Genomic DNA, 230,686 nt, shown 5'->3' with positions numbered 1-230,686 from the left:
CTCCAATTGACTTTTCATAAAGGTTGATAGCATTTGAATATGATAGTTCGTTTCCTTTTTGTCGTTGAAACTCCCCTTGAAGATAATAGGAATAGGCTAGCTTACTTTTGGTAGGAACTTTTTTAATAGCAGCCAACTCGTCATTAGCAATAAAGGCATTCATATTGGCAGCGATACCTTCTACGACTTCGGTCTGCATTTTAAAAATTTCGTCACTCTTCCAATCTCGAGCATATTCTTCCGACCAAATATGTTCACTTGTGAAAGCATCGATCAATTGTAGATTGATTTTAATTCGATCTCCTGAAATCTGTAGATTACCCTGTAATAGTGTTGCAACGCCTAACTCATTTGCTATTTTTTCAATAGTCTTATCGGTTTTCTTATAGGCGTGGGTAGATGTAAATGGAATTACTTTACCGATGGCACTGACCTGTGTGAGTCTTGAAATTACGGCATCGGTCATGCCATCGCTCACATATTCCAAATCTGGTTTTCCCGTCAAGTTCTTGAAAGGTAGTACCGCAATCGATTTCTTATCAGTCGTTTTTTCACTCGCTACATTTCTTTCATGATCTTTTGAAGAAGCATTATAAAAAAATAAAGCTGATGCTATTATTACTAAAAGCAGCCCAACCCAGAGAATGGGTTTTTTACTCAAGTTTTTAGTGGTTTTTGAATTTACAGAATCTAGCGGTAAGCCTTTTGTTATCTCGCGGATGGATTGTTCAGTTCCTTTTTCAACTTCATTGCTGATTCTGGATTTTAGCTCTCCCGGTGTATACCCGTAGAATTTATGAAACGAAGAGCTAAAGTAAGTTGCGCTGCTGAACCCAACACGGTAGGCCACTTCAGAAGCCGTTACATCTTCGTTTTTGAGAATTTCCAAAGCCCTTTTCAATCGATACTCTCTGATGAATTGGCTTGTGGAGATGCCAAGGAGTTTATGCAATTTTCGGTGTAGACTAGATCGACTCATACCCATCGCTTGCGCAAGGCTATCGACCCCGAATTGGTCATTGTGCAAATTGGTCTCGATTACTTTGGTCAGTTTTTTAACTAGCATTTCCTTTGATGATTCTTCTTGAAAATCTTTGCGCAAATTGTCGTCCGAACTCATTTACACTTCGAATTTCTTTAGGGGAAAGATTACAAGTTAAGAAATAGTTATAGCTTTTCAGGCGCGCATTTAAAAAGTGCCGTAAAACGAACCTTTCTTGGGAATCTATTCCTTCAGCTAAAAGAGTCATAATTAACTCGCCGTTTAAAAAACCACACCTCATGGGAAGAAAATCAAACTGGGTTTGATACAGTTCTTCATTATACAGGAATATAATCTCCGTAACATTACACTTTTGTTCGCTGGTAAAAAGATGCCCGGCTTTGGCTTTCCATCCAAAAAAAGTTCAATGCACTCCTTGATTATTACCTTGCTCCCGAGTTGAGCACATAAAGTATTAGTGGTTTTCACAAAAAAATAGAATGATCAAAGGGTTAAACCTTTTACAACTTTAACGGTCAAAGCCCAAAGCTATCATCATATGTCAAACATACCCAATCAGGATTATCTCCCAAATGGGTTGATAGGTTGAGTGATATATATTATAGTCTGGCCGTTGAATGCTCCATTCTGATTGATTAAAATTAAACCTAAGATACGGTTAGAAACGTACTTTATATTTGGGAAAAAGAATCGAAAATATACTGCTTAAAGAAATCTCAAAGGGGAACATAAATGCTTTTGAACAATTGTACTTACTATACAAAAATAAAGTGTACAATACCGCCATCGGTTATCTACAGAACATAGAAGAGGCAGAGGAGGTCACTCAGGACATTTTTTTGACTATTTACCAGAAAGCGGATACGTTTCAGGGAAAGTCCAAAGTAAGTACTTGGATATATAGGATTACGGTCAACAAGGCATTGAACAAGTTGGAAAAAAGAAAAAGAAGTCCTGTTTCTCAAAGAGAGGTCAACGAGCGGGACCGTACCGATTTCGACCATCCCGGTGTCCAATTGGAAAACAAGGAAAAATCACGATTTTTGTTCAAAGCCATAGATGAGCTACCTGAGACCCAAAAAACAGCCTTCGTATTGAGCTTTGTGGAAGGACTTCCAAGACAGGAAGTAGCTGATGTTATGGAAACAACCTTAAAATCCGTAGAAAGTCTGCTGCAAAGGGCAAAATCAAATTTGCGGAAGTACCTAATCGATATCTATCCCGAAGGAAAAACAAAAAAATAATGTCCAATGAACAAACCCAAACTGATGGACGATAGAGAAAAATGGACTGACGGGGTCCTTAAAAGCTTGGAGGGTATAAAAAGGGCCACTCCCAAAAATGATCTGTTCGATAGCATAATTTCAGAAATTCCGGAAAATCGAACAATTTCCATAATGTATTTAGGGTGGGTTGCAGCGGCGGCCTGCTTGATAATTCTTTTGAACGCCTATGTTTTGAAACTGCAGATCGAAAGCGTTCAAGATTCTACAAGGGATGAAGAAAACCAGATTTCGCTGTTGACAGACTATACCTTTTAAAACCTTGTAAGATGAAACGGGAAACACGCTATAAAATCATTATAGGCGCACTATTGATAATCAATGTGGTACAAGTCTCCTCCTTGATACTCACCAAAAGACCTCAAAAGCATTTAAGGGAACATCGAAAACCTGATGCAAAAGAAATGTTGCGTCTTGATGATGAGCAGAACATACAGTTTAAAACCTTTAGCAGAGAACACCATAAATCTATGGTCTCTCTAAAAAAGGAACAGAAGAAATATGTCCGCAGTTATTTTCTACAACCATCGGATTCCCTACTCAAACGTATCAAGGATGTCGAAGAAAAAAAGATATTGGCGACCGAGAAACATTTCAACGATTTAAAATCCGTGTTGCACGAAGAACAACTGCCCGCTTATGAAGATTTCAAGGAGAGGGCCTTGCGATATGTACTACGTTAAAAGTTAATTATTTCAAAAAAAGGGAATCGAGCGAAGGATTTTCTGGGGCTTCCTGTCAAAAGGTCAAATTAAGCCCCGGTTATCATGAGAGCGCGCACTTATTTAATTTCCCTTATTCTTTTACTGCTAACATTAAGCCTTCACGCACATAAAGGTGGGCATGGACACCGGAACACTAAAGAGTGGAGCATTGAAGGCAACAAAATTGAGGCCTCCTTTTTGGCCTTTAAGGATGGTCTGGTTTTTTTGGAAACGAAAACCGGAGAACTGGTCATTGAGGAACTCTCGGCCTTTACCATGCATGACCGGTTGTTGATCGAAGAGAAGATCAATCGTATCAAAAGCATCAACCAAGTATCGGGCAATTCCGGAATTGTTGTTGCCAAGCACGAACGTGGTCCGGAAAACAACGGTTTTTCCATGAACTATTTCCTGATTGCCTTATCGGCAGTGTCCTTTTTCATCTTTGCATACTTTTTTAGGAGAAAAAGAATGCTGACCGCTTCAATGGGTATTGCATCTTTTTTGATTATAATGGTATTTGCCTGTGGCAACAGCGATGATAACGGAGATACAGATGACAGTGCTGAAGACGACAATCCCATAGTTTCATCAGTTCCCGCCAATGATGTCGATGCGCTACAGGAACTATTCGGGCTTTTTTCGAATGTGACCACGGATTTCGATGACACGTATTTCTATGTCTCTTCCGCGGGCCTTCCCGACCATGACATGATGGTAGGTATCACCAACTGGCAACAACAGGTACCGATTCCCCAGGATTATACAGGCGGCAATAGCTGGGCCTTTCCTATACAACCAGTACTTGCCGAAACTCCGCTATCATCCTCGGAACATTTTTTAAGGGGTGCCATTGCCATTGCGGTCAACGGTATCCCAGTCTTCAATCCCTTGAACAACAGGGGCGAGGATGCCTTGGCCATTGGAGAGCTTGATCAGTGGGGCGGACATTGTGGAAGGGCGGACGATTACCATTATCATGTACCGCCCACCCATTTGGAAGCTACAGTGGGAGCCGATCAGCCTGTCGCCTATGCTTTGGACGGATTCCCCGTCTATGGAGAAACTACCGAGGAGCTGGATGAATATCTCGGAAAATTCAATGAAGACGGGTCGTACCAATACCATACCACTGATACTGCACCCTACTTTATTGCCGGGATGCGCGGCCAGGTAACATTAGACCCGAATACAACCGCGCCAGAAGACCAGATCCTGCCACAGGCGATGACCCGAGAGGTACGGCCTGCACTGACACCCTTGGCCGGAGCAGTGATCACGGATTTTAATGCAACGGGCACGAACGCGTATTCCCTTGAATATCAAATCGGGACAGATACCTATTACACCAATTATAGTTGGGACGAAAATGGTCTGTATACCTACGAATATGTTGATGCCGATGGTACTGTAACGACGGCAACCTATCAGAAATAAAAATATACCTAAGGAAAGAGCAGGTCCTATTCGTCCTATCCGCTATAAAACGTAACCCCATAATATCTTAAAGAACATTCATATGAAAAATATTGGAAAAATGCATATTCCCATAGTACTGTTTGTCTTTTTATCGTGCTTGAATTGCAGCAATGACAGTACGGATACAGATGATAACACAGATACAGATGACGACACCGTTGAAACCAATGATTATTCAGGTACGGCTACCGTGACACAGGGGCGCGCAACTACGGTGATTGAAAATCTCTTCGATGCCGGTCAGCGCGTTTCAGGAGTGGGAACCATCACCGCAGCGGACGATTCAGAGTGGACGGTTCCCGCAGAAGTCAACTATACGGATGACGATTTTCCGTTCGCCCCTGACCTGTTCAACCCTTACGCTACCCAATACAATACGGCATCGGAGGCTTTGGCGGCTTTTGATGAAAATAACATTATCGAGATAGATGCGAATGGAGAGGTGGTGACCGGCTATATTTTTGCCGACAACTATTTTGAACTCTATATCAACGGAACCCCAGTGGGCAAGGATGCCGTTCCCTTTACGGATTTCAATTCCCACATCGTAAAGTTCAGGGTATCGCGTCCCTTCACGGTAGCGATGATGTTGGTCGATTGGGAAGAGAATCTAGGTCTGGGCTCCGAGTTCAATCAGGGAGCAGATTACTATGCCGGTGACGGGGGCATGGTGGCCGTGTTCAAGGATGCATCCGAAAATACCATTGCCATAACGGGCGGAGATTGGAAGGCACAAACGTTCTATACGGCCCCCATCAAAGATTTGAACTGCCCCACCGAGGATGGGACAATACGGATTACATCCAACTGTAATACGACCAGCGTAAATGACGGTACCTCGTTCTATGCCCTGCACTGGGAACTGCCCGATACTTGGATGGAAGAGAGCTTTGACGACTCCGACTGGCCCGATGCCACTACGTATACCAACGAGACCATTGTGGTGAACAACAAGGAATCCTATACCCGGTTTACGGATACATTCGACGACCCGGAAAACGATGCGGAGTTCATCTGGTCCACGAACGTCGTTTTGGACAATGAAGTCATCGTAAGGTATACCGTGGAATAAAAAACGAACAGAAAAAACATGACGCTACGGTAACGGCGCGTCTAAAATAGAATGACAAATCAAAATATCTAAGTATGAAACAACACCTTTTCTCGATAGCCGCTTTGGCCATCTTAGTGGGAACTCTCTCTTCTTGCCGTTCAAGTAATACCGCGGGACAATTCAAACCAGGAGGGCCAGAAAGACAACCACCTTCTGCTTCTGAAATTATCTCTCGGATGGATACTGATGAAGACGGAAAATTGTCCATGTCCGAGGTCAGGGGTCGCTTAAAGGAACGTTTCGGTGAAATCGATACCGATGATGATGGCTTTCTTACCAAGGAAGAGATCGAAAAAATTCCCAGACCCAGACCACGAAGAAGATAATAATTAAGAACCGAACGTATTTAGTTGATGCATTATTACAAGACCCTTTGTTCCATTGCAATGGTTTGTATGATTGGTTGGTGTACCATTGGGAATGCCCAAAAAAAGGAGTTTACCCTCTCGGGTACTATTTTGGATAAGGGGTCTAATCAACCTCTGGAATATGCCACGGTCGTTTTGGAAAATCTTTCCCAAGAAAATGAAATCACAGGAGGAGTCACGAATGCTAAAGGCAAGTTCGACATTAAAATTGCTTCGGGCAATTATCGGATACGGGTGGAATATCTTTCTTATATCACCCACATTATAGAAAATCAACAAATTTCAAAAAATACGGACCTTGGCATTATCAGTATGGAAGCCGATGTCTCTGCGCTGGAAGAAGTGGTAGTTACCGGTGAAAAAACGACTGTTGAGGTACGTCTGGATAAAAAGATATACAATATCGGTAAGGACTTGACCACTAGTGGGGCCACGGTCAGCGATGCGCTGAACAATGTACCTTCAGTTACAGTTGACATTGACGGGGCCATCAGTCTACGCGGCAACGAGAACGTACGTATCCTTATCAACGGAAAGCCATCGGCCCTGGTCGGGTTCGGCTCCAATGATGTATTGCAACAACTGCCCGCGGACGCCATAGATAGGGTAGAGGTGATCACCAGCCCATCGGCTAGATATGATGCAGAAGGTACCGCGGGCATCCTGAACATCGTACTCAGAAAGGACAGGACGTTAGGTTTCAACGGCACTGTCAATATGACCGCGGGCCATCCCATCTTCAGCAGGATGACCTCCAACCTGAACTTAAGAACTGATGCCTTCAATATATTCGGCACATTGGGATATGATTATTCAGAAAGCCCAGGGAACGGTCTTTTTGACAATACCTACACCAGTGGGGATTTTGACAGGATTTTGGAAAGCAGGGATATTCTCAGGCAGCGACAGGGCCATAACCTGAATTTAGGCGTGGAATACTATATTAATGAAAAGTCCTCGATCGTTGGCAGCTTTTTTACCAGACAATCTGATGATGAGGACAATACCGATATTGTGTACGACCGCTTCATCAACAACGTTTTGGATAGTGAGAGCCTCCGTGTGGAAAATGAAATGGAGGATGCCCATGCCCATCAAGTAGCATTGAACTATGAGAACAATTTTAATTCTGAGGGACATAAATTGACCGCGGATTTTCAATATTCCTATGACAAGCGAGAGAAAACCACCGGTATTGATGAAAACATTGTTTTGCCAACAAGTGAATTGATAGATAGGGAGACTATTTTTGAAATTGAGACCCAGAACGAACTATTATTACAGGCTGATTATGTGCTTCCCGTGGGCGACAGTCAGTTTGAACTGGGCTATCGCGGTGATTTTGAGGAAACCGTGACCGATTATCGTCTCGAAAATCTTAACCTGGATACAGGTGAATTCGAAGTGGACGAGGGATTGACGAATGTCTTTACCTACATGGAAAATATCAATGCCCTTTACACCCAATATGGAAATAAATGGAAAAAGTTCTCGTTTTTGTTGGGCCTTCGTTTGGAGAACACCCAATTAAAGGGACAGGTAGAATCCGATTTTGACGAAGAAGCGTTGGAAGAAGCATTGGGCGAGGATATCGATTTGAATTTTGACGAGAACTATTTAGGTCTGTTCCCTACAGTGAACCTTATCTACGAGTTGGCGGAGAACGAAAACATCACCTTGGGATACAACCGAAGGATAAACAGGCCCAGGGGCTTCTTTGTCAATCCATTTCCCTCGCGGTCAAGCATCATCAATATCTTTCAGGGCAACCCCGACCTGGATCCGGCTTTTGCCAATGCCTACGATTTAGGCTACCTAAAACGTTGGGAAAAATTGACGATCACTTCTTCGATTTATTATCAAAAAGAGACCAATTCATTTGAAATAGTACAGGAAGAGACCGGTGAGACCACCCCGGAAGGAATCAATATCATCCGTTCTGTACCCATCAACCTATCGACGAATGAACGGTATGGCACGGAACTGGGCATCTTGTACAATCCAAAGCGCTGGCTCAGGCTCAATTGGAGCATCAATGCATTCCAATTTGTCAGCGAAGGAAACTTCAATAGTGTTGAATATGGTACCGAAAATACGAGCTGGTTCTCAAGGTTCAGTTCCAAACTGACGTTGCCCGGTAAAATTGAATGGCAGACCAATGCCAACTACAGGGGCCCCCGTCAAAATGCACAGACCAAATACAAAGGTGTGTTCTTTATGGATTTGGCGTTTAGCAAGGAAATCTTCAATGATAATGCGACATTGGCCTTCAACGTGAGGGATGTGTTGAACTCAAGAAAACGATTTATTGATACTGACACGGATTTCTTTACGTCCGATGGTGAACTGCAACGAAGGGAAAGACAATGGGCCCTGTCCCTTGTTTATCGCATCAACCAGAAAAAGGAAAGGGGAAAACGCGAAAGACAACAAGATTTTGATGATGATGGCGAGGGGGAATTTTAACTATTGAAAAATCAAATCGATGTCGAATACAGTGATTGCAATCGATGCGGCAAAATTATGGTGCTTTCGCTAAAGCCTTAACTCTTGAAATAAATACCCTTGATTTCAAGCGGTGCAATAAAACCAACCTTTCTTAAGACACTTACCAATTTCCAAATCAGTTGCATCAACCGGCCGTTTCATAAGTCTTATACCCCCTCATAATCATTTTCGATAATTCTAATTAAGCTTCATTTTCAGAAGTTGCTAAAGGATTTACATCGACTACATGGTAAAATTGTAACAGATATCATCTCAAGTCGTCTCCAGAATATAGGCGCGTTCTAACGGTAAAATCTTCTCTTTAGAGACTCTGAATTATCGAACAAACAAGTATACCGGGCGATTGATATGTACTCAAATGAATACTGAACAATGAAAAAAAGCAAAAAATTAATCTACAGTCTTATACTAGTACTTTTCATTGGAATAGTCTACAACGCATCCAAGCTTAAAAATCAATTCGATAAGATTGACAAGACCGATGAGTACTGGGAATATCCTGTGCAAAAAGCTTTGGATTTCTCCCATATCAGAATAGAAGGTGGAAATAGAACGTATAGCGGTATCTCTCCTGGAACCGAAAATAAGTTGTTTTACAAAAGTGAGATCGAGAGCCAATTCAAATATTCGGTAGTCAACGATACACTTATCATCGAGTTTGATAAAGACATGATCACTACAAAAGTGAACCAAAAACAATTTAGAAGGTACAAAGTCCTGATAACCTACGCGGAACTAAAGTCAATATCCACCAACGATTCTTATTTAGATTTTGGTCTTGACACAATGGAAGAGTTAAAAATAGAGACAGAAGGTTTCACGACCTTAAAAATAGAAAGCAACGGAGCACAGCTTGACACATTAAACATAGAAATGTCGGAAAATGCCTTTACAGTTTTTAGGGATACCGATAATCCCATGAATGTCAAACTTCTAAAAACTAAACTGGTGGATAGCAGTTTCATTGACCTAACAAGCATTAAAGCAGAAACGTTCCTACCTGAAATTTTCGGTAAATCGGAGATGGGTATTGGTAGCGGTTTAAAATGGCCCGTATCAAACGTAGTTAAGCCAACAACGGTAATCGACTCTATCCAATCCCGATAAATTGTAAAACCAAAACTCTATAGCTTAAAACGATACGATGATAAACTTCGAGAACTTCAGTTTTAATTATAACAAAAAGGCGCCTCTTTACAGAGATTTGAATTTGAACTTGGAGCCTGGAAAAATCTACGGACTCTTGGGAAGGAACGGTGCGGGAAAATCTACCTTGCTGAACAACATTACGGGGTTGAACAGTCCTATCGGCGGTAAAGTGAGGGTCAACGGGCAAAACCCTAGCAACAAAACCCCCTCTTTTTTAAGGGACATCTATATCATACCTGACGATGTATACATCCCCGCAATAGGTCCTGATAGCTTTTTAAAAATTTATGGTTCGTTCTATCCAAATTTTTCACTCTCAAGATGCCATGAATATTTGGAGTTGTTGGAAGTTCCCCATAAAAGAAAGCTTAATAGGCTATCCTTTGGACAACAGAAGAAGTTTATAATAGCGTTCGCTTTGGCCTGCAATACAAGGCTATTGATTATGGACGAGCCGACCAATGGTCTTGACATCCCTTCAAAGGGGTTGTTCAGAAAACTGATCGCATCCGTAACCTCAAGAAATAAAACATTTATAGTGTCAACACATCAAGTGCGTGACCTTGATAATATGATAGACCACGTTCTGATCGTAAAAAACGGGCAACTGCTTCTGAACAGGAATATTTCGGAAATTTCGGAAAAAATAACTTTCCAGGTACAACCGGAGAGCCCGAATGAAAGTAATGCAATACATAGTGAGTCATCCGTGGGTGGATATTCAGTAATGCGTGAAAATCTCGATAATACGGATACAGAGGTAAATATCGAACAATTGTTCAATGCCTGTATAACCTACCCTGATAAAATCCGACAAATCTTTAAAAGCGCTTGAACATGGAAGAAATATTTGATTTTCGTAGGTTTACCCTATTAATACGTCGAATCGTTTCGGAACGTGGTGTCAGGATAGTAGGGAGTGTGCTTTTCATCTTACTGTGTATGATTTTATTCTTGTACGCGGGATACATCAAGCCAAGTGTATACCATCAGACTAGGCAGATGTTTCTATTCTTCGGTCTGATGTTAGGGCCTATTCTTTACGCGTGGGTCTTTTCCTCGGAATTTCAGAACAACTCCATGGGTATCTGCTATTTAATGCTCCCGAGTTCCACGTTCGAAAAATGGTTGCTGAACATTGTTTTCGGTACAGCCTTGTTCTCCATAATTTTTACTGCTTCGTTTCGATTGTTCGACTCTTGGTTTGTTTCGGGTCTACATGCAAAATATGATGCTACTGGTATTGCATATCTGATCGAGGATCTGGAAGTGTTGAACTTGGATAAGATGTATTATTTTATGCCTCTGATATTCGGGTTAATACTGGCCCTTAGCGTTCTTATCGGTTCTTTGCATTTCAGAAAGAACAGTCTGGTCTATTCTTTACTTAGTGTACTGGCACTATTTGTAATTACCATCGGATACCGTTATTTCGTTATCAACGCTTTCTTGGACGGAAGTATTACGGGAGGGTCGCTTATTCCCTTTTACGGGGTAACGCTGACGGATGATTCCAATCTTTTAAAAGAGTACCATCTTACCTCGGATTATACCATTGAAGACATTATACTGGGCATTGGCATTCCCGGCATCTGTGTGCTTTCGATTGCATACTATTTCGCCATAAAGGAAAAGGAACTATAGTTTTGACAAAATATTAGAAATTAAATTTTCATACAGTCCTGTTAAAGGAACGTTTTATAGGACTAAGCGAGTGCAGATATAACTTTTTGCTAAGATTTGATTTTAACATTATGTTTCCCTAAATTTAAGCGATAAAGAATTGCATCATTTGTGTCTATTTGTATTAGAAATTGCAAAGCGGTGTACAGCTTTTAATTAGCAAGGTAAAATATTGTAAGAGAGTGTGTTATGACCTTATTACTAGGTCTGCCACCCCGACGAACCACTTTTCAAGTAGTATTAAAGCACTGTTAACTGACTGGTTGACAGTGCTTTTCATTTTTTATGAATTCACCCGATATCATCTAATATCAAATAAAAGGTGTAGAGTTCGGTGAATGGAATGGTACGCTAGTTGTGCATAATTTTGGTAGCAGATAAGGCTATTTAAGGTCGTCTTTGCAAACAAATTTGTTTAATCCAAAAGACACGTATTATGCACAACAACAGCACTTTAGCAGTACTCATTTTTACAAGGGACATTAATGATAATCCCGAAAAACTTACCATTTATGCCCGTATTACTGTAAATGGCAAGCGGGTAGAAATTAACATCGGAAACTCTTACCCGGTTGCTTTATGGAATGCTAAAATTAGCAAGGCGCTTGGCCGGACCTTAGAGACAAAGGGAACAATCTCGGTAAACAAGCTTTGACCAATAATGGCATTGAGAAGCATATAGAACGGATAAACAAACTAATGAACCTGGCTGTAAAACTCGAGTGGATAAAAAAAATCCATTTGTCCAATATAAAGTTAAGTTCAACAAGTTCGACCGACCTTTTTATCATTCATCGAACTTAAGAAATTTGAGTCTATTGAATTGGAAAGAGCGACTTTGAAAAAGCCAAGGATTTATTCGTTTTTGCCTATTACCCTCTTGCTATTCCTTTTCGCCTCGCAGGGCAAATTCAAAAGACCATTATAAAAAGAGCTTGGCCTTATTAAACGGTCCATTCGATTTCAAAATCGTTTCTTTTTATCAAAAAGGTAATGTGGTAGTGATATATGTAATCAATCTTGCTCGGAGGTTAAGCGGACTCGCTTCCGATTACCAAAATCGGCACTGTGTCCAAGATTTTTTTTTGATAAGCTCTTTCCCCAAAGTAAAATTGAGGGCAATGCTATAAAAAACTTCTAAAAGTCATAAAGTAAAAGCATGTTGTGCCCTATCCGATTTTCATTGAACACTTATCTACCGTAACAATGTAAATATAGGACAGGTCTCTTCGCAGACTAGTATTCTATGGTTAAAACAAGAAAATATGATAGAATTTTAATTTCGCATTACGAAGCGTGTTGGTAAGATTTGGGGATAAGTATTTATTGAAAAGAGATGAAGCAAAAAAGGTTCTTTAATTAACCCAAAAACGTATCTGCCATATGTTTTCTAAGAAAGTGTATGGATCTTCCCATTAACTTATAGGCTCCTTTGGTACTTAGTGCCATAACTTCCGCTATCTCGGCATAACTTAGTTGAAAGTAATATTTAAGGTGTACAGCTTCCCTTTGCCTATCGGTAAGATTGTTCATCCCTTTTTTTAACTTCCTTTGCTGAGCGTCAAATTGTTGTTTTTCAATTAGTTTTAGTTCTGCGGAAGGATTCGTATGTAGTTTCAGATAAGACGATAGTGGCGAATCTGAGTATGTCTTACGTCTCTTGATAGATTCGGCAATTAATTTTCTTCTAATTGATTTTAAGAGGTACGATTTAATAGACTTTACCTTGGCCAGCTTATGTTTGTTGTTCCAAATTTCTACGAAGAGATCTTGAATACAGTCTTTGACGAGTTCTTTGTCATTAATCAATTTTTGTCCGTAGCCATATAGTAGTGATACATTATTCCTATAGATTGTAGCATAGGCAGTTTCATTGCCTGCCTGAAATTCTTGCCAAAGTTGAATATCATCAGACTTGGGGGTAATCTCTAATTCGACCGCACCTAGATTTTGTGGATCGGACGAAATATGATTTTGAAATGCAAAAGCGTCCAAATGGAAATCAATCAATTAATTACTAAAAGTAATAAAATTTAACATTCATATTAAGAATACATTAATAGAATGTCAATAAAATAACAAAATACATAATAAAAGAACATATTGTTATATATCGCATATTTTTGATTTCATATTTTACCGTGGCAAATTGTAATTTTCTGTATGAAATCGGATTCTAAAAACAACAACGTTTCAATGACCCGCCGTCAAGCCATAGACGGAGTGGCATGCTTAAGTTTAATGGGCTTTGGGCTAGAAAAAATCACTTCGTGGGTCACTACAAAAACCCCAGTCATCGAATGGAACGCCCATATATTTAATCCTGATATATCAAGATATCCCATACACCCAAAGGCGACATATACCCCCGACATGTCGGTTCATCCATCAGCTCCCCTTGCGATATACCTACAAAAACTAGCTTAACAGAAAATTGATAAGGCTGTCATCGTACACCCTGAACCCCATGAAGACAATCACAGTTTGATAATTGATTGTTTGGAGCGTGAGCCTAATAGACTTAGGGATACAAGTTTATTTTATCCACAAGATTCCCAGGCTCCAGAAAAGTTGGAGGCTTTGGTAAAACAGGCACCCCATATCGTTGCGACCAGATTTCATGAACAGCGCGGAAAAGAAAGTTATCTTGATAGTTTTGACGATCAAGGAGTCATGGCGATATGGAAAAAGGCGTATTAATTGAACCTCGTTATCGAATTACATATCGGCCCAAATTATACAGTCCAAGCAGGCAAATTGATAGAGGAATTCAAAGGTTGCAAGGTGCTCATTGACCACTTGACAGAGCCGCAGATCGGCTCATCGGTTGAATTTGCAGACGTGTAAGATTTGGCTCAATACCCAAGTTTACATGAAGTTATCGGACATCGGCCACTTTGCCGAGGATGGACCTTATTATGAAAGCGCGTTGCCTTTTACAAAAAGGACAATTCGCGAGTTTGGTGCCGATAGAATGTTTTGGTGAAGTGGGTCGCCAGAAATCGTTGATATACACATGGCCTCCTATTCCATTGAAGATAGGGAAAAGGTAAAGGGTGGAAATATTCAAAAATTGTTCGATTGGAAATAGTTGTTGAAAGGGATGTTCTCGTTTAAATCTGTGATAGTATCTAAAATTTTACTACACCACACCTCATTTTGAGTCGATAGAAGTAAAATATCGAAAGGCTCACTATTTTTAATCTGCCCAATAGAGAATGACTGAGTTTTTAAGATAAATCCTGCTTTGAATCGGGTATTTCCAGTTTTGGTCAAAATCATAAATGAGCAATTGAACCGTTGCAACATATTTTAATTTTGAAAACGACCCACTGAAACAACTAAAATTTCGAGCCATCCTTTTCAAGTAAGATAAGTTCAAAAAATATTCTTTTTCATGGGGTAAAAATTGAATTTTCATCTCTTAAATAAAAAAGTGTTCAGTTCAAAAAAGCTACTTGAATTAGTCGCTATTTTAAAACTTATGACATTGAAGTTTATGAAAAATTTAAAGAAAAGACTACAGCAGGGGGAAGCACTCAATGGTTGTTGGTTGAACCTTGGTAGTCCGCTAACGGCAGAAATAGTAGGTAATGCTGGATATGATTGGGTATTAATTGATTTAGAACATGGAGCAGGAAATGAAAAGGATGCGCTTTCACAATTACAGGCTTTGCAGTCGGGTACCGCTGGCGTAATAGTCAGGGTGGAAAGTACTGACAGGCGTAGGGTCCAGCGTACTTTGGATATGGGCGCTGAAGGTATTATGTGCCCCCAGATAGAGAATGCCACCGATGCCCAAATTGCCGTTGACGGAATGCATTATTCCCCCGATGGAAAGAGAGGGGTGGCCAAAATGGTCAGAGCGACCGGTTTCGGAAAAGAATTTGAAAGTTACCGGCAAGGGTCAAAAGAGAATATTCTAGGGGTAATCCAAATCGAAACTAGTGAAGCTTTGAATCATTTGGATGAAATTGCCGCTCTGGATGGGGTAGACGTATTGTTTATAGGCCCCTCTGATCTGACTATGTCTTTGGGTATATTCGGTCAGCTTAACCATCCACTTTATATCGATGCCCTAAAAGCAATTGTAACCGCTGCCGAAAAAGCTGGAAAAGCTGTCGGAATTTTATTGTTCGACCCAGGGGATTATAAAACCTACTACGATATGGGAATTCGGTTTATGGCCTGCGGTTCCGATGCGACTTTCGTGGCCCAAGGGGCAAAAAATATGGCCAAGGCTCTAAATTCCAATAAGGAGTAACTTCACTAATATAATTATGGACAGCTTTCTTACCGATCCCTTATTCATATTGCTAATAGGCATCATAATTGTCGTAGGCGGTATTATCGGTCTTAGGTTACATGCATTTTTGGCCCTATTGATAGCTGCCTTCGTAGTTGCCCTCATGACACCTGCCTCGGCCGTTGAAATCTTCGCTCTAAGCAAAGGGTCTTCTGCGGGGGCGGCACTGCAAATGTCGAATTGGCACGTAGGAAAAAGAATAGCAACCGCATTCGGACAAACTTGTGGTAAAATCGGAATCCTTATAGCAATGGCGGCGATCATAGGCAAGTGTATGTTGGAGAGTGGGGCGGCTGAAAAAATCATACGATCACTTATCAAACGCACGGGGGTTAAAAATGCGCCAGTTTCCTTTTTAGGAGGAAGTTTTTTCTTGGGAATCCCAGTTTTCTTTGATACGGTTTTTTACCTGATGATTCCCTTGGCAAAAGCGATGGCCAATAAATTGGGAAAGAATTATCTGTTGTTGGTACTTGCGGTAACGGCAGGGGCGGCGATGGCCAATTCGTTAGTTCCCCCCACTCCTGGGCCGTTGTTCCTAATAAGCGAAATGGATATTCCGATCGGTATGATGATGCTCGGAGGAACACTGGTGGGTCTTTTCACTATTTCTACAGGGTATATGTATGCCCTTTGGGCGAATCGAAAATGGCCTGTACCCCTTCGTGACTCTCCCGATGCACCTCTAAAAGATATAAAGGCTTTATCATTGCGGGAGGACTCCCATTTGCCTTCTTTATGGCTATCAACACTTCCGGTCTTGATTCCTTTGGTCTTTATCACGGTCAAAGCACTTATGGATACATTTATGGATACCGGAGATTCCAATAATCTAATGATCACATTGATTAATTTCTTCGGGGAAAAGAATACCGCATTGATTTGCGGCGCATTATCGGCTTTAATGTTGTTGGTCCGTCAAAAAAAGGATGATACCAAAGCTATGTTGAAGGCGGTGCAGATGGCATTAATGAGCGGAGGGGTAATTATCTTGATTACCGCTGCTGGTGGTGCCTTTGGGGGAATGTTGCAACAAACCGGTATCAGTGCCCGAATCGGAGAATTGACCCAAGGCTATCAAATGGCCATCATACCACTTGCTTTTTTTATCGCCGTAGTTGTACGAACCGCCCAGGGATCGGCTACTGTGGCGATGATTACAGCTTCGGGTATTCTTGCAGGCATGTCTGCAACCATGGACTTAGGATACCACCAGTTGTATGTAGGACTCGCCATTGCATGTGGTTCGAAAATATTTCCTTGGATGAACGATAGCGGGTTTTGGATAGTATGTAAAATGAGCAACTTGACCGAAAAGGAGGTATTGAAGACATTTTCACCCATGCTAACGATTATGGGAGTTACAGGATTGATAGTTATTCTAATCGCGGCCCAAATATGGCCCTTGGTGTGACGAACTTCTTCCCAATGGAAAACTAATTACAAATTTGATTATAAAACACAAAAAATGGAAAAAGTAGGATTTATAGGATTAGGAATTATGGGGAAACCTATGGCATTAAATTTGATCAAAGCGGAATATTCCGTGTCGATACTGGAAACCAGTGCTGCCGCTAAAGAAGTAGCCGATGCCGGTGCAAAGACCTATTCTTCCAGCAAGGCATTGGCCCAAGATAATGATGTGATCATTACAATGTTGCCCGATTCGCCGGAAGTAGAGTCAGTTGCATTAGGTAAAGATGGCGTACTGGAAGGCATAAAGCCAGGGTCGATTTTTGTAGATATGTCTACTATTGCCCCTTCCTCTGCAAAGAAACTTTACGACGCTTTTCAGGAAAAAGATGTAGAAGCTTTGGATGCCCCTGTATCCGGTGGACAAGTAGGTGCAGAAAGTGGTACGATATCGATTATGGTCGGCGGAAGCCAAGCCGCTTTCGATAGGGTTCTCCCACTATTTGATATCATGGGCAAAAGTGCGGTTTTGATAGGCGACGCGGGAGCGGGACAGACCACTAAAGCCTGTAACCAAATTATCGTTGGTATGACCATCCAAGCCGTTGCGGAGGCTTTTGCATTGGCAAAAAAGGCAAACGTCAACATCGAAAAAATGCGGGAAGCTCTATTGGGCGGATTTGCCCAAAGCCGTATTCTAGATTTACATGGACAACGGATTATCGATGATAATTTCAAACCCGGTTTCAAGGTAAAACTACATCGAAAAGATATGAACATTGCACTGCAGGCCGGAAAGGAATTCTCTGTTCCTTTGCCCGGTAGCGCCCAAGTGGCTACGGGCATGGATGCCTTGATAGCCCAAGGCCGAGGCGAATTGGACCATAGCAGCCTGTATATTTTGCTTGCCGGATTATCCGGAATTTAATTAATAAGTAACCTCATTAAATTAGCCAAAACGTAGAATGAAGATAACCGATATATATAATACCCAAATCGCCGTGGGGGACCCGCCCTTACTAAATGCCGCAGGTTTACATGCGCCATACGCCTTACGAATCATTGTCGAAGTGATTACGGACGTTGGTATCATTGGGCTAAGCGAGATACCTGGAAGCGAAAAAATATACAATTCATTAGAAGAGCTGAAACCACATCTCATTGGTCAAGATATTTTTCAACTCCATACCATCAAAAATCTGATTCAAGATGAATTTGGAAAACAGGAAGACCAACGTGGTGTAGCACCTTGGGATCAGCGTTTACTAGTGCATCTTTTCAGTGCCATTGAAGTCGCCTGTTTAGACTGTATAGGAAAAAAACTGGATAGACCGGTTGTAGATTTATTAGGAGGAAGGTCAAGAGATAAAGTCCCATTTTCAGCCTATCTGTTCTATAAATACGAAGGAGCCGGAGGAGAACTTGGTTTTGATATGGATAGTAATGCATTTGGCTGGTTAAAGGCACGTCAAGAAGAAGCTTTGTCCCCCGACCAGATTGTTTCGCAAGCGAAAGCTATGTGTGAGGAATTTGGCTTTCAATCGATAAAATTAAAAGGAGGCGCATTACATCCCGATATAGAGTGCAATAGTATGTTAGCCCTTCGGGAAGCTTTTGGCCCTGATGTTCCGTTGCGATTGGATCCCAATGCGATTTGGTCTTTGGAGACTGCCATAAAATATGGCAAAAAAATGGAAGGTATTTTGGAGTATTATGAAGACCCCGTTCGTGGACAGAAAAAAATGGGGGCATTGAGTAAAGAAGTGAACATTCCTTTGGCGACCAATATGTGTACCACTTCGTTCGAGGATATACCTTCAAGCATACAATTTGGCTCTGAGCATATCATTTTATCCGACCATCATTTTTGGGGAGGCCTTCGCGCCTCAATGGAGCTGAATAAAATTTGCCAAACTTTTGGAAGGGGCTTTTCCATGCATTCCAATAGTCATCTAGGTATTTCCATGGCGGCGATGACACATTTAGGTGCGGCAGTTCCTCATCTCGATTATGCGCTCGACACGCATTATCCCTGGCAAGTCGATGAGGTCATTAAAGGAGGAAAACTACAGATAGAGGAAGGTTTTGTTGAAGTACCCAAAGGCCCTGGCCTAGGGGTGGAACTGGATCGGGAACAATTACAAAAACTTCATACAAGGTTTTTGGAATGTGGCCTTAAGGAAAGAAACGATGAGGTTGAAATGAAAAAGGTAAACCCCGATTGGAAATTCGATCTCCAAAGGTGGTAAAGTCGTTTCACGAATCAAAATCAATATAAACGCATCTAAGATTTTTAAAATATGGAAGAACTTAAAAACGTGGATAGGCGAAAAGCGCTTTCCACTATATTAAAAGGAGGATTGGGAGCTACTGCATTGGGCTCCATAGGATCACTTTCTGCAGCATGTAAGCAAACGGAAAAAAAAGAGTCAAAGGTAGAAGAAGACCTAAAGGAAAAAAAGCCCATTCTATATAAGGTAGGTTGTCAACATGGCGGTACCGGAAGAAAAAATTTAGAGTTTCTGGCTAGATACGGCGTTTTCAATATGGACGGTGGTTCACCAAAATTTATTGAAGGCGTAGGCTGGGACCTTGATGATTCTATGAGAAAGCGAGAGGCCTGTGAAAAATATGGTATCAAATTAGACGCCTATCACTTACCCCTATCATCCGCAGGCATTGAGAAAATTAGCACTCCTAACATTATGTTGGGCAAAAGTCCCGCACGAGATCGCGAAATCGAGTTGATTCAACAGATGATTACCGTTGCAAGTAAAACAGGGGTTAAAGTGTTGAATTACAATACCATTATACATGTTATTCTAAGAACTGGAGATACGCTTGACACTTCTCGTGGAAATACCTACTACCGTAGTTGGAATTTAGAGGAGGCACTGACTAAAAACGAAGGTCTTACGATTGCAGGTAAAGTAGATATCGACGAAATGTACGAACGCATTACTTACTTCTTAAATCGGGTCATTCCCGTCGCTGAAGAATACAATGTAAAACTTGCAAACCACATTGCGGATCCTCCAGCACCTGTTGGATATCGTGGTATAACCAGATGGAACAGCCCTGATGTGTTCGAAGGCATAAAACGTTTTGCCCAGTTGTACGATAGCCCCTCACACGGTTTCAACCTTTGTCTTGGGTCCACTGCGGAGGGTTTACAAGAACCAAGAACGGAAATTCTTCCCATTATCAAATGGGTCGGGGAACGCAAGCAGATATTCAACATTCATTTACGAAACATCAAGGGAAAATACAACGATTTTCAGGAAGTGTATCCCGATAATGGCGATATGGATTTCGGCGAAATTTTAGTTGCCTTACGAGATGTGGGCTATGATGCCATGGTAATGCCCGACCATATTCCGAGACATGAGGATCCTGCAGCCTATCTTCAAGGCCATGCATATGCCTTTGGATACATTAAAGCACTTATGCACGCCATTGAAATGGGCTATCATTGAGGTTTTAAGTTAGTTAAAAACGACGCCGTTTTAAATAGTTTTTTTAACCCAACCCTTAAGTTTCCTTACATTTCCTTGAGAAATCAACCCGTGCTGAAAACTTATCGATTTATGAAAATATAGAGGCTCATTTTGGCTATTCAAGAAAATTTTGGATTCCTATGGGGTAAAAAGTGAATTTCCACCTCTTTCTAATAACAAGACTAGGTTTCCCTAAACTATTGCGTAAATATGAAATACACCGATTATACGGAAGAAGATTTTATTATCGATGAATATTTCCAGAAGTGGATCTTGAATCCTGACGAAATGACCTTGAATTTTTGGGAAAACTGGGTTTCGGAACATCCCGAAAAAAAGGAAATCATCGAAAGTGCTGCCAATTTCATACGATTGACTCAGTTCAATGATTTGGAAGAACTGCCAGAAAAAAGCTTTGATGTCATGTGGCAGAATATTGTTCAAGAAAGGAACAGTTCTGAAAATAGCAATTCTAAATTACATATAGTATCAGGCTTTAGGAAAAACCACTTGCTAAAGGTTGCCGCAGTTTTTATTGGAATTATCGGGACTGCCTACGGAGTATATCAGTATGCAAGTATGCAGCAGCAGGAAGAATTGCCATCAATTACCGATAGTAATATAATCTTAAGACTGGAAGACGGCACGGAACAGATTATCGATGAAACTTCTTCTGAGATTATAACCAATGCCAAGGGTAAAAAAGTGGTAAGCCAAGAACAAAATATGTTGATATACGAAGAAGAGGTGGCGACGGCTCAAAAGCTGATTAAATACAATGAGCTTATTATTCCTTATGGCAAAAAGTTTGAGCTAAAACTTTCGGATGGTTCGCGGGTAGTCTTAAATTCGGGCTCCAAACTCCGCTATCCGGTGGCATTCGTAAGTGGTAGGCCAAGAAATGTATATTTAGATGGGGAAGCTTACTTCACAGTTGAAAAAGACGAGACCCGGCCATTTACCGTAATTACAGATCAAATGAACACCAGGGTCTACGGAACTAAATTCAACGTATCAAGTTATAAGGATGAAAACAATACTTCTACGGTTCTGATAGAAGGCAGTGTGGGTGTATATAAAGCGAATAATGATGAAGGGGCAAAGACCATAAATATTGTACCCGGGGATAGAGCGACCTTAGAGAATGGCACTATTGCAGTTGATCAGGTCGACGTAAAAAAATATATCGCTTGGGCCGAAGGCCAACTGTTCTTTGTTGACGATGAATTTGAAGTGATTATTAAAGAACTGGAAAGACACTTTGACATAGTCATTGACAATCAGGTTGAACAATTGAACAAAAAAAGGTATACCGGTACTTTCACAAAGGAATCCATTGATCAGATTTTAAAAGTATTCCAAGAACATACTCCGTTTGGGTACCAGGTTAATGAGAACACAATAACTATAATCGAAACGAACGACTAAAAAACATTTGAGTATGAATTGAACAAAACCCAGAATAAGAAAATCGGAAAGTGCGCCAACACTTCCCGATTTATTGAAGATTAAAGTTGAGAATAACTAAAACCTAAAATGAAATTATGAAAAAACTATTGAAATTAAGGGCAGGATGTCATGTATTTCCTCCAAAATTCGATTTGAAAGTGAAATTTACCTTCTTGTTTTTTATCGCAACATTATTCCAAATGCACGCAGGGTCTGGGTATGCCCAGAAAACTAAGATCGATCTTGACAAGACAGGAGTTACAGTACTTCAGGTAATCGAGGCGATAGAAGACAAGACCGAGTTCAAATTCTTCTACAGCAAGGAGGAGTTGGACCTAGAGCGCAAATTGGATATCCGTACTAAGAAACAAGGGATAGAAAAGGTGTTACAAAAACTATTTCCCTACGGCATGGTCAATTATAAGATTATCGAAAAACAAATCGTTTTGACACCGAACAGGACTAAAACTGTCGACAAAGTTACGATTGATGTAATCACCCAGCAGGACTTAGAAGTAAGTGGAACAGTGACCGATGCCAATGGAACGGCTCTTCCTGGAGCAAGTATTCTTGAAAAAGGAACAGGCAATGGTACCACATCAGACTTTGATGGAAATTATACCTTAACGGTGTCAAGCAGTAATGCGATACTGGTCTTCAGTTACATCGGCTTTACACCCAAAGAGATGGTCGTGGGCAATCAATCGACCATAAACGTAACCTTAGCCGAAAGTAGCGAAGCCCTGAATGAGGTGGTAGTAACAGCCCTAGGTATTGAAAGGGATCGCAAAACACTTGGTTACGCCACGGCGAAGGTAGATTCGGAAGAATTTACCGTAAACAGGACTCCCAATTTTATGGATGCCCTTCAAGGTAAGGTAGCTGGGGTCAACATTTCCGCTCTGGGTTCTGGTCCACAGGGAAGTAGTAAAATTAGAATACGGGGTATATCTTCCTTCGGAAGCAATAACTCCCCCTTAATAGTGGTAAACGGTGTACCTATAAATAATACCTCTTTTGGCGTGGATAGTGGTGGTGTTGCGCCTGTTGGTAGTAATCGAAATTCAGATAGTGGTGATGGTTTGAGTAGTATCAACCCCGATGACGTAGAAACGATGACCATTCTTAAAGGTGCTGCTGCCTCAGCTCTATATGGGGCCCGGGCCAAAGATGGTGTTATAATGATTACTACCAAAAATAGATCCGAAGACGGGGTAGAGGTTACATTTAATTCCAATTATACCAACGGATCCCCAATGGATTTTACCGACTACCAATACGAGTACGGTCAAGGTGAAGGTGGGCAGCGACCCAATGCGCCTTTCCCCGTATCAGGTGTTTGGAGTTTCGGAGAGCCTGTCGGGGGAACTCAGATCCTCTTCGATGGCCTAGTTGTGCCTTACGAACCTACCCCGAACAAGGTTAAGGATTATTATCGAAATAGTTCAACCTTTATGAATACCATATCCGTAGCCTCTGGGGGCGAAAATGGAGGTATCAGCTTTTCCTTGGCCAATTTAAATTCGGAGGCCATTCTACCTGGCTCCGATTATGTTAGAAGAACTGTCAATGTTGGTTTTACCCAAAAACTTAAAAAGTTTACCATTTCCGGTAACGTTAACTATTCGAACGAGACACGTACGAATCCACCCAACATTGCGGAACAGGATTATAGCCCCGTGGTTATCTACACCTTGGCGTCCACCATGCCTTTAGATTTATTAGAGGAGAATTGTTGTGATGAGAACGGTGATGAGATACTCTATTCCAGATTTAGTAATAGAACTAACCCTTATTTTGCATTGAAGCGGTTCGAGAATAATGTACGTGACAGAGTATTCGGGAATATTACCGCTAAATATGATTTTACCGACTGGCTATATGCCCAAGTAAGGGTCGGGCAAGACTGGTATTATCGAGATGTCGATTACAACCTGCCTACGGGATCTAGGCGTCAGTCTTCGCCACCTCCGGGCTTTGTGAACGGACAGTATATTCAGGATCAACGGCGCTTTAGGGAAACCAATGTGGACTTCTTGATCAGTGCGAACAAACAGTTTGGTGAGTTCGGAACCATGCTTAATTTCGGGGGCAATCAAATGAACCAGAGCAATAGTATAAATACTATCTTGGGGGAAAATTTCTATACCCGTGATCTTTATACCATCGGTAACGCAAGTACGGTTACCCCAAACTACATTTTTAACGAAAGAAGGGTAAATTCACTCTATGCAGCGGCCGAACTATCTTACGGAGGGTATCTCTATGTTAACGCTACGGCAAGAAATGATTGGTTCTCTACTCTTTCGGCCGATAACCTAAGTATTTTATATCCATCGGTTACCGGCAGTTTTGTCTTTAGCAATGCGTTCAATATGCCTGATTGGCTCTCGTTCGGTAAGATAAGGGTCGCATATGCCCAAGCCGGCAGTGATACCGATGTCCAGCCGTATGCGCAATTGCTTCCGTATCGAATCAACCCCTTGCAACTTTCGAATCGACCAATAGGTAACATAGACACAAATACGATTCCGAATCCGGATTTGAAACCGATGCTGGTAACAGAAAGGGAAGTTGGTCTGGAGTTGACCTTGTTCAATAATTTAAGGTTTGAGGCCTCTTACTATAATAAACTTTCTTCTGATCAGATTCTACAGGCACAGACTTCAGATGCTTCAGGGTTTACAACACGTTTGATCAATGTTGGGGAAAGCAGAAACGAAGGTGTGGAGGTTTTCCTTTCGGCCAGCCCGATACGGACCAATAATTTTGAGTGGAATACTTCGGCAAACGTATCGTATAATACTTCCGAGGTATTGAGCCTTGGGGAAAGTGTTGATGATAACTTTATCACTGTAGGGAACGCCGAGTTTCATGGAGAACTACGCCAAGTAGTAGGCAAGCCCATGGCACAACTCTACGGATGGGGTTGGTTAAGGGATGACGCAGGAAACATCGTTCACGATCCAAATACCGGATTGCCACTACGGTCAGAGGAACAACTGAATTTCGGTACCGCACTGCCGGTCTGGGTAGGAGGCTTTACAAATAGCTTCAGCTACAAAAACTTTAACCTGTCCTTTTTGATCGATTATAAATTGGGCCATAAGATGATTTCCGGTACACACATAAATGCATACCGCCATGGTCTGGACAAGGCCACCTTGGTCGGTAGGGATGTGGGGTTCGTTGTGGGTGAAGGTGTAAATCCAGATGGTAGTGTAAATACCGCCCAAGCGGAAATACAGCCATATTATCAAGTAATCCGTAGCTACAGGGCTTCCGAACAATCTGTTTTTAATGCGGGATCATGGCAGCTGAGACAACTGTCTTTGGGGTATGATTTTACCAAGCATTTAGATCGAATCAAGTTTATTAAAGGATTGAAGTTCGATATCATTATGAACAATGTGGCGGTGCTTAAAAAATGGGTGCCTCATATCCATCCGGATCAAAACGGTATCTACGGCGACAACTTGGTAGGGCTTGAAGCTACGGGCTTGCCCATTACAAGGGATATCGGTTTTAACCTTAATATGAAATTTTAATATGAAGACTATGAAAAATACAACCAAATATATATTCGGCACTTGTATAGCCTTGGCGTTATTCGTGTCTTGTGATAAGGATTTCGAGGAAATTAATACCGATCCGGTGCGTTTGACAGAGATAGACGGTACCTTTCAATTGAACAGAGCGATTATCGGAAGTTCGCCCGGTTATAACAATTTTACCTATGAGGAGGAAATCGTTAGGCATATGACTACCCCTTTTCAAGGAGTAGGTTCAGGCGGGAATTTTAATCAGGATAACAGACAACGAACAGCCGGTAACTGGAGGGACGGGTTTCAAACGACTATTAAAAACCTGGTAGACGGTATTGCCAATATAGACCCAGAGAGTACCAATCTGCTATCCATGTTACGAATTTGGCGAGCACATGAGTTTATGGTTTTGACGGATACATATGGGGATATACCCTATTTCGAAGCTGGCAAAGGGTTCTTGGAACAGATTCCGTTTCCCGTTTATGACCCGCAAGAAGCTATTTACGATGACATACTAAAGGAACTTGAAGAGGCCTCTGCCGCTTTGAACCCTGCTGGTGATGCCGTAGATCAAGAGATTATGTATGCCGGACAAGGTGTTGGTGACAATATCTCTGCCTGGAAACGATTGGGATACTCTTTAATGTTAAGAGCAGCTATGCGCCTTTCAAAAGTAAACCCGGCCAAAGCCCAAGAGTTTGTTGCTAAGGCTATTGCAGGCGGTATTATGACCTCTAACGAAGACAATGCGGCAATTTGGCACGATGCAAGTTTCCGCAACGAGCTGGGTACCAACCTGAACGGTGGTCAAGCCCCTTTTTATTATATAGAAAGGGAGTTTATGGATTACTTACAGGATAACAACGACCCAAGGCTCGGTAGAATTGCCGTGCGGTATATCGGTGCCACCTCCGGTGCCGATCAAATACCTGAAAATGCCAACTATGATCCAGCGGAACAACGAGGTTTGCCCCAAGGCTTTGACAATACGACCATTGATCCAATAGCTATTTCGGAAGGGCTGGCTAGTTTTTTCGATTACAGCCAATTAGATCGTGAACGCCTTGGTGGGCCAGAAGCTCCTGCTTTTATGGTAACCTATTCGCAAACGTTGCTCTTACATGCAGAAGCCGCTTTCAGAGGATGGGCCGCAGGAGATGCCAATGTATTGTACCAAGCGGGAATCCGGGCTCATATGGAGCAATTTGCCGATTGGCCCGGCGATACTACCATTAGTGAAGCTGAAATTCAGGCCTTTTTGGATACGCATGCCTTGACTCCCGGAAGTGAGTTGGAAGATATCAATACCCAATATTGGGTATCCGCCTTCTTGAACGGTCACGAAGGTTGGGCAAATTTTAGAAGAAGTGGATTTCCCGACATTGCACCGAATCCATATCCTGGTAGCGAACTTCAAACAGAAGAGTTTATTCGAAGATTGACTTACCCTGATACGGAGCGAACTGTCAATTTGGGTAATTTGGAGGCGGCCATCAGTAGACAAGGCCCCGATATCTTGGATACAAGGGTTTGGTGGGATAATTAGACAGTTTTTATATACCGGTTGGTTGCAACAGGGGTCCTCCAGTGATAAAACTGGCAGACCTCTGTTTCCCAAGAGAACTAAAATTCGCATAAGAGAAATACTAAAACTGCCATCATGAAAAACACTTTGAAACAAATCATCACAAATCACAAAAATGAAGAAAAGGCTTATTCGGCCGCTCGAAAGGCTGAAATAGAAAATCCGAAAACCGGAGATGACCGAAGAAATTTCCTAAAGAAAACAGCTTTGGGAGGACTGGGATTATCGAGTTTGATGGGCTACTCTTTCGAGGATAACATCGCCCATACGACCTCAAAGATCAATCGGTCCTCGGCACCCTCAGAATTGAAAATTACCGACATGCGGTACGTGGTGACCAACGTTATGGGTGGCACGCCTATTATCAAGATAGAGACCAATCAAGGCATTCATGGCCTGGGCGAGGTAAGAGATGCCGCTGATGTACGTTATGCCTTATTTTTGAAAAGTCGCATTTTAGGAAGAAATCCCTGTAATGTAGAAAAGATTTTTAAAATTATAAAGCAGTTCGGTGGTCCATCTCGCCAGGCCGGTGGAGTTTGTGGCGTTGAAATGGCGTTGTGGGATCTTTGCGGTAAAGCTTATAATGTACCTGCATGGCAATTGCTTGGGGGTCGTTATCGCGATAAGGTGAGGCTTTACGCGGATACCCCTGAGGCCGATTCTCCCGAAGAACAGAAACGCCTGATTGATTTTCGCGTCAATGACCAAGGGTATACATGGTTAAAGATGGATGTTTCTATAGGTGAACTCAAAGGGAAAAAGGATACCGTTGTAAACGGCAAGTTCTGGAAAGATAAAAACGGAAATTTGGCCCAATGGGGCGACCAACGAAATTTTATGTCGTACGGCAATACGATGCATCCGTTTACCCAGATTCAGATTACTGATAAAGGTTTGGAAGAGCTACAACGCGTGGTCGAAGACGTTAGAAATATGGTCGGTTATGATATTCCGATTTCCACGGACCATTACGGGCATTTCGATTTGAATAATAATATTCGTATGGCCAGAGCCTTAGACAAATATCGTTTGGCATGGTTTGAAGACATGGTACCCTGGCAGTATACCGAGCAGTGGAAAACTATAACTGATTCTATCGAAACGCCGACTACAACAGGAGAGGACATTTATTTGCTAAAAGACTTTAAGCCTTTGATACATCAAAGAGCCGTGGATATAATACATCCGGACCTTGCTTCTTCTGGAGGACTTTTGGAAACCAAACGTATTGCTGATTATGCTGAAGAATTCGGTGTTGCCATGGCGATGCACCAGGCCGGGACACCGGTCTCTTTTATGGCAAACGTACATTGTGCCGCGGCAACCCAAAACTTTTTAGCGCTAGAGCATCATTCTGTAGACTTACCATGGTGGGAAGGTTTGGTCAAGACGGTGGGAGGATTTAAAATGATAGATAAAGGTTTTGCAACGGTGCCGCTCACTGCTCCCGGTTTGGGAATCGAATTGAACGAAGAAGTCTTGAAAAAGCATATCCATCCAAAAGACAAGAGTTACTTCAAATCGACCAAGGAATGGGATGAACTTCGATCTCATGATAGAACATATAGTTAGGCAATATTTTATGATTTAGAATAAATGATTTTACGATAGTTTGTTTGAGTTAGTTTTGATTAGGTCGTCGAGCTTCCCATTAAATAGGGGAGCTTGGCGCCAAATTAACAGCAAACAACGAATTTTGAAAACACTTATATTTATTAGCTACTCTGGACGAATATTTAGCAGTTTAATTGAACCTACATTGATGAAAATGAACAAAAAAATACTTTTACTTGCAATCTGTCTTTTTTCTTTTTTCCAGATGAAATCTCAAGGGGTTGCTTCTACACCGGAATACATCAAAGAACTGACCAAAGATTGGCAGGGCGAACGTTTTGAAGACGGAAGGCCCAAAGTGTCCGATGCGCTCTTAAAGCGAATGAAAAATATTCAGATAGAGGAAGCTTGGGGCTATTTGCGAGGAAAAGGCTATCACAACCAATATGAGGGTGAATGGGAAATATTACATCCCGATAGTGTGATGACCGGTCGTGTGGTTACAGTTCAATATATGCCCTTACGACCCGACTATAAAGAATTGGTTAAACAAAAAGGAGCCAAGGAAAAACGAGATACTATCGGTGGCAGTAATTCGTGGCCCATTCAAATGTTGAAACCTGGCGACGTGTATGTGGCCGATGGATACAACAGAATTATTGATGGCACATTGATTGGTTCTAACTTGGGCAATGCCATTTATACCAATTCCCAAAACGGCTATATTTTCTACGGAAGTGTAAGAGATGTGGCGGGACTTTTGGATATAGAAGGCTTTAACGGATGGCACAAAGGTTCGGACCCTTCTTATCTTGCCGAGCAAATGCTGACGAATATCAATACACCCATTCGGATCGGCAGGGCGATAGTTTTACCTGGGGATGTAGTTCTCGCAAATGCCCATGGCACTATTTTTATACCGGCACACTTGGCCGATGAACTGGTGTTATCATCCGAAATTGTAGGTCTTCGAGATCAATTCGGTTTTCAACGATTACGTGAAAAAAGATATACCGCGGGTCAAATCGATACCAAATGGACGGATGAAATAAAGGCCGATTTCAGGGATTGGCTCAAGAAATATCCTGATAGTAAATTGCCAATGACCCGAAAAGAACTCAACGATTATTTGAATTCGGGTAAAGCGCGATACTAATTGCGAATCTGAATTGACGGGCGTGTCTTAAAAAAACGAGAATGAGATATCTACATAGTTCACTGATTTTAATTGCCTTTTGTGTGTTCTCTGCCTATGGTCAAACACCTGAAACCAGCAGCGAGGTAGCAACAAAAGTGGATGCGATTTATCAGGCAATGGTCGATAAGGATAAGTCCATATTGGAAAACCTGACATCTGATAAGCTTAACTATGGTCATTCTAGCGGTACAATAGAAGATAAGGTACAGTTTATCGATGCAGTCATCAATGGAAGCTTCGATTATATTTCGATAACGCCAGAAGAACAGAAAATCATCATATCAGGCGATGTTGCTTTGGTCCGGCATATTTTCGTTACCCATGCCTTAAACGACGGGAAACCGACCAATGTGCGTATAGGAAATTTAATGACCTTTCAAAAACAAAATGGTGACTGGAAACTTTTAGGAAGACAAGCCTATAAGTTGTAAAGGCCAATCTAGAGACCTGACAGGTCTAGTTTCCATCAAAAACCAAACTTGAGAATACCGTGAAAAAAAGCACTATTTATTCAATTTCCTTAGGCTTGGCCGCACTCTTGTTATTGATTATCCTTTGGAAAATTTTCATGGAGAACATTTCGGAGGCCGGTATTTTTTTCTTGGCCTTTTTTGCCCTCTTGGCCTTCGGTTTTAGCGGATTAAAGGCCTTTAAAAATTTGGTGTTTACCGTCATGATATTTGCTGGGGTTGTGGCCGCGTTGTACTACCCGAATTTGTTTACGGAAATAGGAGGTTTTAAATTGACCGTGTTAATCATACCCTTGATCCAGATTATTATGTTCGGTATGGGTACCTCGATGAGCGTAAACGATTTTGCGGCAGTATTCAAAACGCCTAAGGGAGTGTTCATCGGCGTATCCGCGCAACTTATGATAATGCCGCTTGTAGGTTTTGCGTTGGCAAAAATAAGCGATTTTCCACCTGAGATCGCTGCAGGCATCGTCTTGATAGGATGTTCCCCGAGCGGAGTCGCCTCGAACGTTATGGCCTATCTGGCAAATGCCAATGTGGCTCTATCGATTACCATCACATCGATTGCTACACTACTTGCCCCATTTATTACGCCCGTTTTAATGAAGTTTTTAGCTGGCGAATTTATAGAGATCGATATTCTGACCATGATGTGGAGTATTATAAAGATGATAATCCTTCCTATCGGTGCGGGACTTTTGTTCAACAGATTGCGTGGCGACAAGGCCAAATGGCTCGATAGGGCGATGCCCATTATTTCGATGTTGGCCATCGGCATCATTATCACGATTATCACGGCGGCGGGCAGGGACAGCCTTTTGGATATCGGTGGCATTTTGATGGTCTTGGTATTGATTCATAACCTTTTTGGCTATGCTCTTGGTTATTGGTACGCCCGTCTTTTCAAAATGACCGAGCAAGATTCTCGAACCATTGCCATTGAGGTTGGAATGCAGAACGGCGGATTGGCTTCCGGTATCGCCAATTCATTGGGAAAGATTGCCACTATGGGTCTCGCACCGGCGGTGTTTGGACCATTAATGAATATTACCGGATCGATTTTGGCTTCATACTGGCATGGAAAAACCATTGAAGTTTCTGAAGATGTAGTTTCCGAAAAAGTGTAGTCCACGACGACTTTTATATAACATCTATCTTAAAAAGATACTATGAAAAATTCACGAAGAGATTTTTTGACCAAGGCAGCTGCAACAACCGCATTGACGGCATTACCTTTTGTAAGTTATGGAAAGGAATATGAAAGGGCAATTGATCACACGCCAAAAATGTCCGCCCCGAAAGATCTGAAGATAACCGATATAAAGTGTGGATATATTCGTGGTGGCCATAGCTTGTTCGTTAAGATATATTCCAATCAAGATATTGTAGGCCATGGGGAAGGTGTGGATGCCACGCCTGGAACGTATCATTTAGTAAAGATTTTTAGTGAGCGATTGAAAGGAAAAAATCCGTTGAATGTACATCGTCTTTTTGAAGATTTACGACGTAGGGGTTTTTTCGAAGGCGCACAGGCGGGTATGTATGTTTCCGTATTGACTGCGGTGGAATCGGCCCTTTGGGATTTGGCAGGAAAAGCTTTGGATCTTCCTGTGTATCAATTGTTGGGAGGCAAGTTCAGGGATAAAATAAGGGTGTATATGGATACCGCTCTGTATCAAAATAAGCTGCCCAAGCCAGAAGATTTTGCCGCATCAGCGAAAGAAGCCGTTGAAATGGGATTTACCGCTATAAAATTCGATTTGGATCAATCAAAAGATCCCAACAAGTATGACGCCTATAACTGGACGGCTAGTCCTGCAGAAATTCAACGTATGTATGACCAAATGGCTGCTGCACGTGAAGCCGTTGGCCCCAATATTGATATTTGTGCCGATATGCATGGCCGATACGATACTACAACGGGAGAACGTGTTGCCAAGGTTTTGGAACCTTTGGGCATGATGTGGCTTGAAGAACCAATACCTGCTGAAAATGTTGAGGCGTATAAAAAAATTACCGATTCGACCAGTACGCCTATTTGCGCTGGCGAAAACCACTATCTCGCGTATGGATTTAGACCCCTGCTAGAGGCTGGTGCCGTCGATGTCATCATGCCAGATCTTCAAAAAGCCGGTGGTCTTGGCGAAGCTCAACGTATCGCCAACCTAGCTAACTTATATTATGTGCCGTTTTCACCGCATATGGTGGCCTCATATTTAGGCGCTATGGCCTCTTGCCATGTCTGTGCTTCCGTACCCAATTTTATGATTTTGGAATGGCAGATTTATTTTCATAAGAATCCAATGTTCAAAGAGATTGTCACTTTTGATGGGCCAATGGTAGAGAACGGTTTTATTACGTTATCGGAGAAACCCGGAATTGGTGTAGAAATCAATGAAGAGGGAATGCGTAAATATGCCGTAAAGGACGTGCCATTTTTTAAATAGCGAATAAAAAATTAAGAAGAAAAAGCTTCAAAAATCCTATATATGGAACTATGAACAATAGTTACCAAGTACGGGTTTTCAGTAACTCTTTGATTTACTCTTTCGGTACTGGAAGTTCATCGATATGATCGTTTAGCCATTGTGAAAAATCTTTCTCGATTTCATCAGACCATCGGCTATGGTCGGTCCGTCGACATGCACTCCAAACTGATCTGCGACATAGACATCGCCTTTAACGACCATCTTGATTATGTCCTCGCTCATCAATGACCCGATGAATGTCAGGGCAACCGGGTAAAAAAACGGCAGTTACGGCCCTTCCTACCAAAACACTATCGGGGTTAATCATCTGCCAGCCTTCAGCATACGGATATTAAAAATCATCTTCTTTTAAGACCGCCCACGCCTCTTTTGGGGTAACCTGTTTCATTCGTTGTAAAATTGCATCCGACGCGTAAGGTCTGCCATCTTCACCCTCCCATTCTGGAGTCAAGAAAATAAGTTCTTCTTTTGCGATTTGTTGGGTAAATGCACTATGGGCCAATCCTAGAAACAGAAAGACGATAGGGTTTTTCTTAAATCGTTCATAATTGAATTTTAGGATGGTTTTGAATATGTAACTATCAATCTGTCCGAATAAAACAAAAAATCATATGGTAACTTAAGGTCTAAAAAAAAAGGAAAATCTTTTCATTTTTGAGAGTGCCGTATGGAAATATTTTGGACACTCTAAATATCGAATTTCCAATATTGAAAGTAAGCCAGGATAGTCTTTTTCGCATAACCATTCCAACTATTGAAATAACATCTAGAACTCGAGGAGAAAATTGAACATACACTCCGAGGAAACTGGATTTTGAACCCATTAGCTACTAATTCTAGTGAAGTAGGTCTTAGAGTAGAAATTTGAATTTAGTAGAAGATATTTCTTATCTTGAATAACAACTTAACGTAAGTTAAATCAAATAAAAAGTTACCTATTCGGTTACCTATACTATTGCTAAATCCTAGAGACACCGACAATAAAGAGATAGGAGAGATGGGCCAAGTTCCTGCCACCCCGACGAACCACCATTTAGGTAGGATGAAAACCACGTGAAACGATCGTTTCACGTGGTTTTTTTATTTCTTTCCTATTTATACTATTTGACACTACTTTTCCCAAATGCGATGTAGGCAGGCTGGAGAAGGTATAACAATTGCAAGATTACAGAATAGCGTGCAACATTAGTAAGAATGTGTTCGGCCATTGTTTCCAACGATAGTTTAATAGAAACAATCTCTTGATTGGGTTTAATTTGCGGTATCTTTTTTGTAAAAAATAATCTTTGAAATCAACAAAAATTTCATACTTTTGAGTAATTGACTAAATCGGTTTAGTTAAATTGAAGAAGATTTTTCTAAAAGATATCGCAGCGGAGTTGAACCTGTCCAAGACGGCAGTTTCCTTAGTGCTGAACAATAGGGGAGACGAGAACAAAATCAGCAAGGAGACCCAGAAGAGGATTCTGGATTTTGCCCAAAAAAATAATTACCGGCCCAATCAGATGGCCAGAGGATTAAGCTTGGGAAAAAGTGAGACCATTGGTTTGATCGTGCCCAACATTTCCGATATTTTTTATGCTAGGATTGCCCATCACATCGAACTCAGGGCGAAGACACTTGGGTACAACGTTGTATTCAGTAGTTCCAATGAAGACGCCAAGATGGAAAAGGAATTGATGTACTCTATGTTGAATAGACAAGTTGATGGATTGATTATCGCTTCCACTCAAAAGAATAAAGATGAAATCTTAAAATTAAGGGAGGCCAATTTCCCATTTGTGTTGATCGATAGACATTACCCGGATATTAAAACCAACTATGTAATCGTTGACAATTTTGGAGGTTCAAAAAACATGACCCAACACTTGTTGAAAAATGGGAGAAGGAATATAGGCTTGGTCAGTATAAAAAGTGAATTGGATGCCATACTACAAAGGCGTTTGGGCTATGAAACGGCTCTTGTAGAGGAGGGTCTCGAAATCAACGCCGGAATACTGAAGGAATTAGATCCGTTTGCGTATAAATCCGAAATGAAAGATGCAATCAAGGATATGGTCAGCGGATTAACAGGCATAGATGCCATTGTGTTTACTACCCATTACCTGGCCGCTTCTGGGCTTAGGGAACTCAAACTATTGGATGTTAAGGTGCCAAGCGAAGTGGCAATAATCAGTTTTGATGAACTTGGTGCCTTTGATTTGGTAGACCCACCGATTAGCACCAGTAAGCAGCCGGTAGATGATATTGGAAATCTCGCTGTTGAGATTTTGGTCAACGATATTGAAAAGAAGAATATAAAGATTGAAAACCAAAGCATATTACAAACCCAACTATTGATTAGAAAATCTTGCGGGGTTTAAATTTATTGGAAAACTAAACCGATTTAGTCAATTAAAAAAACGTTCTCATGAAACATCAAAGTCGCCATTTAGTTCTTAGAATAGCATGCAGTATATGCTTTTCTCTTTTTGTAATCGGCAGTGCATTTGCAAATCCAGATGAACCTACCCCGAGTAAATCTTTTAATACACCTTTCCATGAAGGCGGCGGAAATGGACATATTCAAGAGTTGAATGTAAACCATCGTTTATACAACATTGGGAAAAATGACATTGAGGGCTACAAGGAAATGCTTTCCGGGTCGGAGTTCTTTCTATATCCCTCACTCCGAGAGGATATTAACGTATCCATGATCGCTAGGGCTACCACCGGCGAAATGGGCTTTGAATTTCTTACAGGAGAGGTGCCGGAAAATTATGCAACGGATAAGGTAACTTTTTTAATGTTAAGTGATATAGACCTTAACCTAAGGGAATCTTTTGATATTCATGTGAATGACCAACCACTATTGACCTTTAACTCTAATGAGGATGGAACACTTTCAGTCACTGACAATCCCGGTAATGGCGCTGCGGAATATATTCTTGTGAGAAGGGATGGTAATGGCGATGGTATAGGTGTATTCCGTTTAACGGTTCCAACGTCCTACATTCAAAAAGGAAAAAGCGCCAAAATAAAGTTTAATGGCCATAAAAAGAACTCCAATTGTTGGGTCATGATTTTTAAGGCCACCGATGCGGTAGAGCGAATTAAAAAATCGGTCTTTACGGAAGCCGCTTTTGTAATCAAACAAAAAAATGATGTACTCTATGTAGATGCGCCGACGCATTTTTCTGGGAAACAGGTCTATTTGGTTAGTGATGGCAAAAAAAGTAAGCGTAAAACATTTAAAGCACAAGGTGAACTTTCTAAAGCATCGTTTGCGATAGAAGCACCCAAGAATAGCTTCACCATTGTTTATGATGATACTGAAATTGCACTCGAATTTGAAAAAGGTGATGGTACAATGTCGAAAACGGATATCAGGGGAAAGTACCTCTACCATCATAGGACCAACTACAATAACGGTTGGTTTGCTTCTTTGACCAAATTATATAAGCCTGAGTTTTTTGAGACTTACGATGACTTTTTTGACAAAAAATACGAGGACGGATTGGTTTCCATCATGAATTCAAGTCATCAGGATATTGCTTGGGTAGACCGCCCCGAAGTCTGTATCATTCTGCGAGACACCTTGTTGCTAAAGCCTGTACTAAAGGATGCCTTTATTCGCGATGATTACGGTTTTGATATCGAAGATGGATTAATGTTACGGGAATACTTGGAAAGGCATCCAGATTCCAAAGAACAATTGACTACCCTGCTAAATAAAAAATTAATATCCGTGGGAGCCACGTATAACTGCCCTTATGAAGATATGTATGATGCCGAGGATCAAGTGAGGCAGCTATACTTGGGTAAAAAATGGGTGAAAAAGACTTTTGGAGGATATGACTCCAAGGTGTATTGGAATGTGGATGTACCCGGCAAATCATTGCAAACCCCACAAATTCTAAAAAAAGCCGGGGTAGATTATATGGTAATCAGTAGGCATGCCAAGGGAATGTTCCATTGGGCAAGTCCGGATGGCAGCTCGGTCTTTACCTATTCGCCTGGCCACTACGGCAATGATTTGCTTTACCTTTCTAGAGATCTGAACAATAAAATGAAGTATGGCGCGGAGCAGGTGTTGTACTGGGAAAAGAATTTTAAAGGAGGTGAAATTCAAACGCCGCTGCTGTCAAGTCAGGATATGCTTCCTGCAATCGATTACTCCGGATTTATAGATTCATGGAATTCTTTTGATTCCTTGGAAGATGAAAAGGGAACTGAAAAAGATGTGTTCCTTCCTAAAATGGAACTAATGACGATGGATGAGTTTATGCCCTTGGCAGAAAAAAAAGCAACTCAGGTAGATACCATTATGGGGGAACGTCCCAATGTTTGGGTGTATATTCATGGACCTGGACATCATGACGCGCTTACGGCCAGTAGGGAAGCTTCGAAGTTACTTCCGGCGGCAGAAAAGTTCCACTCCATAGCTAATATTATCGACCCTCAAAAAATGCGGTATCCGTTTGAGGAATTCGATGAGGCCTGGCAGGCCAAAATTTATCCGGACCACGGTTGGGGTGGTCATGACGGTGATATTACCGATAACTTATTTAAGGAGAACCTTGTAAAATCCAGGACCATGGGCCGAACCCTTTTGAACAAAGGTGTCGATTTCATTTCCAGTCGGATTAAAAAGAACGAAAAACTAGGGATTCCCATAGTATTGTTCAATAGTCTTTCATGGGAGAGAACCGATCCAGTGACCACATCTGTTAATTTTGCCAAAGGGGATATTAGAAATGTGACTGTCCTTACTTCGGACAAAAAAAAAATCCCAATACAAACCGGTAATGCGGAATACCACGATGATGGAAGCCTTAAAAGTGCCGAAATCACCTTTATTGCTGAAGGAATACCCTCCATTGGATATGCTACCTATTATCTAAAAGATGATAAAACGACCGCTTTAACGGATGGAAAAATGGCAAATACCTCTTCTTATGAAAACCCTTTTTACAAGGTTAGTTTTGAAAAGGGAGGCATAGCGCAGGTGTACGATAAGGAGCTTAAAAAAGAACTTTTTACGACCGATAACTTTAAGGCAGGGGATGTTTTCACTTTGCAATCCGTAGGAAATGGTGCAGGTGAATTCGGAGATGTACAACAACCCAGTATGGTAGATTTTGACAAGGTGAGTTTGCACGATCCAGAATGGGAAATCTTGGAGAATGGCCCTGTCTTTACCAAATACAGATTGGAACAAAAAATTCTACATGCCATTGTAAGACAGGATGTTACCCTGTATCATGATTTAAAGCGCATTTATTTTGATGTTACACTGCGCAATTGGTCGGGTAAGTTATATCGCGAGTTTAGAACCGCTTTTCCTGTAAACATGGACAATGCAGAAATTGCCCATGAAGTTCCTTTTGGAAGGGTACGTGTGGGCAAGGATGAAATTAAGACCGCTGGTGAGCGCTATACCCCACTTTGTAAGGATGTACACCCAAGGGCCATAATAGATTGGATTTCGGCTACAGATAATGAGATTTCGGTTACCCTTAGTTCTTCGGTCGCAGCTGCAGATTGGATTGACCCCACGGAACATAGTTCGGGTAAGGCCGTCTTACAAAATATATTGTTGGCCAGTAGGACCTCATGTCACTGGGAGGGCAATGAATATTCCCAGGCCGGCAATCACAATTTTCATAATGTGCTGACATCGAATAAGGCCGGAAGTATCCAGGGCCAAAAAATTGCCAAACAAAAAAATGAACCTTTGCATGTAGTTTTACATCCGGATACTTCAACAAAAGCGTTCTTACCGGAATCTTTAAGCTTCTTTGCTATAGATACTGAAGATGTAATGATATCGACCATAAAAAAAGCGGAAGATTCCGAAGATATCATTGCGCGAATGTATAATGTAAAAGATAGTGATGAAAAGGTAAATGTTTCCTCCTATTTCGATATCAAATCATATAGGCAGACCAATATTATAGAGGAAGACCCTAAACCGGTATCTCCTGAATTACAGCTTGGTAAATATGCCATTGAGACCTTTAGTTTAGAGGTGAATAAATAGTTTTAAGGAAATTCGACGTGATTTAAACGATTAAAACTTGTGAATGAAGACATTTTGGAAAAATGATAGTGAACTGTACGAAATAGCGAAAAAAGAGCTTTTTGTAGCACTTGTAGGCGATGTTTTGGATAAAATGGGGTATTTGCACCAGTTTCTTCCACCTAATATAAAACCTTTGAATAATGATTTTGTGCTCATAGGAAGGGCAATGCCCGTTTTGGAGGCGGACGTGTTTGAGGAAGTCTCCGATAGTACCCATAACCCCATAATGCAAAAGCCGTTCGGGATTATGTTCGAAGCTTTGGACAGTTTAAAGGAAGGTGAGGTTTATATCTGTTCCGGTGCCTCGCCGGAATATGCCCTTTGGGGGGGACTAATGAGTACAAGGGCTATTAAACTTGGTGGTGCAGGTGCCGTTGTAAACGGATGGTCCAGGGATACAAAAGAAATTTTGAATTTGGATTTCCCAACATTTTCTTACGGGGGTTATGCCCAAGATCAAGGCCCTAGGGGAAAGGTAATCGATTATAGGGTTCCTATAGAGATTGGCGGTATACGAATCCGTCCCGGGGATATGGTTTATGGAGATTTGGATGGAGTATTAATCGTGCCAAAAGAAGCGGTAGATGAAGCTTTTACCGGGGCTATTGAAAAAGCGCGTGGCGAACAATTGGTGAAAAAAGCCTTGCAGGACGGTATGAGTACGGTTGATGCCTTCAATAAGTTCGGAATTATGTAGATAATGAGCCGTATTGACCAACCATGTAATTTAGGATAATTTATGAAGGCCAAAAATTCGAACTACTTATTGGGAATCAGTTTTGTGTCCACTATTGGAGGTTTTCTTTTCGGATATGACACGGCCATTATTTCGGGTTGTAACGCTTTTTTGGAGCAACATTTTGAATTGTCCGCGGCCGAGTTGGGTTGGGTAGTTTCATCGGCTTTGCTAGGTACTATTTTTGGTTGTATTGTCGCAGGATCCATTACGGATAAACTCGGCAGGAAAAAAGCACTTATTTTGGCCGCAGTTTGTCTAACGCTTTCGGCAATGGGTTCCATGTTGCCGCCCCAGTTTTTGGGTGATTTAACAAATGCTCACTGGTTTACTTCCGATGTTGATATGGCCTTTAACCTGTTGATTGTGGTTCGTATAATTGGCGGAATCGGTGTAGGCGTAACCTCCGTTGTGGCCCCTATCTATATATCCGAACTTTCTTTGCCCCAGAACCGGGGTAAAATGGTGTCGCTGTACCAACTCTCTATCACCTTGGGAATTCTATTGGCGTTTCTTATCGATTGGATTGTACTGAACCAAGCGGGAGATTTGGCAGGTGTTATCTCTGGTAAACCTTCTGAATTTTGGAATTGGCTATTCGTGGAGGAGCTCTGGCGGGGCATGTTCGGTACGGAAATACCTATTGCGCTCATATTCCTGTTTTTACTTTTCATTGTCCCAGAAACACCACGTTGGTTGATTACTAAAGGTCGACATGAAGAGGCGATGGATATTATGGTGAAAATAAACGGTTTGGAATATGCCCAATCTGCCATGAGTGAAATAAAGGAAATGACCAAGATTGAAACCGGCGGTTTCAAGGAATTGTTGCAACCTTTTTTGCGCATTCCTCTTTTGATAGGCATCTTACTTCCTATGTTTTCACATTTAAGCGGTATTGCGGCCATCATGTATTTTGCCCCTAATATTATCAATGAATCGGTTCAGAGTGTAGAAAGTGCTTTTTTAGGTGCTGTGTTGGTGGGTGTTGTAAACAGTGCATTCACTTTCGTGGCCATTTTGAATATTGAAAAATTCGGTAGAAGAAAACTATTGTTGATCGGGGTTATTGGGGCATTCCTATCCTTAACGGGAGTAGGTATTTTATTCGCGTTGGGCTCACAATATGTCATTGTTCCCTTGCTCATGTACGTGGCCAGTTTCGCTTTTTCCTTTGGTCCCATCGTTTGGGTCATTATCAGCGAAATCTTCCCGACCAGGGTTCGCGGATTGGCAGTCGCCCTTGGTAGTTTTGCCCTTATGGTAACCGGTTTTATCATTACATTGACCAATCCCATTCTTATCGAAAACATTATGCCATCGGGCACCTTTTTTGTTTACGCCGCATTAACACTTCCAGCCATATGGTTCATTTGGAAGTATGTCCCAGAGACCAGGGGAAAAACACTCGAGGAAATTGAAAAATATTGGCGTGCACGCAACCAATCTAAAATTGATGTATAAAATCACTACCAAGATCTATGATAGAGTCCTATAAAATAAAAGAAAATGGATATCATCCTTTTTTAATACGGGATGGCTGGCAGGTGGCACAACTGAATTATATGCCCGAACAAGAGATTGATAATATCAAAAGATTGGACGTTCACCATTTAACGGATGAGGTTTTTATACTGTTAAAAGGAAATGCCGTATTGATTGGCGCGATTATTAACGCAGGAGGGGTAACTTTTAAGTTAACATTGATGAAACCAAATGTTACTTATAATATTCCACAAGGCACATGGCATAATATAGCGATGACAGAAGGGTGCGAAACTATCATTGTAGAAAAATCAAATACCCATATTTCTGATTTTGAGTATTTTGAACTTAACGAAGTATACGTCCAAGAACTGAAGAATAAGGTCAATGAACTGTTTGATTCATCAAATAAAATGAAGTGAAATCCATTGGTCAGCAAAGAATTTGAGAAATGAAAAATATTGATTTAAGAGGTAAAAAAGCCTTGGTCACGGGTGGTAGTCAAGGTATAGGCGCTGAAATCTGTATGCAATTGGCCCATTGTGGTGCCGATGTTTTTATCAATTATAACAGGAACAGGGAGAAGGCCGAGGCATTGACTAAAGAAATCAAGGAAAAGCATGGTGTAAATGTTACCTGTGGTAGAGCAAATGTGTCCAATACAAAAGAGGTAGAGACCATGTTCATTCAAATGGATAACGAAATTGGCAACATCGATATTTTGGTGAATAATGCTGGTTGTGAAACTGTAGTCCACGTTTTGGATATGGAAGAAAAGGATTGGGATAGGGTAGTGGATGTCAATTTAAAAGGCCCGTTTTTATGTTCCCAACAAGCGGGGCGAAGAATGGAAAATAAGGGCGGCGGTGTCATTATCAACATTTCCTCCATTCATGATGTGGTTCCAAGAAAAGGGTTGATACATTATTGCTCCGCCAAGGCGGGATTAAAAATGTTCTCCAAATGCCTTTCATTGGAGTTGGCCGATAAAAACATACGAGTGATTTCTATTGCACCTGGGGCTGTTGAAACGAATATGAATCGCGAGGAAATCGCCAAATTTGGTAAAGACAAGTTCGAAAACTGGATACCTCAAGGAAGAATTGGAGAGGTCTCGGATGTAGCCAATACCGTAGTTTTTATGGCCAGTGATTTGGCAGATTACATCAATGGAGCCGATATTTATGTGGATGGCGCTTACATGAACCATACAATTCAGTACGATCCTAGACCTAAACGAAAAAATAAATAAGTACTTTCGGCCATGTCGGAAATAATCACATTGAAAGGGATTGCTTGGGACCACCCTAGAGGGTATGAGCCTCTCAGGGCTACATCGTTGGTATTCAGCAAAAAGCATCCGGAAGTTCGAATCGAATGGGATATCCGTTCGTTAAAGGAATTTGGGGATATCCCCGTTGAGGATTTGATCGATGCGTATGACCTGATTACCATAGACCATCCCTATATGGGACAGGCACATTCGAACAAGCTTTTAGTACCATTGGAAGAAAGGTTGTCGGAAACTGCACTAAATGAATATCGGAATCAATCGGTCGGGCCAAGTTTTGAATCCTATTATTATAACGGTCATTTGTACGCCTTACCCATCGATGCGGCTGCTTTGGTCTCAGCCTCAAGAAGAGATTTGATTTCGACCTTACATCTCGAACTTCCTGGTACACGTGAGAAGTTGTTTGACTTTTACAAAGAGGTCCCCACAAGGTATTCCATTGCATGGCCATTATGTGCCACTGACTTGTGGTGTACATTTTTGACACTATGCGCACAGGATGGGGGGAAGGATTTTATCGAGAATCGAAGGATTGATGAAAAATTAGGTGGTCTGGTCTGGGACGAATTAAAAGCACATTTGAAACACCTACATCCCGAATCCTTGAACTGGAATCCCATTCAGATTTTGGATTATATGGTAGCAAATGATGAAATTATTTATTCCCCCTTTTTATTTGGATATACCAATTATTCCAGGGAGGGCTACGCGAAAAATGTTGTACATTTCAGCAATAGCCCTACAAATCCTGCAAATGACGTTTCAACCATTTTAGGAGGGGTCGGATTAGCGGTTTCCGCAAAATGTAAACATGTGGACTTGGCGGTTGCTTATGTGGATTACGTAGCACGGGCAGAAACACAGGAAGACATGTATACCCAGAACGGAGGACAGCCTGGTAATTTGATCGCTTGGGAGAGTGCTACCAATAACTTACTATGTCATGATTTTTTTGACGAGACCCGAACAACGATGGAAAAAGCATACGTACGCCCACGACATAAGGGGTGGAATGAATTTCAAGAACAGGGGGCAGAGCTATTGCATAACAATCTGGTAAAAAATAGTCCATCTCACAAGGTAATGAAAGACTTGAATCAGTTATACCAATCAATTGTCTGATATGAATGGTACCTACAAAAATATTACGATACAAATAAAGGATAGCATTGCCGTGTTAAGCTTCAACAGGCCTGATCAACTCAATGCCATGAATCGGGAAATGATGGATGAAATCATTGCCGGTATTGAGGAAATAAATACGAACGACAAGGCAATGGTAGCGGTAATCACAGGTGCCGGAAGGGCATTCATGGCAGGTGCCGACATAAAGGAATATGGCAGTCAGACTCCGGAGCAGTTCAAAGCCTTCCAAGATAGAGGAATACAATTGTATGAAACCATAGAACATGCCCCGAAACCATGGATAGCTGCAGTTAATGGATTTGCATTGGGGGGAGGCTTCGAAATAGCACTCTCCTGTGATATGATATTGGCCTCCGAAGTTGCGAAAATGGGCTTGCCGGAAGTTTTTTTGAGTCTGGTTCCCGGTGGAGGTGGTACCCAACGTTTAATTCAAAGAATAGGAATTAACCGGACCAAGGAAATGTTGTTTACAGGTGGTCAATACAGTGCGTCGGCACTTTTTGATTGGGGCATCGTAAATCATGTATATAAGGATGAAGAATTTGATACCGAAGTTTTACGCTTTGCAGGAAAACTGACCCGAAGACCATCAGGAGCGATCCAACAATTGAAAAGATTGGCACATTTAAGTCTTTCCCCAATTCCTTTTAGTCAAAAAATTGAGGAAGAAGGTCAAGCGGTAACCGAGCTTTTTTACAGTAAGGAAGCCAAAAAGGCCATTCAAGACTTTATTGATAAATCATAAAGGAACCGCTATGTTAACCTTTTTTATAGGTAGTTATACAGAATATATTGTACCCGGTTTTGGAGGTATAGGGCATGGTATTTACACCGTTCAACTTAACCCGGATACAGGTAAATTAGTTGTCTTACATACAGAAAAGACACGTAATCCGAGCTATTTGGCCATTAGTGATGATGTTAAATTTCTGTATTGTGTTACGGAACTTGACGAGAGTGAGAATCCCAGGGTGAGAGCCTATAGGATTAATACTGACTTTTCATTGGAGTTTTTAAACGAACAATCGATTTCAGGGGGGTATCCATGCCATCTGGTAATCCACGAAAATAATATCTTATTAGCATGTTATGCTACCGGAAATGTAATTCAGTTTCCGTTGGACGTTTCAGGAAAACTGATGGAAGCCAAGAAAGGATATGACCACAAAGGTTCCAGTATAAATAAGGAGCGCCAAGAGGCACCCCACGCCCATCAAGTAGCCATTCACCCGAACAAAAAGGATATTTACGTTTGCGATTTAGGTATCGATACGATAAAAGCCTATCATTTAGAAGGAACGGAATTGACTCCAAATGAAACTAGGGATTGTGAGGTTTCCAAAGGAGGCGGTCCGCGGCATATGGTTTTTAACATGGAGGGCAGTTTGGCCTACGCACTTAATGAATTAACGGGGAACGTATCAGTATTACAAAATAGTGAGGGTTCATTTGAAGAAATAAAAACCTATTCCACCTTACCAGAGGATTATCAAGGAGTTCCAAGTGCTTCGGCAATTCGACTACACCCTAACGGAAAATACCTGTATGTAGCCAACAGACAACTAGATGCGCTAACCATCTTTGGTATTGTTGATGACAAATTACAGTTAATTGATTATCAATATACAAAAGGAAAGGAAATACGGGAATTCAACATAACCCCTGATGGCCAATGGTTGATTGCCTGTCATCAAAATTCGCACGATACCGTAGTTTACAAAATCCGGGAAGATGCAAAGCTGTTAGAGGCCTATCGTACCAAAGAAATTCTATCTCCGGTTTGTGTTGTTTTTCCAAATTAAAACTGGGTAGTGGGACGGTTTTTGCAAATTTTTAAAATAGAAACAAAGATGTCGTCCAACGGCATATTCGTATAAAATGGAGAGCAGGGAAAAAGAAGGCCCTTTAAACGGGTTGGTCGTTGCGGATTTCACACAATTGGCACAAGGCCCTTGGGCTACACAGATGTTGGGCGACATGGGTGCCGATATCATCAAAATTGAACCCGTGAAAGGTGATTGGATGCGGCATTATTCCTATGGCAACCTTTACCCGAACGGTGAAAGTATTTCTTTTTTAAGTTTCAATCGAAATAAGCGTAGCATTGCTTTAGATCTAAAAGACCCAAAAGGCAATAAAGTAGCAATTGATATCATTGCCAAGGCAGATATTTTGGTCGAAAATTTTCGCCCAGGGGTAATGGAAAGACTTGGGTTGGGCTATCAGGACATGAAAAAATTGAATCCTGGATTGGTGTATTGTTCCAGTTCGGGTTATGGTTCCTCAGGTCCTTATTTGCATAGACCAGGTCAGGATTTATTGGCACAATCTATTGGTGGAGGGTCAGCGTTGAATGGGGTAAAAGGTCAAATGCCGGTGGTTACTGCTGTGGGTCAGGCGGATCTATTAACGAGTCTATTCATTAATCAATCCGTTTTAGCGGCAATTCATTCGCGCTCCCAAACGGGAAAGGGCCAAAAAATAGAGGCTAACCTATTGAACTCTGTGGTAGGTTTTCATACTCAAGAAGTCACCGCTTATTTACATAAAGGCGAGAATCCCGAGCGGAGCAAAAGTGGCATTCCCAACCCTTGGCTTGGGGCACCCTACGGACTATACAATACCAAAGACGGCTATGTGGCCATTGGAATGAATTCTGTACAAAAACTGGCACAGGTCATTGGTTTAGAGAAGTATGCTACAGAAGAATTTGCATCGAACAACATTATGGAAAGCAGGGACGAAATTCGCTTTGCCTTTGATGCTGTTTTCAAGTCCAAAACTACGGACGAATGGCTAGAAATTCTTTTGAGGGAAGATATATGGTGCTCACAAGTAAATACCTTTGATGAAATGGTCAAAGATCCGCAAATCGAGCACAATCAAATGATTATTGAAATTGACCATCCCAGGGTTGGCAAGGTCAAAACAACAGGCTTTCCGGTTTGGTTTAGTGATACACCCCAAAAGATTTACAAATCTGCACCTCTCTTAAATGAAGATGCCAAAGAAATACTCGAAGAGTTTTGCGATTATGGCGATGATGAAAAAAATGCATTAATAACTGAAAATAAAGAATAGTGAAACTAGGATTCGGTCTATACAGACATATGCTCAATACGGAGCATTATCAATTCGCAAAGCAATGTGGTGCCACCCATTTAGTGATTCATTTGGTGGACTATTTTGGACATAATAAAGAAAATTCGGATCAACCCATCGGTGGTAAGGAAGGTTGGGGAAGGGCCGGAAATCCTAGTGAAATTTGGTCATTGGAAGAGTTGATGGCCATCAAAAAAGAAATCAACGACCACGGGTTGGAATTGGAGGCCATAGAAAATTTTGACCCGGCTCATTGGTACGATATTCTGCTGGACGGCCCTCAAAAAGAGCTGCAAATGGCAAATCTAAAACAGTTGATTCGTAATGTTGGCCAGGCAGGTATCCCTACTTTTGGATATAATTTTTCTATGGCGGGAGTAGCTGCAAGAACCCAAGGTCCGTACGCAAGGGGAGGAGCCATTTCCGTAGGTATGGAGGGTGGAGATGACACCCCGATACCTAATGGCATGGTCTGGAATATGGTGTATGACGAAAATGTAGCGGAAGGTACCGTACCCAAAATTGACCATGATGAGCTTTGGAACCGTTTACAGTATTTCTTGGATGAAATTTTACCCGTTGCGGAAGAAGCTGGGGTTAAAATGGCAGCGCATCCGGACGACCCACCGATGCCTTACGTTCGGGATACGCCAAGGCTGGTCTATCAACCCGATATGTATCAAAAATTAATCGATATGAATCCGAGCCCATCGAACAATTTGGAATTCTGCCTGGGCTCCATTGCTGAAATGACAGAGGGTAATGTGTATGATGCGACCGACATATATAGTAAGCAAGGTAAAATCAGTTATATCCATTTTAGAAATATCGTAGGCAAAGTACCTCACTATAAGGAGGTTTTCGTTGACGAGGGCGATATCGATATGTTCAAAATTTTAAAGATCCTAAAGAAAAACAACTTCGATGGGGTTTTAATTCCGGACCATACACCACAAATGACCTGTGATGCACCATGGTATGCCGGTATGGCCTATGCTATGGGCTATATGAAGGCAGCCATCTCATTATTGGAATAAGCAATTTGTGAAAACCAATACATAACCAAAAACAAATTCCAATTATGAAAAACAATGTTACTTTTTTAGCTGTAATCGCCGCGCTTGGAGGCTTTTTATTCGGATATGATACGGCTATTATTTCCGGGACTATCGGTTTTGTAAAAACACAATTTGAACTCAATACGGTTTTAGAAGGCTGGTATGTAAGCTCAGCGCTTGTCGGCACCATTTTAGGGGTTTCCGTTGCGGGTATTCTTAGCGACAAATTCGGCCGAAAGAATATATTGATTATGTCAGGGATATTTTTCGCTCTTTCGGCGATTGGCTGTGCGGTATCGGGTTCTTTCATTAGCTTGGTAATCTATAGAATTCTTGGTGGCATAGGTGTAGGTATTGCTTCTATGTTGTCACCCTTATATATCTCCGAGATAGCTCCCGCCAAGAAAAGAGGAAGGTTGGTTGCTTTATATCAACTGGCCATTACCTTTGGTATTCTAGTGGCCTATTTTGCTAATGCATATTTGCTATCACTTTCGACGTCGGAGAGCTTAGCGTCTACTTCAGGAATGACCCAGAAAATATTTGTCGCCGAGGTTTGGCGAGCAATGCTAGGTAGCGAAACCATTCCCGCTACCCTTTTCCTTTTATTACTTTTCTCCATACCCAAAAGCCCGCGTTGGCTTACCATGAAAGGGAAAAGGGAACAGGCCAAAAGCATTTTATTGCGATTCGTGACGAAAGAAGAGGCCGATATCGAAATACAAAATGTTGAAGACGTGCTGTCCAAGGAGTCTGGCGGGATTAAAGCTGTTTTTTCGGGGCCCTTTAAACTGGCGATGATTATCGGAATTTCATTGGCACTCCTAAGTCAAGTAAGTGGAATCAATGCCATTATATACTACGGACCAAAAATCCTGGAAGAGGGTGGTCTGCAGTTGGGTGAGGCCCTTGGCGGCCAAGTGGTAATTGGAATCGTTAATGTCTTGTTCACTTTTGTTGCCCTTTGGAAGATTGATGATTTAGGGCGAAAACCTTTGCTCACGTATGGTATAATAGGAATAATGATTTCACTGGTTGTAGTTGGCCTGTTGTTCTATTTTGAGGTAAATAATACGTATATCTTAATGACATTCATACTTACTTTCATTGCCTGTTTTGCTTTCTCTTTTGGTCCGGTAGTATGGGTGCTCCTTTCGGAAATATATCCGTTGAAAATTCGTGGTGCGGCAATGTCCGTGGCTACTATGGCGGTATGGGTAGGTACTACTTTTGTTGGGCAGATGACGCCTTGGTTTTTGGAAAACCTGAAGCCCCATGGTACGTTTTGGTTTTTTGCAGCCTGCATGATTCCAGCAGTTTACTTGGCCGTAAAAGTTCTTCCAGAAACCAAGGGAAAGACCTTGGAGGAAATAGAGAATTACTGGTTAACAAAAAAGGGATAATATGGATCGTCTTAAGGATAAGGTAGCTATTGTAACCGGGGCAGCCGATGGTATTGGATTGGCCATAAGCAGGGCTTTTAGTTCTGAAGGGGCAACGGTGGTCATGTGTGATATCAACGGTGATAAATGTGATGAGGAAGCTAGGAAATTGAGTATTAATGATGCTGTGATCAGAAGCCATCTTTGTGATGTAGGCGTTACCGAGGACGTACAAACAGTTGTTCAGAAGACCATAGCGGAATTTGAAAGGATCGATATTTTGGTAAACAATGCGGCAGTGGCCATATCGGGGGATATTCGGGAGATGCCCGAGTCGGACTGGGACAAGGTGATGAATATCAACTTAAAAAGTGTTTTTCGAGGGATAAAGGCAGTATTGCCCCATATGCTGCAACAACGATCCGGAAGTGTTATCACCCTATCATCGGCACAGGCTTTTCGAAGCTGGGATGACTGGACGGCCTATGCTGCGGCTAAAGGCGCCATTCTTTCCATGAGCAATCAACTGGCCGGACAATTTGGACACGAGAATGTACGCTTTAATACCATTTCCCCTGGAGCCATACTTACCCCTTTGAACGAAAAAAGAATTGCACAGGAAGGACAGGGTTTTTTGGAAGGTAGTATTGGCCAGGCCGCCATGCTACGTATGGGTGAAGCCGATGAAGTAGCGATGACCGCTGTTTTTTTGGCATCCGATGAGGCCAAATTTATTACGGGAGAAGATATTAAAGTAGATGGGGGATTGACCAGTCTTCCCAGATATATAGATAAAACAAAAAACAAGAAGTAATGCAACAAGCATTGGAAGGTGTAAAAGTATTGGACTTTTCACAATTGTTACAGGGCCCTTTTGCTACTCAGATGATGGGTGATTTGGGTGCCGATGTTATTAAGATTGAAAGAAATGGTAGTGGCGATATCTATCGCGGCATGACCTTTTTTAATCAGTGGATCGCAGGTGATGAATCGCCTTGCTTTATGGCCTGGAATAGAAACAAACGTTCATTGGCGATAGATATAAAATCCCCTCAAGGCAAAGAAATCATTTACAAACTGGCCAAAGAAGCAGATGTTCTGGTAGAGAATTTTCGCCCAGGGGTGATGGAGCGCTTGGGTTATGGCTATGAGGATTTAAAAAAGATTAACTCACGTATCATTTATTGTTCCGCCAGTGGTTGGGGAGATGATGGGCCTTATCTGACCCGCCCAGGGCAGGACTTGTTGGTACAGAGCGTGAGCGGTGCCATTATGACAAGCGGCAAAAACTCCGATGGGCCTGTGGCCATAGGTACGGCCCTGTGCGACCAAGTAAACGGGCTCAACTCCGTCTATGCTATCCTTGCCGCATTGTATTATCGTGAAAGGACAGGTAAAGGCCAGCAAATAAAGACCAATCTATTGTCCTCGGCCATTGCCTTTCAGATGCAGGACTATTTTACCATTCAGAATTTAGGACAGACTTTTGAGCGCCCAGAATCCAAAATAGGGCATCCGGGTAATGGGGCTCCCTTCGGTATGTATGAAACTAGTGATGGGTACCTCACCATTGCCATGAGTCCTTGGCCTAAATTGGTAGAAGCCTTGGGAGACCAATCATTAATGCGGTACAATGACCCCCAGGTACTTTTTGATGATCGGGATAAAATCCATGGTATTGTAGAAGCTATTACCGTCACTAAAACCACGGACGAATGGTTGGAGATCATGTTGGGCTTGGATCTTTGGGTAGCCAAGGTAAATGACCAAAAAGATGTAGAAAAAGACCCTCAAGTCATCCATAACGATACTTTTATCAAGGTAGACCATCCAAAGGCTGGAAAGGTAAAAGTGACCAATGTTCCCTTTACCATGAGCGAGACTCCTGGGCATATCAAGCGTTCGTCTCCGCTTATCGGAGAACATGGTACAGAAATTCTAATGGAAATAGGGTATAGCCAAGGAGATATTGAAAATTTGGTTTCAGAAAATGTTATCAGCATTGAAAAGATTACATGACATGAGGTGTTGTTTTAGGAAAAGCGATATCGTTCTCGCCTGTCTTTTGGTTTGTTTTGGTTGTAAACAGCAGTCGGAGGAAGTTGTCCAATCCGAATCTGCAAATCCACTGCCTAGGAAGGCGTATTTGGGCTATGTGGATACCCGCGTAGGAACGGCGCCAAGTATTGCCGATATAACCGTTACCGAAGTTGAGGAGCCACTTGGTTATGTGTCTCCCATTGTAGGGAACCCCTCTGCTTTGACCCATTGGACTCCCCAGACCGCAAAATGGACCGATCGTGTAATAACCGTTCCCGTACCGTATTGGTATGACCAAAAAAAGATTCAAGGTTTTCGGGGTACGCGATATCCCAATGGCGCCGTGGTTGGCGATTGGGGACCTATGTCCCTAATGCCTCTTACCGGAGAAGTTAAAATTGATGCAGATGAACGTGCTTCAAGCTTTAGCCATGCTACTGAGATTGCCAAACCACACTATTACTCGGTAAAACTGGACGATTATGATATCAAAGCTGAATTTACCGCGGCTTCCAAAACCGGATTTTTTCAGTTTACTTTTCCAGAATCCGAGTCGTCTTCAGTAGTTTTTGACGGAGTGTATGTTCCGGGATATTATAAGGTGATTCCAGAAAGGAATGAGATTGAAGGTTACACGGTTATCGCAGGGCATTTTAAGAATCACTTTGTGGCCAAGTTCGATAAAAAATTTGAAGCGTACAATGTGGACATGTTGCCTAATGTGGTAGATGCCGATTTGGTTCCGGACGGATTCAAAGCGGCCTACTACAACAACGATAAATTGGAAGGAGAACCGGATGTATTCGTAACTTATTCCAAATTGAATTACAACTGGTTGAAAGCTCCTGCAGAAGGTGTTGAGGACGATTTCTTTTCGGCAGTGTATACGGGTACCCTGGTAGCAAGACATTCCGGGGAACATACCTTTGAATTAACGACCAAGGATGGTACACGAATGTACATTAATGACGAAATGGTCATTGACCAATGGATGTATAGGGCAACAGGTACCAACATCCATAAGATGAACCTCATAAAAGGGCAGAAATACAATATACGCATCGAATACTACGACGGTTCTAGCACTACCGAGATGCATCTAAGATGTGCGGAGCCCGTACGACCAGACCCCGATCTTGGTCCCAAGATGGCACTTAAAGGAGCCGATGGGAATGCAGTTTATATAACCTTTGCCACAAAAGATCAAGAAAAAGTAAAGATGAAAGTGGGTACTTCCCTGATTGATTTGGAACAAGCTCGGGCAAATATGGAAGAAGAATTTTCAGATTTCGATTTTAACGAAGCCGTAGCAAAGGGTTCCGATGTTTGGGAGAAAGAATTAAATAGGATTCAAGTGGAAGGTGCCGATGATGATAAAGCAATCTTCTATACGGCCTTGACCAAATGTTTCGTAAATCCTCGCAATTTAAACGAAGGAGGTAGGTATTTTAGCCCATTTGATTTTGAGGTTCACGAAGGTGAAATGTATACCGACTTATCCATTTGGGATACATTCCGTTCCTTGCATCCACTATGGGTAATTTTAAAACCTCAGGAAACTACCGATGTTATTAACGGTATGTTGAACGCCTATAAGCAGGGAGGTTGGTTACCAAAATGGCCAAACCCCTGGTATCGTAGTATTATGATGGGAACTCACGCCGATGCGGTTATTACCGATGCCTATATAAAGGGCATTAGAGGTTTTGATACTGAGTTGGCTTTTGAGGCCATGTTAAAAAACGCTACTGAAAAAGGAAATCGCGGTTTTTCAGGTCGAGTTGGGATTGAGTATTTCAATGAAATTGGCTATGTACCTACTGATATTTTTGGATTTTATGGTGAACCTGTAGCAAGAACTCTTGAGTTTTCCTATGATGATTACTGTATTGCCCAAATGGCAAAAGCTTTAGGCAAAGATGATCATCATGATGATTTTACTCAACGATCCAAGCGATACATTAATGTTCTGGATAAAGAAACCGGCTTGGTTCGTGGGAAGAAACGAAACGGAGAGTGGCTACCTCCTTTAGATAAAAGTATTAGTGTTTGGGCACAAGGAACCGACCATGATACTGAAGTATACTATAAGAATCATACCTTGTTGGTACCACATGATATCCCTGGATTGGCTGACTTTATGGGTGGAGAAGAAAAGCTGGTGGACTACCTAGACGAGTTTTTTGAAAAGGATATGTATTACGTGGGGGATGAATTCTCCATGCATGCGCCGTATATGTATAACAGTTTGGGCACTCCCTGGAAAACACAAAAAGTGGTACGGGATATGTTGGCCAAATATTTCTTTGATGATGTGGGCGGGTTACCGGGGAATGACGATTGCGGACAAGTGTCCTCTTGGTATGTCTTTGGGGCTATGGGTTTTTATCCTGCCTTACCAGGTACCCCGACTTATGAAATCTGTAGCCCTATTTTTAATAAGGTTCAGATAAGCGTTGGCAAAGGAAAGGTGTTTACCGTAACCGCCAACAACAACTCTAAGGAGAATGCCTACATTCAATCGGCCACTCTAAATGGTGAGCCTTACAATTCAAGTCAATTATTTCATAATGCCATCATGGAAGGTGGAGAACTGACCTTTGAAATGGGGCCTGAACCGAATAAAGAGTGGGGTAATCAAAGATGATTTGAGAATTCAACATCTCGCATATAACCTTTTAAATGACTGGTGATGCACTTTGGTATGTAACTATATCAATCACTTTCCCAAAAAATAAGTATAACTCTTATCAAACCTAAGTTATTCACGACCTTAGTTCGAAATTGTTTTTGAGTTAATTATGATACATTTTTTTTCATATAACTACACATATTTAACAAATAATATAATGTATTTACTTATATTATAATTATTTTCATATAAATAAAATATATTTGTCAAGCGAAAATATTTTTTAATCATCCCAATGCTTTGTTGAGAGAATACTATGAAACAAGAAATCTTAAAAACCGAAGGAGATGTTAACCTTTCAGAGCAAAGAGTACAATGGCAGGAAAGCAACATTTTAAACCATGAAACGCAAAGATTATTAAAGGAAGATTCTCGTTTGTTTCTTCACCAAGCCATGTCTACCCCGTGTTTGGATGTCCTGCAAACCTGCAACGGAGCCTCTATAGAAAATATTGAAGGCAAGGAATATCTGGATTTTCATGGCAACAATGTACATCAGATTGGATTTGCCAACCCCTTTGTTATTGATCAAATCAAAAAACAATTGGATGAACTCTCATTTTGTACAAGACGATTTACGAACAAAACAGCGATTACCTTTGCGGATAAATTAACATCCTTGTTGCCCGTGGAACTGAACAGGGTGTTGTTCGCCCCTGGAGGGACTTCGGTTATCAGTATCGCTTTAAAATTGGCACGTGTGGTTACCGGCAAGCATAAGGTCGTTTCCTACTGGGATTCTTTTCATGGGGCATCACTTGACGCGATCAGTGCTGGCGGAGAAGCCGTATTTCGACAACATATGGGACCTATGATGCCCGGTACTATTCGTATTCCACCACCCATGCAGACCGGAGGTTTTTTTGAAGATGAAATGAAGTACGCCGATTATCTCGAATATGTTATTGAAAAAGAAGGTGAAATAGGCGCATTTATAGCAGAAACGGTTAGGAATACTGATGTTCAAATTCCGTCAAAGGAATATTGGCAGCGCATTAGGGAAATCTGTACAAAGCACCATGTTCTGCTCATTTTGGATGAAATACCCATTGCTCTGGGTCGTACCGGAAAAATGTTTGCCTTTGAAAATTTTGATATAGAACCGGACATTCTTTGCTTGGGCAAAGGTTTGGGAGGAGGCATTATCCCGTTTGCTGCAATGGTCTGTAGAGAGCAATTCAATATCGCACAAGACATTTCCCTAGGACATTTTACGCACGAGAAGAGCCCGGTGGGTTGCGCTGCTGCACAAGCGGTTATCGATTTTATCGAAAACGAAAGAATACTAAAAAAAGTAAAAGATGATGAAGAGTGGCTGCAAAACGAGCTCATTGCCCTTAAAGAAAAATACCCGATAATCTTTGATATTAGAGGAATGGGACTTTTATGGGGCGTAGAATTACGGAATCCAATGACTAAAGAACCCGCTATGTTGGAGACGGAAAAAATAATGTATCATTGTCTTCAATACGGTCTTAGTTTTAAGGTGTCACAAGGTAACGTATTGCAATTGTCCCCGGCGCTTACTATAAAAAGAAAGGAGCTGGAACGGGCTATTAAAATTTTAGAAAAAGCATTTTCCTCATTAACGAACAATTAATTTTAGTATTTCAAGCTATTGATTACTTGAAAAATAGTAAAGCAAATATCGACCCTGTTTCCTTTGCTTCCCTTTTGGAAAAAGGGGAAACGGTTGCTTTTGAGGCGTTGTTTAAGCTATACTATGACAAACTTATGCATGTGGCCAAGGGCTACTTGGTACGTCATGAAGATGCTGAGGGGATAGTTCAGAGTGTCTTCTTGAAATTATGGGAGAATAGGGTAAGGCTAAAAAATACGGTCAATATGAACAGTTATCTCTATACGATGACCAAGAATGCGTGTTTGGATCAATTGAAGCACGAAAAAGTGAAGATTAAGTATTTAAATAGCCACTATCATAAAAAATTGGCCATACAACGGCAATTTTTAAAGGATGAAGCTGCGTCATTACTTCTAAAAAATGAATTAGAGCAAGTAATCATAAAAAGCTTGGAATTGCTCCCCGAAAAATGTAAAAAAGTTTTTACCAAAAGTAGGGTTGAAGGTCTAAAACACTATGAAATTGCCCTGGAACTGGGTATTTCCAAAAAAACTGTGGATAATCACATTTCATATGCCCTCAAACATATGAGGTTTCATCTAAAAAACTTTACTACCCTCTTTCTTTAATTATCTTTTCCATCCCGCTAGGTATACTTCCGTTTTGAATCGTTTAATACTATAAGTGATTACTATTTTTTTGGTCAATTCTAAAAATTAGAATAAAAAGGTCTTCCAAAGACTCCAAATGAAGTATGTATTACCACAATACGATGTTATAATATAGTCGATTGTTTTTAAGATAATCTGTAGAGTTGGTTAGTTGTTTGCGTTAGTTTTAAAAGAGGGTGTTCTCCCAGTAGGACCCCTCTTTTTTTGATCGCTTTTTTCACGGGTTTTATAACATCTATTTAACCATTAGATAATGCATCTAGATTAATTTAAAAGTAGATTGGGCTCCAATTAATGCAAAATAATTTTAGATGACCATTGCTTTGTTTTGGATTGATAATAGGGTCTTTAAACCACTATTACTATTGTTGCTATAGAGGTCGTCATTTAAGAAATTTCAGCATGCTCCCTGGACGATTTTATTTTGTATCCCACTAGGTATAAATCTGTTTTGAATCGTCAAATAATATATGACCGATATAATGCAAGAACATAAAATTATAAAATATCTACAGGGTGCAGTAAGTTCCAGCGAAGAAAAAGAGATCGAGGATTGGATTATTTCCTCTACCCAAAATACTAAAAAGTTCAATCTTTTAAAGGCAAGGTATATTGCTTCCACATTCGATGAGACCTCAAATACTGTTCAAGTGGACGAGGCCTATACTACATTTTCGAAGGCCATGAGGACCGCTTCCGATGCAAAATGTAGAAGGTTGATCATTTTAAAATATGTCGCTATGGTGGCGATAGTTTTTGGAACGGGATATTTTTTCATCAATGGTTTTTTCGAAAAAAATCCTGTGCCTGCCATTCCAGATGATGCCATCACCCTACAACTGAAAGATGGTAATATCGAAATTATTTCTGAAGACGGTACTAGCAAAGTTGTGGATTCAAAGGGAAACTTGGTGGGAGTACAGCAAGGAACGCAATTAGTCTACCAAAATAATGGGTCAACCGTTGAGGAATTGGCCTATAATAGACTCACCGTTCCTTACGGAAAACGATTTGATGTGGTTTTATCGGACGGGACACATGTATTCTTAAACGCCGGTACGTCCCTTAGATATCCCGTAAAATTTATCAAAGGGAAAAATAGGCTGGTTTATCTAAAAGGCGAAGCGTTTTTTGATGTGGTAAAAGATGCGGATCATCCCTTTGTGGTAAATGTGGATGAACTTAACGTAAGGGTTTTGGGTACAACGTTTAATATATCCTCGTACCCGGAAGACATGCTCATTAATACAACGTTGGTAGAAGGTTCCGTAACGGTATATGAAAATGGAGACCCCTATAGTAGTTCAGCGTCCTCCCTATTAAAACCAGGATATAAAGCGGAGTGGAATAAAAACGACAAAAACATTTCTATCGAGGAGACCAATGTGGCATTGCACACGGCCTGGGTAAAAGGTAAAATTGTTTTCCGACATCTTGCGTTTAAGAGCATTGTAAAAAAATTGGAAAGACATTACAATGTAGTGATAACCAATCATAATAAAGTATTGGATGACGAATTTTTCACCGCCAGTTTCGACATTGAAACCATTGAACAAGTATTTGAAACGTTCAATAAGAATTACGGGATAGACTATAGGATTACAGACGATGAAATAATTATTAACTAATCAAAACAAACTGCCAATGACATAACTACCTGATGCATTTTAACTAAATCACAATACTTGTTATTTGCCTTCGATCACTGGAAAAAGAGGCTTGTAAGGAGGATAAAAAAACCGGAAAATGCGCGAACATTTCCCGATTAATGTGTGATCAAATTAATTAACCACGTAATACACCATAAAAATATGAAAAAACTAATTAGGCGAGGGAAACTCATCTCTTTTCAGCCGAAATTTGACTTGAAAATGAAGCTCACTACATTTTTGTTAATAGTTTCACTATTTCAAATTCACGCCAATGGTACATATGGTCAAAAGACCAAGATTACATTGAATCTGGAGAATGTACGTCTCGAAAATGTTTTGAACGAAATAGAGACGCTTACAGAATTCAAATTCATGTACAATGACAAAGAGGTAGATTATCAAAAAATAGTCTCCGTAAATGCCAACAAAGAACGTGTTTCTTCCATTTTGGAAAAGCTTTTTTCAGATACCGATATTATGTTCGAGGTATTGGAAAAACAAATTGTATTGAAGCCTAGAATAGAACTTCCGTTGAAGGAAGAAGTATTTGAAGAGACAATTGTTCCGATTGTAAATCAACAATTGGAGATTACCGGTACTATTGTAGATAAGGATGGCCAACCGTTACCGGGAGCCAATCTACTGGAAAAAGGGACTGCCAATGGAACACAGTCTGACTTTGATGGTAATTTTACGTTGGAAGTAGCAGATTCCAACGCAACATTGGTGATTTCCTATATTGGTTTTACAACAAAGGAGATTGCGTTAAACGGACAGACCAACTTGACCATTACACTGGAGGAAAGTGCAACAGGTCTATCGGAGGTTGTGGTTACCGCCCTAGGAATCAAAAGGGAGAAAAAGTCCTTAGGGTATGCCTCGCAAGAGCTTAATTCCGATGAAGTTACCTCGGCAAGGGAGCCCAATCTTCTAAATGGCATTTCGGGAAAGGTTGCCGGTGTACAAATCACAAACAGTCCTTCGGGTCTTGGTGGATCGGCAAGGGTTTCCATTCGGGGAGATGCTTCCTTGAACATTAATGGTAACTCTCCCCTGTTTATAGTAGATGGCACTCCGATAAGCAATGAAATAGTCGGTTCAAATGGGTCGGGAACACAAGATGTGGATTACGGTAATGGGGCCGCTGAGATAAATCCACAGGATATAGAGAGCATCAACGTTTTGAAAGGCCCGGCCGCCGCTGCCTTGTATGGAGCCCGTGCAGCAAATGGGGCCATCATCATTACTACAAAGAAAGGGCAATCACAAAGTGGTAGGCTAGGCGTATCTTTCAATACAGGTGTAACCATTGAAAATATTCTACTCCTGCCCGATTGGCAGAATGAATATGGCCAAGGAAATAACCAGCAGTTTGAATTTGTTGATGGAAGTGGTTCCGGGATAGCGGATGGTGTAGATGAGAGTTGGGGCCCAAGGCTTGATACCGGTTTATTGATTCCGCAGTTCGATTCCCCACGGTCGGATGGAACTCGCGGGGGAGATATCTTTGTAAGTGATGCCCCAATAACTGCTACCCCCTGGGTATCTCAACCAGATAATACCAGAGATTTTTTCAATACAGGTATTACCCTAACGAACAGTATCGCGATATCAAAGTCGGGTGATATCGGAAATATGAGGTTTTCCTTCCAAAATTTGGACCAAGAAGGCACTTTGCCCAACACCGACCTTGAAAGGAATACTTTTAGCCTTACGGGTAGTCTTAACCTGACCGATAAGGTAACGGTGAATGCCAACGTCAATTATGTAAAAACGGATAGCGGCAATAGACCGTCCGTAAGTTACGGCACCGAGAGCATCATGTATCTTTTTATTTGGTATGGCCGGCAGTTGAATACCAATAACCTAAGGGATTATTGGCAACCGGGATTGGAAGGAACGCAACAGTTCAACTATAATTACAATTACCATGACAATCCTTTTTTCACCATGTTTGAGAATACCAATGCACAGAATAAGGACAGGATATTCGGAAACATAAGTATCAATTATGATATCAATGAAAACTGGAAACTACTACTCCGCAGCGGTCGTGATTTTTATAGGGACTTTAGGCCTAGGAAAAGGGCATTCAGTACACAACGCTTCCCATTCGGAACATATCAAGAAGACAATATCTTTTTTGAGGAAAGTAATACGGATTTCTTGTTGAGCTATGATAAGACCTTCAATAAAAAGTGGAACATCAATATCTCCGCAGGCGGCAATCAACTACGGCAAAAACAGGATTTTACCAAGAGCGTTGCCCCGCAACTAATTAATCCAGGGGTATATTCCTTTAACAATTCAAGACAGGCCGTACAGGTAAATACGAATAATTTTGAAAAAAGAATCAACAGTCTCTACGGATTTGCCCGCTTGGCCTATGATGACTTACTTTTTCTTGACCTTACCGGTAGAAACGACTGGTCCAGTACCTTGCCGGAAGATAACAACTCCTATTTCTATCCTTCAGCGACCTTAAGTGCTATTGCCAGTGATATGTTCACTATGCCGGAATGGGTGTCCTTTGCAAAGCTAAGGGCTGCCTATGCCGAAGTTGGAAATGACACTGATCCGTATCGTTTACGAAGTTTTTATAGGAACGAAACACCTTTTGATGGTTCGACCCCTATTTTAACGGAATCGGCCTTGATACCAAACGCTGAACTGAAACCAGAAATAACATCTTCGTACGAATTCGGACTTGATCTTCGGTTTTTTAGGAGCCGTATGAATTTTGATCTTACGTACTATGACAGTAGCACGCGAAACCAGATCATCAATATCGATACCGATATAGCTAGTGGGTATTCCAGTCAGTTGATCAATGCCGGGGAAGTAAGAAACTATGGTTTTGAGGCCATTGCCAATTTTGTACCGGTACTCACCGATAACTTTAAGTGGAACGCTACTTTCAATTTTTCTGCCAACCGAAGCGAAGTCAAAGACCTAGGCGGTGTAAACTTTAACTTGACCAGTAGAAACGGGGCCTTTATACAGGCTCGTGAAGGAGGTTCGATCAGCGCCATTTATGGCAGGGGCTTTCAGCGGGTTGAAGACCCGACCAGTGAGTTCTTTGGCCAAAAGATAATCAATGAACAAGGGATTCCTATTCGGACGGATGAGTTGGTATATCAAGGTGATTATGCTCCGGATTTTACCCTAGGGCTCCAAAATACCTTTAGATACAAAAATATCGACTTAGGATTTTTAATCGATACAAGGCAAGGTGGTATTGTAGTGTCCCGTACCAAGACCATTGGTAGTACATCCGGTCAGTTAGTGGAAACCTTGGAAGGTAGGGAGACAGGTATTGTTGCAGAGGGTGTAGTGGAGGTCTCTCCTGGAGTATATGAGCCCAATACCACCAATGTAGATGCAAGAACGTATAACAACCGCTTTTATGAACGTGATAATGTGGAAGCGGCAAAGTACGATGCTTCCTATACGAAATTAAGGGAAGTCACCTTAGGCTATACCTTCCCTAAAAAAATTATCGATAGGTTGCCAATTGCCAATGCCAGATTTTCGATAACAGGGAGAAACTTATTGCTCTGGACGGACAATCCACATTTTGATCCCGAGGTAGTGGGCGTATCCGGAGGCACCCTACAGCCTGGTATCGAAAACATGTCCTATCCTAGCACACGTCTCTTTACGTTCAACCTGCAAGTCGATTTTTAATGGACGCGCGAATTATAAAATACAGAATCATGAAAAATAGAATAGCTATAATCTTACTATCACTCTTGGTGTTTGGTTGTACCGAAGACTTTGAGACCATTAATATAAACCCCAATTTTCCGGCTTCCGCTCAACCTGAGCTTTTATTGCCTGGAATACAGAGAGAAATGGCCTATAATTGGGGCGACCAAGGTTGGGAAGAAGGTTTTACGGTCGTACAATATGCCGCACGCCTGCAATTTACAAGTGGGGATATCTACAACTGGTCTCCTTCCAATGACCCCTATGGAGATGCTTATGCCTCCCTTAGGGATGTTGAGAATATTATTCGTGACACTCGGGAAAGCCCCGATGCACAAAATTATTATGGGGTGGCATTGGTCATGAAATCCTGGATATATTCCTATCTGACCGAGGCCTATGGAGATGTACCTTATTCTGAAGCGACACAGGGTATAAGTGATGGTAACGTAAGACCGGTATTTGATGCCCAACAAGCTATTTATGACGGTATATTGGCAGACTTGGAAACCGCCAATACGGTGCTCACGGGTACGGACAATATTTCAGGGGATATCTTTTACGGCGGGGACGTTCTAAAATGGCGGAAATTTGCCAATTCGTTACGATTGCGGTTGTTGATGCGCATCAGCGATGTGGATAATGCCAAAGCCGTTGCTGGTATGACACAAATCGCTAGCAATTTGTCTACGTTTCCTATTTTTGAAAGCAATGCCGATATGGCATTGGTGCAATGGAATTCGGATAATCCTCAGTCTAAATACGATACCCGTTCCGGTAGTTTTGACGAAGTACGTTTGAGTCTCACTTTGGAAACGAGGCTGAAAGAACTGAACGACACGCGGTTAGTCGTGTTCGCCCAGCCTACATCGGCCTCTGGAAAAGGAATTTATTCCGATAATTTTGATGATTACGTGGGTATGCCGAACGGTTTGGACGATGAGGCCGCTTTAGGTTATAGTCCAACAGGAAATCCTGATGAATCAGGCTCCAACTTTATCTCAAGATTGGGAATTCTTTTGGCATGCCGGGCCTGTAATCCGGAAGAAGCTTCTCCCACGGCATCACAGACCATAATTATGAGTTATTCAGAACTTCAATTTATTTTGGCCGAGGCCAGGGAAAAAGGTTGGATAACCATTGGTGAAACAGCCGAATTTTATGAAAACGGTATCCGGGCTTCATTTGAATACTATACGGAAAGGGTTTCCGCAGGTGGATGGACCGAAATAGCGGCGGCCATGCAGAATACCGATTTGGATGCGTATCTTGCTCAGGTCCAAGTCGCCTTAACAGGTTCATCTGCTGAAAAATTGGGTAAGATAGCCCTTCAAAAATGGATTTCCCTTTTCTATACCGGTTTTGAAGGCTGGTCCGATTGGAGGCGTACAAATATGCCGGAGGTAATACCGGGCCCTGATGCGGTAAACGGGGGTCAGGTACCGGTTCGTTTTCAATATCCGAACTCGGTAAAGGCCACTAATGAGGAAAATTACAATGCCGCTGTACAGCGTATGGGTGGTGACGATATCAATACAAAACTTTGGTGGGATGTGGATTAAGAACAAGAGAGTGAAAAAAACATTTAAACTATTGGCCATAGTACTGACCATGGGGATTTTATCCCCATGGTCTTGTACTAATGGGACTGCTGAACAATTACCTAAAGCAAAACATGTGGTTGTTATCGGATTTGACGGATTGAGTCCGGACGGTTTGGAACATGGGGCAACACCTAATTTTGATAGGATAATGGAGGAGGGGTCTTATTCGCTACATGCCCGATCCGTATTACCTACAAGTTCGAGCACCAACTGGGCGTCCATGATTATGGGAGCAGGCCCGGAGCAGCACGGGATTACCTCCAATGCTTGGGAAAAGGACAATTTTGTGCTACCCGCCGTAGTCCAAAGTGAAGACTTTTTGTTTCCGACGATTTTTCATTTGGTGGATAACCAAATTGAAAATGCGGAGGTTGGAGCCATATATCACTGGACAGGATTTGGAAGGCTTTTTGAAAAAGATGCTGTAGATTATGATATAAATCCTAAAACGGAAGAGGAAACCGCTGAACTGGCCGGGGACTATATAAAAAGTCAGAAACCGAATTTTACATTTATCCATTTTGATCATGTAGATCATGCCGGGCACGAGTTCGGCCATGGGTCACCGGAATACTATACCTCCGTTGAAAAATCGGATGAACTTTTAGGTGTGGTGATGAAAGCCATCAAAGATGCCGGCATCGAAGATGAAACGGTCGTAATCATCAGTGCAGATCATGGGGGTCTAGGCAAGGGGCACGGTGGCGAATCACTTCAAGAAATAGAGATTCCGTTTTTGGTTTGGGGAAAATCGGTCAAGAAGAACCACAAACTTAAGTACCCTATTTATCAATATGATAATGCCGCCACCGTTGCCTTTGTGCTGGGGTTGAAAACACCTAGGGCATGGATAGGTAAATCGGTCAAAAATGCTTTTGAAGGTTTTGACGAAGTTGATAATTACCCCTTAACAATGCGATTGGAAGAACCTGTAATTCTACCAGCGGCGGTATTAAGTAAAAAAGCAGGGGGCTTATTTGATGATGGGAAAGAAGTCACCATTCAAAACCCAAATTCTGAAGGGGAAGTGTATTATACCTTAGACGGTAAAATGCCTAATAAGGATTCAAATCTATATACGGCGCCGTTCAAAGTCACCGGGAATACGGTCGTAAAAAGTGCTATGTTTAAGAATGGAAGAATATCTAGCACGGTTAGCGAAGCATTTTTTAGGATAAAGGAAAAAAGCCTCATGGCACCAGTGTCCTACGAAGTTTTTTACTTGGATGGGCTTACAAGCGTCCCCTCTTTGAGAAACAAAATACCGGACCATAGGGGAACAAGTTTTGAAATTACCTCCGATGAGATCAAAGAGGAGGTGAAAAGCAATACGGCAATTCGATTCAAGACCCAGATTGTTATTCATAAGGACGATAAATACACGTTTTACACTCGTTCGGATGATGGTAGCAAGCTGTGGATCAACGGTGAAGAAGTTGTTGACAATGATGGCGATCACGGGGTAAAGGAGAATGACGGGAGTATTACTTTAAAACAGGGAGTCTATCCTTTGGAGGTGATTTGGTTCAATGGCGGTGGCGGCAGTTGGTTGGATGTATTTTATCAAAGCCCGGATATTCCAAAACAAATAATTCCCACCTCTACGTTAAAATAAGAATAGAATGGTTTTAGCATACCTTAAGGCAATAGCAATCGGTTGCCTATTGGTGACCGCCCCGATGATTTCTCAAGAAGTAAAAGAACAACTACCGCCTTGGGAGGAGGGTATTTTGGAAATCCATCATATCAATACAGGTCGCGGGGATGCCGCTTTTTTTATTTTTCCGGATGCCACTACGCTTTTGGTGGATGCCGGGGATATGTCCGAAACACATGCAAGAACACTTTCCGCCAGGAATGCCGCTCAAAAGCCCAATAACTCCAAATCAGCCCCAGGATGGATTGTGGATTACATCCATCAGTTTTTTCCAATGAATACGACAAAACAGTTGGACTTCGCCCTAATAACCCACTACCATGACGATCACTTTGGCGAAATGGATGCAAACAGAAAAATGGCAGCGCAGGGGGATTATTTTCTTACCGGGATTACCGAAGTGGGAAATCTTTTGCCCATAAAAACACTTTTGGATAGGGGAAGTGATTATCCCATAGATTTGAAGGATACTAAAATTCAAACAGAAATAAATAAAGACGATGCCTACGGTATGGTAGCGACTCTTAAAAATTATTGGAAATTCATTGATCATCAATCCAAAACCAATGGGCTGATGCATAAAACATTGGAAGCAGGGGAACGCAATCAAATCAAACTGAAAAAATCTCCCAATGACTTCCCCAATTTCGCTGTTCGCGCTATTGCGGTAAACGGCAATATATGGACTGGCCAAAACTTTGATTCATATTCTATATTTTCCAAAGGAAACTATCCCGGCGAAAATCCTTTAAGTACCTGTATTAAAATCACCTACGGTGATTTTGACTATTTAACAGGGGGTGATATTAGTGGCATTGATGCACTCGGAGGAACCGATTTTAACGCTGTGGAATCCCATATAGCCCCAGTGGTAGGTGCTGTGGACGTAGCGACCTTGAATCATCATGGAAATCGTGATTCTCAGAACGCTTTTTATGTTCGATCTGTTAGGCCTCGGGTCTGGATCCAACAGAACTGGTCGTCTGATCATCCCGGAGAAGAAGTACTACGAAGAATTACCTCAACAGCTTTATATCCTGGAGAAAGGGACATATTTTCTACAGTAATGCTACAGGCCAATAAGGATGTAATTGGAGGTAGATTGAATTCGTATAAAAGCCAGCAAGGCCATATCGTTGTCCGCGTACATAAAGAAGGAGCAAAATACGATATCTTTATATTGGACGATGGATCTGAAAAGAGAGAAGTATTGGCCAAGTTTGGACCTTATGAGTCCAAGTAATTTAATACCGACCAAAAAATTAAAACAAGAATGAAATTAAACCAACTGGCATACCTGCTATTTTTTGTAATATCCTTGTCTGCGAGTGCCCAAAAAAAAGAAGTGTCTTTTTTGGTCAGGCCCTATTTGCAAGACGCATCGCCCAACTCCATCAAAGTCCTTTGGGAAACTTCCTCGGGAGAGGAAAGTATAGTAGAATGGGGACTTACACCAAAATTGGGACAGAAGGACGTGGGAATCGCCTATGATGTGAATTTCAGTGAATCAAGAATTCATGAGGTAAAGATCGATGGCCTAAAGCGGTTTACAGAATATTATTATCGGGTTATTACCGAAAATGCAACCTCGGATATTTTTCAGTTTAAGACCCCTCCCTTTGCCGAGGATGATGAGTCCTTTAAGATCGTTGCCATGAGCGATATGCAATATGATCATAATGAACCCGATAAATTTTCTGAGGTCGTAAACGAGGGCATATTGGCTTATTTGAAAAAAGAGTTTAAGGGCAACCTGCCCAATAATCTGGCTATGGTCCTTATTCCTGGTGATTTGGTGGAAAATGGGGCAAAGTATTTTCAATGGAAGGAACATTTCTTTAATCCGGCGGAAAAGTTGTTTGCCAATGTTCCTGTATATCCTGTACTTGGAAATCATGAAAGAAATTCTGTCTTTTACTTTAAATATTTTAGCCTTCCGGAAAATGGAACCCCAGCCTATTCAGAACATTGGTGGTATAAGGACTATGGAAATACCAGAATAATCGGATTGAATTCCAATGAAGGCTATTCGGATAACAAAGAGCAAAAAAAATGGTTGATAGAACTTTTGGAGAAAACCGCCCAAGAGGCAAGCATCGACTTTGTATTTGCCCAATTGCACCACCCGCATAAATCGGAATTATGGATTCCTGGTGAAAGGGATTTTACAGGAGAGGTAGTAAAAGCTCTGGAAAAATTTACAACCGAAACCGGAAAACCAAGCATTCATTTTTTTGGCCATACCCATGGATATTCCAGGGGACAGTCCAAAGACCATAGGCATTTATGGATAAATGTAGCCTCCGCAGGTGGAGCTATAGACAATTGGGGTGAGTTTGAAGGTAGGGACTATGATGAGTTCACAGTGACGCAAGATGAATATGGTTTTGTGATGGTAGAGGTAGAAGGGAGCAAAGATGACCCTAAGTTTACCATAAAAAGGATTAGTAGGGGGAATCAGGATAAATCTAGGCCCAATGAACTTAGGGATAGCATTACAATTTGGAAAAAGGAAAGAAAACCAATGGCTCCGGAACCAATATCGCCCAGTAATGAAACCGTTGAAGTAGCAGGTGTAGTATTGAAGGCCGGTGAATTTAGAAGTCCTTATAAGGGAGCTTTTCATGCCGCTTCACATTGGCAAGTAGCTGAAACGGAGGATTTTTCCAAACCTGATTTTGACAGTTGGAAGCAATATGAAAATTGGTATTATTTGGAGAATAGACAAAAGAAGGATGACTTGAAGGATGAAAAAACCAATCGATTAAAACCAAACACCTCTTATTTTTGGAGAGTCAGATATCGGGATCAAAACTTGAATTGGAGCGATTGGTCCAAAACGGGAACATTCACAACGAGCAAATAATCCGAATAGGACCCAAGACTAATCGATAAAACCTTTAGTCGTCTTTTTCTTGGAGAGTTTTCGTTGGAAAGCTAAACAAGAACAGCAGCGATGGGAAGAGGGAAAACCAACAGATAAACATATGACCCACATTGGAATGAACTTGCAACACTCAACAATTATGAAGAAATTTTTTTTAATCGGAGCATTGCTTCTCGGATGTCTCCAAGTGTCAGATTTATATGCCCAAGAAGATAGTAGCCCGAAAGTCATTTTAATTACGTTAGATGGTTTTCGTTGGCAAGAGCTGTTTACCGGTGCAGATTCCTTGCTGATTACCAATGAAGAATATGTAGCGGATACCACAGGTTTAAAAAAACAGTTTTGGAGGAAAAACGCAAAAGAAAGAAGGGAGAGGCTAATGCCTTTTGTATGGGGTTCTATTGATGAAATGGGACAAATACATGGGAATAGATCACTTGGAAGTAAAATGAACCTGACCAATAAACATTGGTTCTCCTATCCCGGGTATAACGAAATATTATCAGGGAAGGCCGATGACGAAAGAATCACTAGCAATGATAAGATCAACAATCCGAATCGAACCATTTTGGAAATTGCGAATAATCGTCCTGCCTATAAGGGAAAAGTGGTAGCTTTTGGCAGCTGGGATGTTTTTCCATTCATCATCAATGAGGAACGTTCCGGCGTTCCGGTAAATGCGGGATTCGAAATCGCCACCGAGGATAAACTGACAGAACGGGAAAGGTTTTTGAACGAACTACAGCCCATAGTACCCAGTCCGTGGGGTACGGTACGGTTCGATGCCTTCACCCATGGCTATGCTTTGGAACAGATGAAAAAAACCCACCCTGATTTGGTGTACATTTCGTACGGGGAAACGGATGATTTTGCACATGATGGAGATTATCAGGCGTATCTAACATCGGCGAATAGAACCGATGGTTTTATAAAGGAGTTATGGGATTTTGTTGAAAGTGATATATACTATAAAGGGAATACAACATTTTTGATTACAACGGATCATGGTAGGGGAACCAAGCCTTTAGATACATGGAAAAGCCATGGCAAGGATATCAAGGGAGCGGATGAGGTATGGTTAGTGGCGTTTGGAAAAGGTATAGAACCTAGGGGAGAAGTCACCTCCAAAGAACAATTATACACAGATCAAATTGCGGCTTCCGTAGCTAAATTATTAAACGTTCAAGTGGGTCAAGCCAAGATGGGACCCGAATTTGAATTCATAACAAATTGACAAAGATTTAAGTACAACATTATCATTAAATTACAGGCCGATCAATAACTTAAATAACCAACATGGCGAAGGGTGTGAAGTATAAGAAAATGGACAAATCTTATTTTGAGTCCAGAGCACTTAAACGCCATGCAGGGGTTTGGTCGTTATGGGCTTTGGGTGTGGGTGCCGTTATCTCCGGGCATTTTTCGGGGTGGAATCTAGGGTTGGCCTCCGGAGGATGGGGTGGTATGTTTATTGCTACCATTATCGTTGCCATTATGTATATAGGACTCACCCAGTGTGTGGCGGAAATGTCCCCCGCCTTGCCACATACTGGCGGAGCTTACTCATTTGCCAGATCGGCCATGGGGCCATGGGGAGGGTTTTTTACCGGTCTGGTAGAAAACTTGGAGTTCATTTTAACACCGGCTGTTATCGTTTTTTTCCTTAGCCATTATATGGCAGGAATCTTTGAGACTAGTCCGGAGATGTTGCCCTTTTGGTGGTTTGGTTTTTATTCGGTATTTACCATTTTAAATATAGTTGGCGTTGCATTGTCCTTTCGCTTTACGATCGCACTTACCTTCTTGGCTTTGGGGTGTTTGGTGATCTTTTGGATATCATCCATAGGAAATATAGACTTTACGACCTTTGCATTGGATATTAAGGCAGGAACAGATGGAAAAGCGGAGCATGTATCTGGAGGGGGAGGTCCGTTTCTCCCTATGGGACTAATAGGGGCCTTAAAAGCAATGCCCTTTGCTGTATGGTTGTTTTTGGCCATAGAGCAATTGCCTTTGGCGGCAGAAGAATCCGTGGACCCCAAAAAAGACATGCCCAAAGGATTAACGTATGGCATTATTACTTTAATAATCTCTGCTTTTTTAATATTGTGGCTAAACGCTTCGATCCCCTTGGGCTCCTATGCATTGTCACAATCCGGTGAGCCCTTATTGGATGGCTTCGAGGTTTTGTTTGGGAACAATATAGCCAAGCTCCTTGCCCTGGTTGCCTCTATTGGTTTGTTGGCATCTTTTCACACCATAATTTTCGCCTTTGGGCGACAAATTTATTCACTGTCAAGAGCTGGCTATTTTCCAGTAATTTTATCGGTAACGCATAGTAAAAGAAAAACGCCATATACTGCTTTGATCTTGGGTTCTGCCATTGGTTTTGGGGTATTAATGATAACAGATTTTTTGGCTGGGGATGAAAGTGGGGTTTTTATTGGTGGTGCCTTACTGAATATCGCAGTTTTCAGTGCCATGCTGTCCTACATTTTGCAATGTGGCTCATTTATTTTATTGCGGAAAAGGAAGCCGAATTTGGAGCGACCTTATAGGAGCCCTTTTGGAAATTTTGGCGGATGGATGACCATTTTTCTCGCCTTTCTAATAATTTGTTTTCAGCTTCAGGATCAATCTTATAGAACCGCAGTTTTTATAGCTATTGGATATTTAGTAATCGGATTGATTTATTTCGGGTTAAAAGGGAGACATCGCTTAATACTTTCACCAGAAGAAGAGTTCGCTTTGGAACATGAAATAAGGGAAAAAGAATAAAAATTAGTACTGCTATAACTTGATACTTTTTTAAATTAATGACTTCAAAAGCAGACCTGTTCCAATCGAGTGTGAGGTTCAAGTTAATTTAACGAAACATGGGTAAAAAAATGAAGAAAAAATGACAGCGGATTCGATTAAAAAATACATAAGGGAGCATCAAATAAAAAATATAAAATTGGCCGTGGTCGATATGGATGGAATACTTCGGGGTAAGTATGTAAACACCAAGAAATTTCTTTCGGCACTGGACAAAGGATTTGGGTTCTGTAATGTGATTTTTGGCTGGGACTCCGATGATGTGCTATATGATAAGGATTCCTTTACAGGATGGCGTGATGGATTTACCGATGCCACCGCCCATATAGACCCAATTACTATGCGTATTTTGCCAACCGAAGATAAGCAATCTATTATTTTTTTGGCGGATTTCTCAGAGAGTGAAGCAGCTGCGGTTTGCCCAAGATCCATTCTTAAGAAAATCTTGGAGAGATTGGATGGCTTAGGGTATTCGGCAACGGCCGCCTGCGAATTTGAGTTCTTCCTATTCAACGAAACCCCAAAAACGGCCAGGGACAAAAACTTCAACAACTTGGAACCGATTACCCCCGGTAACTTTGGATATTCCGTTTTACGTAATTCTTCCCATGCCCATTTGTATCATGAAATAATGAATTTGACAGAGGAAATGGGGATGTCATTGGAAGGCTTGCACACAGAAACCGGTGCAGGGGTTCTCGAAGCGGCAATTGAACATTCGGATGCGATGAGAGCGGCCGATAACGCAGCGTTTTTCAAAACCTTTGTAAAAGTCTGGGCACAACAGCGCAACATGATGGCCGGCTTTATGGCTAAATGGTCACCAAAATATCCCGGACAATCAGGACATATTCATATTTCCTTACAGAAAAAGGACGGGTCATCTGCTTTTTTTGATCAAAACAAAACAGATGGCATGTCCGATGTGATGCGATGGTTTATCGGAGGGCAACAAAAATTAATGCCTGAAGTTTTGGCAATGGTAGCCGCTACCTGTAATAGTTATACCCGACTCATTCCTGGCTTTTGGGCTCCTACCGCTGCATCTTGGGGCTTGGATAACCGCACCTGTGCCATTAGGGCCATTCCGGGAACCGCAAAATCCCAACGGGTGGAATATCGGGTTTCGGCCGCCGATATTAATCCGCATTTGGCATTGGCGGCGGCCTTAGGTTCCGGTATATGGGGTATTGAAAATAAGATAGAACCCTTGGAGGCGGTTACCGGAAATGCCTACGACATCGATTTTCCGGCTGAGCTTCAATTGCCCAGAACGCTTACTCAAGCGGCCGAACAATTCAAAAATTCCAAAGCGACGAGAGACTTGTTCGGCGATGTGTTCGTTGATCACTATGCCTATACCCGGGAATGGGAAGATCAACAGCAACGCAGAGCGATAACGGATTGGCAATTAAACAGATATTTTGAAATAATATAAAAATGAGGGACACCATTTCACCCATAGATGGCTCCGTGTACTGTTCTACCAAAGAACATGGTTCCAAGGATATTGAAGATGCCATAAACTTGGCCAGCAAGGCTTTTCCTGTTTGGGCAGATTTACCCATTAAGGAAAGGGCACACTACATAACATCTTTTGTGACCGCGATTGTGGCGGACAAAGAAGATATTGCGAAGGAGATTACTTGGCAAATGGGAAGGCCCGTGGGTCAATCTCCTGGAGAGATAGGAGGTTTTGAAGATCGTGCCAACTATATGATTGGAATAGCGGAAGAGGCCCTGGCTCCCTACATACCGGAAGACCAAAGTCCGGGAAAACGATTTGTTGATCGGGTTCCTTTGGGCATCATAAGTGTATTGAGTCCTTGGAATTATCCTTTTTTAACCTCCGTCAATGCTATTATTCCTGCTTTGATGGCAGGAAATGTGGTGATTTTAAAACACTCCTTTCAGACCCCTCTTGTGGCGGAGCGGTATGCCCAGGCAGCTATAAAAGCAGGACTGCCAAAAGGGGTATTTCAGATTTTGCACTTAAATCATGAAAACACGGCCAAATTGATTGCAGACCCTAAATTAGGGGGTGTTTGCTTTACGGGATCGGTTAAAGGGGGGATTGCAGTGCAACGCGCACTGACCAATACGTTTGTTCCATGTGGACTGGAATTGGGAGGAAAAGACCCGGCCTATGTAAGGGCAGATGCCAATTTGGATTACAGTATCGAAAATTTGGTCGACGGATCATTTTTCAATAGTGGGCAATCGTGTTGTGGAATTGAAAGAATCTACGTTCATGAATCTGTGTACGACACGTTCATTGATGGCTTTGTAAGCCTGACCAAAGGGTATCGATTGGGCAATCCTTTGGAGCAGGAAATCAATCTAGGGCCTATGGTAAAAACCGAGGCTGCCAATTATGTAAGGACACAAATCGGAAAGGCCTTGGACAAAGGGGCCATTTCCCTGGTAGATGAATCCTTGTTCCCAGCCTCCAAAAAGAACAGCCCTTATCTTTCGCCCCATGTTTTGGTCAATGTAGACCATAGTATGGACGTAATGACCGAGGAGAGTTTTGGCCCCGTGGTGGGAATAATGAAAGTAAAGGACGATAGTGAAGCGATTCAATTGATGAACGATTCCCAATATGGCCTAACTGCTTCCGTGTGGACCACGGATACGGACAAGGCGCAAAGTATTGGGCATCGCATTGAGGCAGGTACTGTATTCATGAACAGATGCGATTATTTGGATCCTGCCTTAGCTTGGACAGGCGTCAAGAATTCAGGAAGAGGGGTCACCCTGTCAAAATTGGGATATGAACACCTTACCCGGACAAAGTCCTTCCATTTTCGCAAAATGGAGTAGCAAGATTATAAGGAACGGATATTTTTAAAGTTTTAGACAAAGGATTATTGATGAAATTAATACATGCAAATTGGAATTTTCCAACGGCTATTTGGTTCGGAACAGATAGAATACATGATTTACCGTTGGCATGTCAACAACTAGGGATTAAAAAACCATTATTTGTTACCGATGAAGGATTGGTGAAATTGGATATTGTTGAAAATACGATAAACATTTTAAGGCAAGGAGGTATAGATTTTACCATATATAGTAATGTACAAGGAAATCCAACAGAAGCCAATGTATTGGGGGGAGTAGCCCATTACAATAAGAATCAGCATGATGGAGTCATTGCCTTTGGAGGCGGTTCAGCTATCGATGCGGCCAAGACCATCGCGTTTATGTCCGGACAGTCACGATCCTTATGGGATTTTGAGGATGTGGGCGACAATTGGACACATGCAGATTTAGAAGGTATTGCACCTATAATTGCGATACCGACTACGGCGGGTACCGGATCTGAAGTAGGTAGGGCATCCGTTATTTTGGATGAAAAATTGCATACCAAAAAGATAATTTTTCACCCCAAAATGTTACCAACATTGGTCATATCCGATCCAGGGTTGACCATTGGTCTGCCAGCAAATATTACAGCCTGGACAGGTATAGATGCCATGGTACATGCCATAGAGGCCTACTGCGCACCGAGTTATCATCCTATGGCAGAAGGTATTGCCATAGAAGCCATTAGGATAATAGCGAAGTATTTGCCTTTGGCGTTTAGCGATGGAACCGATATAATCGCAAGGGGACAAATGTTGGTTGCCGCTTCTATGGGTGCTACTGCATTTCAAAAGGGATTGGGCTCCATACATTCCGTTGCACATCAGTTAGGGGCTATCTATAATAAGCAACACGGCCTGCTAAATGCAATTTTATTACCCTATGCCCTAAAACAAAATGAATCCGTCATCAAGGATAAAATGATGTACTTAAGTAACGTGTTGGAGCTTCCAAACAAGGGCACGGATACCATTATAAAATACATATTGGAGCTTAGAGCGGCATTAAAGATACCTCATACACTTCAAGAAATAGGAATTGACGAAGAAAATGCCCAGGAAATAGGTGAAATGGCCTTTAAAGATCCATCTACCCCCACCAATGCGAGACCCGTAGATGCCCTGGATTTGGAAAATCTGTTTAGGGCAGCGGTGAGTGGTGATTTAAATCGATTTCAAGTGTGAAGTTATTAATAGTTGAAGGAAACAATGAAGTGACCCGGATCAAAAGGGAGGGTTACGGAATAAAACCCTATCATATAACTTTTCAGGAAATGCTGAGATTTCTTGTGCCAAAAGCAAGGACAGATGTAGCCTTCCCCACGGATAAGGGTAAAAACCTACCTTCTACTTCACAGTTAAAGGAATATGACGGTGTTCTTTGGACCGGAAGCTCTTTGAGTGTTTTGGAGGATATTCCCGACGTAAATCACCAATTGACCTTTGCGGAGACCATATTCGAGAGCGGAGTACCTTTTTATGGAAGTTGTTGGGGTATGCAGGTAGCCACCGTAGTATCTGGAGGAAAAGTGGCCCTAGGCGGCAATGGCTTGGAATTTGGCATATCGAAGCCTATTGAGCTTACTGAACTTGGCAAGGCAAGTCCTTTTTTTGCCAACAGAAATTCGGGCTATTCGTCACTTTGCATACATTTTGATGAAATAACAAAACTACCTGAAAACGCCCAAGTTTTGGCAAGCAACCCACATTCAAAAGTGCAGGCCATGACTTTTAGGTATAAGAAAGCCCTATTTTTTGGGGTTCAATACCATCCGGAATTCAAAACTTCGGATATGGCATTAATCACTTCCTTTTTGTCAAAAAAACTGATAGATAGCGGTCGTTTTGCTACGGTAGCTGAAGTTGAGAAATTTGCCGTTGGACTATCTGAACAAAAGGGATTGCCACAAGAAATAATAAACTATCAGCTACATACCCAAGAAATAATGGCTTGGTTAAGATATATCGCTAAGAACCATGGGTATAATTAATGAAAAGATATCTCCGGGCGTACCTGTTTGGTACGGGAGGGCAAAAACAAAAGTTTTGACCATGTGCTAAGCGAAAGTCGGATCCTTTTAACCCCTTTTGATCAAAGCTTGGACATTATAAATAATAGAACCACATGAAGATAATTAGAACCGATATGGAGCTTGAAACTCCACTTGTAGATAAAACGCTTAGAGAAAGCGGGCACCGCCTGGTATTGCTCCCTGACGGGGTGCCTGAAGATAAACTAGTCAAAGAAATAGAGGATTGCGATATTCTATTGATGTGCTACACACCTGTTACGAAGAAAATCATCGATGCGGCAAAGAGGCTCAAAGCAATAATAAAATACGGTGTAGGAATAGATGCGATTGATATACCTGCGGCGCATGCACGTGGAATAGTAGTAGTGAATATCCCCGAGTATGCTGAAGAGACGGTCGCGGAAGGGGCATTTGCCATGCTTATCGCCCTTGCGAAAAAACTACCGATATTACAAAGGCAAATGGAGAATAAGGCTTGGGCTTGGCCAAGTCAAGAATGGCTTGGACTCGATATTGCGGAAAAAACGCTGGGTATCGTAGGGTGTGGAAAAATCGGGACAAGTATGGCCAGAATGGCGGGCTTGGGCTTTAGGGCAAGAGTTATAGGCTATGACCCAGGGAAGACCAAAGAAGAATTGGCCGGACATGGGATTGAAAAGTATAATAGCCTCACAGACTTAATCAAAGCTTCCGATTTCATTTCCCTACATGCAGTTTTAAATGGTGAGACCAGGCACATCATAGGCAAAAATGAATTGTCGGTGATGAAGAAGACGGCGATTATCATTAATTCTGCCCGAGGGGCCTTGATCGACGAAATGGCACTTTTAAATGCCTTGGAGAGGAAGCAGATAGCCGGGGCAGGCCTTGATGTTTTCAGTACAGAACCCTTGAATCAATCTGACCATCCTTTAAAAAAGCTTTATCAAATGGAAAATGTAATGCTTTTGCCCCACCTGACATTTTATACGAAGGAAGCTATGAACCGACTTGAACTGGAGACCTTGGAGCGATGTTCGGAAGTAATCGAAAATAGGCAGGTTATCATTAAATCAAAAGACCCGCGCCTCCAAAATAAAAGTCAACAGTAAGCAACATACAATGCTGCAAACCATGGGTGCGTTTCCCTTACGCCCTATTGGTGGCAAGGGTATATGGCCAAGATTGACAAAGGCAATGACCGGAAGGCATAACAGGAGTGGAAAGTATCTGGTGAAGAAAATACCTTGAATCTTCTTCAATCCGGTATTCGGTTTCTTCATCCAAATTTTTGGGATATATCTTTCTGTTTTGGGTGGAGTTGTTATCTCCCTGCTCCCTTGGTATTGTCTTTTCCTTATGTATAACTGTTTTTCAACTGTATTTAAAAATAAGGCTTCTAGCTTGGAGATCGAATACAAATCAAACTAAACGCCCTGTATTGCACAGGGCAATTTAGTCTAATTCAAAAAAACTAACTCAACAAGCAGAAACCTCATTTTTGTCAACCGGTATGTCAATACAACAATTTCCGTATTGAGCTTCGGTCTTTACTCACTTAACAAAGCCGTGATTTCATCAACGGTAAGTGCTTTGTTATAATATTTCACTTCGTCCATAAATCCATCTAACTGAGAACGGGTGTCACTACCTGCATTATAGACTCCGCTACCATCTTCCCATAAATTAAAAGAATAATCGTTGACCTCATCATACATTGCTCCGCCTAATAGCGTATTTAGATTACGGGTACCTGGAAGATTATCCGACTGACTATATTCTACCCCATCAGCATACACCCTTAACTCCTTGTTGGTTTGATCGATTACCATAGTAACCATATGCCATGCGCCGTCAGCTAAATTTGGGGCTTCACCAGGAGTGTCCGTTCTACCGCCTTCCCAATCCATTCTCTCACTACCATTTGCAAGATTTATGGTCCAACCATCTTCGTCATCACCTGGTCCAGGAACATATGAATCAGCACCATCAATGGCTAAGACCCAACCTTGATTTGATCCACCACCCCAGTCACTATTTCCTAAGAGGGCGGGATCTGATCCAATTGCAACATCTTGTTTTACCCAAAAATTAACACTGAAATCTTGCGAACCGGAAGGTCTCAATAAATCGTGCTTTGGAAGTGAGGCATAGGAACCAGAGGCAAAATGTATTACTTGCCCTCTCTCTGCATCGGTGACAAATTCAACATCTACAGTTGCCGTAGCACCCAAAACAGCATCGAACTTGTTTCCACTGATATCTCCCATGTCCGTGTCAAGAGGTAAATGAACAACTAATTCCGTACCACTACCCGGTGTGGTCGTGAAATTCCAAGAGGTATCGTCCGAGATACCTGGGAAGTTATTCCCAGCGATATCTTTTATAGCCCCATCTGCGATTTGGACATAAAAATCTCCGCCAAAAGCAAGACTGCTAGCTAGGGCCACAGAAAGTGTAGGTCCCTCGATCGTCACAAATTCTCCTTCAACATCTATAGTTGCAACAGCAGCGCCCCCGCTCTCATATACAGTGATCTCACCTGTACCTACCTTAACGTCCTCATTGAAGTTTAGGGCAATAGAGGACACGGCCGCATCGGTGGCATCATCCGCAGGGATAAGTTCCGCAATTTCCGGAGCATCCAAATCCCCTGGGTTACCACCAGAAGTAAAAATCCATTCTTCGTTATCAGGCATTCCAAAAAACAGGTTCCCTGCGGTGTCCTTGACAATTCCTGCATCCAACACTACCTGGTAATTTCTCCCGGACAAAAAATCTTGGGGATTGATGGTCATTATTCTACCTACATTACTGATTTCTACCTGGTCTGAATTAACATCGATAACTTGTGTGCCTTCTGGTATATCTGTAGTAATCGTGATATTTCCCGTTCCTTTTTCCACGATATCATCGAATGTCAATACCAAATTGCTGCTTAAATCTACGCCGCCAACACCTGAAACAGGATTGTAACTTACTACATAGGGATTAACAATATCCCCTACGAGATCATCATCGTCCGAACAAGAAATGACAAGGCCAAGTGCTACTAGAAAAGAGGCGGCCATATAATAGTAAAACGTTTTATTTTTTTTAGTTTTCATTGTATCTGTATTAATTTTTTTATTCGATTTAATTAGTCAACATCCCACCAAACCCGGGTTGAAATTAGGTCTCCCTCTCCGCCAAGCATATTTACAGCTTCTTGGTAGTTGTCCGAGTTTACCGTTTGTTCATCAGCCGGATAAACATACCTTACCGGAACAAACCCGATAGAATCGTCTCCTGCCGTTATGCTCGGCACACCAACTCTTCTCCATTCTGACCATGCTTCAAAACCGACCAAAAACAACGATAACCATTTTTGGGTATATATCTTGTTCAGCTTTTCTTCCTGGGTTCCGGTATAGGCAACGGTATTTTGGCTGTAGTAGCTGGGGTCAGGTATGAGTTGTGCTGCCGATGGTACCCCAAAATTATCGGGAATCCGGCTTGCGTAATACTCAAATTGATCTCGAATACCATTCAAATAGTATGTCTCTGCATCTCCCGTAGAGATATAACCTTTTTCCCTAGCTTCGGCAAGTATGAACTGCACCTCGGAATAGGGCATAAAAACGCTTTGTGCCGCATTGGGGGATACCACCTCGGTATCATATTGTCTTGGAGCAAACAACAAGCCCATAAGCGATTGATTTGCCGGACCACCGTTAAAACCTGATATATCCGAAATTCCATTTGGCACTCCAAAGTACTCTGGGTTCGGGGTGTCGATAGTGGCCGATGTAGGCAATGCGAAAGCGGCTATACGCGGATCATCCATTGATTTTAGAATTCCTTCCATATTGAGTGCCAACCTCGTGGAGGATGAAGACGAAAAATCACTTACATTTCCCGTGTAAGCTGGATGTTCATTGGGTGTCTCCTCTAAATATTGAAGGGCGGCTTGGTCCAAATGCGAAGTAAACAGGGGGTGGGCGGTAGGGTTACCGACTATTCTTTGCATCTCTGCGGCGGAATCCTTCCTATCGGACTGTCGCAACAATATTCGAAGACGAAGTCCGTTTGCAAATTTCCTCCAGTTTTGTACATCGCCAGCATATAAAATATCAGCCTGTACGGCTTCCGTTGTACTACCCAAGATACTGTTGGCAGTTTCCAGTTCGCCCAGAATTCCGGCATAAACTGCTTCCTGTGAATCGTACTTTGGAAAGTTGATATCTTCCCTGGCACTTCCTGCTTCACTGTAGGGAATAGGGCCAAAGTTATCCGTTAAGTTTTGAAACATCCAAGCCCTGAGTACCAATCCGATGCCTACATAATTTTGGAGCCCTTGCTCTTCAGCAGTGGCGATCATAAAATCGACATCTTTTAATGTTCCGTAGAAATCCCAACCGAACCTGCCTACTTCGGCCCTGGCAAAATCGGCAAATGAACTTACAAAGAAGTTGGATATTTGATCTGAAATGATCGCGCCCCGATCAAAGGAGTTGTCCCAATTTTCATTTGCGAGGTTCTTGATGATCTCTGCCAGTAATAGGGATGGATCCTCTATTCTATCGGGCGCATTGGGATTTGTATTGATATCCTCAAAATTGTCCGTACAAGAAATGGTTATGAACAATGCGCATAATCCTAAAATTAAAAATTTATATACCTTTTTCATTATAGTATCTTTTTAGTATTAGAATTTCATGTTTAAGTTGAATCCAACACTCCTTGTGGATGGAAGGCTCATGTTCTCAAAACCCGGTATTAAACCACCACCGCCGGTTGCGGTCGCGACTTCCGGGTCAAAGTGTTGGTTGCTATCAGGGGTCCACAAGAAGAGATTTCGACCGACTATAGAGAATTGAACGTCCCTTATAAGTCCTTTAAACCATTCATTCGGAAATTGATATCCAAACCTTAATTCACGAAGTTTTGCAAAAGTCGCATCGAATAATTGGGCCTCACTGATGTGATCTATGGATTTATGGAATTGGCGTGCATCCGTACCATAAACCCCTTCGCTGAAGGTGCCGTCCGTACTTGTTGAGTTTGGTACATAAGTGCCATCGGGCAATTGTGCGGCCCCTACCTTATAATAAGGGTCATCGTATTCTCTACCTATTTCCCTTGCCGATCTTCCTACCCGAGTTTCTATCAATTGCCCGGCTCCTACACCCTTGTTGAAAAATCTGGAAATAAACTCTCCGCCCCAACGAACATCTACCAAGACCGATAAGCTAATATTCTTATACGAAAAGGTATTGCCCCAACTCCCTTGCCAATCTGGATTAAAATTTCCAAGATAGATCTGCTCGGAAGTTGCCCTGGGCCGTCCGTTATCGAATATGATTATTTCGCCTTGCATGGGACCGCTTTCAACGCGTTGGTAACCCGGACCCCAAATGGCACCCATTTCTTCACCAATTCTGGCTTGGATGGATCCGTCTTCACCAGGAGCTTGCTGGATAATAGCGGTAATGCCATCGGCAAGTTCCAACACCTTGCCTTCATTTTGCGAATAGTTGATAAAAGTGCTCCATTTAAATCCATTTTCGAATTCTATGGGTGTTGCGTTCAACATTACTTCAAAACCTTTGTTTTGAATCTCTCCCGCATTGATCACTCGATCACTATAACTTGTTGAAGCTGCCAAGGGCACCTGAATGATTTGATCTTTCGACCGCGTATCATAGTAAGTCACGTCCAGGCCAAGCCGGTTATTGAAGAGTCTGATATCTGTACCAATTTCATAAGTGGTTACCGTCTCTGGTTTTAAATTGTTGTTTAACAACGAATTACCGCTACTTAGTGAAGAATTGGACCCCCACGTTCCTGCAAATCCGAACGTATTATTTAGACTATAGGGATCTGTATCGCTACCTACCTGTGCAGCTCCCAATCTTATTTTGGCCAGAGATACCCATTCGGGCATGGGCAAAAGTTGGTCCACCAATGTGCTGAAGGAAATTGAAGGATAGAAATAAGAATTATTCTTCGCTGGAAGTGTACTGGACCAATCATTTCTTGCCGTTATATCCACAAAAAATGTATTGTCATAGTCAAAATTTGTAAAGGCGTACAAACTATTGATTACTTTTTCACTGTCGTTAGATTCAGTCAATACATCTGCCGCACTATTGGCAATGGAATAAATACCGGGAATCAACAATTGGGGAGCTTCTATAGATCTATACCTTTGATTTCTTTTCAGATGGTTTCCACCACCAGAAATCACATAGTTGAACTTGTCGCCAATTTTATTTTTATAGCGTAACAAGAAGTCAAAATTATTCTCCTCAAAATATCTTGTAACTTCCCGATACGATCCAAATTCACGCCCCACAGTACTTGGAGCCCATCTCATAGGCCTAAAATCATTGAAGAGATCCGTGCCCCCCCTTGCGATAAGAGAGAAATGCTCGGAAAAATCATAGGTAAGGCTTACATTTCCAAAAAGACGGTTCTTATCTTGGGCTCTAGTGTTCTCGAACTGGTAAAAGAATGGATTGTTGTGATTTTCTCCATAGTTGTATTGGAACTGACGCGTACCTTCAAAACCCTCTTGCCAATAGTCCCTTAAGGCATCGATATCCATATTTCGAACTGACCAGTTCATAAAATACATAATTGAGCGCCTGCCATAACCTGTTTCAGGTCTGTTACTACTTTTTGTATTGATATAACTCATGGCGGCATTTACACTGAATTTATTGGACAGTCTGTAACTAGACTTAAAAGCAATGGTGTTTCGCTCCAAATCATTATTTGGAATGGTCCCTGTTTGATCAAGATTGGTGTAGGAGAGCCTAAAATTGCCTCTGTCATTAGATCCTGTCAGCGCTATATTGTTGAAAATGGAATACCCGGTATTAAAAAAGTCCTTAATATTATCGGGTCTGGATATCCAGGGTGTAGGTATTACCTCCCCTCTATTTGGGTTGGCCACGTCACCGCCACGCATTCTTCCCAAAGTAGGGGAATGAAATTGTCTTTCCAATGTACCTACATCCAACCTTGGCCCCCAACTTTCATCATAACCATCCTCGAGACCATCCGGGTAGATAGAGGAACTGGCCCCAAAATTAGAGCCTTCAAATATCCCGTTCCTTCCTCCGCCAAATTCGTTTTGAAATTTCGGAAGCCTAAGGATAGTTTCCATTGTGGTTCCGGATGTAAAAGTAACTCCAAGACCCTGACCATCCTTTCCGGATTTCGTAGTTATCACAATGGCGCCATTTGCGGCCCTAGACCCATAAAGTGCGGCGGCGGCAGGTCCTTTTAAAACTGTAAGCGATTCCACATCCGCAGGATTGATCTCAGCTGCGCTGTTACCATAATCAACATCCGTAGCATTGTTCGTTCCGTCATTACCTACAGGAATGCCGTCAACAATATATAAGGGTTCATTGCCTCCAAAATTTAGAGAACTTTCCCCCCTAATAACTACTCGCGAAGAGGAACCCACAGCACCTGAAGTGGTAATGTTAACACCAGCAACTTTTCCAGAAAGGGAATTAACAAAATTACTCTCACGAGCCTCATTCAAGTCGTCTCCCTGCAGCTCTTGTACTGCATACCCCAAACCTTTCTTCTCTCGGGAAATACCTAAAGCTGTTACCACGACCTCATCAAGTGTCGCAGCGTCTTCTTCGAGTATTACGTTAATTGTAATACTTGTACCAACAGTAACTTGCTTTGTTTTCATACCTAAGTACGAAAAAATCAACACATCACCTTCATTGGCTTCAATACTAAAGTTTCCATCAAAGTCAGTTTGCGTTCCAGAAATAGTACCCTGTACCAAAATATTTACGCCGGGTAGGGGCACGCCAGATTTGTCCGTAACGGTTCCAGAAATTTCGCTTTGTACATCTACTTGTTCCAAATTAACGGGTAGGACATTAGTGGATTGCAGTACTCCCTTTTTTAGGATTATTTGACGGCCTTCTATAATATATAGAACACCTTTTTTGTCCAATACCCTATCCAATACCTTATCAATGGTTGCCCGTTTTAGACTAACATTGCTTGTTTGGATCTTTAAGGTTGGTAGGAGCTCATCGTTATAAACAAAAATAAACTCACTTTGATTTTCAATGCTTTCAATTATTTGGATTATGGTAGCATTTTTAAATTCAAGATCAAGTTTGGTTTTTTGAGCATACGAATCGGCAAAAGAATAACAGGCCAGAATTACCAGGAAGAGAGTCGTACATTTCATAAACCGAATGATTTTGTCCCTAATATTCAAGGGGCAATGGTACGGATGGTCATTAAATTTCATAAATTGTGTTAGTTTTAATTAAACAAAGTGCCTGTTAACCATTAACAGGTATAGTAGCCAGGGAGTGCTGGAACATTCCCTGGTTTTTTATTTCATCCCATATTCTTTATCATTGATTTTATCAAGTTTTAAAGCTGAGACTACGGCAAAATTTGCCAAAGTTTTTTCAACATTATTGGCCAGATCCAATTTTCCGCTGATGCGAATTTCATTGGCCAAAGTTTCCTCTAGGTTTATTTGAATATTGTAAAAACGCTCAATTTTTTGGGCTACATCGTATACGGATTGGCTTTCAAATTGCAGTATCCCTTCCATCCAAAGCGTATAGTCATCTGTATTTACCGTTGCCACTGTTATCCCTTTATCCGCTTTGTCCCAAGTGGCCAATTCCCCTGGTTTCAATTTTGTCTTTTTGGAATAAAAAGAGTTAATGGCTTTGTTTATGTGCACCTCTCCTTCTGTTAGTACAGCAAGTATGTGCTTATCGGAGGCATAGGCGGAAACATTGAACTTTGTTCCTACTACTTCAATTTCGTATTCTTTTTCCAGTGTTTTTACAATAAAGGGTTGATCCGCGTTTGATACCACCTCAAAAAAGGCTTCCCCATCCAAAAACACCTTTCTGTCATTTCCATTAAATTTTTCCGGAAAAACAAATCGAGAGCCTGCATTAAGATGTACAACGGAGCCGTCCGATAGGGATATTTTGCTACGCTTTCCAAAGGGTACTATCAATTGGTTTAAAGATGTAGCCCTTTCAGCAGTTTTTGAAGTAGATAGGGTGTCGTTGTCGTTTACGATAACCTCTCCTGAACGGGTATATTTAACAGTCGATTTATTATTACTTATGAGCAGTTGTTCCCTGGAATTAAGAATCAATTGGGTTTCCGTAAGGGAATCTATAGAAGTAGTCCGTATATTCTCGAAGGAGAAATCTTCTTTAGTATCCCATTCAAGGATAAAATAACTGCCCAACCCAAAGGCGATTACCAACAGCGCGGCATAACGCCCAAACTTTAAAGGCAATCGACGGAGTTTTGTTGGTTTTTTGGGTTGTTCTATATTGATAAGGATTTTTTCTAGAATTTCCTTTTTTTCACTATCTGTCAGACTGTGGTCTTTGGTTTTTAAGGATTGCAGTATATTTTTCAAGTGGCAAATAGTCTCCTCTTCCTCGGGATTCTCCAAGAGGAAGGACTCCCAATACAAGCTGTTTTCAACTGTTGGGTGGAATATCCAATCTATGAAACCTTGATCGTCCAAATATTTCGAATATTGGCTCATAATTTCTTTAGTGTTTAATCTAAAGGGAAGTCAAGGTCGTATTTGTGGACACTTTTTTCAGTTTTTTTTAAGATTCACCATCCAAGCCCCTTTTTTTTATAATCAAAAAAGAGAATATATATTCAGAAATGAGTATGTAAAATGCTGGTTCACAGTATTAAAACATTTAAATCATATTGAAGTGAAAGACATTTTGGAATGGAATCGTTAGCTCCCCTGGAAGAAATCTTATTAGAAGTAGATAGAAGGGCCGTTTTAATTTACCAATTCAATAGAGTTGATAAAACAAAAGGATACACTCGTTATTTTTAAAATGGTCGCATTCCCTTAGCTTTTTTATTGCCCTGTACACCTGTTTGCGAACGGAATTATGGTCTATGGTAACGATTTCTGAAATTTCGGTATAACTAAAGCCCATGGTAAACCTTAAATACAAAATCTCCCGTTGTTTGGAAGACAGCTGGGCCAAAGTCTTATGAATAAGCAAACTTCTATTTCTTTCTATTTCGTTAAGAATGGTTTTCTTTTCAATACTGTATTCAGTTTGGAACAATCCAAGGGTCTGTTCTGACAACTCTCCAAATTTCCGCTCCTTTCTCAATTTTCTAAAAACGGTATGTTTTAGGACTTTAAACAAATAAAATTTAATATTGGAAGGTTTCGAGAGTTGCTCCCTATGTTGAAATAGATCAATAAATACATCTTGAATACTGTCTTTTACCAAATCAGTATTTGGGCATATCTTAAAGCCATATGAATACAAAGCGTCTACATGCCTGGTATAAATTGTAGCAAAAGCCACCTTATTCCCATCAAGAAAACTGGTCCATAAACCATGTTCATTGTTTATGTCCTTTTTTAGGGTATTCATTAGATGTTAATCTAAGTTAGTTTTTGGTAGTCACAAATTAGTCTTTTTTAGACCGGTTAATTTCCTGAATAAATTATTAATCATTTGATAATATTAAAGGTGTTTTCGAGAGCTCCATTTGGTTTATCCTTGCTGTCAATAAGTGTATGTATCCTGGAACAATATTTGGTGTAAAGAGAAACATAATTTTTACAAATAGTAAAATAGTTATAACTAAAGTAAACATTTTTAAATAAAAAATTATAATATATGTAAAATAATTTTACTTTTGCTATAATTTTATTCCAGAAAACAGCGTATTAAATGAAAATAAACAATAGAGATTATCCCAAACACAAGAAGACGATTATCGGGGTATGTATGGACGGGACTTCGTATCCCTATTACGAGCAAGCTAAAGATGTTATGCCCAATTTACAACGCTTTATCAATGAGGGTTCTTTCGGAATGGTGAAAAGTGTGATTCCATCGTTTACAAACCCAAATAATATGGCGATCGTAACTGGGGTTCCGCCCAAACTAAATGGTATTTGTGGAAACTTTTATTGGGATACCGAACTTCAAAAGGAAGTAATGATGAATGATCCCAAATACCTAAAAGTGCCTACCATTTTATCTGTACTTAGCCAAAACGATCACAAGGTAGCTGTGGTAACCGCAAAAGACAAATTGCGAAAAATGTTGGCCCATAATTTAGATGGAATTTGTTTTTCCGCGGAATTTGCCAATCAAGCTACATTGGAAGAAAATGGTATTGAAAATGTAGAACAGGGTTTGATGGGAAAAGAAAGACCTGGTATTTATGACCCTTATATTTCAGTGTATTGTATAGAAGCAGGGGCGAAATTGTTACAAAAAGAGCATTTTGATGTGATGTATTTGACTACTACAGATTTTGTACAACATAAATATGCTCCGGGAAGTGATGATGCCAATGATTTTTTAGCAAAAATTGACCATTGGCTAGGGGAGTTGGATAAATTGGGTGCTATTATTGGTGTTACTGCCGATCATGGTATGCAAGCAAAAACAAAGGTAGATGGAACTCCCAAAGTACAATTCATAGAACAATTACTGGACGCCCAAAATATTAAAACGAGAGTAATTTTACCAATTACAGATCCTTATGTTGTGCATCATGGGGCCCTTGGAGGGTACGGTACCTTATACCTTGAGGATAAATCGCAATTATTGGACGCTAAAGACTATCTACTAAGCCTAGATGGCATTGAAACCGTGCTCACCAACCAGGAGGCTGTTGAGAAATTTGAGCTGCCAGGTGATAGAATTGGTGATTTGGTAATCTTGTCCGATGCCTCCACAACCATTGGAAGGACTCCTGAATGGCATGATCTGGACAAAGTGAAGGAAGGTCTTCGTTCCCATGGTGGCGAGCATTCACAGGAGGTTCCCATGATTTTCAACAAAAAATTGAGCAAGGAATATCATCAAAAACTAAAATCAGGGACTAGTAGAAATTTTGACTTGTTCCATTTTTTGAGTAACGGATTTTAAACACTGGAACCACCAAAAGTAACACCATGATCGAATTTGGAAGTATAATTAACGGAAGGCAAGTAAAGGGCAATGAATGGATAGATGTGTTCAATCCTTATACAAAAAAAAAGGTGGGAAGGGTCTCATCTATCGATAACAAAACCTTGGACGAAGTATTAAGGGATACCAAGAATGCAAAAATTACGCTGACCAGATACGAGCGGTACGATATTCTAAACAAAATAGCCGACGCACTAGAGGAAAGGGTGGATGAGGTAAGCCGCATGATTACCGATGAAACAGGTCTGTGCTTAAAAGATACACGATATGAGGCCAGTCGTGTTTCCGATGTACTAAGATTTTCTGCAATGAAAACCTTGGATGACGATTCCCAGGTATTTCCCTGCGATGTATCCAAAAACGGAAAGCCCAGAAGAATTTATACAACCCGCGTTCCTTTAGGACTGATCAGTGCCATTACACCCTTTAACCATCCCATGAATCAGGTGGTGCATAAAATTGCCCCTGCAATTGCGACTAATAACACCGTAGTTTTAAAACCCTCGGAACGAACACCCTTGTCCGCATACTATTTTGCACAATTGGCGCTGGACTGTGGGTTGCCACCCAACATGTTGAACGTAATAAATGGCGCTGATATTCAAGCCACCGCTGAAATGATGACCGTACACCCTGATATTACCATGGTTTCTTTTACGGGAGGTAGTAGGGTAGGAAAGATAATAGCATCCAAAGCAGGGTACAAAAAGTTGGTCTTGGAACTCGGGGGAAGTTCGGCATTACTTGTTTTGGAAGATGCAGATGTGGACGAGGCCGTGCAAGTTACCATGGCTGGGACCTTCAAAAATTCGGCACAGCGTTGTACCGCTATACGAAGGATATTGGTTCACGAAAGTTTGGCCGACACCTATGCCCAAAAATTGGCCGATAGGGTCAAGGCACTGAAATATGGAGATCCGTACAATGAAGAAAACGACATGGGTACCGTCATTACCGAAGAAGCAGCCAAAGAAATGGAAGCCCGCGTACAGAATGCCATAGACAATGGTGCCGTATGTTTGGCCGGCCATAAAAGGGATGGGGCACTCTTTGCTCCAACAGTTTTGGACCATGTTCAAAATACACACGAGGTGGTGGCAAAAGAAACCTTTGGCCCAGTGGCGCCCATTATTCGCTTTAAAACCTTGGATGAGGCCATTGAAATTGCCAATGATACGCCCTACGGATTGTCTGGAGGTGTGGTCAGCAACCATTGGCCATCCATTCAAAGGGTAATTACCGAGCTGGATACAGGTACCGTAAACGTAAATGAAGCCCCAAGTTATCGCTTGGAATGGACGCCGTTCGGAGGGGTAAAAGATTCCGGTCTTGGTTATAAGGAAGGGGTAATAGAGACCATGAAAGGCTATACCTATGTAAAAACATATTCCCTTCCTTGGGACATTGCCTAATCTAAAAATGGAATAGAACACATGTCAATAAAACAAATTACCAGAAACGTATTATTAAATCCTGGGCCCGCTACAACTACGGACACTGTGAAATTTGCGCAGGTTATACCGGATATTTGCCCTAGAGAGAAGGAATTTGGCGACCTAATGGAGTATTGCGCCACCGAAATCACACGATTTGTTGGAGACCCCAAGGATTATGCTACCGTTTTCTTTGGAGGTTCAGGAACAGCAACGGTCGAGGCGATATTAAGCTCGGTAATTCCTGAAAACGGTAAAATCCTAATTATAGATAATGGAGCCTATGGTAAACGTATGTGCCAAATTACCAGCGCATATAAAATAGATACTTTAGTTTTCAAATCATCATCCATAGAGCCGATAGATTTAAAAAATCTGGAGGATGCCATAAAATTTGAGAAAGGATTGACCCATCTCGCAATGATTCATCATGAAACTACAACAGGTTTGTTGAATGATATTTCGGCTATAGGTAAGCTATGTGCTACCTATAAGATACAATTTATTGTGGATTCAATGAGTGGTTTTGCCGCTATCCCTGTTAACATGAAGTTGATGAACATCGATTATTTAGCGGCTAGCTCCAACAAGAATATCCAAGGTATGGCCGGAATCGGTTTTGCCATTTGCAATAGACAGGTGTTGTTGGAGACCGAGGTCATTCCAATGCGCAACCTATATTTGAATTTGTACGCTCAATATGCCTATTTTGAAAAAACGCACCAAACTAGGTTCACCCCTCCGGTACAAACCTTTTATGCATTAAAACAGGCTATTCTTGAAACCAAAGAGGAAACTATTGAAAAGCGGTATGCGAGGTATGGTAGATCATGGGAAACTTTGCTGAACGGTATCGAAGAATTGGGATTGGAGTATTTGATAGACAAAGAGCACCATTCAAAAATTATCACCTCTATTATAGAGCCCGCTACCGAGAAATACGACTTTGAGGAAATGCATGATTTTTTCTTTGAGAAAGGATTTACGATCTATCCGGGCAAAGTGAATAATTATGATACATTTCGGATTTCTAACATAGGGCAAATAGATTATACCGATATTGAAGCTTTCTTAAAAGTTCTAAAAGCCTATCTTATTCAAATAAATTACCTCAAATAAAATTACCTAACATGGAAGATATACTCGTAAACCTTGGAAAGCAGCTAAAGAGAATTAGGCAGAACAAAGGCCTAAGTCTAAAACAAGTTGCAGAAATGAGCGATGTTAGCATAGGGTTGATTTCTAAAATAGAAAACTTTCGAACAACACCTTCACTTCCAGTTTTATTAAAAATAATGCAGTCGTTACAAATTGATCTTTCCGAATTAAATCTGGCAGCGAACAACGCTGAAAAATATATCCTTATTCGAAAAGGAGAAGGAACGATTGAAGAACGAGACGATTCATTGGGGTTGGAATACACGTTTCTATTTTCAAATAATCTATCCGAAAGTAACCTAAGGACCTATTTGGTAAAAGTAAATACGGACGTTTACAGAGAACCGATCTCTACTGATGCCATTGAGCTTATTTATGTTATTCAGGGTAAGGTAAATTATATAATCAATGATGTAACACTGATACTGGAAGAGGGTGATATTTTGTTCTTCGACGGATCTATTCCACATGCCGTTCAAAATGAGTACAAGGCCTCGGCGACCATGCTTAAAATGTATATGATAAAAAAGCAAGCGTACTAATAATGGCATTGACCACAGCTCAAAATTATTGGAGAAAAAGAATATTTATACTGACTTGGATTGCTTACGCAGGATTATATTTTGGAAGGAAAAACCTGTCGGTTACCTGGAGTTCCATGGAAACCGATTTGGGTCTATCAAATTCGGATTATGCAGGAATCATCTTTGTTTATAGCCTGGTTTATACTTTAGGACAGTTTTTGAACGGATTTTTATCAGATGTTTTTGGTCCTCGTAAAGTAGTAAGCTTTGGTTTGTTTCTTGCAGCTATCGGAAACCTGTTTCTCGGAATGTCTTTTTCAGTCGGGATAATCATCTTCTTAATTGCAGTGAACGGCTATGGCCAATCCACTGGTTGGAGTGGACTTATCAAGAATATGACACCTTGGTTTAAGGCAAATGAAAGGGGTATTGTAATGTCGTGGTGGTCTACCTGCTATGTTATCGGGGCATTCTTGGCAACGATTTTTGCTACTTATGTTGCTTTTGATATGGATTTCCTTTCGGAATGGGGTTGGAAAAGAGGTTATATTTTTCCCTCCATAATCATTTTTGTAGTTGCTTTCGTCTACCTACTTTTTACCAGAAATAATCCAAAGGAAATTAATCTTCCCAGTATACTCGAAAATCGGTATGAGTTTAAAATGGATGGAAAATCCGAAAAAATGAAAATTTTGGGTTTACTTCTTAAAAATAACGCACTTTGGATTTATTCCATTTGTTATATGATTCTTAAGATGACTCGCTATGCCTTTTTGTTTTGGCTTCCTGTTTATCTTGAAAGGGCCTTGAAATATGATGTAAGTGAAGCAGGGTATATGTCGTCTGTTTTTGAACTGATCGGATTTTTCGGTGTCATTATTGCCGGTTATGCTTCTGATAGACTTTTCAATTCGAAGCGATTCAGCACTGTAGCCATAATGTTAATCGGGCTTGGTCTGGCTTGTTTAATACATCCGTATTTGGTTCCTTTCGGAAAAACGGCAACCATCATCAGTATTGCGTTGATAGGTATGGCTACCTATGGGCCCGATTCACTTATTTCTACTGCAGGATCAATGGATGTTGGTGGAAAAAAAGGGGCGGCAACCGCTGCCGGTATTATCAATGGTATGGGATCCATAGGGCAAATGTTCTCCGGCTATATTGTTATTTTGATCAATGAAAACTACGGATGGGACAATCTTTTTAATTTCTTTGTGATCATGGCGTTTATTGGCGGAGGACTGGCAGCGTTGAAATGGAATTTCAAAAGTCCTGATAGACAAATGGCACATTGACTTCTTCGGCTTTACTGCTCCTTAGTAAGACAAAAGCATATTAAAACTTCAAACTTAAATTATTGTAAAATCGTAATTGTACATTACTTTGTTAAGTGTGGATAAAACACTTTTTCACTACCTATGCGAAGTTTAAGGAGCTATCTAACCGATAGGGTAGGGGTTCTACGTATAAACGAACAACAACCTATAGAAATGAAAAACAAACAATACGTATATATTCTAATCCTGTTGGCGAGTATATTTTTTAATCTTACAGGTTGTGCCCTTAAAAAACAGAATCCAGAATCGCCCTCGGTCGCTTATGACTCAATTTTATCGCCTAAACTACTGAATAGTGAACGGATTAAAATGAAGTATGGAAGTTATGCCATTAAAATCTTTAGTGACGATTCCAAAACAAGAATATCCAATCTCTATAGTTCACAGGACGACAAAAAGATAACGCGAACCTTCGCTCTTGTAAATTACTCTGAGGTAATTGATTCGACCTTCTTGGAAGAACATAGGGAGATTGTAAAGGGAGGATCTATAGGACGTGTTTTTAAAAATAACGGCTGGGAGATTGGAAAGGAAAGTGTTTTTTTTGGTGAACTATCACCTTCGAAGGATTTGTCCAAGGTATATACCCTTATGGGTAATATTGCCTATTCAGAATTGGCAATATATATGTATGGATTTTACATCGAAAAAAATAAAAAAAGGTTTCAATATGCTACGATTGTAGAGATTTATCATCCAGATTACCTTACCATCCATGATCTAAAATCCATGAATAAAGATGCAAATAAGTATCTCGAAAAAAGTCCATTTATTGATCAAACGATAAAAGAGATTGCCCAGATTACAAGGAAACTAAAACCTTAAGAATTTCTGTTTCTAGAATGAGCTTAAGTATCAATGCCATAAATATCCTGTTTGGTGACCGGTATTTTCCGTATACGTTTACCACTTACGTCAAAAATGGCGTTTAATACTGCCGGAGCCAAAGGTGGTGTGCCAGGTTCACCTAAGCCTGTAGGCCGTTCATCACTTTCAATAAAAACAACCTCTATTTCTGGGGATTCATCCATTCGAAGTACTTTGCAATTTTACACCCTGGTTTTTGCTCATCTCCACGAGAAGAAATGGTTCTCTCCCAAATTCCAATACAATAAGTGATGTTAGAGGTACATCCAAGACCTAGTGCTTTCCTTTAAACGTATTATTTACCCTTAGAACGAATTTGGCTTCTCAAATGATGGTTCATCTATTAGGCTGAAACAACAAATGCAATAGGCCTCACCACTATCCTCTTGCAGTTAACAACAAATATCTGCTTTTGACTACCAAAGCAATTTTCTTTGTTATAAACAACTACAATTATAGTACTCATGGCCCCCAGTTTTGACCGGTATCAAATGAAATTGTTAAAAAGGTGCTTTCTGTTCCTGTTACTTATTTCTTGCAATTTTATTTCCGCTCAGCTAAGTGACCTTCATTATTTACCTCCGTTAAAACAAGGTCAAAATAATCAAGGTATCAGGGATCAAGCAATATATCTATCAACCCCGGAACCAACAACCTTTACGGTTAACGCGTATCGAGGTACCAATCCGGCCCCTGTAGCTTCTTTTAATATTTCTAATGTAAGTCCTGCAGTATGGACCCTAGGCGATGGAGACAACAATATTACCTTGGTAAACAATGCCAATACCGGGGTAGTACTTACCAATAGTGGTTTACGTTTTGAATCTCCAAGTGGAAATAGGTTCTATGTAAATTATAGGGGCAACTCCAATGCTCAAGCTGCTTCATTGACCGCAAAGGGAAGACAGGCCCTAGGAACCCGCTTTAAATGGGGAGGGGTTCCAAACCTAGGGGCCCACTCGTCCAAATCCAATACTTTGGGCATTATGGCCACGGAAAACAACACTACGATCAACGTTTTTGGTTATGACCCAGGCTGTGAGTTTAGAGTTGGAAACAATAGAGCGGGAATTACGGACAACACCTATACCATTACATTAAATGCCAATGAATCTTTTGTTTTTGAAACCTATATTGGAAACAGTCCCACCCAGGCCCACGAAGATGGGTGGATTGGCGCTTCCATAATTTCCGATAAAGATATTGTTATTAGCAATGGTTCCATTAACTTTGGTAGGCAAGTAGGTGCCAGTAACCGCGATGCGGGTATTGATCAACCTGTACCTGAAAATCGTTTGGGTAAGGAATACGTATTTATCCGTGGCAATGGAAATACTAATGGTTGGACGGAGTTTCCCCTACTCATCGCTACCGCGGATAACACCCAAATTTTTGTAAACGGTAATCCTGCTCCGATAGCTACACTTAACAATGGGGATTATTTTGAAGTCCCTAATAGCTATTACTCTGCCAATGCCGTTGGTGCCAATATGTTCGTACAGACCTCTAAAGATGTCTATGCCTATCAGTGTATGGCCGGGGCAAGTCAAGTGTACACACAAGGACTCAATTTTGTTGCTCCCGTAAACTGTTTATTACCCGATGTTATGGACAATATTCCGGACATCAGGAATATGGCAGGCTTAAATGTAACAGGGGGGATGACTATTATAGCGGCTGCAAATACCCCGGATGCCAACATTCAGGTTACCGATGGAAACGGTGCGGTAACCTTACCAGCTTCAAATCCTGTTGCTGGTTCTACAGACTGGAAAACTTTTTTCATTCCCAATCTTAATGGGGATGTAAGTGTACAATCCACAGGGCCTATGGCTGTTGGATTTTTTGGATATAATGGTGCAAGGGGAGTAGCCGGATACTTCTCCGGATTTGACACCTTGCCGGAGGTAACCCTTGCAATTAGAGGAGGTAGTGGCTGTTTTGTAGGATCAGAAATCTATGAAGCGACGAACAATAATTTCGACGCTTTCCAATGGTATGAAAATGGACAACCTATTCCAGGTGCCAATAGTCCAAGCTATTCACCGCCAGGAGCTGGCGATTATTTCTTAAGGGGTACCAAAGGACCCTGTACTTATGATAGTAACCTGATCCAAGCCCTATACTGTGATCCCGATGTTGTATTGGAGAAAACAGTGGATAAGGCTGAGATTATGGAAGGCGAGACGGCTACGTTTACCATCCGGGTTCAAAACTGGGGCCTTGGACCTTTGACCAACCTACAAATCACGGATAATATCCCAACAGGACTTACTTTAATAAATGCCTTTACCATATCTGGAAGTTGGAGTGGCAACACTTGGAATATTGGAACCTTAAACGGAGGTGAAGTTGCCGAATTGGAACTTGAGGTACGTGGCGATGAAATAGATGTCCTTCCTCTATTAAGTTTAACCAACACGGTAACCAATACCCAGGATCAAACGGATACAAACATAACCCCGGACAATCCCACTGCCCTACTAACGGTTCATAACGACTTTGACAACGATGGAGTAAACGATGTTACGGATTTGGATGATGATAATGATGGTATTTATGACGAGGAAGAGTGTGCCACATTGCTATTCAATATTTCAAACGGAAGTAACCATAACAGTGACCTCATAAGCGTTGACAATTATTTGGTGCTTGATGTCTTTAGCATAGACAATTCGTTTAACCTACAAATCAACGGAAATGATGTTGCCGGAGAAATTCAATTCCAGGATGGTGCCTCTGGGAATACAGCTAATTTTATCGATGGCACAGGTTATGGAGAAAACGGTAATCCTGACATTTGGACCATAACCGGCACACATGGTAGTCCACTGCTTCGGGTAATTGTTGATCAAGCAGGTGAGTTTAGACTTTTTGGTACACGATCCTCCAATGGTCCAATGGAGCCCATGATTCTTACAACTCCGGCCAACATTGTAAATTGGAACCCATCTGGTAATAACGACATTACCATAGGTCAAGCGGTAGCAGGACCTACCAATATGAGAGGATTACTTCTTACAGCGGGTTGTGATACCGATTCTGATGGCTTTCCCGATCCTTTGGATTTGGATAGCGATGATGATGGTTGTAGTGATGCCAATGAATATTACAAGGACAACAATGCAGATGGTGGCGATGGCGGTGAATATGGTTCTGGGGTACCAGTCGTTGACCCAAATGACGGTACGGTAAACAATGCTACTTATATAAAAGTATTTGCTCCTGAGATTTTATTGGGCAATACCTCAGAAAACCTGGGTGGAGGAGACATTAATGGACAAGGTGTTAACCTTGGACAGACTTTTCAGTATGTACTACGCTTTCAAAATACTGGGGACGACAATGCCACCAACTATGTTATAAGGGACATACTGCCCAATAATGTAACCTTAGCTACTGTTGATGTACCTGAAAATAGTATAGATGTATCCGATGCGTCGGGCACTACATTTAACTACGATATCAACACCAATACCATTGAGTTTCAGGTTCCCAATAACCTGGTGGAGGTAGGAGATCCAGAATATACCATTAGGATTATAGTGACAATCTCGGCCAACTGCTCAGATTTTGTGGATGCCTGTTCCTCCCAATTGGAAAATTTGGCATATTCCACTTTTCAGGGTGTCCTAAACCCAACCGTATTTACAGATGAACCAGGGAGCTCTAACTTTCCGTGCAACAGCACTCCGGAGGTCGCGAGCAATAATATTTTGGATGACTTGGCCAATTGTAGCCAAGCAAGAACTGTACAGTTGTGCGGTGATGACGTTCTTCTTACAGCTGGGTCTGGGTTCGGAACATATATATGGGCAATCGACAATAATGGAAATGGGCAAATTGACGGTTCGGATACTGTTTTGAATGACGGAGATGCCGATAACGACCCGAGCACTTTGTTGGTGACGAATATAGGGAATTACATTGTAGAAAAGTCTGGTGGTGGAAGTTGCCAGGATCTAACCGAATTAATCACTGTTGAGCGATTTGGCACAACACAGACCAACCCAATAATAACATATTTTAATCAGGTGAATTCGGACGGCGATTTGGACAATGACTTATATGGTGAAATCGTGGCCTGTTCCTTGGATGGGGATTTACTGCCAAAAATATTCCTATGTGGCGAAAACGATTCGGCCCTTATCCAGCTGGGTATAACCGATAGTCAAAGTATTGTTTGGCAAAAATTGGATGAGACCAGTTGCTCGGATAATGGTGATGACTGCGCGAACAAGAATTTTGGGTGTACCTGGAACGATGTTGCTACTGAAGATAATTTCACGGTAACCGATAGTGGTGAGTATCGTGTGGTCATTACCTACCAAAATGGTTGCTTTAGTCGGTTTTATTTCAATGTGTTCAAAAACACCTTGGATATCCAACATACCGCTTCGGATATTCTTTGTAGTACTCCGGGGAACATAAGGGTCACCAATATTGGTGCGGGCTATGGGTTCCAGTTGGTGAATACCTCAAATAATGCTATTGTTGTTCCATTTTCCAGTAACAATGGACCCAATTTTGATATTGCGACCAGCGGCTCCTACAAAATCCAGGTTACCCAATTGGACCCTATTTCCGGAAACCCGATTGATGGTGCCTGTATCTTTGAAACAGAAGATATTGGTATCCTTGAACGGGACTATCAAGTTAACATTACGACTACCCCTGCCGATTGTAACACCCTGGGTACAATAGCAATCCAGGCCCTGAACGTTTTACCACAGTATAGTTATGAACTTCGTCTAGACGATGGCAGCAATGGGGGACAAGGGACTTTTGTTGACAGTCATTTAGTATCTGACGACAATACCCATACATTTACCAATGTCAATGAAGGAAACTACATAGTGATTACTACGACAGTCGATGGCTGTACGGATACCCAAAATATAACCGTTGATGAAATTCCGGAATTGACTTTGACTGCCGTTACTCGGGAAAATATAACATGCGACCCTGGGATAGTAAACCTAACGCCGAGTGGGGGAAGTCCGAACCCGGATTACAGAATGGCGGTTTGGAGCAAGGACGGTATTGATCTTTATCCAAGTCCGCCTAGCCTTTCCGATATTCCTCCAGGCTCGGTACAAACGGCTTCTTCATTTCTCTTCAATGCTCCTTTGGAGGCAGGAGATTATGAATTCATTGTTTTTGATGACAATGGTTGCCATGCGATTTCAAATGTGGTTACGATGGAATATTTGGATAGTCCGTCCATTTCGGCCTCACATTCGGACATTGTCTGTGCGGACGACTCAACGGCGTCCCTTACCGTTTCGGTTACCGGAGGTACTCCACCATACCAGTATAGCTTGGACGGTGGTACCAACTACCAGACGGCCGATACGTTTCCTAACCTTTCTGCGGGTCTATACACCATCACCGTTATGGATTCCAGTGGAAGTGGAGCTACGGGTTGTGTGGTAAGCTCCGATTATGAAATTGATCAACCGTTTCGATTAACCGCATCGGCGGCCATAGTAGAGGACGCTTCTTGTAATCCGAGCGGGGCATTGGTCAAGATCTTGAATGCCAATGGTGGGCAGGCACCTTATGAATACAGTTTTGATGGAGGCAGTAATTTTGGCCCCGTAAACGAAAGAAACCTTTTAGCGGGAACCCATCAATTGGTGGTCAGGGATGCTTTGGAATGTACCTTCAATATGGATTTGACGGTTCCGGCTCAAGTATCGGATCCCAACTTATCATATGCCGTCGATTATGATTGTAATGGCATAGGGACCATTACCATTTCAACATCGAACACTACGGATTTTGACTATACCTATAGCCTAAATGGCACCGAAAATACACCTTCTGATAATAACATATTTACCAACGTTGCCGCTGGAACACAAACCGTGACGGTAGGTTATTCCAGTAGCATAGCGCCAAATCAAAGCACCTTGTTCTTCGAGGATTTTGGGGCAGGAACAACCACCCAGATTGGTGAAATTGGACCAGACTATTGTTATGAACCGCAAGACGGTTCAGTAACAACCTGTAATCGGGGCCCCGCCGGAATTTTAGTGAATGGTGAATATACGGTCACCAACCGGGTCACCAATCCCGTTCCTTTTTGGACCAGTCCACAAGACCATACAAATCTTACGGATGGCAGGTTCTTGGCCATAGACGTGAGTAACTTCTCCGATACAGGTAACCCACAACTCAATAATATTTTATGGGCAAGGCGGGATATAGAAGTACTGCCCAATGAGGAAATCACCCTAAATTTCTGGGCCTATAACCTCATGAATCTATCAGGAGCTGGTAACAATCCCGAGGTACTTATCGAGATTTTAGACAATACGGGAGCTTTAATTTATAGTGAAGTAGCCCTGGAAATTCCAAAAAACACCAATGATACGGACTGGCATGAACGGACCATATCGTTTGACCCTGGAACCAACATTGATATCGATATTGTTTTTAGAACTAATGTTAACAGTAATGACGGCAATGATTTAATTTTGGATGATATTACAGCTTTCCAAGTGCCCTCTGTTTGTCCAAAAACCCAAGATTTGGCAATATTAGTGGAGGCTGATCAGGCGTTTGATGCCCAATTGCTAAACGTTATTGATCCAAGTTGTAACGGGGTCGCAGATGGATCCATTCGTTTTGAGGTCTCGAATTTTGACTCCCTGGCAGGGTTTGAATACTCTTTGGACGATATCAATTGGATTGCTTCAATGACCTCACCGGTTACTACGACAACTAATTTGGCCGATGGAATTTATACCGTTTGGGTAAGAAAAGCGGATGAAAATACATGCTCTGTAGATTTCCCTGTTACAATTACGGAACCTTCGGTTATAGTGCCTACATTAGGCTTAACCTCCGAATTTACTTGTTCGAATACGGGTGCAACGCTGGAAGCTTCGGCCACTGGTGGAAGTCCTGGATATGAATACCAACTGGAGGATACCCTAGGAAATATTGTTACATCGTACCAAACTGGTCCTGTATTCCCAAATATTACGAATGGCGATTACCTTGTTCGGGTACGTGATAAGAATAGTTGCGAAGTACTCTTGCAATCTGCAATGGCAGTTACGGTATCCCTACCACAGACCATAACTTTAACAACATCCCATACCAATTGTTATGACGGCCAAAACAATGCTACCATAACCGTTCAGGTAACCTCAGGAAACGGTGATTACACGTTTAGCATTAATGGAGGCGCACCAATGAGTCCATCCATAACCACTCCTACCGAATACACCTTTACCAATTTAGGGGACGGTACCTATACCATTGAGGTGTTCGACACCTATGGCTGTTCCGCTTCAAATACAGCGACTCCTGTTATCATAGATCAAGTCCTATTGGCGCAAATAGATGCCGTTGATGTTACCGATTGTGCAGATGGTAGCATTACAGTTACTCCTTCTGGTGGTGATGGTAATTATGTGTATGCGTTTTTGCCAACAGGCTCAACCGTAGCGGATTCCGATTTTGGTACGTCACACACCTTTACGGTAACCAGTGGTTCTGCCGGTGGTTATGATGTTTATGTGAGGGATAATAATGGTTCTGTTACACCCAATCCCTATTGCCAATTTGTGCAGATGGTCACTGTGGGCAATGCTCCCGTTTTGGCATTTACGACCACCCCGACCGATCCAGAGTGCCATGATGGTCTAGGTTCAATAGATATTACCATTACGGCAGGAGATGCACCTTTTACTATTGAGATTCTTGATTTGGACAACGGAGGAGCTTCTGATCAAACCGTAAACAATGTATTGGCCAACGATTATACATTTTTCAATTTAAATCCAGGCGATTATGCCATTTCCGTAACAGATACACATGGTTGTCCCATGACCGATACACCGGTGACCTTGAACAATCCGGATGAGCTAACAGCTACTGTTACAGGGGAAACCCCTGGTGATTGTACAGGATTGCCAACTGATTTTGGATTTAATGTTACTGGCTATCCAACTACGATTGGTACCGTTGAGTTTAGTGATGATGCCGGTGCAACCTGGCAGTCTTCGGATCAATTCAGGGGATATAATTCCGGCCAAATCGTCCATCCTTCCTTAAGGACAGTAGATGGTTCCGGGAATACTATCTGTCAAACCGATTTACCTCAATTCATCATTCCATATCCACTGGACAATCTTGACATTACCCTATCCGCATTGGTAGTGAATTGTAATGAGCTTCAGGTCGTCGTACAAGGTTCCCAAGGGGTGGCCCCTTATCAGTACGCGTTTAGTGATGACCCCGCAAATTTTGATCCTACAACCGCTACTTGGTTTCCAGGAGAAAGTACACATAAAGACGGTAGCCCAGTACTGGCCGGACATGGCAGATATGAATGGTTGGGCTTGGTTCCCGGTAGAACCTATGTTTTTTATGTGCAGGACAACAACAGCTGCACAAGACAGAGTGACGTAAATGTAAACAACTTGATAACCCAGCCTTTGGGAATTACCTCTTCGCTTACACCCTCATGTAACGGAAGTAATAACGGTAGCATTACTTATACCATTGTTGAGAATATAGTATCACCGGGTACGGAAATGCAATGGTCATTTTACGACATATCCTCGGGAACACCTGTATTGGTTAGTGACAGTGGCGGAAATGTTCCCTTCTCCGCTCCCCAAACGTTGACCTTTAATTCTTTGGGAACAGGAAGTTATTTCATAGAAGTTACGAAAATGGATGGTGCTGTTTCCAGCTGTGTCAGTGCTTCGGAAAACGAATTGCTGGAAGAGTTGGATGCCATTACCGGTACTCCCGGTATGTTGCGGGATATTGCCTGTAATCGCACGGGACTTATAGAGATTCCTGACATTTCCGGCGGTGGTGGTACCTATTACTATGATGTAACGGGTCCGGCTCCGTTTGCACCGATTACCGGTACATTGGACAATCCGATTGAAGTTCCAGCAAATTCACCTTCTGGATCATACACGGTTTCGGTAACCGATCAATATGGATGTTCCACACCGTTGGGTAATGTGAATTTGAATCTTTCGCCCAATCCGGACATCCACAATATTGAAGTTAACAATTGTGGCCCCCAAGCCAGTATTACGGTTACTTCATTTTCAGCGGCACCCATTCATTATAGTATAGATAATGGAGCGGGTTATACCGCTAGCAATAATACGGGTCTGTTTACCAATGTGCCCTTGGGTACCTATACGGCAACCATTTTGGACGGCAATGGTTGTGGAGATACGGATACCGTAACCGTACATCCCAGCCTACAGGCTAACGCCAACTTGGTGCAAAATTTGGGCTGTGGTGTTGGCCATGAAGCAGAAATATTGGTGGAAGCCACCCATGGTTCGGGAAATTATGAATACGAAATAGTAGGTACTTCAAGCACTTTAATTTCAAGACAGGCCTTGGCCATCAACCCAACTGCTGTTCCAGCGCTAACAGCGGATACATATACAGTACATATTTATGATATTGGCGTTGATGGGCCAGAATGTTCTCGAACGTTCACCGTGGTAGTCGTCCCGGCCGTAGTACCCAGCATATCGGTGGATGCCTTTACCAATGCCACCTGCAATGGGGCAAACGATGGTACCCTAACGGTTACCGCTACTAACCTGGTGGCCGGCACACATGTTATTGAAATAGTTTCGGGAACAGGGGCTGTACTCAGTACCTTTCCCATAAGTGCACCCAATGGCGGAAATACGGTTACCTTCCAGAACCTTGAGGCAACAGGTTCAGGTATCAACTATACCGTTAGGGTGACTTCGCCCAATGGTTGCTTCGCAGAGACCACCCAAGTGATTTCCGAACCTGATGTCATTACCGTAAATACTATTGATCCGGTACCCTATGAATGCTCTTCAGGAAATACATTTGGAAATGCAAGTCTAACCTTTGCGGGGGCAAACGGTGGATCTGGAAATTATGTGCGATATGAATTCATACGTGACGGAAATCTGGTACAGGGTGGTACAAACCCTACTTGGATCGAAACCGATTTTGCAGGAGGCAACTATCTTATCAATGTCTATGATGAAAATGGCTGTATGGGAAGCACAAGCCCTATTATAGTACCTTTTGACGAAATGGCCATACCCACAATACATGTGAGTCAAGACATAAGCTGTTCAAACACGGGAGAGGAAATCCGTATAGATGTTACGGGAAGTGTAACTAATAGTACCACCAATCTGGGAAATTACCAATTTACAGTACTCTCAGCTGGGACTTACACCCAGGATGCCATCCACGAAAATGTATTTACCGAGCTACAGCCAGGGACTCATACCTTTGCGGTACGAAATATTGCAACAGAGTGCGAGATAATTGTAGACCATGTTGTTGAAGAACCAAACACTTTCGATGTCACTGTTGAAAAGCTTTCGGATGTAGTATGCTTTGGAACTGATGGTAGTATTCGACTTACCCTGGTCGATGCAACCTATAGTGGTGGGTTCTCATGGAGTATTTTTGATACCAATGGAACTCCATCGGACCGTTCCGATGATGGCTTAGCCATTGTTCATGGAAATTCGGCAAACCTGGGCCCAACGAGTCCTATCGCCGTGCCTGCCGGTAACTATTTGGTGGAAGTGGTTCAGGATGCCCTTCCGGAATGTAGCCAGGTACGGTCCTTCAGTATTGCAACACCCTCGGCGCCGATTACCTTGAGCCCTATTGATTTGACCAATGTGGGCTGTAGTAACCACCAGGGTAGTGCCTTGATAGCCCCAACGGGAGGTCAAGGACCCTATACCATAGCCCTGACCCACGTAGGTAGTGGTACAACTACCGTGGAAACATCGGTGAGCAGCCACCTCTTCCAAGGATTAAGCGACGGGGATTATAACGTTAGTATTACCGATGCGCTTACTTGTAACCGAGTATTCAACAGTGCCTTTAATTTGGCATTGCCAAGTCCCATTACCGGTACCATCTCTAATACAACGTTGGTTTGTCAGGGGGACACAAATGCATCAGTATCCATAAGCCCTGGGAATATCAACTATAGGTATGTGCTAAACACCTATAGCGATGCGGCGGGAGGTACGCTGCTTAGTACCTCGGTGTCCCAAGACGACCGCACCTTTACCAATTTAGGCGCAGGATTTTATAGTATTGTGATAACCGATGACTTTGGATGTACCGAAACGAGCTCAATAGTTGAAATAGAGAACCCCGTTGATGTGCAGGCACAACTGTTTACCAGTCAGGCGCTAAGCTGTCAAATGGATACAGAACTACTTTTGGTGGCTTCCGGAGGAACCGGACCCTACGAATGGAGTGAGGACAATAGCAACTTTATTCCTATGAACAATGTCCAGGGAGCAGGCACACATCTATTCACCAACGTGGCATCTGGTAATGATTACCAATACTATATTAGGGATAGTTTTAATTGTATTTCCATAATATCCAATGAAGTTTCCGTAGACCCCTTTGCAGACCTTTCGGTACCCTTGGATACATCCGCTGCAAACATAAATTGTAATGGTAACGCTACAGCGGCTATTAGAGCTAATGCCAATGGCGGGCTGGGGAACTATGAGTATGCGCTTTTCGATGCGGATTCAAACACAGAGATTTTACCTAACCAACCTAATGGATTGTTTACTGATTTATCTGCAGGCAACTACTATGTACGGGTCCAAAGTGGGGATTGTGAAGCAATTTCCCAAGTAGTACCAATAGCAGAACCTGAACCGTTGGTAGTAGATCCTATTATCTCTGAAATTAGTTGTGCCGATTCCAATGATGGAAGCATACTCTTAGAGGTGACTGGAGGAAGCGGAGCATATCAATTCGCCATTTCACCGAACCTAAACCAGTTTGACGATGAGAATAGTTTTGATGAACTGGCCCCAGGAGATTATACCATAATTGTTCAGGACGGAAACGGTTGTTTTGAACTTGTGGAGTTTTCATTGACCCCACCTGATGCTTTGGCCGTTACTTCAACCGTGTCCGATGAGATATGCTATCAAAGTAATGATGGAACCATAACACTGGAAATAACGGGAGGAACGGCACCGTATTATACGAGTTTAAATAGCAATGAGGATGCGGATTTTGCCCAAGATGTATTGGATTATAGCGGGCTACCCAGCGGCAACCATATGGTTTATATCAAAGATGCGAATGGATGCGAAATTACCGAGGTATTCCAAGTACAGAGCGGGGTTAACCTAGCTGGTGAGGCGGTAGTTCAGTATGAATGCGATCCTCAAGGAAGCACATCAAATTCCGTACAGATTGTTTTTCAGGATCCCAGTATTTCCAATGAGGTACTTTACGGTCTGGACACCGATGAACCCTTGGATATGCAGTTGGAGCCTGTTTTTGAAAATCTTACGGGTGGACCTCATATCATTACGGTAGTTCATAGTAATGGATGTTCCACAACCTTTCCGTTCGAGGTCACTATTTTTGACCCTTTGGAATTGCAACTCCGCGAGGGCGATATTAACCAAATAAGTACCGAAGCATTGGGTGGATCGGGCAATTACACTTTTATCTTCAATGATGAGCCTCCTACCACGGATCAGGCGTATTATATCCGCGAGACCGGTACATATACCGTAACGGTAACCGATGAAAACGGATGTAGTATTACCCAAGAGATTTTCATGGAATTCATAGATATCGAAATTCCAAATTTCTTTACTCCGGATGGGGATGGTAACAATGATTCATGGGCTCCACGAAATATAGAACAATACCCCAATATTTTCATAAAGATCTTTGACCGCTACGGAAGAAATATTTTTCAATTCCAGGGCAATCAAGACAGTTGGGATGGACAATACAAATTCAATGGTCTACCTACGGGAGACTATTGGTATATCATTAAGCTTAACGGTATTGAGGATGAGCGTGAGTTCGTAGGTAATTTCACCCTGTATCGTTAAACTAAAATGCCTGTTTTCAGGATGTGGTTTCAAAAAAAGTATCTTTTTCTTCTTTTTTCGTTGGTAGGATTCATTTCCTATGGGCAGCTCAGCGATTTGCATTACTTACCACCGCTCAAACAAGGGCAGAACAATGGTGCAATTCAGCAGCAGGCGGTTTACCTATCTACTCCGGAGAACACCTCTTTTACGGTTAATGTCTATCAAGGCACAAATGCTACGCCGATTACGTCCTTTTCGATTTCCAACACGACTCCAGCCACATACAATCTTGCGAATGGGGATAACAACATAACCTTGGTAAACAATACCAATACAGGTGTAGTATTGACCAATAGCGGGTTGCGTTTTGAAGCTCCGGGAGGTAACAGCTTTTATGTAAACTATAGGGGGAGATCAGGTTCCCAAGCAGCTTCGTTGACCTCCAAAGGGAGGGCTGCCCTGGGGACAAGTTTTAAATGGGGTGGCGTTCCCAACTTAGGAAGCCATGTTTCAAAATCCAATACTTTGGGTATTATGGCCACCGAGGACAATACCACAATCGATGTCTTTGGATATGATTCCGGTTGTGAATTTCGGGTAGGATCCAATGTTGCCGGAATTACTGCGGATAGTTATCAAATTGTTTTGGATGCCAATGAATCCTTTGTCTTTGAAACCTATATTGGCAATTCCCCGACCCCGGCCCATGAAGATGGTTGGATTGGCGCCTCAATCGTTTCCGACAAGGATATTGTTATCAGTAGCGGCTCACTGAATTATGGGCGAGAAGCCGGAGCAAGTAACCGGGATGCAGGGATTGATCAACCCGTACCCGAGAGCAGTCTCGGTAGGGATTATGTGTTTGTTCGCGGAAATGGGGGATCAGGTGGAGAGACTGAATTTCCACTGATCATCGGTACACAGGACAATACGGAAATCTATGTAAACGGATCGGTCACACCTATAGCGACCATCAACAATGGTGACTATTTTGAGATACCTGGTAGCAACTACTCTTCCAATTCGGTAGGGGCCAACATGTACGTGCAGACCTCAGAGGATGTTTATGCCTACCAATGTATAGCTGGTTCAAGCCAAGTGTATACACAAGGGTTGAATTTTGTGGCACCGGTAAACTGCCTTCTGCCAGATACCATGGACAATATTCCTGATATCAGGGATGCCGCTGGTATAAACGTTTCCGGAGGTGTTACCATAATTGCATCGACAACAACACCTGATAGCAATATTACTGTTACTGATGGAACGGGTACCGTTACTTTGCCTTCATCGAATGCGGTGGCAGGAACCTCGGATTGGAAGACCTTCTACGTCCCCAATTTGACCGGGGATGTAAGCGTTCAATCTACGGGCCCTATTGCGGTCGGTTTTTTTGGCTTTAACGGCGCAAGGGGATTGGCAGGATATTTCTCAGGCTTTGATACCTTGCCTAATGTAAATCTTCAGATAAGCGGTAGCAATTGTTTGCCAGGTTCTACTTTAGAGGTTTCTGGAGGCGAGGTTTTTGACGCTTATCAATGGTATGGCAATAGTGTTTTGATTCCGGGAGCTACGTCACCTACTTATTCGGCCACGACTGCCGGTGAGTATTTTCTTAGGGTCACGAAAGGTTCCTGTAGCTATGACTCCAACGCAATTCAAGTATATTACTGTAATCCCGATGTTGTTTTGAACAAGTCAACTACGGATTTGGTAGTAAACGACGGTGAATTGGTGTCCTTTGATATAACGGTCGAAAGTTTAGGGTTTGATCCATTGACAAATCTTCAGATTACTGACATATTGCCAAACGGGCTGGATTTTGTTTCCGCTACGGTATCAAAGGGATCTTTCAGTTATCCCAATTGGAGCATAGGCACAATGACAGGAGGCGAACTGGTTACTATGACCCTTGTGGCCAGGGCATACATTACAAATATTCATCTTACTTCCATGACCTACACCAACACCATATCCAATACCCAGGATCAAACAGATTCAAATACTACGACCGATAATCCATCCGTGGATGTACAGGTGAACCTTATACCGCCTACAAACGTAATTACCAATAGGAGAATCACCTTCAGGGTGAACAGGAACTAAATCAAGGATTATAGTTTGATTTAACCTTCCTTCGAATCTCCAATGGCCAGACTTGTATAAATTTGTGCCATTTCCCCTTTCCAAAAAACAAGTGGAAGTGTGATAATGAGACTAAATTTATCCCCTTATCAAGAAAAGGATATAAATATTTCAATTTTGAACCCTAGTTTTCTTGCGTATCTTTTAGGTAAGAATTAGTTTCCCCATAAATTCCAATATAGTATAATCATGAAAGTACAATGGGAAGGCGTGATGCCTGCGATAACTACTAAATTCACGGAGGACGATACACTGGATTTAAAAATGTTCAACAAGAACATCGAAGCTCAAATGGATGCCGGGGTACACGGCATTGTTTTAGGAGGGTCCTTAGGAGAGGCAAGTACACTCGTTGAAGATGAAAAGGAGATTTTGATAAAGGAGACCCTAGAGACTGTATCCGGCAGCATACCGGTAGTAATGACCATAGCGGAGCAGGCGACCAAGGCAGCCATTTCTGCGGCTCAAAATGCGGAAAAGCACGGAGCAGATGCTTTGATGGTACTACCACCTATGCGGTATAAGGCAACGGACCATGAGACCGTGGTCTATTTTAAGGAGGTGGCCCAAAATAGTGGTTTACCTATAATGATATATAATAATCCCGTGGATTATAAAATTGAGGTAACCTGTGATATGTTCGAGGAGTTACTGGAGCTTAAAAATATAGGAGCGGTAAAGGAGTCCACTCGGGATATCATTAACATTGGCAGGTTACGGAATAGGTTTGGGGAGCGTTTAAAAATTCTTACTGGAGTGGATCCACTTGCCTTGGAAAGCCTTTTGCTAGGAGCGGACGGATGGGTAGCCGGATTGGTTTGTGCCTTCCCTGCGGAGACGGTCGCTATTTATGAGCTGGCCAAAGCGGGCAAGATTAAGGAGGCTACTGAAATATACCGTTGGTTCCTACCACTTTTGGAGCTGGACATTAGCCCACAGTTGGTACAGAACATCAAGTTGGCTGAAGTGGCTACCGGTATAGGCACTGAACATGTGAGGGCCCCCAGATTGAAACTGGAAGGTCAGGATCGGGACCGCGTCCTAAAGATTATAGATGAGGGGCTACGTACGCGACCAGAATTACCGGAGTATAGGTCGTTGGCCAAATCTATCGAATGATTTTCTCCGCAAGAGAAATTCTGGATAATAGACTCCCTTTTAGCGTTTGTTTTTTATCTTCGAAGGACTGCAAAAAAAACGTTTACGGAAAATAGTTATAAAAAAATCATTCATGATAACGGGCAAAAATTATATAGGTAATGAACTTTCGGCAAAGGGTAATATTACCTTTAATACGTTCGACCCAAAATTGAATATTCCAACAGAATGGAATTTTCATGAAGCTACGGATGGGGAAATTGATACAGCCGCAGAGAAGGCACAATCCGCTTTCAAAGTGTATAAGAATACGTCCGGGGAACAAAGGGCTGATTTTCTAATCGCTATTGCGGAGGAAATAGAAGGTCTTGGTGATGTGTTGATAGAAAGCTATATGAAAGAATCCGGGCTTCCAGAAGGTCGGGCAAAAGGTGAGCGAGGCCGTACTATGGGCCAATTGCGAGCCTTTGCCAATTTGTTGGAAGAAGGATCTTGGATAGATGCTACCATAGACACGGCACAACCAGAACGTCAGCCTCTACCTAAAACGGATATTCGAAAAATGCAGGTGCCTATTGGCCCTATCGCCGTTTTTGGATCAAGTAATTTTCCTCTGGCTTTTTCAACGGCCGGCGGGGATACGGCGAGTGCGCTTGCAGCCGGGTGTCCGGTTATTGTAAAAAGTCATCCCATGCATGCAGGTACGGGAGAACTGGTGGCTTCAGCCATGATCCGTGCGGTTGAACGAACGGGAATGCCGGACGGTGTATTTTCCAATCTCAATAGTAGTGGAATCGAAGTAGGTCAGAAACTGGTTATGCATCCTAATGTTAAGGGTGTAGGTTTTACGGGAAGTATACGAGGTGGAACGGCGCTGTACCAATTGGCTAATGAGCGTAAGGAGCCCATACCCGTTTTTGCCGAAATGGGAAGTATTAATCCTGTTGTTGCATTGCCGGGAGCATTAATGGCAAAGGGGGAGGATTGGGCAAAAAGTTACGCAGGCTCTATTACACTGGGAGCGGGACAATTTTGCACCAATCCAGGATTGCTTTTAGGTGTTAAAGGCAAAGAATTGGAAGAGTTTGGTTCCATTTTGGGAAAAGAGATAGAAAAAATTGAACCGGGATGCATGTTGCACCCCAATATTCACAAGGGATACGAAAAAGGAAAAGAAGAACTCTCTTCCCAATCCAAAACTGAAGTAGTGGCTTCCTTTGATACGGAAGTACCACCTAACTATGGAAAGCAACGGATATTAAAGGTAGACGGGTCGGATTTTATGGCCAACCCCAAATTACATCAAGAGGTTTTTGGACCGTTCTCCGTTCTGGTGCAATGCGAGAATACGGATGAACTGGAGAAGGTAATCGATCAACTGGAAGGCCAATTGACGGGGACTGTTTTAGGGAATGAAGAAGAGCTGGAGAATTATGGTCCTGTTGTTGAGGCGCTTAAGAATAGGGTAGGGCGTTTAATCTTTAACGGGGTGCCTACCGGTGTGGAAGTCTGTCCCTCAATGCAACATGGCGGACCCTTTCCGGCGAGTACGGATAGTCGTTTTACTTCCGTCGGAACTTCTGCTATTCAACGTTGGGTAAGACCTGTTTCGTATCAGAATTGGCCGCAAAATCATTTGCCGGATGCCTTGAAAGATAATAATCCTTTAGGCATAATGCGCTTGGTGGATGGAAAATATACTACTTCAAAAATTTGACTACTTGGCGGGAATCTTTATTGTTTTGGTGATTGGTGCAAGTAAAGGAACTATACCATCTCCTAGATTAAATAGCCCAGTAAATTTTGACTTATTTCGACATGTCCATACACAGATTTGATTGTATAGATGCACATACTTGTGGAAATCCGGTAAGATTGGTCAAGACCGGCGGGCCGGAACTGAAAGGTTCCAATATGGCTGAGAAAAGACAGCATTTTATAAAGGAATACGACTGGATTCGGAGAGGGCTTATGTTCGAGCCCCGTGGTCACGATATGATGAGTGGAAGCATCCTGTACCCGCCAATGGATTCCAATAACGATATAGGCATTCTTTTTATAGAAACGAGCGGTTGCCTACCTATGTGTGGCCATGGTACTATTGGTAGCGTCACTATTGCACTCGAAGAGGATATTATTACCCCAAAAGTTCCGGGGCAAATACGTTTGGAAACTCCAGCAGGCCTCGTTGAAATTGAGTATAGGTTAACGGAAAATAAAAAAGTGGAATGGGTAAAGCTGACCAATGTGAAATCCTATCTAGCAGCTTCGGAGCTTACCATAGCCAGTACTGCCTTGGGGGAACTGGAATTTGATGTAGCCTATGGAGGTAACTTCTATGCCATTTTTGATACCCAACCTAATTTTTCGGGTCTACAGGACTTTTCGGCCAGTGAATTGATTCGGTTTAGCCAAGAAATCCGGGAGAAAATCAATCTTAAGTACCCTGACCGATTCATCCATCCCGAAGACAATACGATCAGGAATGTGAGTCACATTATGTGGTCGGGAGATACCCTTTCCCAGGAAGCCACTGCCCGTAATGCGGTATTTTATGGAGATAAGGCCATTGACCGATCACCTTGTGGAACGGGTACTTCCGCACGAATGGCCCAATGGCACGCCAAAGGGAGACTTTCCATTGGGGAAACTTTTGTACATGAAAGTTTTATCGGATCCAAATTTGAGGGAAGGGTAGAGCAGGAGACAACACTGTTGGGAGAAACAGCTATTAAACCTAGTATAAAGGGCTGGGCAAGAATCTATGGGCATAATACCATAACCATAGATGAGGACGATCCCTATGCCTATGGGTTTCAGGTAATTTAGTATGGGAAGAAAGGTTGTAATTATCGGAGGGGGTATAATTGGGTTAAGCTCCGCCTATTTTTTAAGTAAGGCGGGACATGAGGTTACGGTTATCGACAAATCTGATATCAGTTCTGGGGCTTCCTTTGTAAATGCGGGATATTTAACACCTAGTCATATCATCCCCCTGGCCGCGCCCGGTGTTTTAATACAGGGACTGAAATGGATGATGGATTCTTCCAGTCCTCTATACATCAAACCGCGTTGGGACCTGGATTTCTTAAAATGGTCCTGGTATTTCCATAAATCTTCGACCAAGGCTAAGGTGGAAAGAGCCATTCCCATCATTAAGGAAATCAATCTTTTGAGTCGGGAGCTTTTTCAGGATATCAAGACCTCAGGAGACTTGGGTGATTTTCAATTGGAACGTAAAGGACTATTAATGCTCTACCAAACAAATGCTGCATTAGAGCATGAACTAGATGTAGCACAGAAGGCGGGGAAACTGGGTCTGGAAGTTTCCGAAATGGATGCTAAAGACCTTGGGCGACTGCAACCCGATGTGAAGATCGATGCGAAAGGAGCAATTTATTATGAATGTGATGGACATACTACCCCCACAGAGTTCATGCCCAAAATGGTAGAATATCTAAAGCGTGTTGGTGTAAAGTTTAAAATTGATGAAGAGGTACGAGATATAATAGTAAAGGATGATAAAATAACCGAAGTACAAACCTCGAAAAACTCCTATAGTGGAGATGAAATAGTGCTTGCTGCAGGATCTTGGAGTGGCAAGCTCGCCAAAATACTGGGAAAAGTTTTACCGCTTCAAGCGGGTAAAGGGTATAGTATAAATGTATCTAGGGATACCGGAATTACCCTACCCGCCATCCTAATGGAAGCCAAAATGGCGGTCACCCCAATGCGGGGGTTTACCCGATTTGCTGGGACCATGGAATTTTCTGGTATAAACCATATCATACGTCAGGAGCGCGTAGCGGCCATTGCCAAGGGTGCACGGCGGTTTTACCCTGAACTTGAAATAACAGCCGAAGAAAAAAGTAAGGCCAAGATGGGACTACGCCCTGTTTCCCCGGACGGGTTACCCTACATAGGCAAGTTCAACGGCTTTCCCAACCTGCTTATAGCCACCGGCCACGCCATGATGGGCTGGAGCTTGGGCCCCGCAACGGGTAAATTTGTACAACAGCTCATAGATGATGTAAAGCCGGATATGGATCTTACGCCCTTTAGCCCTGATCGAAAATTCAACTAATTCCTTAATCCTGGTTAACAGGAAGAGTCACCTATGATTTTCCACTCACCGTTGATACGTTTAAGAACGATCATAAAGGTTCCATTGGCATCGCCAACTTCCCGGGTCAAATGATATTCGCCCATTACCCAATAGGCATCTTCACTAATTTTTGAAATATCATGAAGCGTAAACGCAAGTGTTCCGGTATGGGCTTTGGTAGGATACCTTTCTTTATAACCATCCAACATGGCCTGATAGCCGTATCGCATACTGCCGCTCCCAAAGTAAGCTATGGAATCGGATTTTAGATATCCTTCCATAAAACCTTCAATATCATGGTTGGACCACGATTTTGCCTGCGTCTCCAAAAGATTGCGGATAGCGCTAATATCCTCTTTTTCCGAAACTTGGTGCTGACATGAAACTTGAATCAATATGAAGGCTAATACAAATAGATTTTTCATTTTGGTTTGACTTAATACGTTCTTGATTTAAAAATTTGCCCTTCCCCCTAAACAGAACTAATTACAGAACAAGTAAGGGCTATAAATAATAAGGGTTAACTTGTTTTTGACATTTTCCGTTACAAAACTACCAAAACCTACTTTTTTGATATTATCCAGGAAAGGTTTTCTAAAAGTATTGGATATATTAGCGATAAACTAACAATATCTCATATTACCAACCATGAAACTTTACGTGTTATCTCTATTAACCTTGGTTTTTTTTGAAATGTCTACAGGGCAGGCCCAGGAAAAGACCAAGATTATTTTGGATGCGGACACCGCTAATGAGGTAGACGACCCATTTGCCATAGTTCGCGCCTTTGCAGAGCCCACTTGGGAAATTCAGGCGTTGAACGCTACACAATGGCAGGCCAGCCAATGGACTTCGGATCGTAGTATGGAAGAAGGCCACAGGATAAACCAGGTATTGGTGGCTTATTTAAAACCGGAGAATACAAAACTTTTGCGGGGAGGGCACCGAAGAATGTATGATTGGGGGGATATGGCATTGCATTCTGCGGCGACATACAACATTATTAAGGAGGCACATCTTCAGACGGCTGGAGAAAAATTGACCATTGTAGCCCTTGGGGCCCTTACTAATGTTGCCTCAGCTGTTTTTATTGACCCGACCATTAGTTCGAAAATAAAATTATACTGGTTGGGTACCACCTATGACTTTAAGAACAATAGCTCCAAGCGAACCGATTTCAATCCCATGATGGATCCGCAAGCTGCTGAATTACTGTTATCCTCTGAGGTGGAAATGCATATTCTCCCTGTGAGTGAGGTAAATCAGATGAAATCCAAGTTCTCGGAAACCAAAAAACGTTTGGCGGGCAAGCATGACTTGGGAGATTATCTGGTACAACATTGGTTTGATCATGATGATGGGGGAAGGGAAGAACGCGTGCTTTGGGATATTGCCTTGATAGAGGCCATGTTACATCCGGAATGGGTAACCGAAGTAAAAGTGGATGTCTTTGAGAATAAAGAAGTATATCTCTACAAGGATATCGATAAAGAGAAGTTTCTAAACGATTGTTTTGATCGTATTGTTGCCAAGTTGGAAAAACTTTAGTTCAACCCATCTTCCGGTAAGTGACAGGAGAGAAGGCCGTCCGTTCAATTTCAACTACAATACTTTTGGTAAATCAAAGTACAAAAAAATGTGTGGTATGTTCTCAAAAAAAATTTGGATATTAAGTCATACCCATGAAATCTAGCAATAGAACCGGTCTCTGGCTTGGCATACTGTTGTTTTTGGCAATCCTCATTCTACCTACACCGGCCGCACTTTCCTTGGAAGGAAAAAAGATGGGGGCCATCGCCCTGTTAATGATTGTTTGGTGGGTTACCGAAGCTATTCCCATTTATGTTACCGCATTTTTGCCGGTGGTATTGTTTCCCACCCTGGGTATCCTGAATTCTGCTGAGACTACCAAGGTCTACGGTCACGATTATGTGCTTATGCTTTTGGGAGCTTTTATCTTGGCCAAAGGTGTAGAGAAGCAAAATCTTCATAAAAGAATAGCGTTGCGTACCATAGGTCTTTTAGGTACGGGTCAACGGAAGATTATTTTAGGTTTCATGGTGGCCACAGCACTTTTATCCATGTGGATTACAAATATGGCCGTGGTTTTGATCATGTTACCCATTGCTACATCACTAATTGAAAAACAGAAAGAAAATAATGTAGGGAATTTTGGACTGGCACTCCTTTTAGGCATTGCCTATGCCGCCAGTGTTGGAGGAACCGGTACCCTTATCGGGACCCCGCCCAACTTGGTTTTTGCAGGATTAATGGACAAACTATATCCGGATGCACCGGAAATTGGTTTTGTGGACTGGATGAAAATAGCTTTACCGTTGGTTGCTATTTTCATTCCTGTTATTTGGATCTATCTAGTCTCGTTCTTGAAAATCCAAAAGGATGCAAAATTGGCCAATTTCGGTCTTGTCCATGAAATGAATCGCTTAGGGAAAATGAGTAGTGGAGAGAAAAGAGTATTCATTATTTTTTTACTTACTGCCCTGGGTTGGGTTTTTAGAAAAGACTTTATTATCGGTGATTTTGTTCTTTCTGGATGGGGCAGCCTTTTGGGAGTAGCAGATTATGTACATGATAGTACGGTGGCACTTTTTGGCGCTATCCTTTTGTTTTTAATTGGTGATGGGAAAGATGGTAAACTAATGGATTGGAGAACTGCGAGTAGTGTGCCTTGGGGAGTGGCCATGTTCCTGGGAGGTGGCTTGGCCCTGGGTTCCGGATTCAAAAGTACGGGTCTGGCAGAGTGGATGGGCAACTCTTTTTTATTTATGGGCAACCTTCCTGAATTCCTCATCTTATTGGGTATTGTTGCCCTAATTATCTTCATCACGGAGGTAAACTCCAACACGGCTACCGCTACGATATTTCTACCGGTATTAGCGGCAATGGGAGTTGCAGGCAGTATAAATCCACTATTAATCATGGTCCCGGCAACCTTTGCATGCTCGTTTGCGTTTATGATGCCTTCCGGTACAGGTACAAATACCGTTATTTTTGCAAGTGGTCGGATTCGAGTAGCGGATATGGCAAAAACAGGTTTTTGGTTAAACCTAATTTGTATCGTGGTACTTCCGTTGCTGCTATATTATTTTATATTGCCCATTATGGGTATTACCGTCGAACTCCCGATTTGGGCGGAATAAGTAATAGGAATCCGAACCGATGATTAAATAGGCTCAACAATCAGTTTTCAAACTGATCGGGATGCGGATGTTCCCAATCCCCTCGATATGGCCTTTGCAATAGTGCTGTAGCTTCCGGATCGTTGACCACTATTCTTTTTTCGGGATCGTATACCAAGGGTCTTTTCAAATCCATTGCCATATTGGCAAGAATACAGCTGGCCGTGGAGATGTGTCCGTCCAAAACATCTGCCACAGGTAAAGTGCCTTTATCGATGGCCGATAGCCAATCGTTCATATGCCAACGGGTCGCAGGGGCCGCATTCAATTCAATATCTTTTTCGGTAACGTCCTCAGGATATTTTTCTTTCTCGTACAAAACATCAAAGTGTATCGGTTCCCCATCGCCATAGGGAATAAAATCTGCCTGCATGGTACTGCCGGCCAACGTTCCTTTATCCCCATACAATTTAAAAGACCAAGGGTATTCCGGATCTGCCGGGCTACCCCAAGAACGATGCTGCCATACACAGTTAAGACCGTCATATTCGAATACCGCACTTTGGGTATCCGCTATATTGGATTTTCCATCTTTCTGAACATAAATACCTCCAGTAGAGCTAATTTTATTGGGCCATCCCAGATCCAGCATCCAACGGACCGTATCCAACATATGAACACACATGTCTCCCATTATACCATTCCCATATTCCATGAAAGTACGCCACCATCGCTTATGGGGTATGCCATCATACGGACGTAGTGGCGCGGGACCGGTCCACATCTCATAGTCCAAAAAATCAGGAACCTCCTGTACAGGGGGATTACCATTGGCCCTCATATGAAAGTAGCAACACATTTCCACGTGGGATATTTTCCCTAATAGTCCAGCATCTACAACGCGCTTTTTAGCATCGATCAGATGGGGTGTGCTTTTACGTTGGGTACCAATTTGGACCACACGGTTATATTTTCTTGCCGCCGCTACAAGAGCCTCTCCTTCCATTACATCTACACTTATCGGCTTTTGCAAATATACATGGGCACCGGATTTCATAGCTTCAATACCATGTAGTGCGTGCCAGTGATCCGGACTCCCCACAAGGACCAAGTCCAAATCTTTTTTTGCAAGCATCTTTCGATAGTCGGAGTAGAGTTTAGGTTTTTTACCTGATTTCTGGCGTTGACTTACTAATTCGGCAGCCTCTGTAAGCAAGTTGTTGTCCGGATCGCACAGGGAAACCACTTCTACGGGAGCCACTTGGATCAAACGAAAAAGATCGCTCTTTCCATACCATCCCGTTCCTATAAGTCCAACACGGACAGGTTTTTCTTTGTTCATTAAATCAAAACCATAAGCTCCGAAAGAGGAGAGCACCATGGCCGCCGTTGTACCTTTGAGAAATTGTCTTCTTTTAATGTTTGAATCTTTATTTGCCATTGTATCGGTTATCTGTTGGTACTAAAGATATTGAAATCATTTTAGAAAATATAATGTTAACAATTTGTGCTAAATAAGTATATTTAGTAACAATTGTGCTAAACCTTAAGATTATGAAGACCAAACTTTTTATTCTGCTGATTTTTTTGTCAAGTATCCATTTGTCAAAGGCAGAAGTGACGCTTCCCAATATCTTTTCGGACAATATGGTCTTACAGCGAAATGCGGAAGTGGCTTTCTGGGGATGGGGCAATTTGAATGAAGAGGTTACAATTACCACAGGATGGGACCAAAAGCAATATACGGTCAAGACCGCTCTGGATACCAAATGGAAAGTTCTTGTAACCACCCCAGAAGCCGGTGGTCCCTTCACAATTACCATTAAGGGAGATAATGAAATTGTGCTACAAAATATTTTGGTGGGTGAGGTATGGCTTTGTTCCGGACAGTCCAATATGGAATGGAGCGCTACGACCGGTGCAGGGATCGATAATGCCGAAGAAGAGATTAAAAATGCGGATTACCCGAACATCAGATTGCTCACCATTCCCAAACGTACTTCGGAATTTCCACAAGAAAGTGTTCCCGGAAGCTGGGAAGTCTGTACCCCGGATACCATGAAGGATTTTAGTGCCGTGGCATACCTTTTTGCACGTAGGCTTCAAGGGGAATTAAATGTGCCCATAGGTTTAATAGACAATGCTTGGGGCGGTACGCCCGCAGAAGTTTGGACGCCTGTATCCGTATTCGAGAATCATATGGATCTTAAAGAGGCTGCCAAAGCAGTGGAAAATAATAAATGGAGTCCGGGATTTACAGCGGCACTTTACAATGCTATGGTATATCCCATAGTCCCTTTTAGGATAGCGGGTACCATATGGTATCAGGGAGAGTCCAATACGGCAAACTATAGTACCTATGCAAAGCTATTTTCCGAAATGGTAGCTTCATGGAGAAGTGTATGGGGGTATGAGTTTCCATTTTATTATGTACAGATTGCGCCCTATAAATATGGTACCGAAGAAGTGGGTGTATTGATTCGTGATCAGCAGCGAAGGGCCTTAAAAATGATTCCCAATAGTGGAATGGTGGTTACCAGTGATATTGCTACCATAGATGACATTCATCCGCCAAATAAACAGGATGTTGGACTTCGGATGGCAAACATTGCCCTGAAGGAGCATTATAAAGAGATTGAGGGTGTTGTTCATAGTCCGTTATTTAATACAATGAGCATTCAAGGAAAAAAAGTAGAAGTCACTTTTGACAATGCAGAAGGCCTATTTTCCAAAGGGAAAAAGATTACCCATTTTGAAATAGCGGGCGATGACGGCCAATTTTATCCGGCCAAGGCAATTATTAAAAATGATAGGATAATCCTGTCTTCAAAAGAGGTAAAAGTGCCCAATAAGGTCCGCTATGCGTGGAACAATATTGCCGAACCAAACTTGTTTAACGGGGCGGGACTACCAGTTTCCAGTTTTACAAGCGAAAAACAATAGCAGTACGTTAACATATCGTTGTATCTTAAAACGGTATTTTAGCGATTACTATTAGTTGATATCCATGATGCAACGTTTTCATGTAACCTATTTCCTTGTATTTCTATTTGTCATCTTCTCGTGTAAGGAAAAAGCCAAAAAACTATCCTCGGTACATAAGTATACCAACGCCTTGGTCAATGAAACGAGTCCATATTTATTACAGCATGCCCATAACCCCGTAAATTGGCGCCCATGGAGCCAGGAAGCCCTGGACGAAGCCAAAAAGGAAAACAAGTTGGTTTTGGTCAGTATAGGATATTCTTCCTGTCATTGGTGCCATGTTATGGAGGAAGAGACGTTTGAGGATGAAGAGGTGGCTAAAATAATGAACGACAACTTCATTAGTATAAAAGTAGATCGGGAAGAACGCCCCGATATAGACAACATTTACCAAACCTTTGTACGACTTATCGACAGCAACTCAGGATGGCCTTTGAACGTAATTACATTGCCGAACGGGAAACCCTTATACGGGAATACATATCATACAAAAAATCAATGGATGCAAGTCTTGTCCAAAGTCAGCGACATGTATACAAATAATCCGGAGAAGGCTGCCGAATATTCGGATATGGTCGCCCAGGGTATACAAGAGGTCAATTTGATAGCACCGTCAACGGATTTTGAACTATTAAACGAAGATGCCTTGCACAAAAGTGTGGATAGCTGGAAGCCTTTTTGGGATTTGGAATGGGGCGGAGATCAAGGAGAACAAAAATTCATGATTCCGGTAAATCTGGATTTTCTAATGGACTACGCACTTTTGGCCAAGGACGATCTGGTCAAGGCCCATGTAAAAAATACATTGGACAAAATATTATCGGGCGGAATTTATGACCACATCGGAGGAGGGTTTTTTCGCTATAGTACGGATACACGCTGGAAAGTACCGCACTTTGAAAAGATGTTGTATGACAATGCCCAGGCCTTAAGTCTTTATTCAAAGGCCTTTACCGTTTACAAAGAGTTGGAATATAGGGATAAGGTGTTGGAAACCATAGCTTTTTTGGAAAGGGAGATGAAGCATCCGAAAGGGGGATATTATGCCGCTATGGACGCGGATAGTGAGGGAGAAGAAGGGAAATTTTATACATGGGGGAAAGAGGAGCTCCAATCTGTTTTGGATGAAGACTTTGAACTGTTTGCAAAATACTACAATATAAGGGCAGAAGATGCCTGGGAGGAGGATACCTATGTGCTCCATAAGTCGGTGGAGGATGCGGATTTTTCCAAAGAAAATGATATTTCGCGGAACGCTTTGAATTCTGCTAGAAAAAGCTGGAAAGAACAGCTTCTGGAAGCCCGGAAGCAGCGCATACGTCCAGGTTTGGATGATAAGGTCATTACTTCCTGGAACGCCCTTTTGATCAATGGTTTTGTAGATGCATATAAGGCATTTGGTCAGAGGAAACATTTAGAAAAGGCCAAGGCCATATTTAGATTTCTCACGGAAAAAAGTTATCAAAACGGGGAACTTATCCATTCCTATAAGGAAGGTGGAAGGCATATTGGGGGGTTTTTGGAGGATTATGCTTTTTTAGCTGATGCATCACTGAACTTATATGTTGTAACCTTGGAAACTTCATATCTGAATTTTGCTCAGGCCTTATCCGATAAAGTACAGGACCAATTTCTGGATCAAGCTTCGGGAATGTACCACTATAATAAGAATAATGAACTTATCGCTCGGATCATTAAAACGGATGATGGGGTCTTGCCTTCTCCCAATGCGGTAATGGCGCATAATTTGTTTGTTTTGGGGCATCTACTTTACGATACCCGGTTTTTGGAAAAATCAAAATCCATGCTTTCTTCCATGATGCCATCGGTTGGGGAAAGTGCGGCAAGCTATTCCAAATGGAATACGCTGTTGCTACACAACACCTTTCCCTATTACGAAATTGCAGTGGTCGGTAAAAATGCACTTCCTTTGGTAAACAACCTGAATCAAAAATCCATTCCAAATACTTTGGTAGTGGGCAGTCTATCGGAAAGTGACCTTCCTTTATTCAAGGACCGGTATAAAGAGGATGGTACCTTTGTTTATGTATGTCAGAACAGTACCTGTAAACTCCCGGTGAAGACCGTAGATGAAGCCATGGTACAGCTGCGCGACTTCTGATTATTCAAAAAAGACACCCTTGACAAAGTGTTCAAGAGTGCCGTTTACAAACTCAAAAAACTAAACAAATAAAGTGGAATATTTTAATATAATCCCTTGTTCTTTTCAATCAATGTCAGAATATTTTCAACGGAACCATTGGTGCTCAATTTATCTTGCGGGGTATTTTTGCAATAGTCCACCAAAATATCTATAGTGGAGGTGGCCACATGCATCCGTGTATCCGAAGAGGCATAATAAATAAAGACCTTACCATCTTCATTGGCAATCCATCCATTGCAAAATAGGACATTGCCCACATCCCCATAAATTTCCGTATCGTTAGGGGCCATGAAGTATCCCCCGGGTTGATGTATAACCTTGGTAATATCATTTAAATCTGTCATGAACATATAGAGTACGTAACGCAGTCCGGCCGCTGTATTACGTACACCGTGCGCCAGGTGCAACCAACCTTCCTTAGTTTTTAATGGTGATGGCCCTTGACCGTTTTTAAGCTCATAAACCGTATGGTACTGTTTGTTGTTTATGATTACTTCATCTTTTACTTTAGGATAGGTCATCTTCTCAATAAACCCTAGACCTATTCCTCCTCCTGAACCTGTCTCTATAAAACCGTCCTGTGGTCTGGTATAAATAGCGTACTTTCCATTTACAAACTCGGGATGAAGGGTTACGTTGCGTTGTTGTTTGGAATTCGAGATGAGGTCCGGGAGACGTTCCCAATTTTGAAGGTCCTTTGATCGAATGATCCCTGCGTTGGCTATGGCGGCGGAAGTATCGGTTTTCAAGGCATTGGGATCTTTTCGTTCGGAACAAAAAATACCATAGATAAAACCGTCTTCATGCCTAACCAAGCGCATATCATAAGCATTGATGTCCGGATTTGCATTTTGCGGAAGTAAAAAGGGTTTGTCCCAAAATTTGAAATTATCCAGTCCATTGTCACTTTGCGCAAAGGCAAAGAATGATTTTCGGTCATTACCTTCCACTCTCACCATCAAAAGATATTTTCCCTGCCATTTAATAGCTCCGGCATTAAAAGCAGCATTTATACCTATACGTTCCAATCCATGCGGGTTGGTTTGATGACTAAGATCGTATCGCCAATGTATTGGGGTGTGCGCAGCAGTTATAATGGGGTTTTCATATCTGTTGTAAATTCTGTTACCCTCGCTAATGGGCATATTCCTTTTTTGGATAAGCGTTTTGTGATTTTCCATCAAGGCGTTATAGTTCTTGATTTTTTTTGCACTGTTAACGGTTATCATAATTAGTCGGATATTTTAAAGTTGTTGGTCTAATTTGTCCCACCATAGTTTTTTAAGCAAGATTCCACATATGGCCAGAAGACCCAAGCATATCAATAAGGAATAATACTCCCTAAGGATAAGGTACAGGGGTATGATGACCAATAAGGTTTGGGCAATAACGCCCACAGAAACGTTGAACATATCCTTCTTAAAGAGCGTATTCTTTTTGAAATTGGGATCTTTGGCCAAAACCTTGGATTCAATAGGTTTCCAAAAGCCCCAGGGACGTGTTTTCTTATAAAAATCGATAAGCTTAGACTCTTCGGTGGGAGCTCCAGTGTAGGTTCCAATAATACAACCTAACGCGGTAATAACGAGCAACAGTGGAAAAAGATACAATTCCAAGGTTTCGGGGAATATCAAGGGGAAAAGTATGGCTGGGACCAACCCGGATAACATGCCCCAGAAATAGCCTTCTCCATTAAAACGCCACCAGTGCCATTTTAGAATATTGGACACGATATAGCCTCCCCAAAGGGCTGACACAATCCACTGTGTTATGGAATTTACGTCCTTTACATAAAAGCCAAGGACAATACTTACGATTACAACTACAATTCCACTGGCGTAATTCATTCTATTGACCTGCTTTGGCTTGGCATCTTTTTTATAGCGCAAGTAAATATCATTGACCAAATAGGCCTGGGCAGCATTCAATGTCCCTGCAAAAGTGCTCATAAAAGCTGCCAAGAGACCTGCCAATAATAGGCCCATTAATCCAACAGGCACAAATTGGCTAATGGCTGAAGGCAAAATCTGCTCAAAATCAATAACCCCTCCACGCTGTAGGTCCAACTGATCGTAAAAAAGAATGCCTAAGATGCCAAAACCACCTATCATTAGATACCGGGTAGGCATAAGGGCCAAGGAGACAAAACCGCTCATTTTGGCCGCATCCTTGGGCGATTTGGTCGATAGTATCTTTTGCATGTCGTAATTGGGTGCTGGTCCGGCAACACTGGAAAGGATTCCTTTGAACACGCATAGCATGAAGAAAATGGTAAATAAAGAAAAACCATCGGAAGTTATTTTCTCGTTCACCTCGGAAATAATCCCGGTCCAGTCTATGTCCAGGTTCCATCCAAAAAAGGGATCCATCCAACCTTCCGGTACGGTCAGGGTATGCTCTCCCATCGCTACCCATGCGATTACAGCAATGGCAATGGAAGAAATGGTCATTATGGTAAATTGTAAAAGATCGGTCCATACAATTCCGGACATTCCACCCAAAACAGAATAGAAAACCGCGAACAAGGTAAATATCGTACCGTAAAAATGGGGGACAAATTTTGGAGCGATGTCAAAGGGAATATAAGCGCTTACAGCTTCCCAAGGGATAAAGATTTCTACAAACTTCCCCAAACCTATAAATCCATAGGCAAGGAATCCCAAACAACTAACTATGGCGAATAGGACCACTACCGTATGTGACCATTTACCACCTTTCCCTTCTCCAAAACGGAAGAAAATCCATTCCGCTCCCGTAGTGACATTGGACCTTCTTAGCCACGCAGAGAGGTATACCATTAAGAATACTTGATTGAAAACCGGCCATAGCCAAGGGATCCAAATGCTTTTTAGCCCATAAACAAAGGTTAGGGTCACCAGCCACATCGTCCCTGAAATATCGAACATTCCAGAAGCGTTGGACAGGCCCAACATATACCAGGGCAGGGATTTGCCCCCTAGGAGATAATCGTCCTTGCTTTGTTGCGCTTTCTTGCGTAGTACCAGACCTATAATAACGGTGGCCAGGAGATAGGCAAGTATTATTACAATATCTACGCCTTGTAGCATACGTTATTGACGTTTTGTTCGATGAGGGACAGAAAAAGATCGTTAAAACAATAAATCAAAATATTGATTTTTAAAGTATTGACAATTTTAGACGATATTTTTAGGCTAAATCTAATTTCAAATCTAAAAAAATTGTTAATATTGCCCTGATAGGATTTTATCATTTGAATGACTAAATCCGGCAAAATAATAGGATAATTCTTGGAAATTCTAAAAAAAATACATCGCGAGATTACCCCTTTATCCAGTTTGGATAGTTTTTTGGTCTTTGATAGGACCAAGGATTTTTTTGACTTCCCGGTCCATTTCCATCCGGAAATGGAGCTTAACTTTATTTCGGGAGGAAAAGGTGTGCAACGTATAGTTGGGGATAGCATTGAAGAAATAGAAGATATAGAGCTTGTCCTAATCGGCTCTAGTCTATATCATGGGTGGGAACAGCACAAATGCACCCAAAAAGATATTCGTGAGGTTACTATACAGTTTCATGAAGACTTGTTTGATGATGCTTTTTTGAGAAGGACCATAATGAAACCTTTAAAGGACTTGTTCGACCGTTCCTTACATGGTATTTTGTTTTCGGAGGAAACTACTAGGGCCATGGCCCCTAGGATAGTCAAGGTCTCCAAATTGGGCGGGATCGATTATTTTTTGGAACTACTTTCCATATTGTACGATCTTGCTAATTCCAGGAACCAGCGACTACTGTCCACATCGACCATACATCTAGAAAATTTTGAGAATAGCGACAAGATCAAACAACTCTATGAATATATCCAAGAAAACTATCACTCAAAAATAACCTTATCGGAAGTTTCAGAGATGCTCAATATGAGCAATGTTTCCTTTAATCGATTTATTAAGAAAAGAACCGGGAAGACTTTTGTTGAATATTTAAACGATGTCCGGATAGGTTATGCTTCCCGCTGGTTGATCGAAAAGGATTTGAGTATCTCCGAAATCGCTTTTATGTGCGGTTTCAATAGCATTGCAAATTTCAACAGGGTATTCAGAAAAAGTAAAGGTCGTACCCCGACCCAATATCGTCAGGATTTTTCAGGAATCAAACGCGTATTATAATCAATATATGATAATAGAAAATACCCTGAAAATAAAGAATATAGAGCGCATAGCTGTAGAGTTATGGGAATATGGAAGAATACTCGGCTTTTCGTTGTTCACATCAAAGTTTAGTGAATATTCTTTATCATTTTTTGTCTTTTATTTCAATTTTTTCTTCAAACAGGAAATCGTTATTTCATCTTTGGAGAAAAGATGTAACTTATACCACACAAAATTAATTCGTAAACCAATCAGAATAAATACATGATGCAGATTAAAGAATCTTCCGAAGTATATGACGTTATTATCGTAGGTTCGGGAGCAGGTGGCGGAATGGCTACTAAACAGCTGGCAGATGCCGGACTCAATGTTGCGGTTGTTGAAGCTGGTCCATTTTTTGATCCGGCCGATCCAAAGACCATGACCCAGTTGAAATGGCCTTATGAATCACCACGAAGAGGCGCAGGAACGGATAGGGCCTTTGGAGAATGGGATATGGCCTATGGCGGATGGGAGATAGAAGGCGAGCCGTATACCCATGCGGAAGGCACCGAATTTCACTGGTTTCGTTCACATATGCTAGGAGGTCGGACCAATCATTGGGGGCGCATTTCGTTGCGTTTTGGACCAAAGGATTTTAAGGGCAAGACCCGGGACGGGCATGGTGATGACTGGCCCATTGGTTACGAGGATGTTAAACCCTATTATGACAAAGTGGATAAACTGATCGGGGTATTTGGTACCAATGAAGGTCTTGAAAACGATCCCGATGGCTTTTTTCTTCCACCACCAAAGCCTAGGTTACATGAACTCTTTTACATTGAAGGAGCCAAAAAGAGTGGGGTTCCGGTCTATCCCTCCCGAATGTCCATGTTGACCAAAAAAATTAACAATGATCGAGGGGTATGTTTTTATTGTGGACAGTGTGGACGTTCATGTTCGGTGTATGCGGATTTTTCAGCAGGCAGTTGTTTGATCTTCCCTGCACAGAAAAACGGGGGTAAAGTCAAGATTTTTGTAAACTCCGTGGTCCGTGAGGTAACCACAAACGAAGAGGGCAAGGCCACTGGGGTATCCTATATCAGTAAAGACGATAGGAAAGAATATAAACTAAAGGGTAAGGTAGTAGTTCTGGCGGCGTCGGCCTGTAGTTCTGCCCGTATTCTTTTGAATAGTAAAAGTAAACAGCATCCCAATGGTCTTGGCAATAGCAGTGATGTCATGGGCAAATACCTCCACGATTCTACCGGTGCCAGTCGTGCGGGATTTATTCCGGCCTTGATGAACAGAAAGGTGTCCTACAATGAAGACGGGGTAGGAGGTATGCATGTGTACTCACCTTGGTGGGGCGATAATTCCAAATTGGATTTCCCCAGAGGTTACCATATTGAAATTTGGGGCGGTATGGGTCAGCCCAATTATGGGTTTGCCATGAACCCAAATGAATTCAATAAGTTTTTTGGACTTCCAGTAGGAGGCTATGGCGATAGTTTAAGGGAGGATGTTAAAAAGTATTATGGTTCCGTTGTTGGGATGTCCGGCCGTGGAGAAGGTGTTGCCAGAAAGGAAAACTATTGCGAAATAGACCCGACTACGGTGGATCAATTCGGTATTCCCGTTTTAAAGTTCAATTACAAATGGTCGGATTTGGAAGTAAAACAAGCCAAGCACATGCAGGATACCTTTGAGGAGATTTTGCACAATATGGGAGGAGAACCTTTGGGTGATAAACCAGATAAAGACCAAAATTATGGCCTATTGGCCCCTGGAAAAATTATTCACGAAGTTGGTACTACACGTATGGGTGATGATCCAAAGACTTCGGTTACCAATAAATTCCAACAATTGCATGATGTGGACAATGTATTTATAGTAGATGCAGGGCCCTTTGTTTCCCAAGCGGACAAGAACTGTACCTGGACTATTATGGCCTTGTCATGGAGGGCGAGTGATTACATTATTGAGCAATTGAAACAACAAAATATTTAGGCATGGATAGAAGAAAAAGTATACAGACCATTATTCTTGGGGCCGGTGCATCGGCTTTGGCCTTCCATGGCTGCAACACGGAAGGTGGTGCGGTAACAGAAGAAATACCGGCTGCGGGCGACACCAAATATTTTGGTAGAACACCGGAAGAACTGGAGCGTATAGAAAAATTGAATGCGGAACAGTTGTTCAATGATCATGAGATGGAGACCATAGCCATTTTGAGTACGGTGATTTTGCCTCCAAAGGACCCGCATGGCGGCCCTATAGAGGCGAAAGTGCCTGAATTTATTGAATTTATGGGCAAGGATGTTCCAGAAATGCAGAACACCTTGTTGGGCGGTTTAATGTGGTTGGATCATAAAAGCAATACGGAATTCGGTACCGAATTCAAATCGGCCACCTTAGAGCAACAGAAACAGATTTTGGATACCATTTGCTTTCATGATATGGAAGTTCCTTTGGATGAACAACCTCTTGAAATTCAATTCTTCCATTTGATGCGGGCACTTACCATGACGGGATACTATACCTCAAAAGTAGGCATAGCCGATTTAGGATATAAAGGAAACCAGCCCAATGTATGGGATGGCGTTCCCCAAGACGTACTGGACCAGCACGGCGTGGCCTATGACCCGGAATGGATAGCCAAATGTGTAGATCAAAGCAAACGCGGTGTACTAGCTGAATGGGACGATAAGGGTAATCTATTGACATAGTACGAAGCATCCCTTCTTCTAAATTGTTTATCCAGAGAGTACATTCAGCATCTAACGATTCATTATATTGCTATTCGGAAGAGGGCACCATCCCGTAAAACGGGATTCGGAAGGATTTCCAATAATTAAAGACATATGTAAAATGAAACATTTATTGACTTTAGTAGGGATACTGTTTTTTGTTATTCCCGTATCGGCCCAAGAGGTAGGTTTGCAATTATATAGCCTTCGAAACCAGTTTAAGGAAGATGTCCCCGGCACATTGAAAATCATTAAGGGTTGGGGAATAACCAAAATAGAAGGAGGCGGTACCTACGGACTTCCTATGGAAGATTTTAAAAAAATGCTTACCGAGAACAATCTGGATGTAGTAAGTGTGGGCGCAGGCTTTGGGGACTTGGAGAACAACGTGGATAAAGTGATAAAAAATGCAAAGGCTTTTGATGCCAAATATGTAATGTGTGCGTGGGTACCCCATGACGATAACAAATGGGATTTGGAAGAGACCGAGCATGCTACAAAAGTTTTTAATAGAGCCGGTAAAAAGCTAAAGGAACATGGATTAATTTTGGCGTATCATCCCCATGGGTATGAATTTCGGCCTTGGAAAGATGGTACCTTGTTCGACTATATGGCTCAAAATGCTACGGATTACACTTTTGAACTGGATGTATTTTGGGCACACCACGGTGGTGCCGACCCCCTTGCCCTTATGAAAAAATATCCGGATAAATTTACCTTAATGCATTTAAAGGATATGGAACACGGTATAGAAGGAAACAATACCGGACATGAAGACGTGGAAACCAATGTAATTTTAGGCCAGGGCCAAGTGGACATTGCAGGAACTGTGGCAGAAGCCAAAAAACTCGGTATTGAATACATGTTCATAGAAGACGAATCATCCAGGGTGGTTGAACAGGTGCCCCCTAGTCTTGAATATCTAAGGAGCTTGGATGAACCGGAAATTGGGTTGCAAATCTACAGTTTGCGCAATGTGTTCCCAAATGATGTACCCGGCACTTTTGCCAAGATCAAGAGTTGGGGTATACATAATCTGGAGGACGGGAACGATGGTACCTATGGTTATACCATGGAAGAGTACAAAGGAATGTTGGCAAAAAACGATTTGAAAATAGTTAGTGTAAGTGCCCCTTTTGAGGAGCTTCAAAATTCGCCCGAAACCGTAATCAAAAGAGCCAAGGAATATGGAGCCAAATACGCCGTATGTTTTTGGATTCCACATAATGATACCATTTTCACCATCAAGGAAACAAAATTGGCATTGGACGTTTTCAACAAAGCGGGAAAGAAATTGGAAGATGAAGGTATTACGCTTGCCTACCATCCCCATGGTTATGAGTTTCGTCCACATAATGGCGAATTGTTAATGGATTATATGATCAAGAATTCCGACCATTTCGATTTTGAGATGGATGTGTATTGGTTTGCCCATCCAGGTGAGGATCCTGTAGCCTGGTTGCGGAAGTATCCTAAGGAGTTCAAATTGATGCACCTTAAGGATTGTAAAAAGGGAGTTAAGGGAAATCAAAACGGTACATCCGATGTAGAGACCAATGTGGTCTTGGGTACGGGGCAAATTGATATTGAAGCCATTGTAAAAGAGGCTAAAAAAATGGACATCGATTATATGTTCATTGAGGATGAATCATCCCGTTCAGTAGAACAAATATCCCCAAGTTTTGAATATTTGAAGGGCTTAAGGAAGTAGTACCACAGCATAGATGCATATTATTTTGCCCCTTCCTTTTTAAAAAAGGAAGGGCTTTCTATCATAAGGTTAAAAGGTTAATTTCAATCCAACATCAATTGGCTTCAGTATGAAAAAACATTCGGCCCTAGTTTTACTTGCGCTTTTTCTTTTAAACTGCTCAGAAAAGAAAAAAACCATTGCAAACGAAAAGAAGCAAAATCTGCCCAATATTGTTTGGCTGGTGGCTGAAGACCAATCCCCTGAGCGCTTTGCCATGTATGGGGACAGTACCATTTCACTCCCAAATCTGGAGAACTTGGCACAAGATGGAATTACCTTTACCAATGCAGTTGCCCCAGTGCCGGTTTGTGCTCCTGCCCGTAGTTCTATTATCACGGGTATGTACCCGACTACTTTGGGAACCCATAACATGCGGACCCATGCCCCGTGGAAACAGGAAGGCAACGAACCTACAATACGTATCCCGAGTTATTCGCCGATAGTACCCCCGGGCACACGGATGTTTACCGAGTATTTAAGAAAGCAAGGATACTATACGGCCAATGGCCCCAAAGAAGACTACAATTTTGAAAAGACCGATGCGGCCTGGGACGAAAGTAGCAATGAAAGACATTGGCGAAAAAGGAAAGAAGGGCAACCCTTTTTTACCGTATTTAATTTTTCCGTTTGCCATGAATCCGGAATTTGGAAGAAAGGGGACAGTACATTATTTGTTTCACCTGAATCCGTTTCCGTTCCGCCCTATTTTCCGGATACCGAGATTGTTCGTCATGATATTGCGGTAAATTACAGCAATCTTAGACGTATGGATGATCAGGTCGGGGAGATTATCCAAGATCTAAAAGAAGATGGGCTCTATGAGAATAGTATCATTTTCTTTTACGGCGATCATGGCGGGCCTTTCCCGAGGCATAAGCGTGCGTTGTACGATACGGGGCTTAAAGTGCCCTTGGTCATTAAATTTCCAAAAAATAGGGATGCCGGTAGTTTCGATGATCGTTTGATCAGTTTTATTGATTTCGCTCCCACCGTACTTTCCCTGGTAGGAATAGAACCGCCCAAGGTGATGCAGGGCACAGCGCAATTTGGGGAATTTGAGGCCACTGAAAAACCTCAATACACCTTTCATTCCTCAGACCGTTTTGATGAACTGTATGATAGGCTACGTGCCGTACGTTCTGCGAGATATAAGTATATTAAAAGCTTCAACACGGAGTTGCCACATGCCATACCCGTATCCTATCGGGAGCAAATGCCTCTAATGCGGGAACTCAACAAGTTGTATTCGGAAGGCAAGCTAAATGAAGCGCAATCCCTTTGGTTAAAAGCTCCAAAGCCTGAGGAGGAATTATATGATTTACAAAACGACCCCTATGAGTTGAACAACTTGGTGGGCAAAGCTGAATTTAAGGATACTCTGGTCCATCTACGAGGTGTGCTTGAGAATTGGATGAAAGAGACCAATGATTTAGGCCGATATCCTGAAACGGATTTGATTTCCAAGTGGCTGCCTGATGGGGAACAGCTTAAGTTACGCCCATTAGAAGTAGAGGAAAGGAACGATAGTATTCGTTTATTAGCCAAAAAGGCGGACGCTACCATTGTCTGGAAAAAAAATCAGGACTCCATCTGGAATATTTATACAAGCCCATTGCCCAAGACACTATCTTTTGAGGCCAAAGCCGAAAGGATAGGATATAGGGACAGTGAGATTTTAGAATATAACCCTTAATTTTTTATTCAATCCTCTGAAATGGAACGCTCATAATTTAATCTACTAAAAAATTAGTAGAATTACTAAATTATTAGTAGTTTTGATTTGTTAAACTACCACCATGAAAAAACTTACGGAAAAGGAAGATCAGATTATGCAAGTGATATGGCGTCTGGAAAATGCTTTTATTCGTGAGGTAGTCGCGGAACTCCAAGAGCCCAAACCGCATTATAATACCGTTGCTACGTTGATAAAGATTTTAGTGAAGAAAGGCTTTCTAACATCCGAAAAGTTGGGCAATACGGACCGGTACAGAGCTATAATCCCCATGGAGGTCTATCGGCAGGAGCAGATAAAGGGCATAAAGGAAAAATACTTTGGGAATTCGTTACCAAAAATGATGGCACATTTTGCCAAACAGGAAAATCTCTCAGATCAAGAGATAGAGGAACTGATAGGTATTATCAAATCAAAAAATAACAAGCGGTCATGATGGTATTTTTGATAAAGGCATCCCTGGTACTCTTCGTCCTTTGGGCATTCTATAAACTCTTTCTTTCCAAGGAAAGCTTTTTTGGTCTCAATCGCTTTTATTTGGTGGGATGTTTGGTGTTGACCTTCATCGTCCCATTTATAACACTTCCCGAATTGGTAAACCATCAAGGGGTGGTGAACTCCTTTGTGGAAAAGGCCCAAAACACTATTGATCCTATTGCTACAAATGAAAAACCCACTATAGGGGTGGATATGCCCAACCCAAATATCCAAGATGCAGGAGTACAGTTTGTAAACGAGAATGCACCTAAGGACATTAAGAGAGGGTTTTGGTTTTGGGTATTGTTGTTCTATGGATTTGGAGTACTTGTTTTAATGTTTCATTTCATTTTCCAGATATTCGGGGTTTTACGAAAAACTGGAAGGCATGCTGATACAATCCGTGAAGGTAAAACCGTAATCGTTAATTCCGACCGTATTGTTGAACCTTGCTCCTTTTTCAATTTTATATTTATCGACCCCAAGAAGCATGATTATAAAGAATATGAACAGATACTGGCGCATGAGAAAGTCCATGTGTATCAATGGCATTCCATTGATCTATTGTTGGCCGAAATGGCCACTATTGTGTTTTGGTTCAATCCAATAGCATGGTTCTTCCGAAAGGACGTAGAAAAAAACTTGGAATACCTTACTGATAGTTTTGTGTTGCGCACTTCGGAAATACCTCCGCAAGAATATCAAATGAACCTTTTAAACATTGCAACTACCCAAAAACCGCTTTCAATTACATCAAATTATAATCAGTCATTAATCAAAAAACGAATCATCATGATGAACACAAAAAAATCGAACCCGTACAATTATTGGAAGTACACCTTCATAGCACCAGTAGTATTCGCCATACTTTTGGTATTGAACAAACCATTTTCTGCAGTGGCCCAAACCGATGTTTCCGTGGCAACCCAAACCGATGTTTCCACAGCTGTTGATTTTAACTTTGATGTTAATGTTGATGTGGAGGACGGAGATTTACCTGCGCTGTTGCTAGCTGTACGAAAAGGGAATTTGGAAAAAGTGAAAACACTGGTACAACAAGGAGAGGATGTAAATGAGTTTGTGAAGGGCGATGGCACTGCTTTGACCAACGCAATTATCCATGGAAAATTTGAAATTGCGAAATTTTTATTGAACAATGGAGCCGATCCTGATCTTGGGTCGCAGGCGGATGGTCATCCCGTATGGCTGGCCGCTGATGCCGATAATATGGAATTGCTACAACTTTTAGCGGACAAGGGTGCAGATATGAATAAAGATTTCCCTGGCGATGGCAATGCTATGATCCACGCCACGAGTAATGGAAATTTGGCTATGGTAAAGACACTACAAAAAATGGGCGCAGATATTGAAAGGGGTGTTGAAGGCGATGGAAACCCACTAATTATGGCTTCTAAAGGTGGGCACTTGGAAATTGTAAAATATTTGGTGACCGCAGGAGCCAACGTGAACTATGAAATTATGGGAGATGAGACCCCTTTGATCAACGCCTCTGAACAAGGACACCTAGAAGTGGTTAAATTTCTGGTAAAAAATAGTGCCGATGTAAACAAAATTTGCACTGACACCTCTGCCGATCCTCCAAGGGTACGCACCGCCCTAAAAATGGCCCGTAAGAACGGACATAAGGAAGTTGTCGATTATCTATTGGCCAACGGGGGCATTGATAGATGAAAGTTGACACAAATTGCTTAGGTGCCAGAATAATGAAGGATTTTCGTCGAATTATTTTAATGCTTTTGGCATTGATTTTTGGATGTACATCCCATAATTCCGGAGAAGCTTCAACACAAAAGAAAGAAAAGGCCATTCATAACCTTTTAAAGAATGACACCACGTATTATTCTATTGTGGAAGCCATGGAAGAATCCGGTTTAATCGGATTGAGTGTAGCCGTATTTGAAGACTATAAAATTGTTTGGAAAGACTCATGGGGAATAAAAGAAGTAGCAACGGATGAAAAAATTGATGGGAATACAGCGTTTTCAACAGCTTCCATTTCAAAACCGATAACGGCTACCTTATTCGCTGTTTTAGAGGAAAAGGGTTTGATTGATCTAAAAGCCCCGGTGTCCGGCTATCTAAAAAGGTGGAAGCTTCCGGACAGTAAGTTTTTGAAGGATACCGTTCTTACCCTTGAGCACCTGCTAAGTCATACGGCAGGTACTACACAGGGCGGGTTTGTAGATTTTTATGAAGGGGACACCATCCCAACAATAGTCCATAGTTTAAAAGGTCAAATTCCTGGATACGATACAGAAATCGATTTTGTATTTGTTCCCGGTACATGGTGGAAGTACAGTGGAGGGGGGTATGTAATTGCCCAAATGGCAATAGAAGACCATTTAGGAAGATCGTTGGCCCATTTGGCCGAAGAACACCTCTTTATGCCCTTGGGTTTAAAAAATACCACGATGCGTCAGCCCAATGAAGAGGGGTTTCCAAGCAATGTGGCAAAGGCCCATGATGAAAATGGCAAAACTATCCGTACCGGTATTCCAATTACCCCGCAGGTATCCGCGTCCGGACTGTGGTCTACACCCACGGATATGTCACTTTTTTTAATAGAAATGCAAAATGCATTACGAAATGAGGGTAACACAGTGATTTCCCACAATGTCTCCCAAAGGGTAACAGAAATAGTAACATCCAAGGTTATGGGCGGATGGAGTTTGGGCTGGGAGAGAAGATATGGCTTTGGGAACTATGAATGGTTTTCCCATGGCGGGGCCAACACAGGTATAGGAGGCCATATATACGGAACAATGGATGGAGGTAATGGCATGGCATTTTTTGGAAACGGTCCCAACGGGAATAGAATTCCCGTGCTGGATAAGTTTAAGAGCAGCATTATTAAGGCCCATGGATGGTATTTGCCAATGGATCGAAAAAATGAACAGGAAGTTCCCGACGATTTCATAAGTTGGGCCACGGGGAACTACCAGGATGTCCTGTTCGACGTAGAAATTGAAATAATTTCAAACGATAAAAAATTGCTAATGGCACCTTCTTTTTTGGGAAAGGAGTATTCTGAACTTATATATATTGGAGATTCCACTTTTTTAATGGACGAATTTCCGAACAAAATAAAATTTGAAAGAAACCCTACGGATAGCCTGATGTATATGGCATTAATCCGGAATGGCACCTTTAAAAAGGAATACACACTTCAAAAACGGGAATAGTGCACAGATGCCTAAAAACCTAGGACTAGGACAATTTTAGGGAAGACAATGCGAAACGCAACCAAAAAGTAAATCTGTTATCTTAGTAGTGTAATCCGATGCATAAACAGATCTATGAAAAGGGTGTATGTATTGCTTTTCTCACTTCTACCCATAATAATCGTAAGCTGTGGGAAAAATGACAATGGTGGCGGTATCCAAAAAGTTGAAGGTTTTGGACAGAACAATCCAGAGGTTCCAGATGCCGTAAGCTATGATTTGAATGCCGATTCGGTAGACGATTTTCAAATTGATTATGGTATGGGGGTCTGGGACGGTATAGATGCAAGTGGACTATTTATTTCAGGTGATTTGAAATCCTTGGATGACAGCACCGTTCTTGTAAGGAACAATGAAGACCTATCGGTCCAAATTCTCTTTAACCGGCCTCAAGACACCATTTGGAGTGCCCCTAAACAGCCTGACAAATGGAATGATGATGGTTCAGTAACCATTGCGGAAATAACACAAGCAGCGGATGGCATTTGGCCGGACGAATGGACCGTGAATAGTGAATTCAATTCCAACCCTTACTACCTCGGAATTCGGGTAAAGGAGAACGAAGACTTTTTGGTCGGGTGGATTAAACTGGAAATCAATAAGACCAATGGCAAAATTAAATTTGAGCAATATCGATTGACCGCTGACGAATATATCGTCATTCCAGAATAAGATGACTACTTTATGTCATTTGCTGAACATCAAAAGTCGTACATCAATAGCTTGGTCCCCTGGAATTTCCAAAGCTTTTAGCGTTAAGTTGCCTCGACCTTTTTTTAGGGCGATAGTCCCTAAATTAATAGGTTTAAAATCTTTGACATAGGATTCCATGCGCGGGGTACGATCATTTTCCATTCCGGTAAGGGGTGGATTATAGGCTTCCATAATTTTGGTCGAAACTTTACTGTTTCCCAGGCTGAGTTCAATGGTGGAACCTGTATTTTCTGCCTCGCAGGTATAATAGAGTGTCACATCAAATTCGCCATCCGACAATACTTCCACATTCCAGGTAATGGAATCTCTTTCACTCTTCCAATTGGTAAAAAAAGTATTGTTGGGGTATCGGTTGCTCCGTTCTATATTTCCATGGGGAATACCATCCCTGGCCGGTATTTGGGTAAATTGGTGGTCTGGACTGCCCAAGGTAAAAGGACGATTGTCCTCTTCTCGAGGCAATTTAGGATGTACCTCGGCCAGCCATTCGCTCTTGGCCTTGATCAAGGTGTCGGCAACCTTTTGATCCCATTTGGAAATATCCGTGGTCTGTCCGGGGTCATTTTCCATATCGTACAATTGATTTTCATTGTCCAAACGATACTTTTGGGAGCGAACACTGGTCTTGCCGCCCCAGTGGTTGTAGATTAACCGAGGTTGCCAATCCTTACCGTTTGACCATATTAAAGGCGTTAGATCCTTGCCGTCCAAAGGCCTTTCTGTTTTTGAATGAACTCCGGTCATTTCGGCCAAAGTGGGAAGGATGTCAATAGCTCCGGCAATCTCATTGATTTCTTTTCCGGCAGGCAACGAGTCCTTCCACTGTATGAAGAACGGACTTCGTACTCCACCTTCGTCTACCCAACCCTTCTTACCGCGCATACCTCCGTTCCATCGGAATCCATTGGGACCGTTATCCGTCATGTAGATAATTATGGTGTTTTTTTCCAAATCCAGTTCTTGAAGTTTTTGCGTAATCCTACCTACATTATAATCTATATTCTCCACCATGGCCAGGGCCGCCTTGGTAAAATTCAGGTCCTCGGCTTCTTCGCCGTGATAAGTCAGTGCCAAGTCTTTGTTTTCAAATCGATCCCAATAGGCATCTGGTACTTGCATAGGACTATGTGGTGTATTGTAAGGTAGGTATAGGAAAAAGGATTTGGTCTGATGTTTTGTGATAAACTCCAATCCCTTATTGGTCAGGTCGTCCACTAAAAAGCCTTCCCCTTTGGTAATTTCACCATTGCGTTCCAACATGGGGCTAAAGTAGTTGCCCCAATGCCCCGAGGTAAATCCATAGTAATCATCAAATCCACGGGAATTGGGATGGTAAGGCGGTTGCATACCATTATGCCATTTGCCGTAAGCGGCGGTGGCATAACCATAGCCTTTTAGGATTTCTGCCAAAGTGGTCTCCCCTAAATTCATACGCTCGCCACCGGCAGAGGTATCGAATACCCCTAACCTTGGAAAATAACGCCCAGTTAGCAATTCGGCACGAGTAGGGGAGCAGACAGGTTGTACATAGAAGTTTTTAAATGAAACCCCATTTTTGGCAAGCGCATCGATATGAGGGGTAGAGAGATTGGTATTACCATTGCTGCTTAAGTCACCCCAACCTTGGTCATCGGCTATGATTAGGACAATGTTCGGTTTTTTGGAATTGGCTATGGGCGCGGATTCTTTATGATCCGTTTTGCAACCAACGGCCATAAACAAGATTACCGCACAAAGAAATATTGACTTTTTAAACATAATCATATTTTAACATCAGGGATAGATAATTCAAAACCATTATCGGCTATTACGTGCTTGAACCAAAGGGCCGAGTTTTTAGGGGTCCGCTCCAAAGTAGTATAATCCACATAGTGGATACCAAAACGTTTGGAGTAGCCGTGTGCCCATTCAAAATTGTCCATAAAAGACCATACGAAATAGCCTTTTAGGTTCACTCCTTTTTGCAGCGCCTTATGGCAAGCGGCCAGATAACCCTCAATATATTCCTTGCGAACGGTATCTTTTACTTCCCCATTTTCCAATTTGTCATCCAAGGCGCATCCATTTTCTGTGATGTATAAGGGAGGGTTTCCATAACGATTGCTGACCCATTCTATTAATTTGCGGCAACCCCAAGGCAGGATGGCCCATTTCATGGTGGTCATTTCCCATTTTGGATCAGCGGTGAGTTGCACATATTGATCTTCAAAAATGCCGCCGTTTCCATAAACTTCATTTTGAACATCTGCATCTGGATCCACATCGGATGCATATAGGCCCGTGTAGTGATTTAACCCAAAAAAATCCGAGGATCCTTTTATTAAAGCGATATCCTCCTTGGTAAACTTTGGAAGCCTATCACCGACCCGATCTTTCATTACCTGAGGGTAATCCCCAAAATATATAGGGTCCGCAAACCATCCGAGAAAAAATTCCAAGGACCGTTGGGCGGCATCCTTATCCGCTTCGGAATTAGTAAGCGGTTCTCGCCAATCACAGTTATTGGTTATTCCGATTTGCCCCTTTTGAGCGGTCTGATATTTTCCCCTATATAATTGCACGGCCTTTCCATGGGCACGGAGCAATTGATGGGCCACTTGGTAGGGTTCGTCCTTGGACTTTCGGCCCGGAGCAAAAATACCTTCACCATGCCCCAATATGGCCACGACCCAGGGTTCATTCAGTGTAATCCAATTTTTTACCCGGTCGCCGAAATGCCCAAAACAAATTCCGGCATATTGGGCGAAGGAGTCCGCAATTTCTGGATTGAGCCAACCGTCCTTTTCTGTCTGTAGCGCTAGGGGCAGATCCCAATGGTACAAGGTAATCCAAGGCGTTATATTGTGCTTTAGCAATTCATCAATAAGATTGTTATAAAAGGCTATGCCCTTAGGGTTTATATCGCCTTGCCCATCTGGCTGTATCCTGCTCCAAGATATCGAAAACCGGTAGGCCTTGAGCCCTAAATCCGCCATGAGTCGTACATCCTCCTTGTATTTATTGTAATGATCGCACGCAACATCAGCGGTATCGCCCTTGTGGGTTCTACCCGGGATATGGGAATGTGCATCCCAGATGCTCCAGGAACGGCCATCTTGAGCGGCACCTCCTTCTATTTGATGGCTCGAGGTCGCGGAGCCCCAGACAAAGTCCTTTGGAAATTTTAGCATGTTTTTTTCAATTCTGTTCCGTTGATTAGATTATAAAAGTCATTAAAAATGCCCGAAATAACTAATGGTATTCCGACATTTTCAAGTATGAAAATGATGGGATGCGTCATTAGGGAATTTAAAAATATACCTATATTGAACAGCGATACATCAAACCATAACCGATGCGATACCCAAAATGGCCAAGAATATTTGGCTTGGTCCTAGTCTTGTTTTTTTGCCTAAATTCCTGTAGTGAAAGGAAGACTGCAAAGAACTATACCATAGAAGGTAATTTTAAAAAATGGCAGCCGGTTACAATAACTTTTGACGGGCCACAGGTTTCCGAGAAGGATAGCATCAATCCTTTTTTGAATTATAGCCTTATTACACGTTTTATTCATGAAAGGGACACCATTCCCGTTCATGGTTTTTTTGCTGCGGATGGCAAAGCTGCCCATACTGGAGCTGCTTCCGGCAACAAATGGCAGGTAAAATTTTCACCTTCGGACTCCGGTACGTGGACTTTTGAATCCCAAATGCTTCATGGAAAGGGAATAGCGATTAAGGCAGATGGAACAACAAATACCCTTTGGAAAACGAAAGGAACATTTGAAATTACCCCGGTGGATTCCTTGGCATCTGGATTTTATAAAACAGGTCGCTTGCAATATACAGGAGAGCACTATTTAAGGGAAGGTGAAACAGGCAGGGCCTTTTTGAAAAATGGGGTAGGTAGTCCCGAAAACTTTTTGGCATATCACGAGTTCGATGGAACATTTGACAATGGCGGTGCCGCCACACCAACTTTGAATAATGGTTTACATGAATATCCGACCCATAGGGACGATTGGAAAGAGGGCGACCCCACTTGGGGTAACGGAAAAGGGAAGGCCATTATCGGGGCATTGAATTATATGGCTTCCAAGGGAATGAACAGTTTGTATTTTTTGGTGATGAACGAACATGGAGACGGTAACGATGTATGGCCCTGGATAGCTCCTGACGAACAGATACAATACGATGTGAGTAAGTTGGCCCAATGGGAAAAGGTCTTTACCCATATGGATGGATTGGGCATTGCCATGAACGTTTTTACTCAGGAAACGGAAAACGACACTATCTTGAACAAGGGAGAACTAGGTCTGGAACGCAAACTCTTTTACAAGGAATTGGTTGCTCGTTTCGGACATCATCTTGGCGTAGTCTGGAACTTAGGGGAAGAGACCAACCGGACGAGCAAGCAACTAAAGAGCTATGCCTCCTACATTCGCAATCTGGATCCGTATGACCATCCCATAGCGGTACATAACCATGTTCGGGTAACAGGTAAACGAATGGAAGGCCGTCCCTTGGACCCTATTAAGGAGACCTTGACTCCCTTGTTAGGATACAAGGATTTTGAGATTCCCTCTTTACAGATGTTCGATACTACCGAGGTACATCAAGAAGTAAAAAAGTGGAGGGATTTATCGGTAAAAAAGAACAGGCCGTGGGTGGTGTATTTGGATAAGATTGGGCATTGGGATATTGGGGTAACCACGGATACGGCAGCTAACAATAATTATGCTCAGGTAATGAGGACCAGTCTTTGGGGAACATTGATGGCAGGAGGTGCCGGAACCTCTTGGTATTTCGGTGGATTGGACACGCCTAATAACGATATGGCCGCAGAGAATTTTAGGACGCGTGATACATGGTGGGGAATCAGCAGCAATGCGAAAAAGTTTTTTCAAGACCATCTTCCTTTTTGGGAAATGAAGGGTCATGATGAGTTATTGAGCAATCCCAAAGCTTATTGCCTCGCCAAAAAAGACGAAATTTATGTGGTGTATCTGCCCAAGGGCGAGACAACGGAACTGACCATTGGAGATGGTGCCTTTACCATCGCTTTTTACGACCCCAAGGAAGGAGGGAAATTATATGATAAACAGAATGATGGCTGGAAGATTACCAAACCCAACAGTGTGGAGTTATCCTCATATAATGGCCAAAGTAATAAGGATTGGGTAATTGTAATTGCGCGTAAATAAAAAATACGAAATGAGGAATTTTGTAGGCCTAGTTTTGGAATTTGGGGAGTATAAGGATATCTCACTTTTGATGTTGGTGGGATTATTTTTTCTCATCTCATGTAAAGAGGAAAAAAAGAAAGACCTTGTTATGGTTTTTCCAAAAGACAAATGGGAGGAAAAAAGTCCGGAAGCACTGGGAATTGATAGTAAAAAGCTTCAGGAAGCTTTGGATTATTTAGCTTCCGAATCTGGGGAAGATGGCTTGGAAGAAGTATTCATAGCCAGAAAAGGGTATGTCATTTACCAAGGGGACAGTATTTATAAAAAACATAATATCTATTCTTCGAGTAAGTCCTTTACCAGCACTGTACTTGGAATTTTGACCGATCAGGGTGTTCTCTCCGAGGATACCTATGCCAAGGAAATAGACACCGCTATGGCTGAATTGTATCCCAAGGTACAGCTCAAACATTTTTCGAGCATGACTTCCGGTTACAGTGGGAAAGGTTCCACACGTTGGAATGAAGTGAGCGAGGATTGGTCTTGGACACCTTATGCCATTGATACCCCTCTCTTTGCCCCTGGAACCGAATATGCCTATTGGGATGAGGCACAGATGATGTTCGGACGTTTGCTCACCATGCACACGGGCAAGACCTTGAAGTCCATTTTTGATGAAAACATCGGGAAGGCAATCGGTATTGGTGAATACCAATGGAATCCGGAACAGGAAGTAAATGGCGTGGAAATCAATAATGGTTGTACCAATGTTATGATCAATGCGGAGCAGCTGGCACGTTTTGGTCATTTTTATTTGAACGAGGGCAATTGGGATGGAACACAATTATTATCCAAGGAATGGGTTGCAAAAGCGACCCAAAACCAGGTTTTTACGGATAAAGTGGCGGATACGGATAGAAACAATGTGGATGGACGGGGCTGCTATGGTTACAATTGGTGGGTAAACGGAATGATGCCTACCGGAAAATACCACATGCCCGATGCCCCAAAATCATTATATTACGCCAGTGGGCTCCACAACAATATGTGTTTTGTAATTCCCGAATGGGATATGGTCTTTGTCCGTAGGGGAGAGGATGGAAATCCCGTAAAGGGAAAACCATTTGTTTACAACGAATTCTTTAAAAGAATGGCCTTGGCGTTTAAAAAATAGTTTCAGGTTTTAGGTTCAAGGTTGTCCATGTGCATTTCGTGGATAGCATGTTTTTTTGTTAAATATGATAGTCTGATTTTTGATGAAGTACTTTCAATATGTGGCTTGTTTTATTCTGCTGGTTATTGCCTGTAGGGAAAACCCATCCCAAAATAGAGAAGCTAAGGAATCCATGAAGCACAAGGTAAATAGGGTAGATACCATTATCCCTGAACTTTCCTTGCCCGAAAAAGTCTTTCGCTCCTTTGAAGGTCTGGCCGATACTACTTTTGTTCGTCTAGCCGATTTTAGTGATGGTTTTGCCTATGACCTCCGGTATGCAACGACCAATAACTTTCTAAAGGAGAAGGTATACGACTGTGCGGAATGTTACACCCGTGTAAAAACAGCAAAGGCCCTATTAGCAGCAAATGCCGATTTTAAAACCAAGGAGGTTAGAATCAAATTCTTCGACTGTTATCGACCCAATTCCGTACAGTACAAGATGTGGGAAATTGTTCCCAATCCGCAGTATGTTGCCGATCCCAAAAAAGGATCGATTCACAATAAAGGTGGGGCAGTGGACATTACTTTGGAAACCTTGGATGGAGAAGAATTGGATATGGGAACTGACTTTGATTTCTTTGGTAAAAAGGCCTATCATGATAATACCGATTTGCCTCAGGAAATTTTGGACAATCGCAAGTTGTTGAAAGAAACCATGGAAAAACATGGCTTTTGGTCCATTAGGACCGAGTGGTGGCATTATAATCTGGGAGTAGCATCAAATGATAAGGTAGCTAACTTCAAATGGCCATGTGATGAGTAAAAATTTTGTTTTTGGGATTCTCGTTTGTGTGGCTGGTATAATTTGTACTTCCTGCAAGGATAACAAGGCAGAAAGTGAAATACCTCCCCATACTGATAACCCCAATGTACTTTTCATCGCTATCGATGACCTTAACGATTGGGTAGGTTGCCTAAAGGGACATCCGCAGGTAAGGACCCCTAACATAGATCGATTGGCATCCCGGGGCGTATTGTTTACCAATGCACATACCCAAAGCCCCATCTGCAATCCGTCGCGGACCAGTATACTTACGGGGTATAGGCCATCTACTACTGGAGTTTACGGTCTTTCGCCCTCAATTAGGGATGTCCCGGAATTAAAGGACATTGTGACCTTGCCGCAATACTTTTCCAAAAATGGGTATACTACCTTTTCTGCCGGAAAAATTTTTCATGGCGGATATGGCAGAAGGGATACCGATACTGAATTCGATAGTCTGGGTCCTGGTTCTAGGGTAAAGACCAAACCACCCTCAAAAATAATTGGAACTACTCCCGGAGGCAACAATCCGTTAATGGATTGGGGCAAGTTTCCTTTGAAGGCCGAGGAGACTTCGGATTGGGAGGTAGCTAGTTGGGCCGTAGATGTTTTGAATGGCCAACCGAAGTCGCCCTATTTTTTATCCGTTGGTTTTTTCCTGCCCCATGTCCCTTTATACTCCCCAGAGGAATGGTACGATCTATATCCCAAGGAAAACCTACAGCTTCCTCCCATTTTGGAGAACGATAGGGAGGATACCCCTCGGTCCTCCTGGTATAACCATTGGGACGTGCCTGAACCACGATTAAAATGGACCCTTGAAAATGGACAACATAAGAATTTGGTACAAGCCTATCTGGCTGCTATTAGCTTTGTCGATAGCCAAGTAGGAAAGGTACTGGATGCACTTGAAGCCAATGGACAGTCCAAGAATACGATTGTAGTACTCTGGTCCGATCATGGATACCACTTGGGAGAAAAGGAAATTACGGGTAAGAATACCCTGTGGGAACGTTCTACAAGGGTACCTTTGATTTTTGCTGGTCCTAATATCGTGGAAGGTGGAACCTATGATTTTCCGGTGGAACTTTTGGATGTTTATCCCACATTGAACGACTTGTGCGGACTTCCTCAAAAAACAGACTTGGAGGGCCATAGTTTGTTGCCTCAATTCGGGAATCCTAACACGCATAGACCTTGGCCGGCCATTACTACCAATAATTGGAACAACCATACCATACGAACTAAAGATTGGCGGTATATTCGTTATGCCGACGGCAGTGAGGAGTTATATGATATGAAGAAGGATCCCAATGAATGGAATAATTTGATTTCTGATGCCCAATTTAGGCCCATTGCGGACAACCTTGGCAAATGGCTGCCAAAAGTCAATACCCCTCCGCATGTAGGCAATTACTTAAGAATTTTGGAATATAGGGATGGACAACCTTTTTGGCAAGGAAACAAGATTCTACCGGAAGACCCTATCCCTGGAATATGAAAAACATTTAGATTATGAGAACACTCTTTTTCGCATCCCTTTTATTTTTAACACAATTTTCCATGGAGATGAAAGCACAGGACACCATTATTCCATTATGGCCCGAGGACAAGATTCCCAATCGGATAGAGACCGATGAAAAGGAAATTCATAAACGTAATGGTATTTTAAGGATAAGTAAGGTACAGGAGCCCACCATTGAAGTGTATTTACCTGCCCAAAGTAATGCTACGGGACAGGCCATGCTTATTTTTCCCGGAGGGGGCTATCATATTTTGGCGTATGATTGGGAAGGAACGGATATTGCTAAATTTTTGAATGGAAAAGGTATTGCCGGTATTGTGGTCAAATACCGCTTGCCAACTTCAAAATCGGTTACGGAAAAACATAATGTTCCCTTGATAGATGGGCAACGGGCCATACGTTTGGTGCGAAGTAAGGCCAAAGAGTTTAATATAGACCCTGATAAAATTGGGATTATGGGCTTTTCCGCTGGAGGACATGCCGCCTCTACCTTAGGCACTCATTTTAATGAAAAAGTGTATGAAGGACAAGATACCGTGGATGCTTTCAGTGCCAGACCGGATTTTATGGCCCTAATCTATCCCGTGATTACGTTTACTCAAGTCGAAAAACATTCCGGTTCCCAGAAGGCCTTACTTGGCGAAAATCCCGATTCCGAATTGGAAAGACATTTTTCCAATGAATTACAGGTAACTTCTGAAACACCTAGAACGCTTTTGATTCACGCTATGGATGACACAGGGGTTCCGGTAGAGAATAGCTTGCTCTTTTTCAAGGCATTGAAGGATAAGGGTGTGTCGGCTACTTTACATGTCTATCCGGAAGGAGGACATGGTTTCTCCCTAGCTAGGAAGGATCCCCATTTAAGGGGATGGACGGAGCGTCTGTTCGAGTGGATGGAAACTAGAGATTAACCTCCCTATTCCTCGGTTCCCGAAACATCGGTCTTGTAATGATAGACTTGTTTAAGGTTTTTGTAATCCTTCACCAAAGCTAGGGATGCATTGGAGATATTGGTAAAGGAGAGGTTTAGGTATTCCAGATTTGAAAGATCGGTCAACTTGCGGATCCCATCATCCGTTATGGGGTTTTGGTCTAAACGCAACCGTATAAGATTGGGTAAAGTGTTGATAATGGTCAGTGACTCATCTGTAATACCACTATTTTTCAAGTCCAGATGTACGATATGTGATTTCGCTTTTGTAAGTTTCTCAAGCTGATTCATGGAAATCTTTTGCCCAATTTTGGCGGACACCTCCAGATAGTTTAGATTTTCGGACAAGGAGGCCAGGTTGAACCCGGATGCTCTTAAATCGTCCACAACGGATGGATTTATGGGGTCTATGGGATTGTTGAGTATGGTATTGTACTTGCCAATTTTCAAGTATTTCTCCAATTTGTCCCGTATTTCCCCACTGGCGCTCAAGTCGGCCAAGGTGGCGTTCGTTTTTGCCCCGGAATCTATCCACCATTCCATAAAACCTATCTGTTCCTTGGACAAGGGCGCTTTTCCCTCTGGAGGCATAAAATCCTCATGATCATGGGGCAAGGTAATTCGCTTAAAAAGTTCACTCTCCGCACTATTTCCAGGAATTATGGCATCACCGGATTCCCCACCTTTCATTACACTTTCAAAAGATGTCAATAAGAGGTCTCCCTTTATTTTATCGTTATTGTGGCAAGTTATGCAGCGGGCGTCCAAAATAGGGGTGATGATATCCTCGAAAACCAGGGCGGAATCGATATGTGTAATTTCCTTGTGGACGCGATTGATCTTGGGCGGAAATCCGGCCATTTTGCGCACTGGATTCGGGGCGTATTGAAAGAGATAGGAAGAACCGTGCGTAAGGTTACCGCCCAGATGCCCGGTATACAAAAGCAGCAACAGCAATACAACAAAACCGATCCTTTGTACAAGCGGTCGAATCTTGGCCTTCTTTCTATAGGCCAACAGGGCGAATGCGAGAATCGCCAGGGCAATACCTCCCCACTGATGCAGGAATACGGTGTCCGTATTATAACCGCCTTCCAAAGACAACATATACCCCATTACACAGGCCATGGCGGCACTAAGGGCACCAAGCCATAAGGTAAGATCCAAGAGGTGGTAGGCACCTTTGAACGTTTCAAACTTAGAGGATATCCCAAGGATAACCGCAAGAATCAAAAAGCCAATGGGCAAATGCACTACCAAAGGATGGAACCTGCCAATAAAAAGTACAAAATCACTAACCTGATTTTCCAAACGCTACATTTTTAGTAAGTGGGATGTTCGGGATATGTCTTGATTTCATTCTATGCCAGGATGTCCTTTACCACATGGCCATGTACATCGGTCAATCGGTACCGACGCCCCTGATGTTTAAAGGTCAATCGCTCATGATCTATTCCCATTTGATGTAAAAGTGTTGCCTGAAAATCATGTACATGCACAGGGTTTCGGGTAATGTTATAACTAAAATCGTCCGTTTCCCCGTAGGTGATGCCCGGCTTTATTCCCCCACCGGCCATCCAAATGGTAAAACACCTGGGATGGTGATCGCGCCCGTAATTGGTATCTGTTAGGGTACCTTGACTGAAGTTGGTGCGTCCGAACTCGCCTCCCCAAATGACAAGGGTATCATCCAAGAGTCCTCGTCTTTTTAAATCGGTCACCAAAGCGGCAGAGGCCCGGTCTGTATCCTTGCACTGCAAGGTAATGTTTCTGGGCAGATCGGTGTGTTGATCCCATCCCATGTGATAGAGCTGTACGAATTTAACGTCCCGTTCCGCCATTCTACGGGCCAAAAGGCAGTTGGCCGCATAGGTACCGGGTTTTCTGGCATCTTCCCCGTACAGTTCAAAAATTTCGTCCGGTTCACTGGAAAGGTCGGTAACCTCGGGTACCGAGGTCTGCATTTTATAGGCCATTTCATATTGGGATATCCGGGATCGGATTTCCGGATCTCCGAAATCGTCCAGGCGCATATCGTTCATTTGGGCCAATACATCCAGTACCTGTCTTCTTGAAGCGGCACTTACCCCTTCCGGGTTTTGCAAATACAGTACACGATCCTTACCGGACCGGAATTGCACCCCCTGATGCTGGGAGGCCAGGAAACCATTGCCCCAAAGCCTTGAATATATGGGCTGTGGACGTTGCGAACCACGGGAGAGCAGTACGCTGAACATAGGCAGGTTTTCGTTCATACTGCCCAAGCCATAACTGAGCCAAGATCCAATACTGGGCCTTCCGGCCTGCTGAGATCCCGTTTGAAAAAAGGTGATGGCCGGATCGTGGTTTATGGCCTCGGTATGCATCGATTTAATAAAGCACAGTTCATCCGCCACTTTGGCCGTATGGGGCATAAGATCGCTCACCCAGGCACCGCTTTGGCCATGTTGTTTAAAACTAAATAGGGAAGGGGCCAGGGGAAAGGAGGATTGTCCTGAGGTCATCCCGGTGAGTCGTTGGCCTTGGCGTACGGATTCCGGGAGATTCTGCCCACGCATTTTCTTGAGCAAAGGTTTGTAATCAAAAAGTTCTATCTGGGAGGGGCCTCCGCTCTGAAACAAGTAGATGACCCTTTTGGCCTTTGGCGCAAAATGGGTTACGGGCAATGATTTGGTTGCCGATCCGGTAAGGGTCTCTTCTTTTGAGGGAGCACTACACCCCAATAAGGAACCTAGTGCCATTCCGCCGATGCCCAAACTGGTCTTTGACAAAAAGTGCCTCCTATTCATCATATGGAGATGCTCTGAATACGGATTTTTCATACAATTAGGTATTATAAATAAAAACGGGACTTAGGCATGTTTGGCCTCATCCAGATTAAATATGGCACTTACCACAACGGTCAGGGCCGCCAATTGGTTTTTGTCCAAGGTGGTATCTGCCTTTGACCGACCAATGCTGATAATTTTAGAGTCGTTTCCTTCTTCTGTGATAAACCGCTCCAATTCACTATGGTAAACCTGGGAAAGCAGCGCAATTTCTTTTTCGGAAGGGGTTCTGGAGATAATGCTCTCGAAGGCCAGGCCGATCCGCTCCTCCAGTACCTGGGACATTTTGATTACTTTCTGCGCAAGGACACGGGATGCCTCGGTATATTGTGGATCGTTCAACAATACCAAGGATTGCAGCGGGGTGCTGGTCGCTTGCCGTTTAACGGTGCACATGGCCCGTTCCGAAGCATCAAAAGTAAGCATTGAGGGTACGGGAATGGTTCGTTTCCAATAGGTGTATATACTTCTTCGGTATAAATCCTTCCCTTTACTTTGGCGATACTTGTTTTCGCCGATCTGATTGGCCAAATCTTTCCAGATTCCAGGGGGTTGATATGGCTTTACCCACTTCCCGCCAATTTTGTAGTTCAACAGTCCACTGGATACAAGGGCTTGATCCCGCATCATTTCGGCCGTTAGTTTTTTATAGGGCCCCCGAGCCAAAAGAATGTTCTCGGGATCCATGCTGTAGGTCTTCTTCATCTTAGAAGACTGTCGATATGTGGCCGTCATAACAAGCTGTTTCAACAGCCTTTTCACATCCCATTCGTGGTTCATAAAATCCAGGGCCAGCCAATTCAGCAGGGCCGGATGGGAGGGCAGCGCCCCTTGATTTCCGAAATCCTCAGGGGTACGCACCAACCCCTTACCAAAAATGGTCTGCCACATCCTATTTACAATGACCCTGGCAGTCAAAGGGTTTTGAGGGTTGAACAGCCATTGGGAGAGCCCCAATCTATTTTGGGGCAACTCCTTGGAAAAGGCAAGGATGGCCTGTGGGGTGCCGCGTTGCACTGTATCTAATTTGGCATCATACACTCCGCGATCCAAGATATAGGCAGGTCTTATGCTATCCATCTCCTCCATAATCATCACTTGGGGAATGGTGGTGTCCTTACCCTTAAGATCGGATAAGTTTTCCTTGAGAGCCATCCATGCTATGTTTTCCCTGTTGCGGTGCAGGGTGTAGGCCCATTCTGGTTCAAAACTGGGCCGGGAACCGAATAGGTACTGTACTTCTAAAGGATTTACTTCCTTCCCGTAGAGGACAACCTCGTCAATGGCACCTGTGAGACCTCCGTAACCGCTTCTATCGATTGCCCTGGCCATCCAATGGCCTATAGTAGGTTGGTTGCCCACCAAAATACTTTTTCCCTCCAATTGATCCGCAGCTATTGTAGTAGATCGTGGTTGCCCGTTTACATATAGTTTTACGCCGGAGGCCCGGCCAGAGCCATCATAAGTGGCAAAAACATGTGTCCATTTGTGATTGGGAATTTTTACCTTGGTTTTCACGGCTATATGATGGTCCCTGGAGTGTACGAGTTCCATACGCAAGGTATTGTCCTTATCCAGATAAATGCCATACCCTCCTTGATATTGCTCCCCGTTGCGCCTGGAGATAATACCGGATTTTAACTTTGGGTTTTCCGCGGAATTGATCCAGGCCCCCAGGGAAAATTCAGTGTTGTGCTCAAAATCGCCAATGTCCCCAATGACCAGGGCATTGGCGCCATTAAAGGCCAGGGCTTTTTCATATTTTCCCTCAACTACCAAGGGGTAGGGGATGTGTGCATCCAGCTTGTCGTTTAGGGTACCGGAAAGGGTTCCGGTAATTTCGTCTTTCATCGATCCCGATTCCTGGAAATCCATTTTATAGTGCGATGCCAGCTTTTCCTTTTTTAAGGACTCCCAATCCAAAGCGAAAAACCATTCCTTTAGGGCTTGCTCCCCGATCTCGTGAGCGAAGTGGGCCTGTGCTCCTTCCAGTTGGGCCACCATTTTTTGGATATCGCTAATCTCTTTTTCCAGTAATTTGTTTTCGTACTTTATGGAGGGTGTGGGGGCCAAGTCAAAATAGCCGATTCTTCCCCTTTCATTTACATTGTTGAAAAAAGCGAACATTTCATAGAATTCCTTTTGGGACAGCGGATCGTATTTGTGGTCATGGCATCGTGCGCATTGCAGTGTAAGCCCTATAAAAGCGGTTCCAAAGGTTTGCACACGATCTGCAACATACTCAGCAAGATATTCCTCCTCAATGATACCGCCCTCCTGGGAAATGGCGTGATTCCTATTAAAACCAGTGGCCAGTTTTTGCTCAAAAGTGGGATTGGGCAATAAATCTCCTGCTAATTGCCAGGTCACAAAATCATCATAGGGCAAATTCTGGTTATGGGCCTGTACCACCCAATCGCGCCAGGGCCACATGGTTCTTGGCTTATCGTCTTGGTAACCATGGGAATCGGCATATCGTGCCACATCCAGCCATTCACTGGCCATCCGTTCTCCGTAATGCGGAGAGTTCAGTATTCTATCGACCAGTTTTTCATAGGCATTTGGGGATTTATCTTGGACAAAGGCATTGATCTCTTCCAGGGTGGGCGGGAGACCCAAGAGGTCAAAGCTTAGTCTGCGGATCAACTCCTCCTTTGTAGCTTCCGGGGACTGGTCTAATCCCATTTGCTCTAATTTGTCAAGAATAAAGTGATCAATAGGATTAATGGCCCGGGTCGTTTCCCCTATTTCGGGCACCTTCACCTCGGCAAGTGGGGTAAAGGCCCAATGTGGTTTGTATTCGGCCCCTTGGCTGATCCATTTTTCCAATACTTCGATTTCGTAAGGCGTAAGGCTTATATTGAATTCCGTAGGAGGCATTTTCAGTTCCGGATCTGGGGATATAATACGCTGATACGCCTCACTATTATCCAAATCACCCGGTACAATGGGATGACCTCCAGATTCCAACAAGGTGGTAAAAGCACCTTCCTCCGTGTCCAATCGTAAATTGGCCTTTTGGTTGGCCTTATCGGGCCCATGGCACGCAAAACATTTGTCCGAAAGAATAGGTTTTACATGATAATTGAAATCTACGACTTCCGGAACCGTATTTTCCGCAAGTAGCCCTCCTTTTTGTTTGGTTTTACCACATCCAATGAGAAATAGCACCGTCAGGGATACCCTGCATGCATTTTTTGATACCAAGGCAATCCTTAGGCTCTTTAAAAATTGATGTATCATAGAAACAACATTCAACAAAAAAGGGAAACAAAAACTAAGATAACAAAATCCAAAAAAATAGGGCTAACGACCTAAATCGGTTTAAACAAACCCATTGGTACAACTATACTGGGTTAGGGGTTAAGATAATGGATACTATGGTTTTTAGCTAACTTTTTCGACGAATATGAGGTGAATGGGCGTAAAGGCTTCATATGCTGGGATGGGTGTTTAACTAACGGTTATTTTCTTCCTCTCCTATTCAGCGAGTTTAACCACCCGATGTACCATCCTGTTCTTGGGATGTCCGGATTGGGTTTTATTAACCGAGAACTGCCTTTACTCAAGCGGCTGGGCGGAGTGTCTTTTTAGATGGATTGAAAACCTGAACTAATTTTTTAATAAGAAGGGGTGTATTTCTGTCCAACTTTGCTAAGTTTGCAAACCTGTTATCGAAACGATGGTCCATTCATTAAGGGCCAGTGCAGAGATATCGGATATGGTGTAAAACAAGCTAAGACCGACACGCGATAGGTTCTTTTGCTAAAATGTCCATCGGACATTATATTTACACTGAGTACGGGATGTAGCGCAGCCCGGTAGCGCACACGCCTGGGGGGCGTGGGGTCGCAGGTTCAAATCCTGTCATCCCGACGAACCACTTTTCAAGTGGTATCAAAGCACTGTTAATCTTATGATTTTCAGTGTTTTGTGTTTTTAAGCATATCAAACAAAACCATCTGAAACCATATAAAATGTGTCCTATACGGGAACAGTTTGGTACTGTAATTGTTGTAACTTTAAGTAGCTTTTAAAAGTGATTTGGCTTTCGTCTTTACCGACCTTAATTATTAACTTAAAGACGTATAACACGCACAACAACAGTAGATTATCAGTGCTATTCTTTACTCGAAAACACAGAAAAATTTCAGAAAATGTCATCCTTTATGTTCGCATTATTTCTAATGGAACCGTGAAGGAAATGAGTTTAAATCGGGATATTCCCTATGCGCTTTGGGGCAACAATAAGAAGAGAGGAAGGGGATATTCTCAAAATATCCAATCGCTCAATAAATACCTTGACCAAGTCTATACCAAAATTCATGAGTGCCATAGACAACTGTTGTATGAAAATCAATTAGTTACCGCCTCCGCCATACGCTCCAAATATTTAGGTGATAATGAGGATGGTAAAACGCTATTGGAACTTGTCCGTTATCATAATACTACGATGCATACTTCTCTAAAAAAGGGAACAATGAAAAATTATGGAATTACGGAACGGAGTCTAAAACTGTTCTTAAAACCGGAATATGGTGTAAATGATATCAAACTGAAAAAATTGAGTTACCGTTTCATTGTTGATTTTGAACAATATTTAAGGAGGTACAAACCTACCATTAGAACTAAGTGTTCTAACAACGGGGCGATGAAGCACATGGAACGACTTAAAAAGATGTAAAGGTTAGCTGTTCGTTTGGAGTGGTTGGATAAAGACCCCTTTGACAATTACAAACTAAAGTTCAAAAAAACCAAACGCCAATTTCTGACGGAACGGGAAATAAGGCCCATTGAAGATACTTCGTTTAATACTCCAAGTTACGAGAAAATCAAAGACCTTTTCACTTTTGCCTGCTACACTGGTCTCTCCTACGTTGATGTTCACGGCTTAAGAGCTGGTCATCTAGCAAAGGGCATTGATGGCAATGATTGGTTGTACACCAAGCGAACCAAAACTGACGAACCTCTAAAAATTCCGTTGTTGCCGAAGGCCAAGGAAATTATCGACAAGTACAAAGAAGCCCTTGAGGTCATAACTGATCAAAGGTTGTTGCCTACTTACACCAATCATATGATCAATTGTATCTTAAAAGATATTTCCAAAACATGCGGGATTCATAAAAAATTTGACATTTCATATAGCGAGACACACCTTCGCTACAGCTATTACACTTTCCAACGATGTACCTATTGAAACCGTCTCTAAACTCTTAGACCATACCAAACTTTCCACTACTCAAGTTTATGCCAAAGTGGTTGCAAAGAAAGTAGGTGAGGATATGCAGAATTCGATGGATGTAATGAAGTCAAAAAGAAAAAAGCCAACTGATGTTAGAGTGATTCCTTAAACTGTTTTCTCTACATAAATGAATTGGGTCTTTATTTCCAAATTCGATAATTCAATCTCTACAAGGGAACGATACTGATTATAATAAGAATGAATTACTACCCAGCAGCAAGCTAGGATTTTAGAAACTGTGTGGAGATTAAATAATTTCAAACTTTTTCAATTTATCATTTCAAATGTCTTTATGGCTTGCTATTCATTGCTCTAAATACTCTTTTGAACAATTTGGCTGCACCCTTTAAAAAAAGCCAAGCAATGCAGATACCCCATTATAGGATATGACACAAGAAAAAATAAAAGCAAGTACCAGCCCAATATTGATTACCAAGCTGGTCTTGTGCCCTTTCATAAGTTTTCCGTTGTTGATCAAGAACATGATTCCCACAATCACTAACGGAAGTACAAAAACATTGAAAATCTGTGAAAAAATCTGTATCTCGACAGGGTTTGATCCAAACACTGGAACAATCAAGGCAAATAAGCAGGCAAAGGCAGTGATAATCTTAAATTGTCTCGAACTTGTATCTAATTCTCCAGATTGGTAGTCAGCAATTAAAATGGGGACAATCAATAGAATGGGGAAAATTGATGAAAGCCCGGCACTTAGGGTTCCAAAAAAGAAAAGGGTCAAGGCAAATTTACCAGCAACTGGTTCCAAAGTATTTACCATGTCCAAGACTTTAATTACGGGTTTTCCATCATAAAAGAGGGCTCCCGTAGCAACAGCCATTATAGCGGCACTTATGACAAATACCAGAATTGCAGCAATAATGGCATCCTTTTTTTGTGTTTTTAGATTATTTATTGTCCAACCTTTACCCTTTACGAAAAGCGGACGCGACAAAAAGGTAGCCGCCGCCATCGTTGTGCCCACGAATGCGGCAACCAACATCTTGCCGCCTTTTACTTCGGGAATACTCGGGACAAGTCCTTTTAACACATCAGATGGTAGTGGATATACCATAAAAAGGGATATCATAAAAGAAAGCCCCATGATAGTTACAAAAATGACAAGGATCTTTTCAAAAAAGGTGTATTTGCCTACCAGAAGCAGCGCATAAAAAATGGCGGTTACCACTACAGCAATACCTATCACCGTTTCATATTTGTACTGAACGATCTGCGGAAAATAAATGGCAAATATCTCATAGATGATATTGGCAGAAATACCCATGATTCCCATCAACGAATTCCACTGGCCGAAAGCAATTCCTATGATAATCAGAATCGCCATGGCCTTGCCCCATTTCAAGTGATTTTTAAATGCAAATAAGGCTGTTTCCCCCGTAATCAATGTATAATTTCCGTAAACATATATGAGAATACCTGAAAAGAAACAGCTCAACAACAGTACCCACAACAGCTGCATTCCGTAGGTGCTACCGGCAACAATCATAGAAGTTACGCTGCCCGTACCAATCGTATAGCCGATGGCGAATATCCCAGGGCCGAAGGCCAAGATAATTGCAATCAGCTTTTTTAGGAAGGATTTTTTTTCAAGTTGCCGGTTATTCACAAATCAGTTTCTTACTTTATTGATGGTGCCTAGTGTATTTCTCACCAGATTTTCCAAGTTTTCAAAATCTTTGTTTGCCAAGATGTCTTTGCTTATCAGCTTTGACCCCATACCTACACAGGTCACACCAGCTTCAAACCAAGCCCTCAAATTCGCTTCCTCGGTGTTGACCCCGCCAGTAGGCATGATGCTCGTCCATGGTTGTGGCCCCCTGATTGCTTTGACAAAGTCTGGCCCATATGTTGAGCCTGAAAACAACTTGATAATCTCGCAACCTAGTTCTTCGGCCTTATTGATTTCTGTCAATGAACCGCATCCGGGAGACCAAAGTACTTTTCTGCGATTGCAGACTATGGCGATGTCTTCTCGCAGAGACGGGGTAACGATAAAATTTGCCCCCATTTGCAGGTACATTGAGGCACCTCCGGCATCGGTGATGGATCCCACTCCCATTATCATGCCTGGAAGTTCTTTCAGCCCATATTTGTTCAGCTCGGAAAAAACCTCAAAGGCAAAATCGCCCCTTGCGGTAAATTCCATCAACCGTGCACCGCCATCATAACAGGCCTTGAGTACCTTTTTTCCCAATTCCACATCGGGATGATAAAACAAAGGTACCATTCCGGTTTCCTTCATTGCGGTTGCCACTTCTATTCTTGAGAATTGTGCCATAATATACTATGCCTCAGTTAGAATTTTATCAAAATCGTATTTTTCGGGGTTCTTTAGGTATGTGCTTGCACCATCATAGTCGGATTCACTCAAATAGTTCAAATTTTGGAAACAGAGTCGGGCAAATTCCGAATTGATATTCACCAGTCGCGGAACTATTTTGCCCTGCTCATCCTGTAAATCATTCAAAAAAAGCGGTGTCACTTCACCTCGCGAGTTTGCAGTTACAATACATCCGCTAAGCCTATCATCAAAAAGCTTCTTTACCCCCAAGCCCAATAAAGTACATAGGGTCAAATCAAAACCAATCGGTCTACAACAGCGGAGCTCATATCCCAACTCCACTGGTCGGCTCTTAATCTTAATACCCAGTTCCTTTAAACGGGCCTGGACAAGTACATTAAAAATGTGTGACTTGCTTACATTACCTAATTCAGGATGACCATGTTCATCATAAGTAAAGTTGATACCACAATTCTTTATTTCAGAGTCAGGTAAAATATGGAACACTCCTTCGCTAATTAGAGCAACTCCATAATGAATATTCTCTATCTTTCTTTTGACCATGGATGAAATCACCAAACGGACCACTTTATCGAAGGTAATATCGGTCTTATCAAACATCTCAGGAATGACCATCATCGGAAAATGGCAGCTTGTGGCAATGCCAAAGGCCAAATGGCCCGCCGATCGGCCCATGGTTGACATGACAAACCAATTATTGCTGGTTCTGGCGTCTTCATAGGTGGTGTTCCCGATACGGACCCCCTCGTCCTTCGCGGAGTGAAAACCAAAAGTGGGATTTCTATCAGGAAGTGGTAAATCGTTGTCAATTGTTTTGGGAACGTGAATATTGGAAATCACGATGCCTTCCTTGCGAAGAAAATCCGTAATCCTGTTGGCCGTAGAGGCGGTATCATCGCCACCAATACTGACCAACAGTTTTACGTTGTTGTTAAAAAAAAGGTTAGTGTTTAGCTTTTCGTTCTTTGGCTTGAAACGGCTCATAATCAAGGTCGAACCGCCCCGACTGAAAATACGGTCAGCGTGAGGGAAATCGAATTCCTTGATTGAAGGGTTTTCAGAAAATATCCCTTTAAAGCCTTCATGAAGACCTAGTACGCGATAACCGTCTTTCAGAAAAATCTTTGCAACCGTACTGATAACAGCATTGATACCAGGGGCAGGGCCACCACCACAAATGATCAATATGGACTTTTTTGAAGTCATTTATTTATCTAGTTACCCTACCTGATGCATCACCACCCATCAATTTCTCCACTTCTGAAACCGTTGCCAAATTAGCATCTCCTTTAATCGTATGTTTCAAGCAGGATGCGGCTACCGCAAAGTTCAATGCATTCTGATCATCATCAGGATATTTTAGCAATCCATAAATTAATCCTCCCATAAAAGAATCGCCTCCGCCTACACGGTCGACTATATGGGTAATTTGATATTCTGGGGACTTATACATGGTCTTTCCGTCATAAAGCACCCCAGCCCACGTATTGTGGGATGCGGATAATGAACCCCGTAGTGTTGTGATTACTTTTTTAGCCCTTGGAAAACGTTTCATCATCTGTTTGCAGACCGATAGAAAAGCCTCGGCCTTAACATGCTCACCTTGGGTAGTAATATCCAATCCCTCGGGCTTTATTCCGAAGTGTTTCTCGGCATCTTCCTCATTGCCCAAAACAACATCACAATAGGCAGTCAGTTCAGACATAATTTCTTCCCGTTTGCCGTCATCACAGTATTTCCAGAGCTTGGCACGATAATTCAGATCTGTTGAAATGGTAACTCCCATATCACTGGCAATTTTTACCGCTTCCAAACAGGCATCTGCAGCTCCTTGAGAGATTGCAGGTGTTATTCCTGTCCAATGGAACCATCGCACACCATCAAATACCGATTTCCAATCCACCATACCAGCTTCAATTTCGGCCATTGCAGAATGTGCTCGATCATAGACTACTTTGCTACCACGACTTACGGCACCTGCTTCCAAAAAATAAATACCAAGCCTATCGCCACCGTAAATTATCTTATCAGTACCGACTCCTCTTTTGCGCATCTCCATCAGAGCACAATGGCCAATATCGTTGTCAGGCAGCCTGGTGACAAAATCCACAGGCACATCATAGTTGGCCAAAGAAACCGCTACATTGGACTCACCTCCGCCATAAACGACATCAAAACTGTTTGCCTGTGAAAACCTTAAAAATCCTTCAGGAGCCAGTCGAAGCATTATCTCTCCAAAAGTGACTACTTTTTTCATTTATAGTAGATATTGTACAACAAACTTTTATGTTTTAAATCCCCAAACCTTGACCTCCGGTAATTTGGATGGTTTCCGCTGTTAAAAAAGAAGCATCACCGCTCGCCAAGAACGAAACAACGGATGCTACATCTTCAGGTTGTCCCAATCGTCCCAACAAAATGTTATTTTTCCATGAAGCGAATACCTCGGGCTTGGTCGATTTGATTTGTGCATGGAAAGGCGTATCGATTGTACCCGGCGAGACTGCATTGACCCTGATTCCATATTCGGCCAGATCTTTGGCCAATGCCCTGGTAATGGCATGAACTCCTGCTTTTGAGGTACCGTAGATTCCAGCACCTGGCCCTCCTGCGTTCCATCCTGCAATCGAGGTATAGTTGATAATAGTTGCATTCTCCCCTTTTTTAAGAAAAGGTATCGCCGCTCTGGAAGCGAAAAACACCGAATCTAGGTTTAAAGCCATTACGAATCGATAAAAATCCGTGGTCATTTCTTCAAATCGAGACCTGCCGCCAAGTCCACCTGCATTGTTTACAAGTACGTCAATCCTCCCATACTTTTCACCGATTGATTTAATATTTGAGGTAACTGCCTCGTCGCTAGTAACGTCAAAGCCATAATATTCGGCAGTAGTACCCTCAGCGGTGAGCTCTTCTACTCGCTTGGCACCCGCTTCATCTTCGATGCCATTTAGAACTACGTTATATCCGTCTCGCCCTAATCTTTTGGCTACTGCGAAGCCTATGCCCCCTGTTGCGCCGGTTATTACTGCTACTCTTCCTTTATTGCTCATGCCATTCTAATTTTATAATTTATTCTTGTTTTTCATTTTTTATCAACCCTAGGGTTTTAATGGTTCTATTTTAGGGCATAATATCCATATACTGGCCATAGTTATTATAGCCAACGCTGCTCCGATAATAAATGCCGGTGTATAATTGCCCCCTGATGTAAGCCAAGGAACCAATGCTGTTAGGCCAAATGCTCCTAACTTGGCGGCCATACCTGCAAATCCTGAAAGTGTGCCGACTGTTTTTCCGCCGAACAGATCACTGGGCAAGGTCTGCACATTGCCGATCGCGGTTTGGAAACCGAATAATATGACTGCCATTAGAAGCACAGCGGTTACCGGTCCTCCCGGATTTGCCATTGCGATTAAAGTAGGTAACATGATTAAACATCCGAGTGTGATTACAAACTTGCGCGTTTTGTTCACCGACCAACCTGCTTTTATACGGTTTTGTGCCAAAAGCCCTCCAAACCAAGCTCCGATCATGGCACCGACATAAGGTACCCAAGCATAGAACCCAATTGCTTTTACATCCATTCCGTAAACCTCATTAAGGTAAATGGGTATCCAAAAGATAAACAACCACCAAATTGGGTCAAGGGCAGCAGACGCAATGATTACGCCCCAACTTTCTTTATGCCTTAGCATCTTACCGGTTTCAGGGTTGTAACCGTCATCAAATTCCCCATCTTTGTCCAAATCTTGGTTTTTCTGTCCGGTCAAGATGTATTCACGCTCTTCTTTGGTGATCCAAGGGTGTCTTTTAGGGGGGGATTTTACCAAAATCCACCATGGAATAAGCCATAATAAGCCCGTTACACCAACCAATATGAAAATCCATTGCCAGTTGAAATGAACAGACAATAATCCGATGGTGGGAAAGGCGATGATTCCCCCAACGGCCGCACCTGAATTGAAAAGACCTTGCGCAAATGCCCTTTCCTTCGTAGGAAACCATTCTGCATTTCCCTTTGCCGCTCCGGGCCAGTTTCCGGCTTCCGCAACACCTAATATTGCACGGAAAATACTGAGACTTACAACTCCCTTTGCAAAAGCATGCAGCGCAGTTGCAATTGACCAAAAACCAATCGACAATGCAAACCCGATCCGAGTTCCAAGCTTGTCGAAAATCTTTCCAAATATGGCTTGGCCAAAGGCATAGGCAAATATGAATATTGTTGAGATAATCGCATAGATTCCCTTTCGCTCATCAGCGGTCTTATCGGGATACAAATTCTCGGCAATATCGGGCCAAAGTACAGGTAGCGCCTGACGATCAATGTAATTGATTACGGTGGCCAGAGCAATCAGACCTATGACCCACCATCTTAATCCTTTGATTTTCATATCATTTTATTTTAGGCATAGTAATCCTGCGACAAGTACCTCCTAAACTTGCCCGACTTACTTGTTTTCTAGCTAAAAAATTCTGGAAGTCATTTGACGACGGTTTCAATGCCATCGCATTCTCTATAAGATTTAAGTATTGGTTCCCTTCTATTTTTTTGCTGTATTTCTATTGTGTTGAAAAGATAAAAGCGTGCAATTTTATCTTTTCGTTTTTTTAATCTTTTATGTCGTAACAGTACTGATACAACATTTTAAAATGGACCTTCATTTTTTCTTTGGCCAATTGCGAATCCTGTGCCTTGATCGCCTCATAGATTTCTCTGTGTTCTTGAATACCCCTAAAGGCCATTTTTTTATCGCAAACATGATATTTCTCGAAATTGGTGATTATCTCCGGCGTTATAATTAACATAAACGTATTCATGGTGCTATTGCCACTTGCTTTGGCTATCGCCAAATGAAAAAGCAAATCTTCTTGTACGGCATCCTCTCCATTCATAACTTTTTCGCTATATGCCATTAAGGCATCGTGCATCTGCTTCAAATCTTCTTTTGTTCTTCTAAGTGCCGCAAGCCTAGCGGTCTTAAGCTCCATCAAAATCCTTGTCTCGACCAAGGATTTGAAATCAGGTTCTTCGAGCCTTAAAATATCCTCGATCATACCATTCATAGCCACTTGCCCGATATCTGCGATGAAAGTGCCACTTTGCGGTTTGGACTTTAATATGCCATAGAATTCCAATTTTTGGATGGCTTCCCTTAGATTGCTTCTACTTACCTCGAATCTTTCTGCCAGCATTCGTTCCGAAGGTAGTTTATCACCAGGTTCTAAGTTTTTATAATTTATCAAATCCCGAATCTTGGATATTATTCCATTCTGGATTTCTTGATTTTCGTTTTTTGTGAGGATTTCTAATTTCATATGCTGTTTAATATCTGTCACTATTAATTGGTTAACCAGATTGGTTTGTTAAAACTAAGAAAAATACTGAATTAAAAAAAGTATTATAGACTTTAAAAACCATAGCGAATACAGGGTTTTTCAAGGATTTGGAAAACCTGCCGGCCCAAAGAATCAGGCCGGCAAATTCTTCAAAAAAACTAACTCAAACAACCTAATTAAAAAAACTAACAATTTTCAATATCCTGGGTTTTGGGTGATCACTCCACCACTCGCCAGAACTTCTGAGTTTGGAATTGGAAACACGTGATAATTCGGATTAATCGTTTCGCCCATTTCAGCATCGACGGTACCTGTTCTTACCAAATCGAACCATCTATGGCCTTCAAAGGCCAATTCCAATCTTCTTTCATCAGCAATGGCCTGTCTTACCAAGGCTTGCGTATTAATGATTGCGGGATCCAAGACAATCAAACCTGCTCTGGTTCTAATATCATCCAAAAGACCCAAAACCTCCGTCGATGAAGAACCTGTTTCGTTCAGTGCTTCGGCGTACATTAAAATAACGTCGGATAAGCGCAGTTCTATCCAATCCTGTTCTAGACCTCCGGTATATTTATTTCCTGTGCTTGTCGCCTCATCGATCGTCAATGCCCTTCTTAGGTCTCCACCTATTAGTGTATCATTGGCAACAGCATCAAAAGCGGCCACCAAGTCAGGGTCGAGTGGTGTAAGCGATTTTGTGTCACCTCCACTGAACCACCCTGGAAATTCCGTTCCTGCGGTATAGACATCGGGCACTGTGGATGATACTTGTGTCGCGTAAATAACCTCTGAATTACCATCGGCGACAACATTGGCAAAGTCGGTTTCCAAACTAATACCTGCGGCGGCGGCTCCATTTATAACAGCTGCAAGTTCAGTTGCCGCATTACCATAATCGCCCAGATACATGTGAATCTTTCCGAGTAATCCTCTTGCAGCGATTTGGGTCGCGCGTCCACTACCTAGTCCAGAATTATCCAGCCCAGATATTGCGGCTTGCAGGTCCGGAATAATTATATCACTATAAACGCTAGCTGCTGGTTGTCTCACCAAAATAGACGTATCGGATACGTCTGGTGCGGGTGATAGATTCACGGTTACATCACCAAAAACCATCACGAGCTTGAAATAAGACAGGCCTCTTACAAATCGAGCCTCAGCTACTTCGGTAGCATCCTCTGAATTATCTATTACGTTATTTGCGCTTAGGATTGCCTTGTACAAATTAATATAGAACGGTCGAAAAAATTGCTCTACCAAATCCCCACCTGCCAAATCTTCATTGAATCTGTCAAATGCAGGATAGGGTTCTTCATCCATCAGCATATTATCGGCCCTGAAGTCACCCATAATCGCCAATGGCGTTGGTGTACCGGTCTGATAGTGATATGCCGCATTCAAAGCACCAGCATAATCTGTCAAAGAACTAGATTCTAACTGTTTGGGTGGAAATTGATCCAAATCATTGTCACATGCCATCATCAATAACATTGGTACCAATACGATATATGTAATCTTCATTTTTTTCATTATTTCGTAATTAAAAATTAACATTCAAACCTAGTGTAAAGCTTCTTACGATCGGGCTTGCACCTTCTTGGTACCCGTAGGTCGTCGGGCCGAGATAGCCAGAATTCGTGGTCTCCACACCTTCGGGATTAAATGAGGTATAGTTATCTCCGAATAAATACAACAGATTCGTGCCTGCAGCAAATACTCTCAAGGAGCTTAAACCTATCTTACTGGTCAAATCCGAGTTAAGTGTATATCCTATTGTCAGGTTTCTCAAGGCTAAATAAGAAGCATCCTGAATTCCTGAACCATGGGCGTTTCTAGTCTGCTCATAAAATTGACCAGTGGCATCGGCAATACCATCGCCATTAGCATCAAAACTATCACGTAGCCTACCACCAAATTGCGATTTCCAGTAAATGGGATCGATATTGTAAACTTCTGCCCCTTCAGATCCTTGAAACTGTAAGGACAAATCGAAATTCCTATAATTTAAGTTGCTCGACAGTCCCCAATAAAAATCAGGAGTAGCAGAACCTAGCTTGACATAATCGCCTTCGTAGGTAATTTCACCGTCACCATTTTGATCCACTACGTACCATTCCGAGCTACCGAATCCAATGTTTCTAGATGGATCGGCGATATGTATGGTTTCAACTTCTCCTGTTACTGCATACCCCCACATTTCGCCAAGTTCTCCACCGACATAATTTCTAAACTCAGGTCCTCTACCACTAGGTCCACCGTAAACTACCCGAGGTAGTTCATCCAAATCACCCAAGCTGGTGATTTCTTGGTTAACGGTAGATAAGTTTGCTCCAAGGCTCCAAGAAAAATCTTCCGCTTGTACAATACTGGCATTCAGTTCGAATTCCAAACCGGAACTTGTTATATTACCTCGATTCAGTACGACGGAAGGTACACCGAACACCTCAGAAACACTTTGGTTAATTAACATATCCTCTATATCGGACGTATAGTAATCTACCCCTATTCGTAGACGATTATTAAAAAATCCCAAATCTGTACCATAGTTGGTTTCTGTATTCGTCTGCCATGTCAGATCAGGGTTTGCTACATTATTGGGTATGAGAAATCCAGTTCCGGTAGCGGTTGGCGCCGCACTCAACAAGCTCAACGCGTCGTATGACCCTAAGAAAGAAGTGGTGCCCAAAGAACCTGTACTGAACCTCAATTTAAATTGGCTCAAGAAATCGTTGTCTTTTAAGAAAGATTCATTGTGAATGTTCCAACCTACTGAAAGTGCCGGAAAAGTTGCGAACCGATTATTGGCTCCGAATCGAGAGTCACCGTCTCTTCTAATCGATGCAGTTATCAAATAACGGCCGTCAAACGCATACTGAATTCTTCCAAAAACACTTCTTCTTGACCTTGTCTCATCGATTTCTGTTGAAATCACATCTGCCGGGTCGAATAGGCCATAATTTTGAGGAAGACCAATAGGGACATTTGTTCCAACAGAACTAATTCCCCTTATATAGGTATTCTGCATTTCAAAGCCCGCCACGGCGGCTATATCATGCTTACCTATAACCTTGGCAAAATTCAAAGTGGATTCACTTAACCAAGAAGATGTTCTGATATTGGAAATATCCAGGTCGGATTGATTGCTCCGTTCACGAGCATCTGCCAAAGTACCCTGATAATAGTAGTCCTCGACATCCCTAAAATCTCCACCCAGAACTGTTTTTACGTTCAAGCCATCTAAGATTTCGTATTGCAGGTACGAGCTTACATTGCCAAAATATGTCCTTTGATACCTGCGCGCATTGTCAAACTTTGCCGCTGGACCTGCATCCCCTGATCCACCGATACCATTTTGAGCTCTACCATAATGCCATTCATGTGCAATATCTCCAGGTACTAAATCATTGATACTTGAAGTAATATTACCGGTTCCCCTATAACCATTATCAAATGGGTCTGCAAAAGCACTTGGAATGTTTGCACCACCCGTTGCATCGAACAATGCCTGTCTTTGAGCGTCTAGAGATTGAACGAAATCAATTGATGCCTGTGTATGGTAAATGGGGTGAATACTATACGACCTTAAGAGATCCCTCATGTCATGAGGTACAATATCTTGATGACCTCGAAATCCATTGAAACTCAATCCTGCTTCTAATTTCTTGCCCAATTTGGCATCGAGGTTTAAACGTGCATTTATTCTTTCAAAACCTTGCCCCCTTACAATACCTTCTGTGTTCAGATAACCCAAGGAACCAAAGGCTCGCACATTTTCGCTACCTCCACTTACACTAATGTCATGGCTTTGCGTAGAACCGCCTTGGAACAGCCAATCTTCCATACTTACGACATCGGGCGCATTTCTAAGGGCGTTTTGTCTGTATGCGAATAATTGCGGATCAACTTCGGAAAGGTCGTAAGCGCTGGTTTCCAATTCGTTGGCCCACTCTACAGGAGTCTTAAGCATTTCAATATCATCTACATATTTCCGTGAGAAGCTGGTGTAGGCATTGTAACTAAAATTCGCCTTACCTGACCTACCTTTTTTAGTGGTCACCAAGATCACCCCGTTTGCACCCCGAGAACCGTAAATGGCAGCCGAGGCGGCATCTTTCAAAACTTCCAAACTTTGAATGTCATTCGGATTCACCGTTGCCAGACTTCCTGAGATTGGATACCCGTCCACAACAATTAACGGATTTGAGTCACCCGAAAGCGATGAGGCCGCCCTAACTTGAATTTTCGGATCTGCACCAGGTTCACCACTTTGGTTTTGAATCAAAACACCGGGTAATTTACCTGCTAGTGCATCATCAACACGAGGTGCTTGAATGGCCGCTACCTCGGCACCCCCTACTTTGGCAACAGAACCTGTAATATTCGCTCTTTTTTGAGTACCATAACCTACCACTACTACTTCTTCAAGTTGGCTTGCATCCTCAGCCAGGGTAACATTTATTACACTCTGCCCATTGACCGCAATTTCTTGGGTAGCGTAGCCGATATAACTAATTGATAAAATAGCTGAGCCATCCACATTGTCCAATGAATAATTACCATCGAAATCGGTTTGTGTACCATTTGTAGTTCCTTGGACCACAACGCTTGCACCTGGTAACGGCCCGCTGGAATCAGTAACCGTACCCGTTACCGTCTGAGCCGATATCGCAGAGAGGCAAATCAATGCCCCAAACAACAACAGCTTTTTTAATAGCGTAATTTTCATAAAATTTAAATTTTAGTTAAAATAAGTTAGTCAATATTTGTTTTTTGCATTTAACATATTTTATGCACGTTAAATGGAATTCACCAAAGACACCTATTCTAAAATTTCAAATGTTTGTTGTAGTTTTGAAGAATATGATATCTACGGTATCATGTAAGTATTACTTCCCTTCACAATGAAGTAATCGTTTTTGAAAAGGATGGGCGTGCACCCATCCTTTTTTTATACTTCTTTATTATTTCATACGCTTGTACTTTGATTAGTTTAAGTTGAGTTAAATTGGTTTTCCATACTGGTTAACCAATTTGGTTTACCAAATATATGTTATTGTTTCGTTAAAAAAAAATTTATTTTGAATTTTATGACTTGGTTTTTTGAGGATTCGTCAGAATGACGTTTAACAGAATGGTAAATTCTTAATTATGTCCATTCCTTAGGAACGAGCAAATTCCATAAATATCGATATCCTAGCCCGCTAGCAAAGGGGTTTTTGGAAAGCCTTATCTGCGAAACTAATTGACAAATGTTGACTTAAATACTGTATTGTTTGCGAAATTTATTACATCTGCAGACCTACATATTATATACCCCGCCATTGATATCCAGTGTAGCACCGGTAATAAAGCCATCATATTCTGACGCGAGATATAAAACTGCACGCGCCACATCGTCCGCGTTACCCGCTCGTTGGATGGGAATACTGGCCGTGGTTGCGTCGGCAGACTCTTTTGTGGTATGCGTGTCGTGAAATGAAGTACCAAGAATGAGGCCTGGTGCAACGGCGTTGACCCTTATACCTTGCCCTCCCAATTCCGAAGAAAGAGCCCTTGTAAATGTTAGGATGGCTCCTTTACTGGTAGCATACGCCAAGGATCCATGATGACCTCCTTTGCGCCCGGCGAGCGATGCCAAATTAACGATACTACTGCTTTCATTTTTTGATAGGTGGGGAGCAGCCGCACGGGTCACAAACATCATGGAAGTGAGGTTGATATCCATTACCTTATGCCAAAAATCAGCCTCCATTTCACTTAATAGGTTACGTGCGACAAGTGAACCAGCGTTATTAATGAGCACGTTTAAACTACCAAACGCTTCTACCGTCTTTTCAACCAGTGCATTTGCATTGGCCTCTTTCGTTAAGTCCCCAGATATGGCTATCGCTTTTTGTCCTTTGCCAATTGCGTATTCGACCAATTGGTTAGCGGTCTCGGCACTGGAAAAATAATGGATAGCGACATTGGCCCCACTATCAATGAAATGTCGAGTGATTGATTCTCCTATTCCTTGAGCACCTGCGGTGATGAGGACGCTTTTTCCGTTTATTTTGTTTTTCATAATCTTTATTTAATTTTGGAAATGATAATCTTGCGCCTCTTTATTATGACTTATCCCCAAAATAAGATACTTCTCCGCCACTTAAAAAATCCTCTCTTACGGGGCTAAATGTGTCAATCAACTCCCCTTCTTCCAAACAAACTGCACTGTGCAATAAATTAGGCTCAATATAAACGCCATCCCCTGCTTCAACAATTTGCCTTTCTCCATCAATTTCGAATTCAAATTTACCTGACACACAATAGGTAGCTTGTGTGTGAAAGTGTTGATGTGGCGAACCTAATGCATCTTTTTCAAATTTTACCCGTACCATCATAATTTGGTTATCGTAACCTAAGAACTTTCTTGATACACCCCCACCAAGCTCTTCCCATTCCACATCTTTTGCGATAACGTACTTCTCACTAGATCGTTTCATAATTTTTGTCTGATTTGAAATAATAGGAACCGAATAAATCATGGTTCTTGTTGTTAATTTTTAATTTATATCGGGTGATGTACCCGAACCGACTGTTGCTTCTCTAAACCACACTTCTGTATAGCAGCCATTTTCGTATTGTTTGGCAATATCACCCCCATAGGTTTCTGCCCCTGCGTTCCAAACCCTATTTGTTTCAGGGCCTTTACCGTTAGTTTGGTTATAGACTCCTTGTTTGAAATACCCTCGCTCCCCTTTGTAGGCCGTGGGTCTTTCCGTACCATCCCGTCCTATTGGCACAAATAATTTGTTTACCTGTTCAGGCAGGTCCGATTTATTTACATATTCGGACGCAACGAGATTTTTCGTAAATGTCTTTGTTTTGTGACTATCACTTTTAAAAGTGAGGTACATGATGCCATCATATACGTTTATTTCATAACTGAATTCTTCACCTAGTTCAATTCCGTCCACAGGTTCGGCAGGTACCTCATCTTTTCTCGTACTTGTAACGGACATATCATACCCCCATACCGCGGTCGAGAAATCCCATCGACCGGAATTATCATCACCGGCGGTATTAATTTCATAATTCCAGAATACAGATCCTTTATCATGTCCTGGAAATTTCTTGTAAAATATTTTGAGCGGCTCATTTTCATGACCTTCACCACTATGAATTTGCCCTATCACCACCGAGTAAGAGGCGGGGACCCTTGCATCTCCAGAAACGGAAACTTGCATTACTTTGCAGGTGCCTGTTAGTTTCCCTCCTTGTTCAGGTGTCCACTCTCGTTTTTCGTGCAGCTCGGTTCGTGTATTGCTCGAGTTTTTAGATGTGACACCGGAATTTGGTGTTTTGTAGACTACCCATCGCCGAGTACCATCGATTACGGTGTAGAAAAATTCCTCGTGTTCGTAGTCGATAAGATTTTCTACAGTAGTCCCATTTCCCAACAATATTTTAAATTTATCCATAAAAGGAATTACCTGGCTTGGGTAAACTGGTTTTGAACTTAGCCCATCATTGGCCTCAAAATATCCAGCATTTGATATGGCATCATCGCTAATCTCAATGCTCGCCGATTTAAACCATACCTCAGCATAGTTTCCATCTGAATATTGTTTTTGAATGTCACCACCATGGGTTTCTGCACCAGAACACCAGACTTTGTTTATTTTGGGGTCTTTTCCGTTCGTTTGGTTATAAGTTCCTAACTTAAAAAAGAGCCCCTCATCGGCATACGCATTTTTGCGCTCCACGCCATCCTGAGCAATCGGAAAGAACAAATTTTGGGTTTGTTCCGGTATAGCTGAGCGTTCCACATATTCGGAAGCGATAAGGTTTTTGGTAAATATTTTGGTCTCATGCCCTGCGCTCGTAAATGTCAGGTACATCATTCCATCTTTAACTTCCACCTCATAGCTGAACTCCTCACCTAGGGCAACCCCATCTTCCGGTTCTGGGGGATAGGTGTTTTCATCAGCACCAACAACAGAAAAATCATAGCCCCAAACCGGATGGGAATAATCCCATCTTTTTGAGTTATCATCACCTACAGTATTGATTTCATAATGCCAAAACACGGAACCTTTAGTATGCCCGGGAAATTTTTTATAAAAAATCTTAAGTGGTTCGTTCTCATGACCATCGGCACTATGAATCTGACCGACGACGACCGAGTATGTTGCCGCCACCCGTGCATCGCCTGTGGTCGACACATTCATCACCTTCAGGGTGGCGTTCATTTTATTATGGGTCATGGGCGACCATTTTTTCAATTGGGCCAGTTCGGTTCTTGTATTGTTGGAAGTACCATGGGTACTCCCGGCATTTGGTGTTTTAAAAACTACCCAATCTCCATTGTCATCACTCGCTGTATAAAAGAAATCCTTGTTCTCAAAGTTAGTTGCCGATCCAACATTTGAACCGTCACCTAAAATCAAATTCCAGTGTTGGAAAAAAGGAATCACATCGTTTGCCTTAATTCCTGTTTCAGCTTTGTGAGAACCACTTTTTTGGTTTTTACAGGCTGCAACCAGTAAAAGAAAGCTGCAAAATAAAAAGGAAAATAATTTGTTCATTTTAAATTGGTTTACCAGATTGGTTCACCAAAAATACATATATTTGCAACACTTGCAAATTTTTAAGGCAAAAACATGGAATAATCTGAAAATCCAAATCAAAATGGAAAAAGATATAGAATACCTTTCGAGGAGAGATTTTTCAAGGCTCTCAGCAACGGCACTGGGAGTCATTCCACTTATGAGTTTAGGCAACATTCTTAATTATACGCCCAAGGCATCTACTACCAATGACATCGAAGTACATTTATTTTCGAAGCACCTACAATTTCTGAATTACAATGATATGTCGGAAGCCGCTGCCAATCTGGGTTTTGAGGGATTGGATTTGACGGTACGTCCCGAGGGGCACGTCTTACCTGAAAGGGCAACGGATGACCTGCCACATGCAGTCGCTGCCATGAAATGCTTTGGATTACAATCTAGGATAATCACAACCAACATAACCGATACCAGGCATTCTGAAAGTAAGAATGTACTGAAAATTGCCCGTAACCTAGGAATTACCCACTATCGCGCGGGTTGGTTGAAATATAGCCACGATAAAGATTTTTCCGAGCAAATAGAAGAGCATTCAAAGGTTTTTGGCTCGTTAGAAAATATTAGCGAAGAACTTGGTTTGCATGGTGGGTATCAAAATCATGTAGGCAGTACTCTGGGATTACCGATTTCGTATATCTACCAACTTCTAAAAATGACCACTACCAAATACATGGGTAGTCAATATGATATACGACATGCCATGGTGATAGATGGTGATAATTGGGAAATTGGTTTCGAACAGGTACGACCGTATATCAATAGTATCGTGATTAAAGATTTTAAATGGGGAATTAAAAATGGTAAAAAAGTCCCTGTCAACACCCCTCTTGGTGAAGGTGTGGTAAACTTTAACCGCTACTTTTCCCTTCTAAAAAAGTATAAAATCAATGTGCCCGTTTCGCTACACTTGGAATATGATTTGGGTGGAGCAGAACAGGGAGCACCAAAAATTACCATGGATAAAAAAGAAGTCTTCGGACAGATAAAAAAAGATCTGACATTTCTAAAGGAAACTTGGAAAAGGGCAGAACCATAATAGAATATAAAGTGCAAAAAAAAATACCTACAAAAGAAAAACTTAAAAAGGTAAGTACGGCCACCATTGCCACCTGCCTTTTTAAACTGGGGTTGCGAAACCAGTACATTCAAGAAGTTAAACCCCTCGGACTGGTCAAGACAACTATGGTAGGGCAAGCCTATACGCTTAGATACATTCCTGCACGCGAAGACTTAAATCCTATAGAAGTGTTCAGAGACCCTAAGCATTTACAGCGCATTGCTGTTGAAGAATGCCCAAAAGGTTTTGTTCTGGTCATTGACAGTCGAAAAGATGCCAGGGCTGCTTCGGCAGGCTCCATTTTGGTCACAAGACTTTTGAAGCGGGGTGCGGCGGGGATTGTTACTGATGGAGGTTTTCGCGATTCTGCTGAAATCGCTGATCTGGATTTTCCCTCTTTTCATCAAAGACCATCTGCCCCCACTAATCTAACCTTGCACCAAGCTATTACCATTAACGAACCTATTGGGTGTGGTAATGTTGCAGTGTTTCCCGGAGACTTTATTGTTGGTGATGACGATGGGGTAATGGTGATTCCGGTGCATTTGGCTGAGGAAGTTGCAGAAGAATGCATTAAAATGACTTTGTTTGAGGAATTTGTGCTGGAAAAAGTAAATGAGGGACAAACCATAATTGGTCTTTATCCGCCAACAGACCCAAAGACTTTAGAGGATTTTGAGGATTGGTCATCGACGAAAAGTTGAACATTAAGAATGAACCGGTGATAAATAAAACTTAATTAAAATGGCAATATGTAGGCGAAAGTTTATCAAGAACGTTGGGGCAACCGTAATGTTGATACCTTTGGCTACTTCGCCATGGTCCTTTTTTAGTATAGAGGAGTTGAACGAGCCATTAGAGGTGCATCTTTTCTCAAAACACCTGCACTTTATAAATGTAAAGGAAGCGGCACAAATTTCAAAAGAACTTGGATTTTCTGGATTGGATTTAACGGAACGTCCCAAAGGTCATGTGCTACCAGAAAATGTTGAAACCAATTTGCCCAAAGCTATCCCAGATATCAAAGTGGTTGGTTCTTCCTGTGAACGGATAACCTTGCCATTAATGACGTGAATGGACCATACAACAGTGAAATAATTGAGGCCGCTGCCGAACGGGGCGTAAAGTTTTATCGCTGTGATTGGTTTAATTATTTTTAAAATAAGTCGATGCAGGAGTCAATGGCTTTCTATCAACAAAAAATAAAAGAATTAAGTGAAGCCAATAAGCAAAATGATATTATCGGTTGCTATCAAAAATCATACGGGAACTAAAATCGGGGCATCTTATTGGGAAATAGAGCAACTGCTCAAAACCGCAGACCCAGATTGTTTCGGCACGCTATACGATATCCGTCATGTCATGGTGGAAGCCGGAAAGTCATGGAAAAACGGACTTCATTTATTGCACTAATCTATAAAGAACATCGTGATTAAGGATTTCAAATGGGGAAAAATGGATGGTCAGTGGAAAATTGTGAACGTACCAATAGGTGAGGGTATGGTGGATTTTAAAAACTATTTTAAAATTCTAAAGGGTTACGGTCTAAAACCGCCTACATCATTGCACCTTGAATATCCTTTGGGCGGAGTAGAAAAAGGCAGAAAAGAAATCACGATAGACAAAAAAGTAGTCTTTGATGCCATGAAAAAAGATTTGAATGCGATTCAAGAATTTTGGAAAGAAGCTTAAAATAAATGATATGAAACACTTGCCAATACTAATAACCATATTGATTGTACTTGCCAGTTGTGAGCCGAAAAAAACCAATAAGGTTTTGGTCTCAAATGCCGATGAATTAAATGAGGCCATTTCAAATGCTGAATCTGGCACCGAAATTATAATGGCCAACGGTCAATGGGAAGATGTGCAGATTCGTTTCGTAGGCCAAGGAACAGAATACCAGCCCATAACACTTCGAGCCGAAACCCCAGGTGAAGTAATAGTAAAAGGGCGATCAGATTTGAAATTAGGAGGTGAGCATCTTGTAGTAGACGGACTCCATTTTAAGAATGGCGCTTCGCCATCTCAATCTGTTATTCAGTTCTTTATCAATGAAGATACGCTTGCAAACCATAGCCGGGTTACAAACTGCGTGATAAAAGATTTCAATAAACCCCAGAAAAATATGCAAGACCTCTGGGTATTCTTTAAAGGTCGACACAACCAGTTAGACCATTGCTATTTAGCAGGAAAATCAAACAGGGGACCAACCATAAGAGTGGATATCGAGGGGAATCAAAGTATCAAAAACCACCACAAAATCATCAACAATCACTTTGGCCCAAGACCGCCCAAAGGTGGACCGAGTGCCGAAACGATACAGCTTGGTAACAGTAGTACCTCGATATCGCCAAGCAATACCTTGGTGGCCAATAATTTATTTGAAAAGTGTAATGGCGAAGTGGAAATCATTTCGAGCAAAAGCAACTTCAATGAATTTCGAAACAATGTTTTTTATAAAAGCGAGGGATCCTTGGTCACTCGTCATGGAAATTATTGTACAGTTGATGGCAACTATTTTATCGGTGATGAAAATTCACCCCATATTGGTGGCATACGGCTCATAGGCACGGGACACTGGGTGACCAACAACTATTTTTATAACCTACAAGGGGAGATTTTCAGGGCACCCCTGGCTGTAATGAATGGTATTCGGCGGTCTGCCATAAATAGGTACATTCAGGTTACTGATGTGGTAGTGGCCTATAATACTTGGGTCGATTGCAAATCACCTTGGCAATTTGGCGTAGGTTCAAATGTTGATCAGAAAGACGTGCTCCCCCCATCCGAGATTAGGTCAGAAACACCCATACGAACCCTTGTAGCCAACAATGTCATTTATAATTCTGAAGGGGATGAAATTCCAATTGTACGTTACGACTCCATAAATGGGATAACTTTCAAAAATAACGTCATCAACAATCAAGGGATGGACTTTGAAGGCGTAGAAGGCCTTAAACAGATAGATTTCTCCATGAGCAAGTTGGAAGAAAATATTTGGATACCAGCATCAAGCTTTCCAGATATCGAAGTCTATCAGGGGTTCGAGTTCGAACAGATTTCAGAAGATATTTTTGGCAAGCCTAGAACAGAAACCAACTCCATCGGTGCCGTAAATGGGAACAATCCAACACCACCCAATATTATGGACCTGTCTTTGTATGGGCCAGATTGGTTTGACCCGATACCTACTGAAGCAGAACCTAAAATCCATGTTGTGAAGACATCTGAAGAATTGGTTAACGCAGTTACGAATTCCAATGACGGGGATATTATAGAATTGTCCTCAAATCGGTACGAAGTAGATTCATCACTTACAATCGTCAAAAAATTAACCCTGCAATCGGCTGATACGTTACAAAAATCTTTAATTACATATTCTGGAAATGCCGGAACTCCTGCCTTTAAAATGAATCCGAAAGGAGAGCTTACCTTAAAGGCGGTCAAACTTGTAGGTTCGGGCGAAAACTATGCTTTTGCCAGCCTCAAAGAAAACATGAGCAGTCTTTATAATTTGAAAGTAATCGATTCTGAAATATCAGACTTCGAATATGTGCTGAAAGCCTACAAGCACTCGTTCTCAGAGTTTATAATGTTTAAATCCACGATTATAAAAAACTGCACGAACGGATTGAAATTATCCTCAGAAGATGACGACCGTGGCGAATATAATGCCGAAAACCTTTATGTTGTTGACTGTCAATTTGAAAACGTGAACCAAAATGTTATCGATTACTATCGCGGTGGTTATGATGAATCCACTGTTGGGGGCAACTTGATTGTCAAAGGTTCTACATTCAAAAATTGCGGAGCAGACGAAAAGAATAGCATTTTGATAAATACCTACGGCATCATCAATGTTGATATTTCAAACAATACTTTTCAGAACAACAAAGTAAAATTGGTAGCTCGTTTATGGGGTGCCAAGAACAACTCTGAATCCAATAACACCTTGAAAAATTCTGGCCAAATTATAGTAGAACAAAACCTGCCATTAAAATTGATGTATTGATAAACCAATCTTTTCGGTCAAAAAAAATCAAAATGAACTCCATACCTAAAAAAGTAATCACATTTGGCGAAGTGATGATGCGTCTTTCGCCGCCTGGATACGAAAAATTTGCCCAGGCCAACTCATTGGACCTTGTTTACGGAGGTGGTGAGGCCAACGTGGCCATTTCATGTGCCTACCTCGGAATGAAAGCAGCCCACGTGACCCGTTTTCCTGACAATGCCTTGGGAAAAGCCGCTACCCAATTTTTGCGCAAGCACTGGCTAAGTACCGAACATGTCATTTATGGCGATAACATGATTGGTAAGTATTTTCTTGAGAAGGGGGCAGTGCACCGTTCAAGTGAAGTGATATATGAACGGGAAGGTTCCTCTTTTTCGTTGATCAAACCTAAAATGATCGATTGGGAAAATGTACTCAAGGATGCCGATTGGTTTCATTGGACAGGCATAACCCCTGCCATTTCGGAAGGAGCGGCAAAAACCTGTCTCGATGCCGTTAAAACAGCGAAGAAAATGGGCATTAAAGTTTCAGGTGATATAAACTCTCGTGATAATATGTGGAAGTATGGGAAGACCATGCAGGAGGTGATACCGGAGTTGGTGCAAAATTGTGATATAGTGATAACAAGCACTCGTGGAATACGTGAAATGTTTGGCCTTGGCGAATCGGGTGATAAATTCGGGGTTGGTGCCAAGCAGCTAATGGACACCTTTCCAAAAATTCAAAAAGTAGTAGGGAAAACCAGGAAATCATTAAGTGCTTCCCATCAGCAAATTCAAGGTAAGATGTGGAATGGGGAAGAGTATATCAAAACCAAAATGCTGAACATTACCCATGTCATAGATCGGGTTGGCACCGGGGATGCCTTTGCGTCCGGTCTCATCTATGGGTTATTGCATTATGATGATGACCTACAGGCCCTGAACTTTGCCTCAGCGGCTTGTGCTTTAAAACATACGGTTCCTGGGGACGTGAATATGGTTTCCTTGGAAAACGTGATAAGCTTAATGAAAGGGGATACTTCAGGTGCAATCAGAAGGTAGCTTTTCCATGAATCTAAACCGTTTTTGGAATAATTCATTAAAACCAACCTTTTTAGGCACTACAATCTATTTTCAGGACTTTACTATTGATAATATTATTCCCAAGCCTCAGCGGAAATAGAAAAACCCTCTGGGTTTTCTGACCCCCTTGGAGCTGCGAGAAAGCACAAGCGGCGAAGAGGCCGCTTGACCTTTCTTCTCCCTGCGCACAATTTTTTTTACATCCATCCAGATAATCCGGCATCCCATCGATAATCAAATACACCAACAAATCCTTTTTAAGTATCTTGAAATCAATAGTTAGGAGCATTGAAAAAGATAATCGACCATATCGCGGATTGGCTGGTGGCTCTGAACGAAAAGAAGGCCGTGATAATGAAAATCGAAAAAGAAAGTCTGGGCAGGGAAAAGGATTATTTCGATGACCACCCAATAATTTACAAGGATTATCAAAAGTGGGCCAGAAAGCGGGACAGCGTTCCAGATCAAAAGTAGGGCTGCGCCCTATCTGGTTTTTGCCTAACGTTTATCTACCGGAACACTACAAAAACCGGACAGGATCCGAGCGAAAAGTTCAGGGTAAGATTTGGGGTAAGCTCCTTACCAGTAGTATCAACAGAATGAACAATAATCCATACATGTCGATAATAGTCCATAATTTCGACATATATTTGAATTATGTCGATGACTTCAACATAACCATTCCAATGTGTCGAAATCATGTATAATCCTAAGAAACCATATAATGAATTGCCGTTATTGCCTCCCAAAAAGGATTTGGAAGCAAAGAAAATCTTAAAACAAACCATTCAGGCTACTAGGGTCTTGGCGGAGTTAAAAGGGCGAGCAGATGAGATTCCCAATCAATCCAGGCTGGTCAATGCCATTACCCTCCAAGAAGCAAAGGATAGCTCGGAGATTGAGAATATTGTTACTACCCAAGATAGCTTGTTTCAGGCCTTTAGTGCAAAGACCAATACTGTCGATGCTCAAACAAAAGAGGTACTTCGCTATCGACACGCATTGTGGGAAGGTTATAGAAATCTGGACAAAAAGCCTCTTAGCACGAACACCTTTATCTCAATTGTCCAAACAATCAAGGAAACCAATATTGGTATACGAAATACTCCTGGCACCAAAATAACCAGCAATGGCAAAACGATTTATACCCCACCGGAAGGAGAAAAACTGATTCGGGATTTATTGAAAAACTTAGAAGACTTCCTCCATGCGGAGGATGGTCTGGACGATTTGATTCGATTGGCCGTGATGCATTATCAGTTCGAAGCCATACATCCGTTTCCTGATGGAAACGGAAGAACGGGAAGGGTGCTAAATATTTTGTATTTGGTTGAAAAGAATTTAATAGATGCCCCTATATTGTATTTGAGCAAATTCATTATTGAGAACAAAAATGATTACTATAAGAAACTTAAAGCGGTAACCGAAAAAGAAGATTGGGAAGGATGGATTCTTTTCATGCTCAAGGCAATAGAAAAAACCGCAATATACACCTTGGAAAAAATCAATGCCATTGACCATTTGATGGATGAGACTATATCCTATGCAAAAGAGAAGTTGCCAACAAGAGTGTATTCAAAGGAACTTATAGAGCTTCTTTTTGAACAACCCTATTGCAAGGTCAAATTCTTGGTGGATCAGAACATCGCCAAACGGCAAACTGCAGCCGAGTACCTCTACGAACTGGAAAAAATCGGAATTCTCAAACAGGAAAAGGTAGGCATCGAAAATCTGTTCTTGAACGTGAAACTATATGACATCTTAAGAAAATAAAAGTGATGTCAACGAAAATCAGGTTGATTTTTTCGCTTTCTTCGGTATAAGAAAAATACTTAAAATCTACGTTCTTTGGTTACTTCTTCGAAGTTGGTGTCCATAAAGGGATTTCTTTCAGGATTTAAACGTTTAACTAACTGAAAATAAAATACTTGACAGAATTGAATGAGTTCCGTCATCCCGACTTAACAAGAAGTGATTTGTAACAACAAATCACTTCTTTGTTTTCACAAAGGAAATAGCAACCTACTCTCTCTCTTTTCAACGCCGAGTAAAAGTTGCATACCGTGTATTGGACAATACTTGCAATATACCTCCGGTTTGTATGCCTATCCAAAGCAAAGGCCCAGAACAGATTTCAACGGAAAACCACTATCAATGATCTACCCTTAATTGTTTGAATGTAAACCGTATAGACGTTGCAGAAGGTCAAATCTTCCATGTTTTTTTGTATATTTAATACTTGCCTGCACTTTAACAATCAATTTTCATATATAAAAAAATGGTTATACTAGTCCCTTTTTTAGTAAAACTCGGTATTACCGTAGTTGTAGCAACAATCATTGCCATAATCCATGATCTGGTGGTGGATTGGATCGAGGTTAGAAACGTTGAGATTACAACGAATCCCAGCACCCTGGCGGGTAATATGCAATCATGGGATATACGAGTAAAAATGGAATTAAAGGATGAAAGTTGGTTTTGGGGCAATTGGTTTGGACCCAGACGAATTATGTCGTGGAGAATTGTTGTTGAACCGGATAGTGCGGCTGTAAACAATGGATGGGTTCAGCCAAGAAATTTTGTCAAACAAGGCGGGCCCAAGGAATTTGCTTATATAGATCAAAAATTTTCGCATACCTGGGATCCACCGATTGGGCTACATGGTTCGACGGTCAAGGTATATATACGAAATAAGGAAATCATCAATCAGCGCTTTACTTTCGTCCGAACAAATTAATTAAGAACTTGTTTTGTACTGATTTGGTCCAATCCGGTTTAAGTTAAAACCCATGGATACTTATTCAATGAACTAAGAATCGTTTTTTTATGTCTAAATAACCAGTTTTAGAAATACCTTCTGTATTTGTAAATTGAACCAATAGACTGACGATGGCATATTTACATTTTTATATTTCATCCCAACCAATTGAGTCATTATTAATGTTCTTCAGTAGTTTACCATAACTATCATAAATAGTTAGTGTATGCCCTACTTTCGAACACCCCTTGAATGTTTCAATAGTCATTGTGTAACTTATATTTTAGCATTCTATAAAAAAAGGAGGTATATTATATTTTAAATTTTTGACGATTTGAGTTTCAGGAATACTTTCTTACTTTTTTTCTTGGCCCTATTTGGATTAGTTGCCCAAGAGCTTCCCCCAATTCAGAATTTTTATCCCAAGGATTATAATGGTGAAAATCAAAATTGGGACATTTCCCAGGCTTCGGATAAATTGATTTACGTTGCCAACAGCAAAGGTCTGTTGGAATTCAACGGGGCCCTCTGGACGCTTTACCCTTCACCAAACGAGACGATCATGAGGTCGGTTAAGGTAGTGGGAGATCGAATTTACACAGGCTGTTTTATGGAATTTGGGTACTGGAAAAAGAACGACCTGGGTACGCTAAATTATACATCGCTATCTCAAAAAATTAACACGGACCTTATCGAGGATGAAGAGTTTTGGAATATTCTACATGTAGATGACTATATGGTTTTTCAATCCTTAAAACGGATTTACATCTATGATATTAGTAAAGGGACCGTGAATACTATCGATTCAACTAGCACGATTACCAAAATGTTCAAGGTTGGACAAAGTGTATATTTTCAAAGGCTGGGCGAGGGGCTCTTTAGAATTAGATTAGGGAAGGACTTTTTGATTTTGGATGATGAAGTACTTAGAAATTACGAGGTAATTCATGTTTTTGGAAGTGAAAAGGATTTGTTAATTCTTACCAGGGACAATGGTTTCTACACTGTGAAAGATGATGTATTGGTACAATCTGACAGGCATCCCAATGAAGTTCTATCAAACTTTAGTTTGTATGACGGTATTCGGTTAAAGGATAATAGTTTTCTATTGGGTACGATATCCAATGGCGTTATTTATTTGAGTGCAACCGGAGAATTGGTTTTTCAAATAGACCAGGACAATGGCCTATCCAACAACACGGTATTATCATTGTTTGAGGATGTGGACCATAACTTATGGCTAGGTTTGGATCATGGTATTAGCTATGTAAATAGAAAGTCGCCCTATAAAGTCTTTAATGATTACAAAGGTATTTTAGGCAGTGTTTACGCTGCTGCTGTATACGGCCAAAACTTGTATTTGGGCACAAATCAAGGATTGTTCTACAAGCGATTAAATAGTAGTAATGGGTTTAACTTTATTGAGGGTACGCAAGGCCAAGTGTGGAGTTTGCGTAAAATTGATACCAAACTGTTATGTGGGCATAACTCCGGTACTTTTCTCATTGAGGATGATCAAATTCAAAAAATATTCGATGTTCAGGGTACATGGGACATCGCTGCATTAAATGACAACCCAAATGTATTGCTTCAAGGCAACTATGATGGTCTATATGTATTAAAAAAATCGGGAACCTCATGGCAACTTAAAAACAAAATAGGAGGGTTTGACAATTCGTCCAGATATTTTGAGACATTAGGGAATGAAATCTTCGTAAATCACGAGTATAATGGAGTTTTCAAATTAAAGGCGGATGATTCCTTCTTTGAAATAAAAAACGTGGTAAAGGATACGGCAATCAAAGGTTCCAATTCGGGTCTTGTAAAGTACAATGGGGATGTATTGTATGCTTATAAAAACGGGATTTTCAAATTCGATACCCACTCTGGGGAATTCACCAAGGATAGCCTTCTAAGCGGCCTGTACGATGAGGGGGACTATGAATCGGGAAAACTAATTGTAGATGAAGCGGATAATAGATTATGGGTCTTCACAAAATCCAATGTAAGTTTTGTGACCCCAACAGGATTAACAAATACCCCGAAAATTAGAAATATACCGCTCACCAAGGAAATGAGGGAGGGCATCCTAGGATACGAAAACATTATAAAACTCGATGACAACGGAAACTATTTGCTAGGGAAAACGTCAGGTTATATTACATTGAATATCAACGAAGTAGAAGTTAAAGATTTTCAAGTACATATGGCCAACGTTTCCAATGGGGTAAATAGGATAGATCAAAATTTGTCGGATCACCGGTTAAAAGGCAGTTTTAGTAGTACTAGGAACAACTTTGAGTTTTTATTTTATGCCCCGGAATACAACAAATATGTAAAGACACAGTACCAATATCGCTTACAAGGAATTTATGATGAATGGAGTGATTGGTCTTCGAACACTGGGGTGTTTTATGAAAACTTGCCTTTTGGGGATTATGTATTTGAGGTACGGGGAAAGATAGGAAATTCAGTTTCGAGCAACATGGCCTCGTATACGTTCCAGATTGCAAAACCTTGGTACATATCCAATGTAATGGTTGCTATTTATATATTGGGAATACTACTTTTCTCGTTCTTTATGCACAATATGTACAAACAGTATTACAAAAAACAGCGTCTAAAGCTTATCGAGAAAAATAAAAAGGAATTAGAGTTGGCCCAGGTTCGGAATGAAAAGGAAATTATTAAGATTAAAAATGAGCAGTTGGAGTTGGAAAATAAAAGTAAGGGTAAAGAATTGGCTGTCTCCACTATGAGCATCATCAAAAAAAATGAATTACTTGCGACCATAAAAAGTGAATTGAATGCGATGGGGAATAAGGAGGTTGTGAAACCCGTTATAAAAATCATAGATAAAAGTGTGAGGGGAAATGATGACTGGGAACTTTTTCAAGAAGCATTTAATAATGCTGATAGTGAATTCCTAAAGAAGGTAAAAGCGGCACACCCGTCCCTTACACCCAACGATCTTAAATTGTGTGCGTATCTACGCTTAAATTTATCTTCCAAGGAGATAGCCCAGCTTCTACATATTTCTCCTAGAAGTGTTGAAATTAAACGTTACCGACTTCGCAAAAAACTAGGATTGCAGCATGAGGACAATCTAGTGAACTATATCTTGGAGCTCTAACCCGGTCAAAAATTCGGGTTTTTGCCTCAACATGGTTGGTTTATGCCTCAACATGACCTATACAAAAGCGTTTTTTCCCTTTTGTAATCCTATGAAAACTAGTTTTTTAACAATTGGCCAAAATATCAGCAATAATGGTCGATTAAAGCACATCCTTCTGTCATATTGATAGAAATTCGCTCCATTTTTTACCATGTATATTTTTTGTAGGGGTAAATATTATGGCATCCATAATTTTTGATAATAAGTTTAGAGAATCAAAAATTGCTCTATGGATACACTTCATAAAAAATTACTCAAACTAACCTTTTTCTTCTTTACCGCGATGGTTTTTGCGCAATCCAGCAACGTGGCTGTAGTAAGCGATGAAAAGGGAACAAAACTGGTCGTTGATGGCGAAAGCTTCATGATCAATGGTATGAACTGGGATTATATCCCTATCGGCACCAATACGGTGAACGCAGAATTCTGGAAAAAGTCCGATGATATTATCAAAGCCGGATTGGACACGGAAATGTCCCTATTAAAGAACATGGGCGTAAATGTAATACGTCAGTACACCGGAGTTCCGGCAAGGTGGATAAAATATATCTACGAAAACTATGGTATCTACACCATGCTCAATCATTCCTTTGGTCGCTATGGGTTAACGCTGGACGGTGTCTGGACTCCGGTGACCATTTACGACGATGCCAAGACTCAGGAGTTCTTGATGTCCGAAATGGAGGAATTGGTCAAAGGTTATAAAGATACCCCTGGCCTGCTACTTTACCTATTGGGGAATGAGAATAACTATGGATTGTTCTGGGCAGGAGCGGAGACGGAAGATTTTCCGGATGATGAAGAAAGAATACAATTCATAGGCGAAAGCAGGGGAAGGCCCATGTATCGTTTGATGAATGATGCGGCAAAAAAAATGAAGGCCATGGATCCATCACATCCCGTGGCCATATGCAATGGGGATGTTTTGTTTATCGACATCGTTGCCGAAGAATGTAAAGATGTTGATATATACGGAACAAACACCTATCGCGGTCTTTCCTTTGGGGATATGTTCCAAGTGGTAAAGGAAAAACTTAATAAACCGGTCATGTTTACGGAATTTGGGGCAGATGCTTACAATGCTGTTGAAAACAAGGAAGACCAATTTTCACAGGCCTACTATATGGTGGGCAATTGGAAGGAAATCTATGAGAATGCAGCTGGTTTGGGCAAGGCCGATAATTCTGTAGGAGGTTTTACATTTCAATTTAGTGATGGCTGGTGGAAGTTCGGTTTTGATGATCGAAAAAATGCAGATGTCCATGACAACAATGCCTCATGGTCCAATGGAGGATATGCCAGGGATTTGGCAGCTCCCGGAGCCAATAACATGAACGAGGAATGGTTTGGAATTTGTGCCAAAGGCGCTACCGATCCCAGGGGCCTCTACGAGCTCTATCCACGGGCGGCCTACTATGCATTGAAGGAAGCACATCAATTGAACCCTTATGGGGAAGGTGTGGACCTAAACTTTGTAGACAATTATTTTAACAATATTCAACTAATGGATGCCGTGCTCAAGGCTCGTGGCGACAAGGCCGCGTTAAGCGGAGAGCAAAGCAAACTACTTCGTATAAGCAATCTTACGGCAAGGCTTGCAACGTTCAGCACCGGCGGTAGTCTAATAACGACGCCGGATAATGCCGACCCGGACGATCCCAATACATTTCCAAATCAATTGGGGTTTGATCATATGCAATCCTATTTTTTTGGGGTAGAGGGTAATCCCGCTTCCAACATGCGGGCAGAGGTAAATTTCAATATAGTCGGAAATGTAGCCCAGAATCCGATCAATGAAATTTTTTATGAGAACAATTCCCGTCCAATAGAGGTGAATACCGATCAAGGAAATGTAGTGGTCCAGGACGTAAATAGGGTACGCGTATACCAAGCTGAATTTGAATGGAACGCAAAAGAGTTCGATTTAAGGGGGTTCTACCGGACGGGCCATTATCACTGGGGGTACGAGGGTGATTTTTTTGGGCTCTATCCAGAAGCCAATTACGGTCCTAATCTGGATATCTATAACGGTGAAATATTAGGAGCCGAAGTTGATGGTAAAGGAGTGCTAAAAGGTTTAAAAGCGGCCATAGGTCCTCAATTATGGTGGGGCGCCAACCCAACAATGCTTTTTAAGTACAAAAGGCATATTGGAAAATTCGACGTTACCGGTATTTATCATAGGGATTTTGAAACCAACATAGTTTTCGATGAAAATGGACGACGGGTTCTGGATATAAATCAATTGCGAAGTGGTGTGGTTCCACCATGGCCAACGGAAAGGGCAACACTGGCCGTAGAAAGAGAATTTGGCAAGTTTGGTGTTATGTTAGGCGGAATTTGGGCCGGAAGCCCATTGAACGGTAATGCTTTTCAAGATGTGAGGGGCACGCCCGGAAACTATACCGTTTTTGAGGATAGGATTCAAGCAAGTGATAACTGGGGTGGTAAAGTGAAACTTACCTATGAAGGCGGAAAATTCAATTGGTACGGCCAAGCTGCGGCTATGGGCTTGATTGCCAATGGTGGTGCTGATCAAACATTGACTTTTACCGGATGGAAGCTAAAAGATACCGGAAGCGGTAATCAGGTAAATGTATTGTCCGGATTTACTTTGGCCACTGGAAATTTTCAAATTGCACCCAATTTCTTATGGCAAAAACCATTGGTGGACGCTATACCTCAAGATGTACAAGCTCCTGGTCGATTAAGGAATATTATTGATGATCCTTTTGCCGTACGTTGGAATCGTGAGACCACTGCCGGGGAGATACTTTTTACCTATGACCCCACGCCGGGTACATGGATGTACGAGTGGGACAATGACCGGTCGGAAGATGCCAAGTTTGCCATGAACCTGGGCTTTGTATATCGACACCTTCCCACGACTATGGACGCCCATATTGGATTTTTGGCAGATCGGACCATTTTTTCTTTTCCCAATTCGGCACCTGCCGAGGACTTATGGGAAGTCCATTCCAGGATGGTTTCCAAACTAGGCGCGGATCTAGGAATCATTGGAAATTTCTACTATGGTAATGGACAGGGTAATGGCGATAGTGATCGATTGATAAAGCGTTTTGGCGGGGATGTCCGCATACTTTATAAAAAATACAAACTACAGTACTCTCAAAAGATTAACGATTGGGGGCCTTATGACTACCATAGGGATTTTAACTTGACATACCCGGTACAGTTGATGTTGGATATCTCTACCACCTTAGGCAAACCTGATTGGTTTATTTTACCCAGTACCCAAATAGGTATACGGGGTATATGGCGATCATTAAATGAATTCTCCCCTCGTTATGCACCGACCGCCGTATTAACTGATACATTTCCTCCTGAGCCCATTTTAAGTCCGGTTGGTTTTGACAATGGTAATGAATGGGAAATTATGACATATATACATATCAATATCGGGAAATAAAAAGATTGAAAAATGAAAATTTATACATATACCAATTTACGTTTTATACTTCTTCTGGGTTTGGGCTTTGTTGCCTTTTCATCTTGTGAAAGAGATTTTTCGGATGAGGTGAAATTTGCTACGTTTTCGGCTAATGCAGATATATTTACGGATACTCCGGTAAGTCTTACCGATGAGTTTTTCGTGTCTTTTGATCCCGCTATCGGGGCGAATACCGAAGGCTTTGGTACGGATGATGATATCGCTTTTGAAGGTTCGTCCTCTATCCGAATTGATGTACCTGCACCAGATGACCCTAATGGGAGCTTTATTGGGGGCATTTTCCTCGATCGAGGGGCCGGTAGGGACTTAACAGGTTTTGATGCCTTAACATTCTACATTAAAGGTTCCACTACGGCTACCATTGACGAAGTAGGTTTTGGGTCCGACTTTGAAGAGGATAAATTTGCGGTAGGTCTCCAAAACATTCGTTTATCCACGGATTGGAAAAAAGTTATAATTCCCATTCCGGATCCCTCAAAATTAGTTCAAGAACGAGGCATGTTTAGATTCTCCTCCGGGACACTAAGCACTAACGGTGTGGGGTTTACCTTTTGGATCGATGAGTTGCGGTTCGAAAATTTAGGGACCGTAGCGCAATCCAGACCTTCTATTTTGGGAGGCAATGACAGCCGGTTTCCCACAACGGTAGGACAAACCGTAACTATTAGCCAGTTGCAACAAACATTCAATTTGGGGTCGGGAATTGATCAGACCATCAGTGTAACGCCTTCTTACTTCAGTTTTGAAAGCTCTGATCCTAATGTAGCCTTTGTAGATGAACTTGGCGAGGTTACGGTTGCAGGCACAGGTTTAACAGAAATAACCGCTTCTATCGCAGGGGTGCTCGCAGAGGGTAAATTGCTTGTAGAATCCTCTGAATCAGCACAAATCGTCTCAATTTTTACTGATTTGTTCGCTGACATTCCTGTGGACAACTACAATGGATTTTTTCTAGGTCAAAATACAAAAGGAGGCCTAGTGGAAGAAAGCGGAGGGCAAATCATTAGATATACCGAACTTGACTTTGTCTCCATAAATTTCTTTCAAAATGTAGCTCCAATAGACATCACTGAAATGACAGACTTGCGCATTTCGATCAGAGTGGAAGAATCCATTGATCCCGGAGACTTCATTAATATACAATTGGTCAACTCCGTAGGAAATCCTGATTTGACTTCCGGTACGTTTAGAATTGAGGGCGGCGATCTAGTCCCTAACGAATGGGTAGAATTCCAAATCCCGCTCTCCAGTTTTACGGGTCTTGGTGCAAGAAATGCCATTGGCCAGTTATTCTTTGTCTCAGATGGTACCATATCCAACGTATCTATCGATAACATCTTTTTCTCAGCTGAATAATACGTAAACCCTTAAGAAGCTATGAAACATAAAGTTTTAAATACGAACATAAAATCAATGTGGGGCTATAAAATGTTTTTCGCAAGCCTGCTCCTTCTGGTTATGGGTTGCGAAACCGATGATACCCAGACCGTAGCCACTTTCAATACCTTGGTATGGGAAGATAATTTTGAGGTAGATGGTACACCCGACTCCAGTCGTTGGCGCTTTGATATTGGCGATGGTACGGAACAAGGTATCCCAGGTTGGGGCAATGATGAGTTACAGTACTATACGGATAGATCGGAAAATGTTACTGTTCAAAACGGATTCCTATTGATTACCGCAAAGCAGGAAGACTTTAATGGGTCATCGTTTACCTCGGCAAGACTTACCACCCAAGGATTGTTTGAGCAGGCATATGGGCGTTTTGAAGCACGTATTCGGGTACCTTTTGGTAAAGGCTATTGGCCGGCATTTTTTTTATTGGGCAACAATTGTAATGATAATCCCTGGCCTGCCTGTGGAGAGATTGATATTATGGAGAATGTAGGTGATGAACCCACCATTGCTTTTGGTAGTGTCCATGGACCAGGTTTTTTCGGCGGGGATTCCATTGGCAAGGACTATGAATTGACCAATGATCGTTTTGATACCGGATTCCACATCTTTGGGATAGAGTGGGCCCCGGATTACATTAATTACTACGTGGACGGCAATTTGTATCAACAAATTACACCTGAGGACATAGACGAGGAAACGGATGGCCAAGGTGAATGGGTCTTTGATCGTCCGTTCTATATCATTCTTAATGTAGCTATTGGCGGTAATTTGCCCGGACCACCGAATAACGAAACTGTTTTCCCTCAGACCATGCTCGTAGACTATGTACGTGTGTATCAACAATAAAAAACAAATTAACTATGAAACAGATTATTGATAGAATTAAAGTTCTTTCGGTCTTCTTTCTGGCACTAACATTGGTAGGCTGCGAAGATGATGATGATACCGAATTACCAAGAGTAGAAGTTGGTTTTACATATACCCTGGACCAAAGCACAGGTGCGGTCACCTTTATTAATACCTCTACAAATGTCAATGGTTATGCCTGGGATTTTGGTGACGAAACTGATTCGGAAGAGATAAACCCTACCAAAATCTATACGGCCAACGGCACGTATACGGTAATCCTGACCGCATCCAATATAGCAGGGGCATCCGGTACATTTCAGGATGAAATTACGATTAACGTTCCAGAGGTATTGGCCTTGCCCATTACTTTTGATGGTGAGAATGTGGATTACTCTACCATTGTCACTTTTGATACGGCATTTCAGATTTTGGAAAACCCGGAGCTATCCGGCGCCAATACCACAGCTTCTATGGTAGGGGAAATTGTTTCCAATGGGGTTTCGTTCCAAGGTGTCACTTTCCCTATGGACAGTCCCGTAGACTTTAGCGGTACTGACAAGACCATAGCTTTAAAACTATATTCGACCGTGGCAACCAACTTTTTAGTAAAGTTTTCTGGTGGTATTGATGGTGCCAGGGATGTGGAAGTGGTTACGGCACATATCGGCAGCGGCTGGGAAGACCTGACTTTTAACTTTTTGACCAATGGGATTAAAAGTTTTATTGCTGCCGATCCGGAAAACGGACAGACTTTTGCGCCGGATGGTCAATATGAGAACTTGGATTTGTTTGTAGGCTTTGCTGCCGATCCCGGAGTATCCAGCACATTTTATTTGGATGATATTACACAAGTGGAGAGTGATACGGGCGGAGGTTTTGACGACGGCCTTTTGATCAATGGCGATTTTGAGAACGGTGGGGAAGGCTGGATTGGGAACGCCCTTAATGTAGTTACCGAAGGCGGCAACAGCTTCAATTCCGCCAATGTGGAGATGGCCGGGGAGGCCTTTACCGTGAACTTGAGCCAAGTCGTAGAGCTTACCCAGGGCACCAATTATATTTTATCCTTTGAAGCATCTTCGGACAGGGCCAGGACCATCTTGGCCGGTATTGGGCTAAACGTAGATCCCTTTACCAACACGGCACCCGCGGTAAATTTGACCACGGAGACCCAGACCTTTATGCTTCAGTTGAGTGCAGCCGATTTTGGAGGCGCCGATAGTCGTATCCTCTTCGATATGGGCGCCGATGTAGGTGCCGTAATCATTGACAATGTTTCTTTGGTTGAAGGAGGGGATGGTAGCGATAGCGGTGGTGGTGATTTTGACGACGGCTTGTTGACCAACGGTGATTTCGAGGGAGGTGACGACCCATGGATCGGAAGCGGACGTAACATTGTTACTGATGGAGGAAATAGTTTTAATTCGGTAGATGTAATGGTGGCGGGTAATGCGTTTGATGTGAATTTGAGCCAAGTACTCGATATCACCCAAGACACTGACTACATACTGACTTTTGAAGCTTCCTCGGATCGGAGTCGTACTATGGTCGCCGGTATCGGATTAAACGTTGATCCTTTTACCAATGTTAACGAAACTGTGAACTTGACCACGGATACCCAAACATTTACCCTAAACTTGAATGCTACCGGATTTGGAGGGTCGGACAGTCGCATACTCTTTGATATGGGTGCCGATGTGGGTACGGTAGTAATAGACAACGTGTCCTTGGTATTGGATACAGGCGGTTCCGGAGGAAGTGGAGGATGTTCGGATACCGAAGTAGCGGCTACGACGCTTCCATTGGATTTTGAAGGTTGTGAAACCTTTCTTTCCAGTCAAAATTTTGGAGCAGGTTTAGCCTCTGAACTTTCGGCCAATCCATCGCAAACCGGAATCAATACCTCCGGCTTTGTTTTGAGAGTGGACAAACCTACCGGTTCGGAATTCTTTGCGGGGATTCAGAATGTATTCCCATCAAACTTTGATTTGACCACGACCGATACTTTTAAGATCAAGGTATATTCCACCAAGGCAAATGTAGTTTTCCGGTTCGAATTGCTGGCCAATCCAAATGACGGAAGTATCGGAAATCCTGCTGCTGTTTTTGCAACTATACCCAATGCAAATGAATGGACAGAGGTTGAATTTACGTTCATCAACCTGCCCGCCTCACCTACATCGTACAGTCAATTGGTAATAAAACCGGATAACGATGAAATAGACAGTGCTATTACGGAAGGTGGCACATATTATTTGGACGATTTAATTCTGGAATAGATGAAATATGCTTAAGTTGAGGAAGGGTCGGTGGTGAAACAGATCCCACTGGCCTCTCGCTTAAATACAACAATCAACCATCTAAAAATCTGAAATGTCTGGAAAGGATATTTACATAGGAAATTCCAAGGTAATAACTACCTCAAAAGAGATTAAGGGAGAACAGGTTCAGTTTGGAAATGAAGCATATTACAGGATTTCGAACTATGATGTGATGCGTCCCTTTTTTATGAGCATTGTGAGCCATTCCAACCATTGGATGTTCATTTCCAGCAACGGAGGGCTATCCGCTGGAAGGCGAAATTCGGAGTCGGCATTATTTCCATATTACACGGACGATAAAATCACCGAATCTGCTGATGTAACAGGTAGTAAAACAGTATTTCAGGTGCATTGGGAAGGGAAGACCTTGCTATGGGAACCTTTCTCGGGCAACTATGCAGGAATCTACAAAATCCATAGAAACCTATATAAAAACGCCTATGGCAATAAAATTGTTTTTGAGGAGATCAATGAGGATTTAAAGTTGACGTTTCAATACCATTGGAATTTCAGTAGCCAGTTCGGTTTTGTAAAAAAGTCTACCCTTATCAGCACTAGCGAAAATGAGGTTAGGATAACGATTTTGGACGGTATCCAAAATATTATGCCTTATGGGGTCAATTCTGGCATGCAGAATACTAGTAGCAATCTGGTCGATGCGTACAAAAGGAACGAGTTGAAAGCTGAAATTGGATTGAGTATTTACGCTTTGAGCGCTATCATTGTTGACAAAGCGGAACCAAGCGAAGCCTTAAAGGCAACTACGGTCTGGTCTACGGGATTGGAAAAGACAAAATACCTGGTTTCCTCCTTGCAACTGGATGCCTTTAGGAAAGGATATGAAATAGAACAAGAGGTCGATGTAAAAGCAGAAAAAGGAGCCTATTTTGTGAATGCCGATGTGGTGCTAGCTGCAAGTGCGAAACGCAATTGGATGCTGATTGCCGAAGTGAACCAATCTAAAGCGGATATCGCTGAAATTTCCCGCTTGATCAAAACAGAAAAAAACCTTTTTGACCTGATCGAGGAAGATATTCAAAAAGGATCCGGACAATTGCTAAGGCTCAATAGCGCGGCGGATGCCCTACAATTGACAGCGGATACCATGCGCAACACAAGGCATTTTGCAAACACGCTCTTCAACATTATGCGGGGCGGTATTTTTGATAATAACTATGAAATCGAGAAATCGGACTTCTTAACATATATCGACAAGGCAAATAACAATGTATTTCAAAAGAGGCAAGGAAGCCTGGAGCAACTGCCAGAGCTATTTACGTTAGCTCATCTAAAGCAAATTGCCAAAGATGATAAGGACGGCAATTTTAAAAGGTTGGCTTTTGAATATATGCCTTTAAAGTTCAGTAGAAGGCATGGTGACCCAAGTCGGCCATGGAATAAGTTCTCCATAAATACGGAAACCGATGACGGTAAAAAAGTATTGGATTATGAGGGAAACTGGCGCGATATTTTTCAGAACTGGGAGGCGTTGGCCTATTCCTATCCGGCCTTTATCGAAAGTATGATTCATAAATTTCTCAATGCAACGACCTTTGATGGGTACAATCCCTATCGGGTTACCAAGGGTGGTTTTGATTGGGAAACCATAGAACCGGACGACCCCTGGTCCTATATCGGCTATTGGGGCGACCATCAGATCATTTACTTGTTGAAGTTCCTGGAATTTATGGAGCGACACTATCCCACTGGGTTAGCTTCTTATTTCAACGAAAATATTTTTGTATATGCCAATGTACCCTACAAAATAAAGGACTATAAAGCTATTTTGGCAAATCCTAAGGATACTATTGTCTTTGATGCGGATCTGGATGCCAGCATCAATAAAGAACGTGAGCAATTGGGTGCCGACGGGGCCCTATTAAAGGATTCAAATAAAGAGATTTACAGCGTAAACCTACTGGAAAAATTATTGGCCACAATCTTGGCAAAAGTATCCAATTTTATTCCGGAAGGAGGTATTTGGATGAATACCCAAAGGCCTGAATGGAACGATGCCAACAACGCCTTGGTAGGCAACGGTGTTTCCATGGTGACATTGTATTATTTAAGACGCTTTTTAAGCTTTTTTGGGACAATCGTAAGGGAAATCCCTGATGCCGAGTATCAAATTTCAAAGGAACTCCTTGAGTTTTTCAATGAGGTTCGTCTAACACTTGTCAATAATCTATCTGTATTGTCCGCCAAGGTTTCCGATACGGATAGAAAAACCATTGTGGATGGTTTAGGAAAAGCGGGAAGCAATTACCGAAATCAGATTTACAACACCGGTTTTAGTGGTGAAACAAGCGGGCTTTCCAAGGATGAAATCGTTCGGTTTATTGAAGTTACGATACAATATTTGGAGCATAGTATAGATGCCAATAAACGCACGGACAACTTGTACCACGCCTATAACCTAATGACCTTAGAAAATGATACTGAGGTTTCCATCGCCCATTTGGCCGAAATGTTGGAAGGTCAGGTGGCGGTTTTAAGTTCCGGTTACATTTCGGCCGAGGCTTCTCTGGAACTTTTGTATGCGCTTAAAAATAGCAGACTTTTCAGGCCGGACCAATACAGTTATTTGCTATATCCCAACAAGGAACTCCCAAGGTTTTCGGATAAAAACAACATTCCGCCCAGCGAAGTAGGGAAATCAGATTTGATGCTTAAACTTTTGGAGGAGGGCGATACCCAAATCGTTGAGAAAGATAGTAATGGGGAGTATCATTTTAATGGAACTTTCAACAATGCCAATAGTTTACAAACGGCCTTGTCCCAACTACCTGAAAAATATCAAGGTTTGGTTCAAAAAGAACTGCAATTGCTATTGGACATTTTTGAAGGGGTCTTTGATCATAAAGCTTTTACCGGCCGTTCGGGTACCTTTTTTGGCTATGAAGGTTTGGGGTCCATCTACTGGCATATGGTCTCAAAACTGTTGCTTGCCGTTCAAGAAACCTGTTTAAATGCCATTGCCAAAAAAGAAGGTGAGGAAACAATAGGTCGGTTGTTGGAGCATTACTATGAAATCAACGAGGGAATTGGTGTACATAAATCCCCTGAATTATATGGTGCTTTCCCAACGGATCCCTACTCACACACACCTGCCGGTAAAGGAGCTCAACAGCCTGGTATGACGGGTCAGGTAAAGGAGGATATTCTGAGTAGGTTTGGTGAATTGGGCGTTTTTGTTCATGAGGGGCAACTACTCTTTGATCCCCAATTGTTGAGAAGGACAGAATTTTTAAGGGAGCCCTCAACATTCAGATACATTGCTGTAAATGGGGAGTTTAGGGAGATTGAACTGGAAAGGAATTCCCTTTGTTTTACCTATTGCCAGGTTCCGGTCATTTATCAACTGGCGGATAAAAAAGGTGTAAAGGTAACATTCAATACAAGTTCCACATTAGAATTAGATACCTTAAAACTTGATTTACAAACTAGTACCAAAATTTTTGATAGAAACGGGCAAATTGAGAGAATTATGGTATTCATCAAAAAATAAAGGACATGAAGTACGTGAAAAGTAGCATAAGAACAATTATCTATATATTGCTGATAGCATCCGTTTCCTCGTGTAAAAATAAAACAACCAAAGAAAGCAAAATTGATATTGTGAACGAAGCATCAGATTTAAGTGCAAAGGATATTTTGGGGAATCCCGATTATGTGGCCATTTCCTATGGGGGGTACAGACATGCAGATCATGATATGGAGCCCACCTTGGAAGAGCTAAAAGAAGACATGAAAATCTTGGCAGCGATGAATATTAAAATATTACGGACCTACAAAGTGCATTTACCTCATGCTTCTAACGTATTGAAAGCGATCAGTGAACTAAAAAAAGAGGACCCAAGCTTTGAAATGTACGTGATGTTGGGGGCATGGATAGATTGCAAAAATGCATGGACCGACCTAGAGCCGGACCATACGCAAGAAAGTGAAAGAAATGCGGTAGAGATTGAAGAAGCCGTTAGATTGGCAAATCTATATCCTGATATTGTCAAAGTAATTGCGGTTGGTAATGAGGCCATGGTAAACTGGGCTACAAGCTATTATGTACAACCTTGGGTTATCCTAAAATGGGTAAATCATCTTCAGGATCTAAAGAAAACCGGAAAATTGCCAAAGAGTCTATGGATAACCAGTTCAGATGATTTTTCATCCTGGGGTGGGGGAGATGCCAGTTATCACACGGAGGATTTGGAGAAACTTGTAAGGGCCGTCGACTATATTTCCATGCATACCTATCCTTATCATAATTCCCACTACAATCCGGCATTTTGGGGTGTCCCTGAAGAAGAAGGGGAACTTTCGGATAGGGAAAAAATAGACGCTGCAATGTCCCGGGCTTTGGAGTTTTCAAAATCGCAGTACGATAGTGTATCCAATTACATGAAAAGTCTAGGAGTTTCCAAACCTATCCATATTGGTGAAACAGGGTGGGCAACCGTTTCAAATGGCCATTACGGTTCTACGGGTTCCAAGGCTACCGATGAATACAAAGAGGGATTGTATCACCGGCTCATGAGAGATTGGACCAATAAGGCCGGTATATCCTGCTTTTATTTTGAAGGTTTTGACGAACCATGGAAAGATGCTAAAAACCCCGAAGGTTCTGAAAACCACTTTGGTTTGATAACCGTTGACGGAAAAGCAAAATTTGCGCTTTGGGATTTGGTGGATAGGGGTGTTTTTAATGGATTGACACGTAATGGAAATCCTATTACCAAAACCTACAATGGAAATGAAGAGGAGTTAATGAAAACAGTATTGGTACCGTCAAACGCGAACGAAATTGCCGCTCACAGATAAGACGGATTCCAAAACCAACGCCTATGAAAATATTCAAGTACATTATGTGTATCCCTTTGGCCTTTATAATGTTTTGTTGTCATGAAAAACGAGAATCATTGAAAATTGAAATCTATGAAACTTCGGCCAATGGCAACAAATTAAAGCAGGTAAAGGAGTTTTCTTCAGATGGGGATGCTACCGTGATAAAGCTATCTCCTGAAAAAGAATTTCAGACCATAACAGGATTTGGCGGATCCTTTACGGAGGCATCGGCCTCTTTGCTAAATAGATTGGGCAAAGAAAACAGGGAAAAGGTATTAAACGCCTATTTTGGTGAAGATGGTGCAAAATACTCTTTAACGCGGACACATATGAATTCATGCGACTTCTCGTTGGGCAATTATTCCTATGCTCCAATAGAGGATGATATGGAATTGAAGAGCTTCTCCATTGATGAGGACCGAGACGATCTTATTCCCATGATAAAGGAGGCTATGGCCCTATCCAAAGATGGGTTTAAAATAGTGGCCTCACCTTGGACGGCACCGCCATGGATGAAGGACAACAACGACTGGCGTGGGGGTAAATTGTTACCTAAGCACAATGAAACCTGGGCGTTGTTTTTTTCTAAATATTTAGATGCGTACAAGGCAGAAGGAATTGATATTTGGGGCTTTACCGTAGAGAACGAACCTTTGGGTAATGATAACAATTGGGAGAGTATGCATTTTACTGCCCAAGAAATGACCGATTTTGTAAAGGATTATCTTGGACCCAAATTGGAAAGTGACGGGCACAATGTGAAAATACTGGGCTATGACCAAAACCGCGAGCATCTTAAGGAATGGGTAGATGAGATGTACAGAACCCCGGCCACCTCAAAATACTATGATGGCACTGCCATACATTGGTACGCAAGTACCTATGAGGTTTTTCCCGAGGCATTGCAATATGCACATGACAAAGCGCCGGAGAAGCACTTGATACAAACGGAAGCCTGTGTTGATGCAGAGGTCCCCAAATGGCAGGATGACCAATGGTATTGGTCCAAGGAAGCCACCGATTGGGGATGGGACTGGGCACCTGAAAAGAATAAGCACCTACATCCAAAATACGCGCCGGTTTATCGTTATGCACGAGACATTATTGGTTGTTTGAACAATTGGGTAGATGGATGGATCGATTGGAACATGGTTTTGGACAGACAGGGTGGCCCCAATTGGTTCAAGAACTGGTGTGTAGCACCGGTTATTGTAGATCCGGAAAATGATGAAGTGTATTTCACCCCTATTTACTACACCATGGCTCACTTCAGCAAATTTATCCGTCCCGGATCTAAAAGAATAGGATTGACAAAGACAGATGAGTCTCTTTTGGCCACGGCATGCAAAAATCCTGATGGTTCTATTGCAGTGGTAGTCTTTAATCAAGGCCAGGACGATAAAAATTTAGAACTGTCTTTAGGGGAAAAAAGCTCCAATATCAAAATTAGTGCCCAGGCCATTCAAACCATAGTAATAAAATAAAAGTATAGAGTGCGACCAATGTAAAACACCAACCATTAAATCAGGGAATCATGAGTCAAGTAAAAACACTTTCAACAGATAAAGTCCCCATTAGGCAAAAAGCTGCTTTTGGGGCGGGCCATTTCATATTGAATATTTTGCCTGGAACACTTGGGGTCTTTATCCAATTCTTTTTATTGACAGCTTGGGGCGTAGATCCCTTGTGGGCGGGGCTCTTAGGTGGTTTACCAAGGATATTTGACTCCATAACGGACCCAATAATGGGTTTTATTTCAGATAATACCAAATCGAAATGGGGACGTAGAAGACCCTATATTTTCGTAGGTGCGATCATTAGTGGGATACTTTTCTTTTTAATGTGGCAAATTGATGACAATGCATCACAATCCTATATCATTTGGCATGTGATGATTCTTCAGTTACTATTCCTCATTGGTAATACCATGTTTGCTACACCATTGGTGGGCCTTGGGTATGAAATGACCTCGGATTATAACGAGCGTACACGACTCATGGCCTTTTCCAATACTATGGGACAAGTTGCCTGGATGATCGTCCCTTGGTTATACGTAATTATTCCAGATTCCAACACCTTTAATACACAAACGGAAGGGGTGCGAACCATGGCCCTTATTGTCGGGGCAATGTGTATAATTTTTGGAATTCTTCCTGCATTATTTTGCAAGGGTATAGATTCCTCAAATATGGAGAACCGAAAAGAAATTAATTTTAAATCACTTGCTTCCAATATGAAAGACTTGTTGGCGGGAATCGTTCAAGTTTCTAAGAATAAGCCTTTTATGAAATTATGTGGAGCCACCTTCTTGGTTTTTAACGGCTTTCAGCTCGTGGCGGCATTTGGTGTTTTTATCATAGTGTTTTACATGTATAACGGTAGCTATGAAATGGCGGGTACGTGGCCCGCTTGGTTCAATATGATAAATGCAATGATCACCGCATTTTTGGTGATACCCATTATTTCAAAAATGTCGGATAAATGGGGGAAGAAAAAGGCCTTTATTATTTCAACAGTTTTATCTATTGTTGGCTATCTTTTAAAATGGTGGGGCTTCGATAAAGAATTGAATAGCCAATTTAACCAAACAGGCTTTGGTAAAAGTTTAAATTCAACAGTAAGTTCTATTTTCGAAACTCTAAATCCATTTCTGGATAGTGTAGGAATGTCATGGTTTAGTATAGATCCGGGGAGTGAAGTACCATGGCTGATTTTTTTGCCCATACCTTTATTTGCTTTCGGTATGGGAGGCCTTTTCACCTTAATGATGTCCATGACCGCAGATGTCTGTGATTTGGATGAATTGGAAAATGGCATGCCCCGAAAGGAAGGTACTTTTGGCGCCATCTATTGGCTGATGGTTAAAATTGGCCAGTCTATTGCCCTGGTTTTGGGCGGAGTGATTTTGAGTATCGTTGGGTTTGACCCCAATGCGGCCGAACAGTCCATAGAAACTATGAATAATCTCAGGCTGGCCGATATACTGGTCCCATCGCTTACTGCGGCACTCGCCGTCTGGGCCATGTGGAAGTATAGCCTTACTGAAAAGAGAGCTCGGGAAATTAAGGCAGAATTAGAAGCACGTAGGGGAAAATTATAAACAACAATACGTAAGAACAAAAAACAATGTCATATAGAGGAGAACACGATTATTTGATCCGTTCGGCTAGTTTCACAGATTACAAGGGAGTCGATTTTAGCAAGTATTCCATAGAGGAGTTAAGAAAACTATGGAGGGCCACCTTGGAGAATGGGATGCATGGATTATGCTTTAGCATGTACGAAGATGGACAAAAACCGGGAGACATTATCACAGAAGAGCAGGTAAGACGTAGAATTCAAATTATAGAACCCTATACCAAATGGGTACGTTCTTTTTCTTGTATAGAGGGGAATGAACATATCCCGCGTATGGCGCATCAAAATGGTTTGAAAACTATGGTAGGGGCTTGGTTAGGCCACGATTTGGAGATGAACGAAGCTGAGATAGAAAGTCTGATCGCATTGGCAAAAGAGGGCTGCGTTGACATTGCCGCCGTAGGCAATGAGGTTTTGTATCGAAACGATTTGACGGAAGACCAATTGCTGGACTATATTTATCTGGTAAAAGAGGCCCTGCCGGGAATTACCGTTGGATATGTGGATGCATATTATGAGTTTTCGCATCGACCCCGCATTGCCGAGGCCTGTGATGTCATATTATCAAACTGTTATCCGTATTGGGAAGGCTGTAGCATTGAACATTCCTTGAATCACATGCAACAAATGTTCGGCCAGGCCACCGATGCCGGTAAAGGCAAAAAGGTTATTATTACGGAGACTGGTTGGCCGAGTACAGGCAGCAGCCTGAAAGGAGCTGTTTCATCGGAGGAAAATGCAATGAAGTACTTCATCAATGCACAGATGTGGTCTGCCAAGGAGAATATTGAAATGTTCTATTTTTCTTCATTTGATGAGTCATGGAAAGTAGGGGCCGAGGGCGACGTTGGTGCCTATTGGGGATTATGGGACAAGAACGAAAGCCTTAAATATTAAGATACCTTTTTCGGGGAAAGGTCATCTTGCATAAAATGGATCGGAGCATTTTCTAAAAAAAAAATGTTTGAATCTGTTTTAGATCATTGTGATTTGCTAAATGCAGTTTTCCTGGTTTAGTAAAAGCAATAGTGTTAATTTAAATCATTTAGAGATGGTAACAAGTGTTTTAATTTCCGTAATTGCAGGTATTATTTGCGTACTGGCCGCAATATTCTACAACAAGAATGCCAATGTTAAGATGGTTTTGGCAATCATTGGGGCAGCGCTTTTGCTTTTTGGAGGGTTTGGCTATGGGGTAGTACAGCCCAAGGCCCATATGGAAGTTTTTCATACGGGAAACAAATTGCAAGTGGAATACCCTGTAAAAAAAGTACAAGTTATATCTCCAATTGAAGGTGACACGGTTAAATGTCGCATTCTTACGATTGGTGTATATCCCGAAACGCATAATAAAGACATTTGGGTGTTGTTAAAACCCATGGACAACAAATATTATCCACAGTCGGATTATACCAATACTTCATACAAAGAAGATGGCAGATGGCAGGTGGTTACCCGATTTGGAGGGGATCAGGGCGAAGCGTATCAGCTGTTCGTATACGAAACCGATACACTAGCTTCCCGTTTTTTTAGCGAGACCATTGAAAAATGGAAAGCAGCCAATGATTATGTAGGCCTGCAGCAAGACGAATTACCGTCAGGGGCTACCGAGATAGATAGACTTAAGATAACCCTGGAAAACAATTGCCGTGGCATACATTAATAGTTAGTCCAAGTTGTTTCCAGTATGTATTTTATCTAGTTCTGAATACAGAGAACCTAACATAGCTGTAATCATTCAACTCTATGGGATAAAAGCGCAAAGCTGAGGTTTTAAAAGTTTAACTTGACGTCATCATCTTGGGAAATCGATTTTGCCGACTTATTTTGGAAGGTGTTCATAGGATTAAGGCACTATTCTATATGCTGCACAAAAATGGTGGCTTCCAAAAATGATTTCCGTTTGCGGTAGTCCTTTTTCTTCTCAAAATCCATATGGACGATGTCCCCGAAACTCCCTTTGTGTTCTAGCATATAGGCTACCTGGAGTATATCCGTATAGCTACCGTTCAATACGATGGAATGGGTAAACAATTTATGATCCTCGAAGGAGTGGGTATGTGGCGGGTTGAAGTCCATTACCTTTACATTCCTAACCTTGGCCTGCTCATTAATGGTACGTAACAGATTGTTTTGAATGGAGGTATCTCCGATATCCATGCGTTGCATTATGGAGTCATAGTATTGTTCTTTTTGGGTCAGGAGTGCAAGCTGCTCTGGAATATCCTGGGCCTGTATTCTTTTGGATTTCAAATTCCGGTATTCTTCTTGGATGGCCATAGTTTTGGACAAGGCCAATTTGTAAGTTGCAAAGAGCAACACAAGACATCCCGCAATCAATAGTTTATTTTTATTGTCCAGCTTCATAAAAACTAATTTTAATCAGGAAATTGGAGACATTGGTACTTACAAAATCGTAATCCAAGGTTTCCACACTCGAAATCCAGTCCCATTTTTCCAAATGCTCCAACCATTTTGAAAACTCGGCATCATCTTTTGATATACCTGAAATCAGTATTGTATTTTCTCTAAGTAGTATAGGTTTGGAATCCCGGACGGGCTTGTCCAAGGGACAATAGTTTATCCTGTCCAATAGAATGTGTTGCGGTATACTTTTGGCAATTCCATCCAGATAAAAGGTAGATTTGGAACTTGAAACTGCTTTTAAAGTTTCCACCCGCTCCTTTTTGGTTTTTACAAGATCCTCAAGCCGGACCAGATTTTCTTTTTGTGAACTACCCAATGTTAATTCAGAACTCAAACGATTTACTTCAGTATGGTAATGGTCAAAGACTAGAAAATTGGCCAACAAAAGAAGAATAAAAAAAGATAGGGAAGCTTTTAGGCCATAACCAAAGACCCTCCGGTTTTTGAAACGCGATTGGTATTGCCCATTGACCTTTATAAAATTCGTTGCGTTCGCATTACCTCCCAAATGACCCAAGATATGAGAGAATCCCAAAAGACTGGAACTGGTTAGCTCCAGCCCGTTTATGAGGTAATCTTGAGGTGCTGAAGGCTCTATGTGACTGATTTCCCTGATCGTTCCATTTTCCAATGTCATTTGAAAATTTGAAATCGCTACGACCTTGTTTACCATAAAAGGAACGCTATGGGACATAGGGCTAATGCCCAATGAAAAATGGAAGATGTCCAATCCCAGTTCTTCCAATTTTTTGATAATACCATCTACATATTCCTTCTTGGAAATGGCCACAATGGGGTGGGATGATATCTGCGCAATTTCATAATAAAAGTTATTCAAATCCAGATTGGGAAACGTGGTATGGACCAATGCCTCCGGATTCTCAGTTTGAGTACTATGTGCCAGTTTAACCAAAACTTTTGGCGTATTTATGGACAAGAATAGGGGTGTATTCCTTTTATAGGATTTGGGTAATTCCCTTAAGTCCGAAAATTGCTCGGTCTTAACCAAATAAAGTTCTCCCTTTTTTTTGAGTACTTCCAAATAACAATACTGCTCCTTTCCCTGGTTTTCATGGATTTCCAGTCCGGAATAGGAGGCCCCTTCGGTCAAATATGTTATCCATTGGTTTAGCATCAGTAGATTACGGTAGGTTTGATAAGAATGGTCAATTTTTGCTTGGTATCTTCCCGCTTGCGTTGACTAAACAACCATTTTATTACCGGGATACGGGCTAAAAATGGAACCCCATTGCCGGAATCGTTCTTTAACTTTTCCTCCAATCCTCCTAAAATGGCCAAATCCTGGTTCTGCATGCGGACAATGGAGCTAAACTCTCGAGATGTGAGTCCCGGCGGTGCATCTTCCTCGATGCGTTCCCCGCTAAAATCGGATTGAATGACATTAATGTCCAATGTAACCTGCCCGTTACCGGAGACCAGCGGTTTTATGCTTATGGCCAATTCGGCATCAATGGGATGGTAATTGCGTACTTCCGAAGTAGTAGGGATTTGAGACCCAAAAAAGTTTTGATTGGTAACCACATAATAGGTGGTCTCCCCAATGGAAAGATTGGCCCTATGTCCATTTAGGGTAGAAAGCTTGGGTGTAGAGCGTATTTTTAAATTCCCGTTTTCCTCCATGGCCTTAATATTGGCAAAGAATTCGGGCACTACCTGTCCAATGTTGAACGAACCGAATCCATCAAAGCCTCCTATGATTTTGTTCACCGTATTGGCCCCCAAGGTAACATCGGCCTCTGGAAACAATTTTCCCTGGGTATTGACCGGAGCATCGCCGATTCCCCAGCTAATACCGGTCTCCACGGTAGCGGACTTCTTTACCTCGATAATCATAACCTCGATGAGCACTACGGGAACGGGTCTATCTATTTCCTTAATGAATTCTTTAAAGCGTTCAATATTGCTGGAAGGGCCACTTACAAAAAAGCTGTTGAGTTCGTAGTCCACACGGATATCCAGATCCGCCTTAAGTTCATCAGGTAAGATACTTACGATGGCCTCTGCGCCATCCTGATAGGTATCAAAACTCCGGGAACGGGTGTCTACACTTCTCCGGTTATTGTTGGTATTGAATCCCTGCTGGTTGTTTTGGGCTCCACCGGTACCAAAAAAACTGATATTGGACGAAGTGGTCCTTCCCGAGGAACGATAACCACTGGATTGGGAGGGATCTCCTAAAAGCTCCACCGAACGGTACATCATTTGGATGACTTCTACTTCACGCAGGCTCAACTGGTCCGCGGTTCCAAAAAAATAGATATTGCCCTCTTTTTTAAAGGTAAAGTTTATGGGCAGACTTGTTTGTGGCGGGTTGTTTCCGTTCTGCCGTATGTTCTGATTATTCGGTCTATTTTGTACCACTGGGGTAGGGGAATGGGTTTCCTGGCTCTCGAAAATATGACGTAGCAGCGCATCAAAATGGATATTTTTGGCGGTAAAGGTTACATGACCCGCTTGTTCCAAGGGAGAGGCCATATAGATATCCAATTTTAGGTCATGGGCCAATTCGTATACTAGGGTTGCTATGGATGTATTGTTCAAATCTACATTTAAGATTCGGTTAACGGTATCCAGGACCTGATACGGAAGATTTCTTCCTCCAAGCCGCCTGGCAGGCATTCCAGGCCCATTGGCAGTTTCGGCAAAGGTGTCGAAAAGGTAAAAGCCGTCTTTGGATTTGGAATAGGCCATTCCGTTGGTTTCGGCCAGTTTTTCCATGGCAATATCGAAGGGGACATTGGAAAGGTAGAGGTTCAAGTTTCTATTTTCCATCCCCGAGGCATACAATAAATTTTTATCGGAAGCATCCATGATAGCTCGGAATGCCTTTCCCAAGGGGTCGTTTTTAAGATCTAGGGAAATCAAATTTCCGGTTCGGTCATAGTCTACACCAATCTTTTTTTCCAAGGCTTCAGGTGTAGGAGGACTATACTTTTTAATGGAAAGAATATTCCCGGTAAAATCTATGGTGAGTCCGTATTCCTTGCATAAAAAAACCAAAAGGTCGGCTACGGAAACCTCCGAAAAATTGTTTACGATCGTAACATTTTCCAAATTTGGAGAAACTGTTAGGTTGAGGTTGTGTACTTTAGATACTGCGATTAAAAAATTCGGTAGGGTTACATTGGTAACATTGATGTCCAATTGTAGATTTTTGCCCAATTCGGAATTCTCAAGTGCCAAGACCTCCAAATGATTTTGAATGTTTTGTATTCTGTCAGGTTCCTGACCGCATATTTCAAAAATAATCAGCAGGGATACTATATGGAGGAATCGTTTCATAGCTGGTCTGTCAATAATGGATATACCTCCTCAATAGAAGTTATGCCCTCTTGTATCATTTGTATGGCATTGGTTTTTAAGGTGCCAATTTGCTTTTCCCTTAGATAATCGTCAATATGCATATGGTTGTCCTTGATCGAAACCATGAGTTCCTTGGTAATAGGAAGAATTTCGTAAACGGCCTTTCGTCCCAAATATCCGGTATGGTGACAACTGTTGCACCCCACAGCCTTAAAATGGGTTTTTAGGTTTTTGGGAATGCTAAAGCTTTGGGGAAATAACCCTGGTTCAATTGGCGACTCCACCTTGCAGGTGTTGCACAACTGTCGCACTAAACGTTGGGCCACGCTAATATTTAATGTACTGGCGATAAGAAAGGAAGGGACCCCCATATCGATAAGCCTTGAAATGGTACCCCAGGCGGAGTTGGTATGTATGGTAGACAAAACAAGATGCCCGGTTTGGGCAGCACGTATGGCTATATTGGCTGTATCCACATCCCGGATCTCTCCGATCATAATGATGTTCGGATCCTGTCTTAGGAATGTCTTTAGGGTTCTCATAAAATCCAGCCCAATACTTTCTTTTAACTGTACCTGGTTTATCCCTTCCAAAGTATATTCTATGGGATCTTCCAAGGTAAGTATGTTCTCTTCTACCGTATTCAGTTCCTTTAAGGTAGCGTAGAGGGTTGTGGTCTTCCCTGATCCGGTTGGGCCGGAAATGAGGATGATACCACTGGGCTGCCGCAGCCCTTCCCGATAAACGAGCAATTCATTTTCTGAGAATCCGAGTCCGTTCAAGTCGATGAGAGAAGCATCTTTGCTTAAAATCCGTAGTACCAATTTCTCACCGTGAAGCGTGGGCAAGGTCGACACCCGAATATCAAATTCATCACCGCCAGCCTTTATGGTGATACGCCCATCCTGTGGCAATCGCTTTTCGGCAATGTCCAGATCCGCCTTGATTTTTATTTTGTTGACCAGGGTCGGATATTCTTCCAAGGTAATGGTATACTGCTCTATAAGTTTCCCATCCAACCGAAAACGTACCCTACATCGTTTTTCGTAAGGTTCAAAATGAATATCGCTGCTTCCAACGTTTTTGGCACTGGTCAAAAGTTGTTCTAAAAAATCAGTGGAGTAGTGGAGACTATCGCTTCCGGAGGATTGCCCCTGTCTATAATTGGTAGTCAGGAGCTTTTGTAACTCTTCCTGTTCGCATTTTTCCAATATAATTGGAGTATCCAAAACAATTTCAAGTTCGGACAATAACTGTTCAAGGACCGTGTTATCGGTCTTACAAACAAGACCTTGTGCCGTATCCTCAACGGGGACAATACGGTAATGAAAAGCCTGTTCAGGAGAAATACGTTGGCGCAATATCGGGGGAATGTGTGTATCGTTTAATATCATAGTTGATAGAGATTGGGGGTTTTTATAAAAAAGCTTAAGGTCATTGTTCCTATGAGGAACAGGGACATGAATCCTGCCAAAGGAACCGTTTCCATGTTCTGGACCGATTTTAACAGAAGAAAAAGGAAAAGGGAAAATAGCAGAGACCCAACAAATAGAATAACAAAGGTAAGGGTGGGAAATCCCAAGGAAAATGCATAAAAGAAAAGGATGTCTCCAAGGCCTAAACTAGTATTCAGAAATTTTTTCTTGCTAACAAATTCGGTATATAGAAAAAGCAATAGGAGAATTCCGCTGACCAACAATAGGTTAGTGACCGAAAACCAAAGTACCAATTCCCATCCTGAGCTTGCCAAATGGATTCCAGTAAGGATTAGGGCCATCATGGGGAAAGCTACCCATATGACCATTCTATCCTTGAGGTCCTGATAAGCAATGGTTCCGCATACGGCCAGGGCAAGAATTTTTAGGAGTACCATCAATCCTTTATGATTTGTTTGGGGTTGCCGTTCTCGTCAATTTCCCAGACATTAAGAATACCGTCCCCATCAAAGTCGGTAATGGCTTCCGCCCGGGCCTTAAAAGTAGCATCACTTGCATTTGTAATTTCATACCGATAATTTGCCGTTCCATTTTCTTTCACAGTACGCGGTGCCTCAAAATCAAGCTCATTAAAATTCATAGTAAATTTACTGTACATGTAACGATGCGTGGTCTGGGCATTGTAAATGGCCTTGAGTTGGGTCTGCGCTTCAACACTTTTTGCTTTGGAGATAAGCGGCATTAAATTGGGGAGTGCCAACAGCAGTAAAATACCGATAATAGCAAGTACTATAAGGGTTTCCTGTAGATTTAGGGCAGGAATTTTTTTCTTTAGGATAGAGTTCTTCATAGGTCAAGTAAATTAAGATTCTGGTAGGGTTATAACAGAAAAACAGGGATATTATTATAAGGAATAAAAGAAATTGTGTAGATGTTAATATTATTTGTATTTCATCGAATTAATCAAAAAGCGTTAGTTTATGTAGAATAAAATTTATTTATTTGACTCTTAATACCTACTTTTTATTTAAGAATAATAGTAGTGTTTTAAAGACCCAGATCAAACCTAACCTTGTATGAAAGCTTTCCCCAGTGGACATGCACCTATGCTGTCCTACTATTTGCCATTTGGCCTTTTTGGGCTTTCTCCGATTAGTCCATCGTATCGTTTCAATGCAATCCCAACTAACAATTCAGGAGCTGACTGTATCCAGAACATTTCTAATGATTTTTGGGAAGGGAATCGACAACTATCCGCTCTTTTTGAGACCATGGGTCAGGGCTGTTTAGAATTTCGTATGAACATGGTTTGGCTCTATAGAGAGATTAGCTTTGGACCCCTTTGGTGGGACAGGATGAAACTTCCCGTAGCCTTTTTGAAACGAAAATCAAACTCACACAATTTTTGACATAACCTATTTCTTATGAAAAGTTCCCCCATTTTCTACACGCTGTGCCTTTCTTTAATTCGCTTTGTTACGGTTACTGCAAATTCCGTCGGCAGGGTCTGTTACTCTGCGATTCATAACAATTCAATCGTAGACTACATGGGAAATTTTTTAGGGAGTAGTACATCCTTGCATTCTGTTGATAGGTATCGGAGAGAAACAGTCAAGTATGATCTTCCGGATATTTCTAATGACCTACAAAGAATGTATAAAGCTTTTTCCGCTTTGATAATGAGTGAAACGTTGCTAAACAAAGGAGATAATCTTGTGTGGTTTTCTGGTAATACCAATCAAGATTGCTATAAGGCAAAAACCAAATCTTTTTTTGAATTATCAGATGAGTCAAAACCAGAAACTGAAGATTATTAAACCGTAAAAATAAATTAAAAACAAAAAAATGAAATCAATACTAAAACTTTCTTTGCTGCTCATAGGGGCATTCTCTTTTGCCCAGAATAACCTATTGGACACTTCCACTTGGACTGTAGGTACGGGATCGGTATCTGGATTTTCCGTAAATGGAGCCGACGCGGAAAATGTTAGAGAAGTGGGTTTAAGCCCACATGGTAATAATGTTGTTTTATGGAAAGCTGTACCTGATGGATCTGATAATGCAGATGGCGGATGGAACGGAAGCTATATAAATATAGACCATACAAAGACGTATCGTTTTTCCGTGTGGATAAAAAAAACAAATTCCACTGATGGGACTACATATTTTGGACTTTACACAAAAGATGCGGCGGACAATCATACCACTTTGCTTTTAGACAATACCGCAAACAATAATCCTTATTTCTGGGCTGGGGATACACCCCAATTGGATAAATGGTATTTACTTGTTGGTTTTGTACATAACAGCTCCTATACCGGGACAACTGTTAACGGGGGTGTTTACGATGGTGTTACCGGCACAAAGGTTCTAAATGGATTGCAAGACTTCAAATTTACAGCCAATGCGACAAGATTAATGCATCGTGTTTATTTATATTTTAACGCAAACACTTTGGATAGGCAGTTTTTTTACTCCCCAACCATATATGAAATTAACGGCCAAGAGCCCACGATACAGGAACTGATCAATGGACCCAACGGAGGGGATACCCAACCCCCAACGGCTCCCACCTTGTCGAGCATCGGCCAGACCGATACCACGGCGGACCTAAGCTGGACAGGGGCCACGGACGATACCGCGGTTACCGCTTATAAAATATATAAGGATGGAACATTGGAGGCCACATTGGGCAGTGTAAGCACCTATCAGGTGACCGGTCTTACCGCTGGTACTACCTACAATTTTACGGTTACGGCCCTTGATGCTGCAGGCAATGAAAGTCCGGTCAGCAATGCGGTGTCTGTGACCACAAACGGTTCGAGCGGTGGCGGAGGTACTATTTGGAACGAGGCGAATTCAGTGGCAAGTTATGCTGGAAATGTAGCCGTTGGCACGGCTACAGTACCCTCGGGGTATCAAATGGCCATCGATGGCAAGCTGATTACCGAAGAGGTGAAGGTTCAGCTCAGTGGTGCTTGGCCAGATTACGTATTCGCCGAGGACTACACATTACCCACCTTTGAAGAAGTGGAAAAGCATATCCAAGAAAAAGGCCGACTAATCAATATTCCTTCAGCTGATGAAGTAGACGCCAATGGGATAGAATTGGGAGAGATGAACAAATTGCTTTTAGAAAAGATTGAGGAGCAGATGCTATATATTCTAGATCAGGAAAAAAAGATAAAAGGTTTACAAGGTCTTGAAAATAGAATAAGGGTATTGGAAAAAATGCTAAAAACTAAAAATTAACCACAATGAAAAAAACTGTATTTGCACTATTTGCACTTTTGGTTTTTCCAACATTGATATGGAGCCAGACCAATCTTTTGGATACCTCTAGTTGGAACGTTGGTAACGGCTCGGCTCCTGGCTTCAGTGCTTATGGATCTTCTCCTGAGAATGTAAGGGCTTTGGGCATGTCACCTTATGGCAATCAAGAGATTCTATGGATAGGTATACCAGATGGGGCCAGTAATCCACAGGTTGGAGGATGGTCGACCGATTATATCCCAATCGATAACACCAAGACGTATCGTTTTACGGTATGGATGAAGAAAAAAAACTCGTTTGAAGGCGGTGAGGTCTTTAAAACTTTTATCTACGACTCAAACTCAATCAATGTATCCTTGAGATTGGATGGTTCTTTTTCGACCAATCCTATCTTTCAGGCCAGCGATGTGCCTATGTTGGATAAATGGTACCTATATGTTGGTTTTGTTCATGACGTAAATTTTAGTGGTACTTCCGATCTTGGAGGAGTCTATGACCCGGTCGATGGTTCAATGGTTATGGGTGCCACGGACTACAAGTTTGCATCTACTGCTGTTTCCGTGAGGCACCTTGCTCAATTTTATGGGAGTAGCAATTCAGCGGATTCCTTGGAACTTTTTGGTCCTACCCTCTACGAGGTCAACGGCCAGGAACCAACCCTTGCGGAAATTATCAATCCCGGTGGAGGCGAGGGTAGTGGACAGACCGTTTGGAACTCCTCGGGAAACGATATCAACTATACAGCGGGTAATGTGGGCATTGGTACTACCGCCATAGGAACCTGGAAACTGGCCGTGGGTGGCAAAATTCGGGCCGAGGAAGTTAAGGTGGAGACCGGTTGGGCGGATTATGTATTTACCGAAGGTTATGACCTGCCCACCATGGAGGAGGTTGAAAAACACATCCAAGAAAACGGCCATCTCATCAATATCCCCTCCGCGGCCGAAGTGAAGGCCAATGGCATAGAGATAGGCCATATGAACAAACTACTCCTGGAGAAGATAGAGGAGCTTACCCTATATATTCTGAAAATGGATAAAGAGATCCAAGCATTGAAAAATATAAAGCAACCCAAGACCCAAGGAATGAAGTGTTCGCATTGATGTTGTTAAAATGTGCAGTAGTTTATCGAAAAATCATAAAATTATGCATAAACATAGAACAAGATCTATATATTTGAATTATAAATCTTACAAAATATATAAATGAAATAGTGTTAAAATATTAAACGCCAAACCCAAATTTGACCTACTTGATATGAAAGCTTCCCCCACTGGACATGCCCTAGGCTGTCTGATTATACTGTTTTTCTTCGTTTCCGTTTTTTCTAAGACTCCTGTAATCGACATATCCCCGATTCCTTTTGCAGGGAACGACATAAATGTTCCCTTGGAAAGTCCCCTGTACGATTTTCCAGGTTGGAATAGTAAACAGGCCATTACCATTAGCAGTGCTATGGTAGATGGCTCTGCCAATTTGGTCGACTTTCCTGTGCTCATCACCTTGGATTATCTGAATAACGAGATAGTGGACGGCAGTGTCAATTCCGCCCTAAGTGGGGGAGGGGATATCCGCTTTTCCAGTGATGCCGCGGGCAATAACCAGTTGGCCATTGAAGTAGTGGAATTTGTGACCAGTGCGACCCCTGCCAATAGGAAATGCCAGATTTGGGTAAAGATCCCGAGCCTGTCCGCCACTTCGGATACCACAGTATATATTTGGTACGGAAATTCCGGTGCATCCCAACCTGCTCCCAATACGGCCGGTGTAGGTAGCCATTCCGTATGGACAGCTTATGAGGCCGTTTGGCATATGGAAAACGACCCCAGTGCTGCAGCACCCCAGATTTTGGATGCGACGGGCAATGGATACGATCTTACCAGTGGAGGGGCCATGACCGGAGGTGATGTGGTCGGTGGACAAATAGGCAACGCCATAGAATTTGATGGTAGCAACGATTATTTTGCGCTCGCCAATAACGTTGTTATCAACAATGGTACCTATACCATTTCTTCATGGGTAAATTGGACTACGGGCAATACCTACAATGGGATTATCGCAAACGACAATCCCTGGAGTGGGGTCTGGATCAATTCCGAGAACGGGGGAAGGGCTGTATTTACGGATGGAGCCGGCCAGGAATTCAGTTCCAATGGTTCCGCCCCGGCCGGTACCAACATTAAATGTGATTTTGTAGGTACCAATGGTGACTACCAATATTTCTTTGCTGGAAACAGTGATGCTTCCGGTTCCCAGGCATTTAATTACGGAAACTTGGCATATATCGGTTCCGAGGATACGAATGCCGGGTTTTTTAGGGGATGGATCGATGAGGTACGCGTAAGTACGGATAGCAAATCCGCTGCCTGGCTGAAGGCCGAGCATAATAACCAGAACAATCCCGGAGGTTTTGCCTCCCCAGGTGTTCCCGGGGATGCCTCGGGTGGAACAGGCGGCGGAACAGGCGGATACTGGACCCAGACGGGTTCCGATATTCACTACAGCAACGGCCTTGTTGGGATAGGTATGTCCACAATCCCGAGTGGCTATCATTTGGCAGTGGACGGAAAGGTCATTAGCGAAGAGGTAAGGGTGCTGCTCTCCGAAAATTGGGCAGATTATGTATTTGCCGAAGGCTATGACCTTCCCACCCTGGAAGAAGTTGAAAAGCATATCCAAGAAAAGGGCCATTTGATCAATATTCCTTCGGCAGCCGAGGTAGAGGCTCAGGGTATAGAACTCGGGGACATGAACAGGTTGCTCCTGGAAAAGATAGAAGAGTTGACATTGTACATTATTGACTTGGAAAAAAGGAACAAAAGAATATTTGAACTAGAGAATCGCCTGGAAAGCATAGAACAATTATTAAAACAATAACCATGAAAACACTTTTGACCCTATTGACATTTGGAGCTACTAGTATGGGCCTTCACGCTCAATTCACATTTGCAAATAATCAAGCTATTACCAATAACGATATAGTTGCTCCGGTAGTTAGAGTTAGCAATGAATTGCGGGTCGCGAACACCTTTAGCGCAAATGATCCTGCCATCGGTACTTTGGATAACACCGGGTATGGTATAAACATCCACAAGACCGATGGTATAGGTTTTGCCTTTAATGGGGCCCACAAAGTAATAATTAAACCTACGGGAGAAATTGTGGCGCCCACTTTTTCATTTGATAATGAGATTCGGATAGCCAATTCTTTTAACGCTCTCGATCCTACGATCGGCACTTTGGATAATACGAGTTATGGAATAAACCTTCACAAAACTTCAGGTATTGGGTTCGCTTTTAACGGGCAACATGAAGTAGTCTTTAAGCCCAATGGGGATACGGGAATAGGTACGGATACACCCTTGGGAAAGTTACACGTTTCCACAGGAACTGCTGGTGATGCTGTACTAAGGCTTGAGGCCGATACGGACAACAATGATGAATTTGACAACCCCATATTTCAGATGCGTCAGGATGGTAATCAAGTCGGTGTTAATATGGGGTTTTCCAATGAAAACTTTGGTCACAATGTATTCGGCATAGCCACTAGATGGACCAACATTGAAAACTGGAATGCTTTTACGATAAATACCGAGACAGGAAAAGTGGGCATTGGTACCACGATCCCGGACGACAAGCTTACGGTAAAAGGTAGGATCCATGCCGAAGAGGTGAAAGTAGATCTTTCCGTTCCCGGACCGGATTATGTCTTCAAGGAAGGATATGACCTTAAATCCTTGGAGGAAGTGCAAAAACATATCCAAGAACACGGGCATTTGCCCAACATTCCCTCTGCGGAGGAAATGGAAGAGAAAGGGATTGAACTGGGGATTATGAATATGAAGCTCTTGGAGAAGATAGAGGAGCTCACGCTGTATATCCTGGAACAGGAAAACAGATTAAAACGATTGGATGTTATGGAAAATGAGATCATCCAATTAAAGAAAATAATGGCACAACCAACAAATCATAAATAAGATGAAAAAAACTGTATTTGCCCTTTTGGTTTTTCCAACATTGATATGGGGCCAGACCAATCTTTTGGATACCTCTAGCTGGACCGTAGGAACCGGTTCCGTTGGCAGTTTTGGTGTTTACCAGAATGACACTTCTGAAAATGAAAGGATAATGGGTACAGACCCCCATGGTAATACCAGTGTAATCTGGAAGGGTATGCCCAGCGGCAATGGTGGACAGGATGGGGGATGGAGGGGAACCTTCATCAATATCGATCATACTAGGACCTATCGGTTTACGGTTTGGGTAAAAAAAACCATTTCCCATGACGGAGCCGAATTATTCGGCTTTGAGGCGAATGATAATGCCTCGCAAGAGGCAAGTTTAAACCTTGACGGGAGCACTGACAATTCCCCTTGGTTCAATGATACGGATCTGCCGGCCTTGGATACTTGGTATTTAATGGCGGGCTTTGCGCATGGAAGTAATGATGCCTCCACCACACATTTGGGCGCTTTATATGCTGTGGATGGTACGATGATACGATCTTTAACTGATTACAAGTTTTCGGCCGCCGCGGTAACTATGCGGGAAGAGTCTATTTTATGGGGAGATACCGGGGGTGCGAGCGAGATTTATTTTTGGAATCCAACGGTTTACGAAGTCAACGGCCAGGAGCCCACCATTTCTGAACTGATCAATCCTGGAGGAAGCAGTGGCGGCCAGACGGTCTGGAACACTTCCGGTAATGACATCGATTACACCGCGGGTAACGTGGGCATTGGTACTACCACCATAGGAGCCTGGAAACTGGCCGTGGGCGGCAAAATTCGGGCCGAGGAGGTCAAGGTAGAAACCAATTGGGCGGACTATGTCTTTGCAGAAGGCTATAACCTGCCTACACTGGAGGAAGTGGAACAGCACATCAACGAAAGGGGCCACCTGATCAACATTCCCTCAGCGGCGGAGGTAAAGTCCAACGGCATAGAACTCGGGGAGATGAACAGACTACTCTTGGAGAAGATCGAGGAGTTGACACTATATCTCTTGCAAAGTAATCGTACCCAGGAAGATCTGGTAAAACGAATAAAGTCATTGGAACAAAGTAGAAAGAATCCATAGGCTATCTATGAGAAATAATAAATAAAAAGAAGACCCAAATCAAAAACATACAAAATGAAAAATGTTTTCCCCTTAATTTTCCTATTAGGAATACTACAGTTTCAAGCGCAAGATCCCGATCCGGACCCAAGACTGTTGGATTTTACCCCTCCAAGTCCAACCGCCTATTCCCTGACCCAGTTCTCGGCCCAGCAACCGGCCTTGTATACAGGTACGGCCAATACGTCCATTCCCTTGTATACCATAGATTTTGATGGGTGGTCCCTGCCAATTACCCTAAGCTATCATGCTACGGGTATACGGACCAACCAAGAAGCAACGGAGGTGGGTTTAGGCTGGTCCTTGAGTTCTACGGCTGTTATTTCCAGAAGTATCCGAAAGGGAAACGATTTTCATAATGTCCCTAACTTGGCAAAGGGCTATATTCATGATACAACCCCTGTTGACACTATCTTAAACGATCTCCGTAATTGGACAGATCTTACCATGAACGAAAGGAGCGTATTGGTGGCCAATTTCACAAATGCGTGGTACGATACGGAACCCGACATTTTCGATTATAACTTTTTTGGATTTCAAGGTTCCTTCATCCTCTCAAAAAAGAGTAATCCAACAGATGCTATTGCAGTCATTAAACTAAAGAATGACGCTACAATTATTCAATATTTTGATGGCCCCAATCCCTATTTTACCATAAAGACCCCGGAGGGATTCGAGGGTACTTTTGATATAAAGGAGAGAACTACAAACCTGGCTGGGTATAGTCCCAACCCGATAGGGGGGCCTTATGACGGGACTTACATAGATATTCTCAATACTACCAATCGTGGGCAATTTAGGACGGTAACGGCCTGGTATCTGTCGAGTATAGAAAGCCCCAGGGGCAAGCAAATCTCGTTTAACTATAACATATTGTCAACCGAGGACAGTCCTTTTGTCTCTGTCGGTGCGCCTTCTTTTTCGGAGATACGAATCCAGGATCTTCAGTCCGGGCAGGGAATATCCTTTTCCCGTTTGGTAACCGAGCATGTATATCAACAATCCATAATCATACCTAACGAACTGTCCATAACCTTTAATCAAGAGGACCGGGAGGATCTTCGAAGCAATACTTTTCTCTATGAAAATTCATTTCCTTTGACCGCACAAAAACCAAAACGATATACAGGTCTCCATATTCAGGGCCTTGATCCGGCGTCTACCTTTGAAAAGAACATAGTTTTTGGGCAATCCTATTTCAACCTGGAATACTTATTGGACGAGAGTGTGGACAACATCAATACCGAACCGGCCAAATACGCCTGGCTCAGAAGCCGTTTGGACTTTGTAACGGTTGATGACCAAACCCATCGCTTCTTTTACAATTTGGGAAACAATGGTGTCCCCTCAAAGTTTACTAGGGGAATAGATCACTTTGGTTTCTATAATGGTCAGGAGGACAATGATCAACTGCTTCAGGTGACCCCAAGGATACTTAGTGATATCTGTTCTTTTTTTGAAGCCGATATATCCAAGAAGTACTACTATCAAACGGAAGAACGGAAACCGGATTTTGCTCACGGGATAGCGGGAAGCTTAAAAAGAGTGCAATATCCCACGGGAGGTTATACCGATTTTCTCTACGAATCACATGACTACTATGCCGAAGGTTCGGTAGCTGCGGCTCAATACTATACCCCGGAGGCATTAAATGCCAGCGGTGCCAGTGGTACGGCCATAGCCGGGGGATTACGGATAAAAGAAATCGTTACCTATGAAAAAGAAGGAGTAATCGCGAGCGAAAAGTCCTTTGAATATAAAAATAGCATGGGAGGCACCACCGGGGTGATGCTGACCCCTTTTGCCCACTATACGGAAAGAAATATAATTGATGATACCAATGGTGACGGAATACTAGATAGTAATGACTTCTGTTCTTACCAGTGGTTTTCGTTAGTTGGCACCTCAGGCCAGAATACCGCAGAGGGAAAGAAAATAGGATATGACCGAGTAACTGAAGTAACAGTGGGCAAAAATGGGGAGAGTTATAGTAGCGAACATTTTTTCACCAACATTCCTACTAGAAAACCGAATCTCACGACACTTGATAATTTGATACCCTATGAACCAAAAACGTATAAGAACGGAAAATTGCAAAATCAACTTTTCGAGGACCACACTGGAACAACGGTGGTCCAGAGCAAAAATTATGGGCTATATGAAGATTTTAATGACGTTAGACTTGGACTTGCTTACTCCAGTAGGGACTGGGGTTCAGGGTACGCACTTGCCTATTACCCGTATCACCTCCCTATAGGTTTTGCGGAAATCGATTCGATCAATACCAGAACCACCTATAACACCAGAGACCTAAGTACTACAGTCAACTATACCTATAACGCCGTAGGACAACAAAAGGAAGAAAGAACCACCAATAGTAAAGGGGAACCAATTCGAACGGAATATAAACGTCTGGCAGAATTCTCAAATGCGGCCTGTGTATACGCCAGTGACGCTGTAAGCTGTCTACAGGATACTATGGCCCTTCGGAATATCATAAACCCGGTCTTGGAAAAACTTACCTATGTGGGTGATTCGGTAATTGCTGCAACCGGCTACCGTTATGATCTGGAGGAGGGCAACGTAGTTTTACGGGAAGTCTTGGAGTATGACGGTTCCAAGGCCAATTTTATAAGTTCTGCCAATGGTTTTGAATTCCCTAATTACCGATCTGTAGTGGTCTATGAGGATTATGACACCGAAGGCAACGTATTACAATATTCCGTGGCGGATGGCCCAACTACTTCGCTGATATGGGGTTATAATGAAGAGTATCCCATTGTAAAGGGCGAAAACATAGGGTATACGGACCTTCTTCAGGCCCATACTGCAGCTCTCGTCAATCCAACAACCTATGAAGAAAATATCCGTTCCAATCCAGTTGCCCAAAAGGCCCTGATCACTACCTATACATTCGACCCCATGGTGGGAATGGTAGCGATGTACGATCCCTCGGCCCGCAAAACGACCTACTCCTATGATGCCTTTAGGCGATTGGAAACGATCAAGGATTTGAACAACGAATTGCTACAAGACTATGAATACCACTATAAAACACCGGAAAGGTATGGTGGAATTACTTCTAGGACCGGGCTTAATTTTGGGGTGGTCGGCCCGGATTCCGTCCGGACCATAAACACCGGAATTAAAAATGAAGGAAATTATGACATTACCATAAATAGTCTTTCACTACCTACCAACTTTAGCAGTACTTGGGCGAGCACGCCTTTTCTGATTCGACCGGGCGATACCTTTAGCTTGCCTGTGACCTATACTTCGCCCAATCCGGGAGCAGGAATAGAAGGCGGCAATATGATCTTACAGACCACGGACAACCTGGATGGGAACGTTAGTATATCCCTTTCGGCCAATAGTGCCGTAGAAACAAGGATTTTAAGTCTTCCCCAAGATTGTTATGAGGTAGGATCCAGTTTTGCTGAAATAGGGATTCTTCTCAGTAATGATGGGAACTCCCCCATAAAAATAACCCATGTGGGAATAGATACAGATGAACTGCAACTATTAGGCACATATGATGTTCCCCCCACTACACAGTCTTGGATGGCCGTAAAGGTGAAGCTATTAAAACCGCTTACGGGACCCAATGCCTGGGATGGTATGTCCACCATTTTTATTGAGACCGATGCGGATACTCCTGTTTTCAATGTACAGGTGGATTTGACCGCAAATAGTTGTAATTAAAACATTACCCAAAAGCAAAGACCCAAGTGCCGTAAAAACACTTAACACAAATAAACCTTTTACCAAAAAAATATAGCAATTCTGGATATGACCTTGAAGTGATTACGAGTACCACTGTCACAGCCAGTACTAACAATAAATAAAGACCCCAAGATGAAAGCAAAACAAAACAATAGAATTCGGACATTTGGCTCGTTGGCCGTTCTACTCTTATGTCTCCTTATGGGAACTTCGGCCCTGGCACAGCAGATTACGGGCCCTACCTCGGTAAACGAGGGGGACACTAATAATTATTACCTGTCCGGGGCCTCCAACATCTCCTGGAACGTATCCGGGGCGGCCAGCTGGTCCGGATCCGGTGGCAGTATCAGCGTAACGGCGGGGAGTTCCAACTATACGGTATCTGCCAACTTTACGGGAGGGCCCGGTTATTCTGCCCTTTTTGTTAACGTAACTCCCAGTGGCCCACCAAAACCGCCTAATCCAACTGCGTCTACTGCAAATTGTCAGGTAACGTTGACCAGGACCGGTTCGCCAACGTCCGGCATCAAATGGTACTGGCAGGGAAGGACCAGTTCCGGGACATCTATCACCAAAGGTAATGGAAGTACGTACGTGGCTGATGAAGGATCCGGTAGATATTACATAAGGGCCAAGTACGATTCCGGTGCATGGAGCAGTGGATCGGGGTATGTGGATGTCACGATTCCCAGTACACCTTCGGCCCCTAGTGTTTCGGACAGGGAAATCTGTTCGGGCCAGACCACGACCTTGACGGTCAACAGCCCTATTTCGGGTACCTACCGTTGGTATAATTCCTCAGGGACACAGTACTTAGACTCGGGCACAAGTTATGCGGTCTCCCCCAGTAGCACTACCAGCTATACGGTACGGGTTACCTCAAGCGCGGGCTGCGAAAGCCCTGCCGGAACGGTCCAGGTCAACGTGATCAACCTACCCGCCCCATTGAACAACAGTCCCATTCGCGATTGCGAATCGGGCTCCACGGTTATACTCTCTGCCCTAAGCTCCAAAACGGTCAATGGCGAGTTCCATAGCAACATGGTACACGTATGGTATTCCGACCAGAACCGCAACAATATTGTTTCCCATGTTCCGGCCAGTGGTGTTCCCTCGGGTTCGGTAGGTACCCAAAAGACAATTACCCTTCAACCGGGCCAAAGTGCGAGTTATTGGGTCGCCAGCAAAGTAGGCAACTGCGAGGGGGCCTTGAGGGAGGTGACCGGGGAGTATATAGACCATTCGATCGACGGGGGCCAGATTTCCGCTCCCCAGCCGGCTGCAATATGTTATAATACAGATCCCGGGAACCTAGCAAACTCTGTTTTGCCGTCCGGAGGGGACGGTGCCTTCTCCTATGAATGGGAGTATTCGGACGATAACAGTATTTGGCATGACATTCAGGGGGCCACCTCGGCCTCTTATAATCCCTCGGGCGGCCTAGTGGGCGACCGATGGTACCGAAGAAAGGCGTTGTCCTGTAATAGGTTCGGTTATTCGAACACAGTCCCGGTTACGGTCCAGGCCAATGTTCTACAACCTACCTTACAGCTCGTATCACAGACCACCTGCTTGTCCCCTACCGGTAGCTTTAGGATCAGCAATTATAATAGTGCCTACTCGTACAGTGTAAATCCGTCTGCGGGGGTCGTTGAGGTCAATGGGGATACGGTTACGGTCTTCCAGGGTACCTATACAGTTACGGCTACGGAGAACGGATGCTCTTCCGTTGCATCCGCCTCCATTGAGATATTTGAACAGCCCTTTGTACCGGGCAAACCGTTGAATCCGACTAATATCGACAACTCGGTCTGTGGGGAGATTACCCTGACCAAGGGCGAGCCGAATTCGACCGCCAATGCCACCTGGTACTGGCAGGCCGAACAGACGGGCACAAGCACCGGCCCGGACAATTTGAACCCAACCGTTACCTTGACCACTGGAAGCGTCTATTACCTTAGGGCAAAACACGATACTTCCGGCTGTTGGGGGGATGCCCGGCGCATCGACTATACGATCAATCAAGTTCCCTTGGAAGCTTCGGGAAGCAATGTCTCCCGATGTGGTTCTGGTGCGGTTACGTTGACCGCCTCGCCCGGTACCCATGGCGATGAGATCCGATGGTATACCGTTGCCTCCGGAGGTTTGCCCCTTACCAACGGGGTCAGTGCCAATACCTTGGAGTATACCACCCCGGGCATAAGTACCAACACCACCTACTATGCGGAAAGCTACAACAGTACCACAGGTTGCTTTTCATCGACCAGACATGCCATTCAGGCTATCATCGACACCGGTAGCAACACCTATTATTACGATGGGGACAATGACGGCCTGGGGAACCCCAATATTACCATAATAGCATGTACCCAGCCCAGTGGCTATGTGGCCAATGCGTCCGATCTTTGCCCCAATGTACCGTCGCCGACGAACGACTGTCCAGCCAATGATCCATCCGGTCAAAACTATGTCTATACCCGAACCTATCAGGCTCCCAGGACCACGGTCCCAGCGCAAAAATTCGATGAGGGCGATAACGGGCAGTTCGATGTAGAGAACGATTATGTACAGGGCATCACCTATTTCGATGGCCTAGGCCGGCCTATGCAACAGGTAGGTATACGCCAGTCCGCGGATAGTCTGGACATCGTTACCCATTTTGGGTATGATGCCTATGGACGGCAGGACAAGGAATGGTTGCCCTTCCATGAACCGGACAGTACCCTAGGGAGCTATCGCTATTGGGATGTGGAATTGGCCACAAAACAGTATTACAAGACCCATCCGGTATATGCCGATGATTTTACGGGACTCTTGGAAGGTGATGTCAATGCCTATTCCGAAACCTATTTTGAAACCTCCCCCTTGAACCGGGTATTGCGGCAGACCGCCCCCGGGGAGGACTGGAAACTGGACAAACTGTCCGACGATCGCAGTATCGAATTCGATTACGAGACCAATGACACCCTACAAATACGGATGTTCCGGGTAGAAACGGAATTTGTCAACGATACCCGTATCCCGGAGCTTAAGTTCCCGGAGGATGCGCAGGGCAATCCCTTAGAATATTATTCCCCCGGTGAACTCTTTAAAAATATCACCAAGGATGAGAATCATGATACGGCGGACGGCAAATTGCACACCACCGAGGAGTATACGGACAAACAGGGTAGGGTAGTACTCAAACGGACCTATGCCGATGCGGACATCGATCTAAACGGTAATGGCAATAATACAGATCCCAACGAGATTCTTGAGGCTCCACATGATACCTATTACGTCTATGACGATTTTGGCAACCTTGCCTATGTATTGCCACCTAAGATGGAGGCCGGTACGGCCACTTTGGCGGAGATCAATACTGGAATGGTGGAACTGGGGTACCGATATGTCTACGATCACCGCAACCGCTTGGTGGAAAAACAACTGCCCGGAAAGGGGAGGGAACATATTGTTTACGATAAACTAGATCGGCCCATCATGACCCAGGATAGTGTACAGCGGGTCACCGGGGAGTGGCTCTTTACCAAGTACGATGCCTTTGGCCGGGTAGCCTATACGGGCAAGGCGGTGGAAATGGATGCTTCGGTACCCCGATCCAGAACCGCGGTACAGGCTTTGGCCAACGGCATCAGCGGTGCCCATTGGGTGGAACAGGCTACGGCCGCTATTACGATTGGTGGGGCGGATGTCCATTACAACAATGCGGCCTACCCCGTAGCTACGGTAACCGAGGTATTGACCATCAATTATTATGACAATTATGACTTTCTGGCCAGTGAAACGGGCATTTCCCTGCCTGCCACCGTTTTGGGGCAGGCCGTGGAAAACCACGACAATCTAACGAAGACCGCGACCAAAGGGCTCGCTACAGGGAGCAAGGTAAAGGTCTTGGACGTGATACCGACCGACTGGATCATCTCCGTAACCGCTTATGATACCAAGGCCAGGCCGGTGTATGCCTATACCGAAAATGAGTATTTAGCTACCCAGGATGTGGTGGAAAGCGCGTTGGACTTTTCGGGCAGGGCCCTAAAGGTAAAGGCCAGCCATACACGTAGTAGTGCTACCATCGTTACGATAGATAATTTTACCTATGACCATACCGGCCGTTTGTTGGCCCAGACCCAATGTATCGGGGACGAAACCTTGGGTGATTCCTGTACAGGTGGTGGTGGCGTTGTGGCCGACCTTCCCCTAAGCGGGACCGTTACGGATAGCCGGGTAGCCACGGCCAGCATTACGGTCACCAATGCCACCCTTCTACCGGACGCCCGGCTCTATATAGACCCCAACGCCACGGGAACGGGCGGGGCCGAGGAGCTCATTGTACATAACGACTATGACGAACTGGGTCTATTGACCCGTAAAAAAGTAGGCGGTACGCCCGGTAGCGGTTATACTGCGACCCAGGGCTTACAGGAAGTGGACTACACATATAATGTAAGGGGATGGCTAACGGATATCAACGATATTTCTGATGCAGTCCCGAATAAATTGTTTAACTTTAGCCTAAGTTATAACCAAGGACTAATTCCATTGTACAACGGCAATATTTCACAGGCACAGTGGCGTACGGCAAGTACGGACAATACGTTGAAGTCCTACGGCTATACCTACGATGCGTTGAACCGGATAACCAGTGCTACGGACAACTCCGGGAACTATGATGTAAGCAATATCGCCTACGACAAGATGGGTAATATTCTGACTCTAACTCGTGATGGTTGGCAGGACAATGGGGGTACCATAATATACCCGGATATGGATATTTTGGATTATGATTACGGTGTAGGGAATAAACTGACTAAGGTTAGCGACACCGGTAATGGCAATTATGGCTTCAAGGACGGTTCGAATACCAACGACGACTTTGTCTATGATGCCAACGGCAACATGACATCTGACCAAAATAAAGGGATTACGGGCATTACATATAACCATTTGAACCTGCCCACCTCAATCGATATCGACGGAGGCAACATCTCGTACGTCTACGATGCCGCCGGGACGAAACTGGAAAAGGAAACAAGCACGGGAACAATAACGGAATATGCCGGAAATTATATCTATGAGGGCAATACTTCCGCCACGACCCTACAGTTCTTCTCCCACCCGGAAGGCTATGTAAATGCCAATGGGGGTGGGTACGACTATGTGTACCAGTACCGCGACCACCTCGATAATGTAAGGTTAAGTTACACGGACGACCCTTCAAACCCTGGTACTCCCACCATCATAGAGGAGAACAACTACTATCCCTTCGGCGGTAGGCACAGGGGCTACAATATGGGCGGGGACAATTCCCTAGGCAACGATGTGGCGCAACGTTGGAAGTTCGGCGGTAAGGAACTGGACAATAGCCTTAACGCAGCGTTGGATACCTATGACTTCGGTGCTAGGAACTACGACCCGTGGCTGGGCAGGTGGATGAACGTGGACCCTCTGGCGGAACAGATGCGAAGGCACAGCCCGTACAACTATGCCTTTAACAACCCTATCTACTTTACCGATCCCGATGGTATGGCACCTGCCTCTCCAGACGATATTTACATCGACAAAGTAACCGGTAAGGAAATAGGCAGGGACGGTCGCGTCTCGAACGATGTTAGGATTATAGATGCAGCGGATTTTGATGATATAAAAACTGCAAATGGCGGTTCTACGATTTCGGCGGCGGCCACAAAAGAATTACAGGACAATAGTACTCTTGTAACTGTTAATGATTCTCAAATTCAGGATGCAGTACAGGATGTGAATGATACATCTAGAACGGTCGAAACACAAGTTAATATTGTTTTGGATAGGGACAGCGGGGAAGTTAGTGCAATACAACGGCCTGCTGGAACAGATGGAAAGACGACTTTGAGTTACGATCAATTCAAAGATAAAAATGGAGTTACGTACAACACCTCCCAAGAAGATTTGTTGGTTGGGCAGGTTCATGGACATAATAAATCACAACAAGCAAACGTAGTCAATGTACCAGGAACATCTCAGGCTGATGTAACCGCAGCCAATTCAGCAGGTATTAGTGTTTACTCGGTTGATGCCTATAATACACCAGTTGGTGGAGCAGCAAACATAAATAAGGTAACCAGGGATGGAACACAAACAAATGCTATTGGACAGACCAAAGGAAATCTTTTGAATCAAGGCAAGACGATAAATATAGGGCGGGATGCTTTGAATGATTATATTAAAAACTAATTGATGAGGAAACTGATAAACTTTACAATCTTATGCCTTATTTTAAGTGGTTGCGCTAGCAACATTAAAAAATCAAGAATTACATATTTATTCCCTGTTGAAACGGAGAATAGTATAAGTGAATTTTTGAAAGGCCAAAAATCTAAATTTGCGGTATTTTATTTTGAAAGAGTAAAAGACAATCCGACTACCAAAGTTCATGTTGAAACATTCAAGAGTAAGGAAGCGTTGGAAACAGCCCTATCGAACTCTACACTAGGCAATAGATATGTTTTTATCGATTACAAGTACTATCCAGTACTTTTTGATTATGATTTTAAATTTTATTCTAACGAGAAAAATGGCAAGCCGCAAGTATCGGTAATCAATGAAGCCAACGGTAATCAAGAAGAAAAGGATATACCTGCCCTTACGTACAGAATGAAAAATCAGCATTTAATCGGGTACAAGAAAAACATTAGAATAATCGATTGGTCGAATTATGTGATTATTGATGATAAAGGAAATATCGTAGAGAACGGACTTTAGAACAGTAATGCGCAATAGATTTAAACCACTCTTCGGGGTGGTTTTTTATTGCAGTACGTTCTGTAGCTTGGTCTGCTTGATGAAGGCATCGAGCATGGCGAACACGTGTTCCCTGTCCTTGTCCTTCATCTGTGTAACCCTCCGATGCAATCCCGAATAAATTGTTTAACTTTAGCCTAAGTTACAACCAAGGCCCCGATCCATTGTACAACGGAAACATAGCACAGGCCCAATGGCGTACTGCTAATACGGACAATGCATTGAAGTCTTACCAATATACCTACGATGCGCTCAACCGGATCGCTGGGGCAACCGGTTTGGGAGATATGTCAAAATTTGACTTGTCCGGGATTACTTATGACAAAAACGGCAACCTCTTGTCCCTAAGCAGGCTGGGGCATAAGAGTGCCACGCCCATCCTGAACGATATGGACGACAGCGACTATGGTACCATGGATGCGCTAGACTATAATTATCACGACAACCAGATGAGCAACCGACTCTACAAGGTGCGGGACGATGGTGAGGATGCCTACGGCTTCAAGGACGGTAGCGGGGATGCCCAAGACTACTGGTATGACGCTAATGGAAATATGACCGCCGATGCCAATAAAGAGATAACTTCAATAAGTTATAACCACCTGAACCTACCGATACAGGTGACCATGGCAGGCGGTAACATACAATACGTTTATAGCGCAGATGGCACGAAACTTAAAAAGACGGTCAGCAGCGGTGCAACAACGGAATATAATTCGGGATATATCTATGAGAACAATATCTTGCAAGGCATTGCCCAATCCGAAGGTTACATTAAATTGGACAATGGTCAGTACTCTTATGTCTACCAATATATAGACCACCTTGGGAATGTAAGGCTATCATACACCGATGCTGATGGGAACGGTAATATAGATGCCTCCTCAGAGATTATAGAGGAGAACAACTACTACCCATTTGGTCTAAGGCATAAAGGGTACAACGATGTGATTTCTCCGTTGGGCAACTCGACCGCTCAAAGGTGGAAGTACAATGGGGTTGAATTTGAAGAGGCGCTGGATGTTGATTTATACGAGACTTTTGCAAGAGGTTATGACCCGGCGCTTGGAAGATTCGTTCAAATAGACCCATTGGGTGAGCTAATCCAACAAATCAATAAATCACCATATAACTTTGCTTGGAACAATCCAATACTGTTCAACGACCCATCCGGGCTTTGTCCTGATTGTCCGAATCCTGAGGATGCCGAGGAAGGGGATACCTATACCATTGATAACGGAAGTGTATATGTGTTCAACAGTGGAGAATGGGAAAGACAGACTGTTGAGGAACTGGATGAAGTTATCGTTACCGCTGATGGACAAGAGAATTCGACACACGAAGCGGCAATGGGTGCGGCAGGTGCAATAGTACTTGGCGAAACAATTGCAGAGATTACACTACCCTCTCTGGCGGTTGAAGTTTCAACTGCGTCCGCTGCTTCCGCAGGTGTCGCTAGTGTAGCAGTTGTAGGAATGGCCACACCTTATGCCATGTTGCTTTTCCTTGCCTCTCAAGGGGCACCATCAAGACCAAGTTTTGAACAAGCACAGGGAGATATGTTTTTTCCTTTAACAAGTTCTGGGCCCGCTGCTTTTGCACCTTCTACTACAAGTACTGCGCCACCCAGTGTGAATCCACCGGCTTATCAACCACTTACGGTGGAAGAGGCACTTTTGCTATCTGCATACCTGAACCAAATGGCAGCAGAACATGAGAAAAATAAGAGAAAATCAACGAAGGGCAAACACGAGAAGGGACAAACAAGAAAAGGTAGAGATCGAGGTGGAGAAAAAGGAGATGCTGGCAGAAGACCTCCGAGAAAAAGGCCGCCAGGGTGGAAAGGTCCTTGGCCTCCAAAAAATTAAACCTTAAGTAAGTAAAACGACAAACTAATGAAAGGAGATAGATTATATAACAAAGCACTTTTTGAAGCAAATACCAATAATAATGAGGCAGCTTTTGAATTACTTAATAAAGCTGTGAGATATAAGAATCCAAAAGCTTTTTATGCTCTTGGAACATGGTACTTGCATGGAACATATGTTAAAAAGGATGTACCGAAAGCAATTGATTATCTATTGTCGGCTGCCAAATACAAATACTCGGAAGCATTTTATGATTTAGGGGTTTGTTATGAAAAGGGTGTTGGAGTTGAAAAGAACTTGGACAAAGCTTTTGAGTATTACTTACAAGCAAGCTTAAGAGGAGATAAACAATCCTTTTACGAAGTAGGTAGGTGCTACTATTATGGCATTGGTGTTGAAGAGGATAAAGTATTGTCGGACTATTGGTTGGAAAGAGCTGAGGAATTAGGTATAACGGAATAGCAAACCCGCTATCCGCTCCGCAGTAGTTGTACTGCTGTGGCATAATAAATAAGACAGAGTATATAATAGAGTGTTAAGGGTCATGGCAAACGCCATGACCCTTCATTGCTTTTCCCGGCTGCTTAATTTTATTACATTAAGGTGGCAACAAGGCGTAAAACATGAAAGAAAGACAAATGGATTCTATTATTTAGAGGAAGAATCAATCGTGCCGGAGGTTATGGTAACGCCTCAAATGTTGAAAACCATAACATAATGGCGTTTCCGTAGCAGTACAGCTACCGCGGAACTGGGGAACTGGTATGGTGTAGATTCAATAAAGGTATTTAGTAGAGGAAAAAAGAGATAAGTGAAATGCAATTTTATATTAAACTCTTACCCATATTTTTTGTTTTGGCAAACGTATTAATTTCATGTAATCAAGCTAAATACAGGGAATATTACGGCAACAGAACTTTGAAAAGTGAGTTTATAGGAACCAAGAACCCCAAAAAAGGTATCTATAAGGAATACTACAAGAGTGGAAATATAAAGCAAGTGGACATTTATGACAACGATGTAAAAGTTGATTCATCCGTTTACTATTTTGAAGATTACGAAAATCAGATTAAAGAAATCAGATATTTTAATGATAGCAGTATCTGCATTGTTGGATATGATAGTAACGGGAACACGATCAAAGAGGGGAAATCTCTCATGGACGACCCTAGTTATAGGATAGGCAAATGGACTTTTCATAAGCAAAAAACCAAAACAGACAGTATTGTCGAATATATTACCGTTGACGGAAAATCCTATGTAAATCAAATATGGCACAAGAATATCAAGGGTGATACAATACTAGGCCGAGGGAATTATACTGAAATTGTTAAAAAAGATAGTTTCGATCTTGGTGATTTAGTCAGGTTGCGGTTTATCCTTATGGAATCGTTCTATGGTGTGAACTCGGATATTATTATTATAATACCTAAAGATGAAAATCTTTTAAAAGAGGATTATTCAAACTTATTGGAAATAGAAAGAGACACTATTCAAAGCCTAAAGAATGATGGCATTCCACGTCCGGGAATACCAAAGGAAATGCCAATTAACCATATTGCAGAGTTTGGATTAAAATACGATGAACCTGGCCAATATAGTTTAAGAGGAGCTTTGGTTGAGTATGTTTACAAGAAACTCGAGAATGCAAAAAAAACCTGACTCTATATACAGGGTAGAACGAAAATTGTTTTTTGATGATACCTTTTTCATTAGAGATGCATCTGATAATGTCCCTCGATAGGGTGTAGTGTTCCAAATTGGCCCCGGCTCCCGTTCCGCAGTTGTTACTACTGCGGCACAATAAATAGGACAGCGTAAATAATAGAGTGTTAAGGGTCATGGCAAACGCCATGACCCTTTATTGCTTTTCCCGGCTGTTTAATTTTGTTACATTCAGGTATGCAACAAGGCGTAAAACATGAAAGAAAGACAAATGGATTCTATTATTTAGAGGAAGAATCTATTCTACCAGAGGTTACAGTAGTGCCTCAAATGATGAAAACGATAACGTAGTGGAGTTTCCGCAGCAGTACAACCCTGCCCGCCTATGGTGAGTACTGCGGAACTGGGAATTTCCTTTCTGGAATAGAGTTTCAATAAAAATTTGATTTGGAAATGACGTATAGCATAGATTACCAAAAAAAACGAAAATATTTTTACCGCTTTCTTATAATAATCTTCTTGGTAGATTCTGGAATTGCATTGATAATAGGAAACAATGACCAATTGGATGATAATAAGCTATTAAGCTTATTGATAGGATTGTTAGGGTTCACATTCGTTTTTTATCTTTTTCCTTTAATCATACTTTATTTTAATTATCTGAATAGAAACAAAAACTATGTCTTAACCGTTGTGAATGATTCTAAGATGATTTATAATGATACGAGAAATAGAAAAGAATTTTTAATTTCTGATGTCAAATGTTTGGAAATGCACCTTTCCAAAACTGTTTTTGAAAATAGAATGAGATGGTTTTTTTGGGATGAATTGTTTTATTACCGTTTAGTTTTAAAAGAGGGAGATACATTTATTATTTCCTGTTTACTAAGTGATAATATCCATCAATATTTTTCTAAATCCCAGATTAAGAAGGTTAAACGGTTATTTCCAATAATAAAAACTGAGAGGACTGTTAAAAGTTAGGGAGGTAATGGTATTTTCTCAATTAATGACTTTACCGTGTAAACTTCCCTTGGTCGTATTACAAATTGGTGCTTTTATGGGAGCAGATTCTTAAGTTTTTAACTATCAATACTATAGCAGTATCGGAGGTCGCTTATCAGCGGCCTCTTGGTATTTGCTAGGAATTGGAATTTAGCGTGGCACCCTTATAAAGGCCGTTTGCTTTCCCATGGTGTTTCAAAATTATATCTGTTTTTATAACATAGCCTGTAATTCTTTTACTAAGAACGAAAGCTGATGTGTGCAACTCTCACCAACAATCAGATTCCCCTGTCGAAATCCCCTGCATTTCATCTAAAACCAATTCATTTCGTAGTATTTTACCCACTATTTTTGTAATTTTAAAGTAATTTAGTACTTAAACCAAACCTTACCTTGAAAAACGTATTCCCCCTAGTTTTTTCCTTGTTTATTTCTTTTGTAGCATCCGCCCAACAAGAGGCGGCCATCTGGTATTTTGGCCAGAATGCAGGCCTCGATTTTAGGAGTGGGGCCCCGGTACCCCTTACGGATGGCGCATTGAACACTGAGGAGGGCTGTGCCTCCATATCCGACCCCAATGGGAACCTCTTGTTCTATACCGATGGTGTTCGGGTATGGAACCGTAACCATCAGGTGATGCCCAATGGTACAAATTTAGGAGGACACCGTTCCAGTACGCAATCGGCTATAATTGTACCAAGTCCCGGATCTATTTCGATTTACTACATATTCACGGTAGATGAACAAGGACGTAGTAACGGTCTTATGTTTTCCGAGGTAGATATGACCTTGGATGGCGGTCTGGGTGATATAACTGGGACAAAAAACGTGCAGTTGGCCATGCGCGTTACCGAAAAAATTACGGCGGTGGAACATGCCAATGGCTCGGATATCTGGGTCTTGGCCCATGGACGATGGGACGATACCTTTATGGCCTATTTGGTTACCGCGGCGGGAGTCACCACCACTTCGGTGGATACCAATATCGGAACAAATTTGTCTATGTCCTATATACCGGATCAAGCTTTGGGCTATTTAAAGGCCTCACCGGACGGGTCTAAAATCGGGGCAGCTTTTTATCTGAATGCCATAGAAGTCTATGATTTCAATTCGGCAACTGGGGTTTTGAGCAATCTTAGAGTAGCAACAAACGATGACACTAAGACCTATTATGGCCTGGAATTTTCCCAAAATAGCCAAATGCTCTATGTGTCCAATTACCGGGGAGAAGTGGCCCAATATAATACTGCTGCGGCAGACTTGGCAGCGAGCAAGGTTCTCATTTTTCAAAAGCCGGGTGATCGGTTCGGGGGTCTTCAATTGGCTCTGGATGGAAAAATCTATATGGCACACCGTAGAGAACCTTATTTAAGTGTTATCAATGCACCGGATAATCCCGGCCTTGCCTGTAATTTTGCGGAGGGTAGTATAGATTTGGGCGGACGACGTTCTGACTTGGGACTTCCTCCTTTTATCCAGTCCTTTTTCCTGTTGGGTTTTCAGGTGGAACAATTTTGCCTGGGTCTTCCTACGACCTTTACCCTCAACATCAATGAACCCATTCTCTCGGTGACCTGGGACTTCGGTGATGGGAACACCTCCACGGTGGAGGACCCAACACATACCTATGCGGTCCCCGGCACCTATACGGTAAGCGTAACTGTGACCACGGCCTCCGAGACGAAAACGGAGTCCAAGGAGGTGACGATCTATGGGGTCCCTGTGGCGAACGCGGCGGCGGACTTCGAGGTCTGTAGCCCGGACCCGGCCTATGAATTCGACCTGTCCACAAAGGATGCGGAGGTTTTGGGCGCCCAGCCCGCCACGGACTTTGCCGTGGCCTATTACCCGAGCCTGGCGGACGCCCAGGGCGGGACGAACCCTTTGCCGATGATGTATACGAACACCGACCCCGTAGAGACGGTCTTCGCCCGCATTTCCAACGGCAACAATACCACCTGTTACGATATAATGAGCTTCGACCTAACGGTAAAACAGGCCCCGGTACTGCATCCGGTAACCGATCGGACGGTCTGCGATACGGACACGGACGGGCTCTTTGCCTTCGACCTCTCCACCAAGGACAATGAGGTACTGGACGGACAGGATCCGGCCGATTTCTCGGTAAGCTACCATACTACCCAAGCAGATGCCGATAACGC

161 protein-coding genes, 1 tRNA gene and 1 pseudogene (1 of these 163 cut by a window edge) are annotated in these 230,686 nt (G+C 42.3%); 125 read left to right on the top strand and 38 right to left on the bottom strand.

Annotated features, from left to right (window positions below; genetic code table 11):
- Positions 1–1,120, bottom strand: the 5' portion of a protein-coding gene (locus D7Z94_RS22285; protein ID WP_120713844.1) for a helix-turn-helix domain-containing protein. It extends 893 nt beyond the left edge of the window; 1,120 of the gene's 2,013 nt are visible here — the first part of the coding sequence; it begins with the start codon at positions 1,118–1,120; its stop codon lies off the left edge, out of view.
- Between the two features lie 560 nt (positions 1,121–1,680).
- Here D7Z94_RS22285 and D7Z94_RS22280 point away from each other — a divergent pair.
- The 12 genes from D7Z94_RS22280 to D7Z94_RS26240 all read left to right on the top strand — a co-directional run bounded on the left by D7Z94_RS22280 (position 1,681) and on the right by D7Z94_RS26240 (position 12,095).
- Complete coding sequence (locus tag D7Z94_RS22280; protein WP_211341846.1) at positions 1,681–2,247, top strand: RNA polymerase sigma factor; 567 nt, start codon at positions 1,681–1,683, stop codon at positions 2,245–2,247.
- A 6-nt stretch (positions 2,248–2,253) separates the two neighbouring features.
- Positions 2,254–2,544 (top strand): hypothetical protein, encoded by a 291-nt coding sequence (locus D7Z94_RS22275; protein WP_120713843.1) that lies wholly within the window; start codon positions 2,254–2,256, stop codon positions 2,542–2,544.
- A gap of 11 nt (positions 2,545–2,555) precedes the next feature.
- Entirely contained in the window at positions 2,556–2,969 is a 414-nt protein-coding gene (locus D7Z94_RS22270) for a hypothetical protein (protein ID WP_120713842.1), read from the top strand.
- A gap of 84 nt (positions 2,970–3,053) precedes the next feature.
- Entirely contained in the window at positions 3,054–4,427 is a 1,374-nt protein-coding gene (locus tag D7Z94_RS22265) for a YHYH protein (RefSeq protein ID WP_120713841.1), read from the top strand.
- Between the two features lie 82 nt (positions 4,428–4,509).
- Positions 4,510–5,541, top strand: a complete 1,032-nt coding sequence (locus D7Z94_RS22260) for a hypothetical protein (protein WP_211341845.1) — start codon at positions 4,510–4,512, stop codon at positions 5,539–5,541.
- A gap of 74 nt (positions 5,542–5,615) precedes the next feature.
- Positions 5,616–5,909 (top strand): EF-hand domain-containing protein, encoded by a 294-nt coding sequence (locus D7Z94_RS22255; protein ID WP_120714059.1) that lies wholly within the window; start codon positions 5,616–5,618, stop codon positions 5,907–5,909.
- A gap of 27 nt (positions 5,910–5,936) precedes the next feature.
- Positions 5,937–8,417 (top strand): TonB-dependent receptor domain-containing protein, encoded by a 2,481-nt coding sequence (locus D7Z94_RS22250; RefSeq protein ID WP_245967282.1) that lies wholly within the window; start codon positions 5,937–5,939, stop codon positions 8,415–8,417.
- A 414-nt stretch (positions 8,418–8,831) separates the two neighbouring features.
- Complete coding sequence (locus D7Z94_RS22245) at positions 8,832–9,566, top strand: hypothetical protein (RefSeq protein ID WP_120713840.1); 735 nt, start codon at positions 8,832–8,834, stop codon at positions 9,564–9,566.
- A 37-nt stretch (positions 9,567–9,603) separates the two neighbouring features.
- Entirely contained in the window at positions 9,604–10,443 is an 840-nt protein-coding gene (locus tag D7Z94_RS22240; protein ID WP_120713839.1) for an ABC transporter ATP-binding protein, read from the top strand.
- A 2-nt stretch (positions 10,444–10,445) separates the two neighbouring features.
- A complete protein-coding gene (locus D7Z94_RS22235) occupies positions 10,446–11,252 on the top strand; it encodes a hypothetical protein (protein WP_147415967.1) in 807 nt (268 codons plus the stop codon).
- Positions 11,253–11,727: 475 nt separating this feature from the next.
- Positions 11,728–11,946 carry an Arm DNA-binding domain-containing protein gene (locus D7Z94_RS22230; protein ID WP_120713837.1) on the top strand — a complete coding sequence of 73 codons (219 nt, stop codon included), beginning with the start codon at positions 11,728–11,730 and terminating at the stop codon, positions 11,944–11,946.
- Positions 11,943–12,095 (top strand): hypothetical protein, encoded by a 153-nt coding sequence (locus D7Z94_RS26240; RefSeq protein ID WP_394347464.1) that lies wholly within the window; start codon positions 11,943–11,945, stop codon positions 12,093–12,095. Before D7Z94_RS22230 ends, D7Z94_RS26240 begins: the two co-directional genes overlap by 4 nt.
- 555 nt (positions 12,096–12,650) lie before the next feature.
- Here the strand turns inward: D7Z94_RS26240 and D7Z94_RS22225 are convergent.
- The gene (locus tag D7Z94_RS22225; RefSeq protein WP_158594705.1) at positions 12,651–13,286 is read right to left on the bottom strand and encodes an RNA polymerase sigma factor; all 636 of its coding nucleotides are present in this window, start codon (positions 13,284–13,286) and stop codon (positions 12,651–12,653) included.
- Positions 13,287–13,775: 489 nt separating this feature from the next.
- On the opposite strand from D7Z94_RS22225, the gene D7Z94_RS22215 reads away from it, so the two are divergent.
- The 14 genes and pseudogenes from D7Z94_RS22215 to D7Z94_RS22145 all read left to right on the top strand — a co-directional run bounded on the left by D7Z94_RS22215 (position 13,776) and on the right by D7Z94_RS22145 (position 32,764).
- Positions 13,776–13,991 (top strand): hypothetical protein, encoded by a 216-nt coding sequence (locus D7Z94_RS22215; RefSeq protein WP_147415965.1) that lies wholly within the window; start codon positions 13,776–13,778, stop codon positions 13,989–13,991.
- A 799-nt stretch (positions 13,992–14,790) separates the two neighbouring features.
- Positions 14,791–15,555, top strand: a complete 765-nt coding sequence (locus tag D7Z94_RS22205) for an HpcH/HpaI aldolase family protein (RefSeq protein WP_120714057.1) — start codon at positions 14,791–14,793, stop codon at positions 15,553–15,555.
- 16 nt (positions 15,556–15,571) lie between these two features.
- Positions 15,572–17,011, top strand: a complete 1,440-nt coding sequence (locus D7Z94_RS22200; RefSeq protein WP_120713832.1) for a GntP family permease — start codon at positions 15,572–15,574, stop codon at positions 17,009–17,011.
- Positions 17,012–17,032: 21 nt separating this feature from the next.
- A pseudogene (locus D7Z94_RS22195) lies at positions 17,033–17,938 on the top strand (2-hydroxy-3-oxopropionate reductase); the annotation flags it as partial.
- A 37-nt stretch (positions 17,939–17,975) separates the two neighbouring features.
- Positions 17,976–19,259: an enolase C-terminal domain-like protein gene (locus tag D7Z94_RS22190; protein WP_120713830.1), complete on the top strand. Its 1,284-nt coding sequence runs from the start codon at positions 17,976–17,978 to the stop codon at positions 19,257–19,259.
- A gap of 51 nt (positions 19,260–19,310) precedes the next feature.
- Positions 19,311–20,486 carry a mannonate dehydratase gene (locus D7Z94_RS22185; RefSeq protein ID WP_120713829.1) on the top strand — a complete coding sequence of 392 codons (1,176 nt, stop codon included), beginning with the start codon at positions 19,311–19,313 and terminating at the stop codon, positions 20,484–20,486.
- A 231-nt stretch (positions 20,487–20,717) separates the two neighbouring features.
- Complete coding sequence (locus D7Z94_RS22180; RefSeq protein WP_120713828.1) at positions 20,718–21,935, top strand: FecR family protein; 1,218 nt, start codon at positions 20,718–20,720, stop codon at positions 21,933–21,935.
- A gap of 116 nt (positions 21,936–22,051) precedes the next feature.
- Positions 22,052–25,504, top strand: coding sequence for a SusC/RagA family TonB-linked outer membrane protein (locus D7Z94_RS22175; RefSeq protein WP_211341844.1), 3,453 nt, complete (start codon positions 22,052–22,054; stop codon positions 25,502–25,504).
- Positions 25,505–25,514: 10 nt separating this feature from the next.
- Positions 25,515–27,050 (top strand): SusD/RagB family nutrient-binding outer membrane lipoprotein, encoded by a 1,536-nt coding sequence (locus D7Z94_RS22170; protein ID WP_170158860.1) that lies wholly within the window; start codon positions 25,515–25,517, stop codon positions 27,048–27,050.
- Between the two features lie 114 nt (positions 27,051–27,164).
- Positions 27,165–28,664 (top strand): mandelate racemase/muconate lactonizing enzyme family protein, encoded by a 1,500-nt coding sequence (locus tag D7Z94_RS22165; RefSeq protein WP_120713826.1) that lies wholly within the window; start codon positions 27,165–27,167, stop codon positions 28,662–28,664.
- A 196-nt stretch (positions 28,665–28,860) separates the two neighbouring features.
- On the top strand, positions 28,861–29,802 hold the full coding sequence (locus D7Z94_RS22160) for an RraA family protein (RefSeq protein WP_120714055.1): 942 nt from the start codon (positions 28,861–28,863) through the stop codon (positions 29,800–29,802).
- Between the two features lie 41 nt (positions 29,803–29,843).
- Positions 29,844–30,275 (top strand): nuclear transport factor 2 family protein, encoded by a 432-nt coding sequence (locus tag D7Z94_RS22155; protein ID WP_120713825.1) that lies wholly within the window; start codon positions 29,844–29,846, stop codon positions 30,273–30,275.
- Positions 30,276–30,334: 59 nt separating this feature from the next.
- Positions 30,335–31,444: a bile acid:sodium symporter family protein gene (locus D7Z94_RS22150; protein WP_245967281.1), complete on the top strand. Its 1,110-nt coding sequence runs from the start codon at positions 30,335–30,337 to the stop codon at positions 31,442–31,444.
- A 42-nt stretch (positions 31,445–31,486) separates the two neighbouring features.
- On the top strand, positions 31,487–32,764 hold the full coding sequence (locus D7Z94_RS22145; RefSeq protein ID WP_120713824.1) for a mandelate racemase/muconate lactonizing enzyme family protein: 1,278 nt from the start codon (positions 31,487–31,489) through the stop codon (positions 32,762–32,764).
- A 132-nt stretch (positions 32,765–32,896) separates the two neighbouring features.
- Here the strand turns inward: D7Z94_RS22145 and D7Z94_RS26115 are convergent, their stop codons facing one another.
- The gene (locus D7Z94_RS26115) at positions 32,897–33,028 is read right to left on the bottom strand and encodes a hypothetical protein (RefSeq protein WP_262696940.1); all 132 of its coding nucleotides are present in this window, start codon (positions 33,026–33,028) and stop codon (positions 32,897–32,899) included.
- A 109-nt stretch (positions 33,029–33,137) separates the two neighbouring features.
- Entirely contained in the window at positions 33,138–33,308 is a 171-nt protein-coding gene (locus tag D7Z94_RS25875) for a hypothetical protein (RefSeq protein WP_211341843.1), read from the bottom strand.
- Between the two features lie 841 nt (positions 33,309–34,149).
- On the opposite strand from D7Z94_RS25875, the gene D7Z94_RS22135 reads away from it, so the two are divergent.
- The 30 genes from D7Z94_RS22135 (at position 34,150) to D7Z94_RS21990 (ending at position 76,374) form a co-directional block, all read left to right on the top strand.
- On the top strand, positions 34,150–35,169 hold the full coding sequence (locus D7Z94_RS22135) for a LacI family DNA-binding transcriptional regulator (RefSeq protein ID WP_120713823.1): 1,020 nt from the start codon (positions 34,150–34,152) through the stop codon (positions 35,167–35,169).
- A 47-nt stretch (positions 35,170–35,216) separates the two neighbouring features.
- A complete protein-coding gene (locus tag D7Z94_RS22130) occupies positions 35,217–38,828 on the top strand; it encodes a glycoside hydrolase family 38 N-terminal domain-containing protein (RefSeq protein ID WP_120713822.1) in 3,612 nt (1,203 codons plus the stop codon).
- Between the two features lie 43 nt (positions 38,829–38,871).
- Positions 38,872–39,567 carry an RraA family protein gene (locus tag D7Z94_RS22125; protein ID WP_120713821.1) on the top strand — a complete coding sequence of 232 codons (696 nt, stop codon included), beginning with the start codon at positions 38,872–38,874 and terminating at the stop codon, positions 39,565–39,567.
- 42 nt (positions 39,568–39,609) lie between these two features.
- On the top strand, positions 39,610–41,070 hold the full coding sequence (locus D7Z94_RS22120; protein WP_120713820.1) for a sugar porter family MFS transporter: 1,461 nt from the start codon (positions 39,610–39,612) through the stop codon (positions 41,068–41,070).
- 17 nt (positions 41,071–41,087) lie between these two features.
- Positions 41,088–41,513 (top strand): cupin domain-containing protein, encoded by a 426-nt coding sequence (locus D7Z94_RS22115; RefSeq protein WP_120713819.1) that lies wholly within the window; start codon positions 41,088–41,090, stop codon positions 41,511–41,513.
- A 29-nt stretch (positions 41,514–41,542) separates the two neighbouring features.
- Entirely contained in the window at positions 41,543–42,343 is an 801-nt protein-coding gene (locus tag D7Z94_RS22110; RefSeq protein WP_120713818.1) for an SDR family NAD(P)-dependent oxidoreductase, read from the top strand.
- A gap of 12 nt (positions 42,344–42,355) precedes the next feature.
- A complete protein-coding gene (locus D7Z94_RS22105; RefSeq protein ID WP_120713817.1) occupies positions 42,356–43,507 on the top strand; it encodes an ABC transporter substrate-binding protein in 1,152 nt (383 codons plus the stop codon).
- Position 43,508: 1 nt separating this feature from the next.
- A complete protein-coding gene (locus tag D7Z94_RS22100) occupies positions 43,509–44,276 on the top strand; it encodes an enoyl-CoA hydratase/isomerase family protein (RefSeq protein WP_120713816.1) in 768 nt (255 codons plus the stop codon).
- A 10-nt stretch (positions 44,277–44,286) separates the two neighbouring features.
- On the top strand, positions 44,287–45,333 hold the full coding sequence (locus D7Z94_RS22095; RefSeq protein WP_120713815.1) for a lactonase family protein: 1,047 nt from the start codon (positions 44,287–44,289) through the stop codon (positions 45,331–45,333).
- A gap of 76 nt (positions 45,334–45,409) precedes the next feature.
- Positions 45,410–46,612, top strand: a complete 1,203-nt coding sequence (locus tag D7Z94_RS22090; RefSeq protein ID WP_120713814.1) for a CaiB/BaiF CoA transferase family protein — start codon at positions 45,410–45,412, stop codon at positions 46,610–46,612.
- Positions 46,612–47,670, top strand: a complete 1,059-nt coding sequence (locus D7Z94_RS22085) for a mannonate dehydratase (protein ID WP_120713813.1) — start codon at positions 46,612–46,614, stop codon at positions 47,668–47,670. The genes D7Z94_RS22090 and D7Z94_RS22085 overlap by 1 nt, the downstream gene beginning before the upstream one ends.
- Positions 47,671–47,714: 44 nt before the next feature.
- A complete protein-coding gene (locus D7Z94_RS22080; RefSeq protein ID WP_120713812.1) occupies positions 47,715–49,094 on the top strand; it encodes a sugar porter family MFS transporter in 1,380 nt (459 codons plus the stop codon).
- 1 nt (position 49,095) lies between these two features.
- Positions 49,096–49,887: an SDR family NAD(P)-dependent oxidoreductase gene (locus D7Z94_RS22075; RefSeq protein WP_120713811.1), complete on the top strand. Its 792-nt coding sequence runs from the start codon at positions 49,096–49,098 to the stop codon at positions 49,885–49,887.
- Positions 49,887–51,092 carry a CaiB/BaiF CoA transferase family protein gene (locus tag D7Z94_RS22070; protein WP_120713810.1) on the top strand — a complete coding sequence of 402 codons (1,206 nt, stop codon included), beginning with the start codon at positions 49,887–49,889 and terminating at the stop codon, positions 51,090–51,092. Before D7Z94_RS22075 ends, D7Z94_RS22070 begins: the two co-directional genes overlap by 1 nt.
- Positions 51,076–53,760, top strand: a complete 2,685-nt coding sequence (locus D7Z94_RS22065) for a GH92 family glycosyl hydrolase (protein ID WP_158594704.1) — start codon at positions 51,076–51,078, stop codon at positions 53,758–53,760. The genes D7Z94_RS22070 and D7Z94_RS22065 overlap by 17 nt, the downstream gene beginning before the upstream one ends.
- Positions 53,761–54,061: 301 nt before the next feature.
- A complete protein-coding gene (locus D7Z94_RS22060; RefSeq protein WP_120713808.1) occupies positions 54,062–55,405 on the top strand; it encodes an aspartate aminotransferase family protein in 1,344 nt (447 codons plus the stop codon).
- A 26-nt stretch (positions 55,406–55,431) separates the two neighbouring features.
- Positions 55,432–56,016 carry an RNA polymerase sigma-70 factor gene (locus D7Z94_RS22055; RefSeq protein ID WP_245967280.1) on the top strand — a complete coding sequence of 195 codons (585 nt, stop codon included), beginning with the start codon at positions 55,432–55,434 and terminating at the stop codon, positions 56,014–56,016.
- 512 nt (positions 56,017–56,528) lie between these two features.
- A complete protein-coding gene (locus D7Z94_RS22050) occupies positions 56,529–57,686 on the top strand; it encodes a FecR family protein (protein ID WP_120713807.1) in 1,158 nt (385 codons plus the stop codon).
- Between the two features lie 243 nt (positions 57,687–57,929).
- Positions 57,930–61,397, top strand: a complete 3,468-nt coding sequence (locus D7Z94_RS22045; protein WP_245967279.1) for a SusC/RagA family TonB-linked outer membrane protein — start codon at positions 57,930–57,932, stop codon at positions 61,395–61,397.
- Positions 61,398–61,426: 29 nt separating this feature from the next.
- The gene (locus D7Z94_RS22040) at positions 61,427–62,980 is read left to right on the top strand and encodes a SusD/RagB family nutrient-binding outer membrane lipoprotein (RefSeq protein WP_120714051.1); all 1,554 of its coding nucleotides are present in this window, start codon (positions 61,427–61,429) and stop codon (positions 62,978–62,980) included.
- A gap of 10 nt (positions 62,981–62,990) precedes the next feature.
- Complete coding sequence (locus D7Z94_RS22035) at positions 62,991–64,637, top strand: alkaline phosphatase family protein (protein ID WP_158594703.1); 1,647 nt, start codon at positions 62,991–62,993, stop codon at positions 64,635–64,637.
- A 7-nt stretch (positions 64,638–64,644) separates the two neighbouring features.
- Positions 64,645–65,922 (top strand): ComEC/Rec2 family competence protein, encoded by a 1,278-nt coding sequence (locus D7Z94_RS22030; RefSeq protein WP_120713805.1) that lies wholly within the window; start codon positions 64,645–64,647, stop codon positions 65,920–65,922.
- A 30-nt stretch (positions 65,923–65,952) separates the two neighbouring features.
- On the top strand, positions 65,953–67,545 hold the full coding sequence (locus D7Z94_RS22025) for a fibronectin type III domain-containing protein (RefSeq protein ID WP_120713804.1): 1,593 nt from the start codon (positions 65,953–65,955) through the stop codon (positions 67,543–67,545).
- 160 nt (positions 67,546–67,705) lie between these two features.
- A complete protein-coding gene (locus D7Z94_RS22020; RefSeq protein ID WP_120713803.1) occupies positions 67,706–68,800 on the top strand; it encodes an alkaline phosphatase family protein in 1,095 nt (364 codons plus the stop codon).
- A gap of 62 nt (positions 68,801–68,862) precedes the next feature.
- On the top strand, positions 68,863–70,344 hold the full coding sequence (locus D7Z94_RS22015; RefSeq protein WP_120713802.1) for an amino acid permease: 1,482 nt from the start codon (positions 68,863–68,865) through the stop codon (positions 70,342–70,344).
- Between the two features lie 121 nt (positions 70,345–70,465).
- Entirely contained in the window at positions 70,466–71,821 is a 1,356-nt protein-coding gene (locus D7Z94_RS22010) for a glutamine synthetase family protein (RefSeq protein ID WP_120713801.1), read from the top strand.
- 2 nt (positions 71,822–71,823) lie between these two features.
- Positions 71,824–73,206 (top strand): aldehyde dehydrogenase family protein, encoded by a 1,383-nt coding sequence (locus D7Z94_RS22005; RefSeq protein WP_211341842.1) that lies wholly within the window; start codon positions 71,824–71,826, stop codon positions 73,204–73,206.
- 50 nt (positions 73,207–73,256) lie between these two features.
- Positions 73,257–74,435: an iron-containing alcohol dehydrogenase gene (locus D7Z94_RS22000; protein ID WP_120713799.1), complete on the top strand. Its 1,179-nt coding sequence runs from the start codon at positions 73,257–73,259 to the stop codon at positions 74,433–74,435.
- Positions 74,432–75,241 (top strand): type 1 glutamine amidotransferase, encoded by an 810-nt coding sequence (locus tag D7Z94_RS21995; protein WP_120713798.1) that lies wholly within the window; start codon positions 74,432–74,434, stop codon positions 75,239–75,241. Before D7Z94_RS22000 ends, D7Z94_RS21995 begins: the two co-directional genes overlap by 4 nt.
- Positions 75,242–75,375: 134 nt before the next feature.
- Positions 75,376–76,374, top strand: coding sequence for a 2-hydroxyacid dehydrogenase (locus D7Z94_RS21990; RefSeq protein WP_120713797.1), 999 nt, complete (start codon positions 75,376–75,378; stop codon positions 76,372–76,374).
- 438 nt (positions 76,375–76,812) lie between these two features.
- Here the strand turns inward: D7Z94_RS21990 and D7Z94_RS21985 are convergent, their stop codons facing one another.
- The 5 genes from D7Z94_RS21985 to D7Z94_RS21965 form a co-directional block, all read right to left on the bottom strand.
- The gene (locus tag D7Z94_RS21985) at positions 76,813–78,369 is read right to left on the bottom strand and encodes an Ig-like domain-containing protein (protein WP_120713796.1); all 1,557 of its coding nucleotides are present in this window, start codon (positions 78,367–78,369) and stop codon (positions 76,813–76,815) included.
- Between the two features lie 32 nt (positions 78,370–78,401).
- Positions 78,402–79,931, bottom strand: coding sequence for a SusD/RagB family nutrient-binding outer membrane lipoprotein (locus tag D7Z94_RS21980; protein WP_120713795.1), 1,530 nt, complete (start codon positions 79,929–79,931; stop codon positions 78,402–78,404).
- An 18-nt stretch (positions 79,932–79,949) separates the two neighbouring features.
- A complete protein-coding gene (locus D7Z94_RS21975; protein ID WP_158594702.1) occupies positions 79,950–83,477 on the bottom strand; it encodes a SusC/RagA family TonB-linked outer membrane protein in 3,528 nt (1,175 codons plus the stop codon).
- A gap of 150 nt (positions 83,478–83,627) precedes the next feature.
- A complete protein-coding gene (locus tag D7Z94_RS21970; RefSeq protein WP_120713793.1) occupies positions 83,628–84,824 on the bottom strand; it encodes a FecR family protein in 1,197 nt (398 codons plus the stop codon).
- 268 nt (positions 84,825–85,092) lie between these two features.
- Positions 85,093–85,695 (bottom strand): RNA polymerase sigma factor, encoded by a 603-nt coding sequence (locus D7Z94_RS21965; protein ID WP_120713792.1) that lies wholly within the window; start codon positions 85,693–85,695, stop codon positions 85,093–85,095.
- 303 nt (positions 85,696–85,998) lie between these two features.
- Between D7Z94_RS21965 and phnA the strand changes: the two genes are divergently transcribed.
- The 6 genes from phnA to D7Z94_RS21935 all read left to right on the top strand — a co-directional run bounded on the left by phnA (position 85,999) and on the right by D7Z94_RS21935 (position 92,532).
- Positions 85,999–87,210 carry a phosphonoacetate hydrolase gene (phnA, locus tag D7Z94_RS21960; RefSeq protein ID WP_120713791.1) on the top strand — a complete coding sequence of 404 codons (1,212 nt, stop codon included), beginning with the start codon at positions 85,999–86,001 and terminating at the stop codon, positions 87,208–87,210.
- A 26-nt stretch (positions 87,211–87,236) separates the two neighbouring features.
- Positions 87,237–88,664, top strand: coding sequence for an aldehyde dehydrogenase family protein (locus D7Z94_RS21955; protein WP_120713790.1), 1,428 nt, complete (start codon positions 87,237–87,239; stop codon positions 88,662–88,664).
- Positions 88,665–88,685: 21 nt separating this feature from the next.
- Positions 88,686–89,804, top strand: coding sequence for a 2-aminoethylphosphonate aminotransferase (locus D7Z94_RS21950; RefSeq protein ID WP_120713789.1), 1,119 nt, complete (start codon positions 88,686–88,688; stop codon positions 89,802–89,804).
- A gap of 11 nt (positions 89,805–89,815) precedes the next feature.
- On the top strand, positions 89,816–90,385 hold the full coding sequence (locus D7Z94_RS21945; protein WP_120713788.1) for a helix-turn-helix domain-containing protein: 570 nt from the start codon (positions 89,816–89,818) through the stop codon (positions 90,383–90,385).
- 2 nt (positions 90,386–90,387) lie between these two features.
- Entirely contained in the window at positions 90,388–91,665 is a 1,278-nt protein-coding gene (locus tag D7Z94_RS21940; protein WP_120713787.1) for an MFS transporter, read from the top strand.
- Between the two features lie 195 nt (positions 91,666–91,860).
- Positions 91,861–92,532: a hypothetical protein gene (locus D7Z94_RS21935; protein WP_211341841.1), complete on the top strand. Its 672-nt coding sequence runs from the start codon at positions 91,861–91,863 to the stop codon at positions 92,530–92,532.
- Between the two features lie 23 nt (positions 92,533–92,555).
- Here D7Z94_RS21935 and D7Z94_RS21930 read toward each other — a convergent pair whose 3' ends face one another.
- Positions 92,556–92,738: a hypothetical protein gene (locus tag D7Z94_RS21930; protein WP_120713785.1), complete on the bottom strand. Its 183-nt coding sequence runs from the start codon at positions 92,736–92,738 to the stop codon at positions 92,556–92,558.
- 327 nt (positions 92,739–93,065) lie between these two features.
- On the opposite strand from D7Z94_RS21930, the gene D7Z94_RS21925 reads away from it, so the two are divergent.
- From D7Z94_RS21925 to D7Z94_RS21900, 6 genes are all read left to right on the top strand, one after another.
- Entirely contained in the window at positions 93,066–105,470 is a 12,405-nt protein-coding gene (locus D7Z94_RS21925; RefSeq protein WP_147415963.1) for a T9SS type B sorting domain-containing protein, read from the top strand.
- A 21-nt stretch (positions 105,471–105,491) separates the two neighbouring features.
- Positions 105,492–107,558 carry a DUF11 domain-containing protein gene (locus D7Z94_RS21920; RefSeq protein ID WP_120714050.1) on the top strand — a complete coding sequence of 689 codons (2,067 nt, stop codon included), beginning with the start codon at positions 105,492–105,494 and terminating at the stop codon, positions 107,556–107,558.
- A gap of 228 nt (positions 107,559–107,786) precedes the next feature.
- Positions 107,787–108,716: a dihydrodipicolinate synthase family protein gene (locus D7Z94_RS21915; RefSeq protein WP_120713783.1), complete on the top strand. Its 930-nt coding sequence runs from the start codon at positions 107,787–107,789 to the stop codon at positions 108,714–108,716.
- Between the two features lie 112 nt (positions 108,717–108,828).
- The gene (locus tag D7Z94_RS21910; protein ID WP_120714049.1) at positions 108,829–110,412 is read left to right on the top strand and encodes an aldehyde dehydrogenase (NADP(+)); all 1,584 of its coding nucleotides are present in this window, start codon (positions 108,829–108,831) and stop codon (positions 110,410–110,412) included.
- A gap of 101 nt (positions 110,413–110,513) precedes the next feature.
- Complete coding sequence (locus tag D7Z94_RS21905; protein ID WP_120713782.1) at positions 110,514–111,524, top strand: 4-hydroxyproline epimerase; 1,011 nt, start codon at positions 110,514–110,516, stop codon at positions 111,522–111,524.
- Between the two features lies 1 nt (position 111,525).
- The gene (locus tag D7Z94_RS21900) at positions 111,526–112,779 is read left to right on the top strand and encodes an NAD(P)/FAD-dependent oxidoreductase (RefSeq protein ID WP_120713781.1); all 1,254 of its coding nucleotides are present in this window, start codon (positions 111,526–111,528) and stop codon (positions 112,777–112,779) included.
- A gap of 14 nt (positions 112,780–112,793) precedes the next feature.
- Here the strand turns inward: D7Z94_RS21900 and D7Z94_RS21895 are convergent, their stop codons facing one another.
- The gene (locus D7Z94_RS21895) at positions 112,794–113,225 is read right to left on the bottom strand and encodes a YybH family protein (RefSeq protein WP_120713780.1); all 432 of its coding nucleotides are present in this window, start codon (positions 113,223–113,225) and stop codon (positions 112,794–112,796) included.
- 223 nt (positions 113,226–113,448) lie between these two features.
- On the opposite strand from D7Z94_RS21895, the gene D7Z94_RS21890 reads away from it, so the two are divergent.
- Together D7Z94_RS21890 and D7Z94_RS21885 are read left to right on the top strand one after the other, a co-directional pair.
- Positions 113,449–114,348, top strand: coding sequence for a nucleoside hydrolase (locus tag D7Z94_RS21890; protein WP_120713779.1), 900 nt, complete (start codon positions 113,449–113,451; stop codon positions 114,346–114,348).
- A 134-nt stretch (positions 114,349–114,482) separates the two neighbouring features.
- Positions 114,483–115,961 (top strand): SLC13 family permease, encoded by a 1,479-nt coding sequence (locus D7Z94_RS21885; RefSeq protein ID WP_120713778.1) that lies wholly within the window; start codon positions 114,483–114,485, stop codon positions 115,959–115,961.
- A gap of 40 nt (positions 115,962–116,001) precedes the next feature.
- On the opposite strand, the gene D7Z94_RS21880 is transcribed toward D7Z94_RS21885, so the two are convergent.
- Entirely contained in the window at positions 116,002–117,381 is a 1,380-nt protein-coding gene (locus D7Z94_RS21880) for a Gfo/Idh/MocA family protein (protein ID WP_120713777.1), read from the bottom strand.
- Between the two features lie 113 nt (positions 117,382–117,494).
- On the opposite strand from D7Z94_RS21880, the gene D7Z94_RS21875 reads away from it, so the two are divergent.
- Both D7Z94_RS21875 and D7Z94_RS21870 read left to right on the top strand, forming a co-directional pair.
- Positions 117,495–118,883, top strand: a complete 1,389-nt coding sequence (locus D7Z94_RS21875; protein WP_120713776.1) for a sialate O-acetylesterase — start codon at positions 117,495–117,497, stop codon at positions 118,881–118,883.
- Between the two features lie 64 nt (positions 118,884–118,947).
- The gene (locus D7Z94_RS21870; RefSeq protein ID WP_120713775.1) at positions 118,948–121,047 is read left to right on the top strand and encodes a thioredoxin domain-containing protein; all 2,100 of its coding nucleotides are present in this window, start codon (positions 118,948–118,950) and stop codon (positions 121,045–121,047) included.
- A gap of 83 nt (positions 121,048–121,130) precedes the next feature.
- Here the strand turns inward: D7Z94_RS21870 and D7Z94_RS21865 are convergent, their stop codons facing one another.
- Both D7Z94_RS21865 and D7Z94_RS21860 read right to left on the bottom strand, forming a co-directional pair.
- Positions 121,131–122,318, bottom strand: a complete 1,188-nt coding sequence (locus tag D7Z94_RS21865; RefSeq protein ID WP_120713774.1) for a glycoside hydrolase family 130 protein — start codon at positions 122,316–122,318, stop codon at positions 121,131–121,133.
- Between the two features lie 15 nt (positions 122,319–122,333).
- On the bottom strand, positions 122,334–124,157 hold the full coding sequence (locus D7Z94_RS21860; RefSeq protein ID WP_120713773.1) for a sodium:solute symporter family protein: 1,824 nt from the start codon (positions 124,155–124,157) through the stop codon (positions 122,334–122,336).
- A 201-nt stretch (positions 124,158–124,358) separates the two neighbouring features.
- Between D7Z94_RS21860 and D7Z94_RS21850 the strand changes: the two genes are divergently transcribed.
- From D7Z94_RS21850 to D7Z94_RS21805, 9 genes are all read left to right on the top strand, one after another.
- On the top strand, positions 124,359–125,237 hold the full coding sequence (locus tag D7Z94_RS21850; protein WP_211341840.1) for a helix-turn-helix domain-containing protein: 879 nt from the start codon (positions 124,359–124,361) through the stop codon (positions 125,235–125,237).
- A 249-nt stretch (positions 125,238–125,486) separates the two neighbouring features.
- The gene (locus D7Z94_RS21840; RefSeq protein WP_120714047.1) at positions 125,487–127,208 is read left to right on the top strand and encodes a GMC family oxidoreductase; all 1,722 of its coding nucleotides are present in this window, start codon (positions 125,487–125,489) and stop codon (positions 127,206–127,208) included.
- 2 nt (positions 127,209–127,210) lie between these two features.
- Positions 127,211–127,927 carry a gluconate 2-dehydrogenase subunit 3 family protein gene (locus D7Z94_RS21835; RefSeq protein ID WP_120713770.1) on the top strand — a complete coding sequence of 239 codons (717 nt, stop codon included), beginning with the start codon at positions 127,211–127,213 and terminating at the stop codon, positions 127,925–127,927.
- Between the two features lie 142 nt (positions 127,928–128,069).
- Positions 128,070–129,659, top strand: coding sequence for a sugar phosphate isomerase/epimerase family protein (locus tag D7Z94_RS26025; RefSeq protein ID WP_245967278.1), 1,590 nt, complete (start codon positions 128,070–128,072; stop codon positions 129,657–129,659).
- A gap of 109 nt (positions 129,660–129,768) precedes the next feature.
- The gene (locus tag D7Z94_RS21825) at positions 129,769–131,394 is read left to right on the top strand and encodes a sulfatase family protein (RefSeq protein ID WP_120713769.1); all 1,626 of its coding nucleotides are present in this window, start codon (positions 129,769–129,771) and stop codon (positions 131,392–131,394) included.
- A 103-nt stretch (positions 131,395–131,497) separates the two neighbouring features.
- The gene (locus D7Z94_RS21820) at positions 131,498–131,869 is read left to right on the top strand and encodes a BlaI/MecI/CopY family transcriptional regulator (RefSeq protein ID WP_120713768.1); all 372 of its coding nucleotides are present in this window, start codon (positions 131,498–131,500) and stop codon (positions 131,867–131,869) included.
- Positions 131,866–133,602: an ankyrin repeat domain-containing protein gene (locus tag D7Z94_RS21815; RefSeq protein ID WP_120713767.1), complete on the top strand. Its 1,737-nt coding sequence runs from the start codon at positions 131,866–131,868 to the stop codon at positions 133,600–133,602. Before D7Z94_RS21820 ends, D7Z94_RS21815 begins: the two co-directional genes overlap by 4 nt.
- Before the next feature lie 32 nt (positions 133,603–133,634).
- Positions 133,635–135,113: a serine hydrolase domain-containing protein gene (locus tag D7Z94_RS21810; RefSeq protein WP_158594701.1), complete on the top strand. Its 1,479-nt coding sequence runs from the start codon at positions 133,635–133,637 to the stop codon at positions 135,111–135,113.
- A 114-nt stretch (positions 135,114–135,227) separates the two neighbouring features.
- Positions 135,228–135,824, top strand: coding sequence for a hypothetical protein (locus tag D7Z94_RS21805; protein ID WP_120713765.1), 597 nt, complete (start codon positions 135,228–135,230; stop codon positions 135,822–135,824).
- Positions 135,825–135,839: 15 nt separating this feature from the next.
- Here the strand turns inward: D7Z94_RS21805 and D7Z94_RS21800 are convergent, their stop codons facing one another.
- Both D7Z94_RS21800 and D7Z94_RS21795 read right to left on the bottom strand, forming a co-directional pair.
- Entirely contained in the window at positions 135,840–137,624 is a 1,785-nt protein-coding gene (locus tag D7Z94_RS21800) for an arylsulfatase (protein WP_120714045.1), read from the bottom strand.
- A 2-nt stretch (positions 137,625–137,626) separates the two neighbouring features.
- Positions 137,627–139,036 carry a GH1 family beta-glucosidase gene (locus D7Z94_RS21795; RefSeq protein ID WP_120713764.1) on the bottom strand — a complete coding sequence of 470 codons (1,410 nt, stop codon included), beginning with the start codon at positions 139,034–139,036 and terminating at the stop codon, positions 137,627–137,629.
- Positions 139,037–139,200: 164 nt separating this feature from the next.
- Here D7Z94_RS21795 and D7Z94_RS21790 point away from each other — a divergent pair, with 164 nt between their 5' ends.
- The 5 genes from D7Z94_RS21790 (at position 139,201) to D7Z94_RS21770 (ending at position 145,451) form a co-directional block, all read left to right on the top strand.
- Positions 139,201–141,048 carry a DUF5060 domain-containing protein gene (locus D7Z94_RS21790; RefSeq protein ID WP_120713763.1) on the top strand — a complete coding sequence of 616 codons (1,848 nt, stop codon included), beginning with the start codon at positions 139,201–139,203 and terminating at the stop codon, positions 141,046–141,048.
- Between the two features lie 10 nt (positions 141,049–141,058).
- Positions 141,059–142,204 carry a serine hydrolase domain-containing protein gene (locus tag D7Z94_RS21785; RefSeq protein WP_120713762.1) on the top strand — a complete coding sequence of 382 codons (1,146 nt, stop codon included), beginning with the start codon at positions 141,059–141,061 and terminating at the stop codon, positions 142,202–142,204.
- Between the two features lie 82 nt (positions 142,205–142,286).
- Positions 142,287–143,012, top strand: a complete 726-nt coding sequence (locus D7Z94_RS21780; protein ID WP_120713761.1) for a M15 family metallopeptidase — start codon at positions 142,287–142,289, stop codon at positions 143,010–143,012.
- Positions 143,005–144,513, top strand: a complete 1,509-nt coding sequence (locus D7Z94_RS21775; protein ID WP_120713760.1) for a sulfatase — start codon at positions 143,005–143,007, stop codon at positions 144,511–144,513. The genes D7Z94_RS21780 and D7Z94_RS21775 overlap by 8 nt, the downstream gene beginning before the upstream one ends.
- A gap of 14 nt (positions 144,514–144,527) precedes the next feature.
- Positions 144,528–145,451, top strand: coding sequence for an alpha/beta hydrolase (locus D7Z94_RS21770; RefSeq protein ID WP_120713759.1), 924 nt, complete (start codon positions 144,528–144,530; stop codon positions 145,449–145,451).
- A gap of 5 nt (positions 145,452–145,456) precedes the next feature.
- Here D7Z94_RS21770 and D7Z94_RS21765 read toward each other — a convergent pair whose 3' ends face one another.
- From D7Z94_RS21765 to D7Z94_RS21755, 3 genes are read right to left on the bottom strand one after another with little or no spacing between them, the layout of a single operon-like run.
- Entirely contained in the window at positions 145,457–146,782 is a 1,326-nt protein-coding gene (locus D7Z94_RS21765) for a c-type cytochrome domain-containing protein (protein WP_120713758.1), read from the bottom strand.
- Positions 146,783–146,832: 50 nt separating this feature from the next.
- Entirely contained in the window at positions 146,833–148,293 is a 1,461-nt protein-coding gene (locus D7Z94_RS21760) for a DUF1501 domain-containing protein (RefSeq protein WP_120713757.1), read from the bottom strand.
- Between the two features lie 30 nt (positions 148,294–148,323).
- Positions 148,324–151,542 carry a DUF1553 domain-containing protein gene (locus D7Z94_RS21755; RefSeq protein WP_120713756.1) on the bottom strand — a complete coding sequence of 1,073 codons (3,219 nt, stop codon included), beginning with the start codon at positions 151,540–151,542 and terminating at the stop codon, positions 148,324–148,326.
- 559 nt (positions 151,543–152,101) lie between these two features.
- Here D7Z94_RS21755 and D7Z94_RS21750 point away from each other — a divergent pair.
- The 4 genes from D7Z94_RS21750 (at position 152,102) to D7Z94_RS26010 (ending at position 153,650) form a co-directional block, all read left to right on the top strand.
- Positions 152,102–152,175: transfer RNA gene (locus tag D7Z94_RS21750), tRNA-Pro, on the top strand.
- Positions 152,176–152,338: 163 nt separating this feature from the next.
- Entirely contained in the window at positions 152,339–152,983 is a 645-nt protein-coding gene (locus tag D7Z94_RS26020; RefSeq protein WP_317125791.1) for a phage integrase SAM-like domain and Arm DNA-binding domain-containing protein, read from the top strand.
- A 15-nt stretch (positions 152,984–152,998) separates the two neighbouring features.
- Complete coding sequence (locus tag D7Z94_RS26015; RefSeq protein ID WP_245967292.1) at positions 152,999–153,496, top strand: site-specific integrase; 498 nt, start codon at positions 152,999–153,001, stop codon at positions 153,494–153,496.
- Positions 153,429–153,650 (top strand): tyrosine-type recombinase/integrase, encoded by a 222-nt coding sequence (locus tag D7Z94_RS26010; RefSeq protein ID WP_245967277.1) that lies wholly within the window; start codon positions 153,429–153,431, stop codon positions 153,648–153,650. The genes D7Z94_RS26015 and D7Z94_RS26010 overlap by 68 nt, the downstream gene beginning before the upstream one ends.
- A 237-nt stretch (positions 153,651–153,887) precedes the next feature.
- Here the strand turns inward: D7Z94_RS26010 and D7Z94_RS21740 are convergent, their stop codons facing one another.
- The 12 genes from D7Z94_RS21740 to D7Z94_RS26145 form a co-directional block, all read right to left on the bottom strand.
- Complete coding sequence (locus D7Z94_RS21740) at positions 153,888–155,165, bottom strand: Nramp family divalent metal transporter (protein ID WP_211341838.1); 1,278 nt, start codon at positions 155,163–155,165, stop codon at positions 153,888–153,890.
- A 3-nt stretch (positions 155,166–155,168) separates the two neighbouring features.
- Entirely contained in the window at positions 155,169–155,837 is a 669-nt protein-coding gene (locus D7Z94_RS21735; RefSeq protein ID WP_120713755.1) for a bifunctional 4-hydroxy-2-oxoglutarate aldolase/2-dehydro-3-deoxy-phosphogluconate aldolase, read from the bottom strand.
- 6 nt (positions 155,838–155,843) lie between these two features.
- Positions 155,844–157,067, bottom strand: a complete 1,224-nt coding sequence (locus D7Z94_RS21730; protein WP_120713754.1) for a 6-phosphofructokinase — start codon at positions 157,065–157,067, stop codon at positions 155,844–155,846.
- A gap of 4 nt (positions 157,068–157,071) precedes the next feature.
- Positions 157,072–158,118 carry a sugar kinase gene (locus D7Z94_RS21725; RefSeq protein ID WP_120713753.1) on the bottom strand — a complete coding sequence of 349 codons (1,047 nt, stop codon included), beginning with the start codon at positions 158,116–158,118 and terminating at the stop codon, positions 157,072–157,074.
- Positions 158,119–158,152: 34 nt separating this feature from the next.
- Complete coding sequence (locus D7Z94_RS21720; protein WP_120713752.1) at positions 158,153–158,914, bottom strand: SDR family NAD(P)-dependent oxidoreductase; 762 nt, start codon at positions 158,912–158,914, stop codon at positions 158,153–158,155.
- Between the two features lie 48 nt (positions 158,915–158,962).
- Complete coding sequence (locus tag D7Z94_RS21715) at positions 158,963–160,258, bottom strand: MFS transporter (RefSeq protein ID WP_120713751.1); 1,296 nt, start codon at positions 160,256–160,258, stop codon at positions 158,963–158,965.
- A gap of 217 nt (positions 160,259–160,475) precedes the next feature.
- Positions 160,476–161,183 carry a FadR/GntR family transcriptional regulator gene (locus D7Z94_RS21710; protein ID WP_120713750.1) on the bottom strand — a complete coding sequence of 236 codons (708 nt, stop codon included), beginning with the start codon at positions 161,181–161,183 and terminating at the stop codon, positions 160,476–160,478.
- A gap of 216 nt (positions 161,184–161,399) precedes the next feature.
- Positions 161,400–162,728, bottom strand: a complete 1,329-nt coding sequence (locus tag D7Z94_RS21705; protein WP_120714043.1) for a RagB/SusD family nutrient uptake outer membrane protein — start codon at positions 162,726–162,728, stop codon at positions 161,400–161,402.
- Between the two features lie 19 nt (positions 162,729–162,747).
- The gene (locus tag D7Z94_RS21700; protein WP_120713749.1) at positions 162,748–165,933 is read right to left on the bottom strand and encodes a SusC/RagA family TonB-linked outer membrane protein; all 3,186 of its coding nucleotides are present in this window, start codon (positions 165,931–165,933) and stop codon (positions 162,748–162,750) included.
- Positions 165,934–166,506: 573 nt separating this feature from the next.
- On the bottom strand, positions 166,507–167,271 hold the full coding sequence (locus D7Z94_RS21695; protein ID WP_120713748.1) for an SDR family NAD(P)-dependent oxidoreductase: 765 nt from the start codon (positions 167,269–167,271) through the stop codon (positions 166,507–166,509).
- Between the two features lie 43 nt (positions 167,272–167,314).
- Positions 167,315–167,689 carry a cupin domain-containing protein gene (locus tag D7Z94_RS21690; protein ID WP_120714042.1) on the bottom strand — a complete coding sequence of 125 codons (375 nt, stop codon included), beginning with the start codon at positions 167,687–167,689 and terminating at the stop codon, positions 167,315–167,317.
- A 60-nt stretch (positions 167,690–167,749) separates the two neighbouring features.
- Positions 167,750–169,774 carry a polysaccharide lyase family 7 protein gene (locus tag D7Z94_RS26145; RefSeq protein ID WP_120713747.1) on the bottom strand — a complete coding sequence of 675 codons (2,025 nt, stop codon included), beginning with the start codon at positions 169,772–169,774 and terminating at the stop codon, positions 167,750–167,752.
- A 103-nt stretch (positions 169,775–169,877) separates the two neighbouring features.
- Here D7Z94_RS26145 and D7Z94_RS21680 point away from each other — a divergent pair, with 103 nt between their 5' ends.
- From D7Z94_RS21680 to D7Z94_RS21580, 21 genes are all read left to right on the top strand, one after another.
- Positions 169,878–170,852, top strand: a complete 975-nt coding sequence (locus D7Z94_RS21680) for a sugar phosphate isomerase/epimerase family protein (RefSeq protein ID WP_147415961.1) — start codon at positions 169,878–169,880, stop codon at positions 170,850–170,852.
- An 11-nt stretch (positions 170,853–170,863) separates the two neighbouring features.
- Positions 170,864–171,577, top strand: coding sequence for a ribonuclease activity regulator RraA (locus tag D7Z94_RS21675; protein WP_120714041.1), 714 nt, complete (start codon positions 170,864–170,866; stop codon positions 171,575–171,577).
- A gap of 40 nt (positions 171,578–171,617) precedes the next feature.
- Positions 171,618–171,947, top strand: coding sequence for a hypothetical protein (locus D7Z94_RS21670; RefSeq protein ID WP_120713745.1), 330 nt, complete (start codon positions 171,618–171,620; stop codon positions 171,945–171,947).
- A 159-nt stretch (positions 171,948–172,106) separates the two neighbouring features.
- On the top strand, positions 172,107–172,286 hold the full coding sequence (locus tag D7Z94_RS25555) for a hypothetical protein (RefSeq protein ID WP_147415960.1): 180 nt from the start codon (positions 172,107–172,109) through the stop codon (positions 172,284–172,286).
- A gap of 15 nt (positions 172,287–172,301) precedes the next feature.
- Positions 172,302–172,565, top strand: coding sequence for a hypothetical protein (locus D7Z94_RS21665; RefSeq protein WP_120713744.1), 264 nt, complete (start codon positions 172,302–172,304; stop codon positions 172,563–172,565).
- Between the two features lie 10 nt (positions 172,566–172,575).
- Positions 172,576–174,888 carry a chondroitinase-B domain-containing protein gene (locus D7Z94_RS21660; protein ID WP_120714040.1) on the top strand — a complete coding sequence of 771 codons (2,313 nt, stop codon included), beginning with the start codon at positions 172,576–172,578 and terminating at the stop codon, positions 174,886–174,888.
- Positions 174,889–174,920: 32 nt separating this feature from the next.
- Positions 174,921–175,934: a sugar kinase gene (locus D7Z94_RS21655; RefSeq protein ID WP_245967276.1), complete on the top strand. Its 1,014-nt coding sequence runs from the start codon at positions 174,921–174,923 to the stop codon at positions 175,932–175,934.
- A 309-nt stretch (positions 175,935–176,243) separates the two neighbouring features.
- Positions 176,244–176,429, top strand: a complete 186-nt coding sequence (locus D7Z94_RS21645; RefSeq protein WP_120713742.1) for a hypothetical protein — start codon at positions 176,244–176,246, stop codon at positions 176,427–176,429.
- Positions 176,430–176,654: 225 nt separating this feature from the next.
- Entirely contained in the window at positions 176,655–177,728 is a 1,074-nt protein-coding gene (locus D7Z94_RS21640) for a Fic family protein (RefSeq protein ID WP_211341837.1), read from the top strand.
- Between the two features lie 505 nt (positions 177,729–178,233).
- Positions 178,234–178,692, top strand: coding sequence for a hypothetical protein (locus D7Z94_RS21635; RefSeq protein ID WP_120713740.1), 459 nt, complete (start codon positions 178,234–178,236; stop codon positions 178,690–178,692).
- Between the two features lie 355 nt (positions 178,693–179,047).
- The gene (locus D7Z94_RS21630; RefSeq protein WP_245967275.1) at positions 179,048–181,846 is read left to right on the top strand and encodes a helix-turn-helix and ligand-binding sensor domain-containing protein; all 2,799 of its coding nucleotides are present in this window, start codon (positions 179,048–179,050) and stop codon (positions 181,844–181,846) included.
- Between the two features lie 271 nt (positions 181,847–182,117).
- On the top strand, positions 182,118–185,318 hold the full coding sequence (locus D7Z94_RS21625; RefSeq protein WP_120713739.1) for a glycoside hydrolase family 2 TIM barrel-domain containing protein: 3,201 nt from the start codon (positions 182,118–182,120) through the stop codon (positions 185,316–185,318).
- 12 nt (positions 185,319–185,330) lie between these two features.
- Positions 185,331–186,716: a carbohydrate-binding protein gene (locus tag D7Z94_RS21620; RefSeq protein ID WP_120713738.1), complete on the top strand. Its 1,386-nt coding sequence runs from the start codon at positions 185,331–185,333 to the stop codon at positions 186,714–186,716.
- Positions 186,717–186,737: 21 nt separating this feature from the next.
- Positions 186,738–187,604: a glycoside hydrolase family 16 protein gene (locus D7Z94_RS21615; RefSeq protein WP_394347463.1), complete on the top strand. Its 867-nt coding sequence runs from the start codon at positions 186,738–186,740 to the stop codon at positions 187,602–187,604.
- Between the two features lie 14 nt (positions 187,605–187,618).
- Complete coding sequence (locus tag D7Z94_RS21610) at positions 187,619–189,886, top strand: carbohydrate binding domain-containing protein (protein ID WP_120713737.1); 2,268 nt, start codon at positions 187,619–187,621, stop codon at positions 189,884–189,886.
- 94 nt (positions 189,887–189,980) lie between these two features.
- Positions 189,981–193,436 (top strand): hypothetical protein, encoded by a 3,456-nt coding sequence (locus D7Z94_RS21605; protein ID WP_120713736.1) that lies wholly within the window; start codon positions 189,981–189,983, stop codon positions 193,434–193,436.
- A 5-nt stretch (positions 193,437–193,441) separates the two neighbouring features.
- Positions 193,442–194,746 (top strand): glycosyl hydrolase family 17 protein, encoded by a 1,305-nt coding sequence (locus D7Z94_RS21600; RefSeq protein ID WP_120713735.1) that lies wholly within the window; start codon positions 193,442–193,444, stop codon positions 194,744–194,746.
- Between the two features lie 23 nt (positions 194,747–194,769).
- Complete coding sequence (locus tag D7Z94_RS21595) at positions 194,770–196,254, top strand: glycoside hydrolase family 30 protein (RefSeq protein ID WP_120713734.1); 1,485 nt, start codon at positions 194,770–194,772, stop codon at positions 196,252–196,254.
- A 50-nt stretch (positions 196,255–196,304) separates the two neighbouring features.
- Positions 196,305–197,870 carry an MFS transporter gene (locus D7Z94_RS21590; protein WP_120713733.1) on the top strand — a complete coding sequence of 522 codons (1,566 nt, stop codon included), beginning with the start codon at positions 196,305–196,307 and terminating at the stop codon, positions 197,868–197,870.
- A gap of 26 nt (positions 197,871–197,896) precedes the next feature.
- Positions 197,897–198,805: a glycoside hydrolase family 17 protein gene (locus D7Z94_RS21585; protein ID WP_120713732.1), complete on the top strand. Its 909-nt coding sequence runs from the start codon at positions 197,897–197,899 to the stop codon at positions 198,803–198,805.
- A 154-nt stretch (positions 198,806–198,959) separates the two neighbouring features.
- The gene (locus D7Z94_RS21580) at positions 198,960–199,571 is read left to right on the top strand and encodes a hypothetical protein (RefSeq protein WP_147415958.1); all 612 of its coding nucleotides are present in this window, start codon (positions 198,960–198,962) and stop codon (positions 199,569–199,571) included.
- A gap of 191 nt (positions 199,572–199,762) precedes the next feature.
- On the opposite strand, the gene D7Z94_RS21575 is transcribed toward D7Z94_RS21580, so the two are convergent.
- The 6 genes from D7Z94_RS21575 to D7Z94_RS21550 are packed head-to-tail and all read right to left on the bottom strand — an operon-like array spanning position 199,763 to position 205,945.
- A complete protein-coding gene (locus tag D7Z94_RS21575; protein ID WP_120713730.1) occupies positions 199,763–200,275 on the bottom strand; it encodes a hypothetical protein in 513 nt (170 codons plus the stop codon).
- Positions 200,259–201,470 carry a hypothetical protein gene (locus tag D7Z94_RS21570; RefSeq protein ID WP_120713729.1) on the bottom strand — a complete coding sequence of 404 codons (1,212 nt, stop codon included), beginning with the start codon at positions 201,468–201,470 and terminating at the stop codon, positions 200,259–200,261. Before D7Z94_RS21570 ends, D7Z94_RS21575 begins: the two co-directional genes overlap by 17 nt.
- The gene (locus D7Z94_RS21565; RefSeq protein WP_120713728.1) at positions 201,470–203,638 is read right to left on the bottom strand and encodes a type II secretion system protein GspD; all 2,169 of its coding nucleotides are present in this window, start codon (positions 203,636–203,638) and stop codon (positions 201,470–201,472) included. The genes D7Z94_RS21570 and D7Z94_RS21565 overlap by 1 nt, the downstream gene beginning before the upstream one ends.
- Positions 203,635–205,053 carry a GspE/PulE family protein gene (locus D7Z94_RS21560; RefSeq protein ID WP_120713727.1) on the bottom strand — a complete coding sequence of 473 codons (1,419 nt, stop codon included), beginning with the start codon at positions 205,051–205,053 and terminating at the stop codon, positions 203,635–203,637. The genes D7Z94_RS21565 and D7Z94_RS21560 overlap by 4 nt, the downstream gene beginning before the upstream one ends.
- Positions 205,050–205,532 carry a general secretion pathway protein gene (locus tag D7Z94_RS21555; RefSeq protein ID WP_147415956.1) on the bottom strand — a complete coding sequence of 161 codons (483 nt, stop codon included), beginning with the start codon at positions 205,530–205,532 and terminating at the stop codon, positions 205,050–205,052. Before D7Z94_RS21555 ends, D7Z94_RS21560 begins: the two co-directional genes overlap by 4 nt.
- Positions 205,532–205,945, bottom strand: coding sequence for a general secretion pathway protein GspG (locus D7Z94_RS21550; protein ID WP_120713725.1), 414 nt, complete (start codon positions 205,943–205,945; stop codon positions 205,532–205,534). Before D7Z94_RS21550 ends, D7Z94_RS21555 begins: the two co-directional genes overlap by 1 nt.
- Before the next feature lie 226 nt (positions 205,946–206,171).
- Between D7Z94_RS21550 and D7Z94_RS21545 the strand changes: the two genes are divergently transcribed.
- The 13 genes from D7Z94_RS21545 (at position 206,172) to D7Z94_RS21485 (ending at position 227,516) form a co-directional block, all read left to right on the top strand.
- Positions 206,172–206,504 carry a hypothetical protein gene (locus D7Z94_RS21545; RefSeq protein WP_120713724.1) on the top strand — a complete coding sequence of 111 codons (333 nt, stop codon included), beginning with the start codon at positions 206,172–206,174 and terminating at the stop codon, positions 206,502–206,504.
- A gap of 15 nt (positions 206,505–206,519) precedes the next feature.
- Positions 206,520–206,912, top strand: coding sequence for a hypothetical protein (locus tag D7Z94_RS21540; protein WP_120713723.1), 393 nt, complete (start codon positions 206,520–206,522; stop codon positions 206,910–206,912).
- A 28-nt stretch (positions 206,913–206,940) separates the two neighbouring features.
- Entirely contained in the window at positions 206,941–208,347 is a 1,407-nt protein-coding gene (locus tag D7Z94_RS21535) for a fibronectin type III domain-containing protein (RefSeq protein ID WP_120713722.1), read from the top strand.
- 5 nt (positions 208,348–208,352) lie between these two features.
- Positions 208,353–209,471 (top strand): hypothetical protein, encoded by a 1,119-nt coding sequence (locus tag D7Z94_RS21530; RefSeq protein ID WP_120713721.1) that lies wholly within the window; start codon positions 208,353–208,355, stop codon positions 209,469–209,471.
- Positions 209,472–209,625: 154 nt separating this feature from the next.
- Positions 209,626–211,245, top strand: a complete 1,620-nt coding sequence (locus D7Z94_RS21525) for a DUF2341 domain-containing protein (RefSeq protein WP_120713720.1) — start codon at positions 209,626–209,628, stop codon at positions 211,243–211,245.
- A gap of 2 nt (positions 211,246–211,247) precedes the next feature.
- On the top strand, positions 211,248–212,345 hold the full coding sequence (locus tag D7Z94_RS21520) for a tail fiber protein (RefSeq protein WP_147415955.1): 1,098 nt from the start codon (positions 211,248–211,250) through the stop codon (positions 212,343–212,345).
- 1 nt (position 212,346) lies between these two features.
- Positions 212,347–213,447, top strand: a complete 1,101-nt coding sequence (locus tag D7Z94_RS21515) for a tail fiber protein (RefSeq protein WP_120713718.1) — start codon at positions 212,347–212,349, stop codon at positions 213,445–213,447.
- 54 nt (positions 213,448–213,501) lie between these two features.
- On the top strand, positions 213,502–217,188 hold the full coding sequence (locus tag D7Z94_RS21510) for an RHS repeat domain-containing protein (protein WP_120713717.1): 3,687 nt from the start codon (positions 213,502–213,504) through the stop codon (positions 217,186–217,188).
- Between the two features lie 153 nt (positions 217,189–217,341).
- Entirely contained in the window at positions 217,342–223,419 is a 6,078-nt protein-coding gene (locus D7Z94_RS21505) for a DUF6443 domain-containing protein (RefSeq protein WP_120713716.1), read from the top strand.
- A 3-nt stretch (positions 223,420–223,422) separates the two neighbouring features.
- The gene (locus D7Z94_RS21500; RefSeq protein ID WP_120713715.1) at positions 223,423–223,947 is read left to right on the top strand and encodes a hypothetical protein; all 525 of its coding nucleotides are present in this window, start codon (positions 223,423–223,425) and stop codon (positions 223,945–223,947) included.
- A 161-nt stretch (positions 223,948–224,108) separates the two neighbouring features.
- Positions 224,109–225,854 (top strand): RHS repeat domain-containing protein, encoded by a 1,746-nt coding sequence (locus tag D7Z94_RS21495; protein ID WP_147415953.1) that lies wholly within the window; start codon positions 224,109–224,111, stop codon positions 225,852–225,854.
- 27 nt (positions 225,855–225,881) lie between these two features.
- Positions 225,882–226,316 (top strand): tetratricopeptide repeat protein, encoded by a 435-nt coding sequence (locus D7Z94_RS21490; protein ID WP_120713713.1) that lies wholly within the window; start codon positions 225,882–225,884, stop codon positions 226,314–226,316.
- 354 nt (positions 226,317–226,670) lie between these two features.
- On the top strand, positions 226,671–227,516 hold the full coding sequence (locus D7Z94_RS21485; RefSeq protein ID WP_120713712.1) for a toxin-antitoxin system YwqK family antitoxin: 846 nt from the start codon (positions 226,671–226,673) through the stop codon (positions 227,514–227,516).
- Positions 227,517–227,822: 306 nt separating this feature from the next.
- On the opposite strand, the gene D7Z94_RS26105 is transcribed toward D7Z94_RS21485, so the two are convergent.
- Positions 227,823–227,954, bottom strand: coding sequence for a hypothetical protein (locus D7Z94_RS26105; protein ID WP_262696939.1), 132 nt, complete (start codon positions 227,952–227,954; stop codon positions 227,823–227,825).
- A gap of 963 nt (positions 227,955–228,917) precedes the next feature.
- Between D7Z94_RS26105 and D7Z94_RS21475 the strand changes: the two genes are divergently transcribed.
- Positions 228,918–230,686 (top strand): PKD domain-containing protein (locus D7Z94_RS21475; RefSeq protein ID WP_120713710.1); only part of this gene is annotated, 1,769 nt, incomplete at its 3' end.

Origin of the sequence: Ulvibacterium marinum (assembly GCF_003626755.1) — a bacterium.
In the GTDB taxonomy this organism is placed as follows: domain Bacteria; phylum Bacteroidota; class Bacteroidia; order Flavobacteriales; family Flavobacteriaceae; genus Ulvibacterium; species Ulvibacterium marinum.
The sequence above is the reverse complement of the archived record's forward strand: the minus strand, read 5'-3'. Positions and strand labels throughout refer to the sequence as shown.

Coding starts and splice junctions, on each gene's coding strand:
- D7Z94_RS22275 (WP_120713843.1), top strand. CDS start 2,254: ATGAACAAACCCAAACTGATGGACGATAGAGAAAAATGGACTGACGGG.
- D7Z94_RS22270 (WP_120713842.1), top strand. CDS start 2,556: ATGAAACGGGAAACACGCTATAAAATCATTATAGGCGCACTATTGATA.
- D7Z94_RS22265 (WP_120713841.1), top strand. CDS start 3,054: ATGAGAGCGCGCACTTATTTAATTTCCCTTATTCTTTTACTGCTAACA.
- D7Z94_RS22260 (WP_211341845.1), top strand. CDS start 4,510: ATGAAAAATATTGGAAAAATGCATATTCCCATAGTACTGTTTGTCTTT.
- D7Z94_RS22255 (WP_120714059.1), top strand. CDS start 5,616: ATGAAACAACACCTTTTCTCGATAGCCGCTTTGGCCATCTTAGTGGGA.
- D7Z94_RS22250 (WP_245967282.1), top strand. CDS start 5,937: ATGCATTATTACAAGACCCTTTGTTCCATTGCAATGGTTTGTATGATT.
- D7Z94_RS22245 (WP_120713840.1), top strand. CDS start 8,832: ATGAAAAAAAGCAAAAAATTAATCTACAGTCTTATACTAGTACTTTTC.
- D7Z94_RS22240 (WP_120713839.1), top strand. CDS start 9,604: ATGATAAACTTCGAGAACTTCAGTTTTAATTATAACAAAAAGGCGCCT.
- D7Z94_RS22235 (WP_147415967.1), top strand. CDS start 10,446: ATGGAAGAAATATTTGATTTTCGTAGGTTTACCCTATTAATACGTCGA.
- D7Z94_RS22230 (WP_120713837.1), top strand. CDS start 11,728: ATGCACAACAACAGCACTTTAGCAGTACTCATTTTTACAAGGGACATT.
- D7Z94_RS22205 (WP_120714057.1), top strand. CDS start 14,791: ATGAAAAATTTAAAGAAAAGACTACAGCAGGGGGAAGCACTCAATGGT.
- D7Z94_RS22200 (WP_120713832.1), top strand. CDS start 15,572: ATGGACAGCTTTCTTACCGATCCCTTATTCATATTGCTAATAGGCATC.
- D7Z94_RS22190 (WP_120713830.1), top strand. CDS start 17,976: ATGAAGATAACCGATATATATAATACCCAAATCGCCGTGGGGGACCCG.
- D7Z94_RS22185 (WP_120713829.1), top strand. CDS start 19,311: ATGGAAGAACTTAAAAACGTGGATAGGCGAAAAGCGCTTTCCACTATA.
- D7Z94_RS22180 (WP_120713828.1), top strand. CDS start 20,718: ATGAAATACACCGATTATACGGAAGAAGATTTTATTATCGATGAATAT.
- D7Z94_RS22175 (WP_211341844.1), top strand. CDS start 22,052: ATGAAAAAACTATTGAAATTAAGGGCAGGATGTCATGTATTTCCTCCA.
- D7Z94_RS22170 (WP_170158860.1), top strand. CDS start 25,515: ATGAAAAATACAACCAAATATATATTCGGCACTTGTATAGCCTTGGCG.
- D7Z94_RS22165 (WP_120713826.1), top strand. CDS start 27,165: ATGAAAAACACTTTGAAACAAATCATCACAAATCACAAAAATGAAGAA.
- D7Z94_RS22160 (WP_120714055.1), top strand. CDS start 28,861: ATGAACAAAAAAATACTTTTACTTGCAATCTGTCTTTTTTCTTTTTTC.
- D7Z94_RS22155 (WP_120713825.1), top strand. CDS start 29,844: ATGAGATATCTACATAGTTCACTGATTTTAATTGCCTTTTGTGTGTTC.
- D7Z94_RS22145 (WP_120713824.1), top strand. CDS start 31,487: ATGAAAAATTCACGAAGAGATTTTTTGACCAAGGCAGCTGCAACAACC.
- D7Z94_RS26115 (WP_262696940.1), bottom strand. CDS start 33,028: ATGAGCGAGGACATAATCAAGATGGTCGTTAAAGGCGATGTCTATGTC.
- D7Z94_RS22130 (WP_120713822.1), top strand. CDS start 35,217: ATGAAACATCAAAGTCGCCATTTAGTTCTTAGAATAGCATGCAGTATA.
- D7Z94_RS22125 (WP_120713821.1), top strand. CDS start 38,872: ATGAAGACATTTTGGAAAAATGATAGTGAACTGTACGAAATAGCGAAA.
- D7Z94_RS22120 (WP_120713820.1), top strand. CDS start 39,610: ATGAAGGCCAAAAATTCGAACTACTTATTGGGAATCAGTTTTGTGTCC.
- D7Z94_RS22115 (WP_120713819.1), top strand. CDS start 41,088: ATGATAGAGTCCTATAAAATAAAAGAAAATGGATATCATCCTTTTTTA.
- D7Z94_RS22110 (WP_120713818.1), top strand. CDS start 41,543: ATGAAAAATATTGATTTAAGAGGTAAAAAAGCCTTGGTCACGGGTGGT.
- D7Z94_RS22105 (WP_120713817.1), top strand. CDS start 42,356: ATGTCGGAAATAATCACATTGAAAGGGATTGCTTGGGACCACCCTAGA.
- D7Z94_RS22100 (WP_120713816.1), top strand. CDS start 43,509: ATGAATGGTACCTACAAAAATATTACGATACAAATAAAGGATAGCATT.
- D7Z94_RS22095 (WP_120713815.1), top strand. CDS start 44,287: ATGTTAACCTTTTTTATAGGTAGTTATACAGAATATATTGTACCCGGT.
- D7Z94_RS22090 (WP_120713814.1), top strand. CDS start 45,410: ATGGAGAGCAGGGAAAAAGAAGGCCCTTTAAACGGGTTGGTCGTTGCG.
- D7Z94_RS22080 (WP_120713812.1), top strand. CDS start 47,715: ATGAAAAACAATGTTACTTTTTTAGCTGTAATCGCCGCGCTTGGAGGC.
- D7Z94_RS22075 (WP_120713811.1), top strand. CDS start 49,096: ATGGATCGTCTTAAGGATAAGGTAGCTATTGTAACCGGGGCAGCCGAT.
- D7Z94_RS22070 (WP_120713810.1), top strand. CDS start 49,887: ATGCAACAAGCATTGGAAGGTGTAAAAGTATTGGACTTTTCACAATTG.
- D7Z94_RS22060 (WP_120713808.1), top strand. CDS start 54,062: ATGAAACAAGAAATCTTAAAAACCGAAGGAGATGTTAACCTTTCAGAG.
- D7Z94_RS22050 (WP_120713807.1), top strand. CDS start 56,529: ATGACCGATATAATGCAAGAACATAAAATTATAAAATATCTACAGGGT.
- D7Z94_RS22045 (WP_245967279.1), top strand. CDS start 57,930: ATGAAGCTCACTACATTTTTGTTAATAGTTTCACTATTTCAAATTCAC.
- D7Z94_RS22040 (WP_120714051.1), top strand. CDS start 61,427: ATGAAAAATAGAATAGCTATAATCTTACTATCACTCTTGGTGTTTGGT.
- D7Z94_RS22030 (WP_120713805.1), top strand. CDS start 64,645: ATGGTTTTAGCATACCTTAAGGCAATAGCAATCGGTTGCCTATTGGTG.
- D7Z94_RS22025 (WP_120713804.1), top strand. CDS start 65,953: ATGAAATTAAACCAACTGGCATACCTGCTATTTTTTGTAATATCCTTG.
- D7Z94_RS22020 (WP_120713803.1), top strand. CDS start 67,706: ATGAAGAAATTTTTTTTAATCGGAGCATTGCTTCTCGGATGTCTCCAA.
- D7Z94_RS22015 (WP_120713802.1), top strand. CDS start 68,863: ATGGCGAAGGGTGTGAAGTATAAGAAAATGGACAAATCTTATTTTGAG.
- D7Z94_RS22010 (WP_120713801.1), top strand. CDS start 70,466: ATGACAGCGGATTCGATTAAAAAATACATAAGGGAGCATCAAATAAAA.
- D7Z94_RS22005 (WP_211341842.1), top strand. CDS start 71,824: ATGAGGGACACCATTTCACCCATAGATGGCTCCGTGTACTGTTCTACC.
- D7Z94_RS22000 (WP_120713799.1), top strand. CDS start 73,257: ATGAAATTAATACATGCAAATTGGAATTTTCCAACGGCTATTTGGTTC.
- D7Z94_RS21990 (WP_120713797.1), top strand. CDS start 75,376: ATGAAGATAATTAGAACCGATATGGAGCTTGAAACTCCACTTGTAGAT.
- D7Z94_RS21985 (WP_120713796.1), bottom strand. CDS start 78,369: ATGAAAACTAAAAAAAATAAAACGTTTTACTATTATATGGCCGCCTCT.
- D7Z94_RS21980 (WP_120713795.1), bottom strand. CDS start 79,931: ATGAAAAAGGTATATAAATTTTTAATTTTAGGATTATGCGCATTGTTC.
- D7Z94_RS21975 (WP_158594702.1), bottom strand. CDS start 83,477: ATGAAATGTACGACTCTCTTCCTGGTAATTCTGGCCTGTTATTCTTTT.
- D7Z94_RS21970 (WP_120713793.1), bottom strand. CDS start 84,824: ATGAGCCAATATTCGAAATATTTGGACGATCAAGGTTTCATAGATTGG.
- D7Z94_RS21965 (WP_120713792.1), bottom strand. CDS start 85,695: ATGAATACCCTAAAAAAGGACATAAACAATGAACATGGTTTATGGACC.
- phnA (WP_120713791.1), top strand. CDS start 85,999: ATGAAAATAAACAATAGAGATTATCCCAAACACAAGAAGACGATTATC.
- D7Z94_RS21955 (WP_120713790.1), top strand. CDS start 87,237: ATGATCGAATTTGGAAGTATAATTAACGGAAGGCAAGTAAAGGGCAAT.
- D7Z94_RS21950 (WP_120713789.1), top strand. CDS start 88,686: ATGTCAATAAAACAAATTACCAGAAACGTATTATTAAATCCTGGGCCC.
- D7Z94_RS21945 (WP_120713788.1), top strand. CDS start 89,816: ATGGAAGATATACTCGTAAACCTTGGAAAGCAGCTAAAGAGAATTAGG.
- D7Z94_RS21940 (WP_120713787.1), top strand. CDS start 90,388: ATGGCATTGACCACAGCTCAAAATTATTGGAGAAAAAGAATATTTATA.
- D7Z94_RS21935 (WP_211341841.1), top strand. CDS start 91,861: ATGAAAAACAAACAATACGTATATATTCTAATCCTGTTGGCGAGTATA.
- D7Z94_RS21930 (WP_120713785.1), bottom strand. CDS start 92,738: ATGGATGAATCCCCAGAAATAGAGGTTGTTTTTATTGAAAGTGATGAA.
- D7Z94_RS21925 (WP_147415963.1), top strand. CDS start 93,066: ATGAAATTGTTAAAAAGGTGCTTTCTGTTCCTGTTACTTATTTCTTGC.
- D7Z94_RS21920 (WP_120714050.1), top strand. CDS start 105,492: ATGTGGTTTCAAAAAAAGTATCTTTTTCTTCTTTTTTCGTTGGTAGGA.
- D7Z94_RS21915 (WP_120713783.1), top strand. CDS start 107,787: ATGAAAGTACAATGGGAAGGCGTGATGCCTGCGATAACTACTAAATTC.
- D7Z94_RS21910 (WP_120714049.1), top strand. CDS start 108,829: ATGATAACGGGCAAAAATTATATAGGTAATGAACTTTCGGCAAAGGGT.
- D7Z94_RS21905 (WP_120713782.1), top strand. CDS start 110,514: ATGTCCATACACAGATTTGATTGTATAGATGCACATACTTGTGGAAAT.
- D7Z94_RS21900 (WP_120713781.1), top strand. CDS start 111,526: ATGGGAAGAAAGGTTGTAATTATCGGAGGGGGTATAATTGGGTTAAGC.
- D7Z94_RS21895 (WP_120713780.1), bottom strand. CDS start 113,225: ATGAAAAATCTATTTGTATTAGCCTTCATATTGATTCAAGTTTCATGT.
- D7Z94_RS21890 (WP_120713779.1), top strand. CDS start 113,449: ATGAAACTTTACGTGTTATCTCTATTAACCTTGGTTTTTTTTGAAATG.
- D7Z94_RS21885 (WP_120713778.1), top strand. CDS start 114,483: ATGAAATCTAGCAATAGAACCGGTCTCTGGCTTGGCATACTGTTGTTT.
- D7Z94_RS21880 (WP_120713777.1), bottom strand. CDS start 117,381: ATGGCAAATAAAGATTCAAACATTAAAAGAAGACAATTTCTCAAAGGT.
- D7Z94_RS21875 (WP_120713776.1), top strand. CDS start 117,495: ATGAAGACCAAACTTTTTATTCTGCTGATTTTTTTGTCAAGTATCCAT.
- D7Z94_RS21870 (WP_120713775.1), top strand. CDS start 118,948: ATGATGCAACGTTTTCATGTAACCTATTTCCTTGTATTTCTATTTGTC.
- D7Z94_RS21865 (WP_120713774.1), bottom strand. CDS start 122,318: ATGATAACCGTTAACAGTGCAAAAAAAATCAAGAACTATAACGCCTTG.
- D7Z94_RS21860 (WP_120713773.1), bottom strand. CDS start 124,157: ATGCTACAAGGCGTAGATATTGTAATAATACTTGCCTATCTCCTGGCC.
- D7Z94_RS21840 (WP_120714047.1), top strand. CDS start 125,487: ATGCAGATTAAAGAATCTTCCGAAGTATATGACGTTATTATCGTAGGT.
- D7Z94_RS21835 (WP_120713770.1), top strand. CDS start 127,211: ATGGATAGAAGAAAAAGTATACAGACCATTATTCTTGGGGCCGGTGCA.
- D7Z94_RS26025 (WP_245967278.1), top strand. CDS start 128,070: ATGAAACATTTATTGACTTTAGTAGGGATACTGTTTTTTGTTATTCCC.
- D7Z94_RS21825 (WP_120713769.1), top strand. CDS start 129,769: ATGAAAAAACATTCGGCCCTAGTTTTACTTGCGCTTTTTCTTTTAAAC.
- D7Z94_RS21820 (WP_120713768.1), top strand. CDS start 131,498: ATGAAAAAACTTACGGAAAAGGAAGATCAGATTATGCAAGTGATATGG.
- D7Z94_RS21815 (WP_120713767.1), top strand. CDS start 131,866: ATGATGGTATTTTTGATAAAGGCATCCCTGGTACTCTTCGTCCTTTGG.
- D7Z94_RS21810 (WP_158594701.1), top strand. CDS start 133,635: ATGAAGGATTTTCGTCGAATTATTTTAATGCTTTTGGCATTGATTTTT.
- D7Z94_RS21805 (WP_120713765.1), top strand. CDS start 135,228: ATGAAAAGGGTGTATGTATTGCTTTTCTCACTTCTACCCATAATAATC.
- D7Z94_RS21800 (WP_120714045.1), bottom strand. CDS start 137,624: ATGTTTAAAAAGTCAATATTTCTTTGTGCGGTAATCTTGTTTATGGCC.
- D7Z94_RS21795 (WP_120713764.1), bottom strand. CDS start 139,036: ATGCTAAAATTTCCAAAGGACTTTGTCTGGGGCTCCGCGACCTCGAGC.
- D7Z94_RS21790 (WP_120713763.1), top strand. CDS start 139,201: ATGCGATACCCAAAATGGCCAAGAATATTTGGCTTGGTCCTAGTCTTG.
- D7Z94_RS21785 (WP_120713762.1), top strand. CDS start 141,059: ATGAGGAATTTTGTAGGCCTAGTTTTGGAATTTGGGGAGTATAAGGAT.
- D7Z94_RS21780 (WP_120713761.1), top strand. CDS start 142,287: ATGAAGTACTTTCAATATGTGGCTTGTTTTATTCTGCTGGTTATTGCC.
- D7Z94_RS21775 (WP_120713760.1), top strand. CDS start 143,005: ATGAGTAAAAATTTTGTTTTTGGGATTCTCGTTTGTGTGGCTGGTATA.
- D7Z94_RS21770 (WP_120713759.1), top strand. CDS start 144,528: ATGAGAACACTCTTTTTCGCATCCCTTTTATTTTTAACACAATTTTCC.
- D7Z94_RS21760 (WP_120713757.1), bottom strand. CDS start 148,293: ATGAAAAATCCGTATTCAGAGCATCTCCATATGATGAATAGGAGGCAC.
- D7Z94_RS21755 (WP_120713756.1), bottom strand. CDS start 151,542: ATGATACATCAATTTTTAAAGAGCCTAAGGATTGCCTTGGTATCAAAA.
- D7Z94_RS21735 (WP_120713755.1), bottom strand. CDS start 155,837: ATGGCACAATTCTCAAGAATAGAAGTGGCAACCGCAATGAAGGAAACC.
- D7Z94_RS21730 (WP_120713754.1), bottom strand. CDS start 157,067: ATGACTTCAAAAAAGTCCATATTGATCATTTGTGGTGGTGGCCCTGCC.
- D7Z94_RS21725 (WP_120713753.1), bottom strand. CDS start 158,118: ATGAAAAAAGTAGTCACTTTTGGAGAGATAATGCTTCGACTGGCTCCT.
- D7Z94_RS21720 (WP_120713752.1), bottom strand. CDS start 158,914: ATGAGCAATAAAGGAAGAGTAGCAGTAATAACCGGCGCAACAGGGGGC.
- D7Z94_RS21715 (WP_120713751.1), bottom strand. CDS start 160,258: ATGAAAATCAAAGGATTAAGATGGTGGGTCATAGGTCTGATTGCTCTG.
- D7Z94_RS21710 (WP_120713750.1), bottom strand. CDS start 161,183: ATGAAATTAGAAATCCTCACAAAAAACGAAAATCAAGAAATCCAGAAT.
- D7Z94_RS21705 (WP_120714043.1), bottom strand. CDS start 162,728: ATGAAGATTACATATATCGTATTGGTACCAATGTTATTGATGATGGCA.
- D7Z94_RS21700 (WP_120713749.1), bottom strand. CDS start 165,933: ATGAAAATTACGCTATTAAAAAAGCTGTTGTTGTTTGGGGCATTGATT.
- D7Z94_RS21695 (WP_120713748.1), bottom strand. CDS start 167,271: ATGAAAAACAAAATAAACGGAAAAAGCGTCCTCATCACCGCAGGTGCT.
- D7Z94_RS21690 (WP_120714042.1), bottom strand. CDS start 167,689: ATGAAACGATCTAGTGAGAAGTACGTTATCGCAAAAGATGTGGAATGG.
- D7Z94_RS26145 (WP_120713747.1), bottom strand. CDS start 169,774: ATGAACAAATTATTTTCCTTTTTATTTTGCAGCTTTCTTTTACTGGTT.
- D7Z94_RS21680 (WP_147415961.1), top strand. CDS start 169,878: ATGGAAAAAGATATAGAATACCTTTCGAGGAGAGATTTTTCAAGGCTC.
- D7Z94_RS21670 (WP_120713745.1), top strand. CDS start 171,618: ATGGCAATATGTAGGCGAAAGTTTATCAAGAACGTTGGGGCAACCGTA.
- D7Z94_RS25555 (WP_147415960.1), top strand. CDS start 172,107: ATGATATTATCGGTTGCTATCAAAAATCATACGGGAACTAAAATCGGG.
- D7Z94_RS21660 (WP_120714040.1), top strand. CDS start 172,576: ATGAAACACTTGCCAATACTAATAACCATATTGATTGTACTTGCCAGT.
- D7Z94_RS21655 (WP_245967276.1), top strand. CDS start 174,921: ATGAACTCCATACCTAAAAAAGTAATCACATTTGGCGAAGTGATGATG.
- D7Z94_RS21640 (WP_211341837.1), top strand. CDS start 176,655: ATGTATAATCCTAAGAAACCATATAATGAATTGCCGTTATTGCCTCCC.
- D7Z94_RS21635 (WP_120713740.1), top strand. CDS start 178,234: ATGGTTATACTAGTCCCTTTTTTAGTAAAACTCGGTATTACCGTAGTT.
- D7Z94_RS21625 (WP_120713739.1), top strand. CDS start 182,118: ATGGATACACTTCATAAAAAATTACTCAAACTAACCTTTTTCTTCTTT.
- D7Z94_RS21620 (WP_120713738.1), top strand. CDS start 185,331: ATGAAAATTTATACATATACCAATTTACGTTTTATACTTCTTCTGGGT.
- D7Z94_RS21615 (WP_394347463.1), top strand. CDS start 186,738: ATGAAACATAAAGTTTTAAATACGAACATAAAATCAATGTGGGGCTAT.
- D7Z94_RS21610 (WP_120713737.1), top strand. CDS start 187,619: ATGAAACAGATTATTGATAGAATTAAAGTTCTTTCGGTCTTCTTTCTG.
- D7Z94_RS21605 (WP_120713736.1), top strand. CDS start 189,981: ATGTCTGGAAAGGATATTTACATAGGAAATTCCAAGGTAATAACTACC.
- D7Z94_RS21600 (WP_120713735.1), top strand. CDS start 193,442: ATGAAGTACGTGAAAAGTAGCATAAGAACAATTATCTATATATTGCTG.
- D7Z94_RS21595 (WP_120713734.1), top strand. CDS start 194,770: ATGAAAATATTCAAGTACATTATGTGTATCCCTTTGGCCTTTATAATG.
- D7Z94_RS21590 (WP_120713733.1), top strand. CDS start 196,305: ATGAGTCAAGTAAAAACACTTTCAACAGATAAAGTCCCCATTAGGCAA.
- D7Z94_RS21585 (WP_120713732.1), top strand. CDS start 197,897: ATGTCATATAGAGGAGAACACGATTATTTGATCCGTTCGGCTAGTTTC.
- D7Z94_RS21580 (WP_147415958.1), top strand. CDS start 198,960: ATGGTAACAAGTGTTTTAATTTCCGTAATTGCAGGTATTATTTGCGTA.
- D7Z94_RS21575 (WP_120713730.1), bottom strand. CDS start 200,275: ATGAAGCTGGACAATAAAAATAAACTATTGATTGCGGGATGTCTTGTG.
- D7Z94_RS21570 (WP_120713729.1), bottom strand. CDS start 201,470: ATGCTAAACCAATGGATAACATATTTGACCGAAGGGGCCTCCTATTCC.
- D7Z94_RS21565 (WP_120713728.1), bottom strand. CDS start 203,638: ATGAAACGATTCCTCCATATAGTATCCCTGCTGATTATTTTTGAAATA.
- D7Z94_RS21560 (WP_120713727.1), bottom strand. CDS start 205,053: ATGATATTAAACGATACACACATTCCCCCGATATTGCGCCAACGTATT.
- D7Z94_RS21555 (WP_147415956.1), bottom strand. CDS start 205,532: ATGGTACTCCTAAAAATTCTTGCCCTGGCCGTATGCGGAACCATTGCT.
- D7Z94_RS21550 (WP_120713725.1), bottom strand. CDS start 205,945: ATGAAGAACTCTATCCTAAAGAAAAAAATTCCTGCCCTAAATCTACAG.
- D7Z94_RS21545 (WP_120713724.1), top strand. CDS start 206,172: ATGAAAGCTTTCCCCAGTGGACATGCACCTATGCTGTCCTACTATTTG.
- D7Z94_RS21540 (WP_120713723.1), top strand. CDS start 206,520: ATGAAAAGTTCCCCCATTTTCTACACGCTGTGCCTTTCTTTAATTCGC.
- D7Z94_RS21535 (WP_120713722.1), top strand. CDS start 206,941: ATGAAATCAATACTAAAACTTTCTTTGCTGCTCATAGGGGCATTCTCT.
- D7Z94_RS21530 (WP_120713721.1), top strand. CDS start 208,353: ATGAAAAAAACTGTATTTGCACTATTTGCACTTTTGGTTTTTCCAACA.
- D7Z94_RS21525 (WP_120713720.1), top strand. CDS start 209,626: ATGAAAGCTTCCCCCACTGGACATGCCCTAGGCTGTCTGATTATACTG.
- D7Z94_RS21520 (WP_147415955.1), top strand. CDS start 211,248: ATGAAAACACTTTTGACCCTATTGACATTTGGAGCTACTAGTATGGGC.
- D7Z94_RS21515 (WP_120713718.1), top strand. CDS start 212,347: ATGAAAAAAACTGTATTTGCCCTTTTGGTTTTTCCAACATTGATATGG.
- D7Z94_RS21510 (WP_120713717.1), top strand. CDS start 213,502: ATGAAAAATGTTTTCCCCTTAATTTTCCTATTAGGAATACTACAGTTT.
- D7Z94_RS21505 (WP_120713716.1), top strand. CDS start 217,342: ATGAAAGCAAAACAAAACAATAGAATTCGGACATTTGGCTCGTTGGCC.
- D7Z94_RS21500 (WP_120713715.1), top strand. CDS start 223,423: ATGAGGAAACTGATAAACTTTACAATCTTATGCCTTATTTTAAGTGGT.
- D7Z94_RS21490 (WP_120713713.1), top strand. CDS start 225,882: ATGAAAGGAGATAGATTATATAACAAAGCACTTTTTGAAGCAAATACC.
- D7Z94_RS21485 (WP_120713712.1), top strand. CDS start 226,671: ATGCAATTTTATATTAAACTCTTACCCATATTTTTTGTTTTGGCAAAC.